Below are 230,686 nucleotides of genomic sequence, written 5' to 3' on the forward strand. Positions count from 1 at the left end.
GTGGGCCATCTGTCGGGCTGTGAGGAACCTGTGTGTTCCGCTGAAGGCCTTCGATAAATAAGAGACGCGTGCGTATCCTCAGCGAGTCGCCACAATCCGTGATCGCATCGAGATCACAACGTGATCGAGAAATTGGGGAATCGAAAGTGATGATCAAGAACGCTTCCGGTCAAACCGCCTGGACGGTCGAAGCCGTGAAACAAGTGAGGTACCACGTCATCAAATCAGATGGACTTTTCGACCTCGGAAACAATCAGCTGTTTTCGGCATGTTCGGATGCGCCACTAAAGGTTGGTGACCGCCGGCTGGTGATCATTGATGGGACTGTCGATGCACTGCACGGAAGTAAGGTCCGTGCCTTCTTCGCGCACCACGGTGTGGAGGCGGAATTCGTTGTGATCCCGATCGACGAGACCCTGAAGCACTGGGACACGGTGACTCGAATCGTCGACGCCATGAACGCATTTGGCATCGACCGGCGCCGCGAGCCGATGCTGGTCATCGGCGGTGGTGTGCTCACCGATGTCGCGGGCTTCGCGGCCAGCCTCTACCGGCGGGGCACGCCGTACATCCGGATCCCGACCACACTGATCGGCCTTGTCGATGCCGGAGTCGGCGTAAAGACCGGAGTCAATTACCAGCTTGGGAAGAACCGTCTTGGCACCTATGCGCCCCCGACGGTGACATTTTTGGACAAGAGCTTTTTGTGCACGCTCGATCAGCGCCACCTGAGTAATGGACTCGCCGAAATTCTGAAAATCGCGTTGATCAAGTCCGGTGCGCTGTTCGATGTGCTGGAGACATCCGGGCGCGACGTGCGCGACGACCACTTCCAGGGCAGCACCTCGGCACTGGAGGTGGCCACCGAGTACATCCTGGACGAATCCATTCACCTCATGCTCGAGGAACTGCAACCGAATTTGTGGGAATCCACCCTGGAGCGCTGTGTTGACTACGGTCACACCTTTAGCCCCACGATCGAGATGCACGCGTCGCCCGCACTACTGCATGGGGAGGCGGTCAACTTGGACATGGCGGTGACCACTGCCATCGGAGAGCTTCGCGGCTACGTCAGCGAGGGCGACGCGAACCGGATCTACCGAGTCATGGTGGACCTCGGCTTGCCGCTGTGGGACGACACCCTGGCCACGCCGGAGCTGCTCATCGAGGCACTGATCGACACGGTTCGCCACCGTGACGGCCAGCAGCGGCTGCCGCTGCCGGTCGGTATCGGCCACCACCGCTTCGTCAACGATGTCACCCCCGAGGAGATCCAATGCGCGGTTGCTCTGCTCAAGCAGCACCACGAAAACCTGACCGGCAGCGTCGCGGCTTCGAGCGGGGTCGCGCGATGACCGGGCGCACGGCAATCGTCGTCGGCGGCTCGACCGGCATCGGCCGCGGCATCGCCGATGCCTGGGCGGCCGAGGGGATCGAGACTCGCGTCTTCAGCCGGACCAAGCCCGTCGGGCCGGGTGCTGACCGGCTGCACTGGCACGAGCTTGACTTCCGCAACGGAGAAGCGGCCAAGCAGACGCTGGCCGAGGAGCTGCCCAAGCGCATCGATTTCGTCTGCTACTCGGCGATCTACTACACCCTTCGCCGGGAGAACCTGGTTGACGTGACCGAGGTCGACTGGTTAGACCAATTCGACATCAACGTGCACGGCTTGTTCTGGACGCTCAACGCCGCACTGCCGGCGCTGCGGCAATCCGAGCCCGGACTCTTCCTGCACGTATCATCGGAAGTGGTCTACAACGCTGGTCCCGCACGCGCCGGCTACACCGCCACCAAGGCCGCATCCAGCGCCCTGATCAATTCGGTGGCCCAAGAGATTTCCCCGTCCGAGGTGGTGTTCGTCCAGACCTTGCCCGCCGGCATGGTGGACACCCCGGGGATCCGCGCCCGCCGGGCCGCCGATTTCGACTACAGCGACTACATGGTGCCCGCCGATTTCGGTCCGCTTGCCTGCGAGCTCGCCCGCACCCGCGGCTCGGGTTACGAAGGCGACGCGCTGGTGGTGCACGAAGACCGGACGTGGAGCTCGGTCTCCAGCGGTGTCCCCATTTCCCAGTCGCGGCCGCTTGCCGCCGCCCAATCGAGCTCCTAGGAAAATGTTCATGCCCGAATTACATGCAGCCGCACTGCTATTCGATATGGATGGCACCTTGGTGGATTCCACGGCGGTCGTCGAGGCTACCTGGGGCGCATTCGCCGAATTGCACTCGCTGGATTTGGCTGAGGTGCTGGCCTTCGCTCACGGAAGGCCCACCGCGGCCACCGTGCGCCACTTCCTGTCCCATCCCGCTCTGATCGCCAGCGAGACCAGACGCCTGGTCGAACACGAAGAGTCCACGACCGAGGGGGTGCGGGAAGTGCCCGGTGCCGCCGAATTCATCGCCTCGCTGCCACGATCCGCGTGGGCCGTGGTCACCTCGGCAAGTCGGGTTCTGGCCAGCAATCGCATGCGCGCCGCGGGCATCCCCTTGCCCGATGTGCTCATCAGCGCCGACGACATCACCCGCGGAAAGCCCGACCCGCAGGGATACCTGCTCGCGGCCGACGCGCTGCGCGTCAACATCGGCTCGACCATCGTCTTCGAGGATTCTCCGGCCGGGATCCGAGCCGGGATCGCGAGCAACGCGCTGACCGTCGCCATCGGCACCCTTGCGGCGTTCGACGGCCACATCGAGCGGTTCGAGAACTTCCACGGCTTCGAGGTCGCCGGCCAGCCGCCGGCGGGCGGGGTCATCTTGTCCATGCCGGCACCGATGAACTGCGGAGTCTGATCAGCCATGACCACCCTTGCAACCGACATCGCGACCAGCACCATGGCCGCCGACTTGGGCGGCACCTGGCTTCGGCTTCGGGTCGGCGGACCAGGCACCGAGGTCAAGCGTCACATGGCGCCCAGTCTGCTCAATTTCCCGGAACAGTCCGTCGCGCAACTGCGCGAGCGCCTCGTCGATGAGCTGTGTGCGGCGGCCCCCGCCGGGGCGCACGCGGCCATTTCGTGCGGTGCCGCGCTGGATCACCGCAGGGGGATCCTGTATGGCTCCGGGCCGCTGTGGGGCGCGGAGGCCACGCCCTTCGATTTGGCGGAGGCGCTGCGGTTGCGCCGACCCGATGTGACGTGGCTGCTGGTCAACGACCTGACGGCGGGGCTGGCCGACTTCACCGCGCGGTGGGCCGGGCCGTCGACCCGGCGCATCGGTTACCTCACCATCAGCAGCGGCATCGCTCTTCGCATCGCCGACCTGCGGACCAGTGAGATCCCCGTCGATGAGTGGGGATTGCAGGGCGAAGTGGGGCACCTGCCGACGCAGGCCGATCCCGCGCTGCGCGGCCTGATGTGTGAATGCGGTGTCCCCGACCACCTCGCGGCTCACGCGTCCGGACCGGGCATCGGTCGCATCGCCGGCCGGCTCGGGGCGCTGCCACCCAACATCTCACTGCTGCAATGGTTCCCGCGCGCACTGGCCGCCGGAGACGCCGCCGCGGTTTCGGTGCTGCAAGCCGCCGTTGCGCCGATCGCCGCCTTGATCCGCATGTTGTGGTGTGTCGACCCGCATCTGGACCTGCTCGGCATCGGTGGCGGAGTGGTGGAAGGTCTGGGTTCGCACTACGAGCGTGAGTTGCGCGCGCAGCTTCGCGGTGGCTCCTGCTACGCCGACCGCGGCTTCAGCGAGTCGTGGCTGGACGAGCGCCTGGTGTTCTGCGCTGACTCCAGCGCCGACATCGACTGCCTGCGCGGTGCACAGCTCATGTGCGACGAGCGGCTCAAGGCGACCGCATGACCGACAACGGCTATCGGGCGCTGGTGCGCCGTCCCGCAGGGCCCGACGGATGTTCGCTGGTTGATGTCGCGGTGCTCGACACACCGGCCCTGGAACCGGGGGACCTGTTGCTGGCACCGCTGGTGGCCGGGATCTGCGGTACCGATTGGCAGATCCTGCGTGGCGACCGCCCCGATGACTCACTGGTGCTGGGGCACGAGGGCATCGCGCGAGTCGTGGTGGGATCGAAGGCGTTTGCGCCCGGCGACATCGTCACGGTCAATCCGACGCACCCGACGGACCCGGGTTTTCTGCTGGGACACAACGTGGCCGGGCTGTGGGCCGAGCGGACCAGGATTCCCGCCAGCGTCGTGAATGCCGGCCTGGTGGTGCCGGTCCCGAGCAGCGCGGCCAACGATGTGCTCATCGGTGCCCTTGCCGAGCCGCTGGCCTCGGCCATCTACGGACTCGAGATCGCGATGGCCGTCTTCGAGGACACCCCGAGATCGCTGGTGGTGTGGGGAGATGGCATCGTCGGTCAGCTCGCCGCCGCGGTCTGGCGCCAAGCGATGCCAGAGACCGAGCAACTGATCGTGGGACGAAATCGCGACTCCCACAACTGCATCGCCGCAGATGACCCCGATCTCCCCAGCAGGCTCGCCGCACTGCGGGGCCCGGTCAGCGCCGTGCTGGCCACCCCTCGTTCGGCGACGGTGACCGCCCTGACGACGCTGGACACCCACATCGACCACGCCCTCACCGTCGATGTACACGGCGGACTGGATTCGGGTCCGGTGTCGCTGCGCAGCGGCGAGGTCGATGTCGCCGCCGTGCGTGCCGCCAACTGTGGCGGACTGTCCTCGGTCCCGGTGGCCAAAACCCTGCAGCGCGCGGGTGCGGGCCCGTTGCGGTTGTTCGGCCACCGCGGGGTGTCCAACGCGCACCTGCGCGCCGCGATCGGCGCGCTCACCGAGAATGCGGCCACGTTCGCATCACTGCTCACCCAGGTCACCGATCTGGAGGGGGCCGCCGAACTGATTAACGGCGTCCTGCAAAGCGGTAACCGTTGCCACGACGGACGCCGCGTTCTCAAGGCCGCCATTCGCCTCGACGGAGCCGCCGCATGAACCGCATCGCGGTGGCCGCACCCCAGTGGCGCATCGCCGATTGCCGTGCGGCCGCTGCGGCCATGGCAATCCGCAGTGGCGCCGATGAACTGCAGATCGACTTCGGTGGTGCCCATCGCGGCCCGCGCCTCGATGTGCCCGCGGAGCAGGCCGTCGTCGCGCGGATCGCTCGCAGCATCCCCGTCACCGCGCTGGCGGTCAATCACGCCAACGATCTCGGCCTCATCGACGAGCACGGGCAGCCCAACGCGGAGGCCGCGGCGCTGCTGCGCGTGGCGCTGCGGTGTGCGGTCGAGCTGGGCATCGGCGTTCTGCACATTCCCGGATTTCGCCGCAGCACCCCGGATTCCCCGCAACGGGTGGCCGGAACCGCGGCAGTCCTGCGCTCGATATGCCAGCGCGCCGAACGCCACGGCATCACCGTCGCCTACGAATCCGCGCTCAGCGGAGCCGCCAGCGCCGCCCTGGTCGAGGCGGTCGGTCATCACCTGCGTGTCGTGCTCGATATCGGGAACCTGCTCGACTTTGGGCACCGGCCCGGCGAATTCGTCAGCGCGGTAGGCGAGTTGCTGCACCCGGACCTGCATGTCAAAGACCCGGCGGCCAGCCGCGTTGATGTGGTCAGCGAACTACGCGATGTGCTGTCTTCGCCCGCACCGGTGCGGTCCTTGCTGGTCGAAAACGACTACCGCGCCATACCCGGCCGGCTGGCCGCCGATGTCGCCGTCTGCCGCGGCCTGATCCGCTCGCACGCGACTCGGATGCATAGCCGCTGCTGAAGCTGGCGGCGCTCGTCATCGCAATGACGATGAGACGATGGTGAGGCAACGCGATAGTCCGCGTCGACTCGATGTGTGGCCAGACCTACCGGGAGTGGTGCCGGGTGTACGAACCCAACGGTGCGCCGGACGCTGCTCGGGCTCCGGTGGGTTCCGCAGCCGTTGCCGCTGAACCGGTCACCGATCGTGCCATGGACCTGTACACGGCCCCCCCGGTTGCAGATGGTCGAAGCGGTGCTCGCGCGCCACCGCGAAGAGCCGATCGCGCCGGTGCCGGAACTGCTTTCGGTCACCCCGATGAACTACGGGCCGGCCGAATTTCAGGCGGCGCGGAGCTGGTTTGCGGCGGGCGGGCTGGTGCCGGGCGGCAACGGCTGCCTATCGCTGATCGACGTGGGGGCTGGATTCGGGCCTGCCGGATTGGTGTTCGGCTCGCAGGGCTACCGGGTAACGGCCATCGAGATGCGCGCCGACATCGCCGCGGTGGGCCGGCGGGTGATGGCCGCGTGCGGGCTACAGGATTTCGTGCACGACGAAGTGGCCGACGTCATGGCCTATCAACCCGTCACCCCGGCAGACACCCTCACCTCGATCCTGTGTCTGCTGCACGTCTCCGACAAACACGCCGCGATGGAAAAGCTCGCCACCCTGTTACGGACGGGCGGCCGGGGCTACCTCGCCGACTTCTACGCACGAAGACGGCTTTCCAGATCTGAACGGGCGCTCCTGCAGGATCAGGTGGCGTGCCCGGGCCTTCTGACCCGCCAGGAGTACGTCGGCGCGCTGACGGCCGCGGGGATTGCAGCGGTGCGGTTCACTGACGTCACCCAGGAATATTCCGCCTATGTGCACCAGCGCTGTGCGGACTACCTGGGCCGGAGCGAGTCGGACCGCCATGACGAACTGGCCCAGTTCTTCACCGTGATAGACACCCTTTTCGGCAACGGAGACGCCGCGGATGCGGCGCTCGGGGGATGCCGGATTTATCTGGAACGGTAAGAGCCGCTGCGGGTGGCGCCAACCTCCCACCGATGGGCCATCGTGAAAATGGAACACGACCGCCACCAGTCCTAGCCGGGAGAGCTAGGCCCGCCTGGCCCCCGAGGGCTTGGTCCGCCAGCCCAGATAGGCGAAGAGCAGCATAAGCGCGGAATACAGCACAAATTCGGCCCAGATGTACCCGGTGCTCCAAGTCCTGCCGAAGAACTGCAGAGTATTCATGTCGGCGAACAAGGCGAAACCGAGATGGGTGATGGCGAATCCGGCAAACAGGCCGGCCAGGAATCGGTACATGATTCCCTCCTCATGTTTCCGTGTATCCGAGCGTCACCCCGCCGTGCCGGTGCGGGCTAGGGTCGAAGGTCATTTCCGGACGCTGGGGTGCGCTTGCTCGCTCGATCCTGTGCCCCAAGTCGTCCAGTTCGTCGAGTACAAGGCTTGCTCCCCATACTTGGTCTCGTTTGCGGTTGGTCAATGGGCGTAGAACGCCGGTGTCATGCAGTCGCTTTATCGCGGCGAACACGCTGCTTCGAGGTGCATCAATAAGTGATGCGACGTCGTCAGACGAAACGATCGGCGTCGACGGCAATAGCAGGAGTAGTTTGTCGGTCGCGCTGTGACGCCTAATTGGCCCGACCATGTTTCGCCACTCAACTGGAATCCCGGCCAGACGTTCTGCAGTGGTGCGCGATTCGGCGGCAGCAGTCCTTGATGAGTTTGCGAACGTGACGATCAGTGGGCGTAGGTCGCCGGCGCGGTATGTGTTGAGCGCGCCGAAATAGCGCTCCCGGTGAGCAACAAGCGCCGAGGCCAGAGGGACAACGAGGCGCGTTGTTGCTCCCCTCCGCCTCAAGATGGTGTTGATGAGTGCCCGGCCGATCCGGCCGTTGCCGTCTGTGAAGGGGTGGATTGATTCGAACTGTGCATGCGCGATGGCGGCCTGAATCAGAACGGGAATGTCGGTTCGGTTCGCGAACTCCATCAGGTCGTCCATGTACGCGTGCACGGTGTCTGGCGGTGGCGGAACGTACAGCGCGTTTCGTGGAGAGTAGTCGCTTCCGCCGATCCAATTCTGAACAGTCCTTACTTGACCAGCATGCTGCCCCTCTGTCGGATCTTCGCGCATCAGTGCCTCATGTGCGCGCAGGATCGCGGTCATCTGTATGGGGGCATTTCGATTGACGCTCGCGATCATTTCCTTTAGGGCGGTGGTCGCCGCCACCATCGAGACTGCGCTCGTATTGCCTCTTCCACCGTGCAACGCGCGCGCGTAGTCGTCCACGCTCGCTTCAACGCGCTCAATTTTCGAAGACGCCACCGATTCTGTTCGAAGTAGGAGAGTGCTGAGCCCTGCGAGGTGGTTTCCGTGCGTGCTGTCGAGTCGAGAAATCTCGCTCATGGCGGCTTCGAGTTTGACAGCGATATCTGCGTCGATGTTCGCGTCGACTTTGGCGATGTACGGGGGAAGCGACACTGTGACGGAACGAAGTGTCCTGTCCTCGCGGGTGCCACCCCTTTGGGTCTGTGCCCAAGGGCGTCGCTCTGCGCTGTGTCTAGGCCACGCATCACTGGGTTGCATGTTAGATGCCTCCTAACTCGGACTAACTATAGTGCTAGTCCGAGTTAGGTCAGTAAATCGGACTTTGGTGCGCATTAGTCCGGGTTACGAGCGACCATCCATGGGCGCACGCGCGGTCGAGAGCCAACGCCGTTCACGGCGCTAGCGGTGACGCCGAAGTATCAAGGCGGCAACGGGATACCGCTGCCAAGGGTGCGAAGGTGGGCGTTGTCGACCGCGCGCAGTTCCTCACCCCCGCACAGGTTTCCGCCCTCGCCACAGCGACGCCCTGGCCGTACAACGTGTTGGTGAATCTGGCGGCGTGGTCGGGCCTGCGCGCGGCGGAACTTGGCGGGCTGCAGATCCAGGACATCGAGGTCTCGCCCAACGGAGGCATGAAGTTGCACGTTGAACGAACAGCTGCCGCCCACGGGCTGACCAAGACGGACGGCTCAATGCGAACTGTGCCGGTGCCGGGGCCGACCGCAAGTCTGGTCCGCGACTACCTCACCGAGCACCCGCGTCGGCAAGAGCCCGCCGCACCCCTGTTCCCCGGTATGTCGTTGACGACGCCCCGGCCTACCGGAAGGCGAGCCAACACCCCCGCACTGGGAGCGGCCACTACGGCTGTGCAGGAGGCAGCACCGAGCGCGTCGGCGAAGGACCGCGCGCGACCACAGGCCGAGGCCCTGGCCGACCTCACCGTGGAGGACGCGGAGAAGCGGTTGGTGCTCGACTGGACCGAGCCGCTACGCCACCCGAGCTTTTACAAGGCCGTGTTCCGGCCCTCGGTGCTCCGAGCCAACCGGACGGCGGGCAACGCGGTACTCCCGGCGGGGTTGCGGTTCCATTCACTCCGGCACACCTACGCGAGCCTGTGTGCGGCGGTGCCGACTATCTCGGTGCGGCAGGTGGCCGAGTGGATGGGACATGCGAACCCGACGACGACCGAACTCGTCTATACGCACCTATACGCGAAGGCCGACCACGACGACGAAATGGCGGCGTTAGGAGCGTTGGCGTCGACGCCGAAGTATCACGGCGACAACGTGATCCCGCTACACGGTTAATCAGCTCACATCGGCCTTAATTCGCGAATGTCTACTGCCTTCGAACGGACGAGAAAGCCGGAGCCTGCCAGCTCACCGGAAGTCATGGCCGTCACGTCGAGTGGGAGTCCACCCGACCAGCAATCGACGTCGTCCAAAAATCGTCGAAGTTCTTCTCGGTCTTGGTAAATCACAAGGACATCGAGGTCTGCTGGATCTTCTCGCGTCAACGCAGAGCCAAACACATAAACCTCAATTCCGCGGTGCTGATCGAGGATCGACCTGATTCGTGAAAGAAGCTCCGGAATCATCGGTGCAGAGCGGCCAGAGTCTCGCGCCACTTCAGCATCTGTATTCCCGCGTCGGCCGCGACTTGAATCGCTTCGGCGGTCGGATCACTGTTGGGGTTCGTCGCCGCAAACAGGTCGAAATCACCGTATCGGTCTATGGCGTCGCGGACAGTCTCGGCGGTAGGTTGGTACATCGATCCGACGAAGACGACAAGTTCAGGCAGACCTTGGCGGACGACGACGATCCGGTGATCGTCAAGAAGGGTCAGCGAAGTAACTCGTCCATGTTGACGCAAGCCGCGCATGACGAACGTCAGTTCACGTTCTTGGTAGTCACCCAAGCGGTCGAAGTCGCGGAGCGCGCGAATCGAATCACCAAGGCCGCCCCATCCGACGTTCTTCTGTCCCAACTGTTCGATCGCGTCACCCATGAATCGTCCCGCTTTCGGGATGTTGAGTACGAAGTCGACGCTCTGAGCCCCCTCGACAAGCGGGAGTACATCGGCGACTGTCACATCACGCAGTGAGATCACTCCGATAGACGCCGTCGGGCGCGAATCACGAACAACGCTCAATCGGTTGCCATCCACGTCAACCGAGGTGACGAAGTTGCACTTATGCAACTGATCGGAGATCCATTGTGCTGAACTACTCAAAGAGGTTGTCCATTTCCGTCGGGTAGCGGCGACTCACAAGCCCTCGTCGGTTGTGCACATGTCGTGCTTCTAGATCGTCGACATGCGAGCGGTATCGCTCGATCATCTGAATCTCAAGCTCAGACAGCAGATCTCGGTTGCCGTCGGCGACTCGCAGGATTCGTCGGTGGTTTGGGATGACCGTCTCAATGACTGATCGCCGCCAGACGGCTGCTTCTTCGGCCTCCGGGTTAATCGAGTAGTCGTTGTCGGGTCCAAAGTCTTCATGGATTACGCGGTTTTGCACCAACAATCCCCGTATCGATTTCCGCGCTTCCTCACGTGTAGCGAACGACGCTACACCGAGTGCTTGCTCTGTCCTCTCGATACGGGAGCGTTTCCACTCAAGCAGTAGATCCACAGGGTAGGCCGCCGCCGACTTATCCACGAGCGTATGGCAATTGGCACAGAGCAGCAGTAGGTTGCTCCATGCGCGGCGTTCCTCAGCTGAGGCGGTAGCAGCACCCCGTGGACCGTCTTCGCTCGCCGCGATGAGGTGAGCTGCCTCCGCGAAATGCACGTCTTGACCGTCTGGATCATGAACGACCAGCCGAGTAAGGCAATCGGGGTTTCCGCAAAAGCCCGCTGAATCCGCCCACAGTAGCCGCCGAGTGGGTTCAGAGGGCTCCGCAGCACCGCGTGAGCAAGCCATGCCGTCATTTTCCATCACGCGGTGGTGCACGAAGGCAGCTTTGGTGTGGGTCAGTCGCCTGGCGGGCGCGACGATGCTGCTGGCGCGACGGAAGGTCGTGACGTCACAAGTCCGGGGTACGGGCGGGGTATCGGCTCGGTCCTAAGGAAGCTGTCGGGCCGATATGCCCTGCTCAACATGGAGCCGATGACGGGAATCGAACCCGCGTATTCAGCTTGGGAAGCTGATGTTCTGCCATTGAACTACATCGGCGCTGTTGCCTCGAAAGGCTAGCACCCAGCACCGGGCGCGGTGTGCGGGATCCGCCTCACTCCATCACTCCCAGGCTGTAGAGGATCAGGAAGCCGGCGAAGAACATGATCGCCATCCACGCCCGCTCCTCGCCTTCATGGGCTTCGACTAGCAGTTCTTCCACGACCAGCCACAACAGCGCCGCCGCCGCGAACGCCAGCACGAGGGTCAGCACGGTACCTCCCGCGTTGGCGAGCACGAGCGCGCCCAGCACGCCGCCCACGGCGGTCGCCAGGCTGACCCCACCGGTGAGTGCGGCGGCGCGGGCCTTGGGTACTCCGGAGCGGGTCAGCCGCAACGCCACCGACACCCCCAAGAACAGCACCTCGACGGTCAGCGCGATGGTGATGATGATCGCGGTGCGCCGGGAGACGGTCGCGCCCGTCGCCACCAGCAGCCCGTCGATGAACAGGTCGACGGCGACCACGGCGAGAAAACCCACCGGCACTTGACCGCCCGCGCGGTCGTCGTCGTGGCCGTCCTCGTCCTCGCCGTGTGGTCCGTGGTCTTCGAACTGGCGGAATCCGACCAGCAGCGCGACACCCGCACTGAACCCGAGGATGATCAGCCACAGCGGCCCCCGCGCCCGCAGGTCGGGCAGCACCTCGGTGGCCACGGCGGCCATGACCACACCGGCCGCGAAATGCTGCACACCGCTGACCAGCGCCGCCGACGGCGTGCGCACGACTGCGACAGCGCCACCGATGATTCCGGCGATCACCGGGAAGGCGACCAAAGCCGCAGCGGTTGTCAGGGTGCTCACGCCAAACCTCCCGGGGCCGATTGAGACGAACATACTCGGGTGCGCTCGATCGGCCGGTACCGGCGGAGGCCGGATGGCGCGCCGGCGTATACAGTGCTCGGCGGACGGGCCGACGGCACCGGCGCCTCGGCTCGTACGTTTCCGACGTGACGCACGCTGGCCTCGCGGGCCACCGTGACCCCGACATCCAGCAGACACGAGCGTTGCGGAACTCGACGGCACCGGGTCCTCACGCAGGAGACACGATGGCCGTTTTAGACACCGGTGAACGCTCGCTGGAAGCGCGCACGATCCGCAATCTGGGCATTCGCATCGTGCCGTTCTTGATGGCCCTGTATTTCGTCAACTACCTGGACCGCACCAACCTCGGCATCGCCCGCGCCGACATCAGCGCACACCTACAGCTCACAGCGACGATGTTCGGCCTGGCCTCGGGCATCTTTTTCATCGGCTATGTGCTGGTCGAGGTTCCGTCCAATCTCGCGCTGGATCGCTACGGCGCCCGACGCTGGCTGGCGCGGATCGCGGTGTCGTGGGGAATCGTGGTGGTGGCCACCGGCTTTGCACCCAACGCGACGACGCTGCTGGTGTTGCGGTTCCTGTTGGGGGTGGCCGAGGCGGGCCTGTTCCCGGGGGTCATCTACTACCTGAGTCGCTGGTTCCCGCGCGACTACCGGGCCCGGGTCGTCGCGCTGTTCATGATGGCCAGCCCGATCGCGGCAGCGCTCGGAACCCCGTTGGCGGCGTGGCTGATCCACCTCGGCAACGGGGTGTTCGGACTGGCGGGCTGGCAGTTCATGATGATCGCCGTCGGTGTCCCGGCGATCGTGTTGGGGTTCGCCTGTTGGTACTACCTGGTCGACCGGCCCGGTGACGCCGCATGGCTAGAGCCCGACGAACGGCAATGGCTCGTCGACACGCTGGCCGAGGAGGCGCGCCAGGTTGCCGGCGACTTTCACTTTCCGCTGCGCCGCGCGCTGACCAGCCCACGGATCTGGGCGCTGGCCCTGGTCTACTTCGGCATCGCCTACGGCCTCTACGCGCTGACGTTCTTCTTGCCGAGCATCATCTCGGGCTTCAAGAAGAGCTTCGGGATCGACTTCTCGATCGTGCAAGTAGGACTCATCGCGGCGATCCCGTACACCTGCGCGGCCGTGGCCATGTACCTGTGGTCGCGGCACGCGGACGCCACCGGTGAGCACGTGTGGCATGTCGCCGTCCCGATGTTGCTTGGTGGGCTGGCCATTCCCGTCGCGCTGCACCTGCACACCCCGGTGCTGGTGATGGTGGCCGTGGCGATCACCGCGATGGGGGTGTTCGCTGCCATCCCCAGCTTCTGGGCGTTGCCGTCAAACTTCCTGACCGGCACCGCGGCGGCAGGCGCCATCGGGCTGATCAATTCGGTGGGCAACCTGGGCGGGTTCGCCGCGCCCTATCTGACCGGGGCGCTCGAGCAGGTGACCGGGACCGACAAGGCGGGCATGTGGGCGGTGGGCGCCATGATGCTGATGTCGGCCTTTGTGGTGGTCCTGCTGCGCGCCGTGCCGGGCTCCCCGACGGCTGCCGAGCGCCCGAATTGATGCCGTGGCGCCGAGCGCTGGCCGCAACGCGACCAACGGGAATCGCCAACACCACGTACAAATAGAGGCGACGAGGGAGGTCGATCGTGCACATCGTTCCGACACCGCAAGCGGCTGAGGCGATGGTGACCGCAATGCCGCCCGGCCCCTTCGTCATGCTCAACCTCTACCGCATCCGCGAGGTCGCCGATTACTCGGCGAACCCCGAGCTTGCGCCCCCGGCGCCGGTCAGCGGTCGCGAACTGTTCGAGCGCTACGCCGCCGGGATGGAGTCGGCGCTGGCGAAGGTCGGCGCCGAGCGGGTCTTTGTGGCCGACGCCGGCGGCTGCTTCATCGGCCCGCCCGAGGAGCGCTGGGACGTCATTCAATTTGTGCGGTATCCATCCCTGGAAGCCTTCATTGCGCTGATGTCCAGCGAACAGGTGCAGGCCGATCTTCCCCATCGGTTCGCGATGCTGGAGGATTCCAGGGTGATACCCATGGCCGAACGTCCGCTCGCTTAGTTTCGACCAGGAAGGAACACCACATGACCAAAGTGCTGGTTACCGGGTTCGGACCGTATGGCGTGACGCCGGACAATCCGGCCCAGTTCACCGCCGAGGCGCTGGACGGACGCACCATCGCCGGGGCGACGGTGGTCTCGCGGATTGTGCCCGGCGCCTATTTCGACTCGATCGCGGCGGCTGAGCAGGCCATCGCCGAGGTGGATCCGCAGCTGGTGATCATGCTGGGCGAATACCCGGGGCGCGCCATGCTGACCGTCGAGCGGTTGGCCCAGAACATCAACGATTGCGGGCGCTATGGCCTCGCCGACACCGCCGGCAAGGTGTTGGTGGGCGAGCCGACCGATCCGGACGGCCCGGTCGCCTACCACGCCACCGTCCCGGTCCACGAGATGGTGCTGGCGATGCGCGCGGCCGGGATCCCGGCCGATGTCTCCGACGCGGCGGGCACCTTCGTGTGCAACCACCTCATGTACGGCGTGCTGCACCACATCGCCACGCAGAACCTGCCCATCCGCGCCGGCTGGGTCCATTTGCCCTGCCTGCCGATGGTCGCCGCCCTGGATCGCAACCTCGGTGTCCCGAGCATGTCGGTGGAGACCGCGGTCGCCGGACTGGTCGCCGGCATCGAGGCGGCTGTGCAGCATTCGGCCGATACCCGCGAACCCGTCCCGTCACGTTTGCAGATCTGAGGGCACTAAACTCTTGGCGGGCAGACAATCCTGTTCGGCTGTGTCTTGTGACTCAAGAAATGCCGCGCTGAGCAGGATAAATGGCCCCGCGTCAAGCCGTGTGCCATTATCGTCTTGACAATTGGCAAACTGCGATCTATGCCACAAGATTGCTAACCAATCCGGTGTTTATTATTTCGTTATCGTGTCGTAATCTGCTTCCGTGGGTCGGCACGAGTTAGCCAGGAAGCGGCGCAAGCCGTCTGTTCTGCTGGCTGCAGTGGTAGCGCCCGCGGCCGCCTTCTTCGCGGTGGCAGGGGATATCGCTCCATCGTCCACGCGTGATCGCATCGACCAAATGGCCGTCGGTGATGGAGCGTGTTGTGTGGAGATTGTCGCGGCAACGCCCATCGAGTTGTCGTCGAAAATATCCAGCGGTGCGGTGGGGATGGGTTTTGCGGCTGGTCAGTTCGCCGCGGCATCGAGATTGCGGGTGGACAGGTCAGCGCGCCTGCTGCCGGTCGGGGTGGCACCGGAACGCGGGCTACAGGTCAAGACCATCCTGGCGGCGCGCAGCATCAGCGCGGTTTTCCCGGAGATTCACGAAATCGGTGGGGTGCGCCCCGATGCGTTGCGCTGGCATCCGAACGGATTGGCGCTCGACGTGATGATCCCCAACCCCGGCAGCGCTGAGGGGATAGCGCTGGGCAACGAGATCGTCGCCTACGTCTTGGCCAACGCCGAGCGCTTCGGGATGCAGGATGCGATTTGGCGTGGCGTCTACTACACGCCCACCGGTGCAACCAGAAGCCGCCTCGGTCACTATGACCACGTCCACGTCACCACCACTGGTGGCGGATACCCCACTGGCAAGGAAATCTACCTCCGCTGACTCGTCGCGCGGCGGCAGCGATCCGAGAGCAGATACGCTCATCGCGTGCTGCTCTCTGATCGAGACCTCAGAGCCGAAATTTCCGCCGGGCGGTTGGGTATCGACCCGTTCGATGACAGCCTGGTTCAGCCGTCCAGCGTCGACGTCCGGCTCGACTGCATGTTCCGGGTGTTCAACAACACCCGGTACACCCACATTGACCCGGCGCAGCGCCAGGACGAGTTGACCAGCGTGGTGGAGCCGACCAAGGGGGATCCGTTCGTGCTGCACCCGGGCGAGTTCGTGCTGGGTTCCACGCTGGAGATCTTCTCCTTGCCCGGTGACCTGGCCGGGCGGCTGGAGGGCAAGTCGTCGCTGGGCCGGCTGGGCTTGCTCACCCATTCCACTGCCGGCTTCATCGATCCCGGCTTCAGTGGGCACATCACGCTGGAGCTGTCCAACGTCGCCAACCTCCCGATCACGTTGTGGCCCGGCATGAAAATCGGCCAGCTGTGCATCTTGAAATTGACCAGTCCGTCCGAGCATCCCTACGGGAGTTCCGGAGTAGGGTCGAAATACCAGGGTCAGCGGGGGCCCACGCCGTCTCGTTCGTACCAGAACTTCATAAGGTCTACATAGCTGCCGCATAGCTTGCGCGATAAGGATTAGTAGACCGTTGGCTTGGCTATCCAAGAGCCATTGCCGGGCCATCCGGAGCCATCCGCGCCGTGTTCTCCTCCGCAGCGACCGTGGTGGGTTGCAAGACCTTGGGAGGGGTTTTGGACGTCGTACTTGGGGTATCGATGGCAGCGGCTGACGTCCGGATGGCGTTGGTCGAAGGCGAAGACGGCGACGGCTTGATCGTCGAGGAAGACAGTTTCGACCTCGACCGCAATCCGGTCACGTCGAGCGCATCCGATCAGGTGGTCGCGGCGATTCTGGGCACTCGGGAGGGCGCGGCCGATGCCGGCTTGCGGTTGTCCTCGATCGGTGTGACATGGACCGACCCGGTTCAGGCCGCGGCGCTGCGCGATGCGCTGGCCTGGCACAAGGTCGAAAACGTCATGCTGGTCTCGGGTTTTCTGGCTGCGGCCGCCCTGGGGCAGGCGGTCGGCGGCGCCCTCAGCTATGCGCGGACCGCGGTGTTGTTCATCGAGCCCCATACGGCGACCCTGGCGGTCGTCGACACCGCGGACGGCTCGGTCAGCGAGGTGCGCCAGCAATTGTTGGCCGAAGACGACGACGCGGCGGTGGCCGAGGTGGTCGCCATGGTGGCCGCGGCCGAGTCTCTGCCGGCGCGTCCGGACGGTGTCTATGTGGTCGGCACGGGTGTGGACGTCGCCATGATCAAGCCGGCACTCGATGCGGCGACCTCGCTGACGGTGAGCGTGTCCGAGGAACAGGAAATGGCGCTCGCCCGGGGCGCGGCGCTGGCTTGCGGCAATGCGCCCCTGTTTGCCGCCACCACCGCCGCCCTGGCATATGCGCAAGACCTCAATGATCCTGACCCGCTGGGGGAGAGCGAACTGGGCGACGAGCTCTCGCCCGATCAGGAACCCGCCGGGCGCCGATCCGGGCTCTTGATCGGTAGCGGCCTGGCCGTGGTCGCCACCGCGGCGGTGGTGGCCCTGGAAGTCGCGCTGGCGATCGACATCCGCCCGACGGTCGCCCTACAGCCCAGACCCAACGAGAATCACCTGGTCGCCCCGCCTCCGCAGGCGGCCCCGCCGCCGCAAGTGGCCGCTCCCGAGCCGAAGATCGAGCTGCCGCGCCCCCGGGTGGCGCCGCGCGCGGCCAGCCCGCAACTACCGGCCCCGGCCGCGCCGGTGCAGAGGGCGCCGGAGGTGCCGGTGTTGCCCGCCCCCACCGCTCCCGAACCGGTGGTGGCCGTGCCGCCGCTGGTGCCCATCGTCGTGCCGCCCGTGCGGGTACCCAGCGGGACCGACACCTTCCTGCGCCCCTCTGTCCCCAAGGTCCAAGCGCCGGTGCCACGTCAGCAGCCCAAGGCGCCCGCCCCCCGTGTTGAAGTTCCAGCCTCGCCCCCGCCGGTGGTGAGTCCGAATCCGCGCGGGCGCGGCGGTCTGAGGCTGCCCGGGCTGGGCCGGATACCCAACCCCGGTCGTGGGCCCGCTGGCGGTAGCCTCGGTCCTGGCCGGCGCGGGCACTTCGGCGGCGGCGCCCCCGGCCGTAGCGGTCCGTCCGGCGGCGGCCACGGGGGCCAGTTCGGCGGCGGCGGTCATGGTGGTGGGTTCGGCGGTGGCCGCGGTGGCGGTGGCCATGGTGGCGGGTTCGGAGGCTTCGGTGGCGGCCACGGCGGTGGCGGCCACGGTGGAGGTTTCGGTGGCGGCCACGGTGGTGGTTTCGGTGGAGGCCACGGGGGACGTTGACAGCTAATTGTCTGTTCGACGGTTAGGCATCCTTTTACTGCTGAAATGTGCTGACCCAAGCCGATCCGGCAACCAAGGCTCCGGTATGCACCTCGGGAGGCGCGTAAAATCGGCGGCTACAGGGTTGGGGGACCCGCGTAGGCCCGCTGTATGCGATGGTCGAACAGGTATTGGGGGAGCTCTTGGACACCGTGCTCGGAGTATCTGTGGCACCGACGGCAGTGCGGTTGGTGCTGGTCGAGGGCGAAAACGGCGATGGCGCGTTGGTCGATGAAGACGCGTTCGATGTCAGCGGTGATGGCGACGCGGCAACCATCGGGGCCGCCGAACAGGTGATCTCGGCGATCCTGGGAACCAGGGAAGGCGCCTCCGAGGGCGGCTACCAGCTGACCTCAACCGGGGTGACCTGGAGAGACCCGGCCCAAGCCGCCGCCCTGCGCGACGTCTTGGCCCGGCGCAAGATCGAAAACGTCGTGCTGGTCTCGGCGTTCCTGGCCGCCGCCGCGCTGGCTCACGCGGTGGGCAGCGAAACCAACTATGCGCAGACCGCGTTGCTGTTCATCGAACCCGAGGCCGCCACGCTGGCGGTTGTCGACAGCGCGGACGGCTCGGTTACCGACATTCATCGACTCTCACTGTCAGACGACGATGACACGGCCGTGGGCCAGTTGACGGAGTTGATTTCGCAGGCCGAGAGCCTGCCGACCCGTCCCGACGCGGTGTTTCTGGTGGGCTCGGGTATCGATCTGCCATTGATCAAGCCGACGCTCGAGGCGTCGACCACATTGCCGGTTACCGCGGCCGAGGAACCGGATACCGCGCTTGCCCGCGGGGCCGCGCTCGCGGCGGCGAGCAGCCCCCTGTTCGCGTCATCCACGGCGGCGCAGGCGTGGGCCCAGGATCCCGGCAGCGGGGTGCTCTACTCTCACGCGCCGTACGGGCTCGATGCCGCCTACTTCGACGATGTGTCGGACCAGTTGGGGACGGGTCAGCAGGCTCTGGCCTACAGCGCGGTGCCCGAAGAGCAGCATGAGCGAAGGCCGTTCGCGCTGCTGGCCAGCATCATGGGGTCAATCTTCATCATCGGTGTGGGTGCCTTGGCCGTGTCGCTGGCGGTCAGCATCCGCTCCGAACCCGGCACCCGCCCCGATCCCGGCCAGAGCGTCGTCACACACCTGCCCGCGCCGGCGCACGCGGCCCCGGCCCCTCAACCCCAGGCCCCGGCACCGCAGGCTCCGGCGCCCCAAGCCCAAGCCCCGGCGCCCCAGGCCCAGGTTCCGGCCCCAGCCCCGGCGCCCCAAGCCCCCGCCCCGCGGGCGCCGGCGCCGCAAGCCTCGGCCCCCCAGGTGCAGGTTCCGGCTCCGAAGGCCCCGGCGCCGGTGCCGGTACCGGTTGCCCAAGCGCCAGTGCCCGTGCCGCAGGCTCCCGCGCCAGTTCCGGTTCCGATTCCTCAGGCTCCCGCACCCGCGCCGGAGGCTCCGGTGCCGGCTCCGGTGCCCATTCCGGTGCCCATTCAGATCCCGCTTCCCCAGATCTTTGGTCCCGGTGGCGGCGGCGGGTTCCCCGGCGGTGACGATGACCGGGGCGGACGTGGTGGTGGACGCGGCGGCGGTCACGGCGGTGGGCACGGGCGCGGCGGGTTCAACATCCCGTTTATCCCGGGTATCTGATCTTGCCGGGTAGCTGTCATCTGCCGTTCAGCGTCGCGATGCAGTTCGCTCATCGCAGTCGCCTACACACGGTGTTATGCGATGCACCGTCTTTGGCACCGGCTATCTAGGCGCCACCCACGCCGTTGGAATGGCGCAACTTGGGCACGAGGTTGTCGGGGTCGACATTGATCCGGGCAAGGTGGCCAAGCTGGCCGGGGGCGATATCCCCTTCTACGAGCCGGGTCTGCGAAAGCTGTTGAGGGACAACCTCGCTGCTGGACGTCTGCACTTCACGACCGACTACGACATGGCCGCCGAGTTCGCCGATGTGCACTTTCTGGGTGTTGGCACACCCCAGAAAAGGGGGGAATACGGCGCCGACTTGCGCCACATTCACGCCGTCATCGATACCCTGGTGCCGCGGCTGACCAGAACGTCGGTGCTCATTGGCAAATCGACGGTCCCGGTCGGAACGGCGGCCGAGTTGGCCCGGCGGGCCGCCGGGCTGGCAGTGGCCGGCGTTGGTGTGGAGATCGCCTGGAACCCGGAGTTTCTGCGCGAAGGTTTCGCGGTCCGCGATACGCTGCGTCCGGATCGGATTGTGCTTGGTGTGCAGGAGGATTCGATCCTGGCCGAGCAGTTCGTCCGAGAACTTTACGGACCGTTGCTGGAGGCCGGGGTGCCCTTCTTGGTGACCGATCTGCAGACCGCGGAATTGGTCAAGGTCTCCGCCAATGCCTTTCTGGCTACCAAGATTTCGTTCATCAACGCGATCTCGGAGGTATGCGAGGCCGCCGGTGCCGACGTCAGTCTGCTGGCCGACGCCCTCGGCTATGACACCCGCATCGGGCGCCAATGTCTCAATGCGGGTTTGGGATTCGGTGGCGGCTGCTTGCCCAAAGATATCCGTGCGTTCATGGCCCGCGCCGGTGAGCTCGGTGCCAACCAGGCGCTGACCTTCCTGCGTGAGGTCGACAGCATCAACATGCGGCGGCGTACCCGGATGGTGGAACTGGCCACCACTGCGTGTGGCGGTTCGCTGTTGGGAGCCAACCTCGCGGTGCTTGGCGCGGCGTTCAAACCCGAATCCGACGACGTTCGAGATTCTCCCGCGCTCAACGTCGCCGGACAGCTACAGCTCAACGGTGCGGCGGTCAATGTCTATGACCCCAAGGCCCTGGACAACGCGAACCGACTGTTTCCCACGCTGAACTACGCGGTCTCGGTTGCCGAGGCCTGCGAGCGAGCCGACGCCGTGTTGATACTCACCGAATGGCAGGAGTTCGTCGACCTCGACCCCGACGATCTGGCCGACCGGGTGCGGGCCCGCGTCATTGTCGACGGCCGCAACTGCCTTGATGTCTCCCGCTGGGAGCGGGCCGGCTGGCGGGTGTTCCGGCTGGGGGCGCGGATTCGGGCGGCGTCCTAGTCGGCCGCGTCCGTCGGCGAATGCGGGCTGCGGGCAACCGGCACGAGTAGCGTTACCGGGGTGGACCAGGTGGCGGCATACCTTGACCAGACTCGTGCTTTCGGCGAACTCATCGGCAACAATGACCAATCCACGCCAGTGCCCAGCTGCCCGGGATGGAACCTCGGGCAGCTGTTCCGTCATGTCGGACGCGGCGACCGGTGGGCGGCCCAGATCGTGCGCGACCGGCTGGACAGTTTTCTGGATCCCCGCAGTGTGGCGGGCGGAAAGCCGCCGGCAGCTGTGGACGACGCGATCGCCTGGCTGCAAGACGGCGCGCAGCTGATGGTCGACGCCGTCGAGCAGGCGGGCGCGGAAACGCCGGTGTGGACATTTCTTGGGCCGCGCCCGGCGCACTGGTGGGTTAGGCGCCGGCTGCACGAGGTGGTGGTGCATCGGGCTGACGCCGCCATCGCGCTCGGCCAGCAATTCGTCCTGGAACCCGAGATCGCGGCCGACGGCATCAGCGAGTTTCTGGAACGCATTGCGGTCCAGGCGGGACGCGACGGCGCGCCGCTGCCGATCGAGGACGGCGACACCGTGCATCTGCACGCCACCGATCCCGGTCTCGGTGACGTCGGGGAATGGACCGCCGCCGTCGAGGACGGCCACATCACCTGGTCGCATGAGCACGGCAAAGGCACCGTGGCCGTGCGCGGCGGCGCCGCGGAGCTTCTGCTGGCGATGACGCGGCGGGTCTCGGTGCCCGACACCGGGATCGAGGTGTTCGGCGACCAGGCCGTATGGCAGAAATGGCTGGAGCGCACGCCTCTTTAGCGTGCGGGCTAGGCGAACACGGTAATTTGCAGGCCATGACCACATCGGAGATTGCCACCGTGCTGGCCTGGAGCGACGCCCTCAACGCCGCTGACATTGACACCCTGGTGGCCCTGTCCAGCGACGATATCGACATCGGCGACGCGCACGGAGCAGCCCAGGGCCACGAGGCGCTGCGGCGCTGGGCCAGCTCGCTGCAGACGACCGCCGAGATGGGCCGCATGTACGTGCACGACGGTGTTGTGGTGGTCGAGCAACGGATCATCGGCCGCGACGACCCCGACAGCGTCGCGAACGCCGCCTCGGCATTCCGGGTGGTCCGCGATCACGTCACCTCGGTTTTCCGCCATGACGACTTGGTGTCGGCGCTGGCGGCCACCGAACTCACCGAGGCTGACCTGGTCGATTGAGTTCGACGAAAGGCAACTAGGAGCCACTCATGCGCGGGATCATCTTGGCCGGCGGTTCGGGCACCCGCCTGTACCCGATCACCATGGGCATCAGCAAGCAGCTGTTGCCGGTCTATGACAAGCCAATGATCTACTACCCGCTGACCACCCTGATGATGGCCGGAATCCGCGACATCCAGCTGATCACCACCCGCCATGACGCTGCCGGGTTTCACCGCCTACTGGGCGACGGAACGCATTTCGGCGTGAACATCACCTATGCAACCCAGGATCAGCCCGATGGTCTGGCCCAGGCATTCGTCATCGGCGCTGACCACATCGGCACCGACTCGGTGGCATTGGTGTTGGGGGACAACATCTTTTATGGCCCGGGTTTGGGCACCAGCCTGCGCCGATTCCAAGACATCAGTGGCGGAACGATTTTCGCGTACTGGGTGGCAAACCCAACTGCCTACGGTGTTGTCGAGTTCAGCGCCGACGGGACCGCGCTCTCCCTGGAGGAAAAACCGGCCACCCCGAAGTCGCACTATGCGGTGCCAGGCTTGTATTTCTACGACAACGACGTGATCGAGATCGCGCGGGGCTTGAAGAAATCCGCGCGCGGCGAGTATGAGATCACCGAGGTGAACCAGGCCTATCTGAACCACGGCCGGCTCAACGTCGAGATGCTGGCCCGCGGAACGGCTTGGCTGGATACCGGCACGTTCGACTCGCTGCTAGACGCCGCCGATTTCGTCCGGACGCTGGAGCGGCGGCAGGGACTCAAAGTGAGTGTTCCCGAGGAAGTGGCGTGGCGGTTGGGCTGGATTGACGACGAACAACTGATGCGGCGCGCACGCAGCCTGGTCAAGTCCGGGTACGGCAGCTACTTGCTGGAGTTGTTGGAAAGGAACTGATTTCAGCGCCAATCCGGTGCTCGAAGGCTCGTACTATCAGGTATTCCCGATCGTGCCGATCAACAGCCCGCCGTTGCCCGGAAGGCCCGGGGTGCCGGCGCCCGATAGCCCGACGTCGCCGCTGTTTCCGCCATTTCCGATCAGCACGGCATCGCCGCCGTTTCCGCCGTTTCCGCCGGAGAAGCCGCCGTTCGGGCCGGGCGCCCCGCCCGCGCCGCCGGCCCCGCCGTTTCCGATCAGCCCGGCCCTACCACCGCCACCGCCGTTGCCGCCGTCACCGGCGGAACTGGGGCCGACGAAGCCGGCTCCGCCGGTGCCGCCGCCACCACCGTTACCGAATAGCGTGCCGCCGGTACCGCCCTGGCCGCCATTGCCGCCGGTGGCGTTCATGAGGATGTTGCTGGTGTAGGCGGCCCCGCCGACGCCGCCGGCACCGCCGTTGCCGAAGAGCCGGCCGTCGCCGCCTTGGCCTCCGTTACCGCCCACGGAGTCTGCGAGGGCGTTGGTGCTCTGTCCGCCCGCGCCGCCGGCGCCGCCGGTACCCCCGAAGATGCCGGTGGTGCCGCCGTCGCCGCCGTCGCCGCCCTGGGTAGCGCCGAACCCGCCGACGCCGCCACCACCGCCGTTGCCGAGCAGGGTGCCGGCCGCGCCGCCGTTGCCGCCGACCCCGCCAGGCCCGACGCTGGCCAGACCGCCGGTACCGCCGATCCCGCCGTTGCCGAAGAGGCCGCCGGCGCCACCGTCTCCGCCGGCGCCACCCCCGGTCAATCCGGTGCTGGCGATGCCGCCCTGGCCCCCGGCGCCGCCGATGCCGAATAGTGCGCCGCCGGCACCCCCGGCGCCGCCGGCCCCGCCGTCGATTCCGGATCCACCGGTACCGCCGATGCCGCCCTGGCCCCACAAGAGTCCGCCGGCCCCACCCGCGCCGCCGGCCGCACCGGTGCCCACCGTTGAAGCCCCGCCGGCACCGCCCGCGCCGCCATTACCGAACAGTCCGGCCGCGCCGCCGGTGCCGCCCTGCTGTTCCAACCCTCCGGACCCGCCCGCCCCGCCGTCGCCGAGTAACCAGCCGGCGGCGCCTCCGTTGGCGCCGGTGCCTGCCGCCCCGTTGGCGCCGTTGCCGATCAGTGGGCGCCCGGTCAGCGTCAGGACGGGCTGGTTGATGAGGTCCAGCGCGGTCTGCGCGACGTTGCTTGCTTCAGCTGTCGCGTACGAGCCGGCGCCGGCCTGCATTGCCTGCACAAATTGGGAATGAAACTGGGCGGCCTGGGCGCTGAGCGACTGATAGGCCTGTCCGTAGGAGCTGAACAACGTCGCAACGGCCGCCGACACATCGTCGGCGCCGGCCGCCAGTACCGCGGTGGTCGGGGTGGCCGCGGCCGCGCCGGCCTCGCCGAGCGTCGACCCGATCCCGGCGATGTCCGCCGCTGCCGCCGTCAATGTCTCCGGTGCCACGAACAGAAACGCCATGTGATCCCTCCCATTTCAGCTCAGTGCGTGACACACAGCGGGGGGACCGCCCGGTCACTAACGACTGGATAGAAGCGCATCGTATGCTGGCAGCGGCACCACGTAGTGGTCTTTCGCGAACATTATTCAAGCGCGTAACGCGACCACTCGTGGCGACATTTTGCTGCCGCTGAATGCGGGCGATCAGGGTGTCAGCCCCGCCATTCCGTCCTCGCCGATGAGCAGTCCGCCGATGCCGGCGGCGCCGGCGATACCCGGGCCCACCCCGCCGGAACCGGCGTTGCCGCCGTTGCCGCCATTGCCGATCAGCACGGCGTCACCGCCCTTACCGCCGGAACCCCCGGTGCCGAATCCCGAGTTGTTGTTTCCGCCGGCGCCGCCGTCACCGCCCTGACCAACTAGTCCGGCCTTGCCGCCGTTGCCGCCGTCCCCACCGTCGGCACCGCCCACGCTGTCCCCGCCGGCCCCGCCGGCGCCGCCGGCACCGTAGAGGAAGCCGGCGTTACCGCCGGCCCCGCCGGCTCCGCCGTCGGAGGCGCTGAAGCCGAATCCGCCGTTGCCGCCCGCGCCACCGGCCCCGATGAGCATGCCGGCGTTGCCGCCGGCGCCGCCGTTCCCAGCCGCGTTGCCGATGGTCGCCGCGGCGCCGGCGCCGCCGTCCCCGCCATTGCCGAAGAGCATGCCGGCGCTGCCGCCCATTCCGCCGGCCCCGCCGAACAGGCCGCCCTCGCCGCCAGTGCCGCCTGCCCCGCCGGCGCCGAAAAGTCCAAGGGCAGCCCCGCCGATCCCACCGTCGCCACCCTGGGTCAGGCCGGACCCGCCGGCCCCGCCGTCCCCGCCGGCGGCGAACAGGCCGGTGCCGCCGTCGCCGCCATTGCCGGCAAAGGTGCCGAACCCGCCGACTCCGCCGTCGCCTCCAGCGCCGAACAGTCCGCCGTTCCCGCCGAGTCCGCCGATACCGCCGGTGGAGCTGTTACCGAAACCGCCGGCCCCGCCCGCGCCGCCGCGGCCGAACAACAGCCCTCCGGCTCCGCCATACCCGCCGTTTCCGCCGGGTATGGAATCGCTGAGGCTCGATGCGGTGCCACCGGCGCCGCCGGCTCCGCCGGTGCCGAACAACAGCCCGCCGGCCCCGCCGTTGCCGCCGTTGCCGCCGCTGACGCTTGCCGTGCCGGGGGTTCCCGACCCGCCGGCCCCGCCGTTGCCGATCAACCACCCGGCCGCCCCACCGTCGGCCCCCGTCCCCGGGGCGCCGTTGGCGCCGTTACCGATCAGCGGGCGCCCGGTCGCCGCCAGCACGGGAGCATTGATCGCGTCGAGCAGCGGCGATACGGCCGCAGCCTCGGCGGCCGCATACGAAGCCCCACCCCCGCTCAAGGCCTGTAGAAACTGCTCATGAAACGTGGCCGCCCGCGCGCTGAGCAACTGATAGGCCTGGCCCTGCGCGTCGAACAGCGCCGCAACCGCCGCCGACACCTCGTCGGCGCCCGCGGCCAGCACCGCGGTGGTAGGCGCCGCCGCTGCGGCGTTCGCCGCGCCGATCGTTGACCCGAGACTGGCTAAATCCGTAGCCGCCGCAGTAAGCGCCTCCGGCGCCGTGATCACAAATGACATTTCGACCACCTCACCAACACGTATCGACCCATGACTCACCGTTCAACGCCGTCTCGGCGATCGCTGCTAACCATCAATCGACGGGACTAGACCCATCGTTGCTGCTGGGCGCGGCCGATTGGGCAAATTCGCAAGTATTAATGCGGCACGCACAAGATTCCTCGCGATCGCGCCGCCCCGGCCGGGGAATGCGAGGGCCGTGTCGGGAGCGGATTCAAGCCGGTCGTGTCCTCGGTTCTGACCTGCGCCGCGAGGTTTCTGCTGCGAGTTTGCTGTGTCGTTTCGCAAAAGAACCTGTGTGGTCAAAACTCTGAGTTTGCCGGGGTTACCCTCTGCTGATTCCGAGCGCGATTCACCAGTAGTCGACGGCTAATCGGTTGGGAGACTTGCGATGTCGTATGTGGTGGCAATACCGGACATGCTGGCATCGGCGGCCGCCGATGTGGCGGGCATCGGCTCATCGGTCGGCGCGGCCAACGCCGCGGCCGTGGGGGCGACGACCGGGGTGATGGCCGCTGCCGATGATGAGGTGTCGGTCGCGATTGCGGCGTTGTTTTCCGGCCATGGCCAGGCTTACCAGGCGATCAGTGCCCAGGCGGCTGCGTTTCACGACCAGTTTCTGCGGGCCTTGACCGGAGCGGGCGGCGCCTACGCGGCCGCCGAAGCGGCCAATGCTTCACCGTTGCAGGCCGCGGAGCAGCAGGTGCTGGCGGTGATCAACGCACCCACCAACGCGTTGTTGGGGCGTCCGTTGATCGGCAATGGCACCGATGGACTGGCGGGAACCGGAGCCGCCGGTGGTGCCGGGGGGCTCTTGTGGGGCAACGGCGGCAACGGCGGATCCGGCGCGGCTGGCCAGGCCGGCGGGGCCGGGGGAGCGGCCGGCCTGATCGGCACCGGGGGTGCTGGGGGTATGGGTGGGGCCGGCGGTGGGGCCGGCGGGATGGGCGGCAGCGGCGGCTGGTTGTTGGGCAACGGCGGGGCCGGCGGGGCCGGTGGAGTCGGCGGCGCAGGTGTGAGCGGTGGAGTCGGCGGAACCGGTGGCAACGCGGTGCTGTTCGGCAACGGCGGGGCAGGGGGCATGGGTGGGGCCGGCGCGGACGGCGCCGTGGGCGCCGCCGGTACCGCGGGGACCTCGACTTCGGCGGGCGGTGTTGGTGGTGTCGGTGGTGACGGGGGCAATGCCGGCAACGGCGGGGCCGGCGGCAACGGCGGACTTTTCGTCGGGGTTGGTGGGGCCGGCGGCCAAGGCGGCGCTGGCGGGGCCGGTGGGACCGGCGGGGCTGGCGGCGCAGGCTGGGACGCCACCGCCGCCGGAGTGCTTGCGGCCACCGGAGGCGACGGCGGCGACAGCGGTGGCGGGGGCGCTGGCGGTAACGGGGGCGCGGGCGGGGCCGGCGGGCATGGGTCGGCCTTGTTTGGCGCGGCCGGCGCGAACGGCAACGGCGGGGCCGGTGGCGCCGGCGGAAACCCGGGGGCGCCCGGCAACGGTGGTACCGGTGGGGTCGGCCCCGACGCGGCCCCCTCCGGGGGCATGGGCGGCACCGGTGGTGACCCCGGCGCGGTCGGCGGTGGCGGCAACGGCGGCGCGGCCGGTGGCGCGGGTGCGGTCGCCGGTGCCAGCGGTGCCGCCGGCACCATCATCGCCGGCAACGGAGGAAATGGCGGTGCCGGCGGGGCCGGCTATGCCGCCGATGGCCCTGCCGGCCCCGCCATCGGCAACGGTGGCGACGGCGGGCACGGTGGCGCGGGCGGCTTCTACGGCAACGGTGGTGCTGGCGGGGCCGGTGGTAACTCCGCACCCGGCGGCGGGAACGGCGGCAATGGCGGCACCGGCGGTGACAGTGGTGCGATGGGCAGCAGCGGCGGTCGGGGCGGCGATGGCGGCGTCGGCACCAACGGCGGGGCCGGTGGCGGCGGCGGCAACGCAATTAGCTACGGAACCGCAAACGCCACCGGTGGCGCGGGTGGCGATGGCGGCGCCGGTAGCAGGGGTACCGGGGGCACCGGCGGTGCTGGCGGCGGGGGCGGCGCCGCAAACATCCTCAATAGCGCCTCGACGGCCACCGCTACGGGCGGCAACGGTGGTGCCGGTGGCGACGGCAACGATGGTGGGCATGGCGGTGCCGGCGGTGATGTCTACACGGCTGGGACCGGAAATGTCGCGGCCGGCGTCGGTGGTCGGGGCGGTACCGGCAGCACCGGGGTAGGCGGTGCCGGCGGCGACGGCGGGAACGTGGAGATCAACAACGTCAGCTCCACGGTCTCCCCTGTCGGCGGGGCTGGCGGCCACGGCGGTGACGGCGCCACCAACGGCGGGGCCGGCGGCAACGGAGGATCCGCGTCTGTCGACGGCAGTGCCTCCACGGCCAACGCCACCGGCGGCACTGGTGGGGATGGCGGTAGCGGCGGCACCGGCACCGGCGGGCACGGTGGATCCGGCGGCGTCGCCAACAACTACGGGGCTGGCGACGCGATCGGCGGCGCCGCCGGGATAGGTGGCACCGGTGCCATCGGTGGCGACGGCGGCGCGGGAGGTAGTGGGTACAACTACGGAACCGGAAACGCCATCGGTGCCGCCGGTGCGGCCGGCACCGATGGCAGCACCGGCGCCGGGGGAGCCGGCGGCGCGGGCGGCTCGGCAAACATCGTCAATAGCGCCTCGTCGGCTCATGCCACGGGCGGCAATGGTGGTGCCGGTGGCAACGGCACCGATGGCGGCAATGGTGGCGCCGGCGGATATGTCTACAACGCCGGGACCGGAACTGTCACCGCCGGCGTCGGCGGTCGGGGCGGCACCGGCAGCGCCGGGGTCGGCGGTACCGGCGGTACCGGCGGTGGAGTGGACATCAATAACAGCGCCGCGACGGCGGCCCCGCAAGGCGGTGCCGGCGGTCACGGCGGTGACGGCGCCACCGACGGCGGTGCCGGCGGTACCGGCGGATTCACCCGAATCGACGGCAGCGCCTCAGTGTTTGATGCCACCGGCGGCGCCGGTGGTGATGGGGGCAACGGCGGTACCGGCCACGGTGGCGCCGGGGGCGCGGGCGGTGCTGCGATCAACTACGGAGCCGGAAACGCCTTCGGTGGCACCGCCGGGACGGGTGGCACCGGCGTGGTCGGCGGAGCCGGAGGAGCCGGCGGTGCTGCGATCAACTACGGAACGGGCAACGCCACCGGCGGTGCTGGCGCGGCGGGCACCGCTGGCACTGGCGGCACCGGAGTCATGGGCGTCGTCGGGGGCGCCGGCGGGGCCGGCGGGAGCGCAAGCATCATCAATCGGGCCTCAACCGCTACCGCCACGGGTGGCATCGGCGGGCGGGGCGGCGACGGCGCCGCACAGGAATTTACAGCGGGAGGCACCGGCGGCGCGGGTGGTTTTGCCTCGACCACAGGGACCGGGATCGCCGCTGGCGGCGATGGAGGTAAGGGGGGCAACAGTTTCGGACCCCTGGCCATCGGCGGCACCGGCGGGCACGGCGGTGACGCTCAGGCGCTCACGGGGAGTCCCATGCCTGGCCACGGCGGCACCGGCGGTGACCCCGGCCCCGGGGGTAAGCCCGGCCCGAACGGCGCGGACGGCACCGTCGTCGTGTAAATGCCGTCGAGTTCGGTGCTACTGCCGGTAGCTGACCAGGAAGTTGCCCAGGCGCTCGATGGCCGCCGCCAGATCACGCGACCACGGCAAGGTCACCAGGCGCAGGTGATCCGGTTCCGGCCAATTGAACCCGGTCCCCTGGGTGACCAGGATCTTCTCGGACAGCAGCAGATCGAGCACGAGTTGTTCGTCGTCGGCGATGTCGTAGACCTCCGGGTCCAGCCGGGGAAACGCATACAGCGCACCCTTGGGCTTGACGCAGGACACCCCGGGAATGTCGTTGAGCTTGGACCAGGCGACGTCACGCTGTTCGAGCAGACGACCGCCGGGGAGCACCAGATCATCGATGCTTTGGTGGCCGCCCAGGGCGACCTGGATCGCATGCTGGGCCGGGACGTTCGGGCACAAGCGCATGTTGGCCAGCAGGCTGATTCCCTCGATGAAGCTGCTGGCGTGCTCCTTGGGACCGGTGATCGCCAGCCAGCCCGCCCGGTATCCGGCAACGCGGTAGGCCTTGGACAGGCCATTGAAGGTCAGGCACAGCATGTCCGGGGCGAGCGTGGCCACGCTGATGTGCTTGGCGTCGTCGTAGAGGATCTTGTCGTAGATCTCGTCGGCGAGCAGCAACAGTTGATGCTTGCGGGCCAGCTCCACCATCTGGGTGAGGATTTCGTGGCTGTAGACCGCGCCGGTGGGGTTGTTGGGGTTGATGATCACCAGCGCCTTGGTGCGCTCGGTGATCTTGGACTCCAGGTCGGCGATGTCGGGCTGCCAGTCCTGCGTCTCGTCGCATAGGTAATGCACCGGAGTGCCGCCGGCCAACGAGGTCGACGCCGTCCACAGGGGATAGTCGGGTGCGGGAATCAGCACCTGGTCGCCGTTGTCGAGCAAGGCCTGCAGCGTCATGGTGATCAGCTCGGAGACACCGTTGCCCAGGTAGACATCGTCGACGTCGAATCGGGGAAAGCCGTCGACGAGCTCGTAGCGGGTGACCACGGCACGTCGGGCCGGCAGGATCCCTTGCGAGTCGGAGTACCCCTGCGCATAGGGCAGCGCCTGGATCATGTCGCGCATGATCACGTCCGGCGCCTCGAAGCCAAACGGCGCGGGGTTGCCGATGTTGAGCTTGAGGATCCGATGCCCTTCGGTCTCCAGCCGCGCGGCCTGCTGGTGCACCGGACCGCGGATTTCGTACAGGACGTCCTGAAGCTTGGACGACTGCGCGAAGGAACGCTGGCGCTGGTGGCTGGAGGCGTGCCAGGGCAGCTGGTGAGTGGTCACGTCAACCATGGTCTCATCGCTGTCTACTGATATTTGCTGACAGGTGTCAAGCCACGGTCAGCGCTTGCCCGGCGGACGCGCGCCCCGTGCCATGCCCAGACCCTTGACCGGGGCGGCCGGCGCCGCAGGTGGAGTCGGTTCCCCATCCTGCTTGCTGGCCGGCTCGGGTTCCGGTGTTGCCTCGGGCTCCGGCTGGGCGGGGGCCGCCGCGGCGGGCGCTTCCGCCTGCGCGGGTGCCTTCTTCGCCCCCGGACGCTTGGCGCCGGTGGCGATTCCCAGGCCTTTGACCGGGGCGGCGGGTGCGGCAGGTTCCGCGGGCGCGGCCGCGGCCTCGGGAGCCGGTGCCGTCGCGCCCGCTTCCGGTGCCGCAGCAGCTGGTGGCGCTGCCTTCTTGGCCCCAGGTCGCTTCGCGCCCGAGGCCATACCCAACCCCTTGACCGGTGCGGCCGGTGCGGCCGCCTCGGCCGGCTTGGTTTCGCCGGTGGGCGCGGCCGCCTTCTTGGCGCCGGGTTTCTTGGCGCCCGCGGCCATACCAAGGCCCTTGGCCGGTGCGGCCGGGGCCTCAGCTGCCGCGGTTTCGGCTGCTGGCGCCGGAGCCGCCTTCTTGGCGCCCGGTCGTTTCGCGCCACCCGCCATGCCCAGCCCCTTGGCCGGTGCGGCCGGGCTGGCCGCTGTGGCGGCGGCCGGGGCCTCAGCAGCCTTCGCGGGTGCCTCGGCTGGCGCCGGGGCGGGCGCGGCCGGGGCGGCGGCCTTAGGCGCAGCTTTCGCCCGCTTTTCGGCTTCCTTTGCGGCCGTGCCTTTCTCCGGCAGCGTTGCCTTTTCGCGGTCGAGCGAGCCGAGCAGCACCTGGGCCACGTCGAGTACCTCGACACCGGAACGGCCCGCTTCTTCCTGCCGGTCGTTGACACCGTCGGTCACCATCACCCGGCAGAACGGGCACGCGGTGGCGATGGTGGAAGCGTTGGTGGCCAGCGCCTCGTCGACGCGTTCGTGGTTGATCCGCTTGCCGATGTGTTCTTCCATCCACATGCGGGCCCCGCCGGCGCCACAGCAGAAGCTGCGCTCGGCGTGGCGTGGCATCTCGGCAAGGTTGGCCCCGGCGGCGCCGATCAGCTCACGCGGCGCCTCGTAGACCTTGTTGTGCCGACCCAGGTAGCACGGGTCGTGATAGGTGACATCTTGGGAAACCGGGGTGACCGGGACCAACTTCTTGTCGCGGATCAGCCGGTTGAGCAGCTGGGTGTGGTGCAGCACGCTGTAGTTGCTGCCCAGCTGCCGGTATTCCTTGCCCAGGGTGTTGAAGCAGTGCGGGCAGGTGACGACGACCTTGCGGTCGACGGTCTCCACGCCCTCGAAGACGCCGTCTAGGGTCTCGATGGCTTGCTGGGCCAGCTGCTGGAACAGGAACTCGTTGCCGGACCGGCGGGCGGAGTCACCGTTGCAGGTCTCCCCGGCGCCCAGCACCATGAACTTCACACCCGCGGTGGCGAGCAACTCGGCGACGGCCTTGGTGGTCTTCTTGGCCTTGTCGTCGTAGGCGCCGGCGCAACCCACCCAAAACAGGTACTCGTAGCCGTCGAAGCTATCCACGTCCTCGCCGTAGACCGGGACATCGAAGTCGACTTCGTCGATCCAGTTGGTCCGGTCCGAAGCGTTCTGGCCCCACGGATTGCCCTTGTTCTCCAGGTTCTTGAACAGCACCGACAGCTCGGAGGGGAACTCCGACTCCATCATCACCTGGTAGCGGCGCATATCGACGATGTGATCGATGTGCTCGATGTCCACCGGGCATTGTTCGACGCAGGCGCCGCAGCTCACGCAGGACCACAACACGTCGGGATCGATGACACCACCCTGTTCGGCGGTACCGACCAGCGGGCGCGCGGCCTGCTCGGGACCGTCTCCGGGCACCCGGCCGAAGCCGGATTCGGGCACGTGGTGGCCTTCTTCGGCGGCGGTCTCGAGGTCAAGACCCTCGAGCGGATCCGCGGTCTTCTCACCCAGGATGTAAGGCGCCTTGGCCATCCAGTGGTCGCGCAGGTCCATGATGACCAGCTTGGGCGACAACGGCTTGCCGGTATTCCAGGCCGGACACTGTGACTGGCAGCGCCCGCACTCGGTGCAGGTCGCGAAGTCGAGCATGCCCTTCCAGGTGAAGTCCTCGATCTTGCCGCGGCCGAAAATGGCGTCGTCGGGCGGGTTCTCGAAGTCGACCGGCTTGCCGTCGGCTTCCACCGGCAGCAGCGGACCCAGCCCGTCGGGCAGCCGCTTGAAGGTGACGTTGATCGGAGCCAAGAAGATGTGCAGGTGCTTGGAGTGCAGCACGATGATCAAGAACGCGAGCATGACCGCGATGTGCGCCAACAGCGCCGTGGTTTCGATGATCTCGTTGGCGGGCTGACCAAGCGGGCGCAGGATCGCCCCGAACAGCTGGGACAGGAATGCGCCCTTGCCGTAAGGAAGCGTTTCGTTGTTGACCGCTGAGCCCCGGACCAAGACGTAAGTCCAGATGACGTTGAAGATCATGAACAGAACGAGCCACGCACCGCTGTTGTGCGAGCCATAGAACCGCGACGCCCTACCGATCTCGCGCGGGTTCCGCTTGATCCGGATGATGGCGAAGGTAGCGATGCCCAGGAACACCGCGGTGGCGAAGAAGTCCTGCAGGAAGCCCAGCGCGTCCCAGTGGCCGATCACCGGGATGGAGAAGTTCTCCACGAACAGGAACCCGTAGGCCTCGATGTAGACCGTGAGCAGGATGAAGAAGCCCCACATGGTGAAGAAGTGCGCGATGCCGGGGATCGACCATCTCAGAAGCCGCCGCTGACCGAACACCTCGGCGATCTGCGTCCAGATCCGGGCGCCGATGTCATCGGTACGTCCCGAGGCTGGTTGCCCAGACATGATCAGCTTGTACAGCCACCAGACCCGACGCAAAGCGAGCACGACCACGACCGCGGTCATGCCCATTCCAACTGTCAGTCTGATGAGCATCTGCGTGGTCACCGAAGTACTCTCCAATGCATTTCAGTGTGCTTACTGGCAGCTCAACCTGCTCATACTGACATCTTTGCCTAATTCGCCGCGAGAAAGGCTGTCCTAACCTAGGCTCGCTCGCTTTAGGACATTTTTGTCTCAGCCCGGTGCCGTCAACATCGCCCGCAGCATCGACAACATCTCCGAGCGAGAGCCCGCGCCGAGGCGACGACGGATCCGCGCGACGTGGTGTTCAACCGTCTTCGCGGAGATGAACAGCTGGGCGCCGATGTCGCGGTAAGGCATGCCCAACAGCAGTAGCTCGGCGACTTCGCGTTCCCGATCGGATAGGGGGGATCCGGCCGCTGGCCGGCGGGGTGCGGGCGCCGCACCGGCGACCGGTTCCGCATCGGTGGGATCGTCAAAGCCGCTGGCCAGCTTCAGGTCTCGAGCCAGTTGCAACATGGCTCCAGAGACCCGGGCATCGGGCGTCTGCAGGGCGGCTTGACCGGCCAGCCTGGTCGCGTCAGACGTCAGTCCCACGCCCGACAATGACCGGGCGGCGACGGTGACCTCCTCGACATCCACCTGGTCGGCCAGCACCCGCAGCCACGTCCGTCCGGCGACCGACAGGGCATGCGCCAGAGCGTTCCCGGCAGCGGCCGCGCCAAGCGCCTGTCCGTGTGGTGCAACAGCACCTGGCGAGTTGGCCAGGATTCCCGCATGCACCCCGGCCCAATGAAGTGAGTTTGACCACAAGACCGGGTTGCCAAGTGAATTCAGCAGCGAAAAGGCCTGATCCAAAGTGTGTTGAAGCTGGTCCACCTGGCGATTACGGGCGGCCGCTACCCACAATTCGCCCAACGGCAGCAATGCGAACAGGTCGAGGGAATACTCGCCGAGCACCTCCATGGCCGCATTCCAATGCTTTTGCAGTGCACCGGCATCGCCACTGCGGCGTGCGATCGCGGTTTCAAGTGCCGCGGCCCACAGTGCGTCGCGTCGATGCATTGGTGCACCGGAGCAAGCCGCGGCGACATCAGCACTGGCCGACGGGAGTTGCCCCTCTTGCATCTTGATCCAGCCGGATAGCAGCAGGTGGCGCTGATGGAACACCTGGTCGGTTCCGGAGCGCACCGCACGCCCGATCACGCTGCGTGCGCGGACCGGATCACCGCCATGAATCGCGGCCAACGTCACCAGCGCGGCCGGGCTGTCGGGGATTGCCTCGGTGATCGGTTGGTCCGCCGCGATGGCCTGCCCCAGCTTCGCCATGGCCACCGGATACGGCTGACCCATGGTCAGCAGCAGTCCGTCGGCAAGACCGCGCGCGGCCCGCGCCGCCATGGTCGGCGGGCCGGTGTCCTTCACGTCCAGCGCTGCGCGGGCGGTCTGCAGATCGCCCACCGCAGCGAGCACGATCGCCGCTGACGAACCAACGACCGCATCCGGGTAGGGGCCCAACCACCCGAACAGCTCGGCCGCTTGACCCGTGTTGCCCTCATGGGTCGCCACGCTGGCCGTGATCCGCACCGCCGCGGCGCGTTGCGCGGAATCCGCGGAGCCGAGCAGCTCGTCGGCCAACGCCGCCGCGCCCGCACAGTCGCCGTTTCGGGCCAGCGCATCGGCCAATTGGGATTTCAGTTCTGTTGCGCCGGCACTGACGGCCGCCCGGTAGAGCCGCGCCGTCTGCGCGGGGTCACCGCGCGCGGCCGAGGCGTATCCGGCGAGGGCGGTCGCCAATCGCTCACCGTGCAGCCCGTGCTCGGCCAGTCGCAGCGCGAGATCTTGCGACATCGGCGAGATGTCGAGTTGTGATCGCAGCAGGGAGGTCTCGACCTCATGGTGGTGTGTGTTGCCGACGATGTGTACGACCGCCTCATGTACCAGCCGCAGGAAGGCGGGCGGATGTGACGGCTCGACCAGTCCGCTGGCGTGCACACGATCGACGAGCTGACGCGCGTCCGAGGTGGACACATCAAGTGCGGCGGCCACGTCAGTGGCTCCCGATTCCTGGGTCAACGACATGATGAGCAGCGCATCCAGGGTGGGTTCGTCGAGTCGGCGCAACCGCTCGATGAGGGCAAACCTGGCCGCCGGGACCGGGGAGTCGGTCTCGCGGGATACCGCCTCGACCAAGAACGGCATACCCGCGGTGCTATCCCGAAGTTGGTCGGCGACCGGCAACGGACCCAGCGATATCTGAGGTCGTTCGCGTTCGATGGTCGTCGCGAGCGCACGCAGCGCGTGGTGTTGCTGATAAAGCTGTGTGCCCACCACCACGGTGGCCTGGGGATCTGCGACCCACTCGGCCAGGCGCAGTAGTTCGTCCTCGGCGAGTAGGTGGGCGTCGTCGACCACGAGCGCCACCTCGGAGGGTTCGCAGTCCCCGGTGGGATGGGTACGGACGGTAACCCCGGCGCGGCGCAGGGCGTCGCGGACGGTGCCCAGCACGGTTGTCTTGCCGGTCCCGATGCCGCCGCCGATCAACGCCTTCACCGGGGTTGCGCCGCCGCTTGCGAGTTCATCGATCAGCCCGCGTGCGGGAGCGGGAACCGCGGCCGAGTTAGGGGGCGCCGACGTGTCGTCGCGTGAAGCGTGGCCCTTGGACACCCCATCTCGCTCTCCCCGTGCATGATCTGCGGGTGGCAGCGGATTTCTGGCCATACTGTTTCTTACCCCGGAACCCCAAAATCCCCTAACGCGCCACCCCCTAATGGGGCCGTGGGATACGCGGGTTGGACACCGAACACATTGGTGGCATCACCGGATAGCATCGTCCCCGACGCGGAAAATGTGCGATTTGGAGGCGCGAGATGGCTAACTCGTTGCTCGATTTCGTCATCGCGCTGGTGCGTGACCCCGCGGCGGCCGCACGGTATGCGGCCAACCCCGCGCAGGCTATCGCCGATGCCCACCTTACGGACGTGACCAGCGCCGACGTCAACAATCTGATCCCGATGGTGTCGGATTCACTGTCCATGGCCGACCCGAGCGGGGCGATTGCCGGTGCACAACCTGCCGATCACGGCAACGTTTGGGCGAGCGGTGCGGCGGCGGCCGCGCTGGACTCGTTCTCACCGCAGGTTGCCGGGGCGGTCGTCCCACAGCACCAACCGTCGGGCGGTGTGATCAACGAACCAACACCCGTCGCCTCCGGTGAGGTAACCGCCGATCCGCATCCCGTAGGGTTCGAACCCCATCAGCCATCAGTGCTGTTCACGGGTGCCGAGACGCCCGACCCGACCTTTGACCACGGCGTCCTGCCGGCGGCTGATCCGGCTATCTGGGATCACCCAGTCGATCACCCGCATGTCACCGAGCCCGATCACCACGGCTTCGGTATCCACGGGTGAACTCCGTTCGCTAGTGATCTAGCTGGCCGCCTCTGGCGGCCCTTCATTGGCATGTGACGTGCAGAAATGCTGGTTTTTGAGGCGGTTCCCGCATGTGCGTTGAGGGTGCTCGATTTCCCCTAATCCCCTAATGGGGTGACCCGGTTGATCCCGGTGGGTACTCGTTGGTCTGGGGGATCTGGCCCCGATTTCGAGGAAGGGCCAAATCCATAGCGTTTATGGCAGAGCGCCGGTCGTTTCGGCGAACAACTTCACACATTCGATTGAAGGGACAATGAAGATGACCTCGCTTGTCGACTACATCCTGAGCCTGTTTCGCAGCGAAGACGCGGCACGGTCGTTCGTCGCATCTCCCGGGCAGGCCATGACCAACGCCGGACTGGTCAACGTGTCTCCGGTGGAGATCTCGTCGGCCGCGGCCAATGCGCTGCCATTTCTCAACCTTGGTGCTGGGGACCCGATTGGGGGATTGCAGCAAGCGGTGGCGGACCAATACGGGCTTGCGCCGGCCTCGGAGGTGGGCGCCGCGTCGAGCTACGTTGCTCAAGATGCGGGTGCTGTCGTTGCTCAAGACGCTGCCGCGGTCGTGAGTGACGCGGGAGTCGTTGCGGCTGATGCGGGCTTTGCCGGTGCAGACATCGGTGCCTCGGTGGCGAATGTCGTTGCGGCCGACATTGGGGCAGGCCTGGCCAGCGGGCTGACAAGCGGTCTGGGAGCTGGGTTGTGGAACCAGAGTGGCCTCGGGTGGCAGACCGGTGTCGGCGGAGTTGTTCCGGGCCTTGCCTACACGCAGGCAACCGGAGACTTCGGCGGCCAGGTTGGGCTTGCCAGCCAGGTCGGCCTGGGCTTCGGGGCCGGTATTCAGGCCGGGTTCGGTGCGCAAGCCAGTGCCGGTCTCGGGCTCGGGTTCGGCGCCCAGACCGGCCTGGGCGCACAAACCGGCCTGGGCATCGGAGCCGGTTTTGAGGGGGGATTTGCCGGTCAGGCTGGCGCCGGTTTGGGCCTTGGGATCGGCGCGCAAACGGGTCTGGGAGTGGGCCTTGGCGGTCAGACCGCTGTCGGTGGTGGGCTCGGACTTGGACTCGGCGGCGGGTTGGGGGGTCAGGCCGGGCTTGGCCTCGGCGGCGGGTTCGGCGGCGCTGGTGAGTTTGGTCTGGGCGGTGGATTTGTGAGCCAGGCTGGGTTTGACGCGCAGCTGGGCGCTCAGGCCGGCGCCACGGTTGGCGCCGGGATCGGCGGCAATGTTGGTCTTGATGTTGGTGGCGCGCTCGGCGGTCAGGCCGGGCTTGGTTTGGGGGGTGGGTTTGTGAGCCAGGCTGGGTTTGACGGGCAGCTGGGTGGTCAGGCTGGCGTCGGTGTTGGTGCCGGTGTTGGTGGCCAGGCCGGTGGTGCGGTCGGCGGTAGTGCTGGTGGTGCGATCGGCGGTGGCTTCGGTGGTGGGGCTGGCGTGGGTGGTCAGGCCGGGCTTGGTTTGGGGGGTGGGTTTGTGAGCCAGGCTGGGTTTGAGGGGCAGCTGGGTGGTCAGGCTGGCGTCGGTGTTGGTGCCGGTGTTGGTGGCCAGGCCGGTGGTGCGGTCGGCGGTAGTGCTGGTGGTGCGATCGGCGGTGGCTTCGGTGGTGGGGCTGGCGTGGGTGGTCAGGCCGGGCTTGGTTTGGGGGGTGGGTTTGTGAGCCAGGCTGGGTTTGAGGGGCAGCTGGGTGGTCAGGCTGGCGTCGGTGTTGGTGCCGGTGTTGGTGGCCAGGCCGGTGGTGCGGTCGGCGGTAGTGCTGGTGGTGCGATCGGTGGTGGCTTCGGTGGTGGGGCTGGCGTGGGTGGTCAGGCTGGCGGTAGCGCTGGTGGTGCGATTGGCGGTAGCGCCGGCGGTGCGGTTGGCGCAGGTGCGGGCTTTGGAAGCCGCGTCGTTGGCAATGGCCAGGTTGGCGCCGGTGGCCAGGTAGGCGGTGGCATCGCGGGCCAAGCGGGCGGCGGCATCGCTGGCCAGGCAGGTGGCGGCATTGCTGGTCAGGCCGGTCTTGCTGGTCAGGCGGGTATCGCCAGTCAGGCGGGTCTTGCCGGTCAAGCGGGTCTTGCCGGTCAAGCGGGTATCGCCAGTCAGGCCGGACTTGCTGGTCAAGCCGGTCTTGCTGGTCAGGCGGGCATAGCCAGTCAGGCCGGTCTTGCCGGTCAAGCGGGCATCGCTAGCCAGGCCGGTATCGCCAGCCAGGCCGGTCTTGCTGCCGGTGGTTCGGCAGGTATCGCTAGTCAAGCCGGTCTGGGTATTGGTGGCCAGGCGGCGCTGGGCGGTCAAGCGGGTGCCGCGGTCGGTGGCGGGCTTGCCGGCGTCGGCAACGTCAGCGGCCTGACCGGCATCGGTGGCAACGCATCGCTGGGAGCCACCGGTCAAGCCGGATTGATTGCCAGCGAAGGCGCCGCGCTCAATGGTGCTGCCACCCCACATGTTTCAGGCCCGTTGGGCGGTGTGGGAGTTGGCGGTCAGGCCGGTGCAGCCGGCGGTGCGGGCTTGGGCCTCGGGGCTGGCAGTCGGGGCAGCATCCTGAGTGGTGACAGCACCACCTTGGGCGGGCATCCCAATCCGCAGCCCGCCGCCCTGGGGGCAGCCGGTGGTACGGGCATAGGGGCCCATTCCGGTGCGGGCGGCGGAATGGCCGCCGGGCTGGGCGGCAGCGCCGCCGGCGGCGCTGGTGTGGGACTTGGCGGCAGCGCCGCGGGCGGTGCAGGCGCCGAGGCGGCTGGCGGATTTGGTGGCGGTACCCACATTGGCGGCCAGGCCGGGCTGGGCGGCAGCGCGGCGGGCGGCGCGGGAACGGAGCTGGGTGGCACGGCGGGTAGCCCGGGAGCCGGAATGGGCGCCGGAGTTGGCGGTGGCACACACGCTGGCGGCCAGGTAGGCGTCGGCGGCGGGAGCACCGCTGGCGGCCAGGCCGGCCTCGGTGGCGGGAGCACCTCGGGTGGATCGACGGGCCACGGAGACATCCTTGGCCAGGAAGGCACCACCCTCGGGGGCAACGGCGGCGTCACCGGCGGGATCCCGCCGGTAGAGCACGGGCCGACCATCCCTACCGGTCAAGGGCCCGTCATCCAGGGCGGCGGGGGTGCCGGAGCCGGGGCCGGCGGTCAGGTGAGCCCACCGTCGGGCAACGGTCCCGTCATCCAGAGCCCGGGCGCCGGTGCCGGCCACGGTGGCGCGAACCCGCCGGTGATCAATGCGCCCGCGCCGCACGTCGCGACGCCGACGCCGGCGCACACTCCGCCGGTTGAGCACGCGCCGGTGGTGACGCCGCAACCGCACGTGCCGGCCGAACAGCCGGCGCATCACGAGCCGCCGAGCCCCTCGGTGTTCGGTCACGAGCCTCCGGTGACCCACACACCGCCGGTGCATGTCGATCCGCCGTCACACGGTCCGGTTGACCCGCACGGGTTCTGAGCCGTAATCGCGAAACCGGCGGGGACCTTCGTGGTCCCCGCCGGTTTATGCGCATACCGTGATCTGAAATACACAGCGACCGAGAAAGTGGGGCAATGCGGTGACCCAACCCGATGACCCGCGTCGGGTCGGCGTGATTGTCGAACTCATCGACCACACCATCGCGATCGCAGAACTCAACGAGCGCAATGACCTGGTGGGGCGCTTGCGCCGTGCTCGCCAGCGGATCACCGATCCACAGATCCGCGTGGTGATCGCTGGGCAGCTCAAACAGGGCAAGAGCCAACTGCTCAACGCTCTGCTCAACCTGCCCGTGGCGCGAGTGGGAGATGACGAGGCCACCGTGGTGGTCACGGTGGTCAGCTACAGCCCGCAGCCATCGGCCCGGATCATCGTGGCCGCCGGGCCCAACGGCGAAACCACCTCGATCGACGTCCCAGTCGACGACATCAACACCGACTTGCGCCGGGCGCCGCAGGCGGGCGGCCGCGAAGTCCTGCGGGTCGAGATCGGCGCACCCAGCCCGCTGCTGCAAGGCGGGTTGGCTTTCATCGATACCCCTGGCGTCGGCGGCCACGGGCAGCCCCATCTGTCTGCGACCCTGGGGCTGTTGCCAGACGCTGACGCCATGTTGATGGTCAGTGACGCCAGCCAAGAATTCACCGAACCGGAGATGTGGTTTCTGCGAAAGGCGCATCAGCTCTGTCCGGCCGGGGTGGTGGTTGCGACCAAGACCGACCTCTATCCGCACTGGCGCGAGATCGTCAACACCAATGCCGCGCACCTGCAGCGCGCTCGGGTGCCAATGCCGATCATTCCCGTCTCGTCGCTATTGCGCAGTCATGCGGTCACGCTCAACGACAAGGAACTCAACGAGGAATCCAACTTCCCGGCGATCGTCAAATTCCTCAGCGAAAAGGTGCTCTCCCGTGAAACCGACCGGGTGCGCGATGAGGTGCTGCGCGAAATGCGTTCGGCTGCCGAGCAATTAACGATCTCCGTGGACTCCGAGCTAGCGGTCATCAACGATCCCGCACTGCGCGACAGGTTGGCGGGCGACCTGGAGCGCCGCAAGCGCGAAGCCAACGATGCCTTGCAGCAGACCGCACTGTGGCAGCAGGTGCTCAACGACGGATTCACCGACCTGAGTACCGATGTGGATCATGATCTGCGGGCCCGGTTCCGTGCCGTTACCGAAGACGCTGAGCGCCAGATAGATTCCTGCGATCCGACCCTGCACTGGGCGGAGATCGGCACCGACGTGGAGAACGCGATCGCCACCGCCGTCGGCGACAACTTCGTCTGGGCATATCAGCGCGGCGAGGCATTGGCCGACGACGTTGCCAGGTCTTTCGCCGACGCCGGTCTGGACTCGGTGCTGTCCCCGGAACTGAGCAAGCGGGCCATGGGTGCCGAGTTCGGTCAGCTCAAGGCCCCCGCCCAACTGGAAGCCAAGCCGGCCGGCAAGGCCCAGAAAGTGGTGACCGGCTTGCGGGGTTCCTACGGCGGCGTCGTGATGATCGGCATGTTGTCCTCGGTGGCTGGGCTGGGTCTGTTCAATCCCGTGTCAGTGGGGGCCGGGTTGATACTCGGCCGGATGGCCTACAAGGAAGACCGTGAAAATCGGCTGCTGCGCGCGCGTGCTGAGGCCAAGACCAACGTGCGGCGCTTCGTCGACGATGTCTCGTTCGTGGTTGGCAAGGAATCGCGCGACCGTCTCAAGATGATCCAGCGGACCCTGCGTGACCACTACCGCGAAATCGCGAACGAGATCACTCGGTCGTTGAACGAATCGCTGCAGGCCACGGTCACCGCCTCGCACTTGGAAGAAGCCGAGCGCGACAACAGGGTTCGCGAACTCGAGCGACAGCGCAACATCCTCGGCCAGGTCACCGACAACCTGCTGAAATTGGGCCCTGGCGTGAGCCCCCGGGCGAACCTAGGACGAGCGTGAGCACCAGCGATCGGGTCCGCGCAATTCTGGGCGGAACCATTCAGGCCTACCGTGGTGAGCCGGCCTACCGCCAGCGCGCGGACGTCTTCTATGAACTCGACCGCATTGGTGCCCGGCTGAGCGAACCGATCCGCATCGCCCTGGCCGGCACCCTCAAGGCGGGCAAATCCACGCTCGTCAACGCGTTGGTCGGCGACGATATCGCGCCGACCGACGCCACCGAGGCCACCCGTATCGTCACCGGGTTCCGGCACGGCCCGACTCCCAGGGTGACGGCCAACCACCGTGGCGGGCGCCGCGTCAACGTGCCCATCACCCACCGGGATGGCCTCAGCTTCGATCTGCGCCGGCTTAACCCGGCCGAGATCGCGGATTTGGACGTCGAATGGCCAGCAGAAGAACTCGTCAACACCACGATCATCGACACTCCCGGAACATCGTCGTTGAACCGGGATACCTCCGAACGCACGTTGCGGCTATTGGTGCCCGCGGACGGGGTGCCCAGGGTGGATGCCGTGGTCTTCCTGCTGCGAACCCTCAACGCCGCGGATATCGCGCTGCTCAAACAGATTGGCGGCTTGGTGGGGGACTCGGCGGGAGCGCTGGGCATCATCGGGGTCGCGTCGCGGGCCGATGAGATCGGTGCGGGCCGGATCGATGCCATGTCCTCGGCCCAAGACGTGGCGAAGCGATTCACCGCCGAGCTGAGTCGGACGGGCATCTGTCAGGCCGTGGTGCCGGTATCCGGACTGCTCGCGCTCACCGCACGCACGCTGCGCCAGAGTGAATTCGCCGCGCTGAAGAAGCTGGCCGGCGCCGACAGCACCGAACTCAACAAGGCACTGCTCAGCGTGGATCGCTTTGTCCGGCCGGATAGTCCGTTGCCGGTGGACGCGGGCACCCGCGCGCAGCTGCTGGAGCGGTTTGGCATGTTCGGAATCCGTATCTCGATCGCCGGCCTGGCGGCGGGGATCGCGGATTCGACTGGGCTGGCCGCCGAACTGCTCGAACGCAGTGGGCTGGTGGCCCTGCGGGAGGTGATCGATCAGCAGTTCGCGCAGCGCTCAGACATGCTCAAGGCACATACGGCGCTGGTCTCGCTGCGCCGGTTCGTGCAGGCGCACCCGGTCATGGCGACGCCGTACGTGATCGCCGATATCGATCCACTGCTGGCCGACACACACGCCTTTGAGGAACTGCGTGTTCTGAGCCTGTTGCCTTCGCAGGCAACGACATTGAATGACGAAGAACTCGTCTCGCTGCGGCGCATCATTGGCGGCTCAGGCACCAGTCCCGCCGCCCGGTTGGGGTTGGATCCGCAGCACCGGCACGACGGTCCACGGGCCGCTTTCGCCGCGGCGCAGCGCTGGCGCCGACGTGCGGATCATCCGCTCAACGACCCTTTCACCACCAGAGCCTGCCGCGCCGCGGTGCGCAGCGCCGAGGCGATGGTGGCGGAGTTCGCCGCACGCCGCTGACCGGCTAGGCCCCTGGCGCCTCGGTGGTCGGCGTGATGGGCGCGGCCGTCGTCGTCGACGGTTGTTGGGTGGTGGTCGGCGGGGCGGTGGTCGTTGCCTGCGTGGTCGTGGTTCGGGTGGTGGTCGGTTGGGTGGTCGTGGTGGTGGTCGGGGGAGTGGTCGTGGTCGTCGTCGTGGTGGTCGGCGTGGTCGTGGTCGTGGTCGTAGTGGTGGGCTGGGTGGTCGTGGTGGTCGCCGACGGCGACGTGGTGGTCGTGGAGGGCGGCGTCGGGGTTATCACGGTCACGGTGGGGCTGCTGTTGGGCCCCAAGATCGTCGTCGTGATGGGTTCCGGTGGGGGCGCCGGAACCGTGGTGTTGACCGGCTTGTTGTTGGACGTGCCCAGCGTCAGCCCCAACACCACCGCGACCAAGATGGCTAGCCCGGCCGCGGCCAGGCTGAACACCACCGCCGCGCGTTTGTACCACGGCAAGGGGGCGGCCTCGGCGTAGCGGTCCTGATCGGGGTAGTCGTAGCGGGGCGCGTAGTCGGTGGCTGGCTCCCGGCCGTATTCGCCGGTGGCGTCGGGGCCGGTGTAGGGCACCGGTTCGTTGCCGGTGTCCGCGTCCTGGGACCAGGCGAGGGCTCGGTATGTCGCCGATTTGGCGTTGTCAGAGGCGGATTCGGAGGACGCCGCACTGCCGGCCTGGTTCGCCCACGCTGTGGGCGAGACCTCGGTCATGGCGCCGATCGTGCCGGCGGCGCCGACAATGTTGGTTGGCATGTCGACCGCGGGCCCGGCGCCGGTGGGAGCACCGGCCGACGATTGATCTTGGCCGAGCATCGCCGCGCCGATGGCCGCGCTGAATATCGGCTGTGCCGTGGTGAATACGGGTACCTGCAGGCGTTCCGACAGCCGGTTGCCGATCAGCGGGATGGCAGCGCCTCCGCCCACGGCCGCCACCGCGGCCAGGCTGGGCCGTGGCACTCCGCTGCGCTGCAGCATGTCTTCGACCGAGCCGATGAATCGGTCCAGGGGTTGGGTGATGAGCTGTTCAAGCTCGTTGCGGGAAAACCTGATATCGGCACCCGGCTGCCCCGCCGCGCCCGTTGCGATGGTGGCCACCGGCGCCGCCGACAGGTGTTCTTTGGCGAACCGGCACCCGCCGAGCAGAAGCGTGACCGACCCCATGCTGGTCGCCGTACCGGAAACCTCGGCGCTGTCGATACCGGGGGTGACCGTCAGGAGATGACTCAAGATGAGTTGGTCGATCTCGTCGCCGGAGAACTCCCGGTACCGGAAGGTCGGGCCGATCTGCTGAAGACTCGAACCAACTTGGGCCAGCGTTACGCTGGTGCCGCCGGCTCCGAAATCGCACAGCGCCACCACGCCGCTGGCCGGGAATCCCGGTGTGGGCCGCAGCGCTGCCAGTGCGGCCGCCGCATCCGAGACCACCGCCGCAGCAACACCGTTGGGTGCCAAGGCCGGCTCGGTCAGCAACGCCCCGCGCAACGCGCCAAGTTGAGCCCCTGACCAATACGCGGGTGCGGCGATTGTGACCGGCGAACCATAGCCGACCGTGCGCGCCAACGCGCTCAGGGCTTGCACGGCCAGCGCCTCGCCGAGGTATTTGGTGCCGTCGGCCGCTATCAGCGGCGACTGGTCCCCAACTCGTTCGACGAATCCCCGTAGCACCAGGCCAGCGCCGGCGAGACCGGGGTTTTCCTCTGGCAGACCGACTTCGGCCGCTTGGTGCTGAAACAGATGCAACACCGAAGCACGTCGCAGCGGGGCGCCGCCTGCCCGGGTAGCGACCAGGTTGGCCACCCCGATCGACAGCCCGAGCGACTCGCTCATATCCCACACCCCTGTGTCCCTTGTCTTTGCCAGCGATCGCTGGCCGCTGGCCGTTCCCCACCATAGCCGCCGCCGATGCGGCGAAATCGGCTCACAGGCCCGGCGGCAAATTGATCACGGTGGGTATCGACGGCGTGAGCTGCGAAGGAAAAGTTGGCATCGCTCCGGGGGACATCGGGTTTGTCGTGGTCGTCGTCGTGGTGGTCGGCGCCGTGGTGGTCGTCGTGGTGGTGGTCGGCGTCGTGGTGGTGGTGGTCGTGGTGGTTGTCGTGGTGGTGGTGGTCGTGGTGGTTGTCGTCGTGGTGGTGGTTGTGGTGGTCGTCTTGGTCGGCGCCGTGGTGGTGGTGGTCGGCGTCGTGGTGGTCATGGTGGCGGTCACCGTCTTGGTCACCGACGCGGGGGTGGGGCGACCATGGGCAAGCTGGATGATGCCGAAAATGATCAGCCCGATCAGGACCGCGATCAACACGCCCCAACCCGCCAACGCCAGGGGCTTGCGCCACCCCGGGGTGGGTTCGGGCGGTGGCTGTTGGCCGTAGCCGCCACCTTGGTCGCCGTAGCCGTAGTTGCCGTACGCGGTTGGATCACCGGCGCCGTAGTCCGGCGGATCGTGCCTTGCCACGGCCGCTGATGGTAGCCGCTGCGGTCAGCCCGACCCCGCAGCAACGCGGTTCGTTACCGGACGGTAGCCCAATTGCGTCTCTAGCCGGTCGGCCTGGGCATTGACGGCTAGGGCAGGTGGGGCGGCAGGGTGATCGTCGTCGGCACTCCCGGGATGGTGATCACAGACGGCAGCGGCGGCAGATGCGGGAAGCGATGCGTCGGGGGATGCGTGGGTTGTTGGGGTGGCGGCTGGACCCGGGGGGTAGTGGCCGGCGCGACCGTTGTCGTCGTGGTGGTCGGCGGGGTTGTGGTGGTCGTCTCGGCGGTGGTGGTCGACGTGGTGGTGGAAGGCGTCGTCGTGCTCGGGTTGCCGGTGCCCTGCCGGTCGCTGATCAGCTCGATGATGCCGTAGACGATCAGCGCGATCAGGATCATGACCAGCAGTGCCCAGCCGGTCAGCGTCACCGGATTGCGATACCACGGCTTGGGCTCGGCCTCCGGCTTCTCCTGGTCGTAGCCCTCAGCGGATGCGAACTGCTCGGACGGATTGGGTGAATCGGGGCCCGGCGGGGCCTGCGGGGGTGGCCCGGACTGCTTGCCCGCCGGCCGCGACGGTGGGGGACCGGCCGGCGGCCTTCCGCCCGCTGGGTAGCCGCCGTATTGGGTCGGTTGGCTGTGGAAGTCGTCAGGTGGGCCGTAGCGTGCCACGGAACCGATGGTACTGACGCCGCGGCGCCAGTCAGGTCAGAACGTCTCTACCTTGTCGATGCTGACGAACATGCCGTGCCCGGTGCCGTTGTTCTGGAAGCGGGTGCCGTCGGTGGTGGCGGTGATGATCCAGCCCTGCGCGTCATAGGTCTTGTAGTCGATGGTGACGGTCGGGATCGCGCCGAGGTTGCCCAGCACCCACTGCACGTTGCCGGCCGAGGTGATGTGCACACCGTTGGCGTGCTCCCCGTCCTTGATAGGGGAATTGGTGAACGGCGCTTCGCAGCCCACGCTGTCGTGGTTGATCTGGCAGCGTGTCTGGCCGGATTTGGTCTCGATGAAGACATAACCGTTGTCGTCGGGCGGCAACGGGATGGCGCCGGCGGGCGAGGTCGGGCTGGCCGGAGACGTGGGCTGGCTGGGTGACGTGCTGGTCGGCGGCGACGTCGTTGGTCGGCGCGTCGGAAAAGACGGCTCGGTTGGCCCCGCTCCCGGAGTAGCGATCGGCTTGCCGTCGATGGTGGCGTCGCACCCGGCGGCCAGCACAGCAGCAGCCGACAGGGCCAGCAGGCCCCACCGTGTTTTTTGCGGTAAACGCACGCGTTACTCCCCGAGAAATCCAGATATCAGAATTCAGATTACGCACGAGCGAACGCAAGTCACCGCAGTGACGCACCTTGGGACCAGCCCATCATTGCGACATCAGCTCCGAGGCCCGTCGGGTAGCCGCGACAATACCCTGGTAGCCGGTGCAACGACAGAAATTCCCGGACAGGCCTTCACGTATCTGCTCGTCGGTGGGATCGGGATTGTCGCGCAACAGGGCGGTTATCGACACGACGAAACCAGGGGTGCAAAAGCCGCACTGAAGTCCATGGCACTCCCGCAAAGCCGACTGCACCGGCGAGAGCTCGCCGTCAGCTGACGCGATACCCTCCACCGTCGTCACCTCGGCTCCGTCCGCCTGCACCGCGAACAGCAGGCACGAGCGCACGGCTTCGCCACCCACCAACACCGTGCAGGCGCCGCACGCCCCGTGCTCGCAGCCCAGATGGGTACCGGTGAGTCCGCACTTCTCCCGCAGAAAGTCGGCCAATGTCATCCGCGGTTCGACCCTGGCGGCAACGCGACTGCCGTTGACTGACAACTGGACTGATCGTTCATGCATGGGCGGTCTCCGCGTTCGCTTCCTGGACGGCCCGCGACCAGGCGCGGGCCGTCATGACCGCACCCACCTGGGCGCGGTAGGACGCTGACCCCTGCAGATCGGACGCAATGTCATCCAGGCCGGACATGGCGCTCTGGCCGATCTGCTCGGGTACCAGCTCGTCGATCGGCTTGCCGAGTACGGCCGCCTCCGCCGCCGTCGCCCGCCGAGGGGTAGGGCCCAGGCCGAGTAGCCCTATCGCGCAGCGCGATACCCGGTGCTCGTCGTCGAGTTGGACGGCGACCGCCGCGCCGGCGATCGCAAAGTCGCCGTGCCGGCGCGAGAATTCCCGCATCGCGAAGCCGGACTTGCCCGTCCAGGTGGGAAAGCGGACCCCGGTGAGCACCTCATCGGGCTCCATCGCGGTCTCCCAGAGCCCGGTGAAGAACTCCGCTGCGGGGATTTCGCGGTATCCGCTCGGTGACAGCACCTCCATGACCGCATCGAGGGTGAGCGCCACCGTCGGGTATTCGCCCGCGGCATCGGCATGCGCGATCGAACCACCCAACGTGCCTCGGTTGCGGATCTGAAAGTGCCCGATGTAGGGGGTTGCCCGGGCTAGTAGCGGAACCGACTGGTGCACTTGGGAATTGTTCCCCACCTTGCTGTCTGGCGTCCCCGCGCCGATCCACAGTTGATCGTCACGGAGCTGGATCCCCTGCAGTTCCCCTAACCGGGAAATGTCGATGAGATGGTCGAAGAAGGCCAGGCGCATCGACAGCATTGGCACCAGGCTCTGCCCGCCCGCCAGAATCTTGGCGTCCTCACCCAATTCGGCCAGGAGGCCCACGGCTTCCTCGGCCGTATCGGGGCGGTGATAGTCGAACGACGCCGGCTTCATCGGGACGCTCCAGCCAGCAGCGAGGCCACCGATGCGGGGCTGGCCGGCAACCGGGTGACGGTCACCCCCAACGGTGCCAGGGCGTCGTTGATGGCGTTGATGACCGCAGGCGCGGAACCGATCGCCCCGCCTTCGCCGGCGCCCTTGTAGCCGCCCGGCCCCGGGCCGGGTATTTCGACGTGGCCGTACTCGATCGGTGGGACCTCGGTGGCGGTCGGCAGCAGGTAGTCGACAAACGTGGTGGCCAGGGGGTTTCCGTCGTCGTCGTAGGCGAGGTTTTCCATCAACGCGCCACCGATGCCCTGCACCGTGCCGCCGGCGATCTGGCCCTCTACCACCGCGGGGTTGATCATCGGTCCCACGTCTTCGCTGACCACGTAGCGCTGCAACGTGACTTTGCCTGTCTGGGTATCGACTTCGCAGGTGCAGGCGTGTGTTGCGTTGGCCCAGTGAATGGGATTGGGCGACTTGAACCGAGCGGTCCCCTCCAACTCGGTCGATATCGTTGACGGCAACTGCTGCGGCGAGTAGTAGGCGGTATAGGCCAGCTCGCCAAAGGTCACCTGCCTTGCCGGATCGCCGCGCACCGCTGCTTTCGAATGCGCCAACTCCACTTCGGATTCGGCCACCTCGAGGTGGTGCGCGGCCAGCGCCACGATCTTCTCGCGCAGGATCTTTCCCGCTTCGTTGACGGCTCCGGCGGTCATCGGGCCGCTACGGGAGCCTTGGGTCCCGGCGCCGTAGGGCGTGATCGCGGTATCGCCCTGGATCGTGGCCACGTCATCGATATCGGCGCCGAGCGCGTCGGCGGTCAACTGAATGACGGTGGTTTCCAGGCTGTTTCCGCTTGACCCGCCGTTGACGTAGACGTTGACCTTGCCGGTCGGTTCCATGCGAATTGTGGCCCCTTCGGTGGCCAGATGGCCGGTGGCGGCGCCGGTTGGCTCGATGTAGGCCGAAAGCCCGAGACCGAGGTAGCGGCCGTGTGCCAGCGCCTCTCGCTGTTCGCGGCGAAAGCCTTCGTAGTCAAGGATTTTCACGGCCTGTTCGAACGTCTCGATCGGGGCGACGTGGTCGTAGGGCATGCCGTTGGGGTTGACGTAGGGCATTTCTTCGCGCCGCAGCAGATTGCGCCGGCGCAGTTCGATCGGATCGATACCCATCTTGCGGGCCGCGATGTCGAGAAGGATCTCGCGCGCCAGCGTTTCGTATTGCCAGGGACCTCGGTAAGCGGCCAACCCGCTGGTGTTGGAGAAGACCGTCTTGTAGCTGAAGCTGGCTTTGGGTATCCGGTATGGCCCAGGGAAGAACATGCCGATGGCGGCCGTGGTCAACACCGGGTACGGCGTCGGATACGCGCCGATGTCCATGATGAAGTCGACATCGGCCGCCTGGATGTTGCCGTCGCTGTCGAAGGCCATCCGTGCGGTGCCGTCAACGTGGCGGGCTTGCCCGGCCGACATCAGGTTTTCGCGCCGATCCTCGATCCACTTCAGCGCCCCGGGTACCTTGCGGGCCGCCAGCATGATGCACATGTCCTCGCGCATCGGGACGACCTTCTGGCCAAAGCCGCCGCCGGTATCGCGCATGATGACTCGAACCCGTTGTGCGGCAATGCCTAACAGGCGTGCGCAGAATGCCCGGAGCTCATGGGGCGTCTGGGTGGAAGCCCAGAGGGTGAGTTCTTCGGAGGCGGGCGCCCATTCGGCGACCAGCCCGCGGGTCTCGATCGGCACCGGCGCGTACATCTGCTGGTAGATGTTCTCGGTCACGACGCACGGCGATGTGGCGAAGGTCTGCTCGTCGGGCGGCGCCCCGGCCAGGCCACCCGCGACATTGTCGGGGTAGCTCTCGTGCACCAGCACATCCGACGATTGGGCTCGGGTGAAATCGGTGATCGCGGGCAGCGGTTCGTAGTCGATGTCGACGAGCTCGATCGCATCCTCGGCGACATAGCGGCTCTCGGCGACGACCAGGGCAATTGGGTCCCCGACGAATTTCGCGTCCCGCTCGGCCAGCGGCGGTCGGGGTGTGTCCGCAACATCCCTGCCCGCGACGGCGTGCCAGGCCTCCTTGACGTCTGCGTTGAGGTCGGCCGCGGTGAATACCGCGTGCACGCCGGGTAGGGCCAGTGCCGCGGTGGTGTCGATGCCGTTGATCCGGGCGTGGGCGAAGGGGCTGCGGACGAAGCAGGCGTGCAGCATGCCGGGCCGCGAGATGTCGTCGACGAAGCTGCCGTGACCGGTCAGCAGCCGGCCGTCTTCAACGCGCGGTACGCGGGTCCCCGCGTACCGGGGTGCGGGGGCCTCTTGCATGTCTTGGGTCATGCCGCTCCGTCCGATTGTCGCCCAATGAGAAGCTCAATGTCATCATAGGAGAGTGCCGTTACCGTAGTCGATAGTCGCCATTGCGCGTGCCGTCGCAGGTTGGGGGCGCGATGACATCATGGGCGGTGTGGTGGTGATCGGAGTTGATAGTCGCCGGCGATGTGCGAGCTGACCCGCGTCGTAGCGGTGTTGCTGGCCGCGGGGGCCGGCCGGCGCTACGGGAAGCCGAAAGTTCTGGTTGAGGGTTGGCTGGAGACCGCGGTGGCCGCGCTGCGCGGCGGCGGTTGTGCCGATGTGGTGGTGGTGCTGGGCGCGGCCCCGGCGGCCGTTCCATCGGGCGTCACCGCCGTCACCGCCCCGGATTGGCAGCAGGGCCTGAGTGCGTCGGTTCGCGCCGGCTTGGTGCAGGCCGACCGGATGAAGGCCGATTACGCCGTATTGCACGTGATCGATACACCCGATGTCGATGCGGCGGTAGTAGCACGAGTTGTTGGTCGTGCGTTGGGATCAAGTAGCGGTCTGGCGCGGGCGTACTTCGGGGATCGCCCCGGCCACCCCGTCGTTATCGCCCGCCGTCACTGGCCGGAGATACTGGCCCGCATGACCGGCGACCATGGCGCGGCCGCCTACCTGGCTGCCCGGCGAGACGTCGAAAACGTTGACTGTCTTGATCTGGCCAGCGGCAGCGACATTGACCGACCCGTCTGACCTGGTTCGTGGGCGCTAGCCGCCGCCACCGGCGGGGCTGGCGTGATTGGGGTCTGGTTGCGGGCTCGGAAGGGACGCGCGCTCGGCTTGCCGGGCCGCAAGCAGGGCGTAGAACTCGGCCTCAGCGGCTTGATACCGTTCCGCTGCGCACTTCACGGCCTGCACGAACGAGCCATGAAACTCCGCGGCATGGATGCTGAGCACCCGGTAAGCCTGGGCGCACTCGGAAAACAACGACGCAATGGCTGCCGAAACCTCATCTTCGGCGGCGGCGACCACGCTCGTGATCGCTGGCGCCGCCACCACATTGGCCGCGCCCAGCGCCGAGCCGATGCGCTCCATCTGCGTCGCCGCCCCCACCAACATCTCCGGCGTGGCAACCACAAACGACATAACGATCTCCCGTCGATCATGTCGACGAAATCACGATAGGTCGCCAGTTAGCCGATGACGCCGCGGGCGCTCGCGTTCTTGCCAAGGTCAAATATTCCCCGCGCCGTCGGTGGGCGCGGCTTCGGCGTTGCGGGGATGCCCGGGTCTACCGGCGGTGGCCACGACGGACGTGCGGCTGGTGGAGCCCAGCGGGCATCACATGGGTAAACCGGTGTGACCACTCTCCGGCTGGGCCGGTTCGAGGGTATCGCGGGCGGCCACTTTTACCCGGTTTCGAACCAGATACCAACCGCCGATCAGCGCGGGGACACCCACCAAGATGGCGGCCAGCATCCAGCGACCGTAGACCTCGTCGAACAGCATCAGGATCAGCACGCTGGCGAGGAAAGCCAGCGTGATCCAGCCGCTGTAGGGAGACCACGGCATCCGGAAACTCGGCCGCTGCAGCACGCCGCTGATGGTCAACCGGTGGAAGCGCAGCTGGCAGGCAACGATGGTGGCCCAGGCCGCGATCACCCCCGTCGCAGCGATGTGCAGCACGATCTCGAAGGCCTGACTGGGTTTGACGGCGTTGAGCACGATGCCCAACGTGCCGATCCCGGCGGTCAGCAGGATTCCGCCGTATGGCACCCCATTCTTCGACATCGGCGCGGTGAATTTAGGGCCACTGCCGTTGATGGCCATCGATCGCAGGATCCGGCCCGTCGAATACAAGCCGGCGTTCAGGCTCGAGAGGGCCGCGGTGAGCACGACGAGGTTCATCACGCTGCCCGCACCCTCAATTCCGACCTTGGAAAAGAACGTCACGAACGGGCTGACGTGTTCACGGTAGGCGGTGTAGGGCAGCAGCAGGGCCAGCAGAACGGTCGACCCTATATAGAACAGCCCGATGCGGAACACCACCGAGTTGATCGCACGCGGCATGATCTTCTCGGGCTCGGCCGCCTCTCCGGCGGCGGTGCCGACCAATTCGATGGCGGCATAGGCGAACACCACCCCCGAAGTGACCAGCACCAGCGGCACCAGGCCGGTCGGCAAGAATCCGCCGTGGCTGCGCCACAGCCCTAGCCCGGTCTCCTGACCGTCGACGTGGTAGCGCCCCGCCAGGAAGATCGACCCGATGATCAGGAATATCACCAGCGCGATCACCTTGATCAGGGCGGCCCAGAATTCCAGCTCGCCGAAGAGCTTGACCGAGATTAGGTTCATCAACAACACGCTCACCAGCGCGACCAGCGCCAATGTCCACTGCGGGACGAATTGCAGCGCTTTCCAGTAGTGGCAGTAGTGGGCGATCGCGGTGGTGTCCACGACCCCCGTCATGGCCCAGTTCAGGAAGTACATCCAGCCCGCGACGAAGGCCACCTTCTCGCCGAAGAATTCGCGGGCATAGGACACGAAAGATCCTGACGAGGGGCGGTGCAAGACGAGTTCGCCCAGCGCTCGCAGGATCAAGAAGACAAAGAAGCCGCAGATCCCGTAGACCAGGAACAAGCCGGGCCCTGCGGATGCGAGCCGACCGCCCGCGCCGAGGAAGAGCCCGGTCCCGATCGCCCCGCCGAGCGCGATCATCTGCAGCTGGCGGTTCTTGAGGGACTTGTGATAGCCCCTGTCTTCGCGGGTGAGTCTCGCGGTCGCGGCGGTGTCTAGCGGTGGCATCAAGCTCCTGCTGTCATGGCTCCCCGGAACGCGTCGACGCGAACACCCCCAAGCAACGGATGGGTGTCAGGCTAGCGCACGATTGCGCTGATGGCCCAGCGTTAACCAGCGCGGAACATTTCGCCATCTGGGCTCACTCCGACCCATGCGCTGCGGCGGGCCGGATGGGGGAGTACGTACCCCCGGGAACAAGACGCGAAGGACCGGCGTTAACATGTTCGACAAGTTGAGCGAACCATACTCAACCTTGAGGTTGACAGCCTTGCTGCGGCCGGAGCAGGCTTGAGCGGGGTTCACTCAGCATAGTGCAGTAACAAGATCTACCTACTCAGGAGGAATCACTATGGCTCGTGCGGTCGGTATCGACCTCGGGACCACCAACTCCGTCGTCGCGGTTCTAGAAGGTGGCGACCCTGTCGTCGTCGCCAACTCCGAGGGCTCTAGGACGACTCCGTCCGTCGTGGCGTTCGCTCGTAACGGGGAAGTGCTGGTCGGCCAGCCCGCCAAGAACCAGGCGGTGACCAACGTCGACCGGACTATTCGCTCGGTCAAGCGCCACATGGGTGGCGACTGGTCCATCGAGATCGATGACAAGAAGTACACCGCGCCGGAGATCAGTGCCCGCGTGCTGATGAAGTTGAAGCGCGACGCCGAGGCCTACCTCGGTGAGGACATCGCCGACGCGGTGATCACCGTCCCGGCATACTTCAACGACGCCCAGCGTCAGGCCACCAAGGATGCCGGTCAGATCGCCGGCCTCAATGTGCTGCGGATCGTCAACGAGCCGACCGCGGCCGCGCTGGCCTACGGCCTGGACAAGGGCGAGAAGGAACAGACCATCCTGGTCTTCGACCTCGGCGGCGGCACCTTCGACGTCTCCCTGCTGGAGATCGGCGAGGGTGTGGTTGAGGTGCGCGCCACCTCGGGTGACAACCACCTGGGCGGCGACGACTGGGACGACCGCGTTGTCGAGTGGCTCGTCGACAAGTTCAAGGGCACCAGCGGCATCGACCTGACCAAGGACAAGATGGCCATGCAGCGGCTTCGGGAAGCCGCCGAGAAGGCCAAGATCGAGCTCTCGAGCTCGCAGAGCACCTCGATCAACCTGCCCTACATCACCGTTGACGCGGACAAGAACCCGCTGTTCCTCGACGAGCAGCTGACCCGCGCCGAGTTCCAGCGCATCACGCAAGACCTGCTTGACCGCACCCGCAAGCCGTTCCAGTCGGTCATCGCCGACACCGGCATCTCGGTGTCCGACATCGACCACGTGGTGCTCGTCGGCGGCTCGACCCGTATGCCGGCGGTCACCGAACTGGTCAAGGAGCTCACCGGCGGCAAGGAACCCAACAAGGGCGTCAACCCCGATGAGGTGGTTGCCGTGGGCGCCGCGCTGCAGGCGGGTGTGCTCAAGGGTGAGGTGAAAGACGTTCTGCTGCTGGACGTCACGCCGTTGTCGCTCGGTATCGAGACCAAGGGTGGCGTGATGACCAAGCTGATCGAGCGCAACACCACGATCCCGACCAAGCGGTCGGAGACCTTCACCACCGCCGATGACAATCAGCCTTCGGTGCAGATCCAGGTGTATCAGGGTGAACGCGAGATCGCCGCGCACAACAAGCTGCTCGGGTCCTTCGAGCTGACCGGCATCCCGCCGGCCCCGCGCGGTGTGCCCCAGATCGAGGTCACCTTCGACATCGACGCCAACGGCATCGTGCACGTCACGGCCAAGGACAAGGGCACCGGCAAAGAGAACACCATCCGAATCCAGGAAGGCTCGGGCTTGTCCAAGGACGAGATCGACCGGATGATCAAGGACGCCGAGGCGCACGCCGCCGAGGACCACAAGCGTCGCGAGGAAGCCGACGTCCGCAACCAGGCCGAGACGCTGGTCTACCAGACGGAGAAGTTCGTCAAGGAACAGCGCGAAGCCGAGGGCGGGTCCAAGGTTCCCGAGGACACGCTCAACAAGGTGGATGCAGCCGTGGCGGAAGCCAAGTCGGCGCTGGCCGGCACCGACATTTCCGCAATCAAGTCGGCGATGGAGAAGCTCGGCCAGGAGTCGCAGGCGCTGGGGCAGGCCATCTACGAAGCCACCCAGGCTGACGCGGCGGCTGCAGGCGCACCCGGCGGCCAACCCGGCGGTGCCGAGCCCGGCGCCGACGACGTGGTGGACGCGGAGGTGGTCGACGACGACCAGGAGTCCAAGTGAGCGAGGGCAATCCACAGGAACAGGTAACTGTTACCGACAAGCGGCGGGTCGATCCCGAGACGGGTGAAGTCCGGCACGTCCCTCCCGGCGATACGCCGGGAGGGACGCCTCCGGCGGGCGCGGACAGTTCGGCCGCCAAAGTCGCCGAGCTGACCGCCGATCTGCAACGCGTGCAGGCTGACTTCGCCAACTACCGCAAGCGGGCGTTGCGCGATCAGCAGGCCGCCGCGGATCGGGCCAAGGCTTCGGTGGTCAGCGAATTGCTGCATGCCGTCGACGACATCGAACGGGCGCGCAAACACGGGGACCTGGATTCCGGTCCGCTCAAGGCGGTCGCCGACAAGATGATGAGTGTGTTGACCGGGTTGGGGCTCAAGTCGTTTGGCGCCGAGGGCGAGGACTTCGACCCCGTGCTCCACGAGGCCGTGCAACACGAGGGCGACGGCGGGCAGGACGCCAAACCGGTGATCGGCACCGTCATGCGTCAGGGCTACCAGCTCGGTGAGCACGTGTTGCGAAACGCGCTGGTCGCGGTCGTCGAAACGATTGCCGACGCCACCTCCGAAGCGGGATCCACTCAGCAGCCGGCCGATAGCGGCGAAGCCGGGCGACCCGACACCGCCGATAACGCCGACGCCCCAGCTGAATAGGGCCCAGAATCAGGACGACAACAAAAAATGGACATGAAGGTAAGGAGGTGACGCGGCATGGCCCAGCGTGAATGGGTCGAGAAGGACTTCTACAAGGAGTTGGGCGTCTCCTCCGACGCCGCACCTGAAGAGATCAAGCGGGCGGCTCGCAAGCTGCTCGCCGAGAATCATCCCGACCGCAACCCGGGGAACAAGTCGGCCGAGGACCGCTACAAGGCGGTATCCGAGGCCAAAGAGGTGCTCACGGATCCGGCCAAACGCAAGGAGTACGACGAGACTCGTCGGCTCTTTGCGGGAGGCGGATTCGGGGGCCGCCGCTTCGACACGGGTGGCTTTGGCGGCTTCACAGGGGGGCCCGCATATGGCTCCGATGGCGCCGAGTTCAACCTCAATGACTTGTTCGACGCCGCCGGCCGCTCCGGGGGCACCAACATCGGCGACTTGTTCGGCGGCCTGTTCGGACGCGGCGGCAGCGCTCGTCCGAGCCGGCCTCGCCGCGGCAACGACCTGGAGACCGAGACCGAACTGGACTTCGTGGAGGCCGCCAAAGGCGTGGCGATGCCACTGCGGCTGACCAGTCCGGCGCCGTGTACGAACTGCCACGGCAGTGGCGCACGGCCGGGCACCAGCCCGAAGGTGTGTCCCAACTGCAACGGTGCCGGTGTGGTCAACCGCAACCAGGGCGCGTTCGGTTTCTCCGAACCTTGCACCGATTGCCGGGGAAGCGGCTCGATCATCGAGCACCCCTGCGACGAGTGCAAAGGCACCGGCGTCACGACCCGCACCCGCACCATCAATGTGCGGATTCCACCCGGCGTGGAGGACGGGCAGCGGATCAGGTTGGCCGGGCAGGGCGAGGCCGGGTTGCGCGGTGCACCGTCGGGAGATCTCTATGTCACCGTGCACGTGCGGCCGCACCAGGTCTTCGGCCGTGACGGCGACGACCTCACCGTCACGGTTCCGGTCAGCTTCACCGAATTAGCTTTGGGCTCAACGCTTTCGGTGCCAACGCTGGACGGTAGCGTCGGTGTCAAGGTGCCGCAGGGCACCGCCGACGGGCGCATCCTGCGGGTTCGCGGCCGTGGCGTGCCCAAACGCAGCGGCGGTAGTGGCGACCTGCTCGTCACGGTCAAGGTGGCCGTCCCGCCGAATTTGGAAGGGGCTGCCAAGGAGGCGCTGGAAGCCTACGCGGCGGCTGAGCGGTCCAGTGGGTTCGATCCCAGGGCCGGTTGGGCAGGTAATCGCTAGATGGCTAAGAACTCGAGAGAAGGGGAAGCCCGAACGTTTCTGATTTCGGTGGCGGCGGAGCTGGCCGGAATGCACGCGCAGACGCTGCGCACCTATGACAGGCTTGGTCTGGTCAGCCCGCGCCGGACATCCGGTGGCGGGCGCCGCTATTCGGAACATGACGTCAATCTGCTGCGTCAGGTTCAGCAGCTCTCTCAGGAAGAGGGGGTCAACCTCGCGGGCATCAAGCGCATCATCGAGCTGACCAACCAGGTCGAGGCGCTGCAGTCGAGGTTGCAGGAAATGGCCGACGAGCTCGAGACGATGCGGGCAAAGCAGCGCCGCGAGGTGGCGCTGGTGCCCAAGAGCACGGCGCTGGTCGTGTGGCAGCCGCGCCGGCCCCGCTGAGCCGGCTTTCCGCCACACCCCGCCGGGCTACGGCCCGGTGCCGGTATTGAAGAACCCGGAGAGGTTGGATCCGGTGTTGAAGAAGCCCGAGATGTAGGCTGCGGCGTCTTTGACCTTGCTGGTGTTGAAGAAGCCCGAGACGGTGTTGCCCACGTTCACCAGGCCCGATTGCAGGTCGCCGAAGTTGTAGACGCCCGAGGTCTGGCTGCTTCCGGAGCCGAACGGATCCATGCTGCCGTTGAGGAAGCCCGAGTCGTAGGCGCCGATGTTGCCAAGCCCTGACGTGAAGCCCTTACCGGAGTTGAAGAATCCCGACGAGTCGTTGTTGGTGAAGTTGAAGAAGCCCGGCGCCGGGTCCATGTCGACCGCGATGTTCAGTGGCCCGCCATCGAAATTGATGGTGGTATTGAGAGCCGGGGGACCCACCGTGAAGTTCTGGCTGGACCCGCCGATCTGGATGCTCGGGATCGTGATCGCGGGGATGTCGAAGGCATACGGGAACGGGTAGTTGAACTTGATTCCGAGGATCTTGTACGAGTAGCCGTACTTTCCGGAGATGGTGAACGCTGAAATGTCGAAGCTGTGGATGGTCGTTCCGCCGACGTCGAGGCTGATCGGTGTCTGGAAGTTGGCATAAATATCCAGGTCCACGGGCAGCGTCGGGATATTGAGCGTGTAGTTGAAGCCCAGTTGGCCTAGCTCGTCGCCCCTCAACAAGAACCCGTTGTTCATGCTGCCGGAGTTGAAACCACCGGTGTTGATATCGCCGAGGTTGGCAATTCCGGTGTTGGTGTCACCCACATTGAAGTAGCCGGTGTTGCCGACACCGGTGTTGAACGAGCCGGTGTTGATGTCGCCGGCGTTGAGGTTGCCGGTGTTGTAGCTGCCCGCGTTGGCCACGCCGGTATTGGCGATGCCGGAGTTGAACATGCCCGTGTTCGCGGCGCCGGTGTTCCCGACGCCGGTGTTGTAGTTGCCCGAGTTTCCGATGCCCCAGTTTCCGGTGCCCGAGTTGCCGATGCCGACGTTGCCGGTGCCGGAGTTGAACAAGCCGACATTGTCGGTGCCGCTGTTGAGGGCTTCGAAACCGCGCAACCCGTCACCGTTGAGCCCGATTCCGATGTTGCCGTCACCGGTGTTGCCGAAGCCGATGTTGCCGTCGCCGGTGTTGCCGAAGCCGAAGTTGTTGCTGCCGGTGTTGCCGAAGCCGAAGTTGTGGTTGCCGTTGGCCAGCGAGACGCCGGAGTTGCCGAAGCCGAAGTTATTGCTGCCCAGGTTCCCGAAGCCGAAGTTGGTGCTGCCGAGGTTTCCGGCGCCGAAGTTGAGGTCGCCGATATTTGCGCCACCGAAGTTGATGCCGCCGACGTTTGCGGTGCCCACGTTGTAGTCGCCGACGTTGGCGGCACCGAGGTTCAGGACGCCCAGGTTGGCGAAGCCCACGTTGAGGGTGGTGCCGCCCGCAGAGTCCCGGAACAACCCGGCAAGGTTGGCGCCGGCATTTCCGACGCCGGAGACGTAGGCCGCCGTCGCGGTGTCCAGGCTGCTGGTGTTGAACAGGCCCGAGACGCTGTTGCCGTAGTTGGCCAGGCCGGACTGCACCGCGCCCAGGTTTCCGTAGCCCGATACGTCGGTGCCGGAGTTGAAGAAGCCCGATCCGCTGCCAGCACCGTTGTTGAAGAAGCCCGAGGAGTAGCTGGTGGTCGTGTTTCCGAAGCCCGGCGCGGCGGCGATGTCGAACAGTGGGACGCCGACCAAGCCCTGGTAGTCGCCCCTTGCCAGGATGCCGTTGCTGTAGTTGCCGGAGATGAAGATGCCGGTGTCGACATCGCCCGTGTTGGCCCAACCGGTGTCGTAGTTACCCGAGTTGAAGCCGCCGGTGTTGTAGCTGCCCGAATTCGCGTTGCCGGTGTTGGCGTCGCCGGCGTTGAAGGTTCCGGTGTTGAAGTCTCCGGCGTTGCCGATGCCCGTGTTGACGATGCCCGCGTTGAACACGCCGGTGTCGTAGTTGCCCGAGTTGAACAGCCCGGCGTTGCCGATGCCCGAGTTCCCGATGCCGATGTTGTCGCTGCCCGAGTTGAACAGGCCGATGTTGTTGGTGCCGGAGTTGAACAGGCCGAGGTTGCCGCTGCCGGTGTTCAGGGCGCCGAACCCGCGCAAACCGTCGCCGCTGAGCCCGATTCCGATGTTGCCATCGCCGGTGTTGCCGAAGCCGATGTTGCCGTCACCGGTGTTGCCGAAGCCGAAGTTGTTGCTGCCGGTGTTGCCGAAGCCGATGTTGTGGTTGCCGTTGGTCAACGAGGCGCCGGAGTTGCCGAAGCCGAAGTTGTTGTTACCGATGTTGCCGAAGCCGAAGTTGGTGTCGCCGATGTTTGCGCCGCCAAAGTTGAAGTTGCCGACGTTGGCGGCGCCGACGTTCCCGTCTCCGATGTTGCCGAAGCCCAGGTTGTAGTTGCCGGTGTTGGCCGCACCCGCATTGAAGATGCCGATGTCGGCGAAGCCCAAGTTGAACGTCGAATCGGGCGCATTGCCCGAGGCGTCGTTGTAGAAGCCGGACAGGTTGGTGCCGATGTTTCCAATACCTGAGACGACGGCCGGCGTATCGATGTCCAAGGTGCTGGTATTGAGCAATCCCGAGATGCTGTTGCCGAGGTTGCCCAGCCCGGATTCGAGGTTTCCGTAGTTTCTCAGGCCCGAATTTCCGTCGATGAAGCTGACATTGAAAAAGCCCGAGTTATTGATGCCGACGTTTCCGAAGCCCGACGAGCTGCCATCGCCCGAGTTGAAGAATCCCGACGAGGGGCTGGTGCTCGAGTTGCCGAAGCCGGGACCCGCCGGAATATCGATGAGTGGGATCGTCAACGGGCCGATAGTGCCGTCGGTGTCTACCCCCAACACGGTGGAACCGTCGGTGTTTCCGATGGTGCTGGTCAGCGTGGGCCCGGAAATCGTGATGTCGGAGAACGTGATGGGACTGATTTTCAGGTCCCAATAGAGCTTGACATTTACCTTGCCGACACCCGGGATCTTGTACTTTATTTTTCCGTCGAGGTTGGCGGTGATTTTGGGCAGGGTAAAGCTCTCGATGACGATCTTTCCGATGTCGATGCTGATCGGCAGGCTGATCGGGAAGCTCAGATTCAAGTCCGCGGTGGTGGTCGGAACCGTGACCGTGTAATTGAAAGCACCCAGGTTGCCCTGGTAGTCGCCGCGCCACAACAGGCCATTGTTGTAGTCGCCGGAGATGAGGGCGCCGGTGTTGACGTTGCCGGTGTTGGCCCACCCCGTGTTGAGGTCACCCACATTCAGCGACCCCGTGTTGCTCTGGCCTGTGTTGAAATTGCCGGTGTTGTGGTCGCCGACGTTGAAGGTCCCGGAGTTGTAGCTGCCCACGTTGCCGATGCCGGTGTTGAAGGAACCGGAGTTGAACAAACCCGTGTTGGCCAGGCCCGAGTTGCCGATGCCGGTGTTGTAGCTGCCGGAGTTCCCGATTCCGGAGTTTCCGGTGCCGGAGTTGCCGATGCCGACGTTGTCGGTGCCGGAGTTGAACACGCCGATGTTGCCGCTGCCCGAGTTCCAGCCGCCGAAACCCTGCAGACCGTCTCCGTTGAGCCCGATGCCGGTGTTGTCGTTGCCGGTGTTGCCGAAGCCGATATTGCCGTCGCCGGTGTTGCCGATTCCGATGTTGTTGCTGCCGGTGTTGCCGAAGCCGATGTTGTGGTTGCCGTCGGTCAACGAGGCGCCGGAGTTGCCGAAGCCGAAGTTGTTGGCGCCGATGTTGCCGAAGCCGAAGTTGGTGTCGCCGATGTTTGCCCCGCCGATGTTGGCGCTGCCGAGGTTCCCGGGGCCGAAGTTGATGTTACCGACGTTGCCCAGACCGAAGTTGTAGTCGCCGAGGTTGGCGCTGCCGATGTTGAAACTGCCGTCATTGGCCACACCCACGTTGAAGATTCGATCCGCGGAGTCGCCGGCGAGGAAGAAGCCCGAAAGGTTGCTGCCGAAGTTTGAAACACCCGACACATTGGCCGCCGTCAGCAGGTCCAGCGCGCTCGTGTTGAACACACCGGAAACGCTGTTGCCCAGGTTTGCGATGCCGGACTCCAGCGTGCCGTAGTTCTTGAAACCGGAGTTTCCGAGACTGTCGGTGGCAAAGTTCAGGAAGCCGGAGTTGCTGCCGCCCCCGTTCCCGAAGCCCGACGCGCTACCGTCACCCGAGTTGAAGAAGCCCGACGACTCGACGCTGGTCGAATTGCCGACTCCCGGGCCAGAAGGCAGGTCGAGGACGATCGCCTGGACCAGCCCCGTGTCGACAACAAAGCTCGGCGTGAACACGGACTGTGTCCCGCCCACGCCGATGTCTATCGTTGGACCGACAATCGTGATGGTCGGGAAGGTTTCCGGCCCGATGTTGCCGCTGACCACTCCGTACGCGCCGATCGGGATCTCCGGAATGGTGAAGCCCTCGATCACGGTGTTGCCGACGGTGGCGCTGATGGGGATGTCTATCGGGACGCTGAGGTTGAGGCTGGTGGTGATGGGCACCAGGCCAATCGCATAGCTGAAGCCGCCTTGCGCCCGGTAATCGGATCTCCACAAGATGCCGTTGTCGTAGTTGCCGCTGATCAGGGCGCCGGTATTGACGTTGCCGACGTTTGCCAGCCCGGTGTTGTAATCGCCCAGGTTCAACCAGCCGGTGTTGTAGTCACCCTGGTTGGCGCCGCCGGTGTTGGTGCTGCCCACATTGTGCGCACCCGAGTTGTAGTTGCCCGGGTTGCCGATGCCGGTGTTGAGGTTGCCGATGTTGAACAGGCCCGTGTTGGCCAGGCCCGAGTTGCCGATGCCGGTGTTGTAGCTGCCGGTGTTGCCGATGCCGGAGTTTCCGGTGCCGGAGTTGCCGATGCCGACGTTGTCGGTGCCGGAGTTGAACACGCCGATGTTGCCGCTGCCCGAGTTCCAGCCGCCGAAACCCTGCAGGCCGTCTCCGTTGAGCCCGATGCCGATGTTGCCGTTGCCGGTGTTGCCGAAGCCGATGTTGCCGTTGCCGGTGTTGCCGAAGCCGATGTTGTTGTCGCCGGTGTTGCCGAAGCCGATGTTGTTGAAGGCGGCCGTCAACCCGGGACCGGCGTTGCCGAATCCGATGTTGGCGCTGCCGAGGTTTCCGCTGCCGATGTTGTTGTCGCCGACGTTGCCGCCGCCGATGTTGCCGAACCCGATGTTGGCGCTGCCGAGGTTGAGGTTGCCGATGTTCGCGTTGCCGAAGTTGTAGTCGCCGATGTTTGCGCTACCGAAGTTCAGCCCGCCGTCATTGCCGACGCCCACGTTGAAGGTGGTCGCGTCCGGGCCGTCCCGAAACACACCGGCCAGATCGCTGCCGATGTTGCCGACTCCCGATATCCGGGCCGGCTCCAGGGTCGCGAGTTCGAGCCCACTGGTGTTGTGAATGCCCGAGATCGTGTTGCCGAAGTTCAGCGCGCCCGATTCCAGATCGCCGTAATTGAGCAGCCCGGAGACGCCGAACGGACCGGAGGTGGTGTTGAACAAGCCCGACGAGCCGCCGTCGCCCTGGTTGAAGAATCCCGACGACGGGCTCGAGCTCGTGTTCCCAAGCCCCGTGGTCGGCGGGATGTAGAGAAGTTGCAGCTGGATGGGGCTGACGTCATAGGAAAGGGACAGATCCAGCGTTGCGGGGCCCACGGTGGCATTGATCGGGGGACCGACGATCGTGATCGATGGGATGGTGATGGGGCCGATGTATCCCCCGTTGAGGAAGGTCTGCTTGGGAATGGTGGTGCCCGGGGTGGTGATGGTGGGCACGGTGGCGCTGAACGTGTTGTCCAGGGGGATGCTGACGGCGTAGTCGCCGCTGGTTCCGCCGAAGTTGATCTTGAGATCGATGCCGAGCAGCCGGTAATCGTCCTGCCAGAACAGGCCGTTGCTATAGCTGCCCGAGATGAATGCGCCGGTATCGACATCGCCGGTATTGGCCCAGCCGGTGTTGAGGTTGCCCGGGTTGAAGCCGCCGGTGTTGGTGTTTCCGGCGTTGAAGCTGCCCGTGTTGTGGTTGCCGGTGTTCGCCCAGCCGCTGTTGGCGTTGCCCGGGTTGAACACCCCGGTACTGGCCTCGCCCGAGTTGCCGAAGCCCGTGTTGTAGCTGCCCGAGTTCAACACACCGAAATTGCCGGTGCCCGAGTTGAAGAAGCCGATGTTGTTGGTGCCCGAGTTGAACAGCCCGATGTTGCCGCTCCCGGAATTCAAGGAGCCGAACCCGATCTTGCCGTCACCGCTGAGCCCGATGCCGATGTTGTTGCTGCCGGTGTTGCCGAAGCCGACGTTGAAGCTGCCGGTGTTGGCGAAGCCCTGGTTGTTGCTGCCGGTGTTGGCGAAACCCTGGTTGTTGCTGCCCGCGTTGCCAAAGCCCTGGTTGGCGCCGCCTAGGTTGCCCCAACCGAGGTTATAGCTGCCGAGGTTGCCGCCGCCGAGGTTGCCATCACCGTTATTGCCGTTTCCGATGTTCCCGCTACCGATGTTCCCGAAGCCCAGATTGGATGTGCCGACGTTGGCCGCCCCCAGGTTCAACGGGATCGCGGCGGCCAGGCCCAAGCTGGGCAGGCCCAGCGCGCTCACCGGGTCGGCGACCACGGCCTCGGCGGCGGCGGCCACCGCCGCGCTGGCCGGGGCCGCGCTGGCCAGGCTCGCGGCGGCGGCGTTGCCAAGCTGGCGCACCAATCCGCTCACGGCAAAGGGCGTCAATGCTGAGGCGGCCGCCGAGGCGCCGGCGTGGTAACCCAGCATGGCGGCGACGTCCTGGGCCCACATTTGCTCGTACTGTGCTTCGACGGCCGCGATCGCCGGCGCGGCCAGGCCCAGCACGTTCGCATTCACCAGTGCGGTCAGGACGGTGCGGTTTGCGTCGATAGCCGGCGGACTGACCGTGGCCACCAGCGCCGCTTCGAAAGAAGCCAACGCCGCCCGGACCTGACTGGCGGCCTGCTCGGCCTGGGCGCTTGCCGTGGTCAGCCACGCCAGATAGGGCTGCGCGGCGCTGGCCATCGCGGTCGACGCCGGACCTTGCCAAGTCCCGCCCGCCAGGCCGGAGGTCACCGCCCCGAACGCGCTTGCCGCGGCGAACAACTCGGCCGCCAGCCCATCCCAGGCCGTCGCTGCCGCCAGCATGGGCCCCGGCCCAGCACCGAGGTGCATCCGGGCCGAATTGATCTCCGGCGGCAACAACACAAAACTCATCGGAAACGCCTACTCGCCGCTACTAAGCGGATGGCGAGCTGTCTCATAACACTCCCCGCGCACACTGCAAATGCGAAAAACATTCGCATAGCAAAATGTGAAGCCTATTCACAATTTCCAATGGCCACTCTCTGCTGGCCAGGCTAGCCCGATTTGTCTTGTCCGTTTTGGATTTGGATTGGTTCGGCAGGAATCGGCGGGATATTCGGTGCGGCTTTGTCCGCTGCCGCACCTCGAATTGCCCGCTGGGCCGACGTGCGGGAGGCGGGGCCGATCAGGCGGTGCCGCAGGTGGATTGAGCAACGTCCCCGATCGCGCGTCCGGGTGCCGCTACGCCATCGCGTCGTTCAAGAAGCCGGAAAGCTCATGGCCGGTGTTGCCCAAGCCGGAGACAAAGGCCTGGGCCATCAGGTTCAGAATGCTGGTGTTGTAGATGCCCGACAGCGAGTTGCCGAAGTTCGCCCAGCCTGATTCGAGCGTGCCGACGTTTTGGAGGCCGGACAGTCCCGGGCCGCCCGCGTTGAAGAATCCCGAACTCTCCAAGAAGGCGTTTCCGATCCCCGAAACGGCCCCTTGGGCGTCGTTGAGCAAGCCCGACGCGCCTCCGGCTCCGGAATTGAAGAAGCCCGACGACGGCGTGTCCGACGAGTTGAAGAATCCAGGGCTCTGCTGCCAGTTGAAGCCGAAGGTGGCGGGGCCGACGGTGCCCGCGTCGGAGAAGTCGATGGTGTCCGTGATGGCCGTGTTTATCGGGCTTTGTGGGTTGATCACACTGGGATCGATGACGAACGGCCCGACGTGTTCGGTGGTAATCGGAACGGTGACCGACACGTGCAACACACAGCCGACGAAGGGGACATAGATCAGGCAGATCGTGGTCTCCAGACTGATTGGTATCTCGAATTCGGCGATGGTGAACATGTCCTGGGTGATGGTGTTGATCGCGCCGGTAATCGGTATGTCGATGTCGGAGTGCACCCCGATATTCCACGGGATCGCTGGAACGGTGGACTCGTAGGTGAAGCCGAGCAGGCCCTGGTAATCGCCGCGCCACAGCAACCCGTTGCTGTAATTGCCCGAGATGAACGCGCCGGTGTTGACGTTGCCGGAGTTGGCCAGGCCGGTGTTGGAATTGCCCTCGTTGAAGTAGCCGGTGTTGTAGTTGCCCGGATTGAACCCGCCGGTGTTGTAGTCGCCCGGGTTGAAACTGCCGGTGTTGAAGTCGCCGGTGTTGTAGCAGCCGGTGTTGTAGTCGCCCGCGTTGCCGATGCCGGTGTTGACCATGCCGGAGTTGAAGAACCCGGTGTTGGTTGTGCCGGTGTTGCCGATGCCGGTGTTGTAGCTGCCGGAGTTGCCGATGCCCCAGTTGCCGGTGCCGGAGTTTCCGAAGCCGATGTTGTTGGTGCCGGAGTTGAACAAGCCGATGTTGCCGCTGCCCGAGTTCCAGCCCCCGAATCCGGTCGTGGTGTCGCCGGTGAGTCCGATCCCGATGTTTCCGTCGCCGGTGTTGGCGAAGCCGAGGTTGCCGTTGCCGGTGTTGCCGAACCCGATGTTGTAGCTTCCGGTGTTGCCGAACCCGATGTTGCCGATGGCGTCCGACAGCGCCGGGCCGGTGTTGGCGAAGCCGAAGTTGTAGCTGCCGAGGTTGGCGCTGCCGAGGTTGAAGCCGCCGAGATTGGCGCTGCCGAGGTTGGCGCTGCCGATGTTGCCGAAGCCGAAGTTGGAATCGCCGATGTTGGCGTTTCCGAGGTTGTAGCTGCCGATGTTGGCGCTGCCCACGTTCCAGAATCCGGGGTTTGCGATGCCGAAGCTGAAGGTCGTTGCGTCCGGCCCATTGCGGTACCAGCCGGCCAGGTCGGTGCCGATGTTTTGGAATCCGGAGAGGTTGGCCGGCGTTGCGCCACCGGTGTTGAGGAAACCGGAGATGGCGTTGCCGAGGTTGGCCAGGCCGGATTGCTGCGACCCGATGTTTTGGAAGCCGGAGTTGCCCAGGGCGGCGGTGGCGACGTTCCAGATGCCCGAGTTGTTGGCACCCACGTTGGCGAAGCCGGACGCGCTTCCGTCGCCCAGGTTGAAGAAGCCCGACGACGGGCCGGTGGTCGCGTTGAAGAAGCCGGCGGCCGGTTTGATGTCGATGAGCGGAATCTGGCCGGGGCCGAAGTTGAAGTAGCCCCCGACGTGAACGACGGTGGAACCATCGGGATTACCGAGATTGAGCTGCAACGCCGGTTGGGTGCCGAAGTCGATGACGATGGGTGTGTTCAACGGGGCCGACGCGTCGCCACCGTGGATGGTGATGGGGCCGATCGGTGCGATGACCGTGCCACTGATGATGGCGAGGTCGACCTTGCCCGTGGCGGGCACTTTCGGGAAGGTCACGGCCGGGATCGAGATGTCGGTGATGGTGCCGGTGATAGGGATGTTGACCGGGGCATCGATGGTCAGGAATGCCGGAATCCTGTTGACCGTGATGGCGTAGTGGGCGGACAGCTGCCCGATGCTGTCAGCCCGCCAGAAAACGCCGTTGGCCATGTCGCCGGTGATGAACGCGCCGGTGTCGAAGTTGCCGATGTTTGCCAGGCCGGTGTTGTAGTCGCCGGTGTTGTAAAAGCCGGTGTTGTAATCGCCGGGGTTGGCGATGCCGGTGTTGAAGACGCCGATGTTGAACAAGCCGGTGTTGAAATTGCCGGGGTTGGCGATGCCGGTGTTGAAGGAACCGGAGTTGAACAGGCCGGTGTTGTAGCTACCCGTGTTGCCGATGCCGGTGTTGTGGCTGCCGGAGTTTCCGATGCCCCAGTTGCCGGTGCCGGAGTTGCCGATGCCGACGTTGCCGGTTCCGGAGTTGAAGAGGCCGACGTTGAAGCTGCCCGAGTTCAGGCCGCCGATGCCCATCAGGTTGTCACCCTGCAGACCGATGCCGATGCCGCCGGTACCCATGTTCCCGATGCCGACGTTGCCGGTGCCGGAGTTGAAGAAGCCGACGTTGCCGGTGCCGGAGTTGAACATGCCGACATTCGAGGTCCCGGAGTTGAAGAAGCCGGTGTTGCCGGCGCCCGAACTCAGCGACCCGAACCCGACTCGGCCGTCGCCGGTGAGCCCGATGCCGACGTTGTTGTCCCCGGTGTTGAACAGCCCGATGTTGTTGTTTCCGGTATTCGACCAGCCCTGGTTGTCGTTGCCGGCGTTGGCCAGTCCCGTGTTGAAGTCGCCCAGGTTGAACAGGCCCGCGTTGCCGACGCCGTCATTGAGCGGGCCGAACCCGATCTGGCCGTCGCCGCTGAGCCCGATGCCGATGTTGCCGTTGCCGGTGTTGCCGAAGCCGATGTTGCCGTTGCCGGTGTTGCCGAACCCGATGTTGGTGTCGCCGACGTTGCCGAAGCCGATGTTGTTGAACGCCTCCGTCAACCCCGCTCCGGCGTTTCCGAACCCGATATTGCCGCTGCCGATGTTCCCGCTGCCGAGGTTGTCGGCGCCGACGTTTCCGAATCCGACATTGAAGCTGCCGATGTTTGCGCTGCCCACGTTGAAGTCGCCGACGTTTCCGCTGCCCAGGTTCAGCTGGCCCAAATCGCCCAGGCCCGCGTTGAAGATCGTGCCGGCCGAGTCGCGCAGCACCCCCGATAGCTCCGTGCCGATGTTGAAGAAGCCCGAGAGGTTGGCCGCGTTCGGAAGATCCGCCGTGCTGGTGTTGTACCAGCCCGAGACGGTGTTGCCCAGGTTCGCCCAGCCGGAGAGTTGTTGGCCGTAGTTCTGCAAGCCGGAACTGCCGATGTCGCCGAAGCCGGTGTTCCAGAAGCCCGAATTGTTTGCGCCGACGTTTCCGAAGCCCGAGGCGGTTCCGGTGCCGGAGTTGAAGAAGCCCGACGACGGGGCCGAGGTCGAGTTTCCGAACCCGGGCGCCGCGGGGATGTCGAGCAAGACAATGCTGATGGGTCCCAAGCCGCTGCGAATCGCGACGGGGATCGAGCTGGAACCGTCGGGGTTGCCGATGTTGATATCGATGACCGGCAGAATGCCCTTGATGGTCGGGATGGTGATCGGCCCGATCTTGAAATCGGTGATCGACAGGGCGTCGATCGTGATGGTGGGAATCGTGAAGCCGTTGAGGGCCAGGCTGCCGAGATCGAGGTAGATCGGGATGTCGACCGGGATGTTCAAATCGAAGTTGAGCACCGGGAATTCGGGAATGAAGATCTCGTAGTGGGCGCCCACTAGCCCTTGGTAGTCCCCGCGCCAGAACATGCCGTTGCTGTAGTTGCCGGAGATGAATGCGCCGGTGTTGACGTCGCCCGTGTTCGCCAGGCCGGTGTTGTAGTCACCGGTGTTGAAGAAACCGGTGTTGTAGTTGCCTGCGTTCGCCAGGCCGGTGTTGTAGTCGCCGGTGTTGAAAAAGCCGGTGTTGTAGTCGGTGGGGTTGGCCAGGCCGGTGTTGGTGTGGCCGGCGTTGTACAGACCCGTGTTGTAGTCGCCTGCGTTTGCGATGCCGGTGTTGCCGGTGCCCGGGTTCCACAGGCCCCAGTTCGTGCTGCCCGAGTTGGCGATGCCGGAATTGGCGGTCCCGGAGTTGCCGATGCCCCAGTTTGCGGTGCCGGAGTTGAAGATGCCGGTGTTGCCGGTGCCCGAGTTGAAGATGCCGGTGTTGTTGGTGCCCGAGTTGAACAGGCCGGCATTTCCGGTGCCGGAGTTCAGCCCGCCGGCGAGGTTGATACCTACCTGGTTGTCGCCGGTGAGCCCGATGCCGATGTTGTTGTTGCCAGTGTTGCCGATGCCGATGTTGTGGTCGCCGGTGTTGGCAAAGCCCTGGTTGAGACTGCCCGCGTTCCCGAAGCCGACGTTGTAGTCGCCCAGGTTTGCCAGGCCGACGTTGTAGTCGCCCAGGTTTCCCAGCCCGAAGTTGTATGTCCCGTGGTTACCGGAGAGGAAGTTGAAGCTCCCGATATTGCCGCTGCCGAAGTTGTTGGCACCGACATTGCCGAAACCGGCGTTGTTGCTGCCGATGTTTCCGTCGCCGATGTTTCCGTTGCCGAGGTTGGCGATGCCCAGGTTGCCGATTGGGTTGTCATTGAAGAACCCTGCGATGTTGGTGCCGATGTTGGCGGCGCCGGAGATGTCGGCCGGTATCGATACGCCCAGCGAGCTCGTGTTGAAAAAGCCCGAGACGCTGTTGCCTAGGTTGGACATGCCCGACACCAGATCGCCGAGGTTCTGGTAGCCCGATATTCCGGAGCTGCCCGAAGCGAGGTTGAAGAACCCGGAATTGTTGCCGCCTGTGTTACCGAACCCGGAGGCGGTGCCGCTGCCGGTGTTGAAGAAGCCCGAGGACGCAGTTGTCGTGGAGTTACCGAAACCGGGGGCGGCCGCAATGTCGATGATCGGGATCTTGATCGGCAGCAGGCCGCCGGTGCCGACGATGTGGATCAACGGTTCCGGTCCGGTACCGATGTTGATGTCAATTGCGGGTAGGCCCAGCTCGAGGTTGGGGAACTTGATCGCGCTGACATGGACGGCCTTGAACCCGATGCCGACGATGTCCAATTCGACGGTGGACGCCGGGATGGTGAATCCGTCGACGGTGAAGACCCCGAGTGTGCCGGTGATGGGGATGTCGAGGTAGACCGGCACATCCAGGTTCAGTGGGATGGCGGTGTCGGGAATGGTGATCGCGTAATCGATGCCCCACAGGCCCTGATAGTCGCCCCGCCACAACAAGCCGTTGCTGTAGTTGCCCGAGATGAATGCGCCGGTGTTGACGTCGCCGGAGTTGGCAAAACCGGTGTTGTAGTTGCCGCTGTTGAGGTAGCCGGTGTTGTAGTCGCCCGGGTTGAGACCGGCCGTGTTGAAGCTTCCGGTGTTGAAGCTTCCGGTGTTGTAGTTGCCCGGGTTGCCGATTCCGGTGTTGACGTTGCCCGCATTCCACAATCCGGTGTTGATCTGACCCGAGTTGAAGACGCCCGTATTGGTGACGCCGGTGTTGCCGATGCCCCAGTTTGCGTTGCCGGAGTTGAAGATTCCGGTGTTGTTGGTGCCGGAGTTGAAGATTCCGGTGTTGTTGGTGCCGGAGTTGAACAGTCCGGTGTTGCCGGTGCCGGAGTTCAGGCCGCCACCAAAATTGAAGCCCTGCTGGTTGTCGCCGGTGAGCCCGATACCGATGTTGTTGTTGCCGGTGTTGAACAGGCCGATGTTGTTGTTGCCGCTGTTGGCAAGGCCCTGGTTGAAGCCGCCCGCGTTGCCGAATCCGACGTTGTAGTCGCCGAGGTTGGACGAGCCGATGTTGTAGCCGCCCAGGTTCGCCGAGCCGACGTTGAAGTTGCCGAGGTTGGCCAAGCCGAGACTGTTGAATCCGCTGTTGCCAAGGCCCAGGTTCTCGTCGCCAAGGTTGGCAAAGCCGAGATTGAAGTCGCCGGTGTTGCCGAAGCCCACGTTGGCCTGGCCGATGTCGGCCAGTCCCAAACTGAAGGTTGACATTCCAGACGCCTGGTCGGCGAAGATGCCCGCGAGGGTGGTGCCGATGTTCGACACGCCCGAGACATTGGCGGGTGTCCCGATGCCGGTATTGAACAGGCCGGAGACGGTGTCGCCGATGTTCAGCAGACCCGATTGCAGCGAGCCGACGTTCTTGAAGCCCGATACTGCCGAGGTCCCGAAGTTCTGGAAGCCGGAGATGTCGCCGCCGAAATTCGCGATCCCCGATACCGTTCCGGTGCCGCCGTTGAAGAAACCCGATGACGGGCTGCTGGTGGAGTTGAACAAGCCGGTGACCGCCGGGATGTCGAAGATGGTCCAGTCGACGGGGCCGAGACTGGCCGTGGCGGGGATCGACACCACCGTCGTCCCCTTGGGGTCGCCGATGTTGAACGAAATCGCCGGACCGGTGGCCGTGATCGGGGCAAGGGTGACGGAGTCGATCGTTCCGGTCAAGACAGGTAGCGGCCCAATCGCGACGGTAAAACCGAAGTTGATGTCCTCCATCGTTATTCCGCTGTACAGCGTGTTGGTGAAGTTGGCGGTGAGCGGGATGTTGATGGGGGCGCTGGCGTCGACATGCGCTGGAATCTCCGGAACGTGGATGACATAGCTGGCGCTCACCTGGCCCTGCTGGTCGCCGCGCCAGGCGAAGCCGTTGCCCATGTCACCACTGATCAGAAGGCCGGTATCGATGTTGCCCGCGTTGGCAAAGCCGGTGCTGTAGTTGCCCGTGTTGTACCAGCCCGTGTTGTAGTCGCCCCGGTTGGCGGCGCCGGTGTTGACGTCACCCGTGTTGAACCAGCCGGTGTTGTAGTCACCCACATTGGCGATACCGGTGTTGACCATCCCGGTGTTGAACAGGCCCGTATTGGTGCTGCCGGCGTTGCCGAATCCGGTGTTGAGGCTGCCGCTGTTGCCGATGCCCCAGTTTCCGGTGCCGGAGTTTCCGATCCCGACGTTGTTGGTGCCCGAGTTGAACAACCCGATGTTGCCGCTGCCCGAGTTCAGCCCGCCGGCGAAATTCACGCCCCGCTGGCCAGCACCGGTAAGGCCGATGCCGATGTTGCCGTTGCCGGTGTTGCCGAAGCCGAAGTTGCCGTTGCCGGTGTTGCCGACGCCGATGTTGTTGTCGCCGGTGTTGCCGAAGCCGATGTTGTTGAACGCGTCCGTCAGCCGCGCTCCGGCGTTTCCGAACCCGATGTTGCCGCTGCCGATGTTCCCGCTGCCGAGGTTGTCGGAGCCGACGTTGCCGAATCCGAAGTTCGCGCTACCGATGTTTGCGCTGCCCACATTGAAGTCGCCGACGTTTCCGCTGCCCACGTTGAGGTGGCCCAGGTCGGCAAGGCCCAGATTCAAGATTGTTCCGTTGGCGTCGCGAAGCACACCCGCCAGGTCGGTGCCGACGTTGAATAGACCCGAAAGATTGGCTGGTGCAGCGAGGTTCGCCGTACTGGTGTTGTAGAAGCCCGACAGCGTGTTGCCCAGGTTCGCCCAGCCTGATGCCAGCGAGCCGAAGTTTTGCACGCCCGAGTTTCCGACCGCCGCCACCCCGCTGTTCCACAGGCCCGAACTGGCGGCGCCAAAGTTGGCGAAGCCGGAGTTGCCTCCGGTGCCGGCGTTGAAAAAGCCTGACGACGGGCCGGCGGTGGTGTTTCCGAAGCCGGGCGCTGCCGGGATGTCCAGGAAGGTGATCGTGCGGCGTTCGACGGCGCCGACGATACTGATCGGTATGTTCGTGCTCGGTCCACCGAGGGCGATTGTCACGGTGGGAATCGTCAGGGTGGAGGCGCCGAGGTTGATCGGTCCCAGGAAGAACAGGCCGCCCAGATAGTAGGTCCTGGGGAAGACCGCTCCAGCCTCGCTGACTTGTATCGTGTTGCCGCCCAGCGTGTATACCTGATTCACCGGCACGATCGACTGCACATCGATGGGAATGTGCGGAGTGGTGACCGATAGGTTGATCGCGATCTGACCTTGGTTGTCGCTGGTCACGAAGAAGCCGTTGTTGTAGTTCCCGGTGTCGAAGAAGCCGGTGTTGACGTTCCCGGGGTTGTAGGAGCCCGTGTTGGTGTCACCGGGGTTGAAGTTGCCCGTGTTCGCACTACCCGCATCGAAGCTGCCGGTGTTGGTGCTGCCCACGTTGAAGCCACCGGTGTTGTAGCTGCCGTTGTTGTAGAAGCCGGTGTTGGCCGCTCCGACGTTGTGCAGGCCCGTGTTGTACTGGCCGGCGTTGCCGATACCGGTGTTCGCGGTGCCGGGATTCTCCAGGCCCCAGTTCGCAACGCCCGCATTGAGCAGGCCCGTGTTCCCGCTGCCCGAATTTCCGATCCCGATGTTTCCGCTGCCCGAGTTGAACAGGCCGACGTTGTCGGTTCCCGAGTTGAACAAGCCCGCGTTGCCGATGCCGGAGTTCAGTGCGCCGATTCCGATCTGGCCGTCACCGGTCAGTCCGATGCCGATGTTCCCGTTGCCGGTGTTGGCGAACCCGGTGTTGTTGCTGCCGGTGTTGGCCAGACCTTGGTTGTAGCTGCCGGCGTTGCCGAAGCCGGTGTTGTAGTCACCGAGGTTTCCGAATCCGACGTTGTAGCTACCGAGGCTTGCCGAACCGATGTTGTAACTGCCGATATTGGCCGAGCCGAGGTTGAGGCTGCCGATGTTGCCGCTGCCGAAATTCGTTCCGCCGAAGTTTCCGCTGCCCAAGTTGAGGCTGCCGATGTTGCCGCTGCCGAAGATGTTGTAACTGCCGGCATTGCCGCTGCCGATGATGTTGTAGTCGCCGACGTTGCCGTTTCCGCCGATGTTGTAGTTGCCAACGTTGGCATTGGCCAGTATGTTTCCGACGCCGTCGTTGGCGAAGCCGATGTTGAACAGTGTTGGGCCAAGCAGGAATCCGGCTAGCTTGCTACCGGTGTTCAAGACACCGGAGATGTAGGCCGGCGTCGTTATGGGCACCAGGCTCGAGTTGAGCAAACCGGATATGGTGTTGCCCGAGTTCACCAGACCTGACTGCAGCACGCCGGTGTTGGCGAAACCCGAGTTGCCGACGGGCCCCGAGGAATCGTTGAAGAAGCCAGAGTTGTTGGCGCCGGAGTTGAAGAACCCTGAGGCGCTACCGTCGCCACTGTTGAAGAAACCCGAGGAGGGGACGGTGGTCGAGTTCCCAAAACCGGGCTCTCCGAAGATCAGACCCTGGTTGTCGCCGCGCCAGAGGAAGCCGTTGTTGTAGTCGCCGGTGTTCAGGGCGCCGGTGTTGACATTGCCGAAGTTCGCAACGCCGGTGTTGTAGTCGCCGCGATTCAGGTAACCCGTGTTGTAGCTACCCGTGTTGAAACCGCCGGTGTTGGCATCGCCAGGGTTGAAGCCACCGGTGTTGTAGCTGCCCACGTTGCCGATGCCGGTGTTGGCGACGCCGGCATTGAAGAAGCCGGTGTTGGCGTCACCCGAGTTGCCGATGCCGGTGTTGTAGCTGTTGCCGGAGTTCCCGATTCCCCAGTTGCCGGTTCCCGAGTTCCCAATACCGAAATTGCCGGTGCCCGAGTTGAACAACCCGATGTTGCCGCTGCCCGAGTTCAGGCCGCCGAACCCGAATTGGCCGGTGCCGGTGAGTCCGATGCCGCGGTTGTTGTCGCCGGTGTTGCCGAAGCCGATGTTGTTGTTGCCGGTGTTGCCGAAGCCAATATTGTTGCTACCGGTATTCCCGAAGCCGATGTTGTTGAGGGCCGCTGTCAGTGCGGGCCCCGAGTTTCCGAAACCAATGTTGCCGCTGCCGATGTTGGAGCTGCCGACATTTTCCGAGCCGAGGTTTCCCGAGCCGAGGTTGTAGTCGCCGACATTTCCATTACCGAAGTTGCGGAAGCCGACGTTTGCAAAGCCCAGGTTGGCGGTGACGACCGACCCGGCGGCCTGCAGCGGGAATGGTGTCAACGCCGCGGCGATCGATTCCGCTCCGGAACGGTAGCCAAACATCGCGGCAACGTCTTGGGCCCACATCTGCTCATAGGCGGCCTCAGCGGCGGCGATCGCGGGGGCATTCTGCCCCAATAGGTTAGAGACCACCAGGGATACGAATTGGGAGCGGTTGGCGGAGATCGCGGCTGGGTGCACCGTCGCGGCCAGCGCCGCCTCGAATGCGGCCGCAGCCAATCGGACTTGCGTCGCGGCTTGCCCGGCCTGAGCTGCCGCGGTAGTCAGCCACTTCAGGTACGGCGCCGCCGCACTAGCCATCGCTGCCGACGCCGCACCCTGCCAGCCGCCGCTCACCAGATCGGTGGTTACCGACGAGAACGCCGAGGCGGCCGAGCCCAGCTCACCAGCCAGACCCTGCCAGGCATTGGCCGCCTCCAGCATCGGTCCCAGCCCGGCGCCGATGGTCAAGCGCGCCGAGTTGATCTCCGGCGGCAGCACCGCGAAATTCATCACCCGTCCCTAACTCAGATCCTTAACTCGAACCGTTTGACCGGTACGCGCAGTGGCGCTACAGCATCCGCACGACCTCCCTGAGTCCGGTGCCGACAGCAGCAAGATTATTCAGTTGCGCACGGCGAAAAAGCCACTGATTTGCTCAAAAAAATCTGGGTTTCTTAATCCCGCCGGATTCGACTCGGAGTGCCGTCGGCATGCTCCAGGGTTTGGGGCAAACACGCGACGTTGACATGCGCGTTGTGCGCACCTATCGCCGAGCGAAATTCATCCAGGTATAAATAAAACTGTCAAAAATGTCGTCGAACGAGGCAAATTCGAGCACCGCAGTGTGAACGGCTTTCGGTGTTGGCTACGGGCCTGGCGCGCGCGGGCCCGCCATCGTTGCGCGTGAGGTTCAGGCCCCAGCAACCAGCGGCACCGCGCGGGCTCGAACGAGGGCGCGTTGTGCGCCAAGTCGCCCCAGGCCGGCGAAGGGACCGCCATTGCGTCGGCGATGGGGATGCTCCCGGTCGGTCGTGCGGGTGGAGGTAGCCGCGTCATTCAAGCGACTGGATCAGCCAAAATATTCATCAGTGTCGGCGCCGAATGGTGCAGTGCCCCATGGCTCCAGGGCGCCAGTACTCGAAGCTAGTTCTAGAACAATGCTCTAATCGGTAGGTGTTGGGCGCACTGTGCCACGCGACCGTAGGCGGTTCGCGCACCCCCGCGTGACGGTTCGTGCCGTGTGGTCGCAGGTATCGCGGGGCTAGGTGATCTGGCCGCTGTCGACGGCGCCTGCATCGGTCCCATCACGCGCATTGTCAGGGCTCGGAAATGTCTGAGATCGGGCCGCCCGCCGAGCGCAGCGGATGGGGAGTGCGGTGCAGCCAGCCCGAATCGAGGGGTCCGAATTCTGCGCGGCTGCCCTGTTCATTTCGGCGCCGTGGGCTTTGGTCAATATCGGCAAACGCGCCGTATCCGAGCGGTCAACGGTGATGCGCATAGATATCCGGAGTGATACTAAATGGGCTGTGCGGCAGGAAACGGAAACATCAACCCGGTATTGCAGCCTTTGTGAAAATAACCTGGGTTTGGCAGATATTGATGGACGGCGAAGTATGCGAGCCGCGGTGATCGGTTGTTGCGCCCAGCGCTCAATTTCGGCCGCGCTCTCGATATCCGCCGCCGCGAGGCGAAACCACACTAGGCGACTTGTTCTGGCTAGACGTGGATTGAGAACACCGCGACCGCCGACTCGCCAATCGGCGCACAACGGTAGCCGCCGCGCCGGAGCGCGTCGGTCGGTGCGGCCATCGGTTCGAAGCAGATCACGTCCTCGGCGATCGGCGCGAAGATCTGCGCCGCGGGATACCCCTGTTCGAAGTGCACCTCCAGGCGGCGGCCGCCACCGGACACGGCGAACACCGCTCCCTCGGTCACCTGGTCATAACCGTCGTCAAAGGTGCTGTCGCCCAGGGGCGCTGTCTTCGCCGGCCGGTGCTCCGACTCGCCGGTGGGCAGTCCGCGCTGGTCGAGGCAGAGCTGCCGCAGCGGGGGTGTCTCGATGACCCACTCGGTGCGGGGCACACCCGGCAACTGCAGATACGGGTGGAAGCCGAAGCACAACGGCACGGTCGTGTCACCGGTTGGGGTCACCATGGTGCGCAGTGTCAGCACCCGTTCGGTCAGCCGCGCCGTCAACGACAGCACGTGCGGATACGGAAAGCTGGCCAGCAGCACCGGGTCGGCCCCGAAGTCCAGCTCTGCGGTGAGCTCGTTGCCCGATTGAGCCGTGACCCGCCAGCCGGGATAGGCGGCCAGGACCCCATGGATCGGCAAGCCGGCGGGGTCCACCCGAACCCCGTTTGCGCCGGGGTTCAGTGTTACCTCCTTGCCTTCGGCGTGATATGTGTTCTTGCCCAGTCGATTTGCCCAGGGGTACAGAATCGGTATTCCCATTGTCTTGCCCGCGGCAAGGTAGCCGTCCAGGCCGCGCCGTTGGCCGAGCAGTTGCACTCCGGCGTCGGTCAGCGAGGTGCCGATCATTCCAGCCGCGGGCACGAACTGTGCTTCCACCGATGACAACGGGTCGCGCAGAGTTACGGCATGCACGCCGGCCAGACTAGCCTGCGTGCCCCGCTGCGGTGGCTGAGCGCGGGGCCTTTCCTGGTAGTCGTGGCTTGCCGCTAGGGCAGTGGATCATGCTGGATGCGTTCCAGCGGAGCGCCTTTGGCGATCAGTGCGGCCTTGGTGGTGCGAACCATGGCCGGCCCGCCGCAGATCAGGATTTGCCGATCGCCCCAGTTGCCGTAGTTGGTGACCACTTCGGCCAGCCGGCCGGTCTGGCGCACGTGCAGGCCGCGCGGCGGTGATACATCGGGATAGTCGGTGGCCCAGGACGGGTCGAGCTTGTATTCGGCGACCGGAGAAACCGAAAGCCACGGGTTGTGCGCCGCAACCTGCCAAAGCGTGCGCAGGTCATAGAGTTCGCAGAAGTAGCGCGCGCCGAAAAACAGGTGCACTCGTGGATTGTCGACAAAGCGGCCCATATCCAAAATCAGCGCCCGCAACGGGGCCAGACCGGTGCTGCCGGCGACCATGAGCACGTCACCGCCGGTGCGGTCGACGTGCAAGCCGCCGTGCGGGCTCGCCAAGCGCCACCGGTCGCCGGTCCGAGTTTCGTTGACCATCGCGGTGCTGACCAGCCCGCCGGGCACCACGCGGACATGGAATTCGATCCGCCCTTCGAGGTCGGCCGGAATGGCGGGGCTGAGGTAACGCCAGCGGCGCGGACACTGCGGGACTTGGACATTGACGTATTGGCCGGGGTGGTAGGGCATTGGGCGGTCCAGTTGCAGCCTGATCACCGCCAGATCGCGCGACACCGGGATGTGCTCGATTACCGTTGCGTCCCACCACGCGGGTCCGTCCTCGGAATCGGCCGCGCCGCTCATCACCCCGACGATCAGATTGAGAGATTGCTCAGCGGCGCGCGCGACCGAATCGGTCCAGGAACTGCCGAGATGACTGCGCAACGTGGTCTGCAGGGCGCGCCGCAACGTCTCGTATTGGGTTGGCTGCACACCGTATTTGCGGTGATCCCGGCCGAGCTGTGCCAGGAAGGCAATCGGCTCCTCGGCGCGCTGTGCGACGAGCTCGCTGTACACCCAGTGCAGTGCACGTGTGAAAGCTGCGCGCTGGCCGCTCATTTCGGGTGGGAACAAGTCGCGCACCGAACTGTCCAGGGAGAACCAGTTGGTGTAGAAGCTGCGGACGAGTTCGCTGGATTGCGTTTTGTGGTCTAAGTCGGGTTGCGGTGCGAAGGCGTCCCGCAGCACCCGCAGCGCGTCTCGGTCCTCAAGGCCCACGGACCACGATTCTAGGCTTGCCGGGACGCACCGGGGATCGCGATTGGGCTACTGGCTCGCGGTGCACGGCCCAAGGTGGTCCGCGGTGCCGCTGGAACTCGCAGCTAGTCGCCGACCAGAGATGGTCATGCGACGCCGCCGGGGCCGCCGGTGCCGCCTGGGCCGCCGTTCTGGCTGGTGCTCGCCGTCCCCGGCAGGCCGCCTGTGCCGGGCCCACCCGACCCCGCGCCGCCATGCCCGCCGTCGCCTCCTTCTCCTCCGCCGGTGAGCCCGTAGCCGCCGGCCCCGCCGTCCCCGCCGTCGCCACCCACGCCGTCGCCGCCGGTGCCGCCGGCCCCGCCGTCCCCGCCGTCGCCGCCGGGGCTGGCGGCGCCACTAATGCCGCCGGCCCCGCCGCGGCCACCGTCGCCGCCGTACCCGTTGGTGCCATCGCCGCCGTGTCCGCCGTTACCGCCGTTCCCGCCCGGGCTTTCCCCAGGGATTTGCTGGCCGCTACCGGGGATTACCGTGGCACCGCCGTAATTGCCATTACCGCCGCGGCCACCGTCGCCGCCGCCAGCGATACCGGTGCCGCCGTCGCCGCCATTGCCGCCGTCTCCACCCGCCGCATGGCTGTTGCTGGTTGAGCCGTACCCGCCGTCGCCGCCGGTGCCGCCGGTACCGCCGAAGTAGCCGTCACCACCCCGGCCTCCAGCGCCGCCGGCACCACCCGATGCGTCGGCAGGCCCGCCTGCGGATGTGGCGGCGCTACCGCCGGTGCCGCCGGTGCCGCCCATACCTCCCGTGCCGCTGGAGCCGCCGTATCCGCCGTTTCCGCCGGTGCCGCCGGTGCCGCCCTGGCCATGCACGTTGCTGCCGCCGGTGCCGCCGGTTCCGCCGGTGCCGCCAGTACCCAAGGCGCCATCGGCGCCCTTGGCGCCGTTGACCGAGCCGGTGCCGCCGGTCCCGCCGGTGCCGCCGATGGCGGCGGCGCCGCCATCGCCACCCTGGCCACCGGTGCCGGCGATCTGCGTCGGCGTACCGGCGGTGCCGGTACCCCCGGTGCCTCCCTTACCGGCCGCGCCGGCATCTCCGCCCTTGCCGCCCTCGCCGCCGGCGCCTTGGCTGGCGATGTTGCCAGCCGCGTCGCTGCCGCCGGCGCCGCCGGTCCCGCCGGAGCCACCGTTGCCGCCGGCGCCAGCGTCGCCGCCGTCGCCACCGGTGCCGGCCGGGGCGGTGGCGTTTGCTCCGCCAGCTCCGGTGCCGCCCGTGCCGCCGCCGCCGCCGGTGCCGCCGCTTCCGCCCTCACCGCCGCTTCCGCTGTGGGTTCCACCGGCTCCACCGGCTCCACCGGTTCCGCCGTTGCCGCCATCGGATCCTCGGGTGCCATTTCCTGCCGCGTCGGTGGTGCCATTGGCTCCGGTATGGCCCGCTCCGCCATCGCCGCCGGCCCCGCCATTGCCGACTTGACCGCCGGCTCCGCCGGCGCCGCCGGTCCCGCCATCTTGGCTGGCCAGGGCGCCATCGGCGCCCTTCCCGCCGTCGCCGCCGTTACCGCCGCTCGTTGGGGCCTGGCCAGAGTCGCCGGTGCTACCGGTAGTGGAGCCAAATCCTCCCGTTCCGCCGGCGCCGCCGCGCCCGGGGTCACCGCCCCTGCCGCCGGCTCCACCGATCCCGGTGCCGTTGTTGGCATATGTGCCGGTAGCACCCTTCCCGCCGTCGCCGGGGGCCCCACCCGTGCCGCCGTCGCCACCGGATCCACCGGCACCTTGGACGCCGCTGCTGCCGAACAGACCACCCGCGCCGCCCGCGCCCCCGGTCCCACCAACACCACCTGCGCCGCCGTCACCGCCATCTCCGCCGGCTTGGCCGGCCGCACCCAGAGTGGCGCCCCCAAGACCGGTCACCCCCGCGCCGCCGTTGCCACCGTGTCCGCCGGCACCGCCCATCCCACCGGCGCCACCGGCCCCGGACAGCAGACCTCCGACGCCACCGGCGCCACCGGCACCACCGGCGCCACCGACGCCACCGACGACACCGGGATCGCCAGCGTCCATGCCCGCAGTACCCGCGGCGCCGGTGGCGCCCGCCGCCCCGAGCCCGCCCGTCCCGCCGTCTCCGATGAGCCAGGCGCGGCCACCCGCGCCACCCGCTCCACCCGTCTCGCCCAGTGCGGTAGCTGCGCCGCCGGCGCCGCCGTCGCCGCCGCTGCCGTAGGCAAATCCGCCGTTTCCGCCGGCACCGCCGGCCGAGCCCGCCCCGCCGTCGCCGCCGGCGCCGCCGTTACCGGTCAGCCAGGCCGTTCCGCCGTCGCCGCCGGCCGCGCCCGCTCCGCCGAGACCGCCGTTGCCGGCGTTGCCGTAGAGCCATCCGCTGTTTCCGCCGGCACCGCCGGCCGCGCCGGCGCCACTGTCGCCGCCGGCGCCGCCGTTACCGATCAGCCAGGCCCTTCCGCCGGCCCCGCCGGCCGCGCCCGCTCCGCCGAGACCGCCGTTACCGGCGTTGCCGTAGAGCCATCCGCTGTTTCCGCCGACCCCGCCGGCCGCCCCGGCACCACCGGTTCCCCCGGCCCCGCCGTTGCCGATCAGGCCGGCCGCTCCGCCGGCACCACCGGCCAGTCCCGGGGTCGGCTGCGAGTAGCCCGCGCCGCCATTGCCGTACAGCAAACCGCCCGCCCCGCCGTTGGGATTGGCCGCGGTGCCGGCAGCGCCGTCGCCGATCATCGGACGCCCCAGTAGCTCTTGGCTACGGGCATTGACTTCGCGCAATAGCGCCTGTCCGGCGGCCCTCAATGGCGCGGTGTTGGCCGCCTCGCTACCCAGGTAGGCCGCCCCCGCATCGCTGAGTGCTCGGACAAATTCGTCGTGGAATACCGCGGCTCGCGCGCTGAGCAGTTGGTACTGCTCGCCGTAGGCGGTGAACACCGATGTGACTGCCGATGACACTTCATCGAGGCCGGCGGCCGTCAACTCGGTGGTCGGCAGGGCGGCCCAGCTGGTGGCCGAGCGCAGGGCCGAACCGATTCCAGCCACGTCCGCCGCCGTAGCCGCCAAGGCCTCCGGCGCAACCAAAAAAGACATCGCGAACCCCCCTAAGTCCAGCAAACCGGACTTCGTGCAGTGAGATACTTATGCTTCCTAACAAGCTACCTGGGGTTTCGCTGTGCAACGTGGGGTTTGCCCGAACGGGTTGCTGGCCAACGACTTTGGGTCGCGGTGTGGCCTAGCTAACTTGGCGCCAACGTGGCCTCTCGCGCCGACGGTCGGTGGCGGGCAGGGTTGTCGAGCTATTTGGCGCGCGCTGGCCGGTAGGTCGGACCCGCCCCTGGATTACCGGCGGACAAAAAAGCTAGAGTTGAGCGGAACAGACTCAACCTTGACGGCGTTACACAACCCGAGAACCATTTTTTCAGATACTTACCCCGAACGGAGCTGTCGTGGATTCTTTCAACCCGACCACCAAGACGCAGGCGGCCCTGACGTCGGCTCTGCAGGCGGCTTCGGCTGCCGGCAATCCCGAAATTCGGCCGGCGCATCTGCTGATGGCCCTGTTGACGCAGGCCGATGGCATCGCCGCGCCGCTGCTCGAGGCCGTTGGCGTCGACCCCGCCACCATCCGCACCGAGGCGCAGCGCCTAGTTGACCGGTTGCCGCAGGCCAGTGGGGCCAGCACGCAGCCGCAGTTATCCCGCGAGTCACTGGCCGCCATCACCACCGCCCAGCAACTGGCTACCGAGATGGACGACGAGTACGTCTCCACCGAGCACGTGCTGGTCGGGCTGGCCACCGGCGACTCCGAGGTCGCCAAGCTATTGACCGGGCATGGGGCCTCGCCGCAGGCGCTGCGCGAGGCCTTCGTCAAGGTACGCGGTAGCGCCCGGGTGACCAGCCCCGAACCGGAAGCGACGTACCAGGCGCTGGAGAAATACTCGACCGACCTGACCGCGCGGGCCCGCGAAGGAAAGCTCGACCCGGTGATCGGGCGAGACAACGAGATTCGCCGCGTGGTGCAGGTCCTGTCGCGGCGCACCAAGAACAACCCGGTGCTCATCGGTGAACCCGGCGTCGGCAAGACCGCGATCGTGGAGGGTCTGGCCCAGCGCATCGTGGCCGGCGACGTCCCAGAGAGTCTGCGCGACAAGACGATCGTCGCGCTGGACCTCGGCTCGATGGTGGCCGGCTCGAAGTACCGGGGTGAATTCGAGGAGCGGCTCAAGGCCGTCCTCGACGACATCAAGAACTCGGCCGGGCAGATCATCACCTTCATCGACGAACTGCACACCATCGTCGGTGCCGGCGCGACCGGTGAAGGCGCGATGGATGCCGGCAACATGATCAAGCCCATGCTGGCCCGCGGCGAGCTCCGGTTGGTCGGTGCCACCACGCTCGACGAGTACCGCAAGCACATCGAGAAGGACGCCGCACTGGAACGCCGCTTCCAGCAGGTGTACGTCGGTGAGCCCTCGGCGGAGGACACCATCGGCATTCTGCGCGGACTCAAGGACCGCTACGAGGTGCACCATGGCGTCCGGATTACCGACTCTGCGCTGGTGGCCGCCGCGACGCTGTCCGACCGCTACATCACCGCGCGGTTCCTGCCGGACAAGGCCATCGACCTCGTTGACGAGGCCGCTAGCCGGCTGCGGATGGAAATCGATTCGCGCCCCGTCGAGATCGACGAGGTCGAGCGGCTGGTGCGCCGGCTGGAGATCGAAGAAATGGCGCTGTCCAAGGAAGAGGACGACGCCTCCAAAGATCGGCTGGAAAAGCTGCGCGCCGAGCTGGCCGACAAGAAAGAAGAGCTGGCAGAACTCACGACCAGATGGCAGAACGAGAAGAACTCCATCGAGATCGTCCGCGAGCTCAAAGAGCAGTTGGACGCCCTGCGTGGGGAATCCGAGCGCGCTGAGCGCGATGGTGACCTGGCCAAGGCAGCCGAGCTGCGCTACGGGCGCATACCGGAGATGGAGAAGAAGCTCGACGCTGCCGTGCCGCACGCGCAAGCCCGCGAGCAGGTGATGCTCAAGGAAGAGGTCGGTCCCGACGACATCGCCGAGGTGGTGTCGGCATGGACCGGCATTCCCGCCGGACGCATGCTCGAAGGCGAGACGGCCAAGCTGCTGCGAATGGAAGACGAGCTGGGCCACCGCGTCATCGGGCAGAAGAAGGCGGTGCAGGCCGTCTCTGACGCCGTGCGGCGCTCTCGGGCCGGGGTCGCCGACCCCAACCGGCCGACCGGCTCGTTCATGTTCCTCGGCCCCACCGGTGTCGGCAAGACCGAGCTGGCCAAGGCGCTGGCGGAGTTCTTGTTCGACGACGAGCGCGCGATGGTGCGCATCGACATGAGCGAGTACGGCGAGAAGCACTCGGTGGCCCGCCTCGTCGGTGCCCCTCCCGGCTACATCGGTTACGACCAGGGCGGTCAGCTGACCGAGGCGGTGCGGCGGCGTCCCTACACGGTGATCCTGTTCGACGAGATCGAGAAGGCCCACCCGGACGTGTTCGACGTGCTGCTGCAGGTTCTCGACGAGGGCCGGCTGACCGACGGGCAGGGCCGTACGGTCGACTTCCGCAACACCATCCTGATCTTGACGTCCAACCTCGGGTCGGGCGGCACCCCGGACCAGGTGATGGCGGCGGTGCGGGCGGCCTTCAAGCCGGAGTTCATCAACCGGCTCGACGATGTGCTGATCTTCGACGCCCTCAACCCCGACGAACTGGTGCAGATCGTCGACATCCAGCTCCAACAGCTGGACAAGCGGCTGGCCCAGCGTCGTCTGCAACTCGAGGTGTCGCTGCCGGCCAAGGAATGGCTGGCGCAGCGCGGATTCGACCCCGTGTACGGCGCCCGCCCGTTGCGTCGGTTGGTGCAACAGGCGATCGGCGACCAGTTGGCCAAGATGCTGCTGGCCGGTCAGGTGCACGACGGCGACACGGTGCCGGTCAATGTCAGCGCCGACGGCGAATCGCTGGTCCTCGGTTAAGTCGCAGGAGGTTTCGGGGCGGCGCCCAGCTCGAATTCTCGGGTCTGGGCGCCGGCCTCGATGACCGCCTGCAATCGCCGGCGGGTGTCGGGCAGCGCGAGCGTTTCGCGTAAGAGCTGATCCTCCATGCGCAGACCGGTAGTCAGATCTGTTCGCTGGTCCAGCGCGACGTCCACGGCGCGTTTGGCCGCCGCGATGGCCTCTTTGGGATACGACGCGATGCGCCCGGCGAGCTTGTCGACGAATCGCCACAGCTCCTCGCCCGGTAGCGCCCGATTGACATACCCCCAGGCCTGGGCCGTCGCAGCGTCGATATCCCGGCATCCGAGGATCACCTCGAGCGCCCGTGCACGGCCGACCAGGTGCGGTAGCCGTTGGGTGCCGCCGCCCCCGGGGATGATGCCCACCGACACCTCGGGGTGGCCCAGCACCGTCGTGCCCAGCGCGGCGTAGCGCATGTCGAACGCCATCGCGAACTCGCAGCCGCCGCCGCGGCACGCGCCCTCGATGACGGCGATCGTGGCCTTGGGCAGGCCGCGCAACGCTTGCATGGCGGCATTGAATCGCGACAGCTCGTCATGGCGGGCGGTGTCGTCGGCCGGCAAGTCACTGATTAGCGAGACATCGGCGTGCGCGATGAAGAATTCCGGATCGGCCGAGTCGACGATCAACACCCGCACCTCGTTGTCGGCCGCGACTTGGTTGGTGAGGAGTTCGATTTCGGTCAGCAGGTCAACGTCTAAGAGGTTGACCGGCGGGTGGTCGATGGTGGCCCGGCAAATCCCGTCGGCGCTGACGACTCGTAAGAGCCGGAAATCCTGGTGCATCCCTAGGCCTCCGAGAAATTCACGTACCGCCGATATTGCCATCGCCGTGGTGTCTGGCCATTACTGCCGCAAAGAGTTCGCCCATTGCGTCACCCGGGGAGCCCCTGCCGGCGTCGCGCACCAGGCCAAACTCCCGTCGCCGCGCGCACAGCATTGCGATTTGTTGCAAGGCGACAAACCTCACATCGGCTCACCCAAGGCTCACATCAGCGCACCGCAACGGGTGTCCAACCCGGCACATCAAACCCGAAAAGGCGGGTTACCGGGTGGGGGGCAGGCCGGGGTATAAAGTCCTGTGATTGGGTTGTGACCTGCTCGGATTATTTACTGGGTCCGCAGAGCAGATAGGCTGTGCGGAATGGTCCCGCTTTGGTTCACGCTCTCCGCACTGTGCTTCGTCAGTGCGGTGGTGCTGTTATACGTCGACATCGATCGACGCCGCGGGCGCAGCAGACGTCGCAAGTCTTGGGCGCGGTCGCACGGATTTGACTACGAGCGCGAGTCGACCGACATCCTGCAGCGCTGGACGCGCGGCGTGATGTCCACGGTCGGCGAAGTCCCGGCCAAGAACGTGGTGCTTGGTCAGATTCGGGGCGAGGCCGTGTACATCTTCGATCTCGAGGAAGTCGCCACGGTGATCGCGCTGCACCGCAAGGTGGGCACCAACGTCGTGGTTGACCTGCGGCTCAAGGGCCTGAAGGAGCCGCGCGAGAGCGACATCTGGCTGCTCGGCGCGATCGGGCCGCGGATGGTGTATTCCACCAATCTCGATGCCGCCCGGCGGGCCTGCGACCGGCGCATGGTGACCTTCGCGCACACCGCTCCGGACTGTGCCGAAATCATGTGGAACGAGCAGAACTGGACGCTGGTCAGCATGCCGATCGCCAGCTCGCGCGCGCAGTGGGACGAGGGCCTGCGCACCGTGCGCCAGTTCAACGACCTGTTGCGGGTATTGCCGCCGCTGCCGCAGGAGAGCCCTCAGGAGGCCGAGGAATCCGAGCCGGCCCAAAGTGGGAACCGCTCGTTGACTCCGTCCCGTCGCCCCGAGCTGCCGCCGCGGCGCGCTCAGGTCGATCCCGCGGCCGGCTTGTTGCCCGACGCGTCGCGCCGCGCCCCCGAGCCGATGCGTCGCGAGGAGGGCCGTTCCGAGGGCTCCCGGCGGCCACCGCTGGGGGGCCGTAACGGCCAGCAGGCCACGAAGTACCAGCGCTAATAGCGCGCCGGGGACGCCAGCACCCGGTCAGTAGACTGACGCTCATGCCACGCCCCGTTGCGTTGATCACCGGGCCGACGTCCGGGATAGGCGCCGGCTATGCGCGCCGCTACGCCCAAGACGGTTACGACCTGATACTGGTTGCCCGCGACGTCGACCGGTTGAAGCAATTAGCGGTCGAGCTCGAGGACGATGCCGGCAACGTGGAGATACTGCCTGCCGATCTCGCCGACGCGGCCGGTCGCGACAAAGTCGCCGAGCGGCTCTCCCGTGGAGTCCGGGTGTTGGTGAACAATGCCGGGTTCGCCACCTCCGGGGAGTTCTGGGAAACCGAGCCCGCCGCTTTACAGGCACAGCTCGATGTCAACGTGACCGCGGTGATGCAGCTGACCCGGGCGGCGCTGCCGCCCATGCTGGCCGCCGGTGCGGGCACGGTGATCAACATCGCCAGCGTTGCCGGGCTGCTCTCCGGGCGGGGGTCTACCTATTCCGCGTCCAAGGCCTGGGTCATCTCGTTCAGCGAAGGGCTCTCCACCGGGCTGGAGGGCACCGGCGTGGGCGTGCACGCCGTCTGCCCGGGCTATGTCCATACCGAATTTCACGCCCGGGCCGGTATCGACATGACCAAGTTGCCGTCGTTCATGTGGCTCGACGTTGACGATGTGATCCAGGAAAGCCTGGCCGACATCGCCGACGGCAAGGTGATCAGCATTCCGGGTGTGCAGTACAAGGCGCTGGTCGGTGCCGGACGAATGATTCCCCGAGGCCTGCTACGGGCCGTGATGAAACGAGTAGGTGGTGGTCGTGGCCGTACGTGAGCGTGAAGAGCTTGCCGAGCTGGTGCGCCAGCTGGCGGTCGTGCACGGCCGTGTCACGCTGTCGTCGGGGAAGGAAGCCGACTACTACGTCGACCTTCGCCGCGCGACGCTGCACCATCGGGCGGCGGCGCTGGTCGGCAGCCTGATGCGCGAACTGACCCAGGACTGGGACTATGCGGTCGTCGGGGGTCTGACCCTGGGGGCCGATCCGGTGGCGACCGCAATGATGCACGCACCGGGCCGCCCGATCGACGCCTTCGTGGTCCGTAAGGCCGCGAAAGTGCATGGCATGCAACGACTTATCGAAGGGTCCGAGGTATCGGGCAAGCAAGTGCTGGTGGTCGAAGACACCAGCACCACCGGCAATTCGGCGCTGACGGCGGTGCATGCCGTTCAAGATGCCGGAGGCGAGGTCATCGGCGTGGCCACCGTGGTGGACCGGGCCACCGGCGCGGCCGAGGCGATCCAAGCCGAAGGACTGCCGTACCGCAGTGTGCTGGGCCTTGCCGATCTGGGGCTGGGCTAGGCCGCCTGCCGTGCGTTTCCTGATTGCGCTGGCCATCGCTTTGTCCTGCTTGGTGGCCTGCTCGCGATCGGAGTCCGATCTGGTCTACGGCGCCCAGCGCGCGCGGTTCGGCCAGGCGCTGCCGGTGCTGGGCTGGAACATGCGGGTGTCAAATTTGCGCTGGTCGGGGGACTACGTACTGGTCAATGTCGACGCATCGCCGACCCAGCAGGACACACCCCACGCCAAACCCGAGGATGTTCGCTACGGCCTCTACGGAGCGCTATCGCACCCGATGGAGGTCAACGGCCTGGGCAGCTGTGACGACGCGATGACCAAGGTGCGCGACATTGGCTCGCCGCTCTCGGGGGCACAGGATCGGCTCCTTGGGACGGTGTGTCTGGGCCCGCTCACCGATCGCAGCGCGGTCCGCGGTGTCTACGCGTATTCACCTCATGACCGGATCGCCAAGACCGCGGCTGCCTATCCGGCTGCCTTTCCGGTGGGAATGCTGCCGACCAACCAAAACGACACCGGTCTTACGGTCAAGACCACCAGCCTGTCGGCATGGCGTGCGGACGGTACGCCGCTGACCAAGGCGCAGCTCGGTGACCCGGCGGCCTTCACCGGCAACGGGTTCATGCTGCTCGGCTTGCAGGTGGACGCCCTGGCGGCCCGCTATCGCGACGACTCCGCTGCCCGCGGCGGTCCGATGATGTTGCTCACCTCGCCGACGCTGCCCGGCCGGGGGCTCAGCCCGTCCTGTGCGGTCTACGGTTCCTCGGTGCTGATCCTGCCGGACGCATCGATGGACGCCGTGCAGGTCAACGCGTCGCTGTGCACGCAAGGCGAAATCAACGACGCGCTGCTGTATGCCACGGTGGCGGTGGTGGGCACGCATGCCGCGGTGTGGACGTCGCGATGAGCGAACCTGGGCCCACCGAGTGGGGGGCGTCGGCCGCCGGTGTCGGCCCGTGGCCGGGTGAGCACCCGGACGACCCGAGATACGACCCGGACCTGCTGCGTGACGGCGATGCCCGCAATGTCGTCGATGCCTACCGGTATTGGACGCGCGAGGCGATCGTTGCCGACATCGACAAGCGGCGGCACCCGCTACACATCGCGATCGAGAACTTCGGCCACGATGCCAACATCGGCTCGGTGGTGCGTACCGCCAACGCGTTCGCGGTGGACACCGTGCACATCGTGGGGCGTCGGCGCTGGAACCGGCGCGGCGCCATGGTGACCGATCGCTACCAGCGGTTGCGCCACCATGACAGCACTGCCGAGTTGCTGGAGTTCGCCGTGGGGGCCGGGTTGACCGTGGTGGCGGTGGACAACGTGCCCGGAGCGGCGCGACTCGAAGAGACCACGCTGCCTCGGGATTGCCTGTTGGTGTTCGGTCAGGAAGGGCCCGGCATCACCGACGACACCCGGGTCGGGGCCGTGGTCACCGTGTCGATCGCCCAGTTTGGCTCAACACGCAGCATCAACGCCGGAGTTGCGGCCGGGATCGCGATGCACGCCTGGATCCGCCAGCACGGAGACCTCTCACACGCCTGGTGAGCGACTCGACTCTGCGCTGACGGCTTCGAGTGTGCGCCGGCGGCGGGCATTTCGTGATTCCACCGCCCCCGGCGCACCCTCAAGGCCCAGGACGCGCATTCGGCGGGATCAGCGCGGTTGCGAAGGCCTCATCTTGAACGAGATCTCGAGCTTGATGCGATAAGTGATCTTCCCGCTGGAATCCACCGCCATGTCCTGCTCGATGACCCGGGCTACGCGGATGTCATCGACGCTTTCCCGCGCTCGCTGCACCGCTTCGGCCGCGGCCTGCTCCCATGACGTGGGGCTGGTCCCGATGATGTCGATCACCTTGTACACGCTCATGGGGGTAAAGCGTATAGCTAACTCCACAGCGTGACGTGCACCTTCGGCCGGAACCGCGTCACACCGACCCCGCTGCCCCGGATCATGGCTTGAATGCACCTCGGCGTGGTGATGAAGCGGACCAGCTCAGACACCGCGGGTTGACGTGCGGCCGGCGGCAGGGTCGCCACGCACCACTCACCCGCCTTGTCCAGCCCCGGACTCGTCACGTGCACCAGCCGCCCCGCGGCAAGGTCCTTGGCGACCGCAAATCCGATGGTCAGCGTCGCGCCACCAACGCGCATCACCTCTTCCAGCGCGGCGGCGTCGCTCTGGAAGATGCGCTGCTGTGACTCCGGAATCGCCAAGTCGCGCAACATGGTTGCGATCTCACCGGCCACGCTTCCCGCCGGTGGGCCAAGCATCCACTGTTGCTGGCGCAGCAGGGAGGGCGTTGGAATCCCCACGGCCAGTGGGCTGTTGGGTGCCACGACGGTGATGATCTGGTACTTCAGGAAGGGCCGCACGAACAACGATGCGTCCGAACCGATCGAACTCTCGCTGGCCGGGCCGATCGCGATGTCCACCGCCCGCGAGCAGATCAGATCGCGGAATTGGCTGGTGGGATGCACGCTCAACTCGACGGAGAGGTCGTCGGCTCGCGACGAGAACAGCTCGATCAGCCCCGGCGCCGCGTGCTCGGCGAAAGTGCTGGACGCCGCGATGCGCAACAACCGGCGGCCATGAGCCGCCTCGGTGACCTCGATCGCTGTTTGCTGCTGCAGCCCCAGGATCTCCACCGCGCGACTGGCCAGCCGCAGGCCGCCAGGAGTGAACGCCAGCCCCGCGCCGGTCCTGGTGAACAGCGGGTCGTCGAGTTCTTTGCGCAATGCCGCGACGTGCATCGAGACGCCGGCATCCGAGAGGCCGAGTTCGGTGGCGGCAGCCCGCACCGAGCCCAAGCGCACCACCGCCGAATAGGCCCGAAGTTGAGCCGGGGTCACGAGTTTGAGCTTACTTTGGGATGTGTGCGGGATGTGCTTACCGACCTGATAACGATCTGGCGCGCGGGTGACACGGCCGGCCTGGCCACGGTGGTTCGCACATTGCGCTCGGCGCCCCGGCCTCCGGGCGCGTCGATGGTGGTGGCGCCGGATGGTTCGGTGAGCGGCTCGGTGTCGGGTGGCTGTGTGGAGGGCGCGGTATACGAGAGCGCCGGCGAGGTGACGCGCACCGGCGTACCGAGGCTGGAGCGCTACGGTGTCAGCGACGACGACGCGTTCGCGGTGGGCCTGACGTGCGGCGGCATCATCGACATCTTCATCGAAGCCGTCTCGCCGGCGACGTTTCCCGAGCTGGTCGCGGTGGCCGAGGATATCGCGGCCCATGTGCCGGTCGCTGTCGCCACCGTCATCGCGCACCCGGACCCGCAGTGGGTAGGCCGCCGGCTGGTGGTCCGGACCGACCCCAGCAGGCCGACGGCGGGATCGCTGGGTTCGGTGCGTGCCGACGCTGCGGTCACCGATGATGCGCGGGGTCTGCTCGCCCTGGGGCGTAGCGAAATCCTCAAGTACGGGCCCGATGGGCAGCGGCGCGGCGAAGGGATGGAGATCTTCGTATCCAGCTTCGCGCCGCGCCCGCGGATGCTGGTGTTCGGTGCCATCGACTTCGCCGCGGCGCTGGCCCGGCAGGGTTCGTTTCTTGGCTACCGGGTTACCGTCTGCGACGCCCGCGCGGTATTCGCGACGCGGGCGCGCTTCCCGACGGCCGACGAGGTTGTCGTCGAATGGCCCAGCCGGTATCTCACCGCCGAGGTGCAGGCGGGTGCCATCGACGAACGCACGGTGATCTGCGTGCTCACCCATGATCCGAAGTTCGATGTCCCGGTGCTCGAGGTAGCGCTGCGCCTGCCCCGGATCGGCTACATCGGGGCGATGGGATCACGCCAAACCCATGACGATCGGATGAGCCGGCTGCGCGCGGCGGGGCTGACCGACGCCGAGCTGAGCCAGTTGTCCAGCCCGATCGGCCTGGATCTGGGAGCCCGCACCCCAGAGGAGACCGCGGTCTCGATCGCGGCCGACATCATCGCCCGGCGTTGGGGCGGCGGTGGCCGCCCGTTGGCCGAGACATCGGGGCGCATCCACCGAGATCTGCAGGTCGCAGACGATTTCGAAGCAAGTGCGGGCTAAGTTCAACGATTACTTAATTCGATGTTGACGGCCATTTCGGGCGGGGCCGACACTTTCGACATGCAAGTACCTGGGCCCTTCGAATACGAGCGTGCGACCAGCGTCGATCACGCCATCGGACTATTGGACCGGTTGGGGGAGGGGGCGCGCCTTGTCGCCGGCGGCCACAGCCTGCTGCCGATGATGAAGCTGCGGATCGCAAACCCCGAGTACCTGGTCGATATCAATGACCTGGCGCCCGAGCTGGGGTACGTGATCACCGATCCGACGCTGGTGCGCATCGGGGCGATGGCCCGTCATCGCGAGATCCTCGAGTCCGAGGCGCTGGCGGCGGTGTGCCCGATCTTCCGCGACGCCGAGCGGGTGATCGCCGACCCGGTGGTGCGCAATCGGGGCACCCTGGGGGGTTCGCTGTGTCAGGCCGACCCGGCCGAGGACCTGTCGACGGTCTGCACCGTGCTGGACGCGGTGTGCCTGGCCCGCGGGTCCTCGGGGGAGCGTGAGATCGCCATCGACGAATTCCAGGCCGGGCCCTACGAGACCACCCTGGCCCCGAGCGAGATGCTGGTCGAGGTTCGCATCCCGGTCCGGCACAACACGTCCAGCGCCTACGCGAAGGTGGAGCGGCGGGTCGGTGATTGGGCGGTGACGGCGGCCGGGGCGGCCGTCACGCTGGACAACGACACCATTACCGCCGCCCGGGTGGGATTGACCGCGGTCAATCCGGACCCGGCCGCGCTGGCCGAACTCGCGGCGGCGCTGGTTGGTCGGCCGGCCAATGAAGACACGTTCGCCGAAGCGGGCCGCCGTGCCGGGCAGGCGTGCGAGCCGGTCACCGACATCCGTGGCACCGCCGATTACAAGCGGCATCTGGCCGCGGAACTGACCATACGAACCCTGCGTAGCGCCGTCGGGCGAGTGCGCAACCAGCCGGCACCGGAAGGGAACTAATGATGCAGGTGAACATGACCGTCAACGGCGAACCGGTCAGCGCCGAAGTCGAACCCCGAATGCTTCTGGTCCACTTCCTGCGGGATCAGCTGCGGCTCACCGGAACCCACTGGGGCTGTGACACCAGCAATTGCGGGACCTGCGTGGTTGACGTCGACGGTGTGCCGGTGAAGTCCTGCACCATGCTGGCCGTCATGGCCTCCGGGCGCAGCATTCGCACCGTGGAAGGGCTAGCGGCGGCCGATGGCTCACTCGACCCGGTGCAGGAAGGGTTCATGCGTTGCCACGGACTGCAGTGTGGTTTTTGCACGCCGGGAATGATGATCACCGCCCGCGCCCTGCTCGACCGCAATCCGGACCCCGATGAAGAGACCATTCGCGAGGCGATCTCCGGGCAGATCTGCCGGTGCACCGGCTACACCACCATCGTGCGGTCCATCCAGTGGGCCGCCAAGAACGCCAAGGAGGTGGCTAGCTCGTGACCACCATCGAATCACGGCCAGAAGACCTGGCCGACAACGACCAAAAGCCCTGCGGCCACGGCCGGATGCTGCGCAAAGAGGATCCTCGCTTCATCCGCGGCCGCGGCAACTATGTTGATGACGTCGCGCTGCCGGGCATGTTGCACCTGGCGATCTTGCGCTCACCGTATGCGCACGCCCGCATCGTCAGCATTGACGTGACTGCGGCCCTTGCCCATCCGAAGGTCAAGGCGGTGGTGACGGGCGCGGATCTGGCCGAGAAGGGCTTGGCCTGGATGCCCACGCTGTCCAACGACGTGCAGGCCGTGCTGGCCACCGACAAGGTGCGCTTCCAGGGCCAGGAGGTGGCTTTCGTCGTTGCCGAGGACCGTTATTCGGCCCGCGACGCGCTCGAGTTGATCGACGTCGAGTACGACCCGCTGGACCCGGTTGTCGACGTGCGCAAGGCCTTGGACCCGTCGGCGCCGGTGATCCGCACCGACCTCGACGGCAAGCAGGACAATCACATCTTCGACTGGGAGACCGGTGACGCGGCGGCCACCGACGCCGTGTTCGCCAAGGCTGACGTGGTGATCAAACAGGAGATGGTCTATCCGCGTGTGCACCCGGCGCCGATGGAAACCTGCGGAGCGGTAGCCGATTTGGACCCGGTCACCGGCAAGCTCACGCTGTGGACCACCTCGCAGGCGCCGCATGCCCACCGCACGCTGTATGCGTTGGTCGCCGGGCTGCCCGAACACAAGATCCGGGTCATCTCGCCCGACATCGGCGGCGGCTTCGGCAACAAGGTGCCGATCTATCCCGGCTATGTGTGTGCCATCGTCGGTTCGTTGGTGCTGGGTAAACCGGTCAAATGGATGGAGGACCGTAGCGAGAACCTGACCTCGACTAGCTTCGCGCGCGACTACATCATGGTCGGTGAGATCGCCGCGACCAACGAGGGCAAGATTCTGGCGCTGCGCTCTCACGTGCTGGCCGATCATGGTGCCTTCAACGGCCAGGCGGCACCGACGAAATACCCGGCCGGTTTCTACGGCGTGTTCACCGGCAGCTACGACCTGGAAGCCGCCTACTGCCACATGACCGCGGTGTACACCAACAAGGCGCCCGGCGGGGTGGCCTACGCGTGTTCGTTCCGCATCACCGAGGCGGTGTATTTCGTTGAGCGGCTGGTGGATTGCTTGGCCTTCGAACTCAAGATGGACCCCGCCGAAGTGCGGCTGCGCAACCTGCTGAAGCCCGAGCAGTTCCCGTACACCACCAAAACGGGATGGGTCTATGACTCGGGCGACTACGAGTCCACCATGCGCCAGGCCATGGACATGATCGGCTATGACGCCCTGCGCGCCGAACAAAAAGAAAAGCGCGATCGCGGTGAGCTGATGGGCATCGGCATCTCCTTCTTCACCGAGGCCGTCGGCGCCGGCCCGCGCAAGGACATGGACATCCTCGGGCTGGGCATGGCCGACGGATGCGAGCTCCGGGTGCACCCGACGGGCAAAGCCGTGGTGCGACTGTCGGTGCAGACCCAGGGCCAGGGCCATGAGACGACGTTCGCCCAGATCGTCGCCGAGGAGCTGGGGATCCCACCCGACGACATCGACGTGGTGCACGGTGACACCGATCAGACCCCGTTCGGGCTGGGTACCTACGGCAGTCGCTCGACCCCGGTCTCGGGCGCCGCAGCGGCGTTGGTGGCCCGCAAGGTGCGCGACAAGGCCAAGATCATCGCTTCGGGCATGCTCGAGGTATCGGTTGCCGACTTGGAATGGGAGAAGGGCTCATTCCACGTCAAAGGAGATCCGTCGGCATCGGTCACCATCGCCGACATCGCGATGCGGGCCCATGGAGCCGGCGATCTGCCGGAGGGCATCGAGGGCGGCCTGGACGCCGAGGTGTGTTACAACCCGTCGAACCTGACCTACCCGTACGGCGCGTACTTCTGTGTGGTCGACGTCGATCCGGGCACCGGGGTGGTCAAGGTGCGGCGCTTCCTGGCCGTCGACGACTGCGGCACCCGCATCAACCCGATGATCATCGAGGGCCAGGTGCATGGCGGCATCGTCGACGGCATCGGCATGGCGTTGATGGAGATGATCGCCTTCGATGAGGACGGTAACTGTCTGGGCGGCTCGCTGATGGACTATCTGATCCCGACCGCGCTCGAGGTGCCGCACCTGGAAACCGGGCACACGGTGACGCCCTCGCCGCATCACCCGATCGGGGCCAAGGGAATCGGTGAATCGGCCACCGTGGGTTCGCCCCCGGCGGTGGTGAACGCGGTGGTGGATGCGTTGGCGCCATACGGGGTTCGCCATGCCGACATGCCGCTGACGCCGTCCCGAGTCTGGGAGGCCATGCAGGGCCGGGCCACACCTCCGATTTAAGGGTTGCAGATGACCATTAGTGAGCGGGCAGCGCAGCTGCTGGCTGCGCGGACACCGTTTGTGCATGCCACGGTGGTCCGAGCCCAGCCGCCGACCTCGGCTTACCCCGGTGACGAGGCGATCCTGTTGGCCGATGGCACTATCGAGGGCTTCGTCGGCGGGCAGTGCGCGCAGAACTCCGTTCGCAAGGCGGCGTTGGGGGTGCTTCAGGCGGGCGAAAGTGTGCTGCTGCGCGTGCTTCCCGATGGGGACGTGCACTTCCCCGAAGCCCCCGGCGCATGCGTGGTGGTCAATCCGTGCCTGTCGGGCGGGTCGCTGGAGATCTTCTTGACCCCGCAGCTGCCGGCGCCGCTGGTCCGAATCTACGGTGCCACGCCGATCGCCGAGGCGTTGATCGAGGTCTGCGGCGTGCTGGGCTACGACGCCCGCCGCGACAGCGACCCGGTCGGCGCTGCCGCCTTGCCGACTGCCGTCGTGATCGCCAGCCATGGCGGTCCGGAAGCCGAAAACATCCTCGCGGCATTGGATAACGGCGTTGGTTACATCGGTCTGGTGGCCAGCAAGGTCCGTGGCGCCGCGGTCCTGGACTCGCTGGGCCTCTCGGCGACCGAGCGGGCGCGCATCCGCACCCCGGTCGGACTGGCTATCGGTGCCAAGACGCCCGCCGAGATCGCGGTGGCCATCGCCGCCGAAATCATTGCGGCGGTGCGCGCCGGCGGCGGGGGCCGGCCCGCGCCGGTGGATGCGACTGCCGCCGAGGCGGTGGATCCGGTGTGCGGGATGACGGTCCTGATCGGGCCGGCTACCGAACACCTGCGGCTGGCGGGTGCCGACTACTGGTTCTGCTGCCCCGCATGCCGAACGGCGTTCAGCGACAGAAACGGCGGCGCGTGAGGGCGCCTAGCATCACCGGTGTGGTGCTGGCGGCCGGCGGATCCCGTCGTCTGGGCACGCCGAAACAGCTTCTGGCTTATCGCGATACGACGCTGCTCGGGGCGACTCTGCGGGTAGCGCGGGGCGCCGGATTCGATCAGCTGATCGTGACCCTGGGCGGGGCCGCCCAACGGGTCCGCGCGCTGGTGCCGCTGGATGAGGCCGAGGTGGTGACGGTCGAGGACTTTGGTACCGGGTGTTCGGCTTCGTTGCGCGTTGCGCTGGGACGGGTGGATCCGCAATCCGCCGGCATTGTGCTGATGCTTGGGGATCAGCCGGGCGTCGACCCGGCCACCGTCGCCCGCCTGGTCGGCCAGGGGCCGGGCTGCGACATCATGGTGTGCCGGTACAACGATGGAATCGGGCATCCATTCTGGTTTAGCCGCAGACTATTCGGTGAAATAACACAGCTGCACGGCGATAAGGGAGTGTGGAAGCTCATCCAATCCGGCCGCCACCCGGTGCGGGAACTGGTGGTGGACGATTCGGTACCGTTGGACGTGGATACCTGGGACGACTACCGGCGGCTCGTGGAATCGGTGCCTTGAATGAGCGTGACGACCTTTGCAGACCCCCAAGATGTGGTTCGCCGATTCGACGCGCAGAACTATCTGCTGGACACCGGGACCGCATCGGCCATCTATCTCGCGGTCACCCTCGGGCGCCCGCTACTGCTCGAGGGTGAGCCCGGTGTGGGTAAGACGACCGCTGCGAAAGCCCTTGCCGCGGTTTTGGATACCTCGTTGATCCGGCTGCAGTGCTATGAAGGGCTGACCGCCAACGAGGCGCTCTACGACTGGAACTACCAGCACCAGCTGTTGTCCATCCGGCTCGCCGAGGCGCGTGGCGCCGATATCTCCGAGGCCGATCTGTACAGCGAGGCGTATCTGGTGGATCGGCCCATCCTGCAGTGCGTGCGCCATCGCGGCTCGACACCGCCGGTGCTGCTGATCGACGAAATTGACCGGGCCGACGATGAATTCGAGGCGCTGCTACTGGAGTTCCTCGGTGAGGCGGCGGTGACGGTTCCCGAATTGGGCACCTTCGTCGCGCCGCTGCCGCCGATCGCGGTGCTGACCTCCAACCGCAGCCGCGATCTGCATGACGCGTTGCGCCGGCGTTGTCTGTACCACTGGATCGACTACCCGGAGCCGGCGCGGGCGGCCGCGATCGTGCGGCGGACGGTTCCCGGGGCCAGCGCCGCACTGATCGAGCATGCCACTCAATTCGTCGGCAGCACAAGAGATCTCGATCTGGACAAGCCGCCGGGCGTGGCCGAGACTATCGACTGGGTCGCCGCACTGGTCTCGCTGGGTGTCGCGGACCTCGTCGACACATCGGCATTGGCCAGTCTCGGGGCATTGGCCAAGACTCCTGATGACCGAACCCTGATGCGCGACGCGTTGACCGAATACAGCCGAACATGAGAGGACTCATCGAATGAAGATCGCCAACCAGTTCACCGTCAGCGCGCCGATCGAGCAGGCCTGGGATGTGCTGTGCGACCTGGAGCAGGTGATCCCGCTGATGCCCGGCGCGCAGCTGACCGGTCACCAGGACGACGACTACCTCGGCAAGGTCAAGGTCAAGGTGGGGCCGGTGACCAGTGAGTTCAGCGGCAAGGTGCATTTCGTTGAGCGGGATCGCGATCAGCATCGCGCGGTCATCGACGCCAAGGGCAAGGAGTCGCGCGGCACCGGCAACGCGGCCGCGACGGTGACCGCTCAGTTGGCGGAGGCGGGCGAGCGCACCCAGGTCACCGTCGACACCGACCTGAAGATCGTCGGCAAGCTGGCGCAGTTCGGCAGCGGAATGCTGCAGCAGGTGTCGGAGAAGTTGCTCGGTCAATTCGTGGACTCGCTGGAAGCCGAACTGGCCTCCCGCAATGCCGTGACGGCGGCTCCCGAAAGCCCGGAAAGCCCCGGAAGTCCGGAAAGCCCGGCCAGCCCGCAGCCGCGGCCCGTCGAGGCCCGCAAGCCCACCACGTCTGCGGAGCCCGAGCCGATCGATCTGCTCGAGCTCGCCGGCGGTGACCAGCTCAAGAAGTACGGCCCCGCCGTGCTGGCTGTGCTGGCCGTGCTGGTGCTGATCTGGGTGCTGCGCAGACGGCGCTGAACGCCGATGACCGCTCCGTTGCTGCTGCGCGGCGTCGACCTGGCGGCGTTCGCCGCCGCGCTGGTGGCACGGCTGCGCGGGGTCGGGGTGCTGGTGTCGGCGAGCGGTCAGGCGAATTTTGTGCAAGCAATGCGGCAATTGGTGCCCGACTCCCGGTCCGCGCTGTATTGGTCCGCGAGGTTGACCCTGGTCAATCGGATGGAGGATCTGGTTGCCTTTGACCTCGCCTTTGCCGCCGTGTTCGGCGCGCTCGATGCGGCCGGGCCTGAGGCGGCCGATGCTGCCCGGCCGCTGCCGGGCCCCAAGACACCGGCGGCCGGCATCGTGCATCGCAACGGCGGGCCCTCCGGTGCCGCCGGCGGCCAACCGCTGCCCTGGGCCAGCCGGGTCGGGGATCAGGACGGAAGTGTTCGACCCAGCATCCAGTTGCCCGACTTGCTGCCCAGCCGGATCGCCGCACTCGCCGAGGAACCGTTCGACCAATTCGACGCCGAAGATTTGCGGCGTATTGGTGGCTGGCTGGAGTCGACGGTGGCGCGCTGGCCGCGCCGGCGCAGCCTGCGCTTCGAGTCCAGCCCGCACGGCAAGCGCATCGACTTGCGAGCCACGATGAACGCTTCGCGCGCCACCGGCTGGGAAGCGGTGCGCCTGGCGCGGATCCGGCCGCGCCGACGGCCCAGGAGGGTGGTGTTGCTCTGCGACGTAAGCCGCTCGATGCAGCCCTATGCGGCGATCTATCTGCATCTCATGCGGGCGCTGGTGGCGCGCCAACCCGGCATTCGCCCGGAGGTCTTCGCGTTTTCGACCTCGCTGACCCGGCTCACCCCGGTGCTGGCTCATCGTTCGGCGGAGGTGGCCCTGGACCGGGCCAATGCGAAGGTAGCCGACCGGTATGGCGGCACCTTTATCGGTCGTAGTGTCGGTGCGCTGCTGGAACCGCCGCACGGCAACGCGTTACGCGGCGCGGTGGTGATCATTGCCTCCGACGGTTGGGACAGCGAAGCACCTGAGGTCCTGTGTCACGCGCTGGCTCGCGTGCGCAGGCGCGCCCAGTTGCTGGTCTGGCTCAATCCGCGTGCGGCACAGAGCGATTTCGAGCCGCTGACCGGCTCGATGGCCGCGGCGCTGCCCTACTGTGACCTGTTCTTGCCGGCGCATTCGTTGACTGGGGTACAGCAGTTGCTCCGAGCGCTGGGCGGCGATCTGCGGTGACGTCAGCCGATGCCGAGCGTGTCGTCGGCGGTCAGTTCGGTGCGCGAGGTGTCTTTGAGGGCCACCCCGGAGCGGCCGAGTTTACGGGCCCCGGTGACCAGGGCAGCGGCGATGCCGGCGGCGGTCTGGTAGTCGAGGCCGTCGGGCGGGTGGATGTTGGAGATGCAGTTTCGATCCGCATCGGTCAAACCCGGTCTCGGCAGGTGCGTCAGGTAGATGCCCAAGCTGTCCGCAACCGATAGCCCGGGGCGTTCGCCGATGATCACCAGCAGCGTGCGCACTCCCAGCGCCTGACCGATGTGGTCGCCGAGGGCAACGCGCGCCTGGGTCGCGATCACTGGCGAGGCAATGCGATAGCGGTCATGGAACTCGCGCACCAGCGCACCCAGCAGGCCGGCGCCGTGATCGGTGAGGGCGCGAGGCGATAGGCCGTCGGCGAGCACGATGCCGATGTCGGCGCCGGTGTTGGGCAGGATGGACAGGTCCGCCGGAGCGCGGCCTAGATCAGGCCGGCGCAGGTACTCGCTACGTGAGCTGGCCTGACTGCGCACCACCAGCGGTGCGCCGAGGCCCAGGTCGCGGATCTGTTCGGTGAGCCCTGCGACGTCGAGCGGGTCGTGCACGGCGTCCCGCGCGGCGGCGTGGGCGGCCTGGAACTCCAGGACCCGCCGGGTGGGCAATGAGTTGCCGGCGCGGCCGAGTCCGATGCGCGCTTGGGTGACGTCGCGCAGCAATGCCCACACCTCATCGGCGGCCCGTGCGTCCGGTGCGTTCATGCACCGGTTGCCAATGCCCGCAGCGGCGAGGTCGCCAGATCGATGGGCAGAATCCGTCCGTTGGCGTCGGCCATGCCCAGACCGGTTAGCCAGGCTTCGAATTCGGGTGCGGGGCGCAGCCGCAGCACCTGTCGCACGTACAACGGATCGTGAAACGACAGGCTTTGATAGCCCAGCATGATGTCATCGGCGCCGGGGACGGCGATCACAAAGGCCGCGCCCGCCACGCCCAGCAGGGTGAGCAGCGTATCCATATCGTCCTGGTCGGCTTCGGCGTGGTTGGTGTAGCAGACGTCGACGCCCATCGGCAGGCCCAGTAGTTTCCCGCAGAAGTGGTCTTCGAGCCCGGCCCGGATGATCTGTTTGCCGTCGTAGAGGTATTCCGGACCGATGAATCCGACCACGGTATTGATCAACAGCGGCTGCAGCGTCCGGGCCACCGCATAGCCCCGCGCCTCCAATGTCTGCTGATCGACGGGCTTGCCGCCGGTGCCCAGGTGCGCACCGGCAGACAGGGCCGAACCCTGTCCCGTCTCCAGGTACATGACGTTGTCGCCAACGGTGCCGCGGCGCAGCGACCGCGCGGCTTCGTTGGCTTCCAACAACATTGGGATGTTCACACCGAAACTGGAATTGGCGCCCTCGGTGCCGGCGATGGACTGGAAAACCAGGTCAACGGGCACACCCTTGTCGATCAACTCCGTGGTGGTGGTGACGTGGCACAGCACGCACGATTGCATGGGGATCTCGAAACGTTGCCGGATGTCATCGAGAAGGTGGAGCAGGTCCGCGGTTGCCTGAGGCGAGTCGGTCGCAGGATTGATGCCGACCACGGCGTCGCCGCAGCCCATCAGCAAGCCGTCGAGCATCCCGGCCGCAATTCCACGCGGGTCGTCGGTGGGATGGTTGGGCTGCAGCCGGGTGGCTAGCCGGCCCGGTAATCCGATGGTGGTGCGGAAGGCGGCGGTGGCGGTCGTGGCCGCGGCGACCAGAATCAGATCCTGATTGCGCATGATCTTGCAGACCGCGGCAACCATCTCCGGGGTCAGGCCCGGCGCGATCGCCGCGATGCGTGCCGCACTGTCGTCGCGAGCCGCGTTGTCCAACAACCAATCGCGAAGGCCGCCGACCGTCAGATGGGAGATCGGAGCGAATGCCTGGCGGTCATGGCTGTCGATGATGAGCCGGGTGACCTCGTCGGTTTCGTAGGGCACGACCACGTCGCTGAGAAACGTTGTCAGCGGCATGTCGGCGAGTACCCAAGCGGCGGCGGCACGTTCGGCGTCATGTTCGGCGGCACAGCCGGCGAGCTGGTCACCAGAGCGCAGCGGCGTTGCCTTGGCCAACACGTCGACCAGCCCGTCGAAGGCATACGTGGTACCCGAAATAGTCTGCCGGTAGCTCATTGCAGTTCGCTTTCGAAATCTTGCGAGCCCGCCAATTCTTCGTCCGGAGAATTGGCGACCAGTTGATGCCGACTATATAAGGCGAAATACATTATGAACGCACAGAATACGCCCAGGCAGCACAAAGCGGCCACGGTGTCCACCAGGAATGTGGCAATGAGCGCGGTCGCGGCGACCAGCAATGCGAAGCCGGACGTGGCAATACCGCCCGGGGTGCGGTAAGGGCGGGTCATATCGGCTGCCTGCCGCCGCAATACGATATGGCTGATCATCATCAACACGTAGCTGAGAGTGGCTCCGAAGACCGCCATGTTCAGCAGAAGATCACCTTCACCGGTGACCGACAGCGCGAAACCGATGACACCGGGAACGATCAGGGCCAGCGTCGGCGCCTTGCGGGAGTTGGTGATCGACAGCGCGGTCGGCAGGTAACCCGCCCGTGACAGCGCAAACAGCTGCCGCGAGTAGGCATAGATGATGGAAAAGAAGCTGGCGACCAGACCGGCCAGCCCGATGTAGTTGACGACGGTGGCCGCGACGGTCGGCCCCAGCGCCGCTACCAGTGGATTGCCCGAAGACGACATGGCCGCGGCTCCGCCCGCGCCGGTGGCCAACAGCAGCACGGCCGCACACGTCAACACCAAGACGCTGAACGCGGCGGTGATGCCGCGCGGAACGTTGCGGGCCGGATCTGCCGTCTCCTCGGCGGCCAGCGGCACCCCCTCCACGGCGAGAAAGAACCAAATCGCAAAGGGCAGCGCCGACCACACACCCAGATAGCCGTGCGGCAGAAAAGCGGATGCGCCGACCGCGTCGGACGGGGTGATATCCACCAGATTTGCCAGTCGAAAGTGGCCGACCGCGGCGATTGCGAAAACGACGAGGCCTACCAGTGCCACACCGGTGATGATGAACATTACCTTCAGCGCTTCACCCACACCCGACAGATGAATGCCGATAAAGAGTGCATAAATGGTCAGGTAAACCCACCATCCATTGCGAATGCCGAACAGGCCCAGCGATTGCACGTATGCGCCGATGAAGGTGGCGATCGCCGCCGGTGCGATTGAATACTCGATCAGGACGGCGGTGCCCGTTGCGAATCCGCCCCACGGTCCCAGCGCGCGCCGGGCGAAGGTGTACCCGCCGCCCGCGGCCGGCAGTGCCGAGGACAATTCGGCCATGCTGAGCACCAAAGCCAGATACATCGCGGCGATCACCACGGCCGCGATCGCCAATCCGCCGAAGCCGCCGCGCGCCAGCCCGAAGTTCCAACCCGAATAGTCCCCCGAGATCACGTAGCTCACGCCCAGCCCCGCCAGCAGCAGCCAGCCGGCACTGCCGGTCCGCAACTGTCGTTTCTGCAGGTAGGTCGGTGACTCCAGGTGGCTGTCGGTGCCAGCCAAGTGTCCCCCCGCGAGGTGTGCAACCTCGTGATCGCCTGCCACCTCGTCGACCTCCGTTCAATCGATGGGCCTTCAGCATCTGTTCCGGCCCGTGGGAAAGCCAACCGGTGCAATACAGACTTAACTTTTTGCGCCGGGCCGACAAGGGTTGGCGGTCGGTCCTACGAGTAAGCCTGGGACGCCTGGGTCAACGGTGCAGCCCGCCCGGTTGGTGGTGACCGGGCACGGGCAAACCGGGGCCGTGAGCCCCAGTCCGCCATCGGCTGCGCGCCACCTTAGACGACGGTGGGTGCCGCTGGGAACCCCTCGGGAGTGGCGGATCGAGGCGGTGCGCGGCGGGCGGTCCGGATCCATTCTGGGACCAGCGGTCTCGGTATTTGGCGGCCGCAGCGAGGGTGCGTGTCGGGCTTGATAAATCGGATCGGCGATTGGCGTCGATCGTGCGCGGGTAGTGGCCGAACTGCGAATTGTCGAGGTGAAGCCGGTTAATTCGGGGCCTTTTCCGATAGGCTTCCGGTGTGGCTCACGTCGATGTCGAATCCACGGAGCTGACAGCGGAGCCGGCCGGTTGGTCGTTTAGCGGGCCGTTGCTGTGGCTGAAGTCGGCGATTGTCGATCGCGACCGCCAATACGCCGATAGCCTGACCAGGCGTCGTCGCGTCGTTGCCATCGTTGCGTGCACCGCTTCGGTGGTCAGCGCGAGTTTCGCGGTGATCGAGGTGCTGGCCACCAGTCAGTGGTACGTGGTCTCGCTCAACGCCGTAATGGCCGTGGTGTTTGCGGTGATACCGCTGCTATACCGGCTCGGCGAGCTGGTTCCGGCGCTGGCGTTGGTGATTGCCGCCAACGTGTCACTGGTCGTGGTCAGCTGGATGATCGACTCGCACGTCGGGATCGCGTTCTACTTCCTGATGTCGGTGTTGGTTGCGGCGCTCGTGCTGGGCATCGATCACCTCATGTTGGCGGCGGCGGTGGTGACCTTCGGGGTCGTGATCAACATCGCGGCGCGAGTCGTGGCCCCGTTCCATGCCAGAAAGATGCCGGTCTGGGCCACCGATGCGGGCTTTGCGGTCACCACGATTTCGGCATCGGTGGTAGTCATGGCGACGATCTGGTACGCGCTCAATGAGATTGAGCGGGCCAAGGAGGCCATCGAGCTCGAGTACGAACGTGCGGAGTCGTTGCTCACCAACATCTTGCCGGCGAGTGTGGCGGCCCGGCTCAAGGACCCGGCGACCAAGATCATCGCCGACAACTACGACGACGTCTCGATACTGTTCGCCGATATTGCCGGCTACACCGAACGCGCCAGTCGCGCCACTGCGGAGGAGCTGGTGAAGTTTCTGAACCGCTTCTATGGCGAATGCGACGACCTGGTCGAGCGCCACGGGCTCGAGAAGGTCAAGACCTCCGGAGACTGCTACATCGTGGTGAGCGGTGTGCCGCAGCCCAAGTCGGACCACCTGGAGGCGCTGGCCCGGTTTGCGCTCAGCCTCTCGGATTCGGTGGGTCACCTTACCGATCACACCGGTGAGACGGTATCGATCCGGATCGGCCTGGCGGCCGGTCCGGTGGTGGCCGGCGTGGTCGGCACCAGCCGGTTCTTCTATGACGTCTGGGGCGATCCCGTCAACGTCGCTGCCCGCATGGAGTCCACGGGTTTCCCGGGACGCATTCAGGTTCCGCAGGATGTGTACGAGCGCCTCAGGGAGCGTTTTGTCTTCGAGGAGCGCGGCACCGTGGCGGTGAAGGGCAAGGGGATGCTGCACACCTGGTTTCTGGTCGGCGAGCGCACCTCCGAGTCATCGCCGGTGGGTGGGTCCGTAGTGGCCGCTGGTGATTGACGAGCGTCCACGTCTGCGACTCTGGTTCTTGGATGCCAAGCCGGCTGGTGCCGCACTGGCGGCGTGGGCCCGGAATGTCTGAGGCAGGATCGGGGGCTATGGACCAGCTATGGGCGAACCGGGCCGCGAGTTCTGAAGCCGCCATCACCGGGCGTCACTTAAAGCGGCTGTGGGGGCTACCCGGAACCCAGTTGGGCGTGGTGTCATGGCCGTCGGAACGCAAAGATCGCATGTTCGGCACTTGGCATTACTGGTGGCAGGCGCATCTGCTGGACTGCCTGATCGACGCGGAGTTGCGCGACCCGCAGGCCGAGCGGCGCAGCAGGATCAATCGGCAGGTCCGCTCACACCGGTTGCGCAACAATTTCTCCTGGACCAACAGCTATTACGACGACATGGCCTGGCTGGCGCTGGCACTGGAACGGGCGGCGCGGATAGCAGGTGTGCAGCGGCGCCGCGCGCTGCCCAAGCTCGCCGACCAGTTCGTCAAAGCCTGGGTGCCCGAGGACGGTGGCGGCATCCCGTGGCGCAAGCAGGACCAGTTCTTCAATGCTCCTGCCAATGGTCCGGCGGGGATATTTCTGGCCCGCTATGACGACCGGCTTGCTCGCGCCGAGCAGATGGGTGACTGGATCGACCGCACGCTGATCGACCCGGAGACGCACCTGGTCTTCGACGGCATCAAGGGCGGGTCGCTGGTCCGCGCTCAGTACACCTATTGCCAGGGGGTGGTGCTCGGTTTGGAGACGGAGCTGGCGGCGCGGACCGGAAACGATCGGCACGCGCCTCGCGTCCATCGACTGGTCGCCGCTGTTGCCGAACACATGGCTTCCGCAGGCGTGTTGAAGGGGGCGGGCGGCGGAGACGGCGGACTCTTCGCGGGAATCACCGCCCGGTATCTGGCTCTGGTGGCCACCACCCTGCCGGGTGATTCCGCCGACGACGCGCAAGCGCGCGACACCGCCCGCGCGATAGTCCTCGCGTCGGCGAAATCAGCGTGGGATTGCCGGCAAACAGCGGACGGGCTGCCGGTGTTCGGGGCGTTTTGGGACCGCGACGCCGAGTTGCCCACCGCAGAGGGGCAGCAGGCACAGTTTGTCGAGGGCGCGGTGCAGGGCTCGGAGATCGCCGAGCGAGACCTGTCGGTGCAACTGTCGGGCTGGATGCTGATGGAGGCGGCCCACAGTGTCGCGGCGGTCAGCTCACTCGGGTAGCACTACCGGGTCGGAGGAGTCGGACTCGTTGTTGGGGGAGCGCCGCCGCGACCGGTAGCCCCGCCAGGCCGCAGTCATGGCCGGGATCAGGGACACGATCAGAATGCCCAGGATGATCTTTTCCAGGTTGTGGTGCACAAATGGCACATTGCCCAGAAAGTAGCCGGCCAGCGTGACTCCGGCACCCCAGCTGATCCCGCCGACGATGTCGAATGCCAGAAACACCGGATAGCGCATGTAGGACACGCCGGCGATCACCGGCACGAAGGTTCGCGCGAACGGCACGAAGCGGGCCAGGATGACGGTCCAGGGCCCGTACTTCTCGAAGAAGGCGTGCGATTCGGTCACATAGTGCTTCTTGAAGAACCGCGAATCTTCCTTCTTGAACAGCGCGGGTCCGATCCGGCGCCCGATGAAATATGCGGTCTGGTCGCCCAGGACCGCCACCACAGCCACGGCCGGGGCGAGCACACCGATCGTGACCGGTGGATGCGCACTGGCGGCCAGCAGACCCCCGGTAAACAGCAGCGATTCGCCCGGCAGCAGCGGAAACAGCAAACCGGTCTCGATAAAGACGATGAGCAATATGCCGGGAAGCACGGCGGACCCGAAAATTCCGTCGGCGCCCAGCCAATACATCGGGTCGAGGATGTCCGGCAAGGCCATCTCGGCGGTGTTCATGGTGTCTCAACATACCGGCTTGAACAGGTGGCCCACCGGAGTGGACACATTCCCCGGTCTTGCAATACTGGGTACACCCAGCCTTCAGGAGGAGTCTTTCATGCCCATCGCAACGCCCGAGGTCTATGCCGAGATGCTGGGACGTGCCAAAGAGAATTCGTACGCCTTCCCGGCCATCAACTGCACATCTTCGGAGACAGTCAACGCCGCGCTCAAAGGCTTCGCCGACGCCGGCAGTGACGGGATCATCCAGTTCTCCACCGGTGGTGCGGAGTTCGGTTCCGGCCTAGGTATCAAGAACATGGTGACCGGTGCCGTGGCGCTGGCCGAATTCACTCACATCGTCGCGGCCAAGTACCCGATCAACGTGGCGCTGCACACCGACCACTGCCCCAAGGACAAGCTCGACACCTACGTACGGCCGCTGCTGGCGATCTCAGCCGAACGGGTGTCGGCCGGAAAAGATCCGTTGTTCCAGTCGCACATGTGGGACGGTTCGGCGGTCCCGATCGATGAGAACCTGGTCATCGCCCAGGAGCTACTCAAGGCGGCCGTGGCCGCCAAGATCATTCTCGAGATCGAAATCGGCGTGGTGGGCGGCGAAGAGGACGGCGTCGAGGCCGAGATCAACGAGAAGCTCTACACCACACCCGAGGACTTCGAGAAGACAGTTGACGCGCTGGGCGCCGGTGAGCAGGGCACCTACCTGCTGGCCGCGACCTTCGGCAACGTGCACGGCGTCTACAAGCCGGGCAACGTCAAACTGCGCCCCGACATTCTCGACCAGGGGCAAAAGGTGGCCGCCGCCAAGCTCGGGCTGCCCGACAGCGCCAAGCCGTTCGACTTCGTCTTCCACGGCGGCTCGGGCTCCCTGAAGTCCGAGATCGAGGAGGCACTTCGGTACGGCGTGGTGAAGATGAATGTCGACACCGACACCCAGTACGCGTTCAGCCGACCGATCGTCGGGCACATGTTCACCAACTACGACGGCGTTCTCAAGGTAGACGGCGAGGTCGGCAACAAGAAGGTCTACGACCCGCGCAGCTACCTCAAGAAGGCCGAGGCCGGGATGACCGAACGGGTGATCGAGGCCTGCAACGACTTGCACTGCGCTGGGAAGTCGCTAGCCGGCTGAGCGGAGCCGGCTGGCCGGCTGAGCGGAGCCGGCTGGCCGGCGAGCGAAGTCGGCGAATTGAGCCGGAGCCGGCTGAGCGGAGCCGGTCAGAGGCCCTGCAGCTGCGTCAGGGTCAGGTGCGCGATCATGAAGTAGATGATCAGCCCCGTGCCGTCGACGATGGTGGCGATCAGCGGCCCCGAAACGATCGCGGGGTCGATGCGCAACTTCTTGAGCAGCGGCGGCAGGATCGCCGCCACCAGCGATGACCACACCACGATGGCGGCCACCGTGACGGCCACCGTCACCGTGACCTGCGGGCCCACGTTCAGCGTCCAAGCGCGGATCACCGCGGCCACCGCCATGGTGAAGCCGACCAGTGCCCCCGTGGACAGTTCCTTGACCAGCACCGCGGGGACATCGCGGAACCTGACCTGACCGGTGGCCATCGCGCGCACCAGCGTGGTTGCGATCTGGGTGCCGGTGTTGCCGCCGGTGCCGATCAGCAACGGGATGAAGAAGGCGAGCGCGATCACCGCCTCCATCTCGTCGGAGAACGCCCGCAACACGCTGCCGGTGTAGGCCTCGGCGACAAAGAGCACGAGTAGCCACACCACGCGCTTGCGCCACAGCAGCCATGGCGACGCACGCAGATACGGCACCTCCAGCGGGGCCGACCCGCCCTGACGCTCGGCGTCTTCGGTCGCTTCCTCCTGAGTGATGTCGAGGGCTTCGTCCTCGGCGATGATGCCCAGCAGGCGATTTTCCCCATCGACGACGGGGACCGCCATGAGGTTGTGGGTCATCAGCGTCTGTGCCGCCAATTCCTTGTCGGTCAGCGGTGAGACGACGATGAGATCCTCGGTCATCAATTCGGATACCAGGCGCTCGGGGTCGGCCAGAACCAGGGCCCGAAAGGCGACGACGCCCAACAGATGCGAGTCGGCGTCGATCACGTAGACGTAGGCGGTGGTCCGGGAGTCGCTGCGCAATCCTGCGGCGTGCTCGCGCACGGTAGCGATGGCATCCAGCACAGTCATGTTGGCGCCAACGGTCAGCGTTTCGGGCACCATGTGCGCCGCGGCGGAGTCCTCGGGCCAGCTCAGCAGGCCACGCAGGACAACCGCGCGCTTCAGCGGCAGCGAGGCCAGCAGGGCATCGCGCTTGGCGGTCTTGAACTCGCGCAGAATGTTGGCGGCGTGATCGGAGTCCAGCGCATCCAGCAGGCTGGCCGCCACCGCCGAGTCCATCGCTTGCAGCGCCTCGGCAGCCAGCATGTCGTCAACCGATTCGAACAACTCAACGCCGCTGGTGGTGTCGAGCAGGTCACCGAGCTTGGCCAATTCGGCTTTGGACAAGGAGGCAAGTTCACGGACGCGATCCGGCGCGTCGGTGACCACATCGAGCCACAAATCGACGGCTTTGGGCGTCCCGATGCCGACGACTTGTCGGATATCAATAGTCGATTGCTCGACGGTCGGGTAGTGGATGCTCACGTGAAACTCACCTGCCTCTCCTGGAACAGCGAATCGGGTCGAAATCCCCGCAGGAGCAGGCAATTCGCCAACACCCTGCCACAGAATGCATGTCGGCGCATTTCGGCAGCAGTCGATCTCCCACGCTGGAAACCGAGCTACTCCGTCAATTTGACGAACGGGTGGTGCGGGCCGGAACTAGCCCGAAACTACAGGTAACGAATGGGCCAATTGTTCCGCAACCGTGGTTCGCGTGTTCTGGCATGTCTGCACTGATGGGGGGCGGTGACCGCGGCATTCTTCGGTGTTTGTGGAGACATCCGAATATGCAGTAGCCGCCGCGACTCACAGGGTAGACCCCCGGCGGTGGTAAACGAATAGTCGAGGTCATTGCGAGCGGATCACTGCGCGCCTTTTACCGTCGTGAAGCCTGCCTCAATCCTGGCGGGACGCAGCTTACCCGGCGCGGCCGGTGCGACTTGGGTCCCGCTGGATGGGGCTGGATGGGGAATGTCTCGGGGGAGTCGTGGTTCCCTCGACGAACAGCGCAACCGGTCGCCGCCGAAAGCCCCCGCGGCGAATCTGTTCTTGATCGAGTCCGGGAATTGGCCACAAATGGTTGGACCTGGAAAATGCGCGCTGGCGGACCCGGGGCCAGTGCTAACCGCGGTCATATTTGAAAGTTATTGCAGTGCAACAGATTTTGCGCGAAGTGCGGGCGGGTCGAGCGGGAGAATTGTTGCCCGGTGGAAGCTGCGGCGTGCGCTACTAGCTGCTCGGTGACTGGCAGATCTTCCACTGATCATCGCGGAACTGCAGATCAAGGCTGCGCGTCGAACGAACCTGCGGGTCGTAGGCCATGAAGGTGGTGATGTTGGCCTCGGCGTGCTGGCCGTTGACCACGACCTGGTCGATGCTGGCGATGACCGGATATTGCTTGGCCGCTGAGACCCGGCGGTAGGTTTCGTCCCACGAGCGTTCGTCGTAGTCCACATAGCCGTCGCGGGTGGTGCCGCAGGTGATGCTGCGCAGAGCGGTTAGATCGCCGGTCTGCACCGCGGCGTCGAAGTGCTGGATGGTTTGGCGCACCCGGTCTTCCTGGGACACGTTCGGGTGCTTGTTGCGGGTCAGTAGGACGGTGCCCAGGATGGCGATCGCCGCCAACGCCAACACGATCACGACAATTGCCAGTACCCAGCCCCAGTTGCGCTGTTTCAGGGCAGCCGGTCTGCCGCTATCGCGCGGCGGGATCGATTGCGGCACCGCAGTTTTCGGCGGCATGCCGATCGGTGGTGGGCCAGCGGGCGGCGCTTGGTGGGTTTGGAACACCTCGGTGGCCGGCTCGGGTGCGGTCGCAATGACCTGAGTCTCCTTGGCGTCGAAGCCTGGCGCGGTGAAGCGCCGCTCAGGTTGCGCGTCCGCGCCTGACGGTTCGGGATCGGTAACGGGATCGGCCTTGGAGATGACCACAGTCTCGGTTTCAGTGTCATCGGGGATCAGGGGAAAGCTCTCGGTGCCTTCTTCCCCGGCCGCTGCGTCCCTGGTTTCGGTCCCGTCGCGGTCGGGCTCGGATGCGTTGGGCATGAGTGCTGCTTTCCTCCCGCTATTGAGTGGGTAGGTTGGAGCTTAGCGACCCTACCCCCGCTTGGGGTGATTGCCGAGCTAGGAACCGTTTGAGTGGCGGCCAGGCAGGCGAGTTTGGCTACGCCCAGAGCGGTTGGCAAAATGACGCCCATGACGTCGATGGGTGATCTTCTGGGGCCCGATCCTATTCTGCTGCCCCCCGACAGTGAGGCTGAGCAGAAGTTGCTGGCAGACGAAAGTCCCGCCACCGTCGCCGCCGCCCATCCGTCGGCGTCGGTGGCCTGGGCGGCGCTTGCCGAGGAGGCGCTCGACGACGACAAGGTCATCACCGCCTACGCGTACGCGCGCACCGGTTATCACCGTGGCCTGGACAAGTTGCGCCGCAACGGCTGGAAAGGCTTCGGGCCGGTGCCCTACGCGCACGAATCCAACCAAGGCTTCCTGCGGTGCGTGGCCGCTCTGGCGCGTGCCGCTGACTCCATCGGCGAGACCGACGAGTACCGGCGGTGTTTGGACCTGCTCGACGATTGCGACCCGACGGCCCGTTCGGTGCTTGGGTTCTAGGCGAGCAACTCTTCTTGCTGGGCGGCTTGCTGGCCAACTGGCACCGGCCGTCGAGGCTGCGAACCGGGCCAGGCGTTGTCCCGACACTTCCGAGCCTGGCGACGCTAGCCGCTTCGCGGGCATCCGTGCGTCATGCACCGAAGCCACTTCGCGGCACCCTTCGTGCGGTTCGCCATCCAATAAGGAGCCCCGAAGCCCTGAGAGGCCTTGATAACGTGAGGCGTGGCAAGAACGTTCGACGATCTGGTGGCCGAATCTACGTCAGCGCCCGTGGCCGGCTGGGACTTCTCTTGGTTGGATGGCCGCGCGACCGAAGAGCGCCCGTCATGGGGCTATCAACGATTGCTAGGTCAGCGTCTGGCGAACGCGACGGCCGCCTTGGACCTGGAAACCGGCGCCGGCGAGGTGTTAGCCGGCGCGGGCAACTTCCCGACCACCATGGCCGCCACCGAATCATGGCCGCCCAACGCGGCTCTGGCCACCAAGCTGCTGCATCCGTTGGGTGTGGTGGTGGTCGCCACCGGTGACAAGCCGCCATTGCCGTTCACGGACGCCGCGTTCGACTTGGTGACCAGCCGTCACCCGTCCAACCTGTGCTGGGGAGAGGTCGCCCGGGTGCTGCAGGCGGGTGGCACGTATTTTGCCCAGCACGTCGGGCCTGCGACATTGTGGAGCCTGCGCGAGCATTTCCTCGGGCCGCGACAGCACGGCGGGCCCGATCAGTACGCCGACCGGATGCGCACGGAAATCACCGGCGCCGGCCTCGAGATCGTCGATATGCGGATCGAGCGGCTTCGGGTGGAGTTCTTCGACGTCGGGGCCGTCATCTATTTTCTGCGAAAGGTGATCTGGTTTCTGCCGGACTTCACCGTCGAGTGCTACCACGATCAGCTGCGGGCGCTGCACAACCATATCCAGTCCGAAGGCTCGTTTGTCACACACTCGACCCGGGTACTCATTGAGGCCCGCAAGCCACTCTAAGGCCGGTCGGCGGGTTGCCGACGGAAACTGAATCACTCAGGGTGCAAGCCCATCTCGGCCCATCCTGCGGCATCGTCGCCCGTCGGGTGCTGCCTCCACTGCCCTGGCCCAAACAATTTCGTATGGACAACCATACGTTTTTGTATATAGGCTGCGCCGACGTGCATCGTCGAGCACCGACAGGAGGTGAGGGTATGTCCCACGAAGTGTTGTTCTGCGAGAAAGAGAGCACCCACTCGTGCTATGTGTTCAGCGCCAACGAACTCACCGAGTGAGAGTTGGCTTCTGACCGGCACAGTGAGACGCCGATCCGACGGGATGTGGGCAAGTTGGGCTCACATCCCGTCGGTATCGGCAACAAGTCAGTGCAAATGCTTCGTGGCGAGTGGGGCCACGATCGAGAGAAGTTGCCCTAGATGGCCGGACCTGTCCTGTACCGCTCATTGATGAGCGACAACCTGCGTTGGTACGCGCTTGAACTGCGCGAGGGCGACATCGTCATTTCCGCGCCGTGGAAATGCGGCGTGACTTGGACCCAGCGGTTGGTCTCACTGCTCGTCTTCGAGGGCCCGCAGCTGCCGGCGCCAATGTCGAGGGTGTCACCGTGGCTCGACCAGACGATTCGCCCGATCGAGGATGTGGTGAGGGCCCTGGATGCGCAGCGGCATCGCCGGTTCATCAAGACTCACACGCCGTTGGATGGTCTGGTGCTCGACGATCGGGTTACCTACATCGGGGTGGGCCGCGATCCGCGTGACGCCGCGGTATCGGAGCTGTTCCAGTGGGCCAACGTGGAAGCCAGCGCATTGCGGACCCCCGAAGTGACGGCGATGCCGCACCAGCGATTTGTTCAGTCAGACGCCGACTTCCGGCTCACCTTCGATTGCGCCCCTGACCGGATTGAGGCGTTCCGCAGCTGGATGGACGCGGCGGCCGTGCCGTCGTCGGAGATGCGGTTTCAGCCGCCTACCGAGATCGGATCCCTGGCCGCCATCCTGCATCACTTCGGCTCGCTCTGGCAGCGGCGCCACCTGCCCAACGTCGCCATGTTCCACTTTGCCGACTATCAAGCGGATTTGGTGGGTGAGCTGATCCGGCTGGCCGAGGTGCTCGGTATTGAGCTGGGGTGTGCTCGCGCCCGGGAGCTGGCCGCCTACGCCACGCTGGATGCCATGCGGGAGCGCGCTTTCGACTTCGCTCCCAACGCCACAGACGGTGTGTGGCGTAGCAACGAGCGCTTCTTTCGGGCGGGGGGTCGGGGTGAGTGGCGGGAGATCCTTTGTGGGGCTGAGCAACAGCGATACGAGGAGCGTGTCGCCGCACTGGCTCCGCCGGATTTGGCCGCCTGGGCGCACGGCGGTCGGCAGGCCCGCGACCCCGCCGTCGGGTAGGCAGGGTGGCCGAAGCGGGCCGCTTGGCTCAGCCGATCGCGGGCACCGCGTCCGAACAGCTATCGGGACATTCCTGGATGCCCGCGGTGTGCTCGATCTGGACCGTGGCATGGTGCAGCCCACGGTCGGAGAGCACGGCGCGCGCGTCGTGCAGCACCCGCGCGGAGTCCGCGCTGCTGGTCAGGTGGGCGGTAGCCATGTCCTTGCCGGGGGCCAGCGTCCACACGTGCAGGTCGTGCACCTCGGTCACGCCGTCCACGGCGCGCAGCGCCGAACGAAGCTCGTCGACGTCGATATGTCTCGGCGAGGATTCGGAAAGGATTCGTAGCGCGGCGCGGGCCAACGAGACCGCCCGCGGCGCCACCCACAGCGCGACCAGCACGGCGACCACAACGTCCGCGTAAGGCCAGCTGGTCGTGACGGTAACCACGCCCGCGGCCAGCACGCCGAGGCTGCCGACGGTGTCGGCGACGACTTCCATGTAGGCGCCCTTGACCGCCAGGCTGCTGTCGGCGTGCGAACGCAGCAGCAGCGCAACCACGATGTTGGCGGACAGGCCGGCGAGTGCCACCACGATCATCGGCAGGCCGGGCACCGAGGGCGCCTCGCGCAGGCGATCGATCGCTTCATAGACGATGAACAGCGCGACCCCGATGAGCAGCGCCGCGTTGGCGACCGCGGTGAACACCTCGGCGCGATGCCAGCCGTAGGTGCGGTTTGGCGACGAGCTGCCCCGCCTGCCCAGGATGACGGCGGCCAGTCCCATGAACACCGCGACCACGTCGGTGAGCATGTGGCCCGCATCGGCGAGCAGCGCGATCGAATTGATCAGCCATGCGGTGGTCAGTTCCACCACGAAAAACATCGCCAGGATCGTCGCCGCACAGACCATCCGGGGAATCATCCGTGAGGCGTAGGCCGTAACGGGGGTGTGATTGTGTCCAGCGCCCATGGCAGAGCAATATATGCGTATTTATGCATATATTGCAACCGTGGTCAGATCCACTGACTCCAGAAGCGGGTCAGCGAGTTGCCGACCATCGCCAGTAGGTGGGGTACCCCGGAAAAGTCGAAGACCCAGCCGACAAACTCGAACAGCCACTGGTTGAGCACCGGCGCCAAGAGCAAGAACAGCAGGATGAAGATGCCAAATTGCTTGGCGGGTGCCAGCGCGCGCTGAGTCTGTGGGCTCAGATGGGGCTCCAATGCGTCGTAGCCGTCCAGACCGGGGATCGGCAGCAGGTTCAGCACCACCGCCATGATCTGCAGAAAACCCAGGAACGCCGCTCCGGCCCACAACACCCAGTGGTCCTGGTCATAGAACAATCTGGTTGCGGTAAGCAGCAACACCGCCAGCACCACGTTGGCGGCCGGCCCCGCCAGACTGACCAAGGTGCGTCGGGTCGGCGTCATGAACCACGTCCGCACGTACACCGCGGCACCCGGTAGTCCGATTCCGCCCAACGCGATGAAAACCATCGGCAACAGCAGCGACAGCGCGGGGTGGCTGTAGCGCCGCGGGTCCAGGGTCAGGTAACCGCGCACCGCGACGTCGTGATCGCCGAATCGCCAGGCGGTGAACGCATGCCCGAACTCGTGCAGGCATAGCGAGACCAGCCAGCCGGCGATGACGAAGACGAACACCCCGGCATACGCCAAGGGACGGACGCTGGATCCCGCCAGCCAGGCCAGCGCCGCTCCAACTGTCGTCAGCCCGACCAGGCCCAGAAAGATCGGGCTGGGTCGCACCGACTCGTGCAGGCCCATTTCGCTCACCGGTCGAAAGCTACCGGACCAGCAGCCAGCCTTCGACGTTGCGGTAGAACGTGGAGCGCCGCACGGCCCGGGGTGCCGGGATACCGTCGCGGATCACTCGGGCGCCGCTGGTGCCCAGCTGGGCGGCGCGTCCGCCAATCCAGCGTCGCCATGGTCTGCGGTCGTGCCGGGCGGCCCGCAGGCCGGGAAGCTCCAGCGTCGGCTGGATGTAGACACCGGCAATGTCGCCGTCGAACAGCGTGTTGTCGTCGACGACCGCCTCGCCGTGGATCGTCTGCTGGTCATCGGCGGGTAGCCAGCGGGCGCGCCCGACGATCACCGTCGCGGTTTCGTCGCGAATCAGCGGCACCCGCCCCGCGCTGCCGCGCCGGGCGCGCCATGCGCCGCGGCGTCCCGCGGCCAACCGGTACACCCGGGTCGCTGTGGTGCGCCGGCGCGGCACGTAGGCCACCTCGATGTCGAGTCGGTCGGTCCGCAGTAGCCGGGTCAGCACCGCGGCCAGGTCGGCATCACCGCCGATCACAGCGAGCCGTGGGTAGGCGGCCAGCGCGGCGTCGATGGACGCGGAATCGCCGACTTGATGGGTCGGCAGGCCGGTCAGTGGGGCGGGCACGGCTTGACCATCGAACACCAGTACCGCCATGCTTGGCGTGTTCGCGGCCGATTTCACCCCCATATTGCTGCCCATTCTTGAAGCTCCTCCTGACCTCCTGGGTAGGGTAGGTCACCGGCTGGAACACAATAAGCGGGCTTAACCCGTGAGACCAGGGAGCGCGTCATGCCGGCAATCGTCCTCATCGGAGCCCAGTGGGGCGACGAGGGCAAAGGTAAAGCCACCGATCTACTCGGTGGACGGGTGCAGTGGGTGGTGCGCTACCAGGGCGGTAACAACGCCGGGCACACCGTGGTCTTGCCCTCCGGCGAGAACTTCGCGTTGCACCTCATTCCGTCCGGCGTGCTGACGCCGGGGGTCACCAACGTGATCGGCAACGGAGTCGTGATAGACCCAGGGGTCCTGCTCAGCGAGCTGAAAGGGCTGGAAGATCGCGGGGTCGACACCTCCAAGCTGTTGATCTCCGCGGACGCGCATCTGCTGATGCCCTACCACGTGGCCATCGACAAGGTGACCGAGCGCTACATGGGTAGCAAGAAGATCGGGACCACCGGTCGCGGTATCGGCCCGTGCTACCAGGACAAGGTCGCCCGAATGGGCATTCGGGTGGCTGACGTGCTCGACACCGACCAACTCGCGCACAAGGTCGAGGCGGCCCTCGAATTCAAGAACCAGGTGCTGGTCAAGATCTACAACCGCAAGGCGCTGGATCCGGACCAGGTGGTCGAGTCGCTATTGGAGCAGGCCGAGGGTTTCCGCCATCGCATCGCCGACGCTCGCTTGCTGCTCAACAACGCGCTGGAGGCCGGCGAGACGGTGTTGCTGGAAGGTTCCCAGGGCACCCTGCTCGACGTCGACCACGGCACCTACCCGTACGTGACGTCTTCCAATCCGACAGCCGGCGGGGCTGCCGTTGGTTCCGGCATCGGACCCACCCGGATTCGCACGGTGCTGGGGATTCTCAAGGCGTACACCACCCGGGTGGGCTCCGGCCCGTTCCCCACCGAGCTGTTCGACGAGAGCGGCGAATACCTGTCCAAGACCGGTGGCGAATTCGGCGTCACCACCGGCCGGCGCCGCCGCTGTGGCTGGTTCGACGCCGTCATCGCGCGCTACGCCACCCGGGTCAACGGCATCACCGACTACTTCTTGACCAAACTCGACGTGCTCTCCAGCCTGGAAACGGTGCCGGTGTGCGTCGGATATGAGATCGACGGCAAACGCACCAGTGAGATGCCGATGACCCAAAGCGATCTGTGCCGTGCCAAACCGGTCTACGAGGAGCTACCGGGCTGGTGGGAGGACATCTCGGCGGCACGGGAATTCGACGACCTGCCGGCCAAGGCCCGCGACTATGTGCTGCGGCTCGAAGAGATTGCCGGAGCGCCGGTTTCGTGCATCGGTGTCGGTCCCGGACGGGACCAGACCATCGTTCGACGGGACATCCTGCAGGAACGCGCGTGACCCATTATTCTTCGCTCGGATCGGAAGGGTCCGGGGAAGAAGTCGATCCCGAATACGAGCATCACGGCGGGTTCCCGGAGTACGGACCCGCCAGCCCCGGTCCTGGCTTTGGCCGATTCGTGGCAGCGATGCGCCGATTGCAGGATCTGGCCGTGTCTGCCGATCCCGGTGACGGCGTGTGGGACCAAGCCGCCGAGCAGGCCGACGCACTGGCAAGCCTGCTCGGCCCGTTCCAGGCCGATGAGGGACAAGGGCCCGCCGGGCGAACACCCGATCTGCCCGGCATGGGCAGCCTGCTGCTGCCGCCGTGGACATTGACCCGCTACGCCCCCGACGGTGTGGAAATGCGGGGATCATTCAGCCGATTCCATGTCGGCGGCAACTCGGCGGTGCACGGTGGCGTGCTGCCGCTGTTGTTTGACCACATGTTCGGCATGATCTCGCACGCGGCGGCGCGGCCCATTAGCCGAACCGCCTTCCTGCACGTCGACTACCGCAAGATCACCCCGATCGATACCCCGTTGCTGGTGGGTGGGCGGGTCACCCGCATCGAGGGCCGCAAGGCGTTCGTGGCCGCGGAACTGGTCGACGCCGACGAGGTGTTGTTGGCCGAAGCCAACGGTCTGATGGTGCGACTGCTACCGGACCAGCCCTAGCCCGTCGCCTGGCGGATGTACTCGCCGATCTGGCGCAGGCTGTACGTCGCCTCGGGCAGCATCGGCGCGGCCACCTGGAAGTCGTGTAAGAGTGCTTCGGCCCCAGAGGCGTGGATGAGGGTACGGGGCCCTGGCGGGAAACATCGCGTCTGACTTGATGTTGGGATGGGCCTTCTTGGACCGCATTGCCAACTGCCCCAGATCTTGTGGGAGCCGTTCGCGGCCGCTATGTCACAGTCGATAATGCTGCCAGCATCGGTGGCGCTGTTGGGCCTGAGCGCCGCGCTGTTCATGGTCGGATTGGCGAACTCGGCCGCCCGGCCGCCCATACGCCAGTGCGCGCCTTCAGACTTCCCTTGACGTTGAAAGCTTGCGTGACGCAATCGGTTACGGGCGGTTAGGCAGTCGGAACTGCTGCGGGACGTGCCGAGCAGCGCCAGGCGACGGGACTGCTCAGCACGAATCGGGTCATCTCGGCGACGAATACATCCTTGGCGATGGGTGGTTCTTCGACGACGTAGCGAATTATCGAGCCAAGAAGCTGCACGATGATCCATGTCGCGGCATCCACGTCCATGTCGATGGATTGGTCCGGCGGCGCAATCGCGTATCCCTTGATGGTCGCCGTCATCAGTTCTCTGAGGGGCCTGAGCACGTCCGCGCTGGTGCGTCCGGGCAACTGACCGGAGATCACCCGGAGAATCTGAGGCCGTTCCAGCATGGCATCGACCTGCGCCTCAATGGCGGCGGACAGCGGAACATCGTGTTCGGACCGGACTAACGAGGCCAGGTTCCCCGTGACTTGGTCCAGCAGCTGCTGGGTGTATTCGGCTACCACCGCGTGCAAGATGGCGTCCTTGTTGGCGAAGTACTGATACAGCGAGCCCGGACTAATGCCTGCCGCTGCAGCGATGCGATTCGTGGACGTGCCGTCGTAGCCGCGTTCTTCGAGAAGCATTCTGGCCGCGTCGAGGATCCGTTTGACGGTATCTTTCGACCGATCCTGGGTGGGTACTTTGCGAAACGTTGCGCTTTTTCGGGGCATTGGTACTTCGGTACTCCTTCGAATCTCCACGCTGCGGTCCATTGGACGCGGTCGTTCGCACGCTAGACCGTGCACTCGGCTGGCTCCGACGACCTGAATCAATGTCCGCCAACCATGCCTCGGGCACATAAATGCATAGCGAAGCTATTTTATAGGGACGGTTACGCATGCATACATGCGCACCCGACTATGCATGGTAACGGCAGTCGTTGGAGTAGGCAACCGTAATTGACAAACTATCTAGAGGCCGGCAACCGAGTTGCAGGCGGGTGTGCAGCAGCTCGGGCGATCGCCAGCCATTGCGGTGGGGTTATTGGGCGGCGTTCGGATCGGGCGGAACCACGATGATGGTCGCTCCGGGAATTGCCGCCAGGGTGGCCGCCAGGTTGGCGACCACCCCCGGCGGTAGACCAGAGGGCAACCCCGGAATGTTTGCCGCGGCTGCGGCGGCCGGAACCGATGGGGTGTTCGCGGCCGGTCTGGCGGCCGCCGCGGCCCCGCCGCCGCCGGCTGATGGGGCTCCGGTGGTTGGGGTGGGGGCCGAGCCGCTGCCCCGGGCGGCAAAACCGGCCAGGCTGGCCCCGGCTATCCCCGCCGCCGCGATACCGGTGTATTGGCCATCGGACCCGCCGGTCAAATACATCGGGGTTGCGCCGGGGAACATCGCCGCCACCTGCCGCACCGCCGGAGGAAGATTCCAGGCCGGTGGTACCGAGAGTCCGCCGATGTTGGCCGAGTAGCCCGAAAGTGCAGCGATCGGCGGCGACGGCGGGCTCGCCAGCCGTTGCCCGCCCGGAGTGGTGATGGTGTCTCGATCAGGGTTGCTCAGGCCCGCCGCCGGTAGCTCGTCGTACTCCCCGCCACAGACCGGGGCGTTCTCGTCTTCGTCGACGACGTCGTGGCGGTACACCTCGCCCAGCTGAATCGCGGAGACGCCCAGGGCGCCCAGGGAGACCACCACGGCTGCGAGGACCAGCAGGTCGAGGTCCTCGAACGGGTTCGGTATGGCGTTGAACGGGGCGGGCAGAAACGACTGAAGGAGGGGCAAAATGCTGGTTTCCGCCGGTGCGGCAGCGGCGGCGGCCGCTGGCACCGTGGCCGCGCTGAGCGCTTGGGTCCCCGTCGTTGTTGCAGGTGGCGAGGTGAATGGCGCTAAGTCCGTCGCGGCCGCCGAGGTGCCAGCGTAGCCGTCCATCGCGACGATGTCCTGGGCCCACATCTCGCTGTAGTCGGCTTCGCTGGTTGCGATCGCCGGGGTGTTCTGCCCGAAAATGTTGCTCCGCACCAACGAAAGCATGGTGCTGCGATTGGCCGCGATCTGGCCAGGAGGAACGATCGCCGCGTGCGCGGACTCGTAGGCGTTGGCGGCGCTGATGGCTTGGGCCGCGGCCTGCTCGGCCTGCGCGGCGGTGGACCGCATCCACGCCACATAGGGGGCCGCCGCGGCCGCCATCGACAGTGCCGAGGGGCCTTGCCAGTCAGCGGCGGCAAGCCCGGCGATCACCGAGGAATACGAGGCGGCTGTGGCGTTCAGTTCGTTTGCCAACCGCCCCCAGGCCCGGGCCGCCTGCACCAGCGGAGCCGAGCCCGGACCGGCATACATCCGGGCGGAATTGATCTCCGGGGGCAGCGCCCCGAAGTCCATCCCCATGGTCATTGCGGCCTACCTCCCCGGCTGGCCGCGGCGGCGCCGGCGACGGTGTCTTGGGCGTGGGAAGCCGTGTCAGCGACGACCCGAGCGACGTTGGCCACGGCCAGCGTCTCAGGCTGCGTCGTCAGGAAAGACATCGACTTCTCCTCGACGGATTAGGCGGGACCGCGAAGGCCCCCGTTGCCGCTGAATCGGATCGGACCGCGCTGACCGGTTCAGGCCGCGCCTGCGGCGGTCAGATTTCGGGTACCTCGGACCATCGCTCGTCGCTCACTCGCCCCCACCTCCTTATGGCCAAGTTACACAGCGAGTTGTTTGCAGAGTTACACAATTTGTCAAGAAATGAGCACGGAAGCGGCGTTCTCTTATAGAGCCCTCTGGTAGGGGAGTCCTAGCGCCGTTCGCTGCTCCATCTCGCGCCCCTATCCTTGAGCGGCAGGGATGAAATTCCGAGCGAGAGGGTGAGCTGGTGACTGACGGCTTGACCGAAGGACACGACGAGGCCATCGGCAAGCATCAACGCCCGGCGACTGAACGCGACGACAACGGTCCCGAGGGCGACAAGACGACCACCATGGCGGTTCCGCCCGTTGTGACGGCGCCGCCGGCCGAAGCCGACGCCCATGTCAGGCCTCGGGTCGTGCTCTTGGGAGGTGGCGCGCAGGGCCGCGAGCTGGCGATCGCGCTGCAGGACCTTGGAGCCGAGGTGATCGCCGTTGACGCAGACGCCGATGCGCCCGCGCACCGCGTCGCCGATCAGGCGCTGGTGGTGGCGATGCCCGATGCCGACGAGCTGAAGGTGGTCTTCACGCGGCTACGGCCGGATTTTGTGGTGACGCTCACCGACGCCGTCAGCGCCGCTGCCCTCGACACCCTGGCTGACCGCGCGCCCTCCGAAGGTGGGTCAATCGGGCTTGCGCCCAGCGCCCGGTGTGTCCGGCTTGCCGGCGATCGTGAGGCCTTGCGCAAGCTGGCCGCCGACCAGCTCGGCCTGCCCACCGCGCCGTTCTGGTTCGTCGGATCCCTTGGTGAGCTCGAGGCGGTCGCCGCACACGTGGGTTACCCGCTGCTCGTCAAACCGGTAGCCGGCGCTGACGGTCCGCGGCGGTCTTTGGTCCGTGGGCCCGACGAAGTGGAGGCCGCCTGGAAGCGGGCCGTCGCGGGCGGGCCTGCGGGAGCCCCACCCCGGGTGTGGGTCGAGACCCAGGTCGAGGTCGAGTTTTTGGTCACTTTGATCGCGGTGTGCAGCCAGGGGCCGCAAGGTCCGCGCATCGACTTCTGTGCACCCATCGGCCACGCTGCCGACGGTGGTGACCAGGAATCCTGGCAGCCGCAGAAGGTGAGTGTGGCCGCGCTCGATGCGGCGAAGTCGATCGCCGCCCGCATCGTCAAGGCGCTGGGGGGATGTGGGGTTTTCGGTGTCGAGTTAATGGTCAACGGCGACGAGGTCTACTTTGCCGACGTCCAACCATTCCCGGGAGATGCCGCATGGGTTACCCTGCGTAGCCAGCGTCTTTCTGTATTCGAGTTGCAAGCAAGGGCGATTTTGGGCTTTGCGGTGGACACGTTGATGGTGTCACCCGGTGCCGCTCGGTTGATCGGTGTGGCGACCGTCGATCCGGTATTGGGCGCCGATGCGCTGGCCGCGGCGCTCGCCGTGCCCGAAAGTGATGTCCGGGTGTTCGGGCGTCCGCGTGCCCGTTCCTCCGGCCTCGGCGTTGCACTGGCCACCGCACCCGATGTCGCTGTCGCTCGCGATCGCGCCCGCGAGGTCGTGGACCGGCTGAATGTGCGAGACTCACGCGGGTGAGCTACGCGGGAGATATCACGCCGCTCGAGGCCTGGACGATGCTGCGCGACAACGCTGCGGCGGTGCTGGTCGACGTGCGCACCACCGCCGAGTGGCATTTCGTCGGCGTACCGGACCTGTCGAGCCTTGGCCGGGACGCGATCTACATCCAATGGAGCACTCTCGACGGTAGGCCCAACGCGGACTTCCTCACCGAACTGCAGGATGCCGTCGCGGCAGCGGGTTCCACCGCGGAGGGGGAGCGGCCCGTCGTTTTCCTGTGTCGTTCCGGCGCCCGCTCGATCGGCGCCGCAGCAGCCGCGACCGCGGCGGGGATCACGCCGGCCTACAACGTGCTGGACGGGTTCGAAGGACACCTTGACGCCCAGGGGCATCGAGGTGTGGTGGGCTGGCGGGCGGTCGGCTTGCCCTGGCGGCAGGGATGAAGCCGCGATGACCTGCGTCGACAAGCACGTGGGGGCGCTGCCGATGCTGGCGATGCCGACGACGGCTTGTGTCGCAGGACTGCGCGGGTGACCGACGATCGATCGGTGCCAGAGGCCGAGCAGCCCAAGAATCCCCGGAAGTTGCCCGATGGCGTCAGCCAGGCCACCATCGGCGTGCGCGGGGGCATGTTGCGGTCTGGATTCGACGAGACCGCCGAAGCGCTGTATCTGACCTCGGGCTACGTATACGAGTCGGCCGCGATGGCCGAGCAGTCGTTCGCCGGCGAACTCGACCACTTTTTGTACTCGCGCTACGGCAATCCGACCGTGGCCATGTTCGAAGAACGCCTTCGGCTGATCGAAGCAGCTCCGGCCGTGTTCGCCACCGCCAGCGGCATGGCAGCGGTATTCACCGCGCTGGGTGCGCTGCTGGGTGCGGGCGACCGGCTGGTGGCGTCTCGCAGTCTGTTCGGGTCGTGCTTTGTGGTGTGCAACGAGATCCTGCCGCGCTGGGGCGTGGAAACGGTGTTCGTTGACGGTGACGACCTCGAGCAGTGGGAGCAAGCGTTATCGGTGCCCACCGAGGCGGTGTTCTTCGAAACGCCGTCCAACCCGATGCAATCGCTGGTCGATATCGCCGCGGTGACCGAGTTGGCGCATGCCGCGGGCGCAAAAGTTGTGCTGGACAACGTTTTTGCTACTCCGCTGCTGCAGCAGGGAATTCCGCTCGGGGTCGATGTGGTGGTGTACTCGGGTACCAAGCACATCGACGGTCAGGGCAGGGTGCTGGGCGGTGCCATTCTTGGCGACCAGGCCTACATCGACGGGCCGGTGCAGAAGCTGATGCGCCACACCGGTCCGGCGCTCAGCGCTTTCAACGCCTGGATTCTGCTCAAAGGTCTTGAGACGCTTGCGGTTCGGGTTCAGCATAGTAATTCCTCGGCGCTGCGCATCGCCGAGTTTCTGCAGGGCCACCCCGCGGTGCGATGGGTGCGGTATCCGTATCTGCCCTCACATCCGCAGTACGACCTGGCCAAGCGTCAGATGTCTGGCGGCGGAACCGTGGTGACGTTTGCACTCGACGCCCCGGAAAGTGCGGCCAAGCGGCGCGCTTTCGAAGTGCTCGACAAGCTGAGATTGATTGACATCTCCAATAACCTCGGCGACACCAAATCGTTGATCACCCACCCGGCAACCACGACGCACCGGGCGATGGGCCCGGAGGGCCGCGCCGCGATCGGGCTCGGTGACGCAGTGGTGCGCATTTCGGTCGGGCTGGAGGGCGCCGAGGATTTGATCGCCGATATTGATCAGGCACTCGGCTAGTGGCAACGCGGATGCACCCGCTAAAGCCGTTGTGCTAGGGCGAATTTCGCCGCATCAACCGGTCGCCCGTTGCTCGGCCTGTTCGGCGTGTTCGGCCGCCGACAGCGCGTCTTCTTCGGCCCGCGCCTGAAGATAGCGCATCGCCAATCTGGCGTAGACCATCTGGCTGGTGATCGCCATCTGACCGCGAGTGCGGCCCAAAAAGGCCAGCCCCCAAGAGAACGCGGCGGCGACGCGATTGCGGTGGCCCACCAGGTACAGCAGATGCAGGAACAGCCATGCCAGCCAGGCGATGAAGCCGGCGAACTCCACCTTGCCGACTTTGGCGACGGCACTGTAGTGGGAGATAAGTGCCATGCTGCCCTTGTTGAAATACTGGAATGGCTTGCGGTTGGCCGGGTCGTCGTGACCTTTCACCGCTTGCTTGATGGTCTTGGTGGCGTAGTGCGCTCCCTGGATCGCGCCCTGGGCCATCCCGGGTACGCCGGGTACCGACATCAAGTCGCCGATCACGAAGACGTGCGGGTGCCCCTTGACGGTGAGGTCGGGTTCCACGATCACGCGTCCGGCGCGGTCCGTCTCGGTTCCATCGGACTGCTCGGCGATCATCTTGCCCAGCGGACTGGCCTGCACCCCCGCCGCCCACACCTTGCACGCACAGTCGATGCGGCGCTCGGTTCCGTCCTTGTCCTTGACGGTGATGCCTTTGTAGTCGACGGCGGTCACCATCGCGTTGAGCTGAATTTCGACGTCCATCTTTTCCAGCTTTTTCTGCGCCTTGAGGCCCAACTTCGGGCCCATGGGCGGCAACACCACTGGCGCGGCATCCAGCAGGATGACGCGGCATTCGCTGGGGGTAATGGTCCGAAATGCCCCGGCCAGGGTGCGCTCGGCGAGTTGCACGATCTCTCCGGCGAGTTCGACACCGGTGGGCCCGGCCCCGACCACGACGAAGGTCAGGCGCCGCTCGCGCTCGTCGTGATCGGTGGCGACTTCGGCGGCTTCGAACGCGCCGAGGATGCGGCCGCGCAGCTCCAGCGCGTCATCGATGGTTTTCATGCCGGGGGCGAAGATGGCGAAATCGTCATTGCCGAAGTAGGACTGCTGCGCGCCGGCCGCCACGATGAGGCTGTCATAGGGCGACACGGTCGTCATGTCCATCAACTTCGAGGTGACCGTCTGCGCGTTCAGGTCGATGCTCATGACCTCACCCAGCAAGACCCGCACGTTTTTTTGCCTGCGCAGGATCAGCCGCGTGGTCGGGGCGATGTCACCTTCGGACAAGATCCCGGTGGCCACTTGATACAGCAGCGGCTGGAACAGATGAGTGGTCGTCTTCGAGATGAGGGTGATGTCGACGTCGGCCCGCTTGAGCGCCCTGGCCGCGCTCAGTCCGCCGAATCCGCTTCCGATGATGACGACGTGATGGCGCCTGCCTGCGGCCGAGGATTCGCTGGATGGGGGCGTCATGGTCCTCCTTCAGTTCTCCGTCAGCCGTGGTGATCACTGCGGCGCATGTACACCGTACGACTCCGCCGTGGCCACGTCGATCGTTTGGCCGCGGCGTCCGCCGATGCTGGGCGCGATAGTCGCGCCCATGCCTGCCCGAGACCTTTGGCCGCACCCACATACGGGTATGCGGTATGTCCGAAATCCGGCATCACCCCACCGAGCTGGGACTGTCCAACAAGCTGCGGCGGCTTGCTGGCCAGGACAGCTCATCGATGCTCGGGGAGATGCTCGGACAGCTGCCGGCCGGTGAGTGGTGCCGATATTTGGGCTGACGGCGGTATGGCGTCACACGCAATTTACGGAGTGCTTACGAAATGGATTTCCGGATCGGGTCGTTGTCCCATCATTCGGGCATCCTTTTCGGTGATAACCCCACTTCCATGCCGACGCTCCACGACAATATTCTCTTATGGTGGTGACGCTCCTTGCTCGGTTATCAAAGAAGCGTCACCGCTACAGCGAGCGGGTCGGCTCAAAAGCGGCTTCGCCTCGACCACGGGTCGGGTGCCCGACACTTTCCGGGCCGGAAGGCCGGGGGCAGCAGTCGCGAAGTTCCGGGTGGTGCCACCAGATCGGGCGGATTGAGCCGGTCACCGCGACGATGACCGACTCCTCGCGGCGGGTGGTCCTAGCCGCCGTCGGCTTCACGTTCTTCATCGACATGCTGGTGTACGGCATCGTCGTGCCGGTACTACCGAGGTTGGCCCAACCCGCCGGGCTCGAGTTCTTGGGTGTGGGTGTGGTCTTCGCGTGCTACGGGTTGGCGTATTTCGTCCTGACCCCCGTGGCCGGATGGCTGATCGATCGTCGCGGAAGCAGGTCGGTGTTCCTGTCCGGGGCCATCATCCTGATGCTGGCGACGCTCGCGTTCGGTTACGCCAGCAGCCCCGTCGGACTCGTGACCTGCCGGGTACTGCAGGGTGGTGCGGCGGCGGCAACCTGGGTGGCGGGCTACGCGACCCTGGTCGAGATATTCCCGCGTGAGCAGCGCGGTCGCGCGGTGGGGCTGGCGAGCATCGGTACCGCGCTGGGCGCGCTTCTCGGACCCGCGTTGGGCGGCCTGGCCTATGAAGCCAGCGGACCCCACGCGCCCTTTCTAGGCGCGGCCGGGTTGTCCGCGCTGGCGGTGGCCGCCCTGGCCGCGTCGCTACCGCAGGCACCGGGCGGCCAGGCGTCGGGGCCGGCCATGTGGTCCGGTGAGCGGGCGTTTCCGGGCCTGGCGGTCCCGTGGCTGGTGGCGGGCCTGGCGGTGGGGCTCGCGCTGGGCGCCGTCGAGGCAACACTGCCGATCGACCTGGTCGCCCGCTTCGACGCCTCGGGGGTAACCGTTGGGTTGCTGTTCGCGCTGACCACGGTGGCCTTCATCGTCACCTCGCAGTACGCCGGCCGACTATCAGACGCCGGGCGCCGGGCGCCGGTCCTGGCGGCGGGCTGGGTCACCCTCGGTGTCGCCTTGGCCGTCATGGGTGTGCCGTCGGCGGTGGGCGTCCAAGCGGCCGCGTTGGTCTTGCTGGGGGCCGGCCTCGGGGCGATGATCGCGACGATCATGCCCGCCCTTGCCGATGCCATGGAGTCGGCGGGGGGAGCCCAGCGGCCCGGGACGGCCGCGGCCGCCTACAACCTCGCCTTCAGTGCCGGCACGGTGGCAGGTGGCCCGCTTGCCGGCTGGATGGCCGACCTTCGCTCATTTCAAGATGCCGCGATGCTGATCGCCGTTGTGACGTTGACCTGCGGTGTGCTGGCGGCACTCGTCCACGCCGCAGTGGTCCGGCGAGCCGTCAGCGATGTCTGAGGGCGTCGGTCACTGCAGCTGTAATTCCGGTGCGGGCGCCGGGGGGGTCGCCAGCTCGGCGTGGCCGCTCAAGACGCGCAGCATGTCACGCATGGCTGCCCCGACGGCGTCGCAGAACCGCTGAGCGGAGGTCTGGTCGCAGCCGTTGGACGCACTCACGAACAGGTACACGTCGTCGTCGCCGACAAAGGCGTATGAGACGCCGTAGCCCGTTTGCGTTATGGGCAGGAACCCGACCCCGCGCGAAGAGCTCTCCGGGCGCCAGGCGGCCGTCTGGCGCACGGGTGATTGTGACGTCGCGAGCTCGAACGGCAGGCTCCACGCGTCCGTGCCGAACAGCGCAACATCCTTGCCCTCGCGCAGTGCTTCGATGAAAAGTCCGAGGAGGTGGCGATCGCAGCCTCGTCCCCGCATCGCCTGCAGCCGATTGGCGCGGTGGGCGCTGGCGGCGGCCCGGAGCAGGCGGGCGCGGCGGGCCCCGGTGCAGGTGGGGTCCATCATCGCCAGCACGAAGGCCCGACTTTGGGCGGTTGCCGAGCGCAAGCATTCCGTTCGTCCCGCCGCGAACAGCCGCGTGGTGGCCGTCTCATAGGTAAGGCACGGTCCCCGGTCGGGATGCAGGCGGCCATAAGCGAGCTGCAGCGCCAGCTGTATGAAGGCATCGGGGGAGCAGCGCGCCGCCTTGATCGCCGCGGCCCCGGCGGCGCCGAGATCATCGGCGTAGACGTCGACGTCGTCGATCAGGATGCGGGCATTGGCGACGGCAGCGCTGATGGCCCGGTCCAGGGTGGGGGTCACCTCGAACACCAGGCGGCGCGGGGGCGATGGCGGTGGCGTCGGCTTCTGGTCGAACGCGGAGGCAAAGCGGCGCTCATAGAGCAGCCGTTCCTCCCACAGCAGCATCATCGCTTCGCCGTCGCCTCTGCTGTGCTCCATGATGCCGCCGGTTCGCCCATTGGCGAACACAACAAGGTTCATCGACTTGTCCAGCCAGCGGTTGGCGCCGGTACCGCACAGCGACGTGCGCCCCAGCTCGGTCAGCCCCTCGGGCTCGGCGTCATCGAGGATGACGACCAGCAGAGCCCGCTCGATGCGGTCGAGACTGTCGGCGTTGACCCCGCCGTCCCGGATCAGCCCCGCCCGCACCCGGGACCAGACATCGCGTTGTTCCAGAGTCAGGGCGGGAATCGGTGGACCGGGCGGCAGCGCGGTGGCCACCTGCTGGATCTCTTCTAGGGCCGCCAACAGCTGCGGGTAGGAGATGTCGCGTCGGCCCTCGTCAAAGATCACCTCGACCTCGAAGAAGTGTCCGTTGACCAGCACCACGATGGCGCGTTGGTCGTCGAAGCGCTCGATGGTGTCGACGTCGATGCCGGGCAGTCGAACGGTCGAATAGCAGTTGCGGAGCTGTTTCATGCACAGCGGCACCACGCCCTGAATTCGCTGGGGCGCGACCTGCCCCGCAGCGAGGCGGCGGCGAATGTCGAGTAAGGCCACCGTTGTCATGGCGGCCTGCTGTAGCTGGGAGACGCCGAGGCGAGCCATCGTCGGGGAGTCGACCGTGTAGCCGGTGCTGTAGAGCAGCGAGCGGCGGTCGATGAGGTAGGCGTAGTGCTCCCAGTACTCCGCCAGCCAGTTTTCGTGCAGGGCTCGCCGTGTCTCGAGGCGGGCCTGCAGGTATGCGGCGGTGTCACTGCCGCGAAATTGGTCCGCGGCGGCGCGCACTTCGGCCCGTCCGGTGGCGTCCAGCAGTGGGTCCACCGAGGCGATGAACGTCTGCAGCGTCTCCTCGATCGACGGAAGTGGCAGCCGCGGAAGTACCTGCTCGAACCGGTCGAGTGCGCCTGGCCCGCTTTGGTTCGGACTCAGGGCGCGCACCGCCGCCCCCCATGCTTTGGTGCGCCGCGATGACGGAGCGTCCATCCAGCCCTGCCAGGTGAGCAGCCGACGCAGTAGTTCCATGCGTAGACCCAGGTAGGTCATGTCGTCGGCCCCGTCCCCACCGGTGCCGGACGGGTCCGCGCCAGCATCCGAGATCGGTTTGCGACGTCGTCCGCCGACAGGTAGCAGCCCTCCAGCACGCGTCGGGCCGATGCGGTCGGCTGGGTGTATGCCTGGCGTGCGTGCAGCGTGCGACGGTTCTGGAACACCACGATCTCGCCCGGCTGCAGCCGCAGTGCCAGCCGTGGTCCGTCCTCGACGGCGCTGGTGAAGGCCTGGTAGGCGCGGCGGTAGCGCTCCTCGTCGGCCGGGTCGCCGGCGAACGCCCCCTCGAACGGGGGCGCCCAGTTGATGCCGACCAGATTGGCGCGATCGTCGACCACCAGGTGGGGCTTTCGGACCACCATGTGCTGTTGGCGATTCACGGTCGCAAACGTCGCCCATACCTGACACAGCGTCTCGAAGTCGTCGGGTGCTTGGACCCGCACCCGCTCGGCGGCGGCCAGTCCGTCGCAGAACCAGGTCTGCCCGCCGGTTACCGCGGCGTCGAACTCGATGCAGTGCAGCAGCTGCAGGCCGGGGGGCGTCTCGTAGCCGCACAAGTCCTGGTGAAATGGCAGCGCGCAGGCGGTATAGGCGATGTTGACCGGCCTGTCTTCGACCCGCACCAGCCAGGTGTCGCCATAGATGGTCGGCATGACGGGCGCGATCCGGGCCGCCGTCGGGCCTACCACTCCGACCCGGGTAGGGGCTCCCTCGAGCACCAGAACCCGGTTGTCCGCCAGGGCGCCGAGCCAGTCACCGATGGTGGCCGCATCGGGGTCGGGTTCCCAGCGCCGCCGCTCGAGCCCAAGCGCGGATCTGCTGGCGAATCCGAACGGCAGTGGTTGCTCGCGCCAGTTCGCGTGCCGTATCAGCTCCTCTTCGGCAAAGGTGCTGCGGTGTCCGTCCCGGAACAGGACCTCGACTACCCGGCCTCGACCACGCCGCAGCTCGGCCAGCCGGGTGTCCTGCGCCGCCGCTGCCGTGGTGCGCTGTCCGCTTTCGGTTCGGCAATGCCGGCAGGGGCATTGGCTTCGCAGCCACCACGGGCTCAGTTCGGTTGATCGCCCATCGAAGTCCAAGCGAACCGATCCGAGCGGGGAGACCTCGAGGACCACGTCGCTGTCCATCAGTGCGGCCCGTCGAGCAGCTGTGTTTCGGCGCGCAGTAGCAGATCGGGCTGGGCCGGGATGTCCCCATAACAGCCGCGCACGCTGTATCGAAGACGGTCGTCGTCCTGCTCGAGGACTTGTTCGAACAAGCTCTCAACGCGGTTATCGGCGTCGCTGAGCAATACCCGCGCGACGTGCGGGCGGCGACGTAGCGCGCCGCTGCGCACGGTTGCGTAGCTGAAGATGATCAACCGGTCGCCCGGCTCGCACAGCAGCGCCCCGCCCCCGTTCGGGCAGATCCGCGAAGATCCACGGTCGGCCGGGATGAGGTAGGTCGACCACCGATTGCCGTTCTCGAGGTTGACGACTTCGACTTCCTCCAACGGCAGCATCCCGACTTGTTCCATCAGGTCGACGTCGACGGCGATACTGCCGACGTAGTCGCGTTCGCGGTGCGTCACCCGCACCTGATGGAGCTTGGCGCGCAACAGTCTGATCCGGCTCATCGCGATGCGCCGTCGTCGTCGATGGGCTTGCGGCAGCCGAGCGCGACCATTGGCTCGGCGTCAAAGATCTCGTATTCGTCGCGTGCCTCGATCCGGTAGCCGAGTTTGGCGAGCGTTTCTTCTAGCGTGCGATGTTGGTCGAGGTAGTCGGCGCGCACCGCGATGACCAGCCAGCCGCCGGGCTCGAGGACCCGGTCCAGTGCCGCGAGGTCCTCCGGCCCGGCGTGGGCGAACGTGAAGACGCCAACAGCGACGATCGCCGCGAAACGTTGATCCGGAAACAGGGTCGGCGCTGCCGCCAGCGCGCCGTGAACCACGTGGCAGTAGACATTTTTGGCGCGCGCGTGGGAAAGCATGCCGAGTGAGCGATCCAGCGCGGTCAGGTTGTCATAGCCGAGCTTGTGCAGTTCCTCGCCCACCAACCCGGTGCCCGCACCCGCATCGAGCACGGGTCCGCTGCGCTCGGGCAGGTGCGCCGCCAACAACGCCGCCGCCCGACGGGGATTCGCCTGATAGTTACCGCGCAGGTCGGAGTCGTAGCTTTCGGCCCAGGCGTCATATTTCTGTTCGAGGCTGAGGTCAGGATCGCTGTTGTAGATCCACTCCAGCCGGTCGACGACTTTCTTGCCGAGGAAGAAGCTCCAGCCGACCTCCGCGTCCTGGATGACTTCCGGGATCTGTCGGTAGGCCGTGGCCAGCCGTGGACACGATGGCTCGGCCAGATCCGCCAGCAGTTTGTAGCTTTGCGCCAGGTGTGGGCTCAGGTCGCGGGTCTCGTAGACGACGAAGCCGTGCCGGGCGAGGGCCTTGCGGTAGTCGTCGGCCGAGAACGTTGGCTCGAATAGCAGCCGGTCGTAGACCACCTCGCGGGCGAGCGCGCTCACCGGGCGCTGCGGTGTCACCAGATCGTCGAACACGAACAGGCCCTGGGGTTGCAGTACCCGCGCGACCTCGGCAAGCGCCCGCTCGCGGTCGTGCACGTGATAGAGGACGGCCTGGCTGAAGACGTGGGTGAACGTGCCGTCGGCGAATGGCAGCGCCGACGCCGAGCTGGCCATGAATTCGAGCTGCAACTGCGGATTGTCCGCCGCCAGCCGTTGCGCGTTGGCGATCCGCACGGCGCTCAGGTCGATTCCCGTGACCTGTGCACCCGTTTGTCGCGCCAGCCATGCGGAGACGGTCCCATTGCCGCAGCCAAGGTCGAGTACTCGCGACTGCGGCCCGATGCGTGCGGCGCGCAGCATCTGTTCGTTCCAGTGCTGGCAGCCGGCGATGAACCCGGTGTCGTCGTCCTCGAAGACACCCCAATGCAGGCTGCCGTCTGGATCCCAGAATCCGCGGTAGGTCGAGTCCTCGTGGTCGTAGAAGTCACGGGTCATGGCGTCGGTGTAGTCGTGACTCGCGGGCCCGCCCGACTCCGTGCTGGACTGGGGTTGGGCTCCGCCGCTGGAGGGGATGGCGCAGGCGGCACCCGATTCCTGTTGCGCGTCTGGCGATAATGCATTCAACATTTGACAGTGCCCTCCGTGTTTCGCTGACTTGGGCAGCAGTATTTCAATGAATGTTTTCGCTGACATCACGAATAGAGAATTCATACTATTAGTCAAATGATTTGACATTGAAGGCATATCGAAAATCTCGAAACGAGAATGTCTAATGTGATACGCCGATGTCAATTTTTATAGCCGAATGTCTCAAGAACCGCGCGGGCAGGTTCTCCTGGCCTCGGCACCGGCTGTCGAGCGCCGGTCTGAGCGTGTGCCCTCGCGCCACCTGCCGCGATGAGTGTGGCGGGCGGGCGTCGTAGCCGCCAAATTCCTAGTACGGGTATGGGGTACCGGACCGCCCGGCGGTGGCCGATCCCCTCAGTTCGGCGTCACATCGGCCAGGAGCTGGCCGTCGTTCGGTATTTGGCGTTGGGCACGCTGCAGAAGTCCGAGGCCGTTCCGGCCAGCAAGACGAAGTAGCCTTCGCCGCCGCGGCGGCCGGTGAAGGGGGGATAGGTCCAACCGCTGTTGCACATCGAATCCGGTCCGCCCGCGGTGGCCCGGCGCCAACCGGACTTGATGCAGGCCCTGAGGGCATCGACGTCGGTGACGGTGCTCTTGGCGATGACCAGCATCGCTCCACCCCACTGCCCGTCGCTGCGACGGTAGGCGCGGGCCCCGAATCCGGTACCAGATCCTGCTGGGTCCGGCTGGCATCCCAACGCCCGTTGCAGCAGCAGGAAAACGGAGGCAAGTTCACGGTCGTCCACCCCGGCCGCGGCCGCAACGAATTGCGCGGCATCGGAGCCGTCGACCTCCTGGATGTCAGGTTTGTCGAAGCTGATCAGTTGCTGCGAGATCAGCTGCCCAAGCGATGTGCTGCCGCCGCCGATGATCGGTCCGCTGCCGGTTGAAGTCATCGGCGGCAGCGTCACGGTCGGATCGGCCGCCGCTGTGGCCGGCACCGCCAACGTGGCTAGCGACAGGACGCAGGTGGCGACGGTGGCAAGGCATCTGATCCGAGGTGCGGCAACTTTCATTGGCTATCTCCCTGGCGGCATCGGTGGGGCGTCATCGGGGACTAGTGCCGCGGCGATCTTGCGAAACAAGATATCCGCTTGGTTGGGGTAGTTGCCCTCGTCGTCGAAGGCCTCGGGGGTGTAGGTGAGGGCGACGGCGATCGCGACTCGTTGCGATGGCAGGTACGCTTCGGCGGCCGCGTACCCGGAGAACAAGGGGTTCTGCAGCAACCAGTGGCCGGAGATGACGATCCCCAGGCCGTAGGTGTAACCCTCGCTTTGCTCGAAACAGGTGGGGCAGTCGGGCTGGGCGCGGGTCTTGCCACGCAGCGCAGTGGACACCATCTTCTGGTAGGAGTCCGCCGAGAGCAGCTTGCCTGATCCGATGCCTACCGCCGTGGCCTCCATGTCGAAAATATTGGTGGTTTGGATGGCTCCGTGGGTGATGGTCCAAGACGGATTCCAGAACGTCGACTCCTCGGAAAACGGGGTATCCGTCGGGATTTTCAAGAACGCGCGACGCTCCGCGCTGAACGCGTGCAGGGGCGGGTCGGGGATGCTGGGTGTTTCGGAGTTGGCGGTGGCAGTCAGCCCCAGTGGCGCAAGCACCTTCTGTTTCAGCAGTGTCGCCATGTCTTGGCCGGTGGCCTTCTCCAGTGCCAGCCCCAACAGCACGTAGTTGGTGTGCGCATAATTCCAGTTCGTGCCGGGTTCGTAGAGCAACGGCCGCGAGGATATCTGTGCAAGGAGCTCCTGGGGTGTCCACTGCCGGAACGGGTCGGCGTAAAGCGCGTCGCCGAATTCGTCGTTACCCAGGACGTAGTCCGGATACCCCGACGTCATCTGGGCGAGTTGGCCCAAAGTGACCCGGTCGGCGTGCGGAAAATCGGGCAACCACTTCGACAGTTTGTCGTCGAGGCTCAGTTTGTGTTCGTCGACCAGCTTGAGCAACAGCGTCGCCACGTAGGAAATGGCGACCGCGCCATTGCGGAAGTGCATGTCGGTGCTGGCCGGTACACCGGTCATCGAATCGCCCACGGCCTCGGTGACGATCTCCTTGCCGTCCACGCTGACTCGAACGATCACCGACCGCAGGTGAGCTGGCCCCATGAAGTCACGGACGACCTTCATCACCGCATCTGCCTTGGTGCCCTTGCCGTCCGGTCCGGTCGGTGCGGAGGATTGTTGCGGTGGGTGCAGCGCCGCGCACCCTGCCAAAAGACAGACGCCGAACACCACACCAGCAACTCGCCGCAGAATTAGCATGTGCTTTGTTCTACCGCAACCCACCCGACCACACCGATTTCGGGGTAATTCAGATACCCAAGTCCTTGGCGATGATGGTCTTCATGATTTCGTTGGTGCCGCCGTAGATGGTCTGGATGCGGGCATCGACAAATGCTTGCGACACCCGGTATTCCCGCATATAGCCGTAGCCGCCATGCAGTTGTAGACAGCGGTCTGCGGTACGCACCTGAAGTTCGGTGGTCCACCATTTCAGCCGTGCCGCGCGGGCGGCGGTCAGCTCGCCGGCGAGGTGTTCGGCCAGGCAGTCATCGAGATAGGTTCGGGCGATGTCGATCTCAGTGGCTAGTTCGGCCAGCAGGAACTGGCTGTGCTGAAAGCTGGCGATCGGCGAACCGAAGGCTTTGCGCTGCCGCACGTAGTCCAGAGTCTCGGCCAAGATGCCTTCGGCGGCGGCGACCGCGCCCACTGCCAAGGCCAGTCGCTCCTGCGGCAGGTTCCGCATGAGCTGGTAGAACCCCATGCCCTCGTTCTGCAACAGGTTCTCCACGGGAACCCGCATATCGGCAAAACTGAGTTCGCTGGTGTCCTGGGCGTGCAGGCCGATCTTCTCCAGACTGCGGCCGCGGTGAAAGCCCGGTGTGGTTGCGTCCACCACCAGCAGCGAGAGCCCCTGGTGGCGTTCCGGTGAGGTGCGCACCGCGATGACGAACAGGTCGCCGCTTTGACCGTTGGAGATGAATGTCTTGGCGCCGTTGACAACGTAGTGCGAACCGTCTCGTACCGCTGTCGTGTGGATGCCGGCCAGGTCGCTGCCGGCGCCGGGTTCGGTCATCGCGATGCCGAGCACGATGTCACCGGTCACCACGGCGGGTAGCCAGCGTTGTTGCTGTTCGAGTGTGGTCAGGTCGGTGAGATAGGGCAGCACGACATCGTTTTGCAGGGTGAAGGCGATGGCTTCGGATGCGGCGCCGGCTCGCTGCAGTTCGTCGATGACGATCGCGTTGTAGCGGAAGTCGTTCACTCCCGGTCCGCCGAACCGTTCCGGAACCGAGAACCCCAGCAGCCCCAGCCTCGCGGCTTCGGTGAACAGTGCCCGATCCCACTGCCCCCGGCGTTCCCCGGTTTCGTGGGCCGGGACGACGATGCGGTGGACGAAATCGCGGACCAATTGCCGGAACTGGTGATGCTCGGGTGTGTACTCGGGCCGGGAGGTCATCGCGGACCGGCTCAGCGGAAGGCGGCCAGACCGGTGAAAGCCTGCCCTAGCACCAGCTGATGCATCTCGGGTGTGCCCTCGTAGGTCAATACCGATTCCAGGTTGACCATGTGCCGAATTACCGGGTATTCGAGCGAAATTCCGTTGCCGCCCAGTATGGTTCGGGCGGTCCGGCAGATCTTGATCGCCTCCCGGGTGTTGTTGAGCTTGCCGAAGCTGACTTGCTCGGGCCGCAGGCCGACACTGTCTTTGAGGCGGCCGAGCTGTAGCGCTAGGAGCTGCCCCTTGTGCAGTTCGACCGCCATGTCGACCAGCTTGGCCTGGGTCAATTGAAACCCGGCGATGGGACGGCCGAATTGGGTGCGTTCTTTGGCGTAGTCCAACGCGCATTGCCAGGCCGAACGCGCCGCGCCCATCGCTCCCCAGACGATTCCGTAGCGAGCTTCCGACAAGCAGGTCAACGGTCCCCTGACGCCGGTCGCGCCGGGCAACATCGCCTCGGCCGGCAACCGCACATCGTCGAGGACCAACTCGCTGGTGATCGATGCCCGCAGGGACAGTTTGTGGTGGATGGTGTTGGCGGCGAAGCCGGCCGTTTCGGTGGGCACGACGAAGCCGCGGATTCCCTCCTCGGTGGCGGCCCACACGATCGCCACGTCGGCGATCGAGCCGTTGGTGATCCACATCTTGCGGCCGTTGAGCACCCAATCCGAACCATCGCGGCGCGCCCGGGTCTTCATCGCGGCCGGGTCGGAACCGACGTCGGGTTCGGTCAAGCCGAAGCAGCCGATCAGCTCACCGGCGGCCATGGGCGGCAACCACCGCTGCTTGTGCTCCTCGGAGCCGAAGTGTGCGATCGCGAACATTGCCAGCGATCCCTGCACCGATACCAGCGACCGGATCCCGGAATCGGCGGCTTCCAATTCCAGGCACGCCAAGCCGTAGTGGACGGCCGACGCGCCGCCGCAGCCGTAGCCCTGCAGATGCATTCCGAGCAGGCCCAGTCCGCCTAGCTGCTTGGCCAGGTCGCGCGCGGCGGGCAAGTCCCCGTTCTCGAACCATTCGGCGACATGGGCAGTGATGTGCTCGGCGCAGAACTTTCTTACGGTGTCGCGAACCGCGATCTCGTCGTCGGATAGCGAAGCATCCAGTCCGAGCGGGTCGTGCGGGTCGAAGGTGGGCGGTGTCTCGGTGCTCATGACTCAATCCTGCCTGGGCCCGGTAGTCTCGCTGCATGCAACCACGCCGCGGGCTCTCCTGGCTGGGTTGGCTGGCCGCCGACATCGTCGGGGTACTGGTTTTTTGTGCCGTCGGTCGCCGCAGTCATGCCGAAGGCGTCACCATCGGAGGCGTTGCCAGCACGGCTTGGCCGTTTCTCACCGGGACCATCCTGGGTTGGCTGGTGGCGCGCGGCTGGCGCCGACCTACCAGCGTGGCTCCAACCGGGGTGATCGTGTGGGTATCCACCGTCACCGTCGGGATGGTGTTGCGCAAGGCCAGTTCGGCGGGTGTGGCTACCAGCTTCGTCATAGTGGCATCGTCGGTCACCGCGGTGCTGTTGCTCGGCTGGCGGGCGGTCGTCGGGCTCAGGCTGCGACACCGCCCGGATGCCTGACGAAGCCGAGCCTGATGGTGCGGACGGGCGAGGAGCGGGGTGCGGCCTCCGGTGCCGGGATCACCGCGATCTTCGGCGCTACCGCCAGGGCGGTGCGCCCACCCATGGACCTGATCGCACCCCCACTCGGCTCCTGGACTAGCGGCGAGTGAAAGCGTTGGAGCGATAACCGATGCCCGAAGCCACCCAGCCAAACGGAGCCGTCGAGCTGCGATTTGTCCCGGTGGCCCTGGGGGATCCGCTGGCTCGGCCGTTGCTGACGGAACTGGCCGCCGAATACGCGCAGCGATACGGTGTCGAGCCGCCCGCGGTGCTGGCCTGGCTGCAGCACGGCGCGGCGCTCGAGTTCGCCCCGCCCGATGGCGGCATGCTGATCGGGCTGCAGGATGGGCGCCCGGTCACCGGCGGAGCATTTTGCCGACATGACCCTGACACGGCCGAACTCAAGCGCATCTGGACGCACCGCGAACATCGCCGCCGCGGACACGCTCGAGCATTGCTGGCCAGGTTGGAGGGCGAGATCGCCGATCGCGGCTATCGGAAGGTCTATCTGGTGACCGGCAATCGTCAGCCGGAGGCCGAAGAGCTTTACCGGGCTTGCGGATACACCCGGCTGCCTGCACCGCTGCCTTCGGAGGGCCCGGTTCTGCCCATCGCGTTCGGCAAGGCGCTGCCATGACGCGTCCGCTGCATCTGGGCGTGGCGCTGGACGGGTACGGGTGGCACCCGCAGGCATGGCAAACGACTTTGGCCGCCGACGCACAGACCCGGTCGGTGCTTAGCGGTGACTACTGGGCCGATCTGGCGATCACAGCCGAACGCGGGCTGCTCGACTTCCTCACCATCGACGACACCTTGATGCCGCAGCCGGGCCGCCGCGAGCGGATCGACCCCAAGCGGCTGGCGGGGCGCGCCGACGCGGTGCTGGTGGCCGCCCGCATTGCCCCGCTGACGCGGCACATCGGGCTGATTCCGGTGGCCACGGTAACCCATACCGAGCCCTTCCATATCTCCAAAGCCATTGCCACTGTTGACTATGTCTCGCACGGCCGGGCGGGCTGGCAGGCTCGGGTCAGCGCAACGACGCACGAAGCGGCCCTGTTCGGCCGTCGTATTGTGCGCCGCGGCGAGTCATCCGCCGAGGCTTTCGGCGAGGCCCGCGACTTTGTCGAAGTGGTGCGCAAGCTCTGGGACAGCTGGGAGGATGACGCGGTCATCCGCGATGTGACCACCGGCCGATACATCGACCGGGACAAGGTGCACTACATCGATTTCGTCGGAACATACTTCTCGGTCAAGGGCCCCTCGATAACCCCGCGCCCGCCGCAAGGCCAGCCGGTGGTGGCTGCCCTGGCGCATGCGGGGCCCATCTATGAATTTGCCGCGGCCAGCGCCGACGTCGTGTTCATCACGCCCACCGACGAAGACTCGCTGCGCAGCATCCTCGGCGAAGTGCGGGCAACCGGTGCGGCGCTGAAAGTGTTTGCTGACGTGGTGGTTTCGTTGCATGATGGCGCCGACTTCAGATCTGATGCGCTGGTCTGGGCGGGCAGCCCCACCGAGTTGGTCGAGATGCTGCTGGATTGGCAACGCCTCGGCATCGACGGAGCCCGATTGCGGCCCGCCGTCAACGCCACCGACCTGGCCGGCATTGTCGACGAGGTGGTGCCGCTGTTGCAGCGCGCGGGGTGCTTCCGCACCGGCTATCGGGACGGCGAAACACTGCGCGAGCGACTTGGCCTGCCCCCGGCGCCCAACCGCTATGCGGCGGTGAGCCGATGATCCCGCTGTCCATCCTGGATCTGTCGCCGATCAGCTCCGGCAGCACTGCCGCGACCGCGCTGCGCAACACCATCGAGCTGGCTCAGCACGCCGAGCGGTGGGGCTATCGCCGCTTTTGGGTCGCCGAGCACCACTTTGTGGCTGTCGCCAGTGCGTCACCGGCCGTACTGATCGGACAAATCGCCGCGGCCACCAATCGAATCCGGGTGGGATCGGCGGCCGTTCAACTCAGCCACACCACTGCGGCCGCGGTCGTCGAGAGCTTCGGCATGCTTGATGCTTTCCATCCCGGACGGATCGACCTGGGCGTCGGCCGATCGGCGCAGCGACGCGGTGTGAAGCCGAGGGACCCAGCCAAATCCCGTGCCCCACAACCTGCTCGGGAGTGGCGGGAAATCGATGGCGTGGTGATCCCGCCGCCGTTCGACCTGCGCACGTTGATATCGGGCGGCCGGGTCCAAGCCACCATGGCGATCCTGCAGCAACCCGAGGCCGTCGCGCCCGACTTCGCTGAGCAGGTCGGCGACATCCTCGCGCTGCTGGCCGGCACCTACCGGGCGGAGGGTTTTGACGTACATGCGGTGCCGGGTGAGAATGCGGCACTTACTCCGTGGATCTTCGGCAGCAGCAAGGGGCGAAGCGCCCAGGTCGCCGGCGCGCTGGGGCTGCCCTTCGTGGCCAGCTATCACCTCACCCCGGCCACCGCGCTGGAAGCCATCGAGACCTATCGCGATGCGTTTGTTCCGTCGGCGGCGCTGCAGCGCCCATACGTCGTCGTGTCGGCCGACATCGTTGTTGCCCAAGACTCGGCGACCGCGCGGCGGTTGGCATCCAGCTACGGCCACTGGGTGTATTCGATTCGGGCTGGTGGCGGCGCCGCCCCCTACCCGGATCCCGACGACTGCGCCGCGCTGACCGATGACCAGCTTGCGGTGGTGTCCGATCGACTGGCGACGCAATTCGTCGGTAACCCGGACGAGGTTGCCGAGCGGATGCTGGCCTTACAGCGGGTCGCCGGCGCGGACGAACTCGTCGTGACCTCGGTAACGCACGGGCACCAAGACCGCCTTCGTTCCCATGAGCTGATTGCACGGCGTTGGGGGCTGTGGTCATGATCCGCAAACCGGTTCACCTGGCCGCCCACTTCCCGGGCGTCAATAACACCACCGTGTGGGCCGATCCCGGCGCGGGCAGCCAGATCGAGTTCGAATCGTTTGTGCACCTTGCCCGTACCGCCGAACGCGGGTTGTTCGACTTCTTCTTTTTGGCCGAGGGCCTGCGGCTGCGTGAGCACCGTGGCCGAATCCACGACCTGGATGTGGTGGGACGCCCCGATACTCTTACCCTGCTAGCAGCTCTGGCGGGGGTCACCGACCGGATCGGTCTGACCGGTACGATCAACACCACCTTCAACGAACCATTCGAAGTGGCAAGGCAATTCGCGACGCTGGATCACTTGTCCGAGGGGCGCGCCGGCTGGAACATCGTCACCTCGTCGGACGCATTCACCGGAGCTAACTTCCGGCGCGGCGGCTATCTCGATCATGCTGACCGCTACCAGCGGGCCGAGGAGTTCTTGACCGTAGCCCGAAAGTTCTGGGACAGCTGGGCGCCCGGCGCGGTGCTGGCCGACATCGAGAACGGCGACTACGTTGATCCGGAGCGGATACGCAGCGTTGAACACTCGGGCCCGCAGTTCGAGGTGCGTGGATTCGCCACCCTGCCGGCGGGACCGCAGGGGCACCCGGTGTTGTTGCAAGCCGGCGATTCCGAGCAGGGGCGTGCTTTCGGCGCCAGGCATGCCGATGCCATGTTCACCCTGCACTCGTCATTGCAGGACGGCCAACGCTACTACGCCGACGTCAAAGGGCGGGCGCGGTCCTACGGGCGAGATCCCGACCAGCTCAAGGTTTTTCCGGCGGCAACCTTTGTCATCGGCGATACCCCGGACCAGGCGGGGGAAAAAGCCCGCCAGATCAATTACCAGCAGGTCAGTGGCGCGACCGCGATCGCGATGCTCGAGCAGGTGTGGGGTCGTGATCTCTCAGATCATGATCCGGACGGTCCACTACCCGACATAGACCCGATCGCCGATGCCGCCATCAGTCAGGGGCGGGTCCGCCATGCCGATCCGGTCGCCGTCGCCCGCCGGTACCGCGAGCGCTCCCAGGCCGAGAACCTCTCGATCCGTGAGCTGGTCATCGCGGTGACCAGCCGTCAGCAGTTCGTCGGTACCCCCTCGCACATCGCCGACGAGATCGACCGCTACGTTCAGGCCGATGCCTGTGACGGGTTCATCCTGGTGCCACATCTGACACCGCACGGTCTGGATGAATTCGTCGACCGGGTGGTGCCGCTACTGCAGGAGCGCGGCGCCTTTCGCACTGCCTACACCGGTCAGACGCTGCGAGACCATCTGGGGCTTGCGGGTTTGCCAAGCTAGTGGGCGTGGCCACCAGAACCAGCGGCCCAATAGCGTTGCGACGGCGGGCATCATGAACGACCGCACGACGAGGGTGTCAAACAGCAGCCCGATCATGATCGTGGTGCCGATCTGGCCCACCACGCGCAGATCGCTGAACAGCATCGAGCCCATGGTGAAAGCGAACACCAGGCCGGCGGTGGTGACGACGCGCCCGGTGCTGGCCATCGATCGAATCATGCCGGTTTTGAGGCCGGCACCGATTTCCTCCCGAAACCGGGCGACCAATAGCAGGTTGTAATCCGAACCGACGGCCAGCATGACGATGATGGCCATCGGTAGCACGAGCCAGTGCAAGGGCATATGCAGGATGTGTTGCCAGATGAGCACGGACAGCCCAAACGCTGAGCCCAGCGAGAGGGCGACTGTGCCGACGATGACCGCGGAGGCGACCGGGCTTCGGGTGATGCCCAGCATGATGATGAAGATCAGGCAGAGCGCGGCAACGACCACGATCATCAGGTCATACGTGGTGCCCTCGTGGATGTCCTTGAATGTCGCCGCGGTGCCGGCCAGGTAGATGTGAGCCGCCTGCAGCGGCGTTCCCTTCACGGCCTCGTCGGCGGCCAGCATGATCTTGTCGATATGTGAGATGCCTTCGGCGGTAGCGGGATCACCCATGTGGGTGATGACGAATCTGGCCGAGGCGCCGTCGGGGGACAGGAACAGCGTCAGTCCGCGCTGAAAGTCTGGGTTCTGGAAGGCTTCCGGTGGCAGGTAGAAGGAGTCGTCGTTTTTTGACCCGTCCAGTGCCTGGCCCATCTGGGTCGAGTTGCGGGTCATGTCCTCCATTTGAGTGACCAGCGCCGAGAAGGTGCTGGCCAGGGTTTGGGCAAGCGTTTTGACGGTCTGCATCGTGGCGATCAACTGGGGTAGTTGCGCGAGCAGCTGTGGCTGGATCATGTCGATTCGATCCGTGGCACGAGCCATACCGCCGACGTCCTCGCTGAGCTTGTCGACACCGTCGATGGCGTCGAACAGGGACCGCAGTGACGCGCAGATCGGGATATCGAAGCAATGGCGTTCCCAGTGCAGATAGTTTCGAATCGGCCGCCACGTGTCGTCGAAGTCCGCGAGTTGGTCACGGAACTCGTTGGTGTTCTGCTCCATCTGCCGGGTATGAGCGGTGATGTCGTGGTTTGCCTCGGTGAGCTGTCGGGTTAGGTATTCCTGACGCTGGGTGATGTCGATCATGCGTTGAATCTGATCGGTTAGCGTGGACAGATCGGTGACGCGTTCTTTGAGGTCGCTGAGGTTCTCGAGTGTCACCGCGCTTTGCATGTTGAGCTGGAACGGGATCGAACTGTGCTCGATGGGGGAACCTAACGGCCTGGTGATGCCCTGTACTCGGGCGATGCCGGGGGTGTGGAAGATGCCTCTGGCGATTCTGTCCAGGATCAGCATGTCTGTGGGGTTGCGCAGGTCGTGGTCCGCCTCGACCATCAGAAGCTCTGGCTCCATGCGGGCTGGTGGAAAATGCCGGTCCGACGCTCGGTATCCGATGTTGGAGGGTGCGTCGGCGGGGATGTAATGGCGCTCGTCGTAATTGGTCTCGTACTTGGGCAAGGCGAGCAGCCCGATCAGCGATATCAGCAGGGTGGCCACCAGCACCGGGCCGGGCCAGCGGACCACGATGGTGCCGATGCGTCGCCAGCGGCGGGTGGTGGTCGCGCGCTTGGGGTCGAACGCATCGAAGCGGCTGGTGAGCACGATCACGGCGGGCGCGAAGGTCAGCGAGGCCAGGACTACCACGAACAGACCTATCGAGCACGGCAGTGCGAGGGTTTGAAAGTAGGGAAGCCGGGTGAAACTCAGGCAGTACATCGCGCCGGCGACGGTCAGACCCGAGGCCAGGACTACGTGACCAGTGCCGCGAAACATGGTGTGGTAGGCCAGTTCTCGGTCCTGGCCAGCAGCTACCGCCTCCTGGTAGCGTCCGACCAGAAAGATGATGTAGTCCGTTGATGCGGCTATCGCCAGTGCCACCAGGACATTGACGGTAAACGTCGACAGGTCCATCAGTCCGTTGGTGGCAAGCACCGCGATGACGCCCCGGACCGTGATGAGTTCAATCCCGACCGTCAGTAGGGTGAAAAGAACCGTCCAAAGTGAGCGGTAGGTAATTGCCAACATCAGTGCGATCACCGCGATGCTGATACCGGTAATCACTTGCAGGCTTCGGTCGCCGTAGATGACGCGATCGGCGCCTAGCGGGCCCGGGCCGGTTAGATATGCCTCGATACCGGGCGGCGGCGGCATGTCGCCGATGATGCGTTGCACAGCGGTGACCGACTCGTTGGCTTGCGAGCCGCCCTGATCCCCGGCGAGATAGAGCTGGACGTAGGCGGCTTTGCCGTCGGCGCTCTGCGAGCTGGCCGCGGTGAGCGTATCGCCCCAGAAGTTATCGATATGTTCGACATGAATCTTGTCTTGTGCCAGCTTGCCTACGAGCCTGTCGTAGTAGCGGTGCGCGTCCTCGCCCAATTCGTGCTGCCCTTCCAACACCACCATCGCTATGGTGTCGGACTCGAATTGCTGAAAGTTCTTGCCGATGCGCTTCATTGCGAGTAGCGACGGAGCGTCGTGTGGCCCCAGCGCCACCGAATGCGCCTTGACGACCGCTTGCAGTTGCGGTGCGATGACATTCACGAGGACGGCGAGTCCCACCCAGAACAAGACGATCGGCAGCGACAATCTCCGCACCCACCGGGCGGCGCCAAGTACGTACCCGGTTGAATTCAAGGAACTCATGCCGATTTCACCAGGCAGCTTGTATGAGCGTTGTATGACTCAACTTCCCGTTCGGCGCGGACCACGCCATTGACGGTGATGCGACAACCCAAAGATGTACTGTCGCTTCGCGCCACCACATTTGCGATGACGGCTGAAAGTGTGGTCACGACGGTAAGCGACCACGGTATCGCCGCATTGGTGACTTCGTGTGGTTGGGCCTCGGCGTCCAGGTAGTTGATGGTGGCCAACGATCCTGGCGGGCCGGTGACTTCGTACAGGACGCGTTTCGGATTAAATGCAACAATCGAATCGGCATTGCTGGAGCCCGGCCGATTCCGAGGCGAGCCGAATGCTCCGTGCAGTCGCACAACGACGGCGGCCCCAACCGCGACAACGATGATCATCACGGTCGGTATCCAGATGCGCCTGATAACGCCGATCATTGCACTCCCTGGTCACGCCACATTGGCCAGCATCGCGATGCGAGAAACAACCCTACCGCGGGGGAGTCAACGTGTTCGGCACTTCGCCATTCATGCTGCAGTGCGCTGGCTCTGCAATTATGCTGTCCCTACGAATTGTGTGGTATCTAGCCGCGAGTGCCAAGGGCAGTGTAAGAATTGACTGGCTCAGGGGCGATAGGGGCATCGCGCCGGGCGGCGTGGTACGAGCGGTGCTTAGTGGTGGTGGTTTTGGGGCGAGGAGGGGTTGTGGATGCACCGGAGTGTGTGATATTCACTCCGCGATGAATTATCTGCTTATTCATGCCGCGATGAATTTATGAGGTGTTGCCGCGATGATGACCTACCGCGATCGCCTAGATCCACGTCGGCCACCGCGGTGTTGCCAGCGTCTCCGGGCCTGCCGACGCGATCGTGTTGGTGGTCTTTCTGAGCATTTCGCCGGGGGGTAGTTCGGGGCATTCTGGTATCAGAACGGGGGCGAAAGAAGTTGGAGGACTTTTATCCACATGTCTCTTATTTCCAAGCTACGCGAACTCGCGGAAGCCAAGCCTGACCATGAAGCCTTTGTCTTCACAGAATACGACACGAGAAGTGGCGACCGGACCAGCACGCTGACCTGGCGACAGGTGTATGTGCGTGCCTCCAATTTAGCTAGATACTTGAACAGCCTCAATGACGATCTTGAACGGCAGAAATTCGCGGCAATCTGCGCTCCGCAGGGGATTGAGTATATTGTCGGATTCCTCGGCGCACTTTTCGCTGGCTGGTGCCCCGTTCCGCTGCCGGAACCGCAGGGCGGTCTGCAGGACAAGCGCACCGGCCTCGCCCTGCTCGACTGCTCGGCCGCCGTGGTTCTCACTACTGCCAAAGACGAGGACGCCGTTAGGGCCACGCTGGCCGCATATAGCCTGGCAGTGACCACTCCTGTGATAGCGCTGGATACCTTTGAGCTGGCGGATGTCTCGCCGTCCGGCGCCGGTGATGTTTCCGACTTTCCGCCCCCTGAAGGGGGGATGTATCTGCAGTACACCTCCGGTTCCACCGGAAATCCCCGCGGCGCGCGAATATCTCTGGAAAACGTTGAGATAAACTTCCGGCAGATCGCCAAAGCGGCTTTCCCGTATAAGGGCACCGAGGTCAGTCTTCCGCGTTCTACAGTTTCCTGGCTGCCGCTCTACCATGACATGGGGCTGATGGTTGGCCTATTCATGCCGGTTTATTGTGCTTGTCCGTCTTATTTTATGAGTCCGGCGGCATTTGTTCGCAAGCCGATTCGATGGATGCGGATGGTCGCCGAGCAGGATCAGCCTTTCACCGCAGCGCCGAATTTTGCGTTCGACTTGGCGACCAGTAGAATTTCCGACGCGGATATGTCGGGCATAGACCTGGCGCATGTGAGTGCCATTTCCAACGGTGGCGAAAGGGTGCAGCCCAATACTGTTGACAGCTTTCTGGAGCGGTTTAGCCGGTATGGCCTAAGGCCTGAGGTCGTAAAGCCGTCTTATGGAATGGCTGAAGCGGTGGTGTACGTGGCGATCTCGGAGGTTGGGACCCCGCCGGTATCGACTGAATTCGATGCTCAAAGCCTGGCCAACGGCCATGCGGAGCTAAAAGGCCCAGACGCCGAACATGCGACGCGATTAGTGCGGTATCACAAGCTCGATGCGGACCCCTTGGTGCGGATTGTGGATCCCGAGTCTTGTGTCGAACTGAGCCCCGGGGGCATCGGAGAGATTTGGGTCCATGGCGGCAACCTATCCAGCGGATATCACAACGTGGACAACGCCCTCAACAAAGAGAAGTTTCATGCGACGATACGTGACAAGTCGGCGGGAACTCCCCGGTCTCCGTGGCTTCGTACCGGGGACTTGGGGTTCGAATGGGATGGAGGGTTTTACATAGTCGGCCGCAGCAAAGACTTGATAATTCAGGATGGTGTCAATCACTATCCAGACGATATTGAAAACACCGTCAAGGAATTTACCCGAGGTCGCGTCGCGGCGTTTTCGATAGCTGATGAGCGCAGCGAGCGGCTGGTGATTGTCGCCGAGGTAAAACCGACCAACCCCGCCTCCGGTTCATCCGGCGTCGAGCTGCCGCTGGTCAAGAAACGTGCGATGGCGGCACTGTCGCGGCTGCATGGTCTACACGTAGCGGATTTCCTATTTGTTCCACCGCAAGCCCTTCCGAAGACAACCAGTGGGAAGATCAGTCGATCGGCTTGCGCCAAACGCTATCTGTCCGCTGGGTTTGAGCAGCTCGAGGTGCCGCAGTGACGGACGGCCTGCACTCTGCAGACGCCCTTCAAGAATGGTTTACCCACTACATAGCGGCACGAACGGGCTGCGACTCCGCCGAGGTCAATCTCGATCTGCCGCTCAGGGATCTAGGTCTGGGATCAATTGATGTCCTGGCGATCCCCGGTGAACTCTCCGACGTCCTTGGAATTTGCGTGCCCGATTTGGCTGTTTGGGACAATCCGAGCGCGCATGACGTGATCAAGAGCGTCCTGGGCGGCGACGGCTCGCAACGATCTGCAGACAGCGATACCGGTTGCGCTGTGCTGGGCAATGGACCAACAAACGAGCCGATCGCCGTGATCGGTGTGGCATGCAGGTTCTCCGGACAGGTCCACGGAGTAGAGCCGCTATGGGACTTTCTCGCCGAGAAGAAATCGGCAATCACCGAATATCCGGCTCGCAGGTTGGGTGCGGCAGCGGCGGACTGGCTCGGCGACGAACAAGAGACGATCTATGGCTGTTTCTTGGAGGACGTCGAAGGATTCGACAACAAGTTCTTTGACATTCCGCCGGATGAAGCCGCGCTGATGGATCCGCAACAGCGTTTGCTGCTGGAGACGTCATGGGCCGCGCTGGAGCACGCGGGGATTCTTCCCAAGACATTGAAGCTTTCTCACACCGGGGTATTTGTCGGGGTCTCGTCGACCGACTATGTGCGGCTCTTGTTCCCTGGCGGGCGAAAGCCCACCATTTGGGACAACACGGGTGGATCGTCAAGCATCATCGCCAACAGGCTTTCGTACTTCCTGGACGTGAACGGGCCGTCTCTCGTCGTCGACACGGCTTGCTCATCGTCGCTGGTCGCGGCACACCTGGCGCGCAAGAGCCTGGCTTCTGGGGAATGCGACCTGGCCGTCGTGGCGGGAACAAACGTTCTTATCTCCCCGGAAGTATGGCGCGGATTTCAAGAAGCCGGCGTGGTGTCGCCCACCGGATCCTGCCGCGCTTTCGACGCGCGAGCCGACGGAATGGTTCGCGGTGAGGGGTGTGGCGTTGTCGTGCTGGAACGTCTCAGTGATGCGCGACGTGCCGGGCGAACCGTGCTGGCGGTCCTGGCCGGTTCGGCAGTCAATCAGGATGGCCGGTCCAACGGGATCATGGCCCCCAATCCCAGAGCGCAGATTTCTGTTCTTGATAGCGCCTGCAAGTGTGCCGACATTGATCCTGCGGAAATCGACTATGTCGAAGCCCACGGCACCGGAACATCGGTGGGCGACAGGATCGAGGCGCACGCGTTAGGCCAAGTCTTTGGCCGCGGGCGACAGGCGGCCAAGCCCCTGATGATTGGCAGCATCAAGCCCAATATCGGGCATCTGGAAGGCGCAGCCGGAATCGCCGGCCTGATAAAGACCGTCTTGATGCTGCAGCGCGGACAGTTGTTGCCCAGCGGCGCGTTTGAGGTTCCGAACCCCAATATTCCTTTCGCAGAATTGGGACTTGCGGTCGTCGAAGAGTTTCAGGAGTGGCCGGCGGTGGTGGGGCGGCCGCGGCGGGCTGGGGTGTCCTCATTCGGTTTTGGTGGCACGAACGCGCATGTGATTGTTGAGCAGGCTGTTGAGCGGGTTGTTGAGCGGGTTGTTGAGCGGGTTGTTGAGGTGGGTCCGGGTGTGTTGGCGTGGGTGGTGTCGGCGCGGACGGCGGCGGGGGTGGGTGCTCAGGCGGGGCGGTTGTTGGAGTTTGTGCGGGCTGGTCGGGAGCTTGATGCGGGGGATGTTGGGTATTCGTTGGTGACGACGCGGTCGTTGTTTGAGCATCGGGCGGTGGTGGTCGGTGCGGACCGTGATGAGTTGTTGGCGGGGTTGGCTGAGGTGGTTGAGGGCCGTCCGGGTGTTGGGGTGGCTAGTGGTGTGGCGATGCCTGGGGGCAAGACGGTTTTCGTGTTTCCCGGTCAGGGTGCGCAGTGGCTGGGTATGGGTCGGGAGTTGTGTGCGGGGTATCCGGTTTTCGGTGCGGCTTTTGATGCGGTGGTTGCTGAGTTGGATCGGCATTTGGCTCGTCCGTTGCGTGAGGTGGTGTGGGGTGCTGACGCGGAGCTGTTGAACACCACCGAGTTTGCGCAGCCGGCGTTGTTTGCCGTGGAGGTGGCGCTGTATCGGTTGTTGGAATCGTGGGGGATGCGGCCGGGTTTGGTGATGGGCCATTCGGTGGGGGAGTTGAGTGCTGCTCATGTCAGTGGGGTGCTGGATTTAGCGGATGCGGCGTTGTTGGTGGTGATGCGGGGGCGGTTGATGCAGGCGTTGCCCGATGGTGGGGCGATGTATGCGGTGCAGGCTGGCGAGCAGGAGCTGCGGCCGTTGCTGGGTGAGCAGGTCAGTGTGGCCGCGGTCAATGGTCCGGGGTCGGTGGTGCTTTCCGGTGCCCGGGAGGCGGTCAGTGTGATCGCGGATCGGTTGGCGGCTCAGGGGCGGCGGGTGCGCCGGCTTGCGGTGTCGCATGCTTTTCATTCGGCGTTGATGGAGCCGATGCTCGAGCAGTTCCGGGCGGTGGCTGATGAGGTGTATGCGGGGCGGCCGGCTATTCCGGTGATCTCGAATGTGACCGGTCAGTTGGTGGCTGAGGATTACGGGTCGGCTGATTATTGGGTGCGCCACATTCGGGAGGCGGTGCGTTTTGCCGACAGTGTGGCTTTCGCGCATTCGGCGGGGGCTACCCGGTTTGTGGAGGTGGGGCCGGCCGGTGGTTTGACGTCGTTGATCGAGGAGTCGTTGGCGCAGGCGTCGGTGGTGGCGGTGCCGACGTTGCGTAAGGATCGGCCCGAGCCTTTCGCTGTGGTGGGCGCGGTGGCGCAGGCGTTTGTCCGGGGTGCGGGTGTGGATTGGGCTTCGGTGTTGGCCGGGTGTGGGGGGCAGCGGGTGGGGTTGCCGACCTATGCCTTTGCCCATGAACGGTTTTGGCTGGCCGATCGGTTCGGGGTGGGTCAGCAGGTTTGTGTTGGGCAGGTGCTCGCCGATGAGGCCGGTCCGGGCGCCCACGAGGCTGCTGGCGCGGCGGTGGGCCAGGGGTTTGCCGCCCGGTTGCAGGGTTTGTCCGACGCCGAGCAGCAGGCGGCGGTGCTGGCGATGGTGTGTGAACACACCGCGGCGGTGTTGGGTCGTGACGGGGCAGCCCAGCTCGATGCCGGGCAGGCGTTTAGCGACGCCGGGCTCACCTCGCTGAGCGCGGTCGAGTTACGCAACCGGCTCAAGACCCTCACCGGGGTAACACTTTCAGCCACCACCGCCTTCGACTACCCCACCCCAACCCAACTAGCCGATCACCTGCTATCGCACCTACACCACCAAAACCGGTCCGCACCAGCGGCGGCGGTGCGGACCCGGGTGCGCATCGACGAGCCGATTGCGATCGTCGGGATGGGCTGTCGTTACCCGGGCGGCATCTCGTCGCCAGCGCAGCTGTGGCAGCTGGTTGCCTCCGGCGGCGACGTCATCGGCGAATTTCCGCTGGACCGGGGTTGGGATATCGAGCGGTTATTCGACCCCGATCCCGATGCGTTGGGCAAGACCTATACCCGCCGCGGCGGATTCGTCAGTGATGTGGCCGACTTCGATCCCGGGTTTTTCGGCATCTCCCCAGGCGAGGCGTTGGCGATGGATCCCCAGCAGCGCCTGCTGCTCGAAACCTCCTGGGAAGCCTTGGAAGATGCGGGTATCGATCCGCAGGCGCTACGTGGTAGCGCCACCGGCGTGTTCGTCGGCATCTATGGCGATGGCTATGGCTTGGGCACCTCGCAGGCCCAGTGGTATGCCGACACCGGCCATATCACCAGCGTGGCTTCGGGGCGGATCTCCTATTGCCTGGGTTTGGCGGGTCCGGCGATCTCGGTCGATACCGCGTGTTCGTCATCGTTGGTTGCGTTGCATCTAGCCGCCAACTCGCTGCGCGCCGGCGAGTGCGACCTGGCTTTGGCGGGTGGCTCCACCGTCCTGGCCACGCCGTCGATTTTCATCGGCTTCAGCCGGCAGCGGGGCCTGGCGACCGACGGGCGTTGCAAGGCGTTCGCCGATGCGGCGGATGGAACCGGCTTTTCTGAGGGCGCGGGAATGCTGGTTCTGCAGCGTCTCAGTGACGCCCGCCGCACCGGCCAGCCGGTACTGGCGATTCTGGCAGGTTCGGCGGTGAACCAAGACGGCGCTTCGAATGGGCTGACCGCCCCGAGTGGGCCCGCCCAGCAGCGAGTGATCTCCGCGGCGCTGTCGGATGCGGGAATCACGGGCGCAGACGTCGATGTGGTGGAAGCCCACGGTACGGGCACCAGGTTGGGCGATCCCATTGAGGCCCAAGCCCTGTTGGCCACCTATGGTCGCGACCACACCCCGGATGCGCCGTTGTGGCTGGGATCGATCAAGTCCAACATGGGTCATTCTCAGGCGGCCGCCGGAGTGGCCGGGGTGATCAAGATGGTCGAAGCGATGCGGCATCAACTGCTGCCAGCAACGCTGCACATCGATCAGCCCTCCGCCCATGTGGACTGGTCCCCGGGCACGGTTCAGTTGCTTACCGAGGCCCGCGAGTGGCCGGCGGTGGTGGGGCGGCCGCGGCGGGCTGGGGTGTCCTCATTCGGGGTAAGCGGCACGAACGCGCATGTGATTGTTGAGCAGGCTGTTGAGCGGGTTGTTGAGCGGGTTGTTGAGCGGGTTGTTGAGGTGGGTCCGGGTGTGTTGGCGTGGGTGGTGTCGGCGCGGACGGCGGCGGGGGTGGGTGCTCAGGCGGGGCGGTTGTTGGAGTTTGTGCGGGCTGGTCGGGAGCTTGATGCGGGGGATGTTGGGTATTCGTTGGTGACGACGCGGTCGTTGTTTGAGCATCGGGCGGTGGTGGTCGGTGCGGACCGTGATGAGTTGTTGGCGGGGTTGGCTGAGGTGGTTGAGGGCCGTCCGGGTGTTGGGGTGGCTAGTGGTGTGGCGATGCCTGGGGGCAAGACGGTTTTCGTGTTTCCCGGTCAGGGTGCGCAGTGGCTGGGTATGGGTCGGGAGTTGTGTGCGGGGTATCCGGTTTTCGGTGCGGCTTTTGATGCGGTGGTTGCTGAGTTGGATCGGCATTTGGCTCGTCCGTTGCGTGAGGTGGTGTGGGGTGCTGACGCGGAGCTGTTGAACACCACCGAGTTTGCGCAGCCGGCGTTGTTTGCCGTGGAGGTGGCGCTGTATCGGTTGTTGGAATCGTGGGGGATGCGGCCGGGTTTGGTGATGGGCCATTCGGTGGGGGAGTTGAGTGCTGCTCATGTCAGTGGGGTGCTGGATTTAGCGGATGCGGCGTTGTTGGTGGTGATGCGGGGGCGGTTGATGCAGGCGTTGCCCGATGGTGGGGCGATGTATGCGGTGCAGGCTGGCGAGCAGGAGCTGCGGCCGTTGCTGGGTGAGCAGGTCAGTGTGGCCGCGGTCAATGGTCCGGGGTCGGTGGTGCTTTCCGGTGCCCGGGAGGCGGTCAGTGTGATCGCGGATCGGTTGGCGGCTCAGGGGCGGCGGGTGCGCCGGCTTGCGGTGTCGCATGCTTTTCATTCGGCGTTGATGGAGCCGATGCTCGAGCAGTTCCGGGCGGTGGCTGATGAGGTGTATGCGGGGCGGCCGGCTATTCCGGTGATCTCGAATGTGACCGGTCAGTTGGTGGCTGAGGATTACGGGTCGGCTGATTATTGGGTGCGCCACATTCGGGAGGCGGTGCGTTTTGCCGACAGTGTGGCTTTCGCGCATTCGGCGGGGGCTACCCGGTTTGTGGAGGTGGGGCCGGCCGGTGGTTTGACGTCGTTGATCGAGGAGTCGTTGGCGCAGGCGTCGGTGGTGGCGGTGCCGACGTTGCGTAAGGATCGGCCCGAGCCTTTCGCTGTGGTGGGCGCGGTGGCGCAGGCGTTTGTCCGGGGTGCGGGTGTGGATTGGGCTTCGGTGTTGGCCGGGTGTGGGGGGCAGCGGGTGGGGTTGCCGACCTATGCCTTTGCCCATGAACGGTTTTGGCTGGCCGATCGGTTCGGGGTGGGTCAGCAGGTTTGTGTTGGGCAGGTGCTCGCCGATGAGGCCGGTCCGGGCGCCCACGAGGCTGCTGGCGCGGCGGTGGGCCAGGGGTTTGCCGCCCGGTTGCAGGGTTTGTCCGACGCCGAGCAGCAGGCGGCGGTGCTGGCGATGGTGTGTGAACACACCGCGGCGGTGTTGGGTCGTGACGGGGCAGCCCAGCTCGATGCCGGGCAGGCGTTTAGCGACGCCGGGCTCACCTCGCTGAGCGCGGTCGAGTTACGCAACCGGCTCAAGACCCTCACCGGGGTAACACTTTCAGCCACCACCGCCTTCGACTACCCCACCCCAACCCAACTAGCCGATCACCTGCTATCGCACCTACACCACCAAAACCCCACCGGTGCAACGCCAGAACTCGATCGAGTCGATGCGCTCACTGACCTGTTTCTTCAAACGTGCGACGCGGGTCGGGATGATGACGGCTGGAAGATCGTCGCGCTGGCGGCCAACGGCCGCGAGCGGATGACCACGCCGGTCCCAAAGCGGGAGTGGAAAGAGGTCGTTCTACTAGCGGGCGGCGGATCGGATGTGGCCGTGGTGTGCCTGCCCACCTTGACAGTCCTGTCCAGTCCGCATGCGTATCTCGATGTTGCGCGTGCGATGGCGGGCCGCCATTCAGTCCACGCTCTTTCGCTACCTGGTTTTGATCCCGACGACGCGTTGCCCCAAGACCGTGAGGTGGTTCTCGAAGGCGCCGCCCAGGCAATCCTTCATGCCGTGGGCGACCATCCGCATTTGGTGCTGGCCGGCTATTCCTCGGGTGGGGTGTTGGCCCATGCCCTCGGTTCCTATCTGGCCGAGCGACACCAACGGAAGCCGCTCGGAGTCGCCCTCATCGACACCTATCTGCCGAGCCAGATCGTGAACGCCGACAACCCCGATCAGGTCGGCGTCAACGAAACGGGAGCCCTCTTTTCCCGGCGGGTGACCAGCATGGCCCGCGAGCTGGATCAACTGAATGCGACCCGGTTGACTGCTGCCGCAAGCTACGCCGCGCTCTTTGGTACCTGGGAACCCGTCGCGTCGGCTGTTCCGCTGCTCAACATGATCGCGATGGACGAAACAGCTGCCTGCGAGCGGGTGCGCGAAGAACGGATCAATCGCTGGCGAGTCGCCACCGCAGAGGCTTCCTACTCTGTGGTTGAAGTCCCCGGTGATCATTTCGACATGATCACCACATCCAGTGATGCGACAACGACGGCGCTTCACGGGTGGATTTCTGGATTGATCCGCGCCGGGTAAAGGGCGTGATCGCAGACGCTGGCTCAGCGCTGGGCGCGAGCCCAGGCCTCCTCTGTGGCCAACCGAATTGGCCCGCGCCAGAGGCTCCCATGGCCGGGCGCCAAGGTGTCTGCTTCCAACTGGGCCAGCGTGGACAGGCTGCGGATGCACCTTTCCTGGACCTTGCTGAACACCGCCGGTAGCAGTTGGGGCCCCCGATGGCGCAGCATGGGATGACCGGTGATCAGTGCGTCGCCGCTGGCTAGTACGCCGTCGACCAGATATGAGCAATGTCCGCTGGTGTGACCCGGCGTGGGAATGGGTATCGGGTGACCTGGCAGGGCCGCAGCCACTTCGGCGCTCAGGGCCTGCGTGCTCGGAACGCCGGCGCGGCGTAGGCCGCCCCTGAACACCAGATGAATGCCCCACAACGCGGTGCGCGGGCGCCAACTGCGCAACACGACGTCGAGCGGTGAGGCGCTCTCGTGGTACTCACGCTTGGCGTGACCGACTTCGTTGGCATCGCAGTACACCGGGGTGCCGTGCTGGGCGGCGAACCAGATCGCGGTGCCCAGGTGATCGATGTGGGCGTGAGTCAGCAGGATCGCGCGTACGTCGCCGGGGCCGTAGCCCAGCGTGTGCAGCGACGTCAGCACGTTGTTGCGGTCGCCCGGATAGCCGGCATCGATCAGCATGACACCGGTCTCGTCGGTGACCAGCACCCAGTTGACCGCGGGTCCTTGGGCGAGATGGACCTTGTCGGTGACCTGGACGAGCTCCGTGCGCTGGTGGGGCATGCCCGCGAGTGTAGGACGGGCGCGGCGGGTTGCGACCGAGGGCGTGGAGCGATCGCGAGCGCGGCGGAGCCGGGCGCGGCGGGTTGCGACCGAGGGCCTACTCCTAGGCCGAGGGCCTAGGAGTAGAAAGAACTAGTGGCTGAACTGAAACTCGGATACAAGGCATCGGCCGAACAATTTGCGCCGCGTGAGCTCGTCGAGCTTGCCGTGGCCGCCGAAGCGCACGGCATGGACAGCGCCACCGTCAGCGACCACTTTCAGCCGTGGCGTCACGAAGGTGGGCACGCCCCGTTCTCGCTGGCCTGGATGACCGCGGTGGGCGAGCGGACCAAACGGCTGCAGCTGGGGACCTCGGTGTTGACCCCCACCTTCCGCTACAACCCCGCCGTCATCGCCCAGGCGTTTGCCACCATGGGCTGTCTCTACCCGGACCGGATCTTTCTCGGAGTGGGTACCGGTGAGGCGCTGAACGAGGTTGCCACCGGCTACCAGGGTGTCTGGCCCGAATTCAAGGAGCGATTCGCCCGGCTACGCGAATCGGTGCGGTTGATGCGCGAACTGTGGCGTGGCGACCGCGTGGACTTCGACGGCGAGTACTACCGGCTCCGAGGGGCTTCGATCTACGACGTGCCGGAAGGGGGAGTGCCGGTCTACATCGCCGCGGGCGGTCCGGCGGTGGCCAAGTATGCGGGCCGTGCCGGCGACGGTTTTATCTGCACCTCCGGCAAGGGCGAGGAGCTCTACAGCGAGAAGCTGATGCCAGCGGTCCGCGAAGGCGCCGCGATCAACAACCGCAATATCGACGACATCGACAAGATGATCGAAATCAAGATCTCCTACGATCCCGATCCCGAGCTGGCCTTGAACAACACTCGGTTCTGGGCGCCGCTGTCGCTGAGCGCCGAGCAGAAGCGCAGCATCGGGGACCCGATCGAGATGGAGGCGGCCGCCGAAGCGCTGCCCATCGAGCAGATCGCCAAGCGTTGGATCGTGGCCTCGGACCCCGACGAAGCCGTCGAGAAGGTCGGCCAGTACGTGGCCTGGGGTCTGAACCATCTGGTGTTGCACGCGCCCGGCCACGACCAGCTCCGGTTCCTGGAACTGTTCGAGAAGGACCTGGCCCCCAGATTGCGGCGACTTGGCTGACCAACAGGTGTCGACCGGCTCGGGCGCCACCGGCATATACATCGCCGCCCCGGAACCGGAGAGCGGCAAGTCAACCATTGCCCTGGGTATCCTGCACAGATTGGCCGCCACCGTGGCCAAGGTCGGTGTGTTCCGGCCGATCACCCGCCGCGGCGAGCGGCGTGACTACATTCTCGAATTGCTGCTGGAGCAGACCACTGCCGGACTGTCCTACGAGCAATGCGTCGGCGTCACCTACCAACAGCTGCACGACGACCTCGAAGCCGCGATAGCGGACATCGTCGCCGCCTACCACGCGATGGCCGATGCGTGCGACGCGGTGGTGATCGTCGGCAGCGACTACACCGACGTCACCACGCCCACCGAGCTGTCGGTCAACGCGCGCATCGCGGTCAACCTCGGAGCCCCGGTGCTGCTGGCCGTGAGCGCAAAAGGCCGTGACGCGGATCAGGTCTCCGGAGTCGTCGCGGTGTGTCTGGCCGAGCTGGCCGCACAGCACGCCCACACCGCGGCCATAGTGGCCAACCGATGTGAGCCTGCGCAGTTGGCGGCCGTCGGTGATGCGTTGCGGGCCTTCGCCCCGCCCAGCTATGTGCTGCCCGAAGAACAGTTGTTGTCCGCGCCGACGGTGTCCGAGTTGGAGAAGTCCGTCAACGGAACACCGATCAGTGGCGATACCTCGCTGTGGGGCCGGGAGGTCACCAGCCTGCTGGTCGCCGGGATGACCGCCGATCATGTGCTGGAGCGGCTGCGCGACGGCATGGCCGTGATAACTCCCGGTGACCGCTCCGATGTGGTGCTCGCCGTGGCCAGTGCCCATGCGGCCGAGGGCTTTCCATCGCTTTCCTGCATCGTCCTCAACGGCGGGTTCGAGTTGCACCCGTCGATCGCCTCGCTGGTCGCCGGGCTGCGGCTGCGACTGCCCATCATCGGAACCGATCTGGGCACCTTTGACACCGCCAGCGCTGCCGCGACGGCTCGCGGCCGGGTCAAGGCGACGTCGCAGCGCAAGATCGACACCGCTCTGGGATTGATGGACCGCTACGTTGACATCGAGGATCTGTTGGCGAAGCTTGCGATCCCGATTCCGACGGTCACCACACCGCAGATGTTCATGTACCGCGTGCAGCAGCAGGCGCGTTCGGATCGCCAGCGCATCGTCTTGCCCGAAGGTGAAGACGACCGGATTCTCAAATCCGCTGGGCGGCTATTGCAGCGCAACGTTGCCGATTTGACCATTCTCGGTGACGAGGCCGAAATCCGTTTGCGTGCGGCTGAACTCGGAGTCAGCCTGGATAGCGCCACGGTGATCGACCCGCGTACCAGTAGCTTGTGCAACGAGTTCGCCGATCAGTATGCGCAGCTGCGTAAGGCCAAGGGGATCACCCACGAGCAGGCCCGCGAGATCATGAATGACGCAACCTATTTCGGTACCATGCTGGTATACAACGGCATGGCCGACGGCATGGTTTCCGGCGCCGCACATACCACGGCCCACACGGTTCGCCCCGCGCTGCAGATCATCAGAACCGTTCCGGGCGTGTCCACCGTCTCCAGCATTTTCTTGATGTGCCTGCCCGATCGGGTGCTGGCCTACGGTGACTGCGCGATCATCCCGAACCCGACCGTCGAGGAGCTGGCCGATATCGCTGTCTGTTCGGCGCGCACCGCCGCGCAGTTCGGCGTCGAGCCGCGAGTGGCCATGCTCTCCTACTCCACCGGCGCATCAGGATCCGGGGCGGACGTCGACAAGGTAAGAGCGGCAACCGAACTAGTGCGCGAAAGGGATCCGCAGCTAATGGTGGAAGGCCCCATACAGTACGACGCCGCGGTGGACCTGTCGGTCGCGGCTACCAAAATGCGCGATTCTGCGGTTGCCGGCCGGGCGACGGTGCTGATCTTCCCGGATCTCAACACCGGCAACAACACCTATAAGGCGGTGCAGCGCAGCGCCGGTGCGGTGGCGATCGGCCCGGTACTGCAGGGCCTGCGCAAGCCGGTCAACGACTTGTCCCGGGGTGCTCTGGTGGAGGACATTGTCAACACCGTCGCTATCACCGCAATTCAAGCTCAGGGTGTTCATGAGCGCTAGCCGTCCGAATCGTGTTGTGCTGGTCCTCAACTCTGGATCCTCATCCCTTAAGTTTCAGCTCGTCGAACCCGATTCCGGTATGTCACGGGCGACCGGAAACATCGAGCGCATCGGCGAAGAATCGTCATCGGTGCCCGACCACGACGCGGCCCTGCGCCGAGTGTTCGAGATCTTGGCCGAAGACGACATCGACCTTCAGTCCTGCGGCCTGGTCGCGGTGGGTCATCGGGTAGTGCACGGCGGCAAGGACTTTTACGAACCGACGTTGCTCAACGATGCGGTGATCGGCAAGCTCGATGAGCTATCGCCGCTGGCCCCGCTGCACAATCCGCCCGCGGTGTTGTGCATCAGGGTGGCGCGTGCGTTGCTGCCCGACGTCCCGCACATCGCGGTCTTCGACACCGCCTTCTTTCACCAGCTCCCGCCCGCGGCGGCCACCTACGCCATCGATCGCGAGTTGGCGGACGTCTGGAAAATTCGCCGCTATGGCTTCCACGGGACATCCCATGAGTACGTCAGCCAACAGGCCGCGGAATTCCTGGGCAAGCCTATTGGTGATCTGAATCAGATTGTGCTGCATCTGGGTAACGGCGCGTCGGCTTCAGCGGTTGCGGGAGGACGGCCGGTGGAGACGTCGATGGGTCTGACGCCGCTGGAGGGTTTGGTGATGGGCACCCGCAGTGGTGACTTGGACCCCGGGGTTATTGGATACCTTTGGCGCACCGCAAAGTTGGGTGTTGATGAGATCGAATCAATGCTCAACCACCGGTCCGGGATGTTGGGGTTGGCAGGCGAGCGGGACTTTCGCCGGCTGAGGGCAATGATCGACGACGGCGACCCGGCGGCTGAATTGGCTTACGACGTCTTCATTCACCGGCTGCGCAAGTACGTTGGCGCTTACCTGGCGGTGCTGGGCCACACCGACGTGGTGAGCTTTACCGCCGGGATCGGCGAGCACGACGCGGCGGTGCGCCGAGACACCCTGGCCGGGATGGCCGAACTAGGGATCAGCCTGGATGAGCGGCGCAACGCCTGCCCGTCCGGTGGCGCGCGCCGGATCTCCGCCGACGACTCGCCGGTCACCGTTTTGGTGATACCGACCAACGAAGAACTGGCCATTGCCCGGCATTGCTGCTCGGTGTTGGTCGCCGTATAGGAAGCCGAGCGCGGGAGAACTGTGAACGTGCGCCCAGGGCTTTGAGCGTGCCTGTCGGGCGGAATCTGCCCAGCCATGGCGCCGTCGGCGCACGCCCGAAGCCCACAGCGCACGCTCGATGCCGAACCTGTGCAAAGACGAAGACGCCGAACGCGGTTGGCGTGCGAGTCTTCGCGTCATGTGTGATTTGGAAGCTCCGTTTATCGGCAGTAAGGCACTGGCGTGTGGAGCGGTTACGCGCCATCAATTGCGGACCCGGTACCGGCCGGTCCTGCCGAACGTTTATCTGTCCGCCCGGGTGCACCCGTGCCTGCAGAGCAGGATTGCCGCCGCCTGGCTGTGGTCGCGCGGTTCGGCGACGGTCGGCGGTGCGGCGGCAGCGGCGTTGCACGGCGCGAAGTGGATTCCCGAGGACGTCCCGGTTGAGCTGATCTGCGCTCGCTCCCGCCCACCTCGTGGCGTGCTGACCCGCCGCGACGTGCTGATCGATGGCGAAACTCAGTTCCTGGGCGGGTACTCGGTCACCACGGCCGAGCGCACCGCTTTCGACATCGGCCGCCGCGGAGCCATGCGTTCGGCGGTGGCACGGCTGGACGCGCTGGCGCGCGCAACCGGGTTCACGGTGGCCGATGTGCTGCAGGTCGCCAGAAACCACCGCGGAACTCGTGGATTGCGGCAACTGGAGTCCGCGCTGGAATTGGTCGACCCGGGAGCACAGTCGCCGCGAGAGAGCTATCTGAGGCTGTTCCTGATCGACGCCGGACTCCCTCGCCCTCAGACTCAGCTGCCCGTGCTGGGCGTCAACGGTGTGCCCGTCGCGTATCTCGACATGGGGTGGGAGCGGTACATGGTGGCCGTCGAATACGACGGCGATCACCATCGCAGCGACCGCCAGCAGTACGTCAAAGACATTCGGCGCGGTGAAATGCTCGAGCGGATGGGGTGGATCGTCATACGGGTGGTGGCCGAGGACCGCCGCGTCGATATCCTGCGCCGGGTCAGCGCTGCCCTGGATGAGCGCAGATCGGCCGTGCCGTAGCGAGTTTGACTGCGCGTGTGCGGCTTCGAAGGTGCCGGCAGGGATACGGTTCCCGGATTTTTACGCCCGGATCGCACACCCGAGTCCACCGACACACACCCGATGCAAAGAGCGTGACCGCACCCTAGAACGTGCTGGTGGGCCGCACCTTGTTGGCCATGTCGACCAGGGTGTAGCGGTGCCGCTGGGTGGGGGCGACGCGGGCCAGGCTGCGCAGCGAGGCCTCCACGCCCAGCCGGAGCCCGTGATCGGTGAAGGGAAATCCAAGGATGTGGTTGGTGCTGGCCTCGTTGTTCTGCAACCAGTCCATCGCGCCGCCCAGCACCAGGGCGCGGATCTGCAGCACACGCGGTTCGGTAGGTGGCAGTGCCTCGACTCTGCGTGCGGCGTCGCGGATCTGTTCTTCGGTGATCTCGCCGTGCGACCGTCCCGAGAGCAGGGTCACCGCACTGGTCAACCGCGCCGTGGTGAAATGCCTCGAGCTAGGTGGGACTTCATCGAGGGTGCGTACCGCGCCGGCTCGTTCGCCTTGCGCGGAAAGGGTTCTGGCCAGTCCGAATGCCGCCGAGATGACGCCGTCGTTGGTGCTCCACACGGTCTGGTAGAAGTTGGTCCCGTCGGTGTAGCCGGCCAGTTCGGCGGTCGCGGCCAGCGCCAGTTTGGGCGCAAGTTCACCCGGGAAGGTGTCCAGAACTTCGGTGAAGTGTTTGATCGCGGCGTCATAGGCGCCAGTGAGTAACTCGGAGACGGCCCGATACCAGACCAGCCGCCAGCGCCAGCCCACCCGCTCGGACAGGTCGTCGAGTTTGCGGGTGGCCTTGGCGACGTCGCCGAGATCCAGCAGGGCACGAACCTCCATCAGCGGCAGTTCCACCGATTCGGAGAGGTCGGCGCCGTCGGAGTCCAGCGCGCCGTGTCGGGCGGCGCGCAGTGAGTCCAGGGTCTGGACGGGCTGGGAGAGCACCGTCGCCTGCAGGACGGAGGCCGCGACGTCGGTCCGATCGACCAGCGGTACCTGCAGTGCCGTCACGATCTCCTTGGCGGTCAGCTTCTCCGAATGCACCTGACCGTCCTGATATACGTCAGTGTGCGCGACCAGCAGGTCAACCCCAAACGTCGAGCGGCTGGGGCTGAACACTGTCGACAGGCCGGGGCGGGGGACCCCGGTGTCTTGGGCAACCACCTCGCGCAAGACACCCATCAGCTGCCCGGACATCTCCTCGGCGCTGGCGAACCGCCGCCGTGGGTCCGGGTCGATGGCGCGGCGCAGCAGGCGGCCGAACGAGTCGTAGCTGGCCAGCACCGGATCGTCGTCGGGCAATCCATCGAGGTAGCGGCCATTGCGGGTAGGCAGGTTCAAGGTGAGCGCGGCCAGCGTGCGCCCCACCGTGTAGATGTCAGTGGCCACGGTGGGGCCGGTCCGCACGATCTCGGGCGCCTGGAAGCCGGGAGTGCCATAGAGGTAACCGAAGGAGTTGATCCGCGACACCGCACCCAGGTCGATGAGCTTGAGCTGCTCTTCGGTGAGCATGATGTTCTCCGGCTTCAAGTCGTTGTAGACCAGGCCGAGAGCATGCAGGTAGGCCAATGCCGGAAGGATTTCCAGGAGATAGGCGATCGCCTCGGAGACCGGAAGCTTCTCGCCCTTGCGCCGCTTGAGCGACCGCCCGCCGACGTACTCCATGACGATGTAGCCGACCGGATCCCCGTGCTTGTCGGTGTGCTCGACGAAGTTGAAGATCTGCACGATCGACGGGTGGACCACCTCGGCGAGGAACTGTCGCTCCGCCATTGCGATGGCCTGGGCCTCGGCATCGCCCGAATGCACCAGGCCTTTGAGCACGACTGGCCGGTCGTTGACGTTGCGGTCCAGGGCCAGGTATATCCAGCCCATTCCGCCGTGCGCGATGCAGCCCTTGACCTCGTACTGGCCGGCAATGGTGTCACCGGGGCTGAGCTGGGGCAAGAAGGAATACGGGCTGCCGCAATACGGGCACCAGCCTTCCGATGCCCCCTTGGTCTCCGAGTCGCTGCGGCCGACCGGACGCCCGCAGTTCCAGCAGAACCGCTTGGCTTCCGGGACTACCGGATCGGTCATCAGCGCTTTGAGCGGATCGGTATCGGGCACCCTCGGGATCTCCACCAGGCCGCCGCCGAGTCGTCGGACCGGTAGCCGCGCTCGCGTCGCGGCCGCCAGCGGTCCCTGCGGCTGCATATCGAGGGTGCCCAGCGTGATGTCGTCTTCGTCGTCATCGTCGAAATTCGGCCGGAACAGTGCCTGGGTGCCGACCGGCCGGCTCCAGGCGGCCGCGCCGGTCTGCACGTCGGCCGGCTGCGTTCCGGGGCCCGCTTCCTGTTCGTCTTCGTCGGGCCGCGGATTCTCGGTTCCCGACGTGTCTTGCAGGCCCTTCTTGACCGCCTCGGCCATCAGTCCACGTACCTAGGCCGGGGCGGTGCGGGCGCCGGCCCGAGCACCGACAACCATTTGCGGTAGAGCGTGTTCCAGGTCCCGTCATTGCGGATGCGTTCGAGCGTGCCATTGACGAATCGGACGAGTCCGGTGTTGTCCAGATTGATCCCGATGCCGTAGGGCTGATTGGCCATGTTCGGCCCGACGATATGCAGGTAGGGGTCTTCTTCCACCAGCCCGGCCAGGATCGTGTCATCGGTACTGACGGCGTCGATCTCGCGTTGCTGCAGTGCCACCAGGCAGTCAGCCCAGTTCACCACCGACACGATGACCGGCGGCGGTGCGATCTCGCGGATGCGGCGCAACGACGTGGTGCCGCGGGCCACGCAGACTCGCTTGCCGGACAGGTCGGACACCTTGAAAATCGGCGAGTCGCGTGAGGTCAGAATCCGCTGGTTGGCGTCGAGGTAGACGGTGGAAAAGTTCACCAGCTTGCGCCGCTCGCAAGTGATCGTCATGGTCTTGACCACCACGTCGACCTGGGAGCTCTGCAGCGCGGTGATGCGTTCGGCCGCCGACAAGATCCGGTACTCGACATGGGTGGGGCCGCCGAAGATGTCGCGCGCCACTTCGCTGGCGATATCGACGTCGAAGCCGGTGATCTCGCCGGTGATCGGGTCGCGGAAACTGAACAGGTTGCTGCCGATGTCGAGTCCGACGATCAGCCGTCCCCGCGCGCGGATGTCGGCCACCGCGGCGTCGGCCTCGGCTTTGGTGGGAAACGGACGCAGGCTGGCGGTGGGATCGCAGTCCTGGCTGGAGCTGTCCGCTGGAAGCGGAGGCTCCGGCGGCATGACTTCCATGCCGACCGGGGTGGGCAGCGGCAGGGTGGGTGTCGACTCGACTTTCAGCGGCTCGGAGTGCCCACACCCGTCCAGCGTGATGACCAGGGCGAGCACTGCGAGCGCAGATGCCGCCCTCCGGAGTCCGGGCAGGCGCCTCATCAGCGATATTCTTTCAGCCTGGGCCACAGACCGAGGGCCACCGCGATCGCGGCGCTCAAACTCAGCACGACACCACCCATTTGGGCACCGGCCAATCCTCGGCGCGCGCTGCGGACATCGGTACGCAGGTGATTGCGGCTTTGATCCATCGCCCTGGTCAGCGCTTCGTCGAGCTTGTCGAAAGCCGGGGTGGAATCGTCCTCACTCTCGCCCAGTGCCACCTGGGTAGCGGCACGATAGTTGCCGACCGAGATGTAGGAGTTGATCCGGTCGTTGGCCTGTTGCCAGCGCACCAACAGCTGTTCGGCGCCCTGTAAGTCGGGCTTGTCGACCGCATCGGGGCGGGCCATGTACTCGTCGAGCTGGCGATGCATGTCCTCGATGCGCTGGTAGAAGGATTGCTTGCGGACCTCTTGATCACCGCGCCGGATCAGCGACAGCGTCTCATCGGCTCGTGCCTGCTGGGCGGTGATGGCCAAGTTGGTGACCGTCTTGAGGGACTCGGCCGCGGTGTCTTTAGCGATACGGCTCGCGGCCGTTGAGAGTGTCAGCGCAGTTCCTACCCACACCACCATGACGAGAATACCGAGCGCTCCGACCACAAGGCCGGGGTTGATTCGTCGCCTGGTCCGGCGGGCCAGCCAGCGGTGCGCGAACGCGCCGAACGCCACCGTGGTGGCAACGACGAGGATCACCGGAGCCGGGATCTGGGTGGACGCGGTGGTCTCGCTGTCCACTCGCGTCGATGTCGCCTCGTAGAGCTGTTGCGCGTCGGGCAGGATCGTCGACTGCATCAGTCCCGATGCCTCGGACAGATACGAGGACCCGACCGGGTTACCCGCTCGGTTGTTGGTGCGCGCGATCTCGACGAGCCCGGTATAGACGGACAACTCGGCGTTGATTCGGCCCAGCAGCTGCACCAGCGATTCATCGGTGAGGCCGCTGGACGCGCGGGTCACCGCCACCGACGCGTCGGTGATGGCCTGTTCGTAGCGGAGCCGGACGGCGCGGGGTTCGGCCTGTGCGATGAATGCGGTGGCCGCCGCGGCGTCAGCCACCGACAGCGTGGTGTAGAGCCGTCCGGCCGCGAACGAGAGCGGCTCGGTGTGGTCGAGCACGGTGGTCAGCACCTGCTGGCGGTGGTTGATGGTCGTCGAGGTGGCAAACGCGCTGGCAACGCCGAGCGCCGCCAACACGATGCCAATCGTCAGAATGCGCCCGGGCGTCGTCGAGACGAACCACCAGCGGGGATGGGCCGGCTCGGCCGGTGACCGCGATCCCAGCGGTTCGGTCGACGGGTGCGCCAACTCAACCGTCACGTCTGCTTGGACCTCGTCTTTCGGCCGTGTCAGGAAACCGTATAAGCGGATTCTAAGAGAATGTTCCGACAGATGCCGGTGGCGACGGACCAAATTTGGCCCCCAAATTCCCCGGAACTTCGTTGAACCTCCGCCTGCCTATCCTTGATCCGTGCGGGGCGACGGCGACGGTTGGGTCATCTCCGAGAGCGGTGTGCACTACTGGGGCCGATTTGGCTCGGCCGGGCTGCTGCTTCGGGCGCCGCGACCCGACGGCACCCCAGCCGTGTTGTTGCAGCATCGAGCGTTCTGGAGCCATCAAGGCGGCACCTGGGGCTTGCCGGGGGGCGCCCGCGATAGCCACGAGACTCCGGAACAGACGGCGCTGCGCGAAGCCCACGAAGAGGCGCGACTGTCGGCCGAGCGGCTGACCGTGCGGGCGGTGACGGTGACGGCCAGGCCCAGCGGCACCGCATGGACCTACACGACGGTGATCGCTGACACCCGGGAGTTGCTGCATGCGGTCCCCGATCGGGAGAGCGCGGAGCTGCGCTGGGTTGCCGAGGCCGAAGTGGTGGACTTTCCGTTGCATCCCGGATTTGCCGCCAGTTGGCAGGGGCTGCGCTGCGCCCCGGTGACCGTGCCGCTGGAGCAGGGCGATCAACGTCGTGAACTCCTGCCGCGCACTGTGGAGGTTGAGCCGGGCGTGTTCGTCTGGTGCATGCCCGGGGACGCCGATCAGGTGCCCTCGCAGCTGAGTCCGCGGGTCATATCGCTGCTAGAAGCTCTGACTTGAGCTTTGCCGCGGCCTCCCGCGGGTCGTCGGCCGCGGTAATCGCCCGCACCACCACGATCCGTCGGGCACCGGCGGCGAGAATCTCGGGCAGGCGCACCCCGTCGATGCCGCCGATGGCAAACCACGGTTTGGCGCCGGCGACGTCGGCGGCGAAACGGACCAAGCCCAGGCCCGGCGCCGTGCGGCCCGGCTTGGTCGGGGTGGGCCAGCAGGGCCCGACGCAGAAGTAGTCGACCGCCCCGATCGCCGCCGCGGAAACCTGGTCGCGGTCGTGAGTGGATTGGCCGATCAGCGTGGCCGGTCCGGTGATTGCGCGTGCCACGTCGACCGGAAGGTCGCGCTGACCCAGGTGCAGCACGTCGGCGCGCGCGGCGCGGGCGATATCGGCGCGGTCGTTGACCGCGAACATGGCTGCGTGTCGAGCGGCCGCGTCGGCCAGGATCTCGCAGGCGGTGAGCTCGTCACGCGCTTCGAGGGGGCCAAACCGCTGCTCACCGGCCGAACCTTTGTCGCGCAGCTGGATGATGTCGACGCCGCCGGCCAGGGCGGCGTCAGCGAAATCAGCCAGGTCACCGCGCTCACGGCGGGCATCGGTGCACAGATAAAGCCTTGCGGTAGCCAGTCGGGAGTGCACACCGAGACGTTAGCGCGCTAGCTTAGAACCGGAGCGCAACCCTGAAGAACACGGGAGTCCCGGGTAACCAGCGGGGCTGAGAGTGGGCACAGCCGGTGCACAACCGGGCCTGTCCTGACCGTCACACCTGATCCGGGTCATGCCGGCGAAGGGAGCAGTAAATGTCATCCCCATCCATGGGGTCGCTGGCTGTCATTGGTGGCGGCGTTATTGGCCTGTCGGTGGCACGGCGGGCAGCACAGGCCGGATGGGCGGTGCGGGTACATCGCCGTGCCGAACCGGGCGCCTCCTGGGCCGCCGGTGGAATGCTTGCCCCGCACAGCGAGGGTTGGCCCGGTGAAGAACGGTTGCTGCGGCTCGGGCTGGAGTCGCTGCGGCTGTGGCACGAGAGCGGCTTTCTGGACGGGCTGCCACCGCAGGTGGTTACCGCGCGGGAATCGCTGGTGGTGGCGGTGGACCGAGCCGACGTCGCTGACCTGCGCACCGTCGCGGATTGGTTGTCCGAGCAGGGGCACCCGGTGAGTTGGGAATCGGCCGCCCGCGATGTCGAACCCCTGCTGGCCCAGGGCATCCGGCACGGCTTCCGTGCCACGACCGAGCTGGCGGTGGACAATCGCGCCCTGCTCGACGCACTGGCCGTCGACTGTGAGCGACGTGGCGTCACCTGGGCGGGGCCGGTCGCCGATTTGTCCGATGCCACCGGTGACGCGGTGGTGATTGCCAATGGCATCGACGCTCCCGCCTTGTGGCCGGGCCTGCCGGTTCGTCCGGTGAAGGGTGAGGTGCTGCGGTTGCGTTGGAGAAAGGGTTGTATGCCTTTGCTGCAGCGGGTGGTACGCGCCCGCGTACACGGGCGCCAGGTGTATTTGGTGCCGCGCGCGGATGGGGTCGTAGTGGGGGCGACCCAGTATGAGCACGGACGTGACTTGGCCCCGGTGGTGTCGGGCGTGCGTGATCTGCTCGAGGATGCTTGTGCGGTAATGCCGGCACTCGGCGAGTACGAGTTGGCTGAGTGCACGGCCGGATTGCGTCCGATGACACCGGACAACCTGCCCATCGTGGGCCGTCTGGACGCACGCACGCTGGTGGCCGCGGGCCTAGGCCGATCGGGATTCCTGTTGGCACCGTGGACCGCTGAGCAGATCGTGTCCGAGCTTGTTCCGATTGGAGCGCACTCATGATCGTCGTTGTCAACGAGCGCCATGTCGAGGTCGAGGAGCAGACCACCGTGGCCGCGTTGTTGCAGTCGTTGGGTTTCCCCGATCGGGGCGTCGCGGTGGCATTGGACTTGGCGGTGCTGTCACGATCTGACTGGGCGACAGAGCTTTCCGAAGGTGATCGACTCGAGGTGGTAACGGCGGTGCAAGGTGGTTGAGTCCAAGCTGACGATCGCCGACCGCAGCTTTGCTTCGCGGCTCATCATGGGCACCGGGGGAGCGAGCAATCTGGCGGTGCTGCAAGAGGCGCTGGTGGCTTCGGGTACCGAACTCACCACCGTCGCGATCCGCCGGGTTGACGCCGAGGGCGGTACCGGACTGCTCGACCTGCTCAACCGGCTCGGGATCACGCCGTTACCCAACACCGCCGGGTGCCGCAGCGCGGCCGAGGCGGTGCTGACCGCGCAATTGGCTCGCGAGGCGCTCGACACCAATTGGGTAAAGCTCGAGGTGATCGCCGACGAACGCACCTTGTTGCCCGATGCGATTGAATTGGTCAGAGCGGCAGAACAGTTGGTCGACGACGGCTTCGTCGTGCTGCCCTACACCAATGACGACCCGGTGCTGGCCCGCCGCCTGGAAGACACCGGTTGCGCGGCAGTGATGCCGCTGGGATCGCCGATCGGGACCGGCCTGGGGATCACCAACCCGCACAACATCGAGATGATCGTTGCCAGCGCGGGTGTTCCCGTGGTTCTGGATGCGGGTATCGGCACCGCCAGTGATGCGGCGCTGGCGATGGAGTTGGGTTGTGACGCTGTGCTGTTGGCCACCGCGGTGACGCGGGCGGCGGACCCGGCGGCGATGGCCGCGGCGATGTCGGCCGCCGTCACCGCCGGCTACCTGGCGCGTCGTGCCGGCCGGATACCGAAGCGCTTCTGGGCCCAGGCGTCGAGCCCCACCCTGGCAACGCAGTCGCCCGGTGCGGAGTTGGGCAATTGAGTTCCATCCCCACGGCGATGAAACGTTATGTCGCCCTAGGTAGTTCGATGGCGGCAGGTCCAGGCATCTCCCCGCGTGCACCGGGCGCGCCTCGGGGATCGGGTCGATCGGCACGCAACTACCCGCACCTGGTAGCCGAACGACTGAATCTGGATCTGGTCGACGTCACCTACTCGGGTGCGACCACCGCTGCCGTGCTGACCGACTACCAGCGGGGGGCGCCGCCCCAGATCTGCGCATTGGACGGATCGGAAGCCCTGGTGACAGTCACCATCGGGGGCAACGACGTCGGCTACATCCCGTTGCTGATAGTCGCCTCGCTGCCCAACTTCGCGCGGCGACTACCGATGCTTCGCGGCTGGGTAGCAGATCTGCTTGACCGTGACGCCAGGGATCGTGCCCTGGCAACGGTATTCGATTCACTGTGTGAGGTTGGGCGTTCGATACGGAAGCGATCTCCAAACGCCCGGGTTCTGTTTGTCGACTATCTGACGCTGTTGCCGCCGGCGGGAGTTGGCGCCCCGCCGTTGTCCGAGGACGACGCGGCGCTTGGCCGCCATGTCGCCGAGACGCTGGAGCGACTCACCGCCGAGGCCGCCGTCGAGACGGGTTGCGAGATCGTGCGTGCCGCGGCGGCCAGCCGCGACCATCACGCGTGGTCGGTGCAACCCTGGGCGGAAAAAACCGGGAGACTGGCGAGATACGTTGTCCCGCTGCCGGGCCGGCCTGCGCCACTTCACCCCAACGAGGCCGGGATGCACGCGGTGGCGCGGGCGATCACAGCGCAGTGGGGGCGGTGAGGTCAGCCGTTGTTCTGCCACCACCGGTAGAGCGAGGGCACGTCGGTATTGGCGCCACGTATGTCGCTGAGAACGTTTTTGGCATCGGTGGTCCAGATGATCTCGGCCGCACCGTCGTGGGTGCCGCAGGCCACCTGTCCAGCTGTCCCGGAGGTGCCCTGGTGCCAGGTGGTGGGTGACTGGCTCTCCCCGCAGGAGGTCAGTGTCTCGTCGTTGAGACCCGCTTTGAACTTGCCGTTCATGGCGTCGGTGTTGGCAAACAGGATGTACCTGGCCTCCGCGGGTCCGGCGGAGTCGGCGCTCTGGTCGCACACGAGTTCGGCCAGCTCGCCTGGGTTGATGGGTTGGGGGGCGCAATTGGTGAGGTCGTAGCCCTTCGACAATGACTCGGCAAGCGTGTCCACATCGGCCGGGTTGCCGTTGTCTGGTTCTGCGCTTGCGGTACCGATACCGATGCCAATACCTAGGTAGGCGAAGCTTCCCATCAGTGCGGCAGCCGTGGCGGCGCGCAGCACGGTGGTGAGGTGAGTCATCCATGACTCCTTCGGGTCGTCGGGGCGAGGCGGATTCGCGCTGGCACTTAGGAGTTTATTTGTGTTGCACATGGGAAAACAGACCCCTTCCGGCAATTGGCGGCATGAGGATGTGACCATGCAACATGTTCCGATAGCAATTGTCTGTCTTGGAATCGATAGTGATACGCGGTGCACGCGTTCGTATTCGCGACTGTTTCGAGGCACCTCCGGGCGAGCCTCGACGCGAGCTGATGTATCGCTGAAATAATAAGGGGAACAGTCTATTTAGTGGATACTCCGGGGCGCTGAAACCGGCGCCGATGCCCGGCCGAACGGGCCTGGTTCGGGCGTCGGCGCGGCGGCCAAGCGGGGCCGAAAATTTCGGCGAGTGCATGGGTGCTCGGACCGCAGATCCGTGGCCGCACAATTTGCTCGTAGATGCTGCCATCGAGACGGTCACTCCGGTATGGTAAGCACCGCTTTACGTCAGCTAACTTCTCTTGATCTGGAGAATCCATGACACAGCCACCACCGCCCGGATACCCGCCGCAGCAGCCGCCTGCCGGGCAGCAACCCGACAACTATTTGGTCTGGTCCATTCTGGTGACGTTGTTCTGCTGTCTTCCCCTCGGGATCGTTGCGATCGTCAAGTCCACGCAGGTGAGTGGCTTGTGGGCGCAAGGGCGTTACGCGGAGGCCCAAGCGGCTGCTGACTCTGCCAAGAAGTTCACCATGTGGTCGGCCATCGCCGGGATCATCGTGTTCGTCATCTACGGCATCCTGATGGCCGTGGGCGCGCTGAACGCGGGGACGTCGAACGCTGCGATGCTCGCGGCGGGGATGTTCTAAGCAGGGTTGAGTTCATGGTGACCCACCAAGGGGCGGTCCGGCTGAGTCTGGGCGCGCCGCTGTTGGTGGCGGCGTCCACGACATTGGTGTGCGCCGCCATCTGGGTGGGGGATCCGACCACTCCGCACGGTCCACTACCGGTGTGTCCCACCAAGGCACTACTGGGAATTGACTGCCCGGGCTGCGGCAGCCTGAGAATGCTGTACAGCCTGATGCACGGCGATCTGTTGGCCGCAGCCAGATTCAACGCGCTTGGTCTGGCGGCCACAGCGCTCTTGGTGTGGGCCTACCTGGTTTGGACTTACGGTCGTTTGGTTGGCCGGCGCATAGGCGGTTGGCAACGCAGTCGCTGGGCGGCACCAGTGACGTTGTCGCTGGTGCTGGTCTGGTTCGTGGTGCGCAACATTCCGGTTGCGCCGTTCAACGCGCTGTTCGTCTGATTTGATTTGGTACGCCACGAAAGCCGTATCCGCTTATGCGGATGCGGCTTTCGCAATAGGGAAGGGTTCACGCCCCGGTCCGGCGGCCGGTCAAGCGGCGAAGCGTATCCGATGCGGTCTAATCTGGGCGCGATGGTGAAAAAATCACGGACCGTGCCGGCGATGGTTGCCGTGGCTGTTGTTGCTTTCCTTGTGGTGGGTTGCGTTCGCTGGTCGACGCAGACGCAGACCCAACCGCAGCCTGCTACCAGCAACCCCGCCGCAGCCGAATTCGCCGAGGCGTTACGCAATCGGGTGACCACCGAGGCCATGATGGGGCACCTGACCAAGTTGCAGGAGATCGCCGACGCGAACAACGGCACGCGGGCGGTGGGCACGCCTGGCTATGAGGCCAGCGTCGACTATGTCGTCAACATCCTGCGCAACAGTGGTTTTGACGTGCAGACGCCCGAGTTTTCGGCCCGGGTGTTCCATTCCGAAAAGGGATCGGTGGACGTCGGCGGGATGACCGCGGAGGCGCACGCGCTGGAGTACAGCCTCGGCACCCCGCCGGACGGGGTAACCGGGCCGTTGCTGCTCGCGCCGTCGGATGACAGCCCCGGTTGCACTCCCTCCGACTACGACAACCTGCCGGTCAAAGGCGCGGTGGTACTGGTGGACCGCGGCGAGTGTCAGTTCGCTCAGAAAGAAGACGCCGCCGCGCAGCGCGGCGCCGTTGCACTGATCATCGCCGACAATGTCGACGAGCAGATGATGGGCGGCACCTTGGGGGTGAACACCGACGTCAAGATCCCGGTAGTGAGTGTCACCAAGTCGGTGGGGCTGCAGCTGCGCGGCAAGTCCGGGCCCGCGACGATCAAGCTCACGGCGAGCAGTCAGAGCTTCAAGGCCCGCAACGTCATTGCTCAGACCAAGACGGGGTCTACCAGCGATGTCGTGATGGCGGGTGCGCATCTGGACAGCGTGCCGCAGGGGCCAGGCATCAACGACAACGGTTCGGGCGTGGCTGCAGTATTGGAAACCGCGGTACAGCTGGGCAATTCGCCACACGTGCACAACGCCGTTCGCGTTGCGTTCTGGGGCGCCGAGGAGCTGGGCCTGATTGGATCGCGCAACTACGTCCAGTCGCTGGACCTCGATGAGCTCAAGAACATTGCGCTGTATCTGAACTTCGACATGCTGGCCTCGCCCAATCCCGGATATTTCACCTATGACGGTGATCAGTCGCTACCGCTTGATGAGCGCGGCCAGCCGGTGGTGCCCGAAGGCTCGGCGGGAATCGAGCGCACTCTGGTCTCCTATCTCAGGTTGTCCGGCAAGATCGCGCAGGACACCTCGTTTGACGGTCGTTCCGACTACGACGGATTCACCTTGGCGGGGATCCCGTCGGGTGGCCTGTTTTCCGGTGCTGAGGTCAAAATGACCGAGGAACAGGCAAAGCTGTGGGGCGGCACCGCCGACGAACCCTTCGATCCCAACTATCACCAGAAATCCGACACCATCGACCACATCGACCGCACGTCGCTGGGCATCCAGGGAGGCGGTGTGGCCTACGCCGTGGGCTTGTACGCGCAAGACCTGACCGGCCGAAACGGCGTTCCAGTCATCGGGGACCGTACCCGCCACGTGCTCGCCAAACCATGATCCGGGCAACGGTGCTGCGTTTCGGCGCGACACTGGCACTGGCTTGTGCGTTGGCGGGATGCGCGGCGCCTAAATCACTACCCCCGACCGCGGCGCCGGCCCTCAGTCGTGACCTGGCGGCAAAGGTCACCGGCGACGGCATGTTTGCGCACCTGCGGGCGCTGCAGACAGTCGCCGACTCAAACGGCGGAAATCGGGCAACGGGGACACCGGGTTACGACGAAAGCGTCGACTATGTGGTGAAAGCGTTAAAGGCCAAAGGATTTGAGGTAACCACCCCGGAATTCCAACGGTTGTACACCGTGTCGGAGGGGAAACCGACACTGACGGTCGCCGGCCGCAGCTATTCGGTGGACCAGGCCTCGCTGCTGGTCCAGACGCCACCGGGCGGGCTGGCCGGACCGCCGGTCCGGCCCAGCCGGTCAGACGGTTGCGCCGTAGCCGACTACCCGCCAGCGCTGCCCGACAATGCGATCGCCGTGGTCGACGATACGGGGTGTTCGGTGGTCGATAAGCACAACAGTGCGGTGGCCAAGGGCGCTGCGGGGCTGATCGTGATCAGTGCGGCACAGGATCGGGGAAGCTCGGCCAACCTGTTCGGTCCCGGTTACTACAACCAACTCAAGGTGCCGGTCGCGGTGGTCGGCGCCAGCGGCGCCGCCGCCCTGGCCCACACCAACGCGCCGATCCGGCTGGTGCTCGATACCGAGAACATCCAGATCAAGTCCCGGAATGTGCTGGCACAAACCAAAACCGGCACGCCGGATGAGGTGGTCATGGTCGGCGCGCGCCTGGACAGCCCGCCTGGAAGTCCGGGGATCAACTCCGCGGGTTCCGGGGTGGCCGCTGTGCTGGAAACGGCGTTGCAGTTGGGTCCGCTGCCGCCGGTGACCAATGCGGTGCGGTTCGCTTTCTGGGGGGACGGGATCAATGGCGCCATGGACTACGTCTTCGGAATGGATAGCGAAGGGCTCAACAGCATCGCGTTGTATTTGAACTTCGACATGCTTGGATCCCCCAACGCCGGCTATTTCACCGATGACGGTGATCAGTCCGGTCTGCCCGGGACCGGCGTGAGATCGGCGGATGTGCCGGAAGGCTCAGCGGCCATTGAGCGGACGTTGGCCGGGTATTTGAACCTGGCGGGAAAGCGCCCAGCGGACATGCCGTTGAGTATCAGGTCCGACTACCACCCGTTTCTGGTGGCGGGGGTGCCGATCGGGGGCATGACCACCGGTGCCTCGCAGACGAAAACTACTGTGCAGGCCAGGCTTTGGGGTGGACAGGCCGGTGTCGCGTTCGATCCCCAGTATCTGAGCGTCGGCGACACCGTCGACAACATCAACAGACAGGCATTGGAGGTCATGGGCTCGGGAGTGGCGTTCGCGGTGGGAGCGTATGCGGAGTCCATCAGGGGTGTCAACGGCGTCACCCCGCACGACAAGCGCCACCGCGCGCGAGTGTCGTGATGATGGCCGATATTGCTCGTCGGCGCATTCCGACGGTAACCGCAGGGCAACCGAACTAGGATAATTTCCTTTGTTGCTGCCGTGCAGACCAGTGTGGGACGGGGTTGGTCGAATGGATGATCGCGGGCGGAAATGGCTTGGTGTGCGTCGGTCGCGCCACAGCGGGCTGATCGCGTCGCTGTGGGCGGCCACCGCCTTCCTGACAGCACTGTTGGTGGTGGCTGGCTGTACCACGATCGTCGACGGACGTGCGCTGTCGATCCTCAACGATCCGTTCCGGGTCGGGGGTCTACCCGCGACCAATGGGCCCAGCGGCCCTCGGCCGGATGGACCCCCGCCGACCGGCACGGTGATCAATACCAACAACGGCCCGATCGATAAGCTCTCGCTACTGTCGGTCAACGACATCCAGGACTACTGGAAAGCCAACTACGAGCCCCTGCAGGGCACGTTCAGGCCGGTCAGCAAACTGGTGTCCTACGACTCCAACGACCCCAACAGCCCGATTGTCTGCCACAACGACACCTACGAGCTGGTCAACGCCTTCTTCACCTCCCGCTGCAACATGATTGCCTGGGACCGCGGCGTCTTCATGCCGGTGGCGCAGGAGTATTTCGGTGAGATCTCGGTGACTGGCGTGCTGGCGCATGAGTTTGGGCATGCCCTGCAGGTGATGGCCAAGCTGGTCACCAGGCGCGACCCCACCATCGTCCGTGAGCAGCAGGCGGACTGCTTCGCGGGCGTCTATCTGTACTGGGTGGCCGAAGGTAAGTCGCCCCGGTTCCGGTTGAGCACCGCGGACGGGCTTGACCACGTGCTCGCCGGGATCATCACGACGCGGGACCCGGTGATGGATACCGATGAGCAAAACGACGACGAGCATGGGTCGGCGCTGGACCGGGTCAGCGCGTTTCAGATGGGCTTTCTCAGCGGCACCCCCGCCTGTGCGGCGATCAACGAGTCGGAGATCGTGCGACGCCGCGGAGATCTGCCGACCGGCTTGCGGGTGGACAGCAGCGGGAACCCGGAGACCGGTGAGGTACCGATCAATCAGGACACCTTGACCACGCTGATGGAGCTGCTGGGCAAGATCTTCTCGCCGACGGATCCGCCGACGTTGTCCTATCAGCAGGCCGGTTGTCCGGATGCGAAACCCAGCCCACCGGCGTCCTATTGCCCGGCTACCAACACCATTACGGTCGATCTGCCCGCCCTGGCCGCGATCGGCAAGGTCGCCGACTCCAAACAGCACAGCCTGCCGCAAGGCGACGACACCGCATTGTCCATCGTGATGTCGCGATACGCGCTGTCAGTGCAGCATCAACGTGATCTGCCGATGCAGAGCCCGTGGACTGCGCTGCGGACCGCATGCCTGACCGGAGTCGTGCACCGCGAGATGGCCGAGCCCATCGAGTTGCCGTCTGGGCAGCAACTCGTCCTCACCGCCGGGGACCTCGACGAAGCGGTTTCAGGGCTGCTTACCAACCGCATGGTCGCCAGTGATGCCGACGGCATCAGCGTGCCGGCCGGGTTCACCCGGATCGCCGCGTTCCGTGCTGGAGTCAGTGGCGACATGGAGGCGTGCTACTCGCGGTATCCGGGATAAGGCTTCGGCGCGCGATCAACGGGGACGACATCAGGCTGGCCGCCGCGCATCGGTGCGGAGCGCGCGGGCGCTGTGGTCAATGGCTCGGCCGGTGGTCTGACCGGCCGGCCCCGATCGCAGCAACGGAATGATCTGTGGCAGTGCCGCGCGGGCCGCGGCGCGCCCGGCCTCGCGGGCGGCGTCGATCTGGTGGAATTCCAGCAGTCCAACCGCGCGGGTGTCCGGCCGGATGACGACCAGAGCCTCCGCTTGTGCGGCGTCGGCCACCGTGCGGCTGCCCATCATCATCGTGCGCATCAGGGTGTCGCCAATGCCGGGCACCTGTATCGGGCCGCTGCGTCGGGGCTGGCCACCGGACGCGTTTCCACCAAACCCCACGCTCACCGCGATCATCGGGCCTTCGGCGCGGGTGAGCGCCGTGACCGGCAGGTTGTTGAGCACTCCGCCGTCCACGTGTAGTTGGCCGTTGTAGATCTGGGGTGGGTAGAGTCCCGGCACCCGCAGGGAACACCCGACCACCTCGGCGACCGGCCCACGCCGGTGCACGACGGCCTGCCGGGCGAGCAAATCTACACTGACGCAACGGAACTCCTTGGGCAGCTCCTCGACCATCCGTCCCGAATAGGCTTCGCGCAGCAGGGCCATCGTGCGCCGGCCACGAACCAACCCCTTGCTCGGCAGCGTGTAGTCGCCGAGTGGGTTGTGCCGCACCAGGTATTCGAATACGTGCGCGTCCACTCCGGCCGCGTCGAGGCCACTGGCGGCCAGCGCGGCGATCACCGCCCCCATGCTGGTGCCGGCGAAGCGGTCGACGACGATTCCGGCCGCCTCCAGTTCGTCGAGAACACCCAGGTGGGCGAAGGCCCGCGCGCCGCCGCCGCCGAGCACCAGCCCGATCGAGCCGCCGGTGATGCGTGCGGCGAGCGGGCGCACGTCGTCCTTGAGGCTGCGGTAGCTGACCGAGTGGACCGAGCGCGGTGAGATCAGCCCTTCCCACCGGCTGCGATCCTCCTGGCTGGCGGGGGCACCGATCAAAACCAGGTCGGCGCCTACAGCACGCGCGGGTAGCTGCGTGCCCCGCGGCGCCGGCCCCTCCGACACCAGCACGATTCGATCCGCTGCGCGCAAGCAGAAGTCGCGCCAGCCGGTGTCATTGGCACTGGCATGCAGCACCACCTTGTCCGCGGAGGCTTCCGCGCGCTCCAGGCCGGCGCGGTCGACCCGACCGGGATCGACCGCGGTGACCCGCGCTGAGAGCGCATTGAGCAGCGCCAGGGCCACAGGTCGTACCGGCACCGCGGCGCCGAGACCGATTACCGCGATGACCGCTTCCGGCGACGCCGGGCGGCCAACGGTGGGTGGTGGCGCGGTGTGCAGCCGAGTGGCCAGCGTGCCGACCAGTGCCGCCAATACGCCCCGGTCGGCAATCCGATTGAACTGCGCCTTGCTCAGCCGTATCAGCACGGAGTCACGCATCGCCTGAACCGACGCCGAGCGCGGCGCATCGATGAGCAGCCCGAGTTCGCCGACGACTTCGCCACGGCCCAGTTCGCGAAGCACCAAGTCGCGCTGCACCACCCGCAGGCGGCCACTGCGCACCACGTAAAGAGCATCGGACGGGTCGGCCTCGTGAAACAGGTACGAACCCGCTTGCAGCTCAATCTCATCGGTGTGGTGCCTGAGTTCGGCCATGGTGGCCGCGGGCAGTCCGGCAAACAGCGGCAATTGCCTGAGTAGGTCGCCGTCGGCCGTGGTCTGAGGCAGCCGCGCTGGCGCGGCGGCGGGCCGTGGGGTAACCGGCAGCGGCCGGGCCGGCGTACGGGCGACGTCGGACTCGGGCGCACCGGCGATGTCGGCGCCCTGTTGGGTGCGGCCCAGAAAGCCGGCCAAGACCGCCACCGCGGCGAAGCACACCGCCGCCAGCACCCAACCGTGTCGCAGCGCGTCGACGCCGGTGCCAGGAGCCGGTTTGCCGATCAGGATGACCAGCAGCGCCACGCCTATCACGGCACCGAGCTGGCGGGTGGTGCTGACCACAGCCGACGCCGTGGCGTAGCTGCCTCCCTTGGTCAGACCTGCCAACGCGGCACTGCCCAGCACCGGCAGGGTCGCGCCGACTCCGATCCCCTGCAACAGCTGGCCCGGCAGCCATTCCCGCAGAAAGTCGGGTTCGGTCCCGACCCGTTGCAGGTACCACACCAGGCTGCCGGCCCAGATGATCGCGCCGGCCATGACGACCAGCCGGTGCCCGCGCTGGTCGGCGATGCGCCCCAGCACGGCCGCGACCACCGCGGCGATCAGCGCTGCCGGTGCGATCGCGAAACCCGCCTTGAGCAGCGAGTAGTGCCATACATAGTTGAGGTAGAGCACGTGGGTCAGGACATAGCAGTAGAAGCCGGCCGCCGCGACCAGGGTCAGTAGGTTGCCTGCCACAAACGAGCGGACTCGCAGGAATGCCGGGTCGATCAGCGGGGTGGGATGAGACCGCGAACTCGCGACGAATGCGACCAGGGCGACGGAGCTGGCGACAAACGACCCGATGGTTGGGGTGCTGATCCAGCCCCACTCGGGGCCCTTGACCAATCCGAGGGTCATCAGGCCCAGGGCGACACCGAGCAGCATCGCACCCCGCAAGTCGGGTACCCGCCGCCGTCCCGACGCGCGACTTTCGGTGAGCACACGACCGGCCACCAACACCGCGACAATGCCGAGCGGGATGTTGACCAGAAACACCAATCGCCAGCTGGATGCCTCGACCAGCATCCCGCCGACCGGCGGGCCCAAGCCGGACGCGACGGCGGCCGCCGCGCCCCACAGCCCAACCGCATGCGCACGGTGCGAGGCATCGAATCCCTCGACGACCAGGGCCAGCGAGGCCGGTACCAGCACCGCCGCGCCGATGCCCTGCAGCACCCGGAAGCCCACCAACTGTTCGACGTCACCGGCGACTGCGCATAGCCCGGATGCGATCGTGAAGAGCACCACTCCGAACACGAACATTCGTTTGCGGCCCAGCACGTCGGCCAGCCGACCCGCCGCGACCAGGAAGGCCGCGAAGACGATGTTGTAGCCGTTGAGGATCCAGGACAGGCTGCTGATGTCGTAGGACGGGAACGATCTCTGGATGTCGGGGAAGGCGATGTTGACGATGGTGGAGTCGAGAAACGCCAGGAATGCCCCGAACGATGCCACCAGCAGCACGGCTGTGGCCGAAGGTTGGCGGCGGCTGGTGAGCGCGCTGCGTTCCGCTGGTGCCGAAAGGTGCACTCGCGCCGGTGTTCCGCCCGCGCTCGTGCGGTGACGGGGCGTCACCCTAGCTGCGGTCTTGATGGTCATTGGTGTTGGTGTAGTTGCCATTTTTACTTCTCTTTTTGACGCTGCGAGATCGGTGCCTAGGCTAAACAAATTCACCATTGTCTCCATTCACCTCGTGTCTATCGTGAATCGGACTGGGTGGCCGGTAGTCTACGATTTGCGGCGCGCAAGTAAACCCCTTTAAATCATTTTCATAATTCTTTTTCTGGTGAATTTCCGAAGTCCAGATCGGCCGGTGACCAGTGCGTATACGCCGCGTTTCGGCCAAGTAATAATTCACCGTAGCTGGAATTAGAATTCATCGCACTGGGAATAAAAAAGCAATATTTCGAGTGGAATTTGAGCTAGGTTGAACGTATTCTGCGCAACAACCAAATCAGGGTTGCTGCGACCACGCGGAGAACCCAGTCGCCGTAGGGGGCGTGTGATGCACGTGAACGGTTTTGGAGGCCTCGCGGCGCAGCAGGTGGCCGCATCGCCGATCTGCTGTGCGCCCCTGGACGAGCGATCCGCGATACCGGGTCCCCAGCCGCCGGTGCGACTTCTCGTGGTCGATGATGCCGATGGTGTGGAGACGCTGTTCGGGGCCCGCTTTCGCACTGAGCTGCGCTGCGACGAATATGACTTGAGCTTCTCCAACGACCCGGTTCAGGCGCTCAAGATGGTCGGGGACAGCCCCGACATCGAGGTCCTGGTCACCAATCTCAACATGCCGCAGATGAACGGACTCGACCTGCTGACGGAGGTCGCCAAACTCGGGCGCCCGCTGAAGACCATCGTGCTCACCGCCTGCAATGACCTGGCAAACATTCGAGCGGCAATGATGCGCGGCGCCTTCGACTTTCAGCTGACACCGCTGGATCTCGAAGATCTGCGGGTCACGATCTCCAAGGCGGTCACGATTGTGCGGGAACTGCAGGCCGGTGCGGCGGCACGCCAGCGCGCCGTGGAACTCGCCGACCAAAATCGCCGGGTGGAAAACATCTTCGGCCGCTATGTGAGCGAGGAGGTGAAGACCCACCTGTTGGCGTGCCCGGAAGGACACCAGAACAGCGAACGGCGCACGTTGACGATGCTGATGGCCGACATCCGAGGTTTCACCCGACTGTCGGAGATACTCTCGCCCGAACGAGCGCTGCAGGTGCTCAACGCATACCTGGAACGCGCGACCGATGTTGTCATCCGCTGGAACGGGACGATCAACGAAATCCTCGGCGATGGTCTGCTCGTCTTCTTCGGTGTGCCCAACACGGACGGCGAAGCGGCGGAGCATGCGGTCGCGGCCGCTCTGGAGCTACAGCTGGCGATGGGCGAGCTCAACGTCAGCCACCGCGAACAAGGGCTTCCCGAGCTGGGGATCGGGATCGGTGTTCATACCGGCGAGGCCGTGGTCGGTACCATTGGCTCACCGCGCCGGCAGAAGTACACGGCGATCGGCAAGAACGTCAATCTGGTGGCCCGGATCGAGTCGAATACCGTCGGCGGGCAGGTGCTGGTTTCCGAGTCGACCTATCACGAGATCTGCGCGATCGCCGACACTTCGGGCTCAACTCAAGTGCGGGTCAAGGGGCTCACCGAACCCATCACCGTGCACGACATCACCGGGCTGGCGGGCAGGTACAACCTTCGGCTTCCCAGCATCGACCGGAAGGTGACTCCGCTTGTGGCGCCCAAGCCGATCGGCATCGCGGTCATCGAGAACAAGATCATCGGCGCCGCGCATCCGGCGGAAGTGGTCGGCAGCGGCGACGGCGCGGTTCGGGTGCGCACCGGCCTGCAGGTCGCGCCGTTTTGCGACCTGGTGCTCGATGTGGCCGGCGCGCAGGTATTCGCCAAGGTCGTCGACTGCGGCGTCGATGGCGGGATTTGCGAACTGATGGCGGTGTTCACGTCGGTCTCCGACGATGTCCGCCGGGCGCTGGCAGCCCCCAGCACCGCCAACTCGCTCACCTGAGCTGTTCTTCGCGCTGACCGTGGTGCACCCAGCTCACCAGGAACGCCGTGACCAGCAGCCATCCAATGGCAACGGCCGGAATCGCCCAGGCGCGGCGGAACAACAACGCACTGTCGCACTGATCCACCAGGGCGCCACCGCCACCTTGGGTCGCCTGGGTGAGGTCTGAGGTGAAGCCCCGGCCGCAGCTGACCTTCATGCCATACAGGTCGTAGTGATCGAGATAGACCGGCAGCCATAGCGCGGACAGACCGATGATCCCCACTACAACGCCGGCGATTCCCAGGTACAACTGGCGATGACTCACAGCTTCTCCACGGCTCTCTATGTGAATGTCTGATCCTGCCGTTGGGTCATGTCATGCACACATTCGAGAACAGCAGAACCGGCCACGACACGATCGACCCCAAGAACGACACCACCAGATCCATTCCGTGCATCTGGTGTAAATGCTCGGCGTGTGTCGTTGACCATATGACACCCACCAGCAGATATGGCGTGCCGAAGGCCAGTGCAATGCCGAGAAGTTGGCCGATGGAGAGCTGGTAGGCCAGCACTCGGCGTACGTTCTCCAACACGCTTGGTCCCTCCGGCGATAGGTTCGGGAAACCGCCTGCGGCCCCCGGTGGGGAATTATGTTAATGGAGATTCCGCAACCGTGATAGGTCGTTGGAGGGTTTGGCCGGGACGGATTCGGGTTATGGTGAGGTGATGTCCGCTGCCAGCGTCTCGCCCGGCGCGGCCGCAGACGGTATTCGCCGGCGGCCCAAGGACCGCAAGGCGCAGATCGCCCGTGCGGCAGCTGAGTCGTTCAGCGCGCAGGGCTATCACGCGGTGAGCATGGAGACCATCGCGGCCAAGGTCGGCGTCTCGGCGCCGGCGCTGTACCGGCACTACGCCGGCAAGTACGAGCTGTTCCGCGGTGCCGTGCTGGCGCTGAGTCAACAACTGGTCGACTGCACGCAACTGGATGACTCCGACGATCCGGCGCAGCTGCTGGACCGGTTGATCGCGTCGCTGATCGAGGTGACGCTGGACAACCGCATGTCCGGAGGCTTGTACCGCTGGCAGTCCCGGTATCTGCGGGCCGAGGATCAGGCCGCGGTGGCCGATGTGCTCAAGGTGGTCAACCGCAGAATCCAAAAGCCGCTCACGGTGATTCGTCCGTCATTGCGGCCCGCCCAGCGGTGGATGCTGTCGGCGGGCGTGCTGAGCGTGATCGGCAGCATTGTCGATCATCCGGCGCGGCTGGCGGCCGACGAGATCCGGGCATTGCTGGGCGAGGCGGCGTCGGCGATTGTCTGCGCCGAGCTTCCGGAGCCAGGAGACGTCGCGGTGCGCAAAGCCAGTTGGCGGATCTTCGCCGAGGATGCCAGCGTCTATGAAACGTTGCTGCACGCCTCGATGGTCTTGTTCAAAGACCGTGGCTACGCCCAGACCAGCATGGCGCAGATCGCGTCGGCGGCGGGGGTGCCGGTATCGGGGATCTATCGGTACTTCTCCGGAAAGTGCGAGATCTTGGCGACCGGACTGCGCCGGGCGGCCGATCGGGTGTCCGGCCAGCTCTCGCCGATCGTGGGCGCGCTCACCGAACCGCGCCAGGCTTTGACGCTGCTGATCGACGCCTATGTGGCGACATCGTTCGCCAACCCGGAACTGGCGGCCGTCTACTACACCGAGCGGGCCAATCTGACACCTGCCGACCAGATGCTGCTGCACAATATTCAGCTGTCGACCATCGATTCGTGGGTGCGGCTGCTGACTTCGGTGCGCCCGTCGCTGTCGGCGACGCGGGCGCGCTTCCTGGTGCATGCCGCCATGGCGTTGGTGGTCGACTTGGGCCGGATGGTTGACCCGCAAGACTCGGCGGGACAGTCCGCCTACGTGCAAGCATGTGTGCGGGAGCTGATGGAGCTCACCTTGTTTGGCCCTACGCCGGCCCAAGCAGACGCAGCGCCGCCGCCACCGCCAGGGCGGCGACGTCGAGGGTCTTCGAACCCAGGTCATGTCGCGCGCCGGTGATCTCGACGACCTCGGTAGGTGCGGCGATCAGTGCCGCGGCGGCGCGGACCTCGGCGGGCGTGCCGAACGGATCCGACGTGCCGTGGGTGAAGACGGTGGGCACGGTGATGTCCGGCAGGTGTTCGGTGCGGGCCCGCTCCGGCTTGCCGGGCGGATGGACGGGGTAGGAGAACAGCGTCAGCACATCCACCGGGGCCTGTCCGGCGGCCACCACCATGGATGTCTGCCGACCGCCATAGGAGTGCCCGCCGGCGATCAACGGGCCCTCGGCCAGGCCGCGGCACAACTCGATCGCTTCGACGATGCCGGCCCGGTCGGTGGCCGCTGACCCCGATGGCGGCCCCTTGGGGCGCCGGCGCCGGTAGGGCAGGTTGTATCTGACCGCAAGCCAGCCGCGTTGTGCCCATGCATCGCAAACCTGTTGCAGCAGTAGTGAATCCCGGTCTCCTCCGGCGCCGTGGGTGAGTACGACTATGCCGTTTGGTGGCTGGCCGGGGCCGGTCACGGGTTCGTGTGCGATACCGGCGATCTGATCGAGGTTCATGACAGCCTGAACAGGGGTGAGACCGGGCCATGGCCGCGGCCCAGCGGATAGGCGGCGCGAATGCACTCGGTCACCCACTTTTTTGCAAAGCTGACCGCGTCGGGCACGGTGAACCCGTGTGCCAGTGCGCACGCGGTCGCGGCCGCCAGGGTGTCGCCACCGCCGTGGTCGTTGCCGGTGGCCACTCGCGGCGCGTCGAACTCGAAGAAGTCGGTGCCGTCATAGAGCAGGTCGCAACTGCGCGTCGAGGATCGCAGGTGTCCGCCCTTGACCAGTACCCACTGCGGGCCCAGCCCGTGCAAGGCCCGCGCGGCCGCGTGCTGCGACCGGGTGTCGATCACGTCGATGCCGACCAGCAGGCGCACCTCATCGAGGTTCGGTGTCACCAAGGTGGCCAGCGGAAACAGTTGCTCCCGAAGCGATTCCAGCCCGGACGCGGCCAACAGCGCGTCGCCGTGCATGGATGCGCAGACCGGGTCCACGACGAGCGGAACCGCCACTTCGAGCTGACGCCAGGTGGCCGCGACCGCATCGATGATGCGGGGCGAGGCCAGCATCCCCGTCTTGGCTGCCTGGATGCCGATATCCTCGACCACCGCGGTGATCTGGCCGGCCACCAAGTCATCGGGTGTTTCGTGAAAACCTTTGACGCCCAGCGTGTTCTGCACGGTCACCGCGGTCACCGCAACGCAGGCGTGGACGCCAAGCAGTGCCATGGTCCGCATGTCAGCCTGGATGCCGGCACCGCCACCGGAATCAGAGCCGGCGATGGTCAGCGCACGCAACGGCGTCGCCCCGGGCGGCGCCAACGGCAACCAACTCACTGGGTGATCGGCAGGTACACCCGGTTGCCGTGGTCGGCGAACTCGGCTGACTTCTCCGCCATCCCCGCTTCCAGGGCCGCCTCAATGGCTTCCTCACTGTCCAGCCCGTGCTTGGCCGCGTAGTCGCGGACATCCTGGGTGATGCGCATGGAGCAGAACTTCGGCCCGCACATCGAGCAGAAGTGGGCGGTCTTGGCGGGCTCGGCCGGCAGTGTCTCGTCGTGGTACTCGCGCGCGGTGTCGGGATCCAGCGACAGTGCGAACTGATCGTTCCACCGGAACTCGAAACGCGCCTGTGACAAGGCGTTGTCGCGCTCCTGCGCATGCGGGTGGCCCTTGGCCAGGTCGCCGGCGTGCGCGGCGATCTTGTAGGCGATGACCCCGTCCTTGACGTCTTTGCGGTCAGGCAGTCCGAGGTGTTCCTTGGGAGTGACGTAGCAGAGCATCGCGGTGCCGGCCTGCGCGATGATCGCTGCGCCGATCGCCGACGTGATGTGGTCGTATGCCGGGGCGATATCGGTGGCCAGCGGGCCCAGCGTGTAGAAGGGAGCCTCCTCGCACAGCTCTTCTTCCAGCCGCACGTTCTCGACGATCTTGTGCATCGGAACGTGCCCGGGGCCCTCGATCATCACCTGCACCCCATGGGCTTTGGCGATCTTGGTCAGCTCGCCCAGGGTGCGCAACTCGGCGAACTGCGCGGCGTCGTTGGCGTCGGCGATGGAGCCCGGCCGCAGCCCGTCACCAAGCGAGAAGGTCACGTCGTAGCGCGCGAGAATGTCGCAGAGTTCCTCGAAGTTGGTGTACAGGAACGATTCCCGGTGGTGCGCCAGGCACCACGCCGCCATGATCGACCCGCCGCGCGAAACAATTCCGGTGACCCGCTTGGCGGTCAGCGGCACGTAGCGCAGCAGCACCCCGGCGTGCACGGTCATGTAGTCCACACCCTGCTCGCACTGCTCGATCACGGTGTCGCGGTAGAGCTCCCAGGTCAACTCGGTCGGGTCGCCCTTGACCTTCTCCAGCGCCTGATAGATGGGCACCGTGCCAACCGGTACCGGCGAGTTGCGCAGGATCCATTCCCGCGTCTCGTGAATGTTCTTGCCGGTGGACAGGTCCATGATGGTGTCGGCCCCCCAGCGGGTGGCCCACACCATCTTGTCGACCTCCTCGGCGATCGAGGACGTCACCGCGGAGTTGCCGATGTTCGCGTTGACCTTCACCGCGAAGGCCTTGCCGATCACCATCGGCTCACTCTCGGGGTGGTTGTGGTTGGCCGGGATCACCGCACGGCCGAGGGCCACCTCGTCGCGCACCAGCTCGGCGGACATGCCCTCACGGGCGGCGATGAAGGCCATCTCGGCGGTGATTTCGCCGGCGCGGGCGCGCTGCAATTGGGTGCCGCGGTCGCGGACCAGCCCCGGCCGGGCCGGCAGGCCGACGGCAAGGTCGATCACGGCATTCGGGTCCGTGTACGGCCCGGAGGTGTCGTACAAGTCGAAGTCGGCGCCGGTGGACAGGTGCACCCGCCGCAACGGGACGCGCAGCGTAACCCCGTCGGGGCCGGCCACCTCGCGATAGGCCTTGCTGCTGCCCGCGATGGGGCCAGTCGTGATGGACGGCTCAACAGTAACGGTCATTGTCATCTCCCTGTCATCTCCCTACGCCGGCATTACCCGGTCAGGTTCCTACGGTCGACGGCCTCCTGCCGTCCTCTCAGCGCAGTTGGTGTGCGCTCCCGCGTGCGTTAATTGGGTCGGCCTCCACGCTAGCGCAGTGCGGCGCCGGTGTGCAGGTGCGTCTTGGATCGTGGTGGCTGCCAGGCGGGTCGGGTGCGATGATTTCAGACGTGCAGCAGACCGCCCACATCGGCGAGGAACACCCTGACCGCGGTACGCCGCCGTTTGCCACCCCGATATCGGGGGCGGTCGATAGCCATCTGAGCATCGGCAGTTTCCGTTTCTGGTTCATCGGCCAGCGCTGGGAGTGGTCCGACGAGGTGGCCAGGATGCACGGATATGAGCCCGGCGCCGTGGTGCCGACGACGAAACTGTTGTTGTCGCATAAGCATCCCGACGACCGTGCCCACGTCCAGGACTTGCTCGACTATGCGTTGCGGTCGGGGGAGTCGTTTTCCAGTCGCCATCGCTTTGTCGACACGGCGGGCGTGGTGCACGACGCAATCGTGGTGGCTGACCGCATGGTGAACGAATCCGGCGTGGTCCAGGGAACATCCGGCTATTACATCGACCTCACCAACACCTTCGACGAAACGCGTCAGGAGGTGCTCGACGAGGCGCTGCCCGACCTGTTCGAGAACCGCGCCGCGATCGAGCAAGCCAAAGGTGTGCTGATGGCCGTCTACCGGGTCAGCGCCGAGCAGGCCTTCCGGGTGCTGCAGTGGCGGTCGCAGGAGACAAACACCAAGCTTCGTGCGCTGGCCAAACAAGTGGTCGCCGAAGTCGCGTCCTTGCCGCCGGTGTCGGCGTTGGTCCAAAGCCAGTTCGACCACTTGCTCTTAACAGTGCACGAGCGTATTCCCGCCGAGTCCGCGAGCTGATCGTCGCGGGTTGCGGCCCGCGCGGTGGGGATCGGGTTAGGCTCTAGCTAATCCTGGACGGTGCAGACGGTGGATCGGGCTCCCCGTCTCAGCCGCCTAACGTTTGACACATTCGCGGGCGGTGAAGGCCATGGACCTGCTGGCGGTCGAGCATGAGGTTCGCCAAGGCACCGTCGTGCTGCGGGCCGAGGGCGATGTCGATTCGAGCACCGTCGAGCAGTTCGTCGTCCATCTGGCGGCTGCCATGCAATTGGCGGCGACCCACCCTGCGCGCCTGGTCGTCATCGATCTGCGGCCGGTGACCTTCTTCGGCAGCGCGGGATTGAACGCGGTGCTGGAGTGTCATGAACAGGGGAAGGCGGCGGGCACATCGGTGCGGCTGGTGGCCGACCACGGGCAGGTGCTTGCGCCGATCCAAGTTACCGAGCTGGATCGCATCTTCGAGATTTACCCGACGCTGGCCGGGGCATTGCGGCCCGGCAAACCCGGTGAGCAGGACCCCGAGGATGTCGAGCGGCCACGATGAGCGCCAACGCTGCGGCCCCGGGGACGCCCAACAGGCAACCGTTGCCCGAGGACCTGCAGGCCCCGGTCGCCCTGGGCGGCGAGATGGGGCGCCGCTTCGCCGAGTTCGACTGGGCACACCATCGGTTGGGCCCGCCCAGGGACTGGGCACCCGAAGTGCGTGCGGCGGTGGCGATGACCCTGACTTCGCGGTTTCCCATCGTGTTGTGGCTGAGCCCGACCGACCTGTTCCTGATGTACAACGACGCCTATGCCCAGATCTTGGGCGACAAGCACCCGGCGGCGCTGGGCAGTGCCGGAAAGGTGGTGTGGCCCGAGATTTGGACGGCGATCGGGCCGATGCTCGCCGGCGTCGTTGCGACCGGCAAGGCCACCTGGTCGACCGATCTGATGCTGCTGTTGATGACGGCAGGCGTTCCGCAAGAGCGCTACTTCACCTTCACCTACAGCCCGATCATCAGTGGCGGGGCCGTCCCGGCCATCTTCTGTGCGGTCATCGAAACGACGCAACGGGTGTTGAGCGATCGGCGTCTGCATCTGCTCAATGCGGTGGCGTCGGCCGTGCTGGAGACCCACACCATCGATGACGCGATCGGTGCGTCCGTCACCGCGTGTGCCGCGCAGCCCGCGGACCTTCCGTTCATCGCGGTGTATGTGGCCGCCGACGGTGCCGATGCCGGCGCCGGCCAGCATCGGATCACGCTTCGGGGAGCCACGCCGTCGGTGTTGCCCGTCTTGCCCCAGCTGCTGGCCGAGCTGACGGACTGGGACATGGCTTCGCGGTCACGGGAGTCGGCGCATGTGGTCGGTGAGCTTGCCCGGGTGATTCCCGGCATCTGCGAGGTTTTCACCGACGACTGCCCGACCCAGGCGCTGGTGTTGCCGTTGAGTGAGGGCTCGACCCCCGGGGCGGTGGTGATCGGCATCAGCCCGCGGCGCCCATTGGATGCGCTGTATCGCGGTTTCTGCCAGCTGCTCGTCGATCAGCTGTCGGCGGCGCTGGCATCGGTGGTCTCCTACGAACGGCAACGGCAGCGAGCCGATGCGCTAGCGGAGCTCGATCGCGCCAAGACCGCGTTTTTGACCAACGTCAGCCACGAGTTCCGCACTCCGCTAACCCTGTTGCTCGGTCCGGTCGAGGATGCGCTCGCCGACGCCGGCGGCGACACCGTCTTGGCCGATCGGCTCGATACCGCACGGCGCAATGCGCGGCGTCTGCAACGGATGGTCGACTCGCTGCTGGCGTTCTCGCGGATCGAAGCCGGTCGCGCAACCGCGCGGCTGGTGTGCACCGACGTGGGCACGCTGACGTCGCATATCGCGTCGTCGTTCACCGAACTCTGCGCCCGCGCCGGGCTCGACCTTGCGCTGGACTGCGCTCCAGCGCTGGCCGATGTCGATCCCGGCATGTGGGAAACCATCGTGCTCAATCTGCTGTCCAACGCGGTCAAATACACAATGAAAGGATCGATCGTCGTCGAGGTGCGCAGCGAGGCCGCGCACTGCCGACTCGTGGTGCGTGACACCGGAACCGGGATTGCGCCAGCCGACCTGCAGCGTCTGTTCGAGCGGTTCTATCGCGCCGAGAATGCCGGCGGCCGCAGTGCCGAGGGCAGCGGGATCGGGCTGTCCCTGGTACGCGGTCTGGTTGAGCTGCAACGCGGAACCGTGCACATCGACAGCGAACCGGGGCGCGGCACCGCGGTCACCATCCGGCTGCCGCGGTCGCCGACCGGCGCGGCCGCCGATCAGTCGCCGGCCGCCTTGCTCGATGAGACCAACCCGTACGTGGAGGAGGCCAGCCAGTGGTTGGTCTCATCGCCCGCGCAGGTACAGGCGGCACCGGAACAGCCCCGCCAGCTGGTGCTGATCGCCGACGACAACGCGGACATGCGGGCCCATCTGCATCGAGTGCTATCGCCGCATTGGGAGACCGTTCTGGTCGCCGATGGTGAGTCCGCGCTCAACGCAACCCGCAGCCTGCACCCCGACCTGGTGGTGACCGATGTGATGATGCCCGGTCTGGACGGTTTCGAGTTCATCGCCGCCATCCGCGCGGATCCGGTGCTGGCGGCCACGCCAGTCCTGATGCTGTCGGCCAGGGCCGGAGCGGAGGCCGTCAGCGACGGCTTCGCCGGTGGCGCCGACGATTATCTGTTGAAGCCCTTCCGTTCCCAGGAGCTGGTGGAGCGGGTGACCTCGCGGCTGGCCGCCGTTGCCCGCGAGCGCACCCGTCAGGGACTCGCCGCCAGGCTCATGCAGCTCGACGCCGCCCTACAGGCCACCGACTCGGTGGCCGGAATCCTCGCGGCCGTCCTGCACTACCGCCTGGCGTCGGGTGACGCGGCCGCGGCGGCAATCGGAGTTGTCGACGGGGACTATGTCCGGTTCGAATATGCCGGCGCAATCCCCGCGGAATTGCGCGATCGCTACCACGTGGCCAGGCTGGACAGCCCGCTGGTGGGAACCGACGTCATTCACCGCGGCGAGCCGATGCTGATCACCGACACGCTGGACCTGCCCCCGCGCTATCAGCACGCGGTGCAGGACACCGCCGAAATTGTTCGGGCCTGTGTCGCCCAACCGTTGCGCAACGCCGACGGACGTGTCATCGGGGTGCTGACCCTGCTGTGGCCCACGCCACGCCAATTCGACGCGTCCGAACTCGAGATGTTCACCCGGACCGCCGAGATTACCCAGATCGCACTGGATCGGGTGCGCGTCATGACCCGCGAACATCGCATTGCCGTCGACTTCCAGGAGCACCTCCTGGACCTGGACCGGGGATCGACCAGCGCGGTGGTATCGGCGGTGTACCAACCGGCCGGCGAAGCGATGCGCGTGGGCGGTGACTGGTATTCGGTGACGCCGCTGCAGCATCCGGGCAGGATCGCGATATCCGTTGGTGACGTCGTCGGTCACGGCCTGGCGGCGGCCATCGTGATGAGCAGACTTCGTGCCGCCGTGGCCGCCTCCGCGCTGAACACCGCCGAACCCGCCGATGTTCTGGGAGCGCTGGACAAATATGCGGCAACCGTTCCCGGCGCCAGCTGCGCCACGGTCGCCTACGCCCTGATCGACACCACACCGGCGGGTGCCGGCGCCATGAGCTACATCTGCGCGGGACATCCGTATCCGTTGGTGGTCTCCCCAGATGCCAGCCCGGTCTTCCTCAAGTCGGGACGGCGTCCGCCGGTGGCCACCCGTGGGACCGACTCGGCCGACGTCACCGCGCGTGCGGACCTGCCCGCGGGAAGTTTGATCATCTTCTATACCGACGGGTTGATGGAGCGGGCGGGGGAGACTCTCGACGACGGCTTTGCCCGGCTGGCGGATGCGGCGGCGGACTGCTCCGCCATGCCGGTGGCGGCGGTGTGCGCCGAACTCCTGCACCGGATGTGCCCGGCCGAGGGCTACCGCGATGATGTCGTGGTGCTGGCGCTGCGTCCCAGCCATGCCGGTCCGCGCAGCTTCGCCACCGTGTTGACCGCCGTCCCGGCCGAGATCCCGGTGGCGCGCCGGCGGATGGCGCAGTGGCTGACCGCGATCGGGGTCGACCCCGTGCGCAAGGGTGCCATCCTGCTCGCGACGGGCGAGGCGGTCACCAATGCGATCGAGCACGGCAGCGGCTGTGACGCCGGCAAGACGGTGTCCGTCGAGGCATTCCTGGATCAGGATGCGATTGCGGTCACCGTCAGTGACCAGGGCCGGTGGACCGGAGACTCGTCGGCCAGCCTGCGCAGCCAGCGGCGCGGGCGCGGTCTCACGCTGATGAGCGGGCTCGCGAACCAGGTCGAAACCGTCCGTACCCCGCAGGGCACACGAGTCGTGTTGCAGTTCGACGCCGCCACCGTGGACTGGCCGTGAACTGGCCGTGAACTGGCTAGGCCTCCTCCATCGCCTCGCCGAGCTCCTCGAGGAGCCGGTTGTGGTGATTGCTCGCCATGACGTGACCGGCGGCGATGACCACCGCTACCGGCCATTCGATCAGTTCGAGTGCGGCCAGTGCGGCCAGACCGCCGTAGTAGGCCAGCTGCTCAGGCCGGGGGACCTCAACCTGGCCGACGAATGGCAGATTCATCACGAAAGTCTCGCCTTCCCTGATTTTCTTCACGGCATCGCGCTGTGAAACCGCTCTGCGCGCCTGCTTTTCCACCATCATTTGCCTTTCAGTAACGAAGGGTTTGCCGCCGAGCAGGGTCGTGCGGTCACCGTCTGAAGTATGTCGAGGACCGACGCCCTGGCCGATCCGCTAGTTTCGTCGTTTGCTGCGGTGCTGACTGTGCCGTTGCGGGAGATTTATGCGCTGTTGTGGCGCGTCGGGCTCGTGGAGATCGTCCAGCGGGAGCCGTCGCGGGTTCGGGTGTCGGTGACGTGCTCGTGTTGGGTGCAGGAGGGGCTGGAGGATCCGGCTGCTGAGCACGACCATCCAGAACACGGTCCACAACGGCCATCGCGGCGGTCGCAGCAGCGGCGGCTCCCAGGGCCTGCGCCCACCCGACCGGGTCGAGCGGGGTACAACCGAGCAGTTGGCTGACGATAGGAATACTGATCAGGGTACCCATCGCGGCCAGTGAGCCCAGCGCGGTGAGAACCACCAGCCAGTCGTGTGAGTCCAGCAGGGTTTGACCCAGCTGCGCTGTCACCAGGGCGACCAATCCCACCGTGGATGCCCGACGCGGCAATCCGGTCACCCCGGCCATCATCCAGGCGGCGGTGGCGGCCGCAGCGGTGGTGGTGCCGCGGACGCCGACCGCTCGCCACAGCGCCTGCTGATCCGGTCCGCGCGCGTTGGGGTCGGTCTGGCCGCGCGGCTTGCTGACCGCCAGCGCCGCGGCGGGCAGCGCATCGGTGAGCATGTTCACCAGCAGCAGTTGCCGGGTGTTCAACGGCGAGGTTCCCGTGATGGCGCTGCCGATGATGGCGAATGCCACTTCACCGGCGTTGCCGCCCAACAACACTGAAACGGCCGCCTGCACCCGCTGCCACAGTTCACGCCCTTCCAGGATCGATGGGAGCAGTGATTCGATGCGACCGTCGAGCAACACCATGTCGGCGGCCACGCTGGCGGGGTCACTGCCATGCGCGACGACACCGATGCCCACGGTGGCCGCCCTGATCGCGGCGGCGTCGTTGGAGCCGTCGCCGACCATCGCGCACACCCGTCCGACGCGCTCTAGCGTCTGCACGATCTGCACCTTGTTCTCGGGTGTCATCCGGGCAAAGATCACGCGCTCGGCGACCGCACGCTCCTGGTCCTTGCGCGACAGGGCATCCCACTGCGCGCCGCTGATGATCTGTTTGGCGCTCACCCGCAGGCCCAGCTCTTCGGCGATGGCCGCGGCGGTGATGGGGTGATCACCGGTGATCAGCCGCACGTCCAGTCCGTGTCCGCTCAACTCGGCGAGCAGACCCGCTGCCGTGGGGCGCGGCGTGTCGGACAGCCCTAGAAAGCCCACCAGGGACAAGCTGTCGTGGCAGAAGTCAGCGATGGCGTCCGGGTCGTCGAGAACGGTCCGAGCCTGCTGTGGGCTCAGCTCGCGCCGCGCCACCGCGATTACCCGCAGCCCGTCGGCGGCCAGTTCAGCGACCTGGCGGTCAATGCTCGGGCCGTTGGCTCCGCAGGCGGCCAGCACCACCTCGGGGGCGCCTTTGATGCTCAGTTCGGTGTCTGACAGCGAGGCGGAAAACGACCTGCCGGAGCGGAATGGCAGGTGAGCGTCGGACCGGTCGAGTTCGGCGGCCAATTCCGGTGGTGCCGCTGCCACGATCGCGACATCGGTGGCGTGTACCTGCGGTCCACCGTTGGTGGCCGGCGCGGCATGGACCGCGCAGCGCAGCACATCGTGATCCGAAAAGCCGGGGCCGGGATGTACTTGCGCCACGCGCAGCCGGTTCTCGCTGAGCGTTCCGGTCTTGTCGAAGCAAACCATGTCGACGCGACCGAGCGCCTCCACCGATCGCGGGATGCGGACCAGGGCGCCGAAGTGGGTGAGCCGGCGCGCCGAGGCTTGTTGCGCCAAAGTCGCCACCAGCGGCATGCCTTCGGGCACCGCGGCCACGGTGACGGCAATGCCGCTGGCCACCGCTTGGCGCAGGCCTTGGCGACGCAGCAGACCGAGTCCGGTGACCACGGCGCCGCCGGTCATGCTGACCGGCCAGGCCCGGTTGGTGAGCTGGCTGAGCTGGTGTTGCAGACCGACGTTGGACAGGTCGCCGGACACCAGGTCGGCGGCCCGCCGCTCCTGGGTGTCCGCCCCGACCGCGGTCACCACCGCAACTGCGGTCCCGGCTACCACGGTGGTGCCGGCATAGAGCATGCAGCTACGGTCCGCCAGATCGGCTCCGGGTGTGGGCTCGACCTGTTTGGTCACCGACAGCGATTCGCCGGTGAGCGCGGACTCGTCGACTTCGACATCGGTTTCGTCGATCACCCGGGCGTCGGCGGGAACCACCTCGTGGGTCCGGACCTCGATAACGTCGCCGGGCCGCAGTTGTTCGGCGACGACGTCGACGTAGCCAGGCTGTCCGTCCTGGCCGGTGACCACCTTTCGCGCGGGCGGAATTTGCAGCGCCAGTAGGCGGTTGAGCCGGCTCTCGGCGCGGAGTCGCTGCGTTGCGGCCAGTATCGAGTTACCGGTCAGCACTGACCCGACCATTACCGCGTCAACGGGTGAGCCCAATACCGCGCTCGCCGTTGCTCCCAGAGCCAGCATCGGTGTCAATGGGTCGGAAAGTTCTGCGCGGACCGCGCCGAGGAACTGTCCGATCGCCTGCATGGGCTCGGCGCCGAGTTGTGTACCACGCTTTGCCGCGTGCGCGCCGCTGCTGAGGGCGCGGGTCGCCAACGTCGAATGGGGTGCGCCCGGTTGAGGCGAGGTGCCGGTTGGCGGCAACAGTTTCTGGACCTGCTCAACGGACATGGCATGCCATTCGTGGAACGCGGCGGGTCGAGGCGGGCGCGCGCCGACAACCTTTCGCGCCAGCAGATACCCCGACAGCAGTCCGGCGCCCGCGCCGGTGGTCACCGGTCCCGGGCCGAGTCCGCGAACGCCCGGCACCATCAGCAGGGCGCCCAAAGCCGATGCACCACCGGATATTTCGATACCCCGCCGGCGCGCCGCCTTGGCGGCCGGAATCGCATGCATGATCCGCCAGGCGCCACCAAGATCGGGCAGCAGCACATCGGCGTACCAGGGTGGGACGGCGTCGGCGGTCTGCGGCAGTACACCAAGTGCCACGTCGGCCAACGAAATGGCCCGGCTCCGCGACGACAACAGCGCAACGGTGCGCCCCGCCTGCCTGAGTGCGACCACCGCGTCGGTCAGGGCGTCATCGATGGATCCGTGTCGCAGCGGCCGGATGTCGTCGAATGCCGGCCGCAGCTCGCCCAGCGAGTCGTCATCGACCGACACCAGATCCGCTCCGGTGCGATGCGCCTCGGCGACCACGGCCGAGGCGAGCGGATCATGCGCGGGTAAAAAGAGCGCTTCGGCTTCGAAAACCCCGGTGCTATCCGGATTTTCCGGGACCGCATGCCACCCCGGGCTCAGATCGCCGCGCTCCAGCAGCAACTGGGCCCGGTTCCACGCCGCCGACAGTTGGTCCTCATCCGCGCCGCGAATCCGGGCGACCCGTAGCTTGGCGGTGCACAGCACTCGCGGGTCGATGACGACCGCGTCGACCTCGTCGAGGCGGCGCAGGCAATCCGGCCGCATGGGCAAGACCCCGTGCCGCTGTGCCAGACCCTGACCAAGCGCAGCGGCAAACGCCTCCGGGGTGGTTCGGCTGGCCTTCGGGGTCGCCACCAGCGCGGCGGTCGCCGCCATGTCCATGTTGCGGGTGGCCAGCCCGACCAGCCCCGCGCTGATCGTCTGAATGTGCGCAAAGCGATCGGCATTTCGTTCGGCGGCACGCGGCGGTGCCGGCCGGGGCGCGGTGTAGGGCGCGCTGGTCGCCGGTTGCTCCGCGTACTGGGCCAACTCCGGTTCATGGTGCTGCCAGGCCAGTGCCCCCGCCCGGGCTTCGGCGGCTTTGAGGGTCTGCATCGCCAGCCCCACCGACAACGATGCCGGTGCCTGGGTGAGCGTTTCTGCCGCGGCTACGGCCAATGTCATGACCGTGTCCGTCGCCGGCCCGCCGATGCGGTCCTCGAGCAGGCTGCGCAGCCGGGGCTGGTAGTCGACCGCCACCACGCCGGCCAGCAAGGCGATCGGCACCCGCGGCCAGCGCAGCGCCCGGCCGGTGAGTGCCAGCCCGAGCCCGGCGGCGTTGGTGGCGACGGTCACGGCCCGGTTCACCAGTACCACGCTGTCGCCCGGCAGACTGATCGCGGGCGTTGCCCGGCAAGTTTCTTGCGTTGCGCGATAACGCTTTTCGGTGTCTTCGACTAGGCGGCACAGCTGCGGCAACGAGGTAGCCGCATCGATGTCCACGACAACCCGCGATAGCGGATAGTTGATCCGAACTGACGCGATGCCCGGGTGGGTGCGCATGGCCTCGCGCACCATGCGTGCGAGTTCATCGTCGGGTGTGTCATTGAGGCCGCGAACCTCGATCCAGGCGCGGCCCGCACCGCGCCAGCAGTGCCGGGTGAGTGTCTCGGGGGACAGCTCACCGGAGAGCGCCTTGGCGCCCTCGCGTAGCGGCGCGGCACCGAACTCCAAACACGCCCTGGTTACCGAACCGGTCGTCCTGCCCAGGGTTGCGGCGACGGCTGCGGTGGTCATCACCGACGCGGTGGCCATCGCGCTGGTTGCCTGGATGCCCGTGGCGAGCGCGCGCAGCGGCAAAGCCCCTTTTATGGATGTAGCAATGCTCAATGGGTGCTCAGCGCCGCCATCAATTGGTGCTGCGCAGTTCGGCGGCGCCCGCTCGACGGCCGGTTGACTTCTTGGCCGCGGTCTTGGCCGGCGCCTTTTGCGGGGCGGCCTTGGCCGGCTCCTCCTGGTCGGGTACCGGCGCGAGTTTCGCCTTTGCCGCGGGTGCGGAGGCCTCGGGCTGCTGACTCATCCGGCGCAACAGCAGCGCGCTGCCGCCGACGGCGAGCAGGATCGGCCATTCCACGATGCCCGCGACGCCCAGCGCGCCCATGGCCAAGGCGGCGGCCGGTGTCGACTTGCTGCCGGTGCTGAGCCCGCGCTGGATGCCTTCGGCGGCTCCCTTGACGCCACCGACGACGCCGTTGACCGCCGCGCCGCCCACCGCACCCGCGGCCGCCGTGGTCGCCGTCGCGGCCCGATTCACCGTTTGACCAACGTTGCGGACTGCTCCGCCGACGACTCCCATAATTGCTCCCTGACTTCTCACCGATCTATCGTTGCGTCCCACGCTGCACAGCATCGACAGCGCTGTCTTCAGCATGCATCTATTAGAAGCCTGCCACGTTACAAACGCGCAGACAACGAACATTGTTAGGGAGTGTCCAGCGGCTACGCGGCTGGGCCGGGGCGCAGGTCGACGAAAACCGGTGCGTGGTCGCTGGGGGCTTTGCCTTTGCGCTCGTCCCGAACGATCTGCGCGTCGACCACGCGGCCGGCCAATGCCGGCGAGCCCAGGATGAAATCGATGCGCATTCCCTGCTTTTTGGGGAACCGCAGCTGCGTGTAGTCCCAGTAGGTGTAGACACCCGGACCAGGGGTGAAGGGCCGTACCAGATCGGTGAACTGTGCATCGACAATGGCGTTGAACGCCTTGCGTTCTGGCTCGGAGACGTGGGTAGCCCCGGTGAAGAACTCGGTGCTCCAGACGTCCTCATCGGTGGGGGCGATGTTGAAGTCGCCGGCCAGCGCTATCGGCGCGCCGGGATCGTTTTTCAGCCAACATTGGGCCGTATCCCGCAGCGCAGCAAGCCAATCCAACTTGTACGTGTAGTGCGGATCCTCCAGCGTGCGGCCGTTCGGCACGTACAGGCTCCACACCCGAACGCCGCCACAGGTTGCGCCCACCGCGCGAGCTTCGGCGGCCGCGGCGACCTCTGGCCTGCCGCTCCAGGCGGGCTGGCCATCGAAGCCGATCTGGACGTCGTCGATGCCGACGCGTGAAGCGATGGCCACGCCGTTCCATTGATTGAAACCAACATGGGCGACCTCGTAGCCGAGTTCGAACAGCGGCAGGGCCGGAAACTGGGTGTCCGAACACTTGGTCTCTTGAATGGCCAAGACATCGACGTCGGCGCGCTCCAGCCAGTCCAGGACGCGGGGTAGGCGGGTGCGAATGGAGTTCACGTTCCAGGTGGCAAGCCGCAGGGTGCCATCGGGCATGGCTAGAGGCTAGCGGGTGTCCGCAGATAGCGACGACGATGGTGCAGCCGCAACCCCAGCGACTCGGCCCAGCCGGGCGTGGCGGTGCCGGGCACGCAGGTGTAGCCACGGGTCGCACCTCGGCCGGCGCCCCAGGCCAGCAACGTCGTGTAGAGCAGGGCGGCCGGACCGGTCGGGGACTGGTCATCGATGGTGCAGGCGGCCGACACCCCAACCCAGCGGGTGCCGTCCGGTGCGTCGGTTACCGCCGCGCGTGCGACCACCGCTTGCGGGCCGGAACCGAATGCAAGCTCGCCGTCGATGACCGCGGTGAGGGCATGCCCGGCGATCTCGCGGTCGCAGTGGCCTCGCCACACATCGTCGGGCCGGGGCGACACCGTGATCGACGGGTCGGCTTGGCGGGCCGCGACCTCGCCGACCAGGACACGTTCGGTGTGCTCACCGGTCAGGCCGGCCGGATCCGGCATGAGCCGGTCGGGAATGGCCAGCCGAGGCGTGCGGCCGCGCTGCGTGTACCAGTCGAGGATCGCGGGTATCGCGTCGGGGCGGGCCGAAATATCCAGCGGGACCGCCGAATTAGCGCATAGCGGGGCTCCGTGGCAGGCGCGTAGCAGCCAGCCGTCCAGCCAGCTCCGGTCGGTGCCGGGCCACGCCGCGGCCGCCGCATGTTCCAGGGCCCTGATCTCGGCGGTGCGGATGGGCGTATCGGTGAGCACCCGCAGTGCCACCACGTCGGCCGGCGCGAACTCGGCGATCGCTCCGGTCTTCGTTTGCACGCGCACCGTCGGGGCAATCGTAAGCAGATGTCCCACCGCATCGGTCAGCGGCGGGACGGACCCGGCGGGTCGGCGGTAGCGAATCGTGACTCGCGTTCCGAGGTCCGGCCATGGCGCCGTCATCAGTGACCGAACGGATCGGGCCCCTCGCCCGGCAACCACGACAGGCCGGGAACCCCCCAGCCGTGTGACTTGACCGCACGCTTTGCGCTGCGGGCATGCCGGCCGATGAGGCAGTCCAGGTATAGATAGCCGTCCAGGTGCCCGGTTTCGTGCTGCAGCATGCGCGCGAACAGGCCGGAGCCTTCGAGCTCGACGGGGTTCCCCTCGGCATCGAGCCCGGTAACGCGGGCCCAGGTGGCGCGGCCGGTAGGAAACGACTCGCCGGGAACCGACAGGCACCCTTCGTCGTCGTTGTCCGGGTCGGGCATGTTCTCGGGAATCTCGGACGTCTCGAGCACCGGGTTGATGACCACGCCCCGGCGGTGCGCGGCTTTTCCGCGATCGTCGGCACAGTCATAGACAAACAACCGCAGGCCGTATCCGATCTGGTTGGCGGCCAAGCCGACGCCGTGCGCGGCATCCATGGTCTCGTACATGGTGGCGATCAACTCGGGCAGATCGGCAGGTAGCGAACCGTCGGCTCCGACCGGGACGGGAGAAGTCGGAGTGTGCAGGACTGGATCGCCCACGATCCGAATAGGAACCACTGCCATGGTCGGCTAGCTTATGCGGGGCGACTGGGCCCGGTGACGACGCCCGCCGCTCGGCGGCGGAGGAGTCGGGTGGTTGGGCGCGACGCCGGGTCGGAGGCAATCCGCCCAATCTGCCGACTCGCGGGTCGCGGTTACGGGGCAACAGTTCCCGGCGTGGTTGAATACGTCGGAACATGCCCCTTTGTAGGTCAAGTCATTCGAGCAAATAAAGCAAATAAGCATTCGCCGGAAGGGTCCAGGGGAAGCGATATGGACGGCGCTATGGCGCGGGCAAATCGAGCGGGGGACGACTCTGAAATCGCCGACGGTTTGACCCGTCGGGAACACGACATCCTGGCGTTCGAACGCCAGTGGTGGAAGTTCGCCGGTGTCAAGGAAGACGCCATCAAGGAGTTGTTCTCGATGTCGGCGACGCGCTACTACCAGGTGCTCAATGCGCTGGTTGATCGGCCGGAGGCGCTGGCGGCGGATCCGATGCTGGTGAAGCGGTTGCGCCGGCTGCGGGCCAGTCGTCAGAAGGCGCGCGCCGCCCGGCGGCTCGGCTTCGAGGTGACCTGACACCGGTCCCGGTTTTGTCCGTGCTTTTTCAAGTTCTGGGCCTCTCCTGGCTACAGTGGGCTCGATGAACGAGCGCGTACCCGACTCTTCGGGGCTTCCTCTGCGGGCCATGGTGATGGTGCTGCTGTTCCTGGGCGTCATCTTCTTGCTGCTGGGTTGGCAGGCCCTGGACTCGTCCGGGAAGGCGGTGGATGACTCATCGTCGCTAACCACGATGCCGACGTCGTCCAGCGCCACGAAGTCGCCGACCTCGACGAGTGTCAAACCCGCTGCCCCCCAGGCGGAGGTGCGGGTCTACAACATCTCTGGTCTCGAGGGTGTCGCTGGGCGCACCGCCGACCAACTCAAAGAGGCCGGCTTCAATGTGACTGAGGTCACCAATCTTTCGGTATCGGACGTGCCGGTCACCACCGTCTATTTCGGCGATGCCGAAGGCGAACAGGCCACCGCCGAAGCGGTGGGTGAGAAGCTGGGCGCGCCCGTCGAACGGCGGATAGCCGAAATTTCCGACCAGCCCCCCGGCGTCATTGTCCTGGTCACGGAGTGAGCCGGCGCGACACCAGCCTGGGTCGTTTCGGCCCGCTCGATGACTCGAGGGCCGCCAGGTTAGGCTCTCGCTATGCCTAAGCCAGCCGGTCATCGCAATGTCGCAGCTGTCACCATGTCCGCTCTGTCCGCGACCGCTTGTGTCGCGTTGTTGAGCGGGTGTTCGTCGCCTCAACATGCGTCGACGGTTCCGGGCACCACACCCTCGGTGTGGACCGGTTCACCCGCGCCGGCCGGCACCAACGAGCACCGCGAGGGGGCGTCCGAATCGGAGGGTCTGGCGACTCAGCTGCGAGCACCGGATGGCACCGAGGTTGCCACGGCCAAGTTCGATTTCGCGGACGGATTTGCCACCGTCACCATCGTGACTACCGGCACCGGCTACCTGGCCCCTGGCTTTCATGGAGTGCACATCCACAAGGTGGGCAAGTGCGAGGCCAATTCGGCCGGTCCGACCGGCGGCCCGGTGGGTGACTTTCTGTCTGCGGGAGGACACTTGCAGGTGTCCGGGCGCCCCGTACCCGGGCAGTCCAGTGGTGACCTGACGTCGCTGCAGGTGCGTAGTGACGGCAGCGGGACGCTGGTGACCACGACCGATGCATTCACCATGGATGACCTGACGAGCGGGCAGAAAACCGCGATCATCATTCACGCCGGCGCCGACAACTTCGCCAACATTCCGGCCGATCGCTATAGCCAGACCAACGGGACCGCGGGTCCCGATCAGACCACGCTCGCCACCGGTGATGCCGGTAAGCGGGTGGCGTGCGGTGTCATCGGCTCCGGCTAGCTCGTCGGCGGGTCGGACCGCAAACCGGATAGATTTCGCGCGTTCGCCGCGGCCGACCGTAGGAGTGGAGTGGGAGTTCGCCCTGGTCGACGCCGAGACCCGGGATCTGAGCAATGAAGCCACCGCGGTCATCGCCGAGATCGGCGAAAACCCCCGGGTGCACAAGGAGCTGCTGCGCAACACCGTCGAGGTGGTCAGCGGTGTGTGCGGCTCTGCCGGCGAGGCGATCGAGGACCTGCGCACCACCCTGGGCCCGGCCCGCCGGATCGTGCATGCCCGTGGCATGGAGCTGTTCTGTGCGGGCACCCATCCGTTCGCGCAATGGTCCACCCAGAAGCTCACCGACGCACCGCGTTACGCCGAGCTGATCAAGCGCACCCAGTGGTGGGGCCGCCAGATGCTGATCTGGGGCGTCCATGTCCACGTCGGCGTCTCCTCGGCGAACAAGGTGATGCCGATCATCTCTGCGCTGCTCAACTACTACCCCCACCTGTTGGCGTTGTCCGCCTCCTCGCCCTGGTGGGGCGGCGAAGACACCGGTTACGCCAGCAACCGGGCGATGATGTTTCAACAGTTGCCTACCGCCGGGCTGCCGTTCCAGTTCCAGACCTGGTCGGAGTTCGAAGGCTTCGTGTATGACCAGAAGAAAACCGGCATCATCGACCACATCAACGAAATACGTTGGGATATAAGGCCTTCGCCGCACCTGGGCACCATCGAGCTGCGGATTTGTGACGGCGTTTCCAATCTGCGCGAACTCGGTGCGCTGGTGGCCTTGATGCATTGTCTCGTGGTGGACCTGGATCGCCGGCTTGACGCCGGCGAGACGCTGCCGACGATGCCGCCCTGGCACGTCCAGGAGAACAAGTGGCGCGCGGCGCGCTACGGCCTGGACGCGGTGATCATCTTGGACGCCGAAAGCAACGAACGGCTGGTCACCGACGACCTCGACGATGTGCTGACGCGGTTGGAGCCGGTTGCGCGGTCGTTGAGTTGCGCGGACGAGCTGGCCGCGGTCGCAGAGATCCCGCGAGTCGGCGCCTCTTACCAGCGCCAGCGGCGGGTGGCCGAGGAACACGACGGAGACTTGCGGGCGGTGGTCGACGCACTGATCGCCGAGCTGGATATCTGAGGTGCCGGGCACGCCGTCGGATGGACTCGCGCGGTAGTTCGACCGCCACGGTCGCCACCGCAATGCGGTCGGGGCACGACCGGATCCGGGCTGCCGCCGGATTTAGGGGCGCAGTCGCGCGATGAAAACCTGTGCTGCCGCCTCTGCCCGCTGTGGGTCACCGGCGATGATGGCCTCGACCAGCTCGGTGTGTTCGCGCTCGTATGAGGTGCATGTCCCCACCGGGCCCGCTTCCACCGCCCGATGGATGGTTGGCAACAGCAGGTCATAGAACTGTAGATATATCTCGTTGTGGCTGGCCGCGACGATGGCGCGGTGCAACGCCGTGTCGGCCGAAGTCATCTCGGTGCGTTCTTTGTCGTTCGCCGGCTCTCGGCTCCACAGTTCGTTGCGCCGGGCGAGCAGGACCCGAAGGTCCTCGATATCGGCGGCATCACGCCGGCGCGCGGACAGGACGGCGGCGGTGACCTCTACCGCCTCGCGCAGTTCCCAGAGATCACGTTCGCGGGCGGCCGCGAAATATTCGGCGAGGGCGCTGCCTTGTTCTACGTCGGCAATGACGTAGGTGCCCGACCCTTGTCGTCGTTCGAGTATCCCCACGTGTACCAGGGCCTGCACGGCTTCGCGCACCGTGTTGCGGGCGGTTCCGGTCATCTCGCAGAGTTCGGGTTCGGTGGGAATGCGATCACCGACTCTCCAGCGCCCTGACGTGATCTCATCGCGCAGCTGATCGCTTACCTGGGCGATGAGTGTCCGTCGGCGCACTGTCTGCATGCCACCAGCATAGGCAGTTTGCCCAATACGTCCATTCATCCTATGATTCCTACCGTTGTCCAACACTGGATTGGGGGAATTCCGATGACTGCTGTGGCGGCACCGGCGATCCACGACCCAACCGCCAGCCGGTCGTTGTTTGCCAGCAGGGTGACGGTCTTGCTGGCGATCGCACTGTCCGCCTTCACCATGCGGTCCGCCGTCACCTCGATGGCGCCCCTGCTGGCGAGGGTCGCAGACACGATGGGCTTCGGCGGTACCGTCATCGGCGTCTTCGGGATGCTCCCCACCGCCATGTTCGCCTTGGCCGGGTTCGCCGCGCCCCTGAGCCGCCGGTTCGGCCCGGAACGTCTGGCGCTGCTCAGTGTCTTGGCCACAGCGGCGGGGACTGCCGGCCGCTCGATGGCGTCCGACACGTCCGAGCTGATGGCGTTCACCACGCTTGCCCTCGTCGGCATGGGCATCGCAAACATTGTGATCCCGCCGCTGGTCAAGAAGTACTTCAACGATCGCGTCGCCTTGATGAGCGCGGTCTACCTCGCCTGCCTGCAGCTGGGCACCATCATGCCGGCCGTGGCCGCGGTGCCACTGGCCGAGTCCTATGGATGGCGGGCCTCGCTCGCAATCTGGGCGCTGATTCCCGCGGTCGCGGTTCTACCGTGGATACTCGTCCTCGTCCGCCGTGGCACCAATGGCACCGATCGCGCTGCCCGGACGGGAAAAACGATCGGGCCGATCTGGCGCTCGCCGATCTCCTGGGGCCTGACCTTCATGTTCAGCATGACGTCGCTGATCACCTATGCGATGTTTGCCTGGCTTCCCGTGATCGTGACATCTGCCGGAGGCAGCGAAGCGCTCGGAGGCGCCATGGTTGCGACCTTCTCCGGCGTCGGGTTCCTTGCAACGCTGGTGACACCCAGGCTGTGCGCTAGGGCTGCCAACCCGTTCCCCATTGTCGCCGCTTCTGCGTTGTGTTTTCTCGTCGGTTTCGCGGGATTGCTGTGGGCTCCGCTGACCGCGCCCATCGTCTGGGCGATATTTCTCGGGCTCGGCCCAAGCACCTTCCCGGCCGCAATCACCCTCATCAATCTGCGGTCGCGCACCGAAACCGGTTCCGCGGCGCTGTCCGGTTTCACCCAGGGCATGGGCTATTTGTTGGCCAGCCCAGGACCACTGATCTTCGGAATCCTTTACAACGCCACTGGACGGTGGGAACTGTCGTTTGGATTTCTCCTGGTCCCGCTGATCGCACTGCTGGCCGGTGGGTATCACGCCTGCAAGCCCCGCTATCTGGAAGACACGTTGACCCCTTCCCGGAAGTCGGGGTCGGACGCTGTCGAGGACGTTGTCGAGGGAGAACTGCTGCCGGAGTGTTCGACGAGCTGCTCGTGACCGCGCGACCGGCCGGTGAGCCGGGCCTTGGTGATCACCCCGCCTTGCGCGATACGCTGCGTTTCTGCACAGCGCTGCGATCGTGGTGTGGACCGCGACTGCTGTCTGGCAGGTGTGGCAGACCCGGATTGAGGGGGCATGGTGGCCGTTCCGAAGCCCTTCGAATCACCGATGTTTCCGCTGGAGGCGGCGATGCTGCCCGGCCAGGATCTGCCATTGCGCATCTTTGAGCCTCGCTACAGCGCGCTGGTGCGACACTGCCTCGATACTGGTGATCCGTTCGGTGTGGTCCTGATCGCCGGTGGGCGCGAGGTGGGTGGCGGTGAGTCGCGATACGACGTCGGGACGCTGGCCCGGATCACCGAATACGTCGACGAGGGCGCGGGTCGTTATCAGTTGTTGTGCCGCACTGGGGAACGGATTCGGGTGTGCGACTGGCTCCCGGACGAGCCCTATCCGCGCGCGACGGTTCAGATCTGGCCAGATGAGCCGGGCGCAGCGGTGAGTGCGGCCCAGTTTCGCGACACCGAAGACCGGGTGATGGCGTTGTTCGAACGGATCGCCACCGCCCGTGGCATCGAGTTGCCGGATCGCGATGTGGTGTTCGACTACCAGTCCGACGACATCGCCGCTGACGCGGGAACCTTGTTGTACGAGTTGGCGTCTCGGGTTCCGATGGGCCCGGCCGACGGCTACGCGGTGTTGTCGGCGCCGTCAGCCGCTGATCGGCTGGCCGCACTCGCCGAGGCGGTGGATTCGGTCGAGGCGATGGTCGATTTCCAGCTGTCCGACTAGTCCGGCTCAGAGCTCTTCGGCGAACGCGCGCAACGCATCCACCTGCAGCGGATCCAATGACGGGCGGACGGTTTGGCGCGCGGCGGAGAGGTCCGCGGCGGTGACGTCGGCCGCGTCGATGGAACGGCGCATCGCGGTCAGAGCCGCCTCGCGCAGCAATGCCACGCAGTCGGCAGCACTGTAGCGGTCGAGCCCCGCGGCCACCTCGTCCAGGTCGACGTCGGCGCTGAGCGGGATGGATTTGCCTGCGGTGCGCAGGATCTCGCGGCGCGCCTCGGCATCGGGCGGCTCGACGAACACCAGCCGTTCCAGCCGGCCCGGGCGCAGCAGCGCCGGATCGATCAGATCGGGGCGGTTGGTCGCCCCCAGCACCACCACGTCACGCAGCGGTTCGATGCCGTCGAGCTCGGTCAGCAGGGCGGCGACTACCCGATCCCCAACACCCGAATCGAAGCTTTGGCCGCGTCGGGGCGCCAGGGCATCCACCTCGTCGAGAAACACCAACGACGGCGCCGAATCGCGGGCCCGGCGAAAGAGCTCACGGACGGCTTTCTCCGAGGAGCCAACCCATTTGTCCATCAGCTCGGAGCCCTTGACCGCGTGCACGCTCAACTGCCCGGTGCTGGCCAGTGCCCGGACCACGAAGGTCTTGCCGCATCCGGGTGGGCCGTAGAGCAGTACCCCCCGCGGGGGCTCGACCCCTAACCGGGCGAACGTGTCCGGATGCTGCAACGGCCACAGCACCGCCTCGGTCAGGGCCTGCTTGGCCTGGGCCATGTCCCCGACATCGTCGAGGGTGATGCTTCCTACCGCGACCTCCGAGCTCGCCGAGCGCGACAGGGGGCGGATGACGGTCAGCGCGCCAAGTAGGTCTTCCTGGGTGAGCGCTGGTGGCTGACCGTCGGTACTGGCTCGCGAAGCGGCCCGCAGCGCCGCCTCACGCAGCAGCGCGGCCAGGTCGGCAACTACGAAGCCCGGCGTGCGGCCGGCTATTTCGTCAATATCCAATTCGCCGGTAGGTACGTGCCGCAGCAGGGCTTCCAGCAGGGCCTTGCGGGTGGCCGCGTCGGGCAGCGGCAACCCCAATTCCCGGTCGCACAGGTCGGGCGCGCGTAACCGGGCGTCGAGCTGGTCGGGCGCGGCGGTAGTGGCGATCAGCACCACGCCATCGCTGGCGACCGCGGTGCGCAGCTCGCCGAGGATCAGTGCGGCTACCGGTTCCGCGGTGGCCGGCAGCAGCGCGTCCACGTCGGTGATCAACAGCACCCCTCCGCCGTCGCGAACCGTCGCGACGGCGGAGGCCACGGCCTTGAGCCGATTTTCCGGGGCCAGCGCACCAACCTCGGGACCGTCGAGTTCGACCAGCCGGCGTCCGGCACACACCGCACGCACCAGCGTCACCTTGCCGACTCCGGCCGGACCGGACACCAGCACGCCCAGGTTGGTGCCCGCACCCAAAGACTGCAGTAGGTGAGGTTCATCGAGGGCGAGCTTGAGCCATTCGGTGAGCTTGGCCGCCTGCGGCTGGGCGCCCTTGAGCTCCTCGACCTGGATCTCCGGAGTGGCCACGCTGACCCGCTCGGCCTGGGATGACTGCGCGGTGTGGGGTACCCCGGTGCCCCAGGTGACCAACGTGTTCGGCTGCACACTGACCGGCGCATCGGGATCGACGCCGGTGACGGTCAACAGCTCCGATGTCCAGCTGATGCCGACCGCCGACGCCAACGCCTGGCTGGCGGCCGAAGTCGAGGTGCCCGGGCCCAGGTCGCGGGGCAACAGCGACACCGCGTCGCCGACGGTCATCACCTTGCCCAGCAGCGCCTGGCGCAAGGTGATCGGCGAAAGCGATTGGGTGGCCAGCGACGACCCGCTCAGCGTCACGGTCCGTGCACCGTAGACGGTGACCGAGTTGACCAGCACCGCAGTGCCTTCGCGTAGTCCGGCGTTGGACAGGGTCACGTCGTCCAGCAATATGGTGCCGACCGGGACCTGGTCATCAGCCATGCCGGCCACCGCCGCGGTCGTTCGGGACCCGGTCAACGAAACCGCGTCCCACTCCCGGATCCCGAGGGCGGCAATGGCGCTCGGGTGCAACCGCACCACGCCTCGACGTGAGTCCACCGCCGACGTGTTCAGCCGGGCGGTCAGCGTCAGCTGTGGAGCCCCATAGGGGCTGGTCACAACCGCCCGCCCGGCTTGCGCAGCCCCAGCCGCGCCACCGAACGGCGCGCCACCGACCGGCGATGCGGCTGCGCTCTGCGAATCGCGCGCCGCGCGGCGCGTCGTTGCTTGGGTTTGTCGCCCCACACCTCGGGATGCTCGGCCAGCCAGCGCTTGCTGCGCACCGCGAACGGAATGTGACACACGTAGGCGATGATGATCACCCAGATCAAGATGTAGGGAGCCAGCACCGCGGCGGCCGCCATGATGGCCAGCACCGCCAGCAGCACCGCGGCCAGGTTGGGCGGCACCGCCACGGCATGCATCTTCTTCATGGGGATCCCGCTGACCATCAGCATCGATGTGCCGGTGATCCAGAACGCCAGGAACCACACCGAGGTCCACCAGCCCTCACCGAACTGCATCTTCAAGGCCAGCAGGCCGATCATGGAAACCGCGCCCGCCGGTGCGGGCATTCCGACGAAGAATTCGTGTGCGTACGCGGGCTGGGTGCCGTCATCCAGCAGCGCGTTGAACCGCGCCAGCCGAAGCACGACGCACACCGCGTAGAGCAGCACCACAACCCAACCGACCTGCCACTTCGACAGCATCGTGACATAGAGCACCAGCGCGGGCGTCACGCCGAAATTCACCGCATCGGCCAGGGAGTCGATTTCTGCGCCCATGCGCGACTGGGCGTCCAGAATGCGGGCTACCCGGCCGTCGAGTCCGTCCAGAATGGCCGCCGCCGCGATCAGCGCCATCGCCGGCACCGGCTGGTGTTCGAGGGCGAATTTGATCGAGGTCAGCCCGGCGCAGATGGACAGCACCGTCATTGCGCTGGGCAAGATCTGCAGGTTTACCGCGCGCCTGCTCCGAGGCTTGGTCGTCATGGCAGGTCAGCCAATATGGTCTCGCCGGCAATCGTGCGCTGGCCAACTCTGACCACCGGCTCGGTGCCCGGTGGCAGGTAGGTATCCAGGCGAGAGCCGAAACGGATCAGGCCGTAAGTGTCGCCGATCGCCAATTTGTCTCCGACGTGTGCGTCGCACACGATGCGGCGCGCTACCAGCCCGGCAACCTGCACCGCGACCACTTCAGCACCGTTGGCGGTGCGGATGCGCACGCTGTTGCGTTCGTTGTCGTCGCTCGCCGCGGGCAGGTCGGCCGACCCGAAGCGGCCGGGCCGGTGCTGGACGGCGACGACCTCGCCGCTGACCGGGGCCCGCTGCACGTGGGCGTCGAATACCGACAAGAAGATGCTGACCCTGGGGAGCGGCGCGTCGCCCATGCTGAGTTCGGCCGGTGGTGCCGCGGTGTCGATCACGCAGATCACGCCGTCGGCGGGTGCCACGATGGCGCCGGCCCGGCTCGGTGGTACCCGGGGCGGGTGACGGAAGAAGCCGGCGCAGGCGCCGGCGGCCAGCAGCCCCGTCCGGCGCGCCCAGCGGTGCCGGTATCCGACACCGGCCACGGCTAGGCCCGCAGCGATGAAGGGGCGCCCGGCCGGGTGTATCGGCGGGATGGTGGATCGCACCAACGCCAGCAGATGCTGCGGGCTCAGAGTCGGTTCCGCGGAGGATGAGTCGGAACGGCGGGGACGTCGTGCCACGCGGCCATCTTACGGAGCGCCGTGGCGGTCAGTGTACGGACGGCGCCCCGGTGTGCCTGAGCACACCGGGGCGCCGTCAACAACGTCATGCGCCGTCGTGCCCGTTCTCGCCGATCAGTGTCCCGCCAGTGCCGCCCGTTCCGGCGGTGCCCGGTGGCAAACCAAGACCGAGAATGCCTCCATTGCCGCCCGTGCCGACCAGCTGGGCGTCGCCGCCCTTGCCGCCGTCACCACCCGGCGCAGCCCCGAGGCCGATCCCGCCCGCGCCGCCGTTGCCGCCGTCTCCGATCAGGGCGCCGGTGCCGCCGTTGCCGCCGTCTCCGGAAGTGATACCGCCAAAGCCGCCGTCGCCGCCGGTCCCGCCGTCGCCAAGGAGCCCGCGAGCCCTGCCGCCGTCGCCACCAGTCCCGCCGGTGCCGCCACCTGCGCCGTTTCCGCCTGCCCCGCCGGACCCGCTGAGCCCGCCGCCGTCGCCTCCGGTTCCGCCGTTCCCGCCGACTGCCGCGCCGGTCCCGCCGGCCCCGCCGGCTCCGCCGTTGCCGAAGAGCATGGCGGCGTTGCCGCCGGATCCGCCGGCCGCACCGGCAGCGACCGTGCCGCCGCCTCCGGCGCCGCCGGCTCCACCGTCGCCATAGACCACGCCGGCGTTGCCGCCGGCCCCGCCGACACCACCGCCGCCTCCGCCGCCGCCGACGCCGATCCCGCCGGCCCCGCCGGCCCCTCCGGTACCGGAGAGGGCGCCAGCCGAGCCGCCGGCCCCGCCGGCCCCACCGGTATCGAGGCCGATCGCGCCGGCTCCGCCGGCCCCACCGGCACCGAAGAGAGTGGCGGCGCCGCCCCCGGTGCCGCCGGCGCCACCGACAGTCTGGCCGGCTCCGCCGGCCCCGCCGGCGCCACCGGTGCCGGAGAACACGCCGGCGTTGCCGCCGGCTCCGCCGGCCCCGCCTTCGGTGCCTGCGGGAGCGATGCCACCGGCGCCGCCGGCCCCGCCGTTACCGGAGAACACCCCGGCGGCACCGCCGTCGCCACCGGCTCCACCAGCCTCGGTCCCGCCGAAACCGCCGGCCCCGCCGGCGCCGCCGTTGCCGAACAGCAGGCTCGCCCCGCCGGCCCCGCCGGTCCCGCCAGTCACCAGGCTGAACCCGCCGGTGCCGCCATTGCCACCCGCCCCGAACAGTCCAACGCCTCCACCGCCCCCGGCCCCGCCGCTCTGGCCGCCTCCGCCCTCACCGCCGGCACCGCCGGCGCCGAATAGACCTGCCATGCCGCCCGTGCCACCGGCCCCACCGAGAACGGCCCCGATTCCGCCGGTGCCACCGACCCCTGCGCCGCCCGACAGCAACCCCGCGGCCCCGCCGTTGCCGCCGGCCTGGCCGGTTCCCAGGCCGTTGACCGCGCCGGAACCACCGGCGCCACCGTTGCCGAACAAGATCCCACCGTCGCCGCCGTTGGCCCCGGTTCCCGCGGCGCCATTGGCGCCGTTGCCGATCAGCGGGCGATCCAGCAGCGCCTGGGTGGGCGCGTTGATTACGTCGAGAAGAGCCTGGTTTGACGTGGCCAGCCCAGGAGCGCCGGCTTCGCCCGCTGTCCCGGCTGGGACGCCCAGCCCGGGATTGCCGCCGTTGCCGCCGGTTCCGAATAGCTGGGCGTCACCGCCTCGGCCCCCGTTACCGCCGGGGTCCGCGGTGCCAGATCCGCCCGCGCCGCCGTTGCCGCCGCTGCCGATCAGTGCTGCCTTGCCGCCGGCCCCACCGTCGCCCCCGGCCCCACCCGCAGCGGCCAGGCCGCCGTTGCCGCCGGTCCCGCCGTCGCCGAACAGGCCGGCGGCGTTGCCGCCGTCGCCGCCGACACCGCTGACGGTGCCCACGGCGCCGTTGCCGCCCGCACCGCCGGATCCGGCGAGCCCGCCACCGGTGCCTCCGCGGCCGCCATCGCCGCCGGCGGCAGGGCCCGCAGCGCCGTGGCCGCCGGTCCCGCCGGAGCCGAAGAGCGTTGCGGCATCCCCGCCGTCGCCGCCCTTGCCGCCGGCAGCAGCGCCGCCGATGGCGCCGGCCCCGCCGGCCCCGCCGTCGCCGTAGACCACGCCGCTGTTCCCGCCGGCCCCGCCGTCGCCGCCGCTGACTTGGCCGAAGCCGCCCGCCCCGCCGGCTCCACCGGCGCCGAACAGGGCGCCGGCGCTGCCGCCGATGCCGCCGGCCCCACCGGTATCGAAGCTGGTTCCGCCGGCCCCACCGACCCCGCCGGTGCCGACCAGTTCGGCGCCGTTGCCGCCGGCCCCACCTGCACCGCCGGCGCTGGTCGCGACTCCGCCGGTGCCGCCGGCCCCGCCGTCGCCGTGGAACAGGCCGGCGTTGCCGCCGGCCCCACCGGCCCCGCCGCTGCTGCCGGGAATGTTGCCGCCGGCCCCGCCGGCCCCGCCGACGCCGCCGTCGCCGTAGAAGGTGCCGGCGTCGCCGCCCTGCCCGCCCGCGCCCCCGGCAGTCGCTCCGCCGCCGCCGAGCCCGCCCGCGCCACCGTTGCCGAACAGCAGGCTGGCCCCGCCGGCCCCGCCGGCACCGCCGACCGCGCTGTTGGCTAGTCCGCCGGCCCCGCCGGCCCCGCCGGCGCCGAACAGCCCGAGGCCGCCCGCACCGCCGGTGCCACCGCTGGCGCCCACCCCACCGATGCCGCCGGCCCCGCCCGCGCTGAATAGCCCACCGGTTCCGCCTTGGCCGCCGGCTCCGCCGGCGCCGCCCGCTCCGAGCCCACCCGAGCCTCCCGCGCCGGCCGTGCCGGCCAGCAGCCCGGCGGCGCCACCGGCCCCGCCGGCCCCGCCGGTGACGCCGGTCGCGCCCGATCCGCCGGCCCCGCCATTGCCGATCAGTATTCCGCCGTCGCCACCGCTCGCGCCGGTTCCCGCGGCCCCGTTGGCTCCATTGCCGATCAACGGGCGATTCAGCAACGCCTGGGTGGGGGCGTTCACCAAGTTGAGCAGATTTTGCGACGCCGCCTCGGCGCTCGCGTATGAGCTCGCGCCGGTGGTCAAGGCCTGCACGAATTGATCATGAAATAGTGCCGCTTGTGAGCTGACCGCCTGGAAAGCTTGGCCGTGCGCGCCGAAAAGCGCCGCGATCTGCATTGATATCTCATCGGCGGCGGCGGATATCACCGCGGTCGTCGGGGCGGCCGCCGCATAGCTGGCCTGGCCGATGGTGTTGCCAATGCCGGCCAAATCCGTTGCCGCCGCGCTCAATAAATCTGGTGTCGCTATCACATAAGACATGCGTATCCCGTCCGTTTCCCTGGCTTTTGGCGATTAAGCAGCAGTCGAACGGATCGTATTTGTTTCGCATTCTTGATCACTCTGGAGATCTGCCAAGAGTTATCAAAACGTTATATTTAGTAAGCTAAATGTAAAGCCTTTTTACAAAGGCGGGTTTATGCCAGATCCATAAATGTAATTGACGAGACAATATCGTCTCATTTTTGCGTTCGGTATCTCATTTTCTGGGGATAGTCGATCCGCGGGCTCCCGGCCTGGATCCGGGGTGCGATCAGTCGGGCATTGGACCGATATCGGGCGCGGTCGCCGCGGTTTAGGTCAAATCCCAGACTTGCACCTGGGTTCCGGCGGACACCTCCACGTCATCCTCCGGAATCTCCAGCAAGGCGTTGGCCGAGGCCAGCCAGCGCAAGTGGTGCGAGGCCGGCGGCCCGTAGCTGGTGACCTGTCCGGTGCCGATGTCGAGGATCGCGCGCCGGAACTGCCGCTTGCCGCGCGGTGAGGTGACCGTCTCGGTCAGCACCGCGGTCCGCTGTGGTCGCCGCGGATCCGGCAGACCCATGGCCAGGCGCAGCGCGGGACGGATGAACACCTCAAAGGACACCAGCGCGCTGACCGGGTTGCCGGGCAGGGTCACGATCGGCGTGCCGACCACCAGGCCGACGCCCTGGGGCATTCCCGGTTGCATCGCCACCTTGACGAACTCGACGCCCTGATCGCCTTCGCGGCCGAAGGCGTCTTTGACAACCTCATAGGCTCCGGCACTGACCCCCCCGCTGGTGATGATCAGGTCCGCGGCACCCGCGTGTCGGTCGAGAATCGCGACGAACTGCGCGACATCGTCCCCAGCGGTGTCGGTGGCCACCACGACCGCACCGGCGTCGCGGGCCGCGGCAGCCAGCATGACCGCGTTGGACTCGTAGATCTGTCCGGGTTGCAGTGGCGTGCCCGGCGGTACCAGCTCCGTGCCGGTGGAGACCACCAGCACGCGCTGGCGGGGGATCACGCTCAGCTCGGCCAGCCCCAGCGCGGCGGCCAAGCCCAGCGCTGCCGGTGTCACCAGCTGGCCGGCTTGCAGGACGGTGGTACCGGCGGCGACATCTTCACCCGCGCGCCGGACGTGCTTGCCCGCGACAGCGGGCTGGCTGATCTGTACCGTTTCGAGGCCCCCGTCGGTGGCTTCCACCGGCACGATCGCCGTCGCGCCGGTGGGTACCGGCGCCCCGGTCATGATCCGGTGCGCCGTCCCAGGGTGCAGCCTCAGTTGGTCGACGCGCCCCGCCGGAATGTCCTCGGCCACTGGCAACACCACCGGGTGCTGCGCACTCGCGCCCACGGTGTCCTCGGCCCGCACCGCGTAGCCGTCCATCGCGGAGTTGTCGAACACCGGTAGCGGCAGCGGGGCGACCACGTCGTCGGCGAGCACCAGGCCCTGCGCTTGCTGCAATGGGACCTTGGCGACGGGACGGGCCCGGACCATGTTGGTGACGACCCGCTGATGCTCCTCGACCGACCGCATGCGGCCATTATCGGCCCGCTAGACCGGGAAGCTGACCCCGGTGAGCTCCTCGGAGACCGTCCAAAGCCGACGTTGCAGGTCCTCGTCGTGAGATTGAGCGCTGGACTGGACGATTTTCGGGTGGCCGCGCTGCTCGGCGAAACCGTCCGGACCGTAGTACTGGCCGCCGGCCACCGAGGGATCGGTGGCGGCGCGCAGCGTCGGCAGAGCACCCATCTGCGCGCTCTGGAACAGCGCCGGGCCGAGAATGTTGGCTAGCGGAACCAACATCCGTGGCAGGTTTCGGGCCAGTTCGGTATTGGAGCCGCCGGGGTGGGCCGCGACGGCGATCGTCGCGGCCTGGGAGTCCGCCGCGAGCCTGCGCTGCAGCTCGTAGGTGAACAGCAGGTTGGCCAGCTTGGACTGTCCATATGCCGCGACTCGGTTGTAGCTGCGTTCCCACTGCAGATCGTCGAAGTGGATCGCGGCCCGAATGCGGTGGCCCAGGCTGCTGACCGTGATCACCCGCGAGCCGGGTACCGGCAGCAAGTGATCCAGCAACAACCCGGTCAGCGCGAAGTGGCCCAGGTGGTTGGTGCCGAACTGCATCTCGAAGCCGTCCTTGGTCACCTGCTTCGGTGTCCACATCACGCCGGCGTTGTTGATCAGCAGGTCGATGCGTGGGTAGGCCGAACGCAGTGCATCGGCGGCGCTGCGCACCGAGTCCAGCGAGCTCAGGTCCAGGGCCTGCAACGTGACGTCGGCCTGGGGCTTGGCCGCAACGATTTCTGCCACGGCGGCATTGCCCTTCTCCGGGTTGCGTACCGCCAGCACGACGTGCGCGCCGCGGCCGGCCAACGCCTCGGCCGTGTGGTAGCCGAGCCCGGTATTGGCGCCGGTGACCACCACCACCCGGCCGCTTTGATCCGGGATGTCGGAGGCCGACCAATGACTCTTGGCTTTCCCGTTAGCACTCATGGCCAGAACATACTCACTTCCGGCCCGGGCGGCCCCGGCGCCAGAACTATTGGACCCAGAAGTTGTCGTGCGCGACGAAGAACTCCCGGCATTGGTCGTCGGTCATGTCGGCCAGGCCCGGGAACCCCTCGAAGTAGTCCTCGCGCGGGGCGCCGGGGGCGAACAGGATCAGGATCGATGCCGGCTGGTCGGACTCGTTGCGAAAGCCGTGCACTCCGCCGGGCGGTACATAGAGGTAATCGCCGGCGGATGCGTCGACCCAGTCTCGCCCGTCGTGCATGCGCATCGACCCGGACAGGACGAAGAAGGACTCCGACATCGTCTTGTGGAAATGCGGACCCGGCCCACCTCCGGCCGGGGCGATATCGACGCGGTAGAGCCCAAAATCGCCATCGGTGGTTTTCTGGGTGGCCAGGTAGTGGTACTTGGTGCCGCCCAACTCCAGGTTGGGAGGTTCGTCCCGACGTTTCAGCCGAGCACTGACCTCTCCCTTGTCGCCGGTGTAGCGCGCTGGAGGATAGGGCGGGTAGGCAGGCATGACGAGCGACATCACCCCAGTGTGGCCCAACGCTTCACGCGACAGGCCGTTGTTCGGGCCGAGCGCCCGCCCGCCGCGGCGCGCGCCGTAACGTCGGCGGGTGGGGGCGTCCTTGCACTCGACATAGGCGAGTGCTAAAAATGACGTTGGCACTCGCGACCCGCGAGTGCTAGGTCGGGACGGTGAGAACGGGCCTGGTCGTGATCTGCGACCTGGCTTCGGTCGTCCGTCGCGGGCACTGCGCCCGGCCAGCGTAAGTAACGGGGTTGCCATTACCCGGTGACCCCCGTTTCATTCCCAATCCGGAGGAATCACTTCGCAATGGCCAAGACAATTGCGTACGACGAAGAGGCCCGTCGCGGCCTCGAGCGGGGCCTGAACGCCCTCGCCGACGCGGTAAAGGTGACGTTGGGCCCCAAGGGTCGCAACGTCGTCCTGGAGAAGAAGTGGGGTGCCCCCACGATCACCAACGATGGTGTGTCCATCGCCAAGGAGATCGAGCTGGAGGACCCGTACGAGAAGATCGGCGCTGAGCTGGTCAAGGAAGTTGCCAAGAAGACCGACGACGTGGCCGGTGACGGCACGACGACGGCCACCGTGCTGGCCCAGGCGCTGGTCAAGGAAGGCCTGCGCAACGTTGCGGCCGGTGCCAACCCGCTCGGTCTGAAGCGCGGCATCGAGAAGGCAGTCGAGAAGGTCACCGAGACCTTGCTCAAGTCGGCCAAAGAGGTCGAGACCAAGGAGCAGATCGCGGCGACCGCAGCCATCTCCGCCGGCGACCAGTCGATCGGCGACCTGATCGCCGAGGCGATGGACAAGGTGGGCAACGAGGGCGTCATCACCGTCGAGGAGTCCAACACCTTCGGCCTGCAGCTCGAGCTCACCGAGGGGATGCGGTTCGACAAGGGCTACATCTCGGGCTACTTCGTCACCGACGCCGAGCGTCAGGAAGCGGTCCTGGAGGACCCCTACATCCTGCTGGTCAGTTCCAAGGTGTCCACCGTGAAGGACCTGCTGCCGCTGCTGGAGAAGGTCATTCAGGGCGGCAAGCCGCTGCTGATCATCGCCGAGGACGTCGAGGGCGAGGCGCTGTCCACCCTGGTCGTCAACAAGATCCGTGGCACCTTCAAGTCGGTGGCGGTCAAGGCCCCCGGCTTCGGTGACCGCCGCAAGGCGATGCTGCAGGACATGGCCATCCTCACCGGTGGTCAGGTCATCAGCGAAGAGGTTGGCCTCTCCCTCGAGACCGCCGACATCTCGCTGCTGGGTAAGGCCCGCAAGGTCGTCATCACCAAGGACGAGACCACCATCGTCGAGGGCGCCGGTGACTCCGACGCCATCGCTGGACGGGTGGCCCAGATCCGCGCCGAGATCGAGAACAGCGACTCCGACTACGACCGTGAGAAGCTGCAGGAGCGCCTGGCCAAGCTGGCCGGCGGTGTTGCGGTGATCAAGGCCGGGGCTGCCACCGAGGTGGAGCTCAAGGAGCGCAAGCACCGCATCGAGGACGCGGTCCGTAACGCCAAGGCTGCCGTTGAGGAGGGCATCGTCGCCGGTGGTGGCGTCGCCCTGCTGCACGCGGTCCCGTCGCTGGACGAGCTGAAGCTGTCCGGTGACGAGGCCACCGGCGCCAACATCGTCCGGGTGGCTCTCGAGGCTCCGCTGAAGCAGATCGCTTTCAACGGTGGCTTGGAGCCCGGTGTGGTGGCCGAGAAGGTCCGTAACTCGCCCGCCGGTACCGGCTTGAATGCCGCCACCGGTGTGTACGAGGACCTGCTCAAGGCCGGCGTTGCCGACCCGGTCAAGGTGACCCGTTCGGCGCTGCAGAACGCGGCGTCCATCGCGGGTCTGTTCCTGACGACCGAGGCCGTTGTCGCCGACAAGCCGGAGAAGGCGGCCGCTCCCGCGGGCGACCCGACCGGCGGCATGGGCGGCATGGACTTCTAAGTCCGCAAGGCGCGCAAGTTCGCAAGCACGAAAAAGCCCGGTTCCCTTCGGGGGGCCGGGCTTTTCGTGTGTGTACGGGCGCGCGCTAGGAAGGCTCGGAGAACACGACGCAGTCATGCAGGCAGCCGCTGGCTGTGGCGGCAGAGTCGGCGTTGCGGTGCAGCAACGCCTTGGTGGGCAGCACAGCGCACTGGGCCGTTTCGGCGCCGGCGTCGGATACCTCGGCGCGCCCATCAACGATCAGCGAATAGCCGCCGGGCTCGGGTGGCGGCCACAGGAGCGTGGCATCACCATGGCTGGCCAGGTTGGCGCGGGTGCGGCCGCCGATCAGCCCGACCTCGATGACCGCGCGCGGTCCGTCCGGGCCGTCGCGCAGGCCTCGCAGCACCGGTTCCACGGTCACCGTGTGCACGTGGTGGTCGTCGTCAACGGTGATCAGGTAGGCGAACGGGTAGTCGGTCAAGGCGTCGGCCAACCGCTTGAGGTCCACCTTCTTGGCAGCCATGCAATCGAGGATAGATGCCGGCCGGATGGGGTGTGACTACTCCGTGCGCAGCGGCAGCTGGATGTCGGCTTCGCTGTCAGCCGTCTCGCGGTTCGGATAGAAGCTGGACCTGGGGATGCCCGCACCGGCGTTTGCCGGCGCTTCACGGGTGGCGACGCTTCGCGCACCCGCATCGCTGTTAGCCGAGTTGTACAGGCCGGAGTATCCGGCAGCCGGGCTGCGCAGGCCCGCGCCCGCGGTGGAGCCACTGTTTGCACCCGCAGAGACGGGGCCGGCGTCGGCAGCCGCCGCCGCTACCGGCGCCGCGGCCGCGGGAGCGGCGGCAGCCGGGGTGGCTGCGGTGGGGGTCAATCCGCCGGCCAGCGCCGGATTCAGGCCGCCGGTGTGTGCCAGCGCCGAACTCAGGATCCCCGAGCTCAAGGTTGCCGTGCCGCCCGTTGCGTAGGTGGCCGAGCTGGCCAAGCTGGTAGAGCTTGCCATGTCGCTGCCGTGCATCGATTGCCACATGCCGCTGCTCATGCTGGCAGTGCCGAAACCGGTGCTCATGCTCCCGGAGTTGCCCAGGCCCGAATTGAGGGTGCCTGAGTTGCCGATACCCATGTTTCCGTTGCCGGAATTGAAGAAGCCGACGTTGCCGGTGCCCGAGTTTCCGATTCCGACGTTGCCGCTACCCGAGTTGAAGCCGCCGAAGCCGAACTGATGATCGCCGGTCAGGCCGAACCCGAAGTCGCCGTTGCCGGTGTTGCCGAAGCCGACGTTCCCGCTGCCCAGGTTGCCCAACCCGACGTTGCTGTTACCGGTGTTGCCGCTACCGATGTTGCTGCTTCCGGTGTTGCCGGTGCCGATGTTGCTGCTTCCGGTGTTGCCGCTGCCCCAGTTGTTGTTGCCGACGTTGTTGTTGCCGACATTGCCGGTGCCGCTGTTGCCGAAGCCCAGGTTGATCTGGCCGTTCTTGCCGATGTCGATACCGAGGTTGCGCAGCACCTGCTTCCAGGGCGCCAGCGCCGAAGCGGCCGCCGACGCTTCGGCGTGGTAGGCGGCCATCGCCGCCACGTCGAGCGCCCACATCTGCTCGTAGGCGGCCTCGATGTCCATGATCGCGGGGGTGTTGAAACCCAGCCAGTTCGTGGCCGCCAGCACCTGCATCAGCCCGCGGTTGGCCGTGACCACCGCGGGCTGCACCGTCGCCGCCAGAGCCGATTCGAACGCGCCTGCCGTGACAGCGGCCTGTGCGGCCGCCTGCTCCGCCTGTGCCGCAGCCGCACCGAGCCACGCCATGTATTGGGTGGCGACAGCCATCATGGCTGCCGCCGAGGGGCCCAGCCATGAGCCACTGGTCAACTCGGAGGTGACCGAGCTGAATGACGACACCGCTGACGCCAATTCCTCGGCCAAACCGCCCCAAGCCGCGGCAGCGGCAAGCAGCGGCCCCGCTCCGGGACCGGCGAACATTAGTGCCGAATTAATCTCTGGCGGCAACCACGCAAAATGCGGGTTTGTCACCAGCCCAAACTACCTGGCGACGGCCGCTACCGTGGCCGTATCGGCATCGGAAAAATGTCGATCCATAGGGGGTTTACAGGAACCCCCAAGTTCCCTCACGCCGGGACCGGGGCTGACTGCCGTCCGCGGACCAGCTTGCCGGGCCGGGCAGCGGTCGGCACCCCGTTCTCGGCGATCACCTGACCCGATACCACGGTCGCAACATAGCCCTCGGCGGTCTGATCCAAGCGCCGCCCGCCCGCGGGCAGGTCATACCTGATGACCGGCTTGTGCAGTCGGAGTGCGGCGTGGTCGATGACGTTGAGGTCGGCCTTGTAGCCGACCGCGATGCGTCCGCGGTCGCCCAGGCCGGCCACCCGGGCCGGCACGGATGTGAGTTCGCGGACGGCTTCGGCCACGCTGAATCGCCCGGATGCCCGATCGCGAGCCCAGTGCGTCAGAAAGTAGGTCGAGTAGCTGGCGTCGCAGATCATCCCGTAGTGGGCGCCCCCGTCGCCGAGACCGAGCACCACGTCTTCGCGATGCAATAGTTTGCCGACAGTGTCCAGCGAGTTGTTCTCCATGTTGCTGGTCGCGACCAGCAACATGGCGTGCCCGTCGTCGTCGAGCAGCCGGTCGTAGGCCTCCTCCATCGGGCTGACGCCGTGGGCGCGAGCCCGAGCCCCGATGCTGTCGGCTGCCGCCGGCTCGTAGTTGGGGTCCTCAGCCAGCGGAAAGATCCAGTCCCAGGCCTGCGCCACGTACAGAATCGGATGCCCGACGCCGGGCTTATCGGCCAGGATGCGGGCCCGGACGTCGGGTTTGCGCATTTCGGCGACGCGCTCGGCCAACGGCAGATGCGCGATCTCGCGGTAGCTGGGATAGAGCACAAATGGGTTTGCCGACAGCTGCAGTCCGATGATCAGCCCGATCGGACGGGGAAGTAGCTGCGCGGTGCAGCGGGTTCCCTCGCCCGCGTTCTTGTTCGCGTTCTCGACCATTGTGATGGCATCGGGCCAGCTGGGTTCGCCAACGTTGCCGACCACCAACGAGAACGTGACTGGCAGCCCGACCTCCTCGGCTACATCGAACACGGTCTGCAACACCGGCTGGTAGCCGCCGGCTGGGATGTCGGGCACAAACTGCAACAGGCCACCGCCGCCGTCGACGACGCCCTTGGCGATCTCTTCGATCTCCGCACGGGCGGCGTCGTAGCTCGGAATCGGCGATCCGCTCTCGGTCTTGTGGATGGTCAGCCGCGACGACGCGAACCCCAGCGCACCGATCTCGATTGCCTGCTTGGCCAGTGCCCGCATGGTGGCCAGGTCTTCGGGGGTGGCCGGCTCGCGGTCGGCGCCGCGCTGACCCATGACATAGACCCGCAGCGGGGAGTGCGGCAGAAAGGCGGCCACATCGATGTCGCGTGCTCCCGCCTCCAACGCGTCCATGAATTCGGGGAACGTCTCCCAGGTCCAGGGCAGGCCATCGGTCATGACAACGCCGGGGATGTCCTCGACACCGGCCATCACGTCGACGAGCACGTCGTGGTCCTGCTGGCGGCACGGCGCAAAACCCACCCCACAATTGCCCATCAGCACGGTCGTCACGCCGTGCGTCGATGATGGTGTCAGCCGGTCTGACCAGATTGACTGACCGTCGTAGTGGGTGTGCAGGTCGACGAACCCCGGGGTGACCAGCAGGCCGCTGGCGTCGATCACCCGCCCGGCGGCGTCGCCGTTGACCGAGTCGTCAGGTGGCCCGACGGCCACGATGATGCCGTCGCGTACCGCGACGTCGCCGACGTACGGCTCACCCCCCAGCCCGTCAACGATGGTTCCGTTACGGATGAGGAGGTCGTAGCTCATCTAATCAATTTACGACCGCGGCGGTCGGTGGTGCCAGGTCCGATGGCGCTCGTAGAGTCGGCCGTATGGCTACCTCCGATGCCGCGGCCCGCGAGCTGCTGCGCGACGCGTTCACCCGAGTGATCGAACACGTCGATGAACTCACCGACGGTCTGACCGAGCAAGTGGCCAACTACCGGCCAACACCGGCCGCCAACAGCATCGCCTGGCTGATCTGGCACAGCGCGCGGGTCCAGGACGTCCAGGTGGCCGACATCGCCGGGGTCGAACAGGCGTGGACGCGTGATGGCTGGGTGGACCGGTTCGGGCTGGACCTGCCCCGCGGCGACACCGGCTACGGGCACGGCGCGCAGGATGTGGCCAAAGTGCGTGCGCCGGCCGAGCTGCTGGCCGGCTACTACCACGCGGTGCACGCCCTGACGCTGCAGTACGTCGCGGGTGTGACCGCCGAGGAACTGTCCCGCGTGGTGGACACCCATTGGGATCCGCCGGTCACCGCGAGCGTCCGATTGATCAGCGTGGTCGACGACTGCGCCCAACACCTGGGACAGGCTGCCTACCTGCGCGGGATCGCCCAGTAGGTTCTAGGCGTGCGATTGCTTGCGACGGTGGTCTTATGGCTGGCCACCACGGTCGCGCTGGCGGTGGCGGTCCCGGCCGCGTGGGCGCAGACACACATCATCGATCGTGACGGCTACACCGCGCTGGCCGGCCGGGCCGCCGATGATCCGGTGCTGCAGTCGGCGATGGCCGCTGAACTCAGCACCCGTGCCATGGCGCTCATCGCCAAGCGCGGCGGCCAGCACGACGCGATCGACGGGTCGGCGGTGCAAGAGGCGGCCATGTCGTTTACCACCAGCGCGGCATTTCCGCCGTTGTTCGCTCAGGCGAATCGGGTGGCACACGACTGGTTGTTCAACGAACCGCAGTCCGCGGCCGACGGCGAGCGCTGGGTGGTCGACCTGGCGCCGATGCTCAACGACAGTTCCATCCAGCAGGTCTTGAGCAGCTATCACGTGACGGTGCCCGACACCTTGCGAGTTCCGTTGACGGTGTCGACTCCCCAGCCCCTGCATCAGGGCCAATTGCGCCGAGCCGCGGTCTGGGGTCCCTGGGTCAGCATCGGGGCGGCGGCCCTCGCGGTGGTCTGCGGGCTGCTGACGCTGATCACCGCCCGCCGCCGCGGCAAGGCGCTGAGCAGTCTGGGTGTCTCGGCGCTAATGGTCGGCGCTGCCGGCTGGGCGGGCATCGAAGTCGGCGGTCGATACGTCAACGAAGCACTCAACCGCACCACGGGTGACATCCGCCGCATTGCCGATGTCATGGTCAATACCGCGGAGGGCAGCCTGCATCTGTGGCTGAATTTGACGCTGCTTGCCGGCGTCGCGCTGGTGGTGGTGGGTGCCGTGGCCGCGATGATCAGGAGCCTGTGGAACTAGCGCCGGACGGGTCAGCGTAGCGGCAGCTCGGCCAGCACCGTGCCGGTCGGCTTGGTCGAACCCGTTCCGGGCTCGACGGTGAACGCCAGCGTCGTCGAGTCGCCGAGATCGGTCAGCGTCGCTTTTGTCGACGGCGTGACCGCCGTGGGGCCCATGGTTCCCGCCGATGTCGGCCCCTTGGCGTCGACCAGCCACATCTGATAGACGGTGCCCGGAGACGGCGGCGGCACATTGTTCATCACCAACACACCCGCGTTGCGATCGCGGGAGAACATCACGGTGGCCGTTCCGCCGCCGAGCCGGCCGGAGACCGTCTGCACATCCGGCGCGGCCAGCACCTGTTCGGCGACCGTCGGCGATGCCGACGGTCGGGTCAGGACGCCCAGGCCGAACGCGCCCAGCCCCACCGCGATCGCCGCGGCGGAAGCGAAAACTGCAGTGCGCCAACGTGGTTGACGGCGGCTCTGAGCGGGCTCCGCGGCTGCGAGCAGCGCCTGGCGCAGCTCTGGTGGTGGCTGCGCGGCCGTGGCGGCCGATACCACCGACATCGTTTCGCGCACCGACCGAACTTCTTCGTCGAATGCGGCGGCCACCGGCGCCGGTGCTGCGCCAAGCCGGCGCTCGATGTCGAGTCTCTCCTCGTCGGAGACCGCATCCAGGGCATACGGTGTCGCCAGCTCGAGCAGTTGGAAGTCGGTCGGCTCGGTCATGACGCATCCAGGCAGTTACGCAGACCGCGCAGCGCGTCGCGCATGCGTGATTTGATCGTCGAAAGATTGGTGGCCAACCGTTGCGACACTTCGGCATAGGTCAGCCCGCCGTAGTAGGCCAGCTCGATGCACTGCCGCTGGGTGTCGGTCAGCCCATCCAGGCACTCCACCACCCGGCGACGTTCATCACCGGCGATCGCCGAATCGGCGACCACGTCACTGGCCAGATCGACATTGGCCGCGCCATAGCGCGACTCCCGCTGGCTGCCGGCCTGCTCGGCGCGCACCCGGTCCACCGCGCGCCGATGCGCCATGGTCAGCAACCAGGCCAGGGGAGAGCCCTTGGTGGCGTCGTAATCCGATGCCGTCCGCCACACCTCGAGATAGATCTCCTGGGTGGTTTCCTCGCTGTAGCCGGCATCACGCAACACCCGTGCCACCAGTCCATACACCCGTGTACAGGTGTGGTCGTAGAACATGGCGAACGCGTCGCGCTCGCCCCGCGCGATCTGGCGCAATAGGGCGTTGAGGTCGTCGCTGCGCCCCGGCGGTCCGGTCATCGATCGGTAGCCTATCGCCAGTTGGCGCCAAGATCGCCGGACCGGTCATTGATGACGCGCCGATCGAGGCGGCCGGGGCACGAAATACGCCGTCCGCCGTTGATATTCGCCGAACCCGGGACGATCCTTCATGTACTTCTCGGTCAGTCGCGCGCCGCTGACGTCGACCAGGAAGTACGTCATCAGCAGCGGTGAGCCCACGGTGATCAGCGGGACCCAGCCGGTGATGGTGACCAGCCACAATCCCCACCAGACGCAGGCGTCGCCGAAGTAGTTGGGGTGGCGCGTCCAGGCCCACAGGCCGCGATCCATGATGGCGCCCCGGTTGGCGGGGTCGGCCTTGAACGCCCGCAACTGGTGGTCGCCCAGGGCCTCGAAGACGACGCCGAGCAGCCACACCCCCACGCCCAGCGCCCCGACGGCCAGCAGCGGCTTCGGCGTCGGCCCGGTGACGGCAGACAGCTGCAACGGGAAGGAGATGAACAGCGTCAAGAATGCTTGCAGCACGAACACTTTGCGCACCACCTGCCCCAGCGTGGCGCCGCGGAGCAGATCCGTGTAGCGCGGATCTTCTCCCTTGCCGGCCGTCTTGCGGTGGATGTGCCAGCTCAGCCGCAAACCCCAGATAGCCACCAGCGCCAGCAGTAGCCACCGGCGGGTCGGGTCGCCGCTGCCCAGTACCGCCGAAACGGCGGCAACGGCGACGAACCCCAGCCCCCAGGCCACGTCGACGACGTTGTAGCGGCCGATGCGGTGGCCGATCGCAAATGTCACCGAATGCACGACGATCAGCGCGGCGGCAGATGCGCCGGAGATCAGCAGAATTCCGTCTCCGATCACCGGCCATCCTCACGTTCGAACGTCCACTGGTAGACGTCGAGGTAACCCGACCGGAATCCGGCCTCCGAGTAGGCCAAGTACAGCTCCCACATCCGTTTGAACACCTCGTCGAAGCCCAACTGTGCCAGCTCACCCTGGCGCTGCAGAAACCGCTCCCGCCACAGCCGCAAGGTCTGCGCGTAGTGCGGTCGCAGTGAGGCCTTGTCGATGGTGCGCAAGGCGGTGTGGCGCTCGGTGATGTCTGCGATCGCCTGGGTGGACGGCAGCAGTCCGCCCGGAAAGATGTACTTCTGCACCCAGGTCAAGGTATTGCGGCTGGCCAGCATCCGGTCATGGGGCATGGTGATCGCCTGGATCGCCACCTTCCCGCCCGGCCGCACTAGCCGCTGCAGCGCGGCGAAATACTTTGGCCACGAGTGGTATCCGATCGCCTCGATCATCTCGACGGAGAGCACGCTGTCATAGGCTGCGCCCTCGCTGCCGACATCGCGGTAGTCGCACAGGTCGATCTGGACCAGATGGGATAGGCCCGCCTCGGCGACCCGCCTGTGTGCCAGCCGCTGCTGTTCGACCGAGAGGGTTATCGATCGGACCTGCGCGCCCCGCGACGCCGCCCGGATGCACAGCTCGCCCCAGCCGGTGCCGATCTCGAGCACCCGGCTACCGTCGCGAACCTCGGCCATATCGAGTAACCGATCGATCTTGCGCCGTTGGGCCGCAGCCAGATCCGGCCAGGCGGCGGGTAGCTGGTCGAAGAGCGCCGACGAATACGTCATGGTGTCGTCGAGGAACTGCGCGAACAGCTCATTCGACAGGTCGTAGTGTTCGGCGATGTTGCGTCGGGCTTCATCGCGACTGGGGTCTCGCCAGCGCGGCCGAAAAGCCGGTGCGATGGGTCGCAGCCGCTGGAGCGAGGGTGGTATCAGCTCGGCCACCGACTCGGCGAACACCGTCAGCGCCGCGGCGAGATCGTTTGATGACCACTCCGCGGCCATGTAGGACTCGCCGAAGCCGATCAGGCCGCTTCGCCCGATCCGCCGGGCCAGCGCGGCCGGCTGGTGCACCACGATGGTGGGCCCATCGGCGGCACCGATTGAGGTGCCGTCCGGGTAGACCAGTCGTAGTGGCAGCCGGGCAACCGCGCGGCGCAGCAGCCGGTGTGCGATTGCGGCAGCTACCGCGGCAAGCGGGCCCGACGGCGGCTTCGCCACCGCCGGCCAGCGCCGCGAATCGATGACTTCGGAGCGTTCTTGGAGGGGCTCGCGGACGGTGTCGACACTCATCGCGGTACCACCGGAACTCGACGCAACCACAATTTGATCCCCTGTATCCGGATGCGGGCGGCCACCACCAACGGGGCCAACGGCGCAATGATTTGCATGATCGCGACTTGTTTGGTTGTCGCTGGTAGTCGTTTCCCGTGCAGGTTGGCGGTGAAGCTCTGCCGGTTCTCGCGGTGCAGCGAAACCGTGACGTCCACCTCGGCTTCGGGCCGTGGCGCTTGTATCAGGTAGTACCCGTCGACCTGGTTGAACGGTGAGACGTAGAAGTTCTTGGCGGCGGCCACCGGCAGCTCGGCCGGCGGTAGCAGGTAGGCATGGCGTCCCCCGTAGGTGTTGTGCACCTCTGCCACCACGTGGCGCAGCCTGCCGTCGCGGTCGTGGCACCAAAAGACGCTCAACGGATTGAAGACGTATCCGAATACGCGCGCCTGCAGCAGCGCGGTGACGCGGCCGTCAGGGATTTCGGCGCCCTGTTCGGCGAAGAAAGCCTCCAGGCGGTCCCGAAGGGATCCCTGCGGCGGGGACATGAAGTGGTCATCGGCGTGGAACCGGGCCATCGGCCGTAGCCACCACGGCAGCCGGGGTAAGTCGTCAACGTCGACATACCAGCTGTAGCTGCGGTATCCGAACGAGTGGTGCACCGGGACCCGCCGCGCATGGGTGATGGTGGTGCGGTAGATCGCCGGTGTCATTACCCGGGTTTGAGTCAGCATGACAACATCGCCTCCGGTCGGGTTCGGGCCGGCCAGTCGGCTCCGAGCCGCCGCGCCGCGCGTAGTCCCGATGCGGCACCGTCCTCGTGGAATCCCCAGCCGTGGTAGGCCCCGGCGAACACCACCCGATCGTCGTCGAGCGTCGGCAAAACACGCTGGGCGGCAACAGATTCCGGCGTGTAGAGGGGATGGCTATAGGTCATCTCGGCGATCACCGATCG

At 66.3% G+C, this 230,686-nt stretch carries 177 protein-coding genes, 1 tRNA gene, 2 pseudogenes and 1 riboswitch (1 of these 181 only partly in view); of the genes and pseudogenes, 94 read left to right on the top strand and 86 right to left on the bottom strand.

What is annotated here, in order from left to right:
* Window positions 1-149: 149 nt before the first annotated feature.
* From CCUG20998_RS02720 to CCUG20998_RS02750, 7 genes are all read left to right on the top strand, one after another.
* The gene (locus CCUG20998_RS02720; RefSeq protein WP_103654091.1) at window positions 150-1,355 is read left to right on the top strand and encodes a sedoheptulose 7-phosphate cyclase; all 1,206 of its coding nucleotides are present in this window, start codon (window positions 150-152) and stop codon (window positions 1,353-1,355) included.
* Entirely contained in the window at window positions 1,352-2,110 is a 759-nt protein-coding gene (locus tag CCUG20998_RS02725) for an SDR family oxidoreductase (RefSeq protein ID WP_103654092.1), read from the top strand. The genes CCUG20998_RS02720 and CCUG20998_RS02725 overlap by 4 nt, the downstream gene beginning before the upstream one ends.
* A gap of 10 nt (window positions 2,111-2,120) precedes the next feature.
* Window positions 2,121-2,789, top strand: coding sequence for an HAD-IA family hydrolase (locus CCUG20998_RS02730; RefSeq protein ID WP_020731589.1), 669 nt, complete (start codon window positions 2,121-2,123; stop codon window positions 2,787-2,789).
* Window positions 2,790-2,795: 6 nt separating this feature from the next.
* Window positions 2,796-3,797, top strand: coding sequence for an ROK family protein (locus CCUG20998_RS02735; RefSeq protein WP_020731590.1), 1,002 nt, complete (start codon window positions 2,796-2,798; stop codon window positions 3,795-3,797).
* Entirely contained in the window at window positions 3,794-4,903 is a 1,110-nt protein-coding gene (locus tag CCUG20998_RS02740) for an alcohol dehydrogenase catalytic domain-containing protein (protein WP_103654101.1), read from the top strand. The genes CCUG20998_RS02735 and CCUG20998_RS02740 overlap by 4 nt, the downstream gene beginning before the upstream one ends.
* Entirely contained in the window at window positions 4,900-5,682 is a 783-nt protein-coding gene (locus tag CCUG20998_RS02745) for a sugar phosphate isomerase/epimerase family protein (protein WP_103654093.1), read from the top strand. Before CCUG20998_RS02740 ends, CCUG20998_RS02745 begins: the two co-directional genes overlap by 4 nt.
* A 222-nt stretch (window positions 5,683-5,904) precedes the next feature.
* Window positions 5,905-6,681 (top strand): class I SAM-dependent methyltransferase, encoded by a 777-nt coding sequence (locus tag CCUG20998_RS02750; RefSeq protein ID WP_240642838.1) that lies wholly within the window; start codon window positions 5,905-5,907, stop codon window positions 6,679-6,681.
* Window positions 6,682-6,765: 84 nt separating this feature from the next.
* On the opposite strand, the gene CCUG20998_RS02755 is transcribed toward CCUG20998_RS02750, so the two are convergent.
* Together CCUG20998_RS02755 and CCUG20998_RS02760 are read right to left on the bottom strand one after the other, a co-directional pair.
* Window positions 6,766-6,975 carry a hypothetical protein gene (locus CCUG20998_RS02755; protein ID WP_012392548.1) on the bottom strand — a complete coding sequence of 70 codons (210 nt, stop codon included), beginning with the start codon at window positions 6,973-6,975 and terminating at the stop codon, window positions 6,766-6,768.
* Window positions 6,976-6,985: 10 nt separating this feature from the next.
* Window positions 6,986-8,155: a Fic family protein gene (locus CCUG20998_RS02760; protein ID WP_240642839.1), complete on the bottom strand. Its 1,170-nt coding sequence runs from the start codon at window positions 8,153-8,155 to the stop codon at window positions 6,986-6,988.
* 305 nt (window positions 8,156-8,460) lie between these two features.
* On the opposite strand from CCUG20998_RS02760, the gene CCUG20998_RS02765 reads away from it, so the two are divergent.
* Together CCUG20998_RS02765 and CCUG20998_RS02770 are read left to right on the top strand one after the other, a co-directional pair.
* On the top strand, window positions 8,461-9,309 hold the full coding sequence (locus CCUG20998_RS02765; protein ID WP_240642840.1) for a tyrosine-type recombinase/integrase: 849 nt from the start codon (window positions 8,461-8,463) through the stop codon (window positions 9,307-9,309).
* A 268-nt stretch (window positions 9,310-9,577) separates the two neighbouring features.
* The gene (locus tag CCUG20998_RS02770; RefSeq protein ID WP_103654095.1) at window positions 9,578-10,105 is read left to right on the top strand and encodes a hypothetical protein; all 528 of its coding nucleotides are present in this window, start codon (window positions 9,578-9,580) and stop codon (window positions 10,103-10,105) included.
* Window positions 10,106-10,226: 121 nt separating this feature from the next.
* Here CCUG20998_RS02770 and CCUG20998_RS27460 read toward each other — a convergent pair whose 3' ends face one another.
* The 3 genes from CCUG20998_RS27460 to CCUG20998_RS02785 form a co-directional block, all read right to left on the bottom strand.
* Window positions 10,227-10,940: an HNH endonuclease gene (locus tag CCUG20998_RS27460; protein ID WP_338134107.1), complete on the bottom strand. Its 714-nt coding sequence runs from the start codon at window positions 10,938-10,940 to the stop codon at window positions 10,227-10,229.
* Between the two features lie 163 nt (window positions 10,941-11,103).
* Window positions 11,104-11,177, bottom strand: a tRNA-Gly gene (locus CCUG20998_RS02780).
* Between the two features lie 55 nt (window positions 11,178-11,232).
* Window positions 11,233-12,012 carry a ZIP family metal transporter gene (locus tag CCUG20998_RS02785; RefSeq protein ID WP_172607087.1) on the bottom strand — a complete coding sequence of 260 codons (780 nt, stop codon included), beginning with the start codon at window positions 12,010-12,012 and terminating at the stop codon, window positions 11,233-11,235.
* Between the two features lie 212 nt (window positions 12,013-12,224).
* Here CCUG20998_RS02785 and CCUG20998_RS02790 point away from each other — a divergent pair, with 212 nt between their 5' ends.
* From CCUG20998_RS02790 to rfbA, 11 genes are all read left to right on the top strand, one after another.
* Entirely contained in the window at window positions 12,225-13,559 is a 1,335-nt protein-coding gene (locus tag CCUG20998_RS02790) for an MFS transporter (protein ID WP_103654098.1), read from the top strand.
* A gap of 86 nt (window positions 13,560-13,645) precedes the next feature.
* Entirely contained in the window at window positions 13,646-14,062 is a 417-nt protein-coding gene (locus CCUG20998_RS02795) for a DUF1330 domain-containing protein (protein ID WP_012392558.1), read from the top strand.
* A 23-nt stretch (window positions 14,063-14,085) separates the two neighbouring features.
* Entirely contained in the window at window positions 14,086-14,754 is a 669-nt protein-coding gene (pcp, locus tag CCUG20998_RS02800; protein WP_012392559.1) for a pyroglutamyl-peptidase I, read from the top strand.
* A gap of 202 nt (window positions 14,755-14,956) precedes the next feature.
* Entirely contained in the window at window positions 14,957-15,625 is a 669-nt protein-coding gene (locus CCUG20998_RS02805; RefSeq protein ID WP_164498317.1) for a VldE C-terminal domain-containing protein, read from the top strand.
* Window positions 15,626-15,670: 45 nt separating this feature from the next.
* Window positions 15,671-16,243, top strand: coding sequence for a dCTP deaminase (dcd, locus tag CCUG20998_RS02810; protein ID WP_012392561.1), 573 nt, complete (start codon window positions 15,671-15,673; stop codon window positions 16,241-16,243).
* Window positions 16,244-16,383: 140 nt separating this feature from the next.
* Entirely contained in the window at window positions 16,384-17,991 is a 1,608-nt protein-coding gene (locus CCUG20998_RS02815) for a DUF7159 family protein (RefSeq protein WP_181005704.1), read from the top strand.
* A 155-nt stretch (window positions 17,992-18,146) separates the two neighbouring features.
* The gene (locus CCUG20998_RS02820; protein ID WP_116269086.1) at window positions 18,147-19,661 is read left to right on the top strand and encodes a DUF7159 family protein; all 1,515 of its coding nucleotides are present in this window, start codon (window positions 18,147-18,149) and stop codon (window positions 19,659-19,661) included.
* A gap of 76 nt (window positions 19,662-19,737) precedes the next feature.
* Window positions 19,738-21,072 (top strand): UDP-glucose dehydrogenase family protein, encoded by a 1,335-nt coding sequence (locus tag CCUG20998_RS02825; protein ID WP_012392564.1) that lies wholly within the window; start codon window positions 19,738-19,740, stop codon window positions 21,070-21,072.
* A gap of 60 nt (window positions 21,073-21,132) precedes the next feature.
* A complete protein-coding gene (locus tag CCUG20998_RS02830) occupies window positions 21,133-21,888 on the top strand; it encodes a maleylpyruvate isomerase family mycothiol-dependent enzyme (RefSeq protein WP_020731613.1) in 756 nt (251 codons plus the stop codon).
* Between the two features lie 35 nt (window positions 21,889-21,923).
* Complete coding sequence (locus tag CCUG20998_RS02835) at window positions 21,924-22,298, top strand: nuclear transport factor 2 family protein (protein WP_020731614.1); 375 nt, start codon at window positions 21,924-21,926, stop codon at window positions 22,296-22,298.
* A gap of 29 nt (window positions 22,299-22,327) precedes the next feature.
* Window positions 22,328-23,194, top strand: a complete 867-nt coding sequence (gene rfbA / locus CCUG20998_RS02840) for a glucose-1-phosphate thymidylyltransferase RfbA (protein ID WP_020731615.1) — start codon at window positions 22,328-22,330, stop codon at window positions 23,192-23,194.
* Window positions 23,195-23,230: 36 nt separating this feature from the next.
* Here the strand turns inward: rfbA and CCUG20998_RS02845 are convergent, their stop codons facing one another.
* Both CCUG20998_RS02845 and CCUG20998_RS28265 read right to left on the bottom strand, forming a co-directional pair.
* On the bottom strand, window positions 23,231-24,664 hold the full coding sequence (locus CCUG20998_RS02845; protein ID WP_038578663.1) for a PE family protein: 1,434 nt from the start codon (window positions 24,662-24,664) through the stop codon (window positions 23,231-23,233).
* Between the two features lie 1,065 nt (window positions 24,665-25,729).
* Window positions 25,730-26,278, bottom strand: a pseudogene (locus CCUG20998_RS28265) (PE family protein); the annotation flags it as partial.
* A 391-nt stretch (window positions 26,279-26,669) separates the two neighbouring features.
* Between CCUG20998_RS28265 and CCUG20998_RS02855 the strand changes: the two are divergent.
* Window positions 26,670-29,876 (top strand): PE family protein, encoded by a 3,207-nt coding sequence (locus CCUG20998_RS02855; protein WP_116269087.1) that lies wholly within the window; start codon window positions 26,670-26,672, stop codon window positions 29,874-29,876.
* 18 nt (window positions 29,877-29,894) lie between these two features.
* Here CCUG20998_RS02855 and CCUG20998_RS02860 read toward each other — a convergent pair whose 3' ends face one another.
* The 3 genes from CCUG20998_RS02860 to iniR form a co-directional block, all read right to left on the bottom strand.
* The gene (locus tag CCUG20998_RS02860; protein ID WP_020731619.1) at window positions 29,895-31,166 is read right to left on the bottom strand and encodes a pyridoxal phosphate-dependent aminotransferase; all 1,272 of its coding nucleotides are present in this window, start codon (window positions 31,164-31,166) and stop codon (window positions 29,895-29,897) included.
* A gap of 48 nt (window positions 31,167-31,214) precedes the next feature.
* Entirely contained in the window at window positions 31,215-34,163 is a 2,949-nt protein-coding gene (locus CCUG20998_RS02865; RefSeq protein ID WP_103654132.1) for a (Fe-S)-binding protein, read from the bottom strand.
* Window positions 34,164-34,292: 129 nt separating this feature from the next.
* Entirely contained in the window at window positions 34,293-36,746 is a 2,454-nt protein-coding gene (iniR, locus tag CCUG20998_RS02870) for an isoniazid response ATPase/transcriptional regulator IniR (RefSeq protein ID WP_036457002.1), read from the bottom strand.
* A 203-nt stretch (window positions 36,747-36,949) separates the two neighbouring features.
* On the opposite strand from iniR, the gene CCUG20998_RS02875 reads away from it, so the two are divergent.
* The 4 genes from CCUG20998_RS02875 (at window position 36,950) to iniC (ending at window position 44,345) form a co-directional block, all read left to right on the top strand.
* Entirely contained in the window at window positions 36,950-37,489 is a 540-nt protein-coding gene (locus CCUG20998_RS02875; protein ID WP_020731622.1) for an Rv0340 family IniB-related protein, read from the top strand.
* A 280-nt stretch (window positions 37,490-37,769) separates the two neighbouring features.
* Window positions 37,770-40,913 (top strand): IniB N-terminal domain-containing protein, encoded by a 3,144-nt coding sequence (locus CCUG20998_RS27610; RefSeq protein ID WP_161557091.1) that lies wholly within the window; start codon window positions 37,770-37,772, stop codon window positions 40,911-40,913.
* Between the two features lie 100 nt (window positions 40,914-41,013).
* Complete coding sequence (iniA, locus tag CCUG20998_RS02885) at window positions 41,014-42,867, top strand: isoniazid-induced dynamin-like GTPase IniA (protein ID WP_020731625.1); 1,854 nt, start codon at window positions 41,014-41,016, stop codon at window positions 42,865-42,867.
* Window positions 42,864-44,345 carry an isoniazid-induced dynamin-like GTPase IniC gene (gene iniC / locus CCUG20998_RS02890; protein ID WP_020731626.1) on the top strand — a complete coding sequence of 494 codons (1,482 nt, stop codon included), beginning with the start codon at window positions 42,864-42,866 and terminating at the stop codon, window positions 44,343-44,345. Before iniA ends, iniC begins: the two co-directional genes overlap by 4 nt.
* A gap of 4 nt (window positions 44,346-44,349) precedes the next feature.
* On the opposite strand, the gene CCUG20998_RS02895 is transcribed toward iniC, so the two are convergent.
* The 7 genes from CCUG20998_RS02895 to CCUG20998_RS02925 form a co-directional block, all read right to left on the bottom strand.
* Window positions 44,350-46,182 carry an Hsp70 family protein gene (locus tag CCUG20998_RS02895; protein WP_020731627.1) on the bottom strand — a complete coding sequence of 611 codons (1,833 nt, stop codon included), beginning with the start codon at window positions 46,180-46,182 and terminating at the stop codon, window positions 44,350-44,352.
* 91 nt (window positions 46,183-46,273) lie between these two features.
* Window positions 46,274-46,804: a hypothetical protein gene (locus CCUG20998_RS28065; RefSeq protein WP_020731628.1), complete on the bottom strand. Its 531-nt coding sequence runs from the start codon at window positions 46,802-46,804 to the stop codon at window positions 46,274-46,276.
* Between the two features lie 107 nt (window positions 46,805-46,911).
* On the bottom strand, window positions 46,912-47,493 hold the full coding sequence (locus CCUG20998_RS02905) for a hypothetical protein (protein WP_020731629.1): 582 nt from the start codon (window positions 47,491-47,493) through the stop codon (window positions 46,912-46,914).
* Window positions 47,494-47,529: 36 nt separating this feature from the next.
* Window positions 47,530-48,093 (bottom strand): hypothetical protein, encoded by a 564-nt coding sequence (locus CCUG20998_RS02910; RefSeq protein WP_011738891.1) that lies wholly within the window; start codon window positions 48,091-48,093, stop codon window positions 47,530-47,532.
* A 91-nt stretch (window positions 48,094-48,184) separates the two neighbouring features.
* On the bottom strand, window positions 48,185-48,661 hold the full coding sequence (locus CCUG20998_RS02915) for a (2Fe-2S)-binding protein (protein WP_020731630.1): 477 nt from the start codon (window positions 48,659-48,661) through the stop codon (window positions 48,185-48,187).
* The gene (locus CCUG20998_RS02920; protein WP_020731631.1) at window positions 48,654-49,541 is read right to left on the bottom strand and encodes an FAD binding domain-containing protein; all 888 of its coding nucleotides are present in this window, start codon (window positions 49,539-49,541) and stop codon (window positions 48,654-48,656) included. Before CCUG20998_RS02920 ends, CCUG20998_RS02915 begins: the two co-directional genes overlap by 8 nt.
* Complete coding sequence (locus CCUG20998_RS02925) at window positions 49,538-51,868, bottom strand: xanthine dehydrogenase family protein molybdopterin-binding subunit (protein ID WP_020731632.1); 2,331 nt, start codon at window positions 51,866-51,868, stop codon at window positions 49,538-49,540. Before CCUG20998_RS02925 ends, CCUG20998_RS02920 begins: the two co-directional genes overlap by 4 nt.
* A gap of 159 nt (window positions 51,869-52,027) precedes the next feature.
* Between CCUG20998_RS02925 and CCUG20998_RS02930 the strand changes: the two genes are divergently transcribed.
* On the top strand, window positions 52,028-52,576 hold the full coding sequence (locus CCUG20998_RS02930) for a nucleotidyltransferase family protein (protein ID WP_015354336.1): 549 nt from the start codon (window positions 52,028-52,030) through the stop codon (window positions 52,574-52,576).
* A gap of 15 nt (window positions 52,577-52,591) precedes the next feature.
* On the opposite strand, the gene CCUG20998_RS02935 is transcribed toward CCUG20998_RS02930, so the two are convergent.
* Complete coding sequence (locus CCUG20998_RS02935) at window positions 52,592-52,969, bottom strand: PE family protein (RefSeq protein WP_020731633.1); 378 nt, start codon at window positions 52,967-52,969, stop codon at window positions 52,592-52,594.
* Window positions 52,970-53,164: 195 nt separating this feature from the next.
* Window positions 53,165-54,628 (bottom strand): amino acid permease, encoded by a 1,464-nt coding sequence (locus tag CCUG20998_RS02940; protein ID WP_020731634.1) that lies wholly within the window; start codon window positions 54,626-54,628, stop codon window positions 53,165-53,167.
* A 343-nt stretch (window positions 54,629-54,971) separates the two neighbouring features.
* Here CCUG20998_RS02940 and dnaK point away from each other — a divergent pair, with 343 nt between their 5' ends.
* From dnaK to CCUG20998_RS02960, 4 genes are read left to right on the top strand one after another with little or no spacing between them, the layout of a single operon-like run.
* A complete protein-coding gene (gene dnaK / locus CCUG20998_RS02945; RefSeq protein WP_020731635.1) occupies window positions 54,972-56,840 on the top strand; it encodes a molecular chaperone DnaK in 1,869 nt (622 codons plus the stop codon).
* Complete coding sequence (gene grpE, locus CCUG20998_RS02950) at window positions 56,837-57,490, top strand: nucleotide exchange factor GrpE (RefSeq protein ID WP_020727962.1); 654 nt, start codon at window positions 56,837-56,839, stop codon at window positions 57,488-57,490. Before dnaK ends, grpE begins: the two co-directional genes overlap by 4 nt.
* A gap of 57 nt (window positions 57,491-57,547) precedes the next feature.
* Entirely contained in the window at window positions 57,548-58,738 is a 1,191-nt protein-coding gene (dnaJ, locus tag CCUG20998_RS02955) for a molecular chaperone DnaJ (RefSeq protein ID WP_012392598.1), read from the top strand.
* Complete coding sequence (locus tag CCUG20998_RS02960; RefSeq protein WP_012392599.1) at window positions 58,739-59,125, top strand: heat shock protein transcriptional repressor HspR; 387 nt, start codon at window positions 58,739-58,741, stop codon at window positions 59,123-59,125.
* Between the two features lie 27 nt (window positions 59,126-59,152).
* Here CCUG20998_RS02960 and CCUG20998_RS02965 read toward each other — a convergent pair whose 3' ends face one another.
* From CCUG20998_RS02965 to CCUG20998_RS28870, 5 genes are all read right to left on the bottom strand, one after another.
* Window positions 59,153-66,364, bottom strand: coding sequence for a PPE family protein (locus CCUG20998_RS02965; protein WP_036457003.1), 7,212 nt, complete (start codon window positions 66,362-66,364; stop codon window positions 59,153-59,155).
* Between the two features lie 330 nt (window positions 66,365-66,694).
* The gene (locus tag CCUG20998_RS02970; protein ID WP_036457004.1) at window positions 66,695-77,245 is read right to left on the bottom strand and encodes a PPE family protein; all 10,551 of its coding nucleotides are present in this window, start codon (window positions 77,243-77,245) and stop codon (window positions 66,695-66,697) included.
* A gap of 1,206 nt (window positions 77,246-78,451) precedes the next feature.
* On the bottom strand, window positions 78,452-79,342 hold the full coding sequence (locus CCUG20998_RS02985) for an aldose 1-epimerase (protein WP_020731638.1): 891 nt from the start codon (window positions 79,340-79,342) through the stop codon (window positions 78,452-78,454).
* Between the two features lie 74 nt (window positions 79,343-79,416).
* A complete protein-coding gene (locus CCUG20998_RS02990) occupies window positions 79,417-80,598 on the bottom strand; it encodes an FAD-binding oxidoreductase (protein ID WP_020731639.1) in 1,182 nt (393 codons plus the stop codon).
* Between the two features lie 125 nt (window positions 80,599-80,723).
* Complete coding sequence (locus tag CCUG20998_RS28870) at window positions 80,724-83,657, bottom strand: PE family protein (protein ID WP_050674473.1); 2,934 nt, start codon at window positions 83,655-83,657, stop codon at window positions 80,724-80,726.
* Between the two features lie 356 nt (window positions 83,658-84,013).
* Here CCUG20998_RS28870 and clpB point away from each other — a divergent pair, with 356 nt between their 5' ends.
* Window positions 84,014-86,560 carry an ATP-dependent chaperone ClpB gene (gene clpB, locus CCUG20998_RS03000; protein ID WP_012392604.1) on the top strand — a complete coding sequence of 849 codons (2,547 nt, stop codon included), beginning with the start codon at window positions 84,014-84,016 and terminating at the stop codon, window positions 86,558-86,560.
* Here clpB and CCUG20998_RS03005 read toward each other — a convergent pair.
* Window positions 86,557-87,387 (bottom strand): enoyl-CoA hydratase/isomerase family protein, encoded by an 831-nt coding sequence (locus CCUG20998_RS03005; RefSeq protein WP_020731640.1) that lies wholly within the window; start codon window positions 87,385-87,387, stop codon window positions 86,557-86,559. The genes clpB and CCUG20998_RS03005 overlap by 4 nt on opposite strands.
* Before the next feature lie 358 nt (window positions 87,388-87,745).
* On the opposite strand from CCUG20998_RS03005, the gene ttfA reads away from it, so the two are divergent.
* From ttfA to CCUG20998_RS03030, 5 genes are read left to right on the top strand one after another with little or no spacing between them, the layout of a single operon-like run.
* On the top strand, window positions 87,746-88,600 hold the full coding sequence (gene ttfA / locus CCUG20998_RS03010; protein ID WP_020731642.1) for a trehalose monomycolate transport factor TtfA: 855 nt from the start codon (window positions 87,746-87,748) through the stop codon (window positions 88,598-88,600).
* A 44-nt stretch (window positions 88,601-88,644) separates the two neighbouring features.
* Window positions 88,645-89,418, top strand: a complete 774-nt coding sequence (locus tag CCUG20998_RS03015; protein ID WP_012392607.1) for an SDR family NAD(P)-dependent oxidoreductase — start codon at window positions 88,645-88,647, stop codon at window positions 89,416-89,418.
* Complete coding sequence (gene pyrE, locus CCUG20998_RS03020) at window positions 89,405-89,944, top strand: orotate phosphoribosyltransferase (RefSeq protein WP_015354348.1); 540 nt, start codon at window positions 89,405-89,407, stop codon at window positions 89,942-89,944. Before CCUG20998_RS03015 ends, pyrE begins: the two co-directional genes overlap by 14 nt.
* Window positions 89,945-89,954: 10 nt before the next feature.
* On the top strand, window positions 89,955-90,848 hold the full coding sequence (locus CCUG20998_RS03025; RefSeq protein ID WP_020731643.1) for a hypothetical protein: 894 nt from the start codon (window positions 89,955-89,957) through the stop codon (window positions 90,846-90,848).
* On the top strand, window positions 90,845-91,489 hold the full coding sequence (locus CCUG20998_RS03030) for a TrmH family RNA methyltransferase (RefSeq protein WP_012392610.1): 645 nt from the start codon (window positions 90,845-90,847) through the stop codon (window positions 91,487-91,489). Before CCUG20998_RS03025 ends, CCUG20998_RS03030 begins: the two co-directional genes overlap by 4 nt.
* Window positions 91,490-91,597: 108 nt before the next feature.
* Here CCUG20998_RS03030 and secE2 read toward each other — a convergent pair whose 3' ends face one another.
* Both secE2 and CCUG20998_RS03040 read right to left on the bottom strand, forming a co-directional pair.
* Window positions 91,598-91,813, bottom strand: coding sequence for a calcium dodecin (secE2, locus tag CCUG20998_RS03035; protein ID WP_012392611.1), 216 nt, complete (start codon window positions 91,811-91,813; stop codon window positions 91,598-91,600).
* A 17-nt stretch (window positions 91,814-91,830) separates the two neighbouring features.
* On the bottom strand, window positions 91,831-92,796 hold the full coding sequence (locus tag CCUG20998_RS03040) for a LysR family transcriptional regulator (RefSeq protein WP_020731644.1): 966 nt from the start codon (window positions 92,794-92,796) through the stop codon (window positions 91,831-91,833).
* Between the two features lie 24 nt (window positions 92,797-92,820).
* Here CCUG20998_RS03040 and CCUG20998_RS03045 point away from each other — a divergent pair, with 24 nt between their 5' ends.
* Genes CCUG20998_RS03045 through CCUG20998_RS03085 form a run of 9 tightly spaced genes read left to right on the top strand, consistent with a single transcriptional unit; the run spans window position 92,821 to window position 102,064 of the window.
* The gene (locus CCUG20998_RS03045; RefSeq protein ID WP_020731645.1) at window positions 92,821-93,984 is read left to right on the top strand and encodes an XdhC family protein; all 1,164 of its coding nucleotides are present in this window, start codon (window positions 92,821-92,823) and stop codon (window positions 93,982-93,984) included.
* Between the two features lie 60 nt (window positions 93,985-94,044).
* Window positions 94,045-94,935, top strand: coding sequence for an FAD binding domain-containing protein (locus CCUG20998_RS03050; protein ID WP_036457201.1), 891 nt, complete (start codon window positions 94,045-94,047; stop codon window positions 94,933-94,935).
* Window positions 94,936-94,937: 2 nt separating this feature from the next.
* The gene (locus CCUG20998_RS03055) at window positions 94,938-95,417 is read left to right on the top strand and encodes a (2Fe-2S)-binding protein (RefSeq protein ID WP_036426958.1); all 480 of its coding nucleotides are present in this window, start codon (window positions 94,938-94,940) and stop codon (window positions 95,415-95,417) included.
* On the top strand, window positions 95,414-97,804 hold the full coding sequence (locus tag CCUG20998_RS03060; protein ID WP_012392616.1) for an aerobic carbon-monoxide dehydrogenase large subunit: 2,391 nt from the start codon (window positions 95,414-95,416) through the stop codon (window positions 97,802-97,804). The genes CCUG20998_RS03055 and CCUG20998_RS03060 overlap by 4 nt, the downstream gene beginning before the upstream one ends.
* Window positions 97,805-97,813: 9 nt before the next feature.
* Window positions 97,814-98,698 carry an XdhC family protein gene (locus CCUG20998_RS03065; RefSeq protein WP_020731647.1) on the top strand — a complete coding sequence of 295 codons (885 nt, stop codon included), beginning with the start codon at window positions 97,814-97,816 and terminating at the stop codon, window positions 98,696-98,698.
* Complete coding sequence (locus tag CCUG20998_RS03070) at window positions 98,695-99,285, top strand: nucleotidyltransferase family protein (RefSeq protein ID WP_020731648.1); 591 nt, start codon at window positions 98,695-98,697, stop codon at window positions 99,283-99,285. The genes CCUG20998_RS03065 and CCUG20998_RS03070 overlap by 4 nt, the downstream gene beginning before the upstream one ends.
* On the top strand, window positions 99,286-100,164 hold the full coding sequence (locus CCUG20998_RS03075) for an AAA family ATPase (protein ID WP_020731649.1): 879 nt from the start codon (window positions 99,286-99,288) through the stop codon (window positions 100,162-100,164).
* Window positions 100,165-100,177: 13 nt separating this feature from the next.
* Complete coding sequence (locus CCUG20998_RS03080) at window positions 100,178-100,852, top strand: SRPBCC family protein (RefSeq protein WP_020731650.1); 675 nt, start codon at window positions 100,178-100,180, stop codon at window positions 100,850-100,852.
* Between the two features lie 6 nt (window positions 100,853-100,858).
* Window positions 100,859-102,064 (top strand): vWA domain-containing protein, encoded by a 1,206-nt coding sequence (locus CCUG20998_RS03085; RefSeq protein WP_020731651.1) that lies wholly within the window; start codon window positions 100,859-100,861, stop codon window positions 102,062-102,064.
* Between the two features lie 2 nt (window positions 102,065-102,066).
* Here the strand turns inward: CCUG20998_RS03085 and eutC are convergent, their stop codons facing one another.
* The 3 genes from eutC to eat are packed head-to-tail and all read right to left on the bottom strand — an operon-like array spanning window position 102,067 to window position 105,694.
* Window positions 102,067-102,840 (bottom strand): ethanolamine ammonia-lyase subunit EutC, encoded by a 774-nt coding sequence (gene eutC / locus CCUG20998_RS03090; RefSeq protein ID WP_020731652.1) that lies wholly within the window; start codon window positions 102,838-102,840, stop codon window positions 102,067-102,069.
* Window positions 102,837-104,246: an ethanolamine ammonia-lyase subunit EutB gene (locus CCUG20998_RS03095; RefSeq protein WP_020731653.1), complete on the bottom strand. Its 1,410-nt coding sequence runs from the start codon at window positions 104,244-104,246 to the stop codon at window positions 102,837-102,839. The genes eutC and CCUG20998_RS03095 overlap by 4 nt, the downstream gene beginning before the upstream one ends.
* Complete coding sequence (gene eat, locus CCUG20998_RS03100) at window positions 104,243-105,694, bottom strand: ethanolamine permease (protein WP_020731654.1); 1,452 nt, start codon at window positions 105,692-105,694, stop codon at window positions 104,243-104,245. Before eat ends, CCUG20998_RS03095 begins: the two co-directional genes overlap by 4 nt.
* Before the next feature lie 476 nt (window positions 105,695-106,170).
* On the opposite strand from eat, the gene CCUG20998_RS03105 reads away from it, so the two are divergent.
* Window positions 106,171-107,496 (top strand): adenylate/guanylate cyclase domain-containing protein, encoded by a 1,326-nt coding sequence (locus tag CCUG20998_RS03105; protein ID WP_012392625.1) that lies wholly within the window; start codon window positions 106,171-106,173, stop codon window positions 107,494-107,496.
* Window positions 107,497-107,594: 98 nt separating this feature from the next.
* Window positions 107,595-108,710, top strand: a complete 1,116-nt coding sequence (locus tag CCUG20998_RS03110) for a glycoside hydrolase family 76 protein (protein WP_020731655.1) — start codon at window positions 107,595-107,597, stop codon at window positions 108,708-108,710.
* On the opposite strand, the gene CCUG20998_RS03115 is transcribed toward CCUG20998_RS03110, so the two are convergent.
* Window positions 108,699-109,391, bottom strand: a complete 693-nt coding sequence (locus CCUG20998_RS03115) for a DedA family protein (RefSeq protein WP_012392627.1) — start codon at window positions 109,389-109,391, stop codon at window positions 108,699-108,701. The genes CCUG20998_RS03110 and CCUG20998_RS03115 overlap by 12 nt on opposite strands.
* A gap of 100 nt (window positions 109,392-109,491) precedes the next feature.
* On the opposite strand from CCUG20998_RS03115, the gene fbaA reads away from it, so the two are divergent.
* Window positions 109,492-110,526 carry a class II fructose-bisphosphate aldolase gene (fbaA, locus tag CCUG20998_RS03120; protein WP_012392628.1) on the top strand — a complete coding sequence of 345 codons (1,035 nt, stop codon included), beginning with the start codon at window positions 109,492-109,494 and terminating at the stop codon, window positions 110,524-110,526.
* An 86-nt stretch (window positions 110,527-110,612) separates the two neighbouring features.
* Here the strand turns inward: fbaA and mgtE are convergent, their stop codons facing one another.
* Both mgtE and CCUG20998_RS03130 read right to left on the bottom strand, forming a co-directional pair.
* Window positions 110,613-111,995 carry a magnesium transporter gene (mgtE, locus tag CCUG20998_RS03125; protein WP_036427540.1) on the bottom strand — a complete coding sequence of 461 codons (1,383 nt, stop codon included), beginning with the start codon at window positions 111,993-111,995 and terminating at the stop codon, window positions 110,613-110,615.
* A gap of 753 nt (window positions 111,996-112,748) precedes the next feature.
* Complete coding sequence (locus CCUG20998_RS03130; RefSeq protein WP_020731656.1) at window positions 112,749-113,564, bottom strand: Rv0361 family membrane protein; 816 nt, start codon at window positions 113,562-113,564, stop codon at window positions 112,749-112,751.
* A gap of 150 nt (window positions 113,565-113,714) precedes the next feature.
* Here CCUG20998_RS03130 and CCUG20998_RS03135 point away from each other — a divergent pair, with 150 nt between their 5' ends.
* The 3 genes from CCUG20998_RS03135 (at window position 113,715) to CCUG20998_RS03145 (ending at window position 116,500) form a co-directional block, all read left to right on the top strand.
* Window positions 113,715-114,128, top strand: a complete 414-nt coding sequence (locus tag CCUG20998_RS03135; RefSeq protein ID WP_036427538.1) for a DUF3151 domain-containing protein — start codon at window positions 113,715-113,717, stop codon at window positions 114,126-114,128.
* A 222-nt stretch (window positions 114,129-114,350) separates the two neighbouring features.
* On the top strand, window positions 114,351-115,109 hold the full coding sequence (locus tag CCUG20998_RS03140) for a methyltransferase domain-containing protein (RefSeq protein ID WP_020731657.1): 759 nt from the start codon (window positions 114,351-114,353) through the stop codon (window positions 115,107-115,109).
* 416 nt (window positions 115,110-115,525) lie between these two features.
* Window positions 115,526-116,500, top strand: a complete 975-nt coding sequence (locus tag CCUG20998_RS03145; protein ID WP_020731658.1) for a sulfotransferase domain-containing protein — start codon at window positions 115,526-115,528, stop codon at window positions 116,498-116,500.
* 28 nt (window positions 116,501-116,528) lie between these two features.
* Here the strand turns inward: CCUG20998_RS03145 and CCUG20998_RS03150 are convergent, their stop codons facing one another.
* Genes CCUG20998_RS03150 through CCUG20998_RS03160 form a run of 3 tightly spaced genes read right to left on the bottom strand, consistent with a single transcriptional unit; the run spans window position 116,529 to window position 118,964 of the window.
* Entirely contained in the window at window positions 116,529-117,452 is a 924-nt protein-coding gene (locus CCUG20998_RS03150; RefSeq protein WP_036457007.1) for a cation diffusion facilitator family transporter, read from the bottom strand.
* 44 nt (window positions 117,453-117,496) lie between these two features.
* On the bottom strand, window positions 117,497-118,276 hold the full coding sequence (locus CCUG20998_RS03155) for a site-2 protease family protein (RefSeq protein WP_099052611.1): 780 nt from the start codon (window positions 118,274-118,276) through the stop codon (window positions 117,497-117,499).
* A 10-nt stretch (window positions 118,277-118,286) separates the two neighbouring features.
* Window positions 118,287-118,964, bottom strand: a complete 678-nt coding sequence (locus CCUG20998_RS03160; RefSeq protein ID WP_020731660.1) for a hypothetical protein — start codon at window positions 118,962-118,964, stop codon at window positions 118,287-118,289.
* A 90-nt stretch (window positions 118,965-119,054) separates the two neighbouring features.
* Between CCUG20998_RS03160 and CCUG20998_RS03165 the strand changes: the two genes are divergently transcribed.
* Complete coding sequence (locus tag CCUG20998_RS03165; protein ID WP_012392636.1) at window positions 119,055-120,353, top strand: adenylosuccinate synthase; 1,299 nt, start codon at window positions 119,055-119,057, stop codon at window positions 120,351-120,353.
* A complete protein-coding gene (locus CCUG20998_RS03170) occupies window positions 120,350-121,009 on the top strand; it encodes a PaaI family thioesterase (RefSeq protein ID WP_038578741.1) in 660 nt (219 codons plus the stop codon). The genes CCUG20998_RS03165 and CCUG20998_RS03170 overlap by 4 nt, the downstream gene beginning before the upstream one ends.
* On the opposite strand, the pseudogene CCUG20998_RS29145 reads toward CCUG20998_RS03170, so the two are convergent.
* From CCUG20998_RS29145 to CCUG20998_RS28875, 4 genes and pseudogenes are all read right to left on the bottom strand, one after another.
* Window positions 121,006-121,204, bottom strand: a pseudogene (locus CCUG20998_RS29145) (esterase); the annotation flags it as partial. The gene CCUG20998_RS03170 and the pseudogene CCUG20998_RS29145 sit on opposite strands and share 4 nt — an antisense overlap.
* Before the next feature lie 202 nt (window positions 121,205-121,406).
* Window positions 121,407-122,054: a TetR/AcrR family transcriptional regulator gene (locus CCUG20998_RS03180; RefSeq protein WP_020731663.1), complete on the bottom strand. Its 648-nt coding sequence runs from the start codon at window positions 122,052-122,054 to the stop codon at window positions 121,407-121,409.
* A 310-nt stretch (window positions 122,055-122,364) separates the two neighbouring features.
* Window positions 122,365-123,699: a PPE family protein gene (locus tag CCUG20998_RS03185; protein ID WP_181005690.1), complete on the bottom strand. Its 1,335-nt coding sequence runs from the start codon at window positions 123,697-123,699 to the stop codon at window positions 122,365-122,367.
* A gap of 8 nt (window positions 123,700-123,707) precedes the next feature.
* Complete coding sequence (locus CCUG20998_RS28875) at window positions 123,708-123,842, bottom strand: hypothetical protein (RefSeq protein ID WP_020731665.1); 135 nt, start codon at window positions 123,840-123,842, stop codon at window positions 123,708-123,710.
* Window positions 123,843-124,174: 332 nt separating this feature from the next.
* On the opposite strand from CCUG20998_RS28875, the gene purT reads away from it, so the two are divergent.
* The 3 genes from purT (at window position 124,175) to CCUG20998_RS03200 (ending at window position 127,266) form a co-directional block, all read left to right on the top strand.
* On the top strand, window positions 124,175-125,515 hold the full coding sequence (purT, locus tag CCUG20998_RS03190) for a formate-dependent phosphoribosylglycinamide formyltransferase (protein ID WP_020731666.1): 1,341 nt from the start codon (window positions 124,175-124,177) through the stop codon (window positions 125,513-125,515).
* Window positions 125,512-125,940, top strand: a complete 429-nt coding sequence (locus CCUG20998_RS03195; protein WP_020731667.1) for a rhodanese-like domain-containing protein — start codon at window positions 125,512-125,514, stop codon at window positions 125,938-125,940. Before purT ends, CCUG20998_RS03195 begins: the two co-directional genes overlap by 4 nt.
* A 105-nt stretch (window positions 125,941-126,045) precedes the next feature.
* Window positions 126,046-127,266, top strand: coding sequence for an O-succinylhomoserine sulfhydrylase (locus CCUG20998_RS03200; RefSeq protein WP_172607256.1), 1,221 nt, complete (start codon window positions 126,046-126,048; stop codon window positions 127,264-127,266).
* Window positions 127,267-127,320: 54 nt separating this feature from the next.
* On the opposite strand, the gene CCUG20998_RS03205 is transcribed toward CCUG20998_RS03200, so the two are convergent.
* Window positions 127,321-128,736, bottom strand: a complete 1,416-nt coding sequence (locus CCUG20998_RS03205) for an NAD(P)/FAD-dependent oxidoreductase (RefSeq protein ID WP_020731669.1) — start codon at window positions 128,734-128,736, stop codon at window positions 127,321-127,323.
* Between the two features lie 173 nt (window positions 128,737-128,909).
* Here CCUG20998_RS03205 and CCUG20998_RS27760 point away from each other — a divergent pair, with 173 nt between their 5' ends.
* Window positions 128,910-129,050: a hypothetical protein gene (locus CCUG20998_RS27760; RefSeq protein WP_020731670.1), complete on the top strand. Its 141-nt coding sequence runs from the start codon at window positions 128,910-128,912 to the stop codon at window positions 129,048-129,050.
* A 329-nt stretch (window positions 129,051-129,379) separates the two neighbouring features.
* A complete protein-coding gene (locus tag CCUG20998_RS03210; protein WP_103653978.1) occupies window positions 129,380-130,570 on the top strand; it encodes an MFS transporter in 1,191 nt (396 codons plus the stop codon).
* A 9-nt stretch (window positions 130,571-130,579) separates the two neighbouring features.
* Here CCUG20998_RS03210 and CCUG20998_RS03215 read toward each other — a convergent pair whose 3' ends face one another.
* From CCUG20998_RS03215 to CCUG20998_RS03250, 8 genes are all read right to left on the bottom strand, one after another.
* Complete coding sequence (locus CCUG20998_RS03215; RefSeq protein WP_103653977.1) at window positions 130,580-132,553, bottom strand: choline/carnitine O-acyltransferase; 1,974 nt, start codon at window positions 132,551-132,553, stop codon at window positions 130,580-130,582.
* Window positions 132,550-133,683 carry a TauD/TfdA family dioxygenase gene (locus CCUG20998_RS03220; RefSeq protein ID WP_103653976.1) on the bottom strand — a complete coding sequence of 378 codons (1,134 nt, stop codon included), beginning with the start codon at window positions 133,681-133,683 and terminating at the stop codon, window positions 132,550-132,552. Before CCUG20998_RS03220 ends, CCUG20998_RS03215 begins: the two co-directional genes overlap by 4 nt.
* Window positions 133,683-134,171 carry an aspartate 1-decarboxylase gene (locus CCUG20998_RS03225; RefSeq protein WP_012392647.1) on the bottom strand — a complete coding sequence of 163 codons (489 nt, stop codon included), beginning with the start codon at window positions 134,169-134,171 and terminating at the stop codon, window positions 133,683-133,685. Before CCUG20998_RS03225 ends, CCUG20998_RS03220 begins: the two co-directional genes overlap by 1 nt.
* Window positions 134,168-135,682: a methyltransferase domain-containing protein gene (locus tag CCUG20998_RS03230; protein WP_020731674.1), complete on the bottom strand. Its 1,515-nt coding sequence runs from the start codon at window positions 135,680-135,682 to the stop codon at window positions 134,168-134,170. The genes CCUG20998_RS03225 and CCUG20998_RS03230 overlap by 4 nt, the downstream gene beginning before the upstream one ends.
* 365 nt (window positions 135,683-136,047) lie before the next feature.
* Entirely contained in the window at window positions 136,048-136,698 is a 651-nt protein-coding gene (locus CCUG20998_RS03235; protein WP_020731675.1) for a hypothetical protein, read from the bottom strand.
* A gap of 3 nt (window positions 136,699-136,701) precedes the next feature.
* Window positions 136,702-137,943 carry a serine hydrolase domain-containing protein gene (locus CCUG20998_RS03240; RefSeq protein ID WP_020731676.1) on the bottom strand — a complete coding sequence of 414 codons (1,242 nt, stop codon included), beginning with the start codon at window positions 137,941-137,943 and terminating at the stop codon, window positions 136,702-136,704.
* A 49-nt stretch (window positions 137,944-137,992) separates the two neighbouring features.
* On the bottom strand, window positions 137,993-139,141 hold the full coding sequence (locus CCUG20998_RS03245) for an acyl-CoA dehydrogenase family protein (RefSeq protein WP_020731677.1): 1,149 nt from the start codon (window positions 139,139-139,141) through the stop codon (window positions 137,993-137,995).
* An 11-nt stretch (window positions 139,142-139,152) separates the two neighbouring features.
* Entirely contained in the window at window positions 139,153-140,340 is a 1,188-nt protein-coding gene (locus CCUG20998_RS03250; protein WP_011740727.1) for an acyl-CoA dehydrogenase family protein, read from the bottom strand.
* A 35-nt stretch (window positions 140,341-140,375) separates the two neighbouring features.
* On the opposite strand from CCUG20998_RS03250, the gene CCUG20998_RS03255 reads away from it, so the two are divergent.
* Genes CCUG20998_RS03255 through CCUG20998_RS03275 form a run of 6 tightly spaced genes read left to right on the top strand, consistent with a single transcriptional unit; the run spans window position 140,376 to window position 144,981 of the window.
* Window positions 140,376-140,756 carry a DUF3054 domain-containing protein gene (locus tag CCUG20998_RS03255; protein WP_011740726.1) on the top strand — a complete coding sequence of 127 codons (381 nt, stop codon included), beginning with the start codon at window positions 140,376-140,378 and terminating at the stop codon, window positions 140,754-140,756.
* 14 nt (window positions 140,757-140,770) lie between these two features.
* Window positions 140,771-140,908 carry a hypothetical protein gene (locus tag CCUG20998_RS27765; protein ID WP_164498318.1) on the top strand — a complete coding sequence of 46 codons (138 nt, stop codon included), beginning with the start codon at window positions 140,771-140,773 and terminating at the stop codon, window positions 140,906-140,908.
* Window positions 140,909-140,928: 20 nt separating this feature from the next.
* Window positions 140,929-141,435, top strand: a complete 507-nt coding sequence (locus CCUG20998_RS03260) for a GNAT family N-acetyltransferase (RefSeq protein WP_020731679.1) — start codon at window positions 140,929-140,931, stop codon at window positions 141,433-141,435.
* On the top strand, window positions 141,432-142,538 hold the full coding sequence (locus CCUG20998_RS03265; RefSeq protein WP_020731680.1) for an LLM class flavin-dependent oxidoreductase: 1,107 nt from the start codon (window positions 141,432-141,434) through the stop codon (window positions 142,536-142,538). The genes CCUG20998_RS03260 and CCUG20998_RS03265 overlap by 4 nt, the downstream gene beginning before the upstream one ends.
* The gene (locus tag CCUG20998_RS03270; RefSeq protein ID WP_020731681.1) at window positions 142,535-143,653 is read left to right on the top strand and encodes an LLM class flavin-dependent oxidoreductase; all 1,119 of its coding nucleotides are present in this window, start codon (window positions 142,535-142,537) and stop codon (window positions 143,651-143,653) included. The genes CCUG20998_RS03265 and CCUG20998_RS03270 overlap by 4 nt, the downstream gene beginning before the upstream one ends.
* Window positions 143,650-144,981, top strand: coding sequence for an NtaA/DmoA family FMN-dependent monooxygenase (locus CCUG20998_RS03275; RefSeq protein ID WP_036457204.1), 1,332 nt, complete (start codon window positions 143,650-143,652; stop codon window positions 144,979-144,981). Before CCUG20998_RS03270 ends, CCUG20998_RS03275 begins: the two co-directional genes overlap by 4 nt.
* Here CCUG20998_RS03275 and CCUG20998_RS03280 read toward each other — a convergent pair.
* Window positions 144,895-147,771, bottom strand: coding sequence for an MMPL/RND family transporter (locus CCUG20998_RS03280; protein WP_020731682.1), 2,877 nt, complete (start codon window positions 147,769-147,771; stop codon window positions 144,895-144,897). The two genes, CCUG20998_RS03275 and CCUG20998_RS03280, sit on opposite strands and share 87 nt — an antisense overlap.
* Window positions 147,768-148,196, bottom strand: a complete 429-nt coding sequence (locus CCUG20998_RS03285) for an MmpS family transport accessory protein (RefSeq protein ID WP_012392656.1) — start codon at window positions 148,194-148,196, stop codon at window positions 147,768-147,770. The genes CCUG20998_RS03280 and CCUG20998_RS03285 overlap by 4 nt, the downstream gene beginning before the upstream one ends.
* Window positions 148,197-148,723: 527 nt before the next feature.
* Here CCUG20998_RS03285 and CCUG20998_RS03290 point away from each other — a divergent pair.
* Together CCUG20998_RS03290 and CCUG20998_RS03295 are read left to right on the top strand one after the other, a co-directional pair.
* Window positions 148,724-150,493 carry an AMP-binding protein gene (locus CCUG20998_RS03290; RefSeq protein ID WP_103653975.1) on the top strand — a complete coding sequence of 590 codons (1,770 nt, stop codon included), beginning with the start codon at window positions 148,724-148,726 and terminating at the stop codon, window positions 150,491-150,493.
* Window positions 150,490-157,758 carry a type I polyketide synthase gene (locus CCUG20998_RS03295; protein ID WP_116269089.1) on the top strand — a complete coding sequence of 2,423 codons (7,269 nt, stop codon included), beginning with the start codon at window positions 150,490-150,492 and terminating at the stop codon, window positions 157,756-157,758. The genes CCUG20998_RS03290 and CCUG20998_RS03295 overlap by 4 nt, the downstream gene beginning before the upstream one ends.
* 23 nt (window positions 157,759-157,781) lie before the next feature.
* Here CCUG20998_RS03295 and CCUG20998_RS03300 read toward each other — a convergent pair whose 3' ends face one another.
* Window positions 157,782-158,534, bottom strand: coding sequence for an MBL fold metallo-hydrolase (locus CCUG20998_RS03300; protein ID WP_020731685.1), 753 nt, complete (start codon window positions 158,532-158,534; stop codon window positions 157,782-157,784).
* Between the two features lie 135 nt (window positions 158,535-158,669).
* Between CCUG20998_RS03300 and fgd the strand changes: the two genes are divergently transcribed.
* From fgd to CCUG20998_RS03320, 4 genes are all read left to right on the top strand, one after another.
* Window positions 158,670-159,680: a glucose-6-phosphate dehydrogenase (coenzyme-F420) gene (fgd, locus tag CCUG20998_RS03305; protein WP_020731686.1), complete on the top strand. Its 1,011-nt coding sequence runs from the start codon at window positions 158,670-158,672 to the stop codon at window positions 159,678-159,680.
* Between the two features lie 7 nt (window positions 159,681-159,687).
* On the top strand, window positions 159,688-161,772 hold the full coding sequence (gene pta / locus CCUG20998_RS03310; RefSeq protein WP_036457206.1) for a phosphate acetyltransferase: 2,085 nt from the start codon (window positions 159,688-159,690) through the stop codon (window positions 161,770-161,772).
* The gene (locus CCUG20998_RS03315) at window positions 161,762-162,928 is read left to right on the top strand and encodes an acetate kinase (RefSeq protein WP_012392661.1); all 1,167 of its coding nucleotides are present in this window, start codon (window positions 161,762-161,764) and stop codon (window positions 162,926-162,928) included. Before pta ends, CCUG20998_RS03315 begins: the two co-directional genes overlap by 11 nt.
* Before the next feature lie 178 nt (window positions 162,929-163,106).
* Window positions 163,107-163,967 carry an endonuclease domain-containing protein gene (locus CCUG20998_RS03320; protein WP_103654004.1) on the top strand — a complete coding sequence of 287 codons (861 nt, stop codon included), beginning with the start codon at window positions 163,107-163,109 and terminating at the stop codon, window positions 163,965-163,967.
* 124 nt (window positions 163,968-164,091) lie between these two features.
* On the opposite strand, the gene CCUG20998_RS03325 is transcribed toward CCUG20998_RS03320, so the two are convergent.
* The 3 genes from CCUG20998_RS03325 to glnX are packed head-to-tail and all read right to left on the bottom strand — an operon-like array spanning window position 164,092 to window position 168,700.
* On the bottom strand, window positions 164,092-166,395 hold the full coding sequence (locus CCUG20998_RS03325; protein WP_020731690.1) for a serine/threonine-protein kinase PknG: 2,304 nt from the start codon (window positions 166,393-166,395) through the stop codon (window positions 164,092-164,094).
* Window positions 166,395-167,381: a glutamate ABC transporter substrate-binding protein gene (locus tag CCUG20998_RS03330; RefSeq protein WP_011740718.1), complete on the bottom strand. Its 987-nt coding sequence runs from the start codon at window positions 167,379-167,381 to the stop codon at window positions 166,395-166,397. Before CCUG20998_RS03330 ends, CCUG20998_RS03325 begins: the two co-directional genes overlap by 1 nt.
* The gene (gene glnX / locus CCUG20998_RS03335; RefSeq protein WP_020731691.1) at window positions 167,381-168,700 is read right to left on the bottom strand and encodes a protein kinase G-activating protein GlnX; all 1,320 of its coding nucleotides are present in this window, start codon (window positions 168,698-168,700) and stop codon (window positions 167,381-167,383) included. Before glnX ends, CCUG20998_RS03330 begins: the two co-directional genes overlap by 1 nt.
* Before the next feature lie 151 nt (window positions 168,701-168,851).
* On the opposite strand from glnX, the gene CCUG20998_RS03340 reads away from it, so the two are divergent.
* On the top strand, window positions 168,852-169,475 hold the full coding sequence (locus tag CCUG20998_RS03340; protein WP_020731692.1) for an NUDIX hydrolase: 624 nt from the start codon (window positions 168,852-168,854) through the stop codon (window positions 169,473-169,475).
* On the opposite strand, the gene thiE is transcribed toward CCUG20998_RS03340, so the two are convergent.
* On the bottom strand, window positions 169,447-170,109 hold the full coding sequence (thiE, locus tag CCUG20998_RS03345; protein ID WP_020731693.1) for a thiamine phosphate synthase: 663 nt from the start codon (window positions 170,107-170,109) through the stop codon (window positions 169,447-169,449). The two genes, CCUG20998_RS03340 and thiE, sit on opposite strands and share 29 nt — an antisense overlap.
* A gap of 161 nt (window positions 170,110-170,270) precedes the next feature.
* On the opposite strand from thiE, the gene thiO reads away from it, so the two are divergent.
* From thiO to CCUG20998_RS03365, 4 genes are read left to right on the top strand one after another with little or no spacing between them, the layout of a single operon-like run.
* On the top strand, window positions 170,271-171,290 hold the full coding sequence (thiO, locus tag CCUG20998_RS03350; protein ID WP_012392667.1) for a glycine oxidase ThiO: 1,020 nt from the start codon (window positions 170,271-170,273) through the stop codon (window positions 171,288-171,290).
* Window positions 171,287-171,484 (top strand): sulfur carrier protein ThiS, encoded by a 198-nt coding sequence (gene thiS / locus CCUG20998_RS03355; RefSeq protein WP_020731694.1) that lies wholly within the window; start codon window positions 171,287-171,289, stop codon window positions 171,482-171,484. The genes thiO and thiS overlap by 4 nt, the downstream gene beginning before the upstream one ends.
* Window positions 171,477-172,268 (top strand): thiazole synthase, encoded by a 792-nt coding sequence (gene thiG, locus CCUG20998_RS03360; RefSeq protein WP_020731695.1) that lies wholly within the window; start codon window positions 171,477-171,479, stop codon window positions 172,266-172,268. The genes thiS and thiG overlap by 8 nt, the downstream gene beginning before the upstream one ends.
* A 17-nt stretch (window positions 172,269-172,285) precedes the next feature.
* Window positions 172,286-173,068: an SGNH/GDSL hydrolase family protein gene (locus CCUG20998_RS03365; protein ID WP_036457012.1), complete on the top strand. Its 783-nt coding sequence runs from the start codon at window positions 172,286-172,288 to the stop codon at window positions 173,066-173,068.
* A gap of 2 nt (window positions 173,069-173,070) precedes the next feature.
* Here the strand turns inward: CCUG20998_RS03365 and CCUG20998_RS03370 are convergent, their stop codons facing one another.
* Window positions 173,071-173,601 carry a hypothetical protein gene (locus tag CCUG20998_RS03370; protein ID WP_020731697.1) on the bottom strand — a complete coding sequence of 177 codons (531 nt, stop codon included), beginning with the start codon at window positions 173,599-173,601 and terminating at the stop codon, window positions 173,071-173,073.
* A 498-nt stretch (window positions 173,602-174,099) separates the two neighbouring features.
* Between CCUG20998_RS03370 and CCUG20998_RS03375 the strand changes: the two genes are divergently transcribed.
* From CCUG20998_RS03375 to CCUG20998_RS03395, 5 genes are all read left to right on the top strand, one after another.
* Window positions 174,100-174,432 (top strand): CD225/dispanin family protein, encoded by a 333-nt coding sequence (locus CCUG20998_RS03375; RefSeq protein WP_012392672.1) that lies wholly within the window; start codon window positions 174,100-174,102, stop codon window positions 174,430-174,432.
* Window positions 174,433-174,446: 14 nt separating this feature from the next.
* On the top strand, window positions 174,447-174,872 hold the full coding sequence (locus CCUG20998_RS03380) for a DUF2752 domain-containing protein (protein WP_012392673.1): 426 nt from the start codon (window positions 174,447-174,449) through the stop codon (window positions 174,870-174,872).
* A gap of 132 nt (window positions 174,873-175,004) precedes the next feature.
* A complete protein-coding gene (locus CCUG20998_RS03385; protein WP_036457013.1) occupies window positions 175,005-176,516 on the top strand; it encodes a M28 family metallopeptidase in 1,512 nt (503 codons plus the stop codon).
* Complete coding sequence (locus tag CCUG20998_RS03390) at window positions 176,513-177,985, top strand: M28 family peptidase (protein ID WP_020731699.1); 1,473 nt, start codon at window positions 176,513-176,515, stop codon at window positions 177,983-177,985. The genes CCUG20998_RS03385 and CCUG20998_RS03390 overlap by 4 nt, the downstream gene beginning before the upstream one ends.
* Before the next feature lie 112 nt (window positions 177,986-178,097).
* Window positions 178,098-179,591, top strand: coding sequence for a neutral zinc metallopeptidase (locus CCUG20998_RS03395; protein ID WP_036457014.1), 1,494 nt, complete (start codon window positions 178,098-178,100; stop codon window positions 179,589-179,591).
* Window positions 179,592-179,621: 30 nt separating this feature from the next.
* On the opposite strand, the gene CCUG20998_RS03400 is transcribed toward CCUG20998_RS03395, so the two are convergent.
* The gene (locus tag CCUG20998_RS03400) at window positions 179,622-182,858 is read right to left on the bottom strand and encodes an MFS transporter (protein ID WP_103654002.1); all 3,237 of its coding nucleotides are present in this window, start codon (window positions 182,856-182,858) and stop codon (window positions 179,622-179,624) included.
* A gap of 475 nt (window positions 182,859-183,333) precedes the next feature.
* Between CCUG20998_RS03400 and CCUG20998_RS03405 the strand changes: the two genes are divergently transcribed.
* Entirely contained in the window at window positions 183,334-184,860 is a 1,527-nt protein-coding gene (locus tag CCUG20998_RS03405) for an adenylate/guanylate cyclase domain-containing protein (protein ID WP_020731701.1), read from the top strand.
* Here the strand turns inward: CCUG20998_RS03405 and CCUG20998_RS03410 are convergent.
* Both CCUG20998_RS03410 and CCUG20998_RS03415 read right to left on the bottom strand, forming a co-directional pair.
* Window positions 184,853-185,167, bottom strand: coding sequence for a hypothetical protein (locus tag CCUG20998_RS03410; RefSeq protein ID WP_020731702.1), 315 nt, complete (start codon window positions 185,165-185,167; stop codon window positions 184,853-184,855). The two genes, CCUG20998_RS03405 and CCUG20998_RS03410, sit on opposite strands and share 8 nt — an antisense overlap.
* A 46-nt stretch (window positions 185,168-185,213) precedes the next feature.
* The gene (locus CCUG20998_RS03415; RefSeq protein ID WP_012392680.1) at window positions 185,214-185,438 is read right to left on the bottom strand and encodes a membrane protein; all 225 of its coding nucleotides are present in this window, start codon (window positions 185,436-185,438) and stop codon (window positions 185,214-185,216) included.
* 133 nt (window positions 185,439-185,571) lie between these two features.
* Between CCUG20998_RS03415 and CCUG20998_RS03420 the strand changes: the two genes are divergently transcribed.
* On the top strand, window positions 185,572-186,882 hold the full coding sequence (locus CCUG20998_RS03420; RefSeq protein ID WP_020731703.1) for a TetR/AcrR family transcriptional regulator: 1,311 nt from the start codon (window positions 185,572-185,574) through the stop codon (window positions 186,880-186,882).
* Here the strand turns inward: CCUG20998_RS03420 and CCUG20998_RS03425 are convergent.
* From CCUG20998_RS03425 to thiC, 3 genes are read right to left on the bottom strand one after another with little or no spacing between them, the layout of a single operon-like run.
* Window positions 186,791-187,426 (bottom strand): alpha/beta hydrolase family protein, encoded by a 636-nt coding sequence (locus tag CCUG20998_RS03425; RefSeq protein ID WP_038578764.1) that lies wholly within the window; start codon window positions 187,424-187,426, stop codon window positions 186,791-186,793. The genes CCUG20998_RS03420 and CCUG20998_RS03425 overlap by 92 nt on opposite strands.
* Window positions 187,423-188,250, bottom strand: a complete 828-nt coding sequence (gene thiD, locus CCUG20998_RS03430) for a bifunctional hydroxymethylpyrimidine kinase/phosphomethylpyrimidine kinase (RefSeq protein ID WP_038578766.1) — start codon at window positions 188,248-188,250, stop codon at window positions 187,423-187,425. The genes CCUG20998_RS03425 and thiD overlap by 4 nt, the downstream gene beginning before the upstream one ends.
* On the bottom strand, window positions 188,247-189,887 hold the full coding sequence (gene thiC, locus CCUG20998_RS03435; protein WP_012392684.1) for a phosphomethylpyrimidine synthase ThiC: 1,641 nt from the start codon (window positions 189,885-189,887) through the stop codon (window positions 188,247-188,249). The genes thiD and thiC overlap by 4 nt, the downstream gene beginning before the upstream one ends.
* Window positions 189,888-189,999, bottom strand: a riboswitch (TPP riboswitch).
* Window positions 190,000-190,084: 85 nt separating this feature from the next.
* Between thiC and CCUG20998_RS03440 the strand changes: the two genes are divergently transcribed.
* The 3 genes from CCUG20998_RS03440 to CCUG20998_RS03450 all read left to right on the top strand — a co-directional run bounded on the left by CCUG20998_RS03440 (window position 190,085) and on the right by CCUG20998_RS03450 (window position 195,199).
* Window positions 190,085-190,807, top strand: a complete 723-nt coding sequence (locus CCUG20998_RS03440; RefSeq protein ID WP_036457016.1) for a PAS and ANTAR domain-containing protein — start codon at window positions 190,085-190,087, stop codon at window positions 190,805-190,807.
* Window positions 190,808-190,937: 130 nt separating this feature from the next.
* Window positions 190,938-191,333 (top strand): STAS domain-containing protein, encoded by a 396-nt coding sequence (locus tag CCUG20998_RS03445; protein ID WP_020731708.1) that lies wholly within the window; start codon window positions 190,938-190,940, stop codon window positions 191,331-191,333.
* Window positions 191,330-195,199: a SpoIIE family protein phosphatase gene (locus CCUG20998_RS03450; RefSeq protein ID WP_103654003.1), complete on the top strand. Its 3,870-nt coding sequence runs from the start codon at window positions 191,330-191,332 to the stop codon at window positions 195,197-195,199. The genes CCUG20998_RS03445 and CCUG20998_RS03450 overlap by 4 nt, the downstream gene beginning before the upstream one ends.
* Window positions 195,200-195,215: 16 nt before the next feature.
* Here the strand turns inward: CCUG20998_RS03450 and CCUG20998_RS03455 are convergent, their stop codons facing one another.
* From CCUG20998_RS03455 to CCUG20998_RS03480, 6 genes are all read right to left on the bottom strand, one after another.
* On the bottom strand, window positions 195,216-195,491 hold the full coding sequence (locus tag CCUG20998_RS03455) for a hypothetical protein (protein ID WP_099052685.1): 276 nt from the start codon (window positions 195,489-195,491) through the stop codon (window positions 195,216-195,218).
* A 49-nt stretch (window positions 195,492-195,540) separates the two neighbouring features.
* Window positions 195,541-200,124, bottom strand: coding sequence for a cation-translocating P-type ATPase (locus CCUG20998_RS29150; protein WP_172607092.1), 4,584 nt, complete (start codon window positions 200,122-200,124; stop codon window positions 195,541-195,543).
* 49 nt (window positions 200,125-200,173) lie between these two features.
* The gene (locus tag CCUG20998_RS03465; RefSeq protein WP_020731712.1) at window positions 200,174-200,620 is read right to left on the bottom strand and encodes a hypothetical protein; all 447 of its coding nucleotides are present in this window, start codon (window positions 200,618-200,620) and stop codon (window positions 200,174-200,176) included.
* Window positions 200,621-200,763: 143 nt separating this feature from the next.
* Window positions 200,764-201,579, bottom strand: coding sequence for an exodeoxyribonuclease III (locus CCUG20998_RS03470; protein WP_172607257.1), 816 nt, complete (start codon window positions 201,577-201,579; stop codon window positions 200,764-200,766).
* A gap of 17 nt (window positions 201,580-201,596) precedes the next feature.
* On the bottom strand, window positions 201,597-202,493 hold the full coding sequence (locus tag CCUG20998_RS03475) for an N-acetylglutamate synthase, CG3035 family (protein ID WP_020731714.1): 897 nt from the start codon (window positions 202,491-202,493) through the stop codon (window positions 201,597-201,599).
* Window positions 202,493-203,086, bottom strand: a complete 594-nt coding sequence (locus CCUG20998_RS03480; protein WP_012392692.1) for a peptide deformylase — start codon at window positions 203,084-203,086, stop codon at window positions 202,493-202,495. Before CCUG20998_RS03480 ends, CCUG20998_RS03475 begins: the two co-directional genes overlap by 1 nt.
* A gap of 249 nt (window positions 203,087-203,335) precedes the next feature.
* Here CCUG20998_RS03480 and CCUG20998_RS03485 point away from each other — a divergent pair, with 249 nt between their 5' ends.
* The 4 genes from CCUG20998_RS03485 (at window position 203,336) to CCUG20998_RS03500 (ending at window position 206,112) form a co-directional block, all read left to right on the top strand.
* Entirely contained in the window at window positions 203,336-203,644 is a 309-nt protein-coding gene (locus tag CCUG20998_RS03485; protein WP_012392693.1) for a nucleoid-associated protein NapA, read from the top strand.
* Between the two features lie 64 nt (window positions 203,645-203,708).
* Window positions 203,709-204,191, top strand: coding sequence for a LytR C-terminal domain-containing protein (locus CCUG20998_RS03490; RefSeq protein ID WP_050674474.1), 483 nt, complete (start codon window positions 203,709-203,711; stop codon window positions 204,189-204,191).
* 72 nt (window positions 204,192-204,263) lie between these two features.
* Window positions 204,264-204,980 carry a superoxide dismutase[Cu-Zn] gene (gene sodC, locus CCUG20998_RS03495; protein ID WP_036457018.1) on the top strand — a complete coding sequence of 239 codons (717 nt, stop codon included), beginning with the start codon at window positions 204,264-204,266 and terminating at the stop codon, window positions 204,978-204,980.
* Window positions 204,937-206,112, top strand: a complete 1,176-nt coding sequence (locus tag CCUG20998_RS03500) for a glutamate--cysteine ligase (RefSeq protein WP_015354411.1) — start codon at window positions 204,937-204,939, stop codon at window positions 206,110-206,112. Before sodC ends, CCUG20998_RS03500 begins: the two co-directional genes overlap by 44 nt.
* A gap of 102 nt (window positions 206,113-206,214) precedes the next feature.
* Here CCUG20998_RS03500 and CCUG20998_RS03505 read toward each other — a convergent pair whose 3' ends face one another.
* The gene (locus CCUG20998_RS03505) at window positions 206,215-206,886 is read right to left on the bottom strand and encodes a FadR/GntR family transcriptional regulator (RefSeq protein ID WP_231389819.1); all 672 of its coding nucleotides are present in this window, start codon (window positions 206,884-206,886) and stop codon (window positions 206,215-206,217) included.
* Window positions 206,887-206,970: 84 nt separating this feature from the next.
* Here CCUG20998_RS03505 and CCUG20998_RS03510 point away from each other — a divergent pair, with 84 nt between their 5' ends.
* Window positions 206,971-208,278, top strand: a complete 1,308-nt coding sequence (locus CCUG20998_RS03510; RefSeq protein WP_036457019.1) for an MFS transporter — start codon at window positions 206,971-206,973, stop codon at window positions 208,276-208,278.
* Between the two features lie 138 nt (window positions 208,279-208,416).
* Complete coding sequence (locus CCUG20998_RS03515; protein ID WP_020731720.1) at window positions 208,417-209,073, top strand: LON peptidase substrate-binding domain-containing protein; 657 nt, start codon at window positions 208,417-208,419, stop codon at window positions 209,071-209,073.
* A gap of 6 nt (window positions 209,074-209,079) precedes the next feature.
* On the opposite strand, the gene CCUG20998_RS03520 is transcribed toward CCUG20998_RS03515, so the two are convergent.
* The 7 genes from CCUG20998_RS03520 to CCUG20998_RS03550 all read right to left on the bottom strand — a co-directional run bounded on the left by CCUG20998_RS03520 (window position 209,080) and on the right by CCUG20998_RS03550 (window position 219,133).
* Window positions 209,080-211,254 (bottom strand): AAA family ATPase, encoded by a 2,175-nt coding sequence (locus CCUG20998_RS03520; RefSeq protein WP_038578778.1) that lies wholly within the window; start codon window positions 211,252-211,254, stop codon window positions 209,080-209,082.
* Window positions 211,251-212,126, bottom strand: coding sequence for a CDP-diacylglycerol--serine O-phosphatidyltransferase (gene pssA / locus CCUG20998_RS03525; protein ID WP_020728031.1), 876 nt, complete (start codon window positions 212,124-212,126; stop codon window positions 211,251-211,253). The genes CCUG20998_RS03520 and pssA overlap by 4 nt, the downstream gene beginning before the upstream one ends.
* Window positions 212,123-212,845, bottom strand: coding sequence for a phosphatidylserine decarboxylase (locus CCUG20998_RS03530; protein ID WP_012392702.1), 723 nt, complete (start codon window positions 212,843-212,845; stop codon window positions 212,123-212,125). The genes pssA and CCUG20998_RS03530 overlap by 4 nt, the downstream gene beginning before the upstream one ends.
* 85 nt (window positions 212,846-212,930) lie before the next feature.
* Window positions 212,931-216,107 carry a PE family protein gene (locus CCUG20998_RS03535; protein ID WP_116269090.1) on the bottom strand — a complete coding sequence of 1,059 codons (3,177 nt, stop codon included), beginning with the start codon at window positions 216,105-216,107 and terminating at the stop codon, window positions 212,931-212,933.
* 313 nt (window positions 216,108-216,420) lie between these two features.
* Window positions 216,421-217,626: a molybdopterin molybdotransferase MoeA gene (moeA, locus tag CCUG20998_RS03540; RefSeq protein WP_020731722.1), complete on the bottom strand. Its 1,206-nt coding sequence runs from the start codon at window positions 217,624-217,626 to the stop codon at window positions 216,421-216,423.
* Between the two features lie 18 nt (window positions 217,627-217,644).
* Window positions 217,645-218,583, bottom strand: coding sequence for an SDR family NAD(P)-dependent oxidoreductase (locus tag CCUG20998_RS03545; RefSeq protein ID WP_020731723.1), 939 nt, complete (start codon window positions 218,581-218,583; stop codon window positions 217,645-217,647).
* Window positions 218,584-218,629: 46 nt separating this feature from the next.
* Window positions 218,630-219,133 (bottom strand): cupin domain-containing protein, encoded by a 504-nt coding sequence (locus tag CCUG20998_RS03550; RefSeq protein WP_103654012.1) that lies wholly within the window; start codon window positions 219,131-219,133, stop codon window positions 218,630-218,632.
* A gap of 309 nt (window positions 219,134-219,442) precedes the next feature.
* Here CCUG20998_RS03550 and groL point away from each other — a divergent pair, with 309 nt between their 5' ends.
* Window positions 219,443-221,068, top strand: a complete 1,626-nt coding sequence (gene groL, locus CCUG20998_RS03555; protein WP_012392707.1) for a chaperonin GroEL — start codon at window positions 219,443-219,445, stop codon at window positions 221,066-221,068.
* Between the two features lie 85 nt (window positions 221,069-221,153).
* Here the strand turns inward: groL and CCUG20998_RS03560 are convergent, their stop codons facing one another.
* The 3 genes from CCUG20998_RS03560 to CCUG20998_RS03570 all read right to left on the bottom strand — a co-directional run bounded on the left by CCUG20998_RS03560 (window position 221,154) and on the right by CCUG20998_RS03570 (window position 224,920).
* Window positions 221,154-221,573: a hypothetical protein gene (locus CCUG20998_RS03560; protein ID WP_038578780.1), complete on the bottom strand. Its 420-nt coding sequence runs from the start codon at window positions 221,571-221,573 to the stop codon at window positions 221,154-221,156.
* 36 nt (window positions 221,574-221,609) lie between these two features.
* Window positions 221,610-223,076: a capsule stability/integrity protein PPE10 gene (locus CCUG20998_RS03565; RefSeq protein WP_038578785.1), complete on the bottom strand. Its 1,467-nt coding sequence runs from the start codon at window positions 223,074-223,076 to the stop codon at window positions 221,610-221,612.
* Between the two features lie 95 nt (window positions 223,077-223,171).
* Window positions 223,172-224,920: an N-acyl-D-amino-acid deacylase family protein gene (locus CCUG20998_RS03570; RefSeq protein ID WP_038578787.1), complete on the bottom strand. Its 1,749-nt coding sequence runs from the start codon at window positions 224,918-224,920 to the stop codon at window positions 223,172-223,174.
* 65 nt (window positions 224,921-224,985) lie between these two features.
* Between CCUG20998_RS03570 and CCUG20998_RS03575 the strand changes: the two genes are divergently transcribed.
* Complete coding sequence (locus CCUG20998_RS03575; protein ID WP_012392711.1) at window positions 224,986-225,501, top strand: mycothiol transferase; 516 nt, start codon at window positions 224,986-224,988, stop codon at window positions 225,499-225,501.
* Window positions 225,502-225,510: 9 nt separating this feature from the next.
* Window positions 225,511-226,359, top strand: a complete 849-nt coding sequence (locus tag CCUG20998_RS03580; RefSeq protein WP_038578789.1) for a hypothetical protein — start codon at window positions 225,511-225,513, stop codon at window positions 226,357-226,359.
* Between the two features lie 11 nt (window positions 226,360-226,370).
* On the opposite strand, the gene CCUG20998_RS03585 is transcribed toward CCUG20998_RS03580, so the two are convergent.
* The 6 genes in view from CCUG20998_RS03585 to CCUG20998_RS03610 are tightly spaced (at most 45 nt apart) and all read right to left on the bottom strand, a layout consistent with a single transcriptional unit that may run on beyond the window.
* A complete protein-coding gene (locus CCUG20998_RS03585; RefSeq protein ID WP_020731728.1) occupies window positions 226,371-227,069 on the bottom strand; it encodes an anti-sigma factor in 699 nt (232 codons plus the stop codon).
* Window positions 227,066-227,629, bottom strand: coding sequence for a sigma-70 family RNA polymerase sigma factor (locus tag CCUG20998_RS03590; RefSeq protein ID WP_011739564.1), 564 nt, complete (start codon window positions 227,627-227,629; stop codon window positions 227,066-227,068). Before CCUG20998_RS03590 ends, CCUG20998_RS03585 begins: the two co-directional genes overlap by 4 nt.
* A 45-nt stretch (window positions 227,630-227,674) precedes the next feature.
* Window positions 227,675-228,448, bottom strand: a complete 774-nt coding sequence (locus tag CCUG20998_RS03595; RefSeq protein ID WP_099052686.1) for a DUF1295 domain-containing protein — start codon at window positions 228,446-228,448, stop codon at window positions 227,675-227,677.
* Window positions 228,449-228,465: 17 nt separating this feature from the next.
* Window positions 228,466-229,752 carry a class I SAM-dependent methyltransferase gene (locus CCUG20998_RS03600; protein ID WP_038578793.1) on the bottom strand — a complete coding sequence of 429 codons (1,287 nt, stop codon included), beginning with the start codon at window positions 229,750-229,752 and terminating at the stop codon, window positions 228,466-228,468.
* Complete coding sequence (locus tag CCUG20998_RS03605) at window positions 229,749-230,465, bottom strand: DUF1365 domain-containing protein (RefSeq protein ID WP_020731731.1); 717 nt, start codon at window positions 230,463-230,465, stop codon at window positions 229,749-229,751. The genes CCUG20998_RS03600 and CCUG20998_RS03605 overlap by 4 nt, the downstream gene beginning before the upstream one ends.
* Window positions 230,459-230,686, bottom strand: partial view of an NAD(P)/FAD-dependent oxidoreductase gene (locus tag CCUG20998_RS03610; protein WP_020731732.1) — the final stretch only. The gene runs 1,089 nt beyond the window's last position; only the last 228 of its 1,317 coding nucleotides appear in the window; its start codon lies off the right edge, out of view; its stop codon occupies window positions 230,459-230,461. Before CCUG20998_RS03610 ends, CCUG20998_RS03605 begins: the two co-directional genes overlap by 7 nt.

This window comes from Mycobacterium marinum (assembly GCF_003391395.1).
Lineage (GTDB): Bacteria > Actinomycetota > Actinomycetes > Mycobacteriales > Mycobacteriaceae > Mycobacterium > Mycobacterium marinum.

Bases quoted from the DNA above. Each gene is read 5' to 3' on its own strand.
- CCUG20998_RS02820 (WP_116269086.1), top strand. From the start codon at position 18,147: ATGGTCGAACAGGTATTGGGGGAGCTCTTGGACACCGTGCTCGGAGTA.
- moeA (WP_020731722.1), bottom strand. From the start codon at position 217,626: ATGCGGTCGGTCGAGGAGCATCAGCGGGTCGTCACCAACATGGTCCGG.
- CCUG20998_RS03145 (WP_020731658.1), top strand. From the start codon at position 115,526: ATGGCCGGACCTGTCCTGTACCGCTCATTGATGAGCGACAACCTGCGT.
- CCUG20998_RS02875 (WP_020731622.1), top strand. From the start codon at position 36,950: ATGGCTAACTCGTTGCTCGATTTCGTCATCGCGCTGGTGCGTGACCCC.
- CCUG20998_RS27460 (WP_338134107.1), bottom strand. From the start codon at position 10,940: ATGGAAAATGACGGCATGGCTTGCTCACGCGGTGCTGCGGAGCCCTCT.
- rfbA (WP_020731615.1), top strand. From the start codon at position 22,328: ATGCGCGGGATCATCTTGGCCGGCGGTTCGGGCACCCGCCTGTACCCG.
- CCUG20998_RS03440 (WP_036457016.1), top strand. From the start codon at position 190,085: ATGATTTCAGACGTGCAGCAGACCGCCCACATCGGCGAGGAACACCCT.
- CCUG20998_RS03235 (WP_020731675.1), bottom strand. From the start codon at position 136,698: ATGAAAGTTGCCGCACCTCGGATCAGATGCCTTGCCACCGTCGCCACC.
- CCUG20998_RS03605 (WP_020731731.1), bottom strand. From the start codon at position 230,465: ATGCTGACTCAAACCCGGGTAATGACACCGGCGATCTACCGCACCACC.
- CCUG20998_RS03265 (WP_020731680.1), top strand. From the start codon at position 141,432: ATGACGCGTCCGCTGCATCTGGGCGTGGCGCTGGACGGGTACGGGTGG.
- CCUG20998_RS02965 (WP_036457003.1), bottom strand. From the start codon at position 66,364: ATGAGTTTTGTGTTGTTGCCGCCGGAGATCAATTCGGCCCGGATGCAC.
- CCUG20998_RS03490 (WP_050674474.1), top strand. From the start codon at position 203,709: ATGAACGAGCGCGTACCCGACTCTTCGGGGCTTCCTCTGCGGGCCATG.
- CCUG20998_RS03445 (WP_020731708.1), top strand. From the start codon at position 190,938: ATGGACCTGCTGGCGGTCGAGCATGAGGTTCGCCAAGGCACCGTCGTG.
- CCUG20998_RS03515 (WP_020731720.1), top strand. From the start codon at position 208,417: ATGGTGGCCGTTCCGAAGCCCTTCGAATCACCGATGTTTCCGCTGGAG.
- CCUG20998_RS27765 (WP_164498318.1), top strand. From the start codon at position 140,771: ATGGTGCGGACGGGCGAGGAGCGGGGTGCGGCCTCCGGTGCCGGGATC.
- CCUG20998_RS02725 (WP_103654092.1), top strand. From the start codon at position 1,352: ATGACCGGGCGCACGGCAATCGTCGTCGGCGGCTCGACCGGCATCGGC.
- CCUG20998_RS02970 (WP_036457004.1), bottom strand. From the start codon at position 77,245: ATGAATTTCGCGGTGCTGCCGCCGGAGATCAACTCGGCGCGCTTGACC.
- CCUG20998_RS03220 (WP_103653976.1), bottom strand. From the start codon at position 133,683: ATGGACAGCGACGTGGTCCTCGAGGTCTCCCCGCTCGGATCGGTTCGC.
- CCUG20998_RS03570 (WP_038578787.1), bottom strand. From the start codon at position 224,920: ATGAGCTACGACCTCCTCATCCGTAACGGAACCATCGTTGACGGGCTG.
- thiC (WP_012392684.1), bottom strand. From the start codon at position 189,887: ATGACCGTTACTGTTGAGCCGTCCATCACGACTGGCCCCATCGCGGGC.
- CCUG20998_RS02735 (WP_020731590.1), top strand. From the start codon at position 2,796: ATGACCACCCTTGCAACCGACATCGCGACCAGCACCATGGCCGCCGAC.
- CCUG20998_RS28875 (WP_020731665.1), bottom strand. From the start codon at position 123,842: ATGTCTTTCCTGACGACGCAGCCTGAGACGCTGGCCGTGGCCAACGTC.
- CCUG20998_RS03505 (WP_231389819.1), bottom strand. From the start codon at position 206,886: ATGCAGACAGTGCGCCGACGGACACTCATCGCCCAGGTAAGCGATCAG.
- CCUG20998_RS03280 (WP_020731682.1), bottom strand. From the start codon at position 147,771: ATGAGTTCCTTGAATTCAACCGGGTACGTACTTGGCGCCGCCCGGTGG.
- CCUG20998_RS03375 (WP_012392672.1), top strand. From the start codon at position 174,100: ATGACACAGCCACCACCGCCCGGATACCCGCCGCAGCAGCCGCCTGCC.
- CCUG20998_RS03575 (WP_012392711.1), top strand. From the start codon at position 224,986: ATGGCTACCTCCGATGCCGCGGCCCGCGAGCTGCTGCGCGACGCGTTC.
- CCUG20998_RS02915 (WP_020731630.1), bottom strand. From the start codon at position 48,661: ATGCATGAACGATCAGTCCAGTTGTCAGTCAACGGCAGTCGCGTTGCC.
- CCUG20998_RS03480 (WP_012392692.1), bottom strand. From the start codon at position 203,086: ATGGCAGTGGTTCCTATTCGGATCGTGGGCGATCCAGTCCTGCACACT.
- CCUG20998_RS03210 (WP_103653978.1), top strand. From the start codon at position 129,380: ATGACCGACTCCTCGCGGCGGGTGGTCCTAGCCGCCGTCGGCTTCACG.
- CCUG20998_RS03055 (WP_036426958.1), top strand. From the start codon at position 94,938: ATGCAGGTGAACATGACCGTCAACGGCGAACCGGTCAGCGCCGAAGTC.
- CCUG20998_RS03110 (WP_020731655.1), top strand. From the start codon at position 107,595: ATGGACCAGCTATGGGCGAACCGGGCCGCGAGTTCTGAAGCCGCCATC.
- CCUG20998_RS03150 (WP_036457007.1), bottom strand. From the start codon at position 117,452: ATGGGCGCTGGACACAATCACACCCCCGTTACGGCCTACGCCTCACGG.
- CCUG20998_RS03250 (WP_011740727.1), bottom strand. From the start codon at position 140,340: ATGAGCACCGAGACACCGCCCACCTTCGACCCGCACGACCCGCTCGGA.
- CCUG20998_RS02745 (WP_103654093.1), top strand. From the start codon at position 4,900: ATGAACCGCATCGCGGTGGCCGCACCCCAGTGGCGCATCGCCGATTGC.
- CCUG20998_RS03420 (WP_020731703.1), top strand. From the start codon at position 185,572: ATGTCCGCTGCCAGCGTCTCGCCCGGCGCGGCCGCAGACGGTATTCGC.
- CCUG20998_RS03600 (WP_038578793.1), bottom strand. From the start codon at position 229,752: ATGAGTGTCGACACCGTCCGCGAGCCCCTCCAAGAACGCTCCGAAGTC.
- CCUG20998_RS02785 (WP_172607087.1), bottom strand. From the start codon at position 12,012: ATGTTCGTCTCAATCGGCCCCGGGAGGTTTGGCGTGAGCACCCTGACA.
- CCUG20998_RS02920 (WP_020731631.1), bottom strand. From the start codon at position 49,541: ATGAAGCCGGCGTCGTTCGACTATCACCGCCCCGATACGGCCGAGGAA.
- CCUG20998_RS02925 (WP_020731632.1), bottom strand. From the start codon at position 51,868: ATGACCCAAGACATGCAAGAGGCCCCCGCACCCCGGTACGCGGGGACC.
- CCUG20998_RS03450 (WP_103654003.1), top strand. From the start codon at position 191,330: ATGAGCGCCAACGCTGCGGCCCCGGGGACGCCCAACAGGCAACCGTTG.
- CCUG20998_RS03500 (WP_015354411.1), top strand. From the start codon at position 204,937: ATGCCGGTAAGCGGGTGGCGTGCGGTGTCATCGGCTCCGGCTAGCTCG.
- CCUG20998_RS03285 (WP_012392656.1), bottom strand. From the start codon at position 148,196: ATGATCGGCGTTATCAGGCGCATCTGGATACCGACCGTGATGATCATC.
- CCUG20998_RS27610 (WP_161557091.1), top strand. From the start codon at position 37,770: ATGACCTCGCTTGTCGACTACATCCTGAGCCTGTTTCGCAGCGAAGAC.
- CCUG20998_RS03590 (WP_011739564.1), bottom strand. From the start codon at position 227,629: ATGACCGGACCGCCGGGGCGCAGCGACGACCTCAACGCCCTATTGCGC.
- CCUG20998_RS03095 (WP_020731653.1), bottom strand. From the start codon at position 104,246: ATGAGCTACCGGCAGACTATTTCGGGTACCACGTATGCCTTCGACGGG.
- CCUG20998_RS03255 (WP_011740726.1), top strand. From the start codon at position 140,376: ATGCAACCACGCCGCGGGCTCTCCTGGCTGGGTTGGCTGGCCGCCGAC.
- thiO (WP_012392667.1), top strand. From the start codon at position 170,271: ATGTCATCCCCATCCATGGGGTCGCTGGCTGTCATTGGTGGCGGCGTT.
- CCUG20998_RS03455 (WP_099052685.1), bottom strand. From the start codon at position 195,491: ATGGTGGAAAAGCAGGCGCGCAGAGCGGTTTCACAGCGCGATGCCGTG.
- dnaJ (WP_012392598.1), top strand. From the start codon at position 57,548: ATGGCCCAGCGTGAATGGGTCGAGAAGGACTTCTACAAGGAGTTGGGC.
- CCUG20998_RS03215 (WP_103653977.1), bottom strand. From the start codon at position 132,553: ATGACCTACCTGGGTCTACGCATGGAACTACTGCGTCGGCTGCTCACC.
- CCUG20998_RS03015 (WP_012392607.1), top strand. From the start codon at position 88,645: ATGCCACGCCCCGTTGCGTTGATCACCGGGCCGACGTCCGGGATAGGC.
- sodC (WP_036457018.1), top strand. From the start codon at position 204,264: ATGCCTAAGCCAGCCGGTCATCGCAATGTCGCAGCTGTCACCATGTCC.
- eutC (WP_020731652.1), bottom strand. From the start codon at position 102,840: ATGAACGCACCGGACGCACGGGCCGCCGATGAGGTGTGGGCATTGCTG.
- CCUG20998_RS02755 (WP_012392548.1), bottom strand. From the start codon at position 6,975: ATGTACCGATTCCTGGCCGGCCTGTTTGCCGGATTCGCCATCACCCAT.
- CCUG20998_RS03585 (WP_020731728.1), bottom strand. From the start codon at position 227,069: ATGACCGAGCCGACCGACTTCCAACTGCTCGAGCTGGCGACACCGTAT.
- CCUG20998_RS03330 (WP_011740718.1), bottom strand. From the start codon at position 167,381: ATGAGGCGCCTGCCCGGACTCCGGAGGGCGGCATCTGCGCTCGCAGTG.
- CCUG20998_RS02940 (WP_020731634.1), bottom strand. From the start codon at position 54,628: ATGCCACCGCTAGACACCGCCGCGACCGCGAGACTCACCCGCGAAGAC.
- CCUG20998_RS27760 (WP_020731670.1), top strand. From the start codon at position 128,910: ATGTCCGAAATCCGGCATCACCCCACCGAGCTGGGACTGTCCAACAAG.
- CCUG20998_RS03205 (WP_020731669.1), bottom strand. From the start codon at position 128,736: ATGACGCCCCCATCCAGCGAATCCTCGGCCGCAGGCAGGCGCCATCAC.
- CCUG20998_RS02930 (WP_015354336.1), top strand. From the start codon at position 52,028: ATGTGCGAGCTGACCCGCGTCGTAGCGGTGTTGCTGGCCGCGGGGGCC.
- pcp (WP_012392559.1), top strand. From the start codon at position 14,086: ATGACCAAAGTGCTGGTTACCGGGTTCGGACCGTATGGCGTGACGCCG.
- CCUG20998_RS03115 (WP_012392627.1), bottom strand. From the start codon at position 109,391: ATGAACACCGCCGAGATGGCCTTGCCGGACATCCTCGACCCGATGTAT.
- dnaK (WP_020731635.1), top strand. From the start codon at position 54,972: ATGGCTCGTGCGGTCGGTATCGACCTCGGGACCACCAACTCCGTCGTC.
- CCUG20998_RS03395 (WP_036457014.1), top strand. From the start codon at position 178,098: ATGGATGATCGCGGGCGGAAATGGCTTGGTGTGCGTCGGTCGCGCCAC.
- CCUG20998_RS02740 (WP_103654101.1), top strand. From the start codon at position 3,794: ATGACCGACAACGGCTATCGGGCGCTGGTGCGCCGTCCCGCAGGGCCC.
- CCUG20998_RS03385 (WP_036457013.1), top strand. From the start codon at position 175,005: ATGGTGAAAAAATCACGGACCGTGCCGGCGATGGTTGCCGTGGCTGTT.
- CCUG20998_RS03130 (WP_020731656.1), bottom strand. From the start codon at position 113,564: ATGCCCAACGCATCCGAGCCCGACCGCGACGGGACCGAAACCAGGGAC.
- CCUG20998_RS03065 (WP_020731647.1), top strand. From the start codon at position 97,814: ATGACCATTAGTGAGCGGGCAGCGCAGCTGCTGGCTGCGCGGACACCG.
- CCUG20998_RS02960 (WP_012392599.1), top strand. From the start codon at position 58,739: ATGGCTAAGAACTCGAGAGAAGGGGAAGCCCGAACGTTTCTGATTTCG.
- CCUG20998_RS03030 (WP_012392610.1), top strand. From the start codon at position 90,845: ATGAGCGAACCTGGGCCCACCGAGTGGGGGGCGTCGGCCGCCGGTGTC.
- CCUG20998_RS03320 (WP_103654004.1), top strand. From the start codon at position 163,107: ATGTGTGATTTGGAAGCTCCGTTTATCGGCAGTAAGGCACTGGCGTGT.
- CCUG20998_RS03325 (WP_020731690.1), bottom strand. From the start codon at position 166,395: ATGGCCGAGGCGGTCAAGAAGGGCCTGCAAGACACGTCGGGAACCGAG.
- CCUG20998_RS03475 (WP_020731714.1), bottom strand. From the start codon at position 202,493: ATGACGGCGCCATGGCCGGACCTCGGAACGCGAGTCACGATTCGCTAC.
- CCUG20998_RS02935 (WP_020731633.1), bottom strand. From the start codon at position 52,969: ATGTCGTTTGTGGTTGCCACGCCGGAGATGTTGGTGGGGGCGGCGACG.
- CCUG20998_RS03225 (WP_012392647.1), bottom strand. From the start codon at position 134,171: ATGAGCCGGATCAGACTGTTGCGCGCCAAGCTCCATCAGGTGCGGGTG.
- CCUG20998_RS03290 (WP_103653975.1), top strand. From the start codon at position 148,724: ATGTCTCTTATTTCCAAGCTACGCGAACTCGCGGAAGCCAAGCCTGAC.
- CCUG20998_RS03405 (WP_020731701.1), top strand. From the start codon at position 183,334: ATGCACGTGAACGGTTTTGGAGGCCTCGCGGCGCAGCAGGTGGCCGCA.
- CCUG20998_RS02845 (WP_038578663.1), bottom strand. From the start codon at position 24,664: ATGGCGTTTCTGTTCGTGGCACCGGAGACATTGACGGCGGCAGCGGCG.
- CCUG20998_RS03270 (WP_020731681.1), top strand. From the start codon at position 142,535: ATGATCCCGCTGTCCATCCTGGATCTGTCGCCGATCAGCTCCGGCAGC.
- CCUG20998_RS02730 (WP_020731589.1), top strand. From the start codon at position 2,121: ATGCCCGAATTACATGCAGCCGCACTGCTATTCGATATGGATGGCACC.
- CCUG20998_RS03275 (WP_036457204.1), top strand. From the start codon at position 143,650: ATGATCCGCAAACCGGTTCACCTGGCCGCCCACTTCCCGGGCGTCAAT.
- CCUG20998_RS03380 (WP_012392673.1), top strand. From the start codon at position 174,447: ATGGTGACCCACCAAGGGGCGGTCCGGCTGAGTCTGGGCGCGCCGCTG.
- CCUG20998_RS02750 (WP_240642838.1), top strand. From the start codon at position 5,905: ATGGTCGAAGCGGTGCTCGCGCGCCACCGCGAAGAGCCGATCGCGCCG.
- CCUG20998_RS03050 (WP_036457201.1), top strand. From the start codon at position 94,045: ATGCAAGTACCTGGGCCCTTCGAATACGAGCGTGCGACCAGCGTCGAT.
- CCUG20998_RS03160 (WP_020731660.1), bottom strand. From the start codon at position 118,964: ATGGGCAGCAATATGGGGGTGAAATCGGCCGCGAACACGCCAAGCATG.
- CCUG20998_RS03185 (WP_181005690.1), bottom strand. From the start codon at position 123,699: ATGGACTTCGGGGCGCTGCCCCCGGAGATCAATTCCGCCCGGATGTAT.
- thiS (WP_020731694.1), top strand. From the start codon at position 171,287: ATGATCGTCGTTGTCAACGAGCGCCATGTCGAGGTCGAGGAGCAGACC.
- CCUG20998_RS02825 (WP_012392564.1), top strand. From the start codon at position 19,738: ATGCGATGCACCGTCTTTGGCACCGGCTATCTAGGCGCCACCCACGCC.
- CCUG20998_RS02790 (WP_103654098.1), top strand. From the start codon at position 12,225: ATGGCCGTTTTAGACACCGGTGAACGCTCGCTGGAAGCGCGCACGATC.
- CCUG20998_RS03465 (WP_020731712.1), bottom strand. From the start codon at position 200,620: ATGGGAGTCGTCGGCGGAGCAGTCCGCAACGTTGGTCAAACGGTGAAT.
- CCUG20998_RS03240 (WP_020731676.1), bottom strand. From the start codon at position 137,943: ATGCTAATTCTGCGGCGAGTTGCTGGTGTGGTGTTCGGCGTCTGTCTT.
- CCUG20998_RS03545 (WP_020731723.1), bottom strand. From the start codon at position 218,583: ATGAGTGCTAACGGGAAAGCCAAGAGTCATTGGTCGGCCTCCGACATC.
- CCUG20998_RS03165 (WP_012392636.1), top strand. From the start codon at position 119,055: ATGCCGGCAATCGTCCTCATCGGAGCCCAGTGGGGCGACGAGGGCAAA.
- CCUG20998_RS03230 (WP_020731674.1), bottom strand. From the start codon at position 135,682: ATGTTGAATGCATTATCGCCAGACGCGCAACAGGAATCGGGTGCCGCC.
- CCUG20998_RS02720 (WP_103654091.1), top strand. From the start codon at position 150: ATGATCAAGAACGCTTCCGGTCAAACCGCCTGGACGGTCGAAGCCGTG.
- CCUG20998_RS02855 (WP_116269087.1), top strand. From the start codon at position 26,670: ATGTCGTATGTGGTGGCAATACCGGACATGCTGGCATCGGCGGCCGCC.
- CCUG20998_RS03260 (WP_020731679.1), top strand. From the start codon at position 140,929: ATGCCCGAAGCCACCCAGCCAAACGGAGCCGTCGAGCTGCGATTTGTC.
- CCUG20998_RS03180 (WP_020731663.1), bottom strand. From the start codon at position 122,054: ATGCCCCGAAAAAGCGCAACGTTTCGCAAAGTACCCACCCAGGATCGG.
- CCUG20998_RS03085 (WP_020731651.1), top strand. From the start codon at position 100,859: ATGACCGCTCCGTTGCTGCTGCGCGGCGTCGACCTGGCGGCGTTCGCC.
- CCUG20998_RS03425 (WP_038578764.1), bottom strand. From the start codon at position 187,426: ATGAACCTCGATCAGATCGCCGGTATCGCACACGAACCCGTGACCGGC.
- CCUG20998_RS03510 (WP_036457019.1), top strand. From the start codon at position 206,971: ATGACTGCTGTGGCGGCACCGGCGATCCACGACCCAACCGCCAGCCGG.
- CCUG20998_RS28870 (WP_050674473.1), bottom strand. From the start codon at position 83,657: ATGTCTTTTTTGGTTGCGCCGGAGGCCTTGGCGGCTACGGCGGCGGAC.
- groL (WP_012392707.1), top strand. From the start codon at position 219,443: ATGGCCAAGACAATTGCGTACGACGAAGAGGCCCGTCGCGGCCTCGAG.
- CCUG20998_RS03550 (WP_103654012.1), bottom strand. From the start codon at position 219,133: ATGTCGCTCGTCATGCCTGCCTACCCGCCCTATCCTCCAGCGCGCTAC.
- CCUG20998_RS03135 (WP_036427538.1), top strand. From the start codon at position 113,715: ATGACGTCGATGGGTGATCTTCTGGGGCCCGATCCTATTCTGCTGCCC.
- CCUG20998_RS03485 (WP_012392693.1), top strand. From the start codon at position 203,336: ATGGACGGCGCTATGGCGCGGGCAAATCGAGCGGGGGACGACTCTGAA.
- CCUG20998_RS02835 (WP_020731614.1), top strand. From the start codon at position 21,924: ATGACCACATCGGAGATTGCCACCGTGCTGGCCTGGAGCGACGCCCTC.
- CCUG20998_RS03315 (WP_012392661.1), top strand. From the start codon at position 161,762: ATGAGCGCTAGCCGTCCGAATCGTGTTGTGCTGGTCCTCAACTCTGGA.
- ttfA (WP_020731642.1), top strand. From the start codon at position 87,746: ATGGTCCCGCTTTGGTTCACGCTCTCCGCACTGTGCTTCGTCAGTGCG.
- secE2 (WP_012392611.1), bottom strand. From the start codon at position 91,813: ATGAGCGTGTACAAGGTGATCGACATCATCGGGACCAGCCCCACGTCA.
- CCUG20998_RS02895 (WP_020731627.1), bottom strand. From the start codon at position 46,182: ATGAGCGAGTCGCTCGGGCTGTCGATCGGGGTGGCCAACCTGGTCGCT.
- CCUG20998_RS03080 (WP_020731650.1), top strand. From the start codon at position 100,178: ATGAAGATCGCCAACCAGTTCACCGTCAGCGCGCCGATCGAGCAGGCC.
- CCUG20998_RS03365 (WP_036457012.1), top strand. From the start codon at position 172,286: ATGAAACGTTATGTCGCCCTAGGTAGTTCGATGGCGGCAGGTCCAGGC.
- CCUG20998_RS03245 (WP_020731677.1), bottom strand. From the start codon at position 139,141: ATGACCTCCCGGCCCGAGTACACACCCGAGCATCACCAGTTCCGGCAA.
- pssA (WP_020728031.1), bottom strand. From the start codon at position 212,126: ATGACGACCAAGCCTCGGAGCAGGCGCGCGGTAAACCTGCAGATCTTG.
- CCUG20998_RS03535 (WP_116269090.1), bottom strand. From the start codon at position 216,107: ATGTCTTATGTGATAGCGACACCAGATTTATTGAGCGCGGCGGCAACG.
- CCUG20998_RS03005 (WP_020731640.1), bottom strand. From the start codon at position 87,387: ATGCACCAGGATTTCCGGCTCTTACGAGTCGTCAGCGCCGACGGGATT.
- CCUG20998_RS03370 (WP_020731697.1), bottom strand. From the start codon at position 173,601: ATGACTCACCTCACCACCGTGCTGCGCGCCGCCACGGCTGCCGCACTG.
- CCUG20998_RS02860 (WP_020731619.1), bottom strand. From the start codon at position 31,166: ATGGTTGACGTGACCACTCACCAGCTGCCCTGGCACGCCTCCAGCCAC.
- CCUG20998_RS03560 (WP_038578780.1), bottom strand. From the start codon at position 221,573: ATGGCTGCCAAGAAGGTGGACCTCAAGCGGTTGGCCGACGCCTTGACC.
- CCUG20998_RS03075 (WP_020731649.1), top strand. From the start codon at position 99,286: ATGAGCGTGACGACCTTTGCAGACCCCCAAGATGTGGTTCGCCGATTC.
- fbaA (WP_012392628.1), top strand. From the start codon at position 109,492: ATGCCCATCGCAACGCCCGAGGTCTATGCCGAGATGCTGGGACGTGCC.
- CCUG20998_RS03390 (WP_020731699.1), top strand. From the start codon at position 176,513: ATGATCCGGGCAACGGTGCTGCGTTTCGGCGCGACACTGGCACTGGCT.
- CCUG20998_RS03300 (WP_020731685.1), bottom strand. From the start codon at position 158,534: ATGCCCCACCAGCGCACGGAGCTCGTCCAGGTCACCGACAAGGTCCAT.